Genomic DNA, 227,109 nt, shown 5'->3' on the forward strand with positions numbered 1-227,109 from the left:
TCCGCCGGACCCGAAGGTTCCCACGGCTGATCTGCCCCGGATGTACCGGCGTGCGGGCTTCGCCGTGGCCGGAATGGTGGCCGCGGCCGCGTTGGCTTTCGTGAGAGGACGTGCGTGACCCACTCGGATTTTGACAGTTTCCGGCCTCCGGCGCCTCCCCGCCGCGGTCTCCGGGGCGGCGCCAAGCTTGGCGTACGCCGTCGCGACGGCGGCGATGGATCCCGGGAAATGCCGATGGTGCCGGAGCCCGAGTTCACGTCCTACTACGGCCGTCCGGTGGTCAAGCCTGCGCCGTGGGGCGACGACGTTGCCGCCTACCTGTTCCTTGGCGGCGTCGCGGGAGGGTCCGCGCTGCTCGGCCTGGGCGGCCAGCTGACCGGCCGTGAGACGCTGCGGCGGAACGCGCGGCTGAGTGCCCTCGCAGCGGTCAGCCTCGGTGCGGCTGCACTCGTGAAGGACCTCGGCAGGCCGGAACGCTTCCTGCATATGCTCCGCACCTTCAAGCTGACCTCGCCGATGAGTGTCGGCTCCTGGATCCTCAGCGCATTCAGCGCCGGCGCAGGCGTGGCGGCGGTCGCGGAGATCGACCGCATGAGCGGCAGGAGGCTGCCGCTGGGCCCGCTTCGGCCGGTACTGCAGGCTGTCGAGGGGCCCGCCGGATTCGAGGCGGCGCTGTTCGCCGGTCCGCTGGCGGCGTACACAGCGGTCCTGCTCGGCGACACCGCCACGCCGACCTGGAACGCAGCCCACGAGGAGCTGCCCTTCGTCTTCGTGAGTTCGGCGTCGCTCGCCTCTGCCGGGCTCGCCATGATCACGACTCCGGTCCACGAGGCAGGTCCGGCCCGGACGCTCGGCGCGCTCGGCGTCGTCGGCGATCTCGTGGCGACACGGGTCATGGAGCACCGGATGGATCCGGTGGAAGCCGAGCCCCTGCACGAGGGCAGGCCCGGTGCCATGCTGAAATGGAGCGAGCGGTTGGCGATCGCCGGTGGGGTGGGGACACTGCTGGCTGGCCGCAGCCGCGCGGTGGCCGCAGCCTCGGGGGTGGCATTGCTGGCCGCCTCCGCCCTCACCAGATTCGGCCTCTTCGAAGCAGGCCTTGCCTCGGCCAAGGACCCGCGCTACACGATCGAACCGCAGAAGAAACGGCTCGAGGCCCGCCGCGCGGCCGGCGTCACGGACGATTCGATCACCACCGCGCGCTGATACGCCAGCTCCGTCTAGCGGATCTCGATGCCCCCGCCCACCACGGTGTGGCCGATCACGGGATGCCCGGGCACTTCGCCGACTACGAGCAGGCCGCCCGAGGTCTGCGCGTCGGCAAGGAGGAGCAGATCGTCGTCGGTCACCCCGGAACCGAACCGCAGCTGCGGCCGCACCCAGTCGAGGTTGCGCCGGGTCCCGCCGGAGACGAAGCCTTCCCGCAGCGATTCCCGGGCCCCCTCGATCACGGGCACTGACGTCAGGTCGATCACCGCGCCCACTCCGGAGGCGCGGCACATCTTGTACAGGTGTCCCAGCAGGCCGAACCCGGTCACATCCGTCGCTGCACGGACCCCCGCCGCCACCGCTGCCTCGGACGCGTCGCGATTCAGTGCCGTCATCGTCGCCACCGCCTCGGGGAACACTTCGCCGGTCCGCTTGTGCCGGTTGTTGAGGAGTCCGACGCCGAGCGGCTTGGTGAGCGTGATCGGCAGGCCGGGCTGCGCCGCATCATTGCGCAGCAGCCGGTCGGGATGGGCGACGCCGGTCACCGCCATGCCGTACTTGGGCTCCGGGTCGTCGATCGAATGCCCGCCGATCACCGGACAGCCCGCCTCCGCGGCGATGCTCAGACCGCCGCGGAGCACCTCGGTCATCAGCTCCGTGGGGAGCACCTCGCGGGGCCATCCCACGAGGTTGACCGCCATGATGGGGGTGCCCCCCATCGCGTAGATGTCGGAGAGCGCGTTGGCGGCGGCGATCCGGCCCCAGTCATAGGCGCCGTCGACGACCGGGGTGAAGAAGTCCGCGGTGGAGAGCACGGCCAGGTCCTCGCGCACGAGCACCGCGGCGGCGTCGTCGCCGCTGTCGAGGCCCACCAGCACGTCGGCACCCGGCTGGCCCATGAGACCCCGTACCGCGTCTTCGAGCTCGCCGGGAGGGATCTTGCAGGCGCAGCCACCACCGTGGGCATAGCCGGTCAGCCGGGCCGCGCCGACCACGTCGTCGTCGAGCTGGGTCAGTGACGTCCGAGCCTCATTCACCCGCCCAGCCTACCCTCCAGCCACCTGCTACATTGGGCTCCGGTGGCGTCCGGGTCCTGGTGGGCCCCCCGGTCTTCAAAACCGGTGAGACCGAGCATCTCGGTCTGGCGGGTTCGATTCCCGTCCGCCACCGCCAACCATCGGCAGGTGATGCCGGCACTGAGGAGGGCATGTGGACGACGTCGACCCTCGCCGCCTCATCCCCCGCACGAACGACCTGCTGGCCCTGCCGGCTGTCCATCAGGCCCGAAGCCGACTGAACGAGCGCGTCATCCGGGACACCGTTCGGCAGGTCCAGGAGCAGGCCCGGCGCGGCGAGCTCGCGCCCAGCGATGTGGAGGCGGCCCTGGTCGGCGCTCTGACTGCGCGCAGCGCGACAACTCTCCGCCCGGTGCTGAACGCGACGGGCGTCGTCGTCCACACCAACCTCGGCCGCGCCCCTCTCTCCGCTCGTGCGGTTGAAGCCCTCGTGGCCGCCAGCGGCTACGTCGACGTGGAGCTCGACCTCGCAGACGGCACCCGCTCCCGCCGCGGCGCGAGCGCCCGGGCCGCGTTGCTCGCCGCCTGCCCGGCCGCGGAGGATGCGCTGATCGTCAACAACGGGGCCGCGGCCCTGGTCCTGGCCACCACAGCACTCGCCGCCGGCCGGGAGGTGGTGGTGAGCCGCGGGGAGCTCGTCGAGATCGGGGCAGGCTTCCGCCTGCCCGACCTGATCGAGTCGACCGGCGCAGTGCTCCGCGAGGTGGGCACGACCAACCGGACGCACCTGCGCGACTACGCCAGCGCCGTCGGCCCCGAGACGGGCTGCGTGCTCAAGGTCCACCCGAGCAACTTTCGGGTGGACGGCTTCACCTCCGCCGTCGGGTTGGGGGAGTTGAGTGCCCTGGCGGTGGGGCACGGCATACCGCTCGTGGCTGATCTGGGGAGCGGGCTGCTGGCGCCCGACCCGTACCTGCCGGACGAGCCCGATGCTGCGACCGCGCTGGGCGACGGTGCCGACGTCGTCATCGCCAGCGGCGACAAGCTGCTCGGCGGCCCCCAGGCGGGCCTGCTGCTGGGCCGCAGGGAGATCATCGAGCGGCTGGCCCGCCACCCTCTCGCGCGCGCCGTCCGGGCGGACAAGCTCGCCCTCGCCGCCCTCGAGGCGACGGTTGCGGGGGACCGGCCGCCGGTGGTCCGGTCGCTGCACGCCGACGTGGGCGAGCTGCGCCGCCGAACGGACACGCTCGCCCGCGCCCTGGGCGTACCTGTCGTGCCGCACGACGGTCGGGTCGGCGGCGGCGGTGCCCCCGGTGTTCCCCTGCCCGGATGGGCGCTTCAACTCCCCGAGGGGATCGCAGCCCTCCTGCGCACCGGCGAGCCGGCCGTGCTGCCGCGCGTCCACGACGGCTCGTGCTTGGTGGATCTGCGCTGCGTGCCCGAAGACGACGACCACCGGATCCTCGCCGCAGTGCGGCGGGCGCTGGCGGCCCTCGACGGCGCGGAAGCCGGCAGGGCGGGCTGAGCCGTGCATGTCGTGGCCACTGCCGGACACGTCGATTCCGGCAAGAGCACCCTGGTCCGCGCCCTCACGGGCATGGAGCCGGACCGCTGGGAGGAAGAACGGCGCCGCGGGCTGACCATCGACCTGGGCTATGCCTGGACCACTCTGGCATCGGGACGGGAGGTCGCCTTCGTCGACGTCCCCGGGCATGAGCGCTTCCTCGGCAACATGCTCGCCGGGATCGGCCCCGCTCCCGTCGTCTGCTTCGTCGTTGCCGCCGACGAGGGCTGGCAGGCGCAGTCGGGCGACCACCGCGACGCCGTCGCGGCACTGGGCATCGAGCACGGAGTCGTGGTCCTGAGCCGCGCCGACCGGGCGTCCGCGCGCGAGATCGGTGACGTCCTCGCACAGGCCCGCAGAGAGCTGGCCGGGACAGGCCTGCGGGACGCGCCCGCCGTCGCGGTGTCGGCCACCGAAGGCACGGGCCTGGCCGAGTTCCGCGACGCCCTGGACGGCGTCCTCGCCGGCGTGCCGTCTCCCGCGCCCACGGGCCGGGTCCGGCTGTGGGTGGACCGTTCGTTCACCATCACCGGCTCCGGAACGGTGGTGACCGGGACATTGGGCGCGGGAACCCTCGTCCAGGGCGACCAGCTCCAGCTGCTCGGCCATGGGGACCCCCGGCCGGCAGTGGTCCGCGGCCTGGAGAGCCGGGACGCCTCGTATGCCTCGGTCGGGCCAGTCAGCCGCGTGGCGGTGAACCTCCGCGACGTGGCCGCCGAGGAGGTCCGCCGCGGGGACGCACTCGTCACCCCCGATGCCTGGCCCTCCACTCGTGTCCTGGGCGTCCGCCGGACGACGGGCGCGCCCTACAGCGAGGTGCCGGAGCAGCTCATGGTCCACGTCGGCACCGCGTCCGTGCCGGCCCGGCTGCGCCCGTTCGGAGCCGACCACGCCAGGCTCGTCCTTGATCGGCCCCTGCCGCTCGTCCTCGGCGACCGCCTGGTGCTGCGTGACCCGGGGAGCCGCTCGGTCCTCGGCGGCGCACGCGTCCTCGATGCCGATCCGCCGGAACTGCGCCGGCGCGGGGACGGCGCCCGGTGGGCGGAGCGCCTCGCGCACATGGACCCGGCAGGTGACGTGCTGGGCGAAGTGGCAGCGCGGGGCGCGGTCCAGGAACAGCATCTCCGCCGGCTCGGGCTGCTCTCGCAGGACTCTGGGGCGGCGCCCGCCGGGATCCGCGTCCTTCGCGAGTGGTGGGTGCATGCCCCTGTCTTCGAAGCATGGCAGCAACGGCTGCGCACCGCGCTCGAGGCGCTCCAGGAGAGCGACCCCCTGACCCCGGGCCTGTCCATGGGTGCGGCCCGTGACCTGCTCATGCTGCCCGACGAGAGGCTCCTCTCGCACATCGTCCGGGAGGCCGGCCTCGAACAGGAGGGCGGCCGCGTTCGGCTGCCCGGCGGCCACGGCAGCCTCGGCGCCGCGGAGTCCGCGGTTGCCGACTTGGAACGACGGCTCACCGCAGACCCGTTCCGCGCCCCGGAGGCGGACGAGCTGGCCGCCCTCAAGCTGGGAGCCCGGGAGCTGGCCGCGGCCGAGCGGATGGGGCGCGTGCTGCGGCTGCGCGATGGCGTGGTTCTCCTCCCGACGGCGCCGGCCCTCGCGATGCGCGTCCTCGCCCGCCTCGAGCAGCCCTTCACCACGAGCCAGGCGCGCCAGGCGCTCGGCACCACGCGGCGGATTGCCGTTCCGCTGCTGGAGTGTCTCGACTCGCGCGGCTGGACCCGGCGTCTGGACGCGGGCCACCGCGCTGTGGTCCGCTAGCCCCGAGGCTTCGCAGGCCCTGGGCAGAGCCCCCGCACCGAGGGCGGCCGGCGGCGTCAGTCGTCCCCGAGGCCCCTGGCGGCGAGGGCGTCGCCGGTGCGCCGCGCGTAGGCCACCGCCGAGAGGACCACAGGAACAGTCCGGGCCCGCACGCTGCGCTCGAGCCCGCGCGCACGGGCAGCGTCGCCGACTTCGGCGAACGCGCCAGCGAGCACCGGGATGCTCCGCAGCATGATCGCGATCGCGAGGGCGAACCGCTCGGGGTCCGCTCCGAAGCGCTGGAGGGGCCGAGCGAGCGACGCGACGGCGTAGAGCAGCCGCTCGAGGGGCACCGTGGCGGTGAGGAGTCCCGCTGCCACGAAGCACAGCAGCAGATTGGCCACGATCCGCGTCGCCGTCTCCGGCCCCTGCTGCCAGGACTGGAACGCGAAGAGGACGACGGCGAGCGGCAGCACGAGCTTCCACGACGCCGCCAGGCGGCGGACTCCGAGCCCGGCGGAGACCCAGGCGGCGACCGCGAGCCCCAGGACCCCCACGGAGACACGCCAGTCCAGGAGCACGAAGCTCGCCGCACCTGCCGCGACGACACCGAGGAATTTGGCCCACAGCGGCGCCCGATGAAGCCACGAGTCGCCCGGGACGTATCCGGCGAGCAGGCCCCCGGCCGAGCGGGCGCGCATCAGCTGCCCTCCGCCGTCGTGCGCGGACCGGCGATCCCGGCAGGCACGGCGCAGAGCTCGCGGTAGAAGCCTACGGCGGCGGCGGGCTCGCCGTCGTAGGCGATCCGGCCGCCCTCGACGACGAGGACCCGGTCAGCGTCCAGGGCGAGTTCGAGGTCGTGGGTGGAGAGGAGCACCTGCTGGCTCAGTCCGGCCAGTGTGCGGCGCAGGAGTTCGCGGTTGCGCAGGTCGAGGAGGGTGGACGGCTCGTCGAGGACGAGGACCTCAGGGTCGACGGCGAGCACCGCGGCGAGCGCCATGAGCTGCCGTTCGCCGCCTGAGAGCTCGTACACGCTCTGGTCGGCGAGCCGCCCGAGCCCGAACCTGTCGAGGACGGCCTGGGCCGCCGCGGCCCGCTCCGCCCGGTTGCGGTGCCTCCGGCGCAGGGAGAGCTCGACGTCCTCGCGCCCGGTGGGCATGACGAGCTGGGAGAGCGGGTCCGTGAACACGAACCCCACGCGCTGGCGCACCGAGCGCCCGTCGCGGACGGTGTCCAGGCTGTCGATGCGCACACTCCCCGAGGTCGGCTCGACGAGCCCGTTGAGCAGCCGGAGGAGTGTGGACTTGCCGGACCCGTTGGCACCCACGACGGCGATGCGCGGCTCCGTGAGCGTGACGCCGACGCCGTCGAGCAGCACTTTCGAGGCGGCGTCGGAGGGCGCGCCCGTCGGCCCGTCGACGGGGACGGCGACGGAGACGCCGTCGATCTCGATGCAGGCCATGGTTCCTCCTGTGCTGCCGCCGGACGCGGCCCTCTGCCTCAGAAGGCTACGCACCGCGGCGACGCTCCATTTTGTGGGCGGCCCACGACGCCGCCGGGCTGGCTTTGGCGGGCGCCGACAACCGGGTGCCGCGCTGCCGCCGTTTCCGCTGCCGCCGTTTCCGCTGCCGCCGCGACGGGTAGGCGCATCCACGATGACAGAGAACCAGCCTCCGACCGATGACGAGCTCCGCCGGACCGCCGCAGAGCGCTTCGGATTCGACGAGTGGCGGGAGGGCCAGTTCGAGGCGGTCCAGACGGCCGCAAGCGGCCGAGACGTGCTCGCCGTGATGCCCACGGGGCACGGCAAGTCGGCGGTGTACCAGGTCCCCGCGGCGAAGCTGGACGCGGTGACCGTGGTCGTCAGCCCGCTCATCGCCCTCCAGCGCGACCAGGTGGACGCCCTCAACGAGACCCTGGGCGCCGGGCGCGCCGTCGCCCTCAACTCGACTCTGGGGGTGCGGGCCGAGCGCCGCACGTGGGGGGCGCTCGAGGACGGGGAGGCCAGAATCGTGTTCCTGGCCCCGGAGCAGCTTGCCCGCGAGGACACCCTCGCGCGGCTCGCAGGCCTCCGCCCGGCCCTGTTCGTCGTGGACGAGGCCCACTGCATCTCAGCGTGGGGCCACGACTTCCGTCCCGACTACCTCACCCTCGGGGGAGCGGTGGAACGGCTCGGCCATCCGACGACCGTGGCCCTCACCGCCACCGCGTCACCGCAGACGCGCGCGGAGATCGTCGCCAGGCTCGGCCTCGTGGACCCGCTCGTACTGGTGCAGAGCTTCGACCGGCCCAATCTCGCCCTCCGCGTCACCCGGCACGCGACCGATGCCGAGAAGCGCGCTGCAGTGCTCGACGAGGTCGTCGAGCTCGGTGGCCCCGGGCTGGTGTATGCCGCCACCCGCCGTGCCTCCGAGGACTACGCGGCTGCCCTGGCCGAGCGCGGGCTGCGCGCCGAGGCCTACCATTCCGGGCGACGTGCGGCAGACCGCGCGTCCGTCCACGCGCGCTTCCTCGGCAACGAGCTCGACGTCGTCGTGGCCACCACCGCCTTCGGCATGGGCATCGACAAGCCCGACGTGCGGTTCGTCGTCCACGCTGACATCCCCGACTCCCTCGACAGCTACTATCAGGAGATCGGCCGCGCCGGCCGCGACGGCGACCCTGCGCTCGCGGTCCTCCACTATCGGTCCGAGGACCTCGGCCTCCAGCGCTTCTTCGCGGGGGGATCGGTCGCAGAGGATCACCTCGCGGCGGTGTTCGACGCCGTGCGCCGGGCTGGTCCTGCGCGGCCGGCGGCCCTTCGGGACGAGACGGGACTGAGCGCCCGCGCCCAGTCCCGCGCGCTCGCCCTCCTCGAGGGAAGCGGGGCCATCCGTGGTGGCCGCCGCGGCTTCCAGGCGGTCGACGGCGTGGGGCGGGCCGACGCCGTCGAGCGCGCCGTGGCGGAGGAGGACGCGCGACGGCGCGTGGACGCCTCGCGCGTGGAGATGGCCCGCGGGTACGCGGAGACCGACCTGTGCCGCCGGCAGTGGCTCCTGAACTACTTCGGCGAGGAGGCCCCCGCCTGGTGCGGCAACTGCGACCGCTGCGGGGAGGCGGGCAGCCGCGAACAGGCCCAGGAGCGGGAGGAGGCGACGCCGTGCGGGTGGTCGATGCAGGACCCGGTCCGCCACCGGGACTGGGGCTCGGGGCTCGTCATGGGGGTGGAACCAGACCGGATCACTGTCCTCTTCGACTCCGTGGGCTATCGGGAGCTCGCACTGGCCGCGATCGAGGAGAACGAGGGCCTGTTGGTCCGGGGAGACGCAGCGGATTGAGGCCGGGTCAGGAGGCACCCGTCGGGGCCGATACCATGGGATGAGGCCCAAGTCCGGGCCGCATCCCCCGAAAGGCACCCGACTGACGTGATCACTGTCTCCAACCTCGAACTGCGCGCCGGCGCCCGCCTGCTCATGGACGAGGTGAACTTCCGGATCGACAAGGGAGACAAGATCGGCCTCGTGGGCCGCAACGGGGCGGGCAAGACCACGCTCACCCGTGTGCTCGCGGGGGAGGGGCTCCCGGCGGCGGGCACTGTCACGCGCTCCGGCGAGATCGGCTACCTTCCGCAGGACCCGCGGACGCCGGACATGGAGCAGCTCGCGCGGGACCGCATCCTGTCCGCGCGGGGGCTCGACGTCGTCGTGCGCAAGCTGCGCGAGGCCCAGGCGGACATGTCCAGCGAGGACGCCGAGGTCCAGCGCAAGGCGATGGGGCGCTACGACCGGCTCGAGGCCGAGTTCCTCGCGGGCGGCGGGTACGCCGCTGAGGCCGAGGCGGCGGCGATCTCGGCGAACCTCGCCCTCCCGGACCGCATCCTGAACCAGCCGCTGCGCACCCTCTCGGGCGGCCAGCGCCGCCGCGTCGAGCTGGCCCGCATCCTGTACTCGAGCGCCGACACGCTCCTCCTCGACGAGCCGACCAACCACCTCGACGCCGACTCGATCGCGTGGCTGCGGGACTTCCTGAAGTCGCACCAGGGCGGCCTCATCGTCATTTCCCACGACGTCGAGCTCCTCGAGGCGACCGTGAACAAGGTGTTCCACCTCGACGCGAACCGCGCCGTGATCGACATCTACAACATGGGCTGGAAGCGCTACCTCACCCAGCGCGAGACGGACGAGCGCGCACGACGGCGGGAACGCGCCAACGCGGAGAAGAAGGCACAGGTCCTGATGGACCAGGCGAACAAGATGCGCGCGAAGGCGACCAAGGCCGTCGCCGCGCAGAACATGGCCAAGCGCGCCGAGCGGCTCCTCGCGGGGGTCGCGGAGGAGCGCGTCTCGGACCGCGTGGCCGCGCTGCGCTTCCCGGAGCCCGCTCCCTGCGGCAAGACCCCCCTCACGGCCGAGGGCCTGTCCAAGTCCTACGGCTCGCTCGAGATCTTCACCGACGTGGACCTCGCCGTGGACCGCGGTTCCCGGGTCGTGATCCTCGGCCTGAACGGCGCGGGCAAGACGACGCTCCTGCGCATGCTCGCCGGCGTCGACAGGCCCGACACGGGAGAGGTCGTCCCGGGCCATGGGCTGAAGATCGGCTACTACGCCCAGGAGCACGAGACGCTCGACCACGACCGCACGGTCCTCGAGAACATGCGCAGCGCCGCCCCGGACCACCTCGGCGACGCGGACGTGCGCGGCATCCTCGGCTCGTTCCTGTTCCAGGGCGACGACGTCGACAAGCCGGCCGGCGTGCTCTCCGGCGGCGAGAAGACGCGCCTCGCGCTCGCCACCATCGTCGCCTCGAGCGCCAACGTCCTGCTCCTCGACGAGCCCACCAACAACCTCGACCCCGCGAGCCGCCGCGAGATCCTCGGGGCCCTCAAGACCTACAAGGGCGCCGTCGTCATGGTCAGCCACGACGAGGGCGCCGTCGAGGCGCTCAATCCCGAGCGCGTCGTGCTGCTGCCGGACGGCGTCGAGGACCTGTGGAGCGCCGACTACCTCGACCTCATCACGCTCGCCTAGGCCGGCGCCTGAGCGGAGGCAATCCGGCGGTTGAGCGGAGGCAATCCGGCGGTTGAGCGGAGGCAATCCGGCGGTTGAGCGGAGGCAATCCGGCGGTTGAGCGGAGTCGAAACCTACCGGACCGCGAGCTCCTCGGCTCCGGTGACGCGGGCGAGGTCCGCGTAGGCGATCGAGAGCATCGAGAGGTGGTCTCCGGCGCCGGCCCACAGCACCGGATGCTCCGCGAGGTGCACGTCCAGGAGCGTGCGCAGCGGCTCGGGGTGGCCTACGGGCGCAACGCCGCCCACCCGCTGGCCGGTGTGCTCGAGCACGAACCCGGGCTCCGCGCGGCGGACCTTCCCGCCGAGCGCCCGGGAGACGAGGCGCGTGTCCACGCGCGCCGCCCCCGAGGCGAGGATGAGCAGCGGCGCGCCGTCGTGCTCGAAGACCAGGCTGTTCGCGATCGCCCCCACCTCGCACCCCAGCACCGTGGCGGCCGCCGCGGCAGTGGGGACGGCGGCGTCGAACGTGCGGACCGTGTCCGGCAGGCCGGCAGCGCTGAGCGCGGCCCGGACACGGGCGACGGCGGCGGGGTCGGCGTGCGGCGTGCCCGTCACCGGAACCCCTGGGCGTCGAGGATCGCGTCTTCCTCTTCCTCGGCCGTGGGCCCGCGGCGTCGCTTCCGCGGCGGTGTGGGAGCGGCGTCGTGCGCGCCCTCGCCGGACCGCGCGGCGTCGGCGGCCCTGTCGATCGCGTCGTTGCGGGCCTGCTGGCGCGCCGCGTACCCGAAGCCGATGAACATGAGCACCGCGAAGGCGAGCCACTGGAGGGCATACGAGAGGTGCATGCCCTCGTCGGGCTGGGGCTTGGGCAGGGGGGCGGGGGTCTGGGCCGACGCCGGCGTCTCGCTCGCCAGCTGCCCATAGGCGCCCGTCAGGATCGGGTAGGGGAGCTGCTGCGCGTAGGCCGGCAGGTCGATGGAGGCGAGCTGGCCCTGCGGCGCGCCGCGGTCGAGCGTCGGCTCGCTCGGGCGCACGCGCACGACGACGGTCACGTCCCCGGCCGGGGGCGCGGGCACCACGTCGGGGCGCCCAGCCTCGCTGTTGCCGATCGGCAGCCAGCCGCGGTCCACGATGACGGCCTGTCCGGAGGCGAGGCGGAAGGGCACGACCACCTCGTAGCCCGGCTGCCCGGCGTTGGGACGGTTGCGGACCACGCGGGTCTGCTCGACGTCGTAGGAACCGCGCAGTTCCACCTGCATCCACTCGCGCTGGGGATCGAGCGCGGCGAACTGGCCAGCCGCCTGGGCGAACGGGACGGGCGTGGCGTCGTAGTTGCGCGTGACCAGGTCGATGTTGGCCTTGGCCTCGTCGAGGCGCGCCATCTGCCACCGGCTCAGCAGCACGCAGGCGATGGCGAAGAGGATGGCGAGGCCCAGGTAGGTGAGCCAGCGCCGGGAGATCAGGAAACGGTACATCAGCCGGCGGCCTCCGTCAGCGGAAGGGTTTCACGCCACAGGAGGCGCTGCCGGAGGTAGTCCTCGAGCCACGCGCGGTGCTCGTCGCAGGCGAGCCAAGTCTTGCGGCGTTCCGGGGTGTGGATCTTGGGGTTGTTCCAGAGCAGGCGCCAAGACGCATCGCTGCGGCAGCCCTTGCGGGAGCACACTGGGGTTTCCGGGGCCCCCGCTGGGTCCGGGATCATGTCCAGCAGGTTCACGCGGCCCCTCCAGCCGCAGACGACCGGCCACCGCCACCCTCGCCGTCGGCGTCACCCGGCGCCTGGTCGCCCGGCCCCTCGTCGACGGTTTCGCCGGGGATGGTCTCGGAACCCGGATCGGCAGGCCGCCAGGGGCCGGTGCCCAGTTCGGCAATCGGGACGGAATCGTACGGATCGCTCTCGTACGTCTCCGCCTGGGTCTGGGCGTTCGCGATCACGACCGCGACCCACGGGAGGAACACGGCACCCGCGACGGCGATCAGCTTGAACCAGCCGTCCAGGAAGAACAGCGCGATGATGCACACCATGCGGATGCCCATCGCCAGCGAGTAGCGGACCATGCGCTGGTGCATGTCGACGCTGTGCCCGGGCGCGGCGGTCGTGATGCTGTGCACCACGGCATCGTCGACGCCCTGCGGCTGGCCCTCGGCCCGGCCCGTGCGGCCCTCAGATTCTTTCGTCATCACACTCCCAAGCACCCTCTATTGTCCCACCGCCGCCGCGGGCGGTCCAAGCGGGGTGGCCAGCCGCTAGGATGCAGCGTGAACCGGCGCCGTCGAGCGGCGCCTCCCATCCACTTCTTCCCAAGGAGCACTGTGAGCCCGGAAGCAACCTCCCCGCGCAGCGTCCTCGTCACCGGCGGCAACCGCGGCATCGGCCTCGCGATCGCCAAGGCGTTCCTCGCCAACGGGGACAAGGTCGCCGTCACGTACCGGACGCCGACGGACCTTCCCGAGGGCATCCTCGGCGTCCAGGCCGACGTCACCGACGAGGCGTCGATCGACGCCGCGTTCAAGGCGGTCGAGGAGGCGAACGGCCCTGTCGAGGTGCTCGTGGCGAACGCCGGCATCACGAAGGACACCCTCCTGCTGCGGATGAGCGAGGACGACTTCACCTCCGTCCTGGACACCAACTTGACGGGCGCCTTCCGGGTGGTCAAGCGGGCCGCCAAGGGCATGATCCGCCTCCGCAAGGGGCGCGTGATCCTCATCTCGTCCGTCTCGGGCCTCTACGGCGCGCCGGGGCAGATCAACTACTCGGCGTCGAAGGCCGGCCTCGTGGGCCTCGCCCGCTCGTACTCGCGCGAACTCGGCTCCCGCGGCATCACCGCCAACGTCGTCGCGCCGGGCTTCATCAACACGGACATGACGGCCGAGCTGCCCGAGGAGACGCAGAAGGACTACCTCTCGCGCGTCCCCGCGGGACGCTTCGCCGAGGCCGAGGAGGTGGCGAACGTGGTCCGCTGGGTCGCGAGCGACGAGGCCGGGTACATCACGGGGGCCGTCATCCCGGTCGACGGCGGCCTCGGCATGGGACACTGACGGCCAGCCCGTTGGCGAATCAGACACAGACGAATTCAGACACAAAGGGAACGCGCATGGGACTTTTGGACAACAAGACGGCGATCGTGACGGGGTCGTCGCGGGGGATCGGGGCCGCCACGGCGAAGATCCTCGCGGGCGAAGGTGCCGCCGTCGTCGTGAACTACCGGCAGAAGGCGCCGCGCGCCAACAAGGTCGTGGCCGAGATCGAGGCTGCCGGGGGCCGTGCGACTGCCGTGGGCGGAGACCTCACAGACCAGTCCGACGTCGACGCGCTCGCCCAGGCTGCGGTGGACACCTTCGGCTCGCTCGACGTCCTGGTGCTCAACGCCTCGGGCGGCATGGAGTCGGGCCTTGGCGAGGACTACGCGCTCAAGCTGAACCGCGACGCCCAGGTTGCGATGCTCAAGGCCGCTGCTGAGCGCATGAAGCCGGGCTCGCGCGTGGTGTTCGTCACGAGCCACCAGGCGCACTTCATCGACTCGGTGGACACGATGGACGCCTACGAGCCGGTGGCCCGCTCCAAGCGCGCGGGGGAGACCGCACTGCGCGAACTGGTCCCGTGGCTGACGGAGAAGGGCATCACGTTCGTCGTCGTCTCGGGGGACATGATCGAGGGCACCATCACGGCGACCCTCCTCGAGCGCGCGGCGCCGGGCGCCATCGCCTCCCGCCGCGAGGCCGCCGGGAAGCTCTACTCCGTCGAGGAGTTCGCCGCCGAGGTCGCCAAGATGGTGACGGCCGACGTCCCGACCGGCCACACCGAGTACGTCGGCGGGGCCGAACACTTCCAGGCCTGACCAGGGACCCCGCAAGAACGCGGCAGGGACCCCGCAAGAACGCGGCAGGGACCCAGCAACCATGAGCTCGGTTGCGGGGTCCCTGCCCTCCCCTTGCGGGGTCTCTGCCATTCCCTTGCGGGGTCTCTGCCGTTCCGTTGCGGGGTCACACCCCCGCGAGATGCCGCACTACGTCGAGGTAGGGGATGTCGACCGCGGCGTCGGCCGCTGCCCGGACTTTCGGCTTGGCGTTGTACGCGACCCCGAGGCCGGCCGCGCCGAGCATGTCGAGGTCGTTGGCGCCGTCGCCCACCGCGATGCAGTGCTCGAGCGGGATGGCGTGCTCGGCGGCCCACGTGCGCAGCATCCGTTCCTTCACGGCGCGGTCCACGATCTCCCCGAGGACCCGGCCCGTGAGCTTCCCGTCCACGACCTCGAGGTCGTTGGCCCGGGCATGGTCGAGCCCCAGCGCCTCCGCGAGCGGATCGAGGATCTGGGTGAATCCCCCGGAGACCACGCACACCACATGCCCGGCGGCGTGGAAGGCCTTGATGAGCTCGTCCGCCCCGAGGGAGAGCACGACGGCGCCGCGCACCTTGTCGATGACCTCCGCCGGCAGCCCCGCGAGGGTCTCGACACGGGCCACGAGGCTCTGGGCGAAGTCCAGCTCGCCGCGCATGGCCGCCTCGGTGACGGCGGTGACCTCCTCGCGCTTGCCGGCGTAGTCGGCCAGGAGTTCGATGACCTCCTGCTGGATGAGCGTCGAGTCGACGTCCATGATGAGCAGCTTCCGCTCCGCGGAGAGCAGGCTGGCAGGGACCAGGCCGGCGCCGGCGCGCAGGCCTGCCAGCGCCTCGCGCGCCTCGGTGAGCCGGGCGTCATCGAGCTCCACCGAGGCCGTCATGACCTCGTAGCGGCCGTCGCCGGAGGCCTCGAAGGGCCCGACGGCGGCGCCGACCCCTTCGAGGGCCCGGGTCGCCGCGTCGGCGTCCTCGGGGGAGAGCGAGAGGGCATGCAGCACGGCGGCGAAGGAGGAAGGCATAGTTCAGGATTCTAGCCAGCGGGGCGATGGTTCGCGGCGGGCGAACTTTCTGCACTAGGGTCAGAAGACATGAGCAATGTACTCCAGCTGTCCGGGGTCAGCGTCGTCCGGGGGCGGAAGACGCTGCTGGGCGGCATCGACTGGCAGGTGCGCGAAGGGGAGCGCTGGGTTGTCCTGGGACCGAATGGGGCGGGGAAGACCACGCTCTTCCAGCTGGCCGCGGCTCGCATGCATCCCACGCGCGGAACCGTCGGCATCCTGGACGAGACCCTCGGCAAGGTCGACGTCTTCGAGCTCCGGCCCCGCATCGGCCTGGCCTCCGCAGCCCTGGCCAACCAGATCCCCGAGGACGAGAAGGTCCTCAACGTCGTCGTGACCGCTGCCTACGGCGTGACCGGCCGCTGGAACGAGGAGTACGAGAAGGACGACGAGCGCCGCGCCTTCCGCCTCCTGAACGAGTGGGGCATGGGCCCGCTCCTGGGCCGGGTGTTCGCGTCGCTGTCCGAGGGCGAGCGCAAGCGCGTGCAGATCGCCCGGGCGCTCATGACCGACCCCGAGCTCCTCCTCCTCGACGAGCCCGGCGCCGGCCTCGACCTCGCCGGCCGCGAGGAGCTCGTGCAGCGCCTCTCGGAGCTCGCGTCCGACGACGACGCTCCCGCCCTCGTGCTCGTCACGCACCACCTCGAGGAGGTGCCGCCGGGCTTCACGCACGCGCTCCTGCTGCGCGACGGCGGCGTGGTCGCCTCCGGCCCGATCACCTCGACCCTGACCGAGGCGAACCTGAGCGAGACCTTCGGCCTGCCCCTGAACGTCGTGTCACGGGACGGCCGCTACACGGCCACCGCGAAGGACGGCGCGATCTCGGCCGCCGCCTCGGCGTCCTGACGTGGAGTTCTGGCGCGAAGCGCTCGTCTTCCTCGGGGGCCTGTGGGCAGGGACGATCAACACGATCGTCGGTTCCGGCTCCCTCGTGACGTTCCCCATCCTCGTGGCCCTCGGCTACAGCCCCGTCAACTCGATCATCTCGAATGCGATGGGCCTCGTGGCCGGGGGCTTCTCGGGGGCGTACGGGTACCGGCGCGAGGCGGTGAGCGCGAAGCGGACGCTGCTGCGGCTCCTCCCGGCCTCCCTCGTGGGCGGCCTCGTGGGGGCGTTCCTGCTCCTGCACCTGCCCGAGACGGTCTTCGGCATCGTCGCACCGATCCTGATCGTGATCGCGATCTTCCTGGTCATCTTCCAGCCCCGCCTGTCGGCGTGGGCGAAGGCGAGGCAGTCGCTCGAGCACATCACGCCGGAGGAGGCGGACCACCAGAAGGTCCCCATGATCCTCTACGTGCTGACGTTCCTCATCGGGGTGTACGGCGGCTACTTCACGGCCGCGCAGGGCGTCCTGCTCATGGGCGTGCTCGGGATCTTCTTCCACGGCACCCTCCAGCAGTCGAACGCGATCAAGGTCGTCCTGAGCCTCGTCGTGAACCTGGTCGCGGCGGTCGCCTACCTGCTGTTCGCGTTCGACCGGATCAACTGGCTCGTCGTGCTGCTGATCGCGGTCGGCTCCACGATCGGCGGCTTCCTCGGCGCTGGCATCGGCCGGCGCATGAAGCCCGCGGTGCTGCGGGTCGTCATCGTGCTCCTCGGCGTGATGGCGCTGATCAACATGATCAGCAAGCTGGTCAACGGCTGAGCGCCGTCACGGTCGGAGCATCCATGGCAGAGTCTTCGCAGATCGTCCGGCTGGCCTCCGCGGACGACCCGCGCGTGGCCGACTACACCCAGCTCACCGACGTGCACCTGCGCAAGGTGCGCGAGCCCGCCGAGGGCCTCTACATCGCCGAATCGTCCCGGGTGCTGCGGAGGGCGCTCGCGGCGGGCCACCGGCCACGCTCGTTCTTCCTCGCCGAGAAATGGCTCGAGGGCCTCGCCGACGTCCTCGCGGAGCACCCGGACGTTCCCGCGTTCGTCGGCCCGCCCGAGCTCCTCGAGGAGATCACCGGCTTCCACCTGCACCGCGGCGCGATGGCCGCGATGCACCGGCCCGCCCCGGTGCCCGTCGCCGAGCTGCTCGCCGGCGCCCGTCGGGAACCGGGCGCCGATCCTGAGAGAGGACGTTCGACGATCGCGGTGCTTGAGAACCTGACCGATCACACGAACGTGGGCGCGGTCTTCCGCAGCGCCGCAGCGATCGGCGTCGACGCGGTGCTGGTCACGCCGCAGTGCGCCGATCCGCTCTACCGTCGCTCGATCCGCGTGTCGATGGGCACTGTGTTCCAGGTGCCGTGGACGCGCATCGAATCGTGGCCCGAGGACGTCGGGCTGCTGAAGGAGGCGGGCTACGTGGTGGCGGGGATGACGCTGGGGGAGGGCGCGATCACGCTCGACGAGCTGGTCGCGGAGGATCACGCGAACCTGGCCTTGGTCTTCGGCACCGAGGGCGAGGGCCTGACACCGGAGACGGATCGGGTGCTCGACCGGCGGGTCACGATCCCGATGATGAACGGCGTGGACTCGCTGAACGTCGCGGCGTCGTCGGCTGTTGCCTTCTACGCGACGCGGTCAGGCCAGCCAGCGCCACCAGCGTGACTGCTCCGGTTCCGGCGTCGGTTCCGGCTCCGGCTGTTCGCCCAAGGCCAGCGCGGCCTCGACGATGTCGTCCGCGGTGAGCGTCATGACAGCCTCACGATCGAGCGCGTCGAGACTCTGTCCCTCGTCGAGCGACAGCCGCAGTGCCTGACGGTTGAGCGCCTGCTCGAACAGCGTGCGTGCGAACCGTGCGTTGCCGGAGTCCTCGCTCGTGTGGAGCCCAGTGAGGATGCGGCGCAGCATCTGGTCCGCGCCCGGCTCCAGCGTGTACTCGTGCTGGGCCAGCATCTGGTGGAAGATCGTCTGGAGTTCGTCGACCGAGTAGTCGGGGAAGGTGATCTCGCGGGCGAAGCGGGAGCGCAGTCCGGGGTTCGAGAGCAGGAAGGACTCCATCAGTCGCGGATAGCCGGCCACGATCACGACCAGACGGTGGCGGTGGTCCTCCATCCGCTTGAGCAGGACTTCGATCGCCTCGGGGCCGAAGTCCGTGCGGCCGTCCTCCGGAGCCAGCGCGTAGGCCTCGTCGATGAACAGGACGCCGTCCAGCGCGCGCCGGATCACCCTGTCCGTCTTGATGGCCGTCGCACCGACGTACTGCCCCACGAGGCCCGAGCGGTCAACCTCGACCAGATGGCCTTTCTGCAGCAGACCGACCGCACGGTACATCTCGGCCAGGAGTCGCGCTACGGTGGTCTTTCCCGTGCCGGGGTTTCCAAGGAACACCAGATGCTGTGATGTGGCCACTTCCGGAAGGCCATGCGCCTTGCGGCGGGCCTGGACCTGGAGCAGGGCGACGAGGGCCCGGACCTGTTCCTTCACAGTCTCCAGTCCGACCAGCGCGTCGAGCTCGGCCTGCACCTCGGACAGGGGCCTGGCGGGCCCGGGCCTCGCACCGATGAGATCGCCAACCAGGTCGTCCACGCGCTCCGAACCGGGCAGCTTGAGCTGATCGGCCAGCCGGCCGATGGTTTCGCGCAGGTCGTCGAGCGGATGGCGGCTGGATGCCATGCATCCACTGTAGTCCTCAAGGGCTGCCGAGCTGGTAGCATTGACTGCTGGCCCTCCAATCGGGAGGGCGTTCACACCTGGCCTCTGGCAAAATCCAGAGGCATAAGCAAAGGGCCTATTGTGAAGTCTGATATCCACCCGTCGTACGAGTACGTGGTCTTCAACGACCTCGCCTCCGGCAAGAAGTTCCTCACGCGCTCCACGGTCTCCTCGGACAAGACCATCGAGTGGGAGGACGGCAAGACCTACCCCGTCATCGACGTCGAGGTCTCCTCCGAGTCGCACCCGTTCTACACGGGCAAGCAGCGCATCATGGACTCGGCTGGCCGTGTCGAGCGCTTCAACGCCCGCTTCAAGAACTTCGGCAAGAAGGCCTGACCCAGGCCCTGCCGCTCGAAGGCGCCGTCCCGCACCGGGGCGGCGCCTTCGCCGTCTCCGGACCACGCGGCCGGGTCGGGCCAGCCCGCGGGTCTAGGCTTGAGCCCGTGGGTGAACATCACGGCGAATACAAGGTCCCCGGGGGCAAGCTCGTGGTCGCGGACCTCGTGTCCGAGGACGGGGAGATCACCGCGGCCAGCATCAACGGGGACTTCTTCCTCGAACCGGACGAGGCCCTTGCTGACATCAACGGCGCACTCGTCGGCCTGTCGGTGCTCGCCCCGAACGCGACGATCAGTGCCGCCGTGGCCGACGCCGTGGGCCCGACCACGGTGATGTTCGGGTTCGACGCCGATGCCGTCGCCGTCGCCGTACGACGCGCCCTCGGCCACGCCACCACGTGGACCGACCACGAGTGGGAGATCATCCCGCCCAGCACCCTCTCCATTACCGACAACGTCGCGCTCGACGAGGTGCTCACCCGGGAGGTCGGCGAGGGACGGCGCAACCCGACACTGCGGCTGTGGGACTGGGACGAGCGCGCCGTGGTGATCGGCAGCTTCCAGTCCTACCGGAACGAGGTGGACCCGGACGGGGTCGCGCGTCACGGGGTCACGGTGGTCCGGCGGATCTCCGGCGGCGGCGCGATGTTCATGGAGGCCGGCAACTGCATCACCTATTCGCTGTACCTCCCGGCGTCCCTCGTCGACGGCCTCTCCTTCGCCGGCTCCTACCCGTTCCTCGACGCGTGGGTCATGGAGGCCCTCGCGTCCGTGGGCGTCAAGGCGTTCTACAAGCCCCTGAACGACATCGCGACCGAGGCCGGCAAGATCGGCGGGGCCGCGCAGAAGCGGCTCGCCAACGGCGGCCTGCTCCACCACGTGACCATGAGCTACGACATCGACGCCGAGAAGATGACCGAGGTCCTGCGAATCGGGCGCGAGAAGATTTCCGACAAGGGCATCGCGAGCGCCAAGAAGCGCGTGGACCCGCTCAAGCGCCAGACCGGCCTCGCCCGCGAGGACCTCTTCGAGGCCATGATGTCCACCTTCGAGGCGCGCTACGGCGCCCGGCGTGTGGCGCTGTCCGACCAGTCGCTCGCTGACGCGCGGGCCCTCGCGGAGCGCAAGTTCGCCACCCGCGAGTGGCTCCACCGGGTGCCGTGAGGTCCGTTCCGCATAACGCCCCCGCGCGCCCGTGACGCACAGCGTCACGCCGCACAGCAGGACAGGAGGCTGATGTCCTGGGTGAATGACTGGGCGGCGATCCTCAGCGCCTCGGCCATCGTCAGATAAGGAGCCCAGCGCTGGGCAAGGTCCGCGACGGTCGTGCCCGATTCGATGAGGTGGACCGCGGACGCGGCCATCTCGCCGGCCTCCCGCGCCACCGCGGTGACGCCGACGATCCGTCCCGTTCCGGCCTCGGCGACGATCTTCACGAATCCCCTCGTGTCGCGGTCCACGATGGCCCGCGGAACATGCTCAAGGGGCAGCACACGGCATTCGCAGGCGATGTCGGAGGCGTGGGCCTCCCGTTCGGTCATCCCGGCGACTGCCAGCGCGGGCGAGGTGAACGCCACGCGGGGCAGGGCGCGCACATCGAGGCGTCGTCCGGTGTCGGCGAGGGCGTTCTCGGCGGCCACCTCGCCCTGTGCTGCGGCGACGTAGACGAACTCGGGGCCGCCCGTCACGTCGCCCGCCGCCCAGACGCGGGGATTGGTGGTCCTCTGGCAGGCATCGACTCGGATCTGGCCCCCTTCGCCGACCTCGACGCCCATCCGGTCCAGGCCCAGCCGGTCCGTCACGGGCCTGCGGCCGGTCGCCACGAGCAGGCGCGCCGCGCTGAATCCGCGGCGCTGCCCGGCGACATCCGCCGTGACGATCACGCCCCCGTCCGGCTGCCGGGAGACGCCCACAGGAACTGCCCGCCGGACGGTTCGGACGCCCTCGTCCGCGAGGGCGTCCTCAAGCGCGCGTGACGCCTCGGGCTCCTCGTGCGAGACGAGGCGCGAGCGGGCGAGCACGGTCACCTCGGAGCCGAGGCGGGCGAAAAGCTGTGCCAGCTCGACGGCGACGTACCCGCCACCGAGCACGACCACCGATTCCGGCAGCTCGGTGAGCTCCATCGCGGTGGTCGAGGTCAGGTACTGGGCCTCCGCGAGCCCGGGGATCTCCGGCGTCCAGAGCGCCGAGCCGGTCGCGACGACGTAGTGCCGCCCCCGCACCACCGCCCGCTTCCCCCCGGCGAGCGCGACGTCGAGGACTGGATGCTCCGGCTCCCCGGAGAACGCCGCGTGGCCGGCGTAGAAGTCCCAGCCGTAGGCGTCAACGAGGTCCTCGTACTTCGAGGCGCGCATCCGGTCCACGAGCGCCCGCTTGCCTGCGACGAGGTCGTCCATAGCCACCGCGCCGTGTGAGCTGCTGATCCCCGGGAACCGCGCGGCGTCGGACGCAGCGTGGCGGGCCGCTGCGGCCGCGAGCAGCGCCTTCGACGGGATGCACCCGGTATTCGTGCACGTTCCGCCGAGCGTGCCCCGGTCGACGATCGCGACGCTGCCGCCGCGGCGCGACGCCGCTATGGCCGCTGCGAATCCGCCTCCGCCCGTCCCGATGACGACGAGGTCGTAGGGGTTCTCGTTCCCATCCATGGGACCAGCATTGACCTTCCCCTCCACGGGAAGGTCAACAGGCCGCACGGCGTTGTACGCGTCATGCGCATTTCGCAGGCGGCCCGAGCGGCCGGAACCACCCAGAAGGCCTTGCGCTACTACGAGTCCATCGGACTCCTCAGGGAGGTGGCACGCACGACGTCGGGCTACCGCGACTACACCGCGCAGGCGGTGGGCAGGGCAACGTTCGTCCGCCGCAGCCGCGACGCGGGACTCACGCTGGACCGCACTGCGCAGATCCTCGCCGCGTTCGACGCTGGCAGGGACGCGTGCGCGGCCGTCGAGGACGAGTTGTCCCGCGAGCTCGCGGACCTCGACCGGCGCATCGCCGAGCTCACGGCTCTACGAGCCGTCGTCGCGGCCCGGCGCGAGGCGGTCCGCGCGGCGGACCCAGCCGTGTGCGACCGCGGGCAGGTCTGCAGCTTCCTCTGAGGCCTGCCTGACATCGGGTCCGGCGGATCACCGCGTGCGCGAACCCTTCCGAGCCGGCGCGGATGAACGCCTCGTCGGCGCCGTCGGTCCTACGCTGCGGTTCCTCCTCAGCCGCGCCGCGAGCAGTACTGCGCGCTCAGTGATCGGTGCAGGTGGTCCCGCGCCTCGACGACGAGCCTGCGGAGCGCGGCAGGGGCGTGCTCGTTCTCGTCGAGCCACGTGTCGGTGCGTGTCAGCACCGGGTCCTCGTCGGGACGCTGGTCCACCGCGAGCACGGCGTCGGCAGGGAAGAGACCGCGCACAAGCCGGGTGGCGATCTCCTGTGAGCGGTCTGCCCACAGCCCGGTGAGGGAGGCGAAGTACCGCTCTGTGAAGTGCTGGCGGAGGGCCACCGGTCCCGCCATGAAGCCCTCGACCGTGGCGCTCAGCAGCTCGTTGGTGAGGCCCTCGCCCTCGACCGCCGCAGTCCAAGCCGCTTCCTTGACCTTCGGGTCTGGACGGGCCGCCATGGCGAGCGCATGGCCCACGCGCCCCTTGGCCGTGCGGTCGCTGCTGAGCTCGGCGTCGAGCTCCGCGGCTCCCGCCTGGCTCTGCGCGGCGAGCGACTGCCACAGCGGCCACCGCAGGTCCTGGTCGACGACGAGTCCAGGCACCTGCTCACTGCCGGTCAGGAGGCCGCGCACGACGCCGAGCTGGCCGCCCCCGTACCGGCTTCCGGCCGCGAGCGCACGCGCCCACGCGAGCTGCTGGTCCGAGCCCGGCGCGGCGGCATGGAGCTCGCGGGCCACTACGGCGAGGTACTTCTCGCGGAGCTCGTGCCGGCCCTCGCCGTGCGTGTACCGCTCGATCGCGGTGCGGGCGTTGTCCAGTACCGTCAGCTGCACCCCCACGGTCGTCTCCGCGCCGGCAAAGCGCTCGACGGCGCGCACGTACTCGCGCGCGGGAGCCTCGGCGTCGCGGGCGGCGTGCCACAGGGCCGTCCAGCACAGGGCGCGGGCCAAGGGGTCGTCGAGGTCGCCCAGCGACGCGCGCACCGTCTGCTCGGACGCAGGGTCCAGGCGAACCTTCGCGTAGGTGAGGTCCTCGTCATTGACCAGGACCAGCTCTGGGACCGGCTGGCCCACGAGCTCCGGCACCTCGGTGAGCGTACCGGTGACCTCGACGTCGGCCGACGCCGTGCGCACGAGGCGGCCCGCGGCGTCGTGCGCGTAGAGCCCCACCCGCAGCCGGTGGGGGCGCAGCGCCTCGCGCCCGGTCACGGGGTCCACAGCGGTCTGCCGGACGGCCACGCGGGCCAGCGTGTCGCCGTCGTGCTCCGCCACCGGCTCCAGGACACTCAGCCCGGACGTCTGCAGCCACCGCTCCGCCCACTCGCGCAGCGGGCGGCCCGAGGCCTCCTCGAGGGCCGCGAGCAGGTCCGTCAGGCTCGTGTTCCCGTAGGCGTGCGCCCGGAAGTACGAGCGGGCGGCGTCGAAGAAGACGTCCTCGCCCACGTAGGCGACGAGCTGCTTGAGGACCGAGGCTCCCTTCGCGTAGGTGATGCCGTCGAAGTTCTGCTCGGCGGCCTCGAGGTCCGGGATGTCGGCGACGATGGGATGGGTGGTGGGCAGCTGGTCCTGGACGTACGCCCACGCCTTGCGCCGGTTGGCGAAGTTCACCCACGCCGTCCGCCAGTCGGTGGCCCGGTCCACGGCGAAGGTCCCCATGAAGTCCGCGAACGACTCCTTGAGCCAGAGGTCGTCCCACCAGCGCATCGTCACGAGGTCGCCGAACCACATGTGCGCCATCTCGTGCAGGAGCGTGTTCGCCCGGGCCTCGTACTGGGAGTCAGCGGCGCGGGAGGTGAAGACGTACTGCTCGGTGAACGTCACGAGGCCGGGGTTCTCCATCGCCCCGAGGTTGTACTCGGGGACGAACGCCTGCTCGTACTTGCCCCAGGGGTATCCGGGCGTGAAGACGGAATGGTAGAAGTCGAGGCCGCGCTTGGTCAGGTCGAAGACGCGGTCCGCGTCGAAGCTGGCTGCGAGCGACGCGCGGCAGTAGGCCGCGAGCGGAATGGTGAGCCGCTCGCCGTCTCGCGTCGTGCCCTGCCATTCGTCAGTCGCGCGGTGGTAGGGACCGGCCAGGACGGCGGCGAGGTAGGTCGACATCCGCCCGGTGGGGGTGAAGTCCCAGCGCACGACGCCGACGTCCCCACCGGCCGCGTCGGCCCCCGCGAGGGCGCCGTTCGCGCTCACGTGCCACCCCTCGGGCGCGAGGACGCTGAAGGCGATGGTCGCCTTGAGGTCGGGCTGCTCGAAGTTCACGAAGTACCTGCGGGCGTCCGCGGGCTCGCACTGCGTGTAGAGGTATGTCTTCCCGTCCGCGGGGTCCGTGAACCGGTGGAGGCCCTCGCCGGAGCGCGAATAGCGGCCCAGCGCAGTCACCTCGAGCAGGTTCTCGGACTCCAGACCCGCCAGCCGGAGCCGCGCGCCGTCGTACACCATGGCCTCGTCGAGGAGGCGCCCGTTGAGCCGGACCTCGGTCACCGCCTCGCCCAGGAAGTCCGCGAATGTCTCCGCCCCCGGTTCGGCGCTGAAGCGGATGACGCTCGTGGTGCCGAACGACGTCGCGGAGGGGTCCTCCGCGTCGCTGACATCGAGCGTGACGTGGTACGAGTCGACCGAGATCACGCGGGCCCGGGCGGCGGCTTCCTCACGGCGCAGGTTCTGGGTGTGCACGCGGCCATTCAACCACGGTGCCCCGACACCCGACGGGCGTCCGGCGGGCCCCCGTTATGCGTCAGCGGGGGATAGGTGAAAAGCTGTCCCCTATGTCGGATCTCTTCGAGGACTACTCCGTCGCCGCCGCCCGTACTGGCGCGTACGACGAGATGTTCGCCCCAGACCAGGTGGCGCGCCCCAGCTACCGCCAGCTCGCGGAAGCGCTGGACGGTCTGGACCTGACCGACGTGAGCTCCCGCGCCGACTCGATGGCGCGGACCTTCCTGGACCGCGGCGTCACGTTCGACTTCGCCGGGGAGGAGCGGCCGTTCCCCCTGGACATCGTGCCGCGCGTCATCTCCGCCGCCGAATGGGCGGTGCTCGAGAAGGGGGTCGCGCAGCGGGTCAGGGCCCTCGAAGCGTTCCTCAACGACGTCTACTCCAAGATGGCGGTCGTGGCGGACGGCGTCGTGCCCCGCCGCCTCATCACCACGAGCCAGCACTTCCACCGCCAGGTCCACGGCTTCGAGCCGGCTGGCGGCGTGCGCGTGCACATCTCGGGCATCGACGTCGTGCGCGACGCCGCCGGGACGTTCCGCGTGCTCGAGGACAACGTGCGCGTGCCCTCCGGCGTGAGCTACGTCCTCGAGAACCGGCGCGCCATGGCGAAGGGCCTCCCCGAGGCGTTCAGCCAGCAGCCCATCCGCCCCGTCGAGGAGTACCCCCGCCGCCTCCTCTCGGCCCTCCGCAAGACCGCGCCCGCCGGCGTCGACGAGCCCACGGTCGTGGTGCTCACCCCGGGCGTCTTCAACTCGGCCTACTTCGAGCACACGCTCCTGGCCGGCCTCATGGGCGTCGAGCTGGTCGAGGGACGCGACCTCATCTGCCGCGGGAACCGGGTCTACATGCGCACGACGGCGGGCGAGCAGCGCGTCGACGTCATCTACAAGAGGATCGACGACGACTTCCTCGACCCCCTGCAGTTCCGCTCCGACTCCATGCTCGGCTGCCCCGGCCTGGTCAACGCGGCACGTGCCGGCGGCGTCACGATCGCGAACGCCGTAGGCAACGGCGTCGCGGACGACAAGCTCGTCTACTCGTACGTCCCCGACCTGATCCGGTACTACCTCGGAGAGGACCCCATCGTTGCCAACGTGGACACGTACCGGCTCGAGGAGGACGACGCCCGCGAGGAGGTCCTGGACCGGCTCGACGAGCTCGTGGTCAAGCCCGTCGACGGCTCCGGCGGCAAGGGCCTCGTGATCGGACCCGACGCGACGCGCGAGGAGCTCGACACCCTCCGCCGCCGAGTCATCGCCGACCCGCGCGGCTGGATCGCGCAGCCGGTCCTGCAGCTCTCCACGGTCCCGACCCTGTCCGGGGACAAGTTCGGGCCCAGGCACGTGGACCTGCGCCCCTTCGCCCTCAACGACGGCGACGACGTGTGGGTCCTCCCCGGGGGCCTCACCCGGGTGGCGCTCAAGGAGGGCTCCCTCATCGTCAACTCGAGCCAGGGCGGCGGGTCCAAGGACACCTGGGTGCTCGCGCAGTCGGCGGACGTCCCGGTGGAGGCCGAGCCACGCCACTCGATCAGCATCCGCGAGCGCACGAGCGTCTGGCCCGTAGAGAGCAACTGGCGCGACCGCCAGGCGGAGCAGCAGCAGCAGTGAGCGCGCCCGCCCAGGCGAGCCGTCGCCGTCGTCCGTCTGTCCCCCCAACGTCTGGAGGCCGACTTGCTCAGCCGCATCGCTGAATCCCTGTTCTGGATCGGCCGCTACGTGGAGCGCGCCGACGGGACCGCCCGCATCCTCGACGTGCACCTCGAGCGGCTCAACCACCTGCCGCCCTCCGAGCAGCACAGCGTCGCCCAGGAGCTGCTCGGCGTCATGGGTGCGCGCCCCGACAAGGAGGACTTCGGGCTCACCGAACTGCTGCACGCACTCGCGTACGACCGCTCGAACGCGACGTCGATCGCGGGGTCCCTCGGGGCCGCTCGCGAGAACGCGCGCCGGGCCCGCGAGACCGTGTCCTCGAGCCTGTGGGAGTGCCTCAACACGACCTACTACGGGCTGAGCCAGCACCGCAAGGATGTCGTGGGCACGTATAGATTCTGCAACTGGGTGCTCGAGCGCACCGCCATGGTGCGTGGCCTCGCGGACACGACGATGAGCCACGACGAGGGCTGGCTGTTCATGCTCCTGGGCCGCTCCCTCGAGCGGGCCGACATGACCGCGCGCATGCTCTCGACACGCGAGGTGCACACGGCGGGCATGTCGTGGGTGAACATGCTCCGCTGCGCGGGCGCGTACGAGTCCTTCCTCCGCACGCGCCGGGCTGCCTTCGACGAGCGGCACGCGGCGGAGTTCCTGCTCATGGACCGGCTCTTCCCGCGGTCGATCGTGTACGCGCTCCGCGACGCCGACGAGGCGCTGGCCAAGCTCGACCCGTCCGACACCCGGGTGGGCTTCATCAACGACGCGCGGAGGATCGTGGGCCAGGCCCGCACGTTCCTCGAGTTCCACCGGACGGACGACCTCATGGTCGAGCTCCCCGAGCACATGGAGCGGGTGCAGAAGGCGGTGGCCCAGACGTCCGACGCCGTCTCGCGCAAGTACTTCAACAAGGCCGACGAGCAGGCCTGGGTGGGAGAGGTTTCATGACCCGGCTGAGGATCCTGCACCGCACCGCGTACCGCTACAACCAGCGGGTCACGCTCTCATACAACGAGGCGCGCATGACGCCCCTGACCGAGCCGCAGCAGGTGGTGCTCGAATCGCAGGTGCGGGTGGCGCCGTCTCAGGCGGCCATCAGCTCCTACAAGGACTACTGGGGCAGCCGGGTCACGGCCTTCGACATGCAGATCCCGCACGAGTACCTCGAGGTCATCTCCTCGACCACCGTCGAGGTGCACCGGGTGGAGCGGGTCCCGGTGGAGGGCGACATCGTCTCGTGGGACCGGCTCCGCAGCGCCGAGATCGAGAACCAGTTCAGCGACTGGCTGCCCCAGTCGCGGCTTTCCGGCCCGGGGACCGAGGTGCTCGGGATCGTTCCCGGGCTCGTCGAGGGGCTCGACCCGAATCAGGCCGCCCACGCCGTGTTCGACTGGATGCGCGGCGAGATGCGGTACATGCCCGGGTCCACCGGTGTCACGACCGACGCCGAGCAGGCCTGGAACCAGCGTCAGGGCGTCTGCCAGGACCTGGCCCACCTCGCGATCGGATCGCTGCGCAGCCTCGGCATCCCGGCCCGCTACATCTCGGGGTACCTGCACCCGCGGTCGACGGCGGGCATCGGCGAGGCGGTCGCGGGCCAGTCGCACGCGTGGCTCGAGTGGTGGGACGGCGAGTGGCGCTCGTGGGACCCGACCAACCACAAGCCAGCAGGGGACTTCCATGTGACCGTGGCGCGCGGGCGGGACTACCGGGATGTGCCGCCGCTGAAGGGCATCCTGTCGGGCGGCGGCGGGTCGCACCTCGACGTCTCGGTGGAGATCACGCGCCTCGCCTGATTGCGGGGTCCCGTCCCACGCGTTGCGGGGTCCCATCCCGCCCCCTGTGGATAACTCCCACGGGCTGGCCGCGGTTCATGCCACGATGAGCGCATGGCAGATGAGCGCTTGCCTCGCGAACTGGCCCAGCGCAGCTTCACCGCTGCGGAAGCCCGTGGTCTTGGCGTGGACCTCCGGCTGCTGCGCCTCGAGGATGTCAGGCAGACGAGCCGGGGCATCTACGAGCCGACCGACCGGTCCATCCTCGACTTGGGCCAACGGCTCGGTACGCATCTGAGCATGCAGCCGGACGCATGGGGATCGCATCGGACAGCAGCGCGTCTGCATGGCCTGTGGCTGCCGCCGTGGGTGGACGAGCACGGACTGATCCACCTGAGCAAGCCGACCCATCTACCCCGGGTCCGACGCCCGGGCATCGTAGGGCACCGCGTCCAGATCGTGCCGGGCGAGGTGGGACTCTTCGGTGGGCTCCGCCTGTCCAGCCCCGCGCGTACATGGCTGGATCTCGCTCAGGAGCTCACGCCGGCGGCCCTTGTTGCCGTGGGGGACCAGCTGATCCGGCACCCGCGCGAGGCCTTCGAGGGACGGTCCGAGCCATACGCCACCAAAGCGCAGCTGCTCGACATGCTCCGCGCTCACCGGCGGGTGAAAGGAGTCGGGCGCTGCAAGGACGCGCTTGCGGATATGCGGGTCGGTTCCGACTCCGTCCCCGAGACTCTGCTTCGACTCAGTCTGATCGCCCACGGCTTCCCCGAGCCCGAACTACAGATCGTCCTCGATCCGGATGACCCGCGTTCGCCGAGCGCCGACCAGGGCTATCGGTCAGTTCGGATCGCGCTGCAGTACGAGGGCGAGCACCACAACAGTCCTGAGCAGGCACTCAAGGACGACTGGCGAGACTCACGATTCGCCCGCAAGGGTTGGGCGACGATCCGCGTCACAGCAGCGGATCTCGCCGACGACTTTGCCAGACCGCGGCGGGAGCACCGCGCGCTCATGTCTGAGCGTCGGGCGGCGTAGCTCCGGGACGGGACCCCGCAAGGGACGGGACGGGACCCCGCAAGGGGTGGGCGTCACCAGGGGCTGGGCTTGTAGTCCTTCAGGAACACGCCGTAGAGGTCGGTGCCAGCCTCGCCCATGACGATCGGGTCGTACACGCGCGCCGCCCCGTCCACGAGGTCCAGCGGCGCATGGAACCCCTCGTCGGCGAGCCGGACCTTCGTGTAGTGCGGCCGCTCGTCGGTGATCCACCCCGTGTCCACGGCCGTCATGAGGATGCGGTCAGTCTCGAACATCTCGCCGGCGCTCGTGCGCGTCATCATGTTCAGCGAGGCCTTCGCCATGTTCGTGTGCGGGTGCCCCGGTCCCTTGTACTTCCGCCCGAACTGCCCCTCCATCGCGGAGACGTTGACCACGTACTTCCGCCTCGCGGTCGAGCGTCGCATTGCCTCCCGCAGCCGCGAGACGAGCAGGAACGGCGCCGTGACGTTGCACAGCTGGACCTCGAGCATCTCGAGAGGGTCCACCTGGTCCACGACCTGCGTCCACGAGTTGATGGCCGCCAGGTCCGGGACGAGGCCGCCAGCGTCGATCGCCGTCCCCGCCTCGATCCGCTCCAGTGACGCGGAGCCGGTCGAGAGCGCGAGCGCCGTCACCGCGTCCCCGGCGAGCGCCGGATGCGCCGACACGGAGCTCGCGATCGAGAGCGGGTGCTTGTCGTGCGCATGCCCGAACGTCAGCAGCTCCGGCCCGCCGCTGCCAGGCAGCAGCGCGGCCGGAAGCGGCTCGGACTCCGCGTCCACGAGAGGGGCGTAGGCGTTCCCGGACCGCCGCACCGTCTGCGCGGCGTTGTTGATGATGATGTCGAGCGGCCCCTCGGCGTCGAGCGCGTCCGTGAGCGAGATGACCTGCGACGGGTCGCGCAGGTCGATCCCCACGATGGTGAGCCGGTCAAGCCACTCGGCCGAGTCCTCCATCGCGGCGAAGCGCCGCGCGGCGTCCTTCGGGAAGCGCGTGGTGATGGTCGTGTGCGCGCCGTCGCGCAGGAGCCGCAGGGCGATGTACATGCCGATCTTGGCCCGGCCGCCGGTCAGGAGGGCCCGCCGTCCGGTGAGGTCTGTCCGCGCGTCCCTCTTGGCGTGGCTCATCGCCGCGCACTCGGGGCACAGCTGGTGGTAGAACGCGTCGACCTGCGTGTAGTGCTGCTTGCAGATGTAGCAGGGGCGCGAGCGGATGAGATGGCCTGCGACGGCCCCGGTTGCAGAGGGCTTGAGCTTGTTGCCCCGGGTCTCGTCGTCGATCCGGTCCGGCGCGGCCGTGGCGGTCTGCGCAATGACGGCCTTGTCCGCTTCCGCGATCGCATCCCGCTTCTGGGTGCGGGTGAACCGCCGGTGGGCCTTGAACATCTTGCCCGTCGCTCGGCGCACCGCGACGTAGTCGGGGTGCTCCTCGTCGTAGGTGTGGATCGTGCCGAGGACCTTGAGGGCGGCCTGGATCTCCTCAGGGGTCAGTTCGGCGGGCGTTTCGGGGGAGCTCATGGCTTCCCATTCTACAAGCGCGCACGACGGCGCGGGGCCGGGTACTCCCGGCCCCGCGCCATCCGCTGGTGCCCGGTGGGGTCAGCCTGCCGCGCCGTCGGCAGCGGACGACGGCGAGGTGCCGCCGTCGTGCGACGACCCGCCAGGGTTGCGTGACGCAGCGGCTGCATGGACCTCCTGGATCCGCTCCACCACCTCCGGGATATCGGCGGCCGCCTCCTCGAGGGCGGCAGGCACCTTCGCGGACCAGGCGGCGGCGAGCCTGCGCTCGTCCTCGGCGGGCTCCGGGACGATCTGGCCCTTGGAGAGCACGGTGATCCCGGACTCGGTGACCTCGAAGCCGCGCATCCTGTCGAGCTTCGCATCGACACCGATGGTGGCCCCGGCGGGAACGACGACGTTCTTGTCCAGGATCGCCCGGTGGATTACCGCCCCCGCGCCGACCTGCACGCAGTCCATGAGCACCGAGTCGAGGACGCGGGCCGCCGTGTTGACGCGCACGTCGTGGGACAGCACGGACCCCTCGACGACCGCGCCCGAGATGACCACGCCGCTGGCGACGATGGAGTCGAGCGCGGTCCCGACGGTCCCGCCCTCGCCGCGGACGAACTTCGCGGGCGGCGAGATGCTCTGCCGGGTGTAGATGGGCCACTCCGAGTTGTACAGGTTGAAGACCGGCAGCGGGGAGATGAGGTCCATGTGCGCGTCGTAGAACGAGTCGAGCGTCCCCACGTCACGCCAGTAGGTGCGGTCGCGTTCGGTCGAGCCTGGGATCTCGTTCTTCGTGAAGTCGTAGACGCCGGCCTCGCCGCGGCCGACGAAGTAGGGCACGATGTCCCCGCCCATGTCGTGCTTCGTGTCGAGCCGCTCGGCGTCGCGCCTGAGTGCCTCGACCAGGGCGTCGGCGTCGAACACGTAGTTGCCCATCGAGGCGAGGAAGGCGTCGGGGTCGTCCGGGAGACCGGGCGTGGTCGCGGGCTTCTCGACGAAGGCGGCGATCTTGCCGGGGTCGGCGTCGTCGGTCTCGATCACGCCGAACTGGTTCGCCATGTTCAGCGGCTGGCGGACCGCGGCGACGGTCGCCTTCGCGCCCGAGGCGATGTGGGCCTCGACCATCTGGTCGAAGTCCATGCGGTACACGTGGTCCGCGCCGACCACGACGACGATGTCGGGCTGGTCGTCGTGGATGAGGTTGAGGGACTGGTAGATGGCGTTGGCCGAGCCGAGGAACCAGCTCTTGCCGATGCGCTGCTGGGCGGGCACCGAGGCGACATAGTTCTGGAGGAGGGTCGAGAGGCGCCAGGTCTCGGAGATGTGCTTGTCGAGGCTGTGCGACTTGTACTGGGTCAGCACGACGATGCGCCGATAGCCCGAGTTGACCAAGTTGGACAGCGCGAAGTCGATGAGGCGGTATCCGCCAGCGAACGGCACCGCGGGCTTGGCCCGGTCCGCCGTCAGGGGCATCAGGCGCTTCCCTTCACCGCCCGCGAGGACGATCGCCAATACCTTTTTAGGTGCCACTGCGCAACCCCCGTTTTCCCGTCATTCCGCCTTGCAGGCGACTGCCCGTCCCGACCGGGACGGCGTCTCCTTCACACTAGATCACGTTCGGATGACGGACTACGTTGAAACCGTGCGAATCGACATTGTGACCAAGGAATTCCCCCCGGAGATCTACGGCGGCGCCGGGGTACATGTGGCAGAGCTGAGCAGGGTCCTCGCGCGCGAGGTCGATCTGCACGTCCACGCGTTCGGGGCACCGCGCGAGGCGCAGGTCAACGGGGCCACCGTGACCTCTTACCAGGTGCCCGAGCACCTTTCGGGGGCGAACGCTGCGCTGCAGACCCTGGGCATCGATGTCGGCATTGTGCCGGACGTGGCCGGCGCCGACCTCGTCCACTCCCACACGTGGTACGCGAACATGGCCGGGCACCTCGCCTCGCTCATGCACGGCATCCCGCATGTGCTCAGCGCCCATAGCCTCGAGCCGCTGAGGCCGTGGAAGGCCGAGCAGCTCGGCGGCGGCTACCGGCTCTCCTCATGGGTCGAGAAGACCGCGTACGAGGCGGCCAACGCCATCATCGCCGTCTCCCACGGCATGCGCGCGGACATCCTGCGCTGCTACCCCGAGGTGGACCCGGCGAAGGTCCAGGTGGTCCACAACGGCATCGACGTGTCGCTGTGGGGCCGCGACGAGGGCACCGAGCACATCGCCGCCCTCGGCATCGACCCGGCGAAGCCCTCGGTCGTGTTCGTGGGCCGCAACACGCGCCAGAAGGGCGTCCCGTACCTCCTGCGCGCCGCGGCGAAGCTGCCGGCGGACGTGCAGCTCGTCCTGTGCCTCGGCGCCGCCGACACTCCCGAGCTCGCCGCGGAGACTGCGACCCTCATCGACGGGCTCAAGGCCGAGCGCGAGGGCGTCATCGTGATCGAGCGCATGCTGCCCCGCGCCGAGCTCATCCAGGTGCTCAGCCACGCGACGGCGTTCGCCTGCCCGAGCATCTACGAGCCCCTCGGGATCGTGAACCTCGAGGCCATGGCGTGCGGCGCCGCGGTGGTCGCGACGGCGACGGGCGGCATCCCCGAGGTCGTCGACCACGGGACCACGGGCCTGCTGGTCCCCATCGAGCAGGTCACCGACGGTACGGGCACCCCGCTCGACCCGGAGAAGTTCGTGGCCGACTTCGCGGCAGCCCTCGAGCAGGTCGTCTCCGACCCCGCCCGCGCCCGCGAGATGGGCGAGGCCGGCCGCGTCCGGGCGGAGGCCAACTTCTCCTGGGAGACCATCGCCGCGAGCACCATCGACGTCTACCGCAGCGTCCTCTAGATCTCTCCGACGCACGACGGCGGCGACGCACCCGAGCTGGGTGCGTCGCCGCCGTCGTCCGTCACCCCGTGCGGGGCCTGCGCGGAATCAGCTGCGGCTGACGTTGACCTTCGTCGGCCCGGGCCCGGTCTCCGAGACGGTCGGGACGCGGACCTCGAGGACACCGTCGTGGTAGGAGGCGGTGATGTCCTCGCCCCGAGCCCCGCGCGGGAGCTCGAGGGTGCGTGCGAACGAGCCGTAGCGGAACTCGCTGCGGTAGCTGTTCTTGCTCTTGTTCTCGGCATTCTCGTGCCGTTCGGCCTTGATCGAGAGGACGCCTTCCTGGACAGTGATGTCCACGTCCTTCTCCGGGTCGATGCCGGGAAGCTCCGCGCGCACGACGAGGGCGTCCGGCTCGCGGAACTCCTCGACGCGCAGCCACGCCGTCTCCCATTCGTCGACGAACCGCTTGAATGAATCCGGAATGCCGAAGCGGCGGAAGTCCGGCATCATGTCCCACGGTCCTCGGCGGCCCCATCCTTCGGCCATGCGTTCCTCCTGGAGTGCCCCCCGGCACCGGTGCGGCCGGGCTTGCCTTCAGGCTAGTCCGGCCGCACCGGTGGGGGAAGGGGCGCTACTTCCCGGCCTTCTTCTCCTTCACCGGCGCCGTACCCGAGGCGCGGAGCTCCGCGTAGTACGCCGCGGCCTCGGCCTGGCGCGTGGCCTCGACGCCGCTGGCGACGGTCGCGCGGATGTGGTCCTGGGTGTAGCCGAAGGCGTCGACGAGGTCGAGCGCGTGCGGCCGGAGCTTCACCAGGAGCCGGTTGATGTATTCCCCGAGGGTGCGGCCGCGCTGCATGGAGAGCCGCCCGTTCATGAGGTGCCACGCGAGGTGCTTCTCGATGAGGGTGAGGCCGAAGAGGTCGCGGAGCCAGGTCAGGACCTGCTTCGTGCCCGGGTCTTGGACCTTCTCGAGCGCGGCCGTGAACGCCTCCCACTGCAGGAGCTCGCCGTGGGCGCGGGCGGCCTCGATGAGCTCGTCCTGGTGGGCGTTGAAGCGCGCCGCGGCCTCGGACTGCGGGAGCCGGTTGGCGCCGGCGAGGGCCTGTGCGGCCTGGGCGACCATCGTCTGGACGCGCTCTGCGAGCAGGAACTGCTGCATGTCCGGGTCCCGCAGCGCGAGTGCCGAGCGCTCGGCGCGTCCGGAATCCGCGACGAACTGGCCGACGGCTCCGAGGCCGGTCTTGTAGGCCATGCCCCGGGCCTGCCCGAGCGCGAACTTCGCCAGCGCCCCGACGTTCATGGTGCGGAACTCCTTGGCGTAGTCGTTCAGGAGCCGCTTGGCCACGAGCTGCAGCAGCACGTTGTTGTCGCCCTCGAAGGTGACGTAGATGTCGAGGTCCGCGCGCAGGGACGCGAAGCGGTTCTCGATCATGAAGCCGGCCCCGCCGCACGCCTCGCGGCACTCCTGGAGCGTGTCGAGCGCATGCCACGTGGAGAGCGACTTGAGCGCCGCCGCGAGGGTCTCGAGGTCCTGGCGGTCCTCATCGGTGTCCTGGGCTCCGGAGAACACGCCGTCGAACTTGGCCAGGAGCTCCTCGTGGGCGAAGCCCATCGCGTAGGTCGCGGCGAGCAGGGGGAGCAGCCGGCGCTGGTGCCGCTGGTAGTCCAGGAGCACCTCCTCCTGCGTGTCGGAGGAGGCGTTGAACTGGCGCCGTTCCGTCGCGTAGCGGATGGCCGCGGCGAGTCCGACCTTCGCGGCGGCGACCGCAGCGCCGTCGAGCGAGACGCGGCCCTGCACGAGTGTTCCGAGCATCGTGAAGAAGCGGCGTCCCGGGCTCGCGATCGGCGACGAGTAGGTGCCGTCCTCGGCGACGTCGCCATAGCGGTTGAGCAGGTTCGTCCGGGGGACCCTGACGTGGTCGAAGGCGAGCCGGCCGTTGTCGATCCCGTTGAGGCCGCCCTTGACGCCGTCGTCCTCGCTGCGGATCCCGGGGAGGCAGTCCTTGGTCTGCGGGTCGCGGATGGGGACGTAGAACGCGTGCACGCCGTGGTTGACGCCCTTGGCGATGAGCTGGGCGAACACGACGGCGGCGATCCCGTCCTTCGCGGCGTTGCCGAGGTACTCCTTCCACGCCGCGCGGAACGGGGTGTTGAGGACGAACTCGCCAGTGGTCTCGTCATAGGTCGCCGTGGTGGCGATGGATGCGACGTCGGAGCCGTGGCCGATCTCGGTCATGGCGAAGGCGCCTGGGACCGTGAGGTCCATGATGTCGGGCAGCCACCGTCGGTGGTGCTCGGCTGTTCCGAGGTGGAGCACGGCTGCGCCGAAGAGGCCCCACTGGACCCCGGACTTGATCTGCAGCGAGGGGTCGGCGGTGACCAGCTCCTCGAACCCGGCGATGTTGCCGCCGTGGTTGTCCTCGCCGCCGAGCTCCTTCGGGAACGCCCGCTTGATGGCTCCCTCGTCGACGAGGATCTTGAGCTGGCCGAAGACGCGCTCGCGGTGCTCCGTGTGGGTCAGGCCCTCGACCTTGTGCAGCTCGGGCCGGGCTGCGAGCTCCCGTGCGGTTCGGCGCACGTCGGCCCAGGTGCCCAGCAGGAGCTCGCCGAGGGCGGCGACGTCGACGGCGGGCGCCTCCTCGGTGTCGGCGACGTCGGGAAGGTCGGCACTGCTGCCGTCAGCGGCGACGGCCGCGGGGTCGGAGGGGCCGACACCGGTGGCGGAGAGCGAATCGGTGGACTGCGTCATGAGAGCTCCTTTGCGGGGGAGAGGGCGGGAGAGGGCGGTGCGGCCTGGGCGGCGATCCCGGCGAAGAGCCAGTCGGCGATCATTCCGGCCATGTCTTCGAGGGAGGGCTTGGCGGGGGAGTCGGGTGCGGTGAGCCAGCGCTCGCCGGCGGCGCGCACGAGCCCGATGGCCGCGGGGGGCCAGTAGTCGAGGGTGGCCTGCGTCCCGGGGGCGAGGTGGCGGCGCATGGGCGCCTCGATCATGGCGCCCACGGCGTCGAAGAACGTCCCGAACGCGGCTCCCGCCTCCTGCGCGGCCGCGTTGGTCCCTGCGGCAGCGGCGCCCGCTGGAACCCGGGTGACGAACTCGTACACGTTCGGCGAGCGCACGGCCATGGCCAGGTACGCGCGCACCATGGCGCGGAGGCCCTCGTAGGGGGACTCCGCGGAGGCAGCGGCCTGGGCGATGCGCTCCTGCATCTGGGAGAGGACGAGCTCGCCCATGGCGGCGGCAAGCCCTGACTTGTCGCGGAAGTACCGGTAGAACACGGACTTCGAGGTGCTCGCCGCAGCCGCGATGTCCTCCATGGGGACATCGGCCCCCAGCCGGTGGATCGCCTTGCGGGCGGAGCGGATGAGCTCGGCTCGGCGCTCTTCGCGGTGGTTCGCCCAGCGGGCGGCGCGGCCGTCGACGGCGGGTGAGGCGCCGACGTCGTGCGCTGCGGCGCCCTCGGGGGGCGGTGTGGGGAAGTTCACGATACCCAGCGTATCAGGTACGCTAGGTATCGGTAATCAAGGTCACATCCACCGGAGGACGCCATGCCCACGACCCCGCGCCCGACTGCTCCCGCTACGACCGTCCGCAAGGCCGTCGTCGTCGGCGGCAACCGCATCCCCTTCGCCCGCGCGAACAGCGCCTACACCAAGGCCTCCAACCAGGACATGCTCACGGCCGCCCTCGACGGGCTCGTCGCCCGCTTCGGGCTTCAGGACGAGCGGGTCGGCGAGGTCGCTGCGGGCGCGGTCCTCAAGCATCCCCGCAACTTCAACCTCACGCGCGAGGCGGTCATCGGCTCCGCGCTCAGCCCCGAGACGCCGGCCTACGACGTGCAGCAGGCCTGCGCCACTGGCCTCGAGACGGTCCTGCAGCTCACCGACAAGATCAAGCTCGGCCGGATCGAGTCGGCCATCGCCGGTGGCGTGGACTCGGCCTCGGACGCCCCCATCGTGGTGAGCGAGGGCCTCCGCGACGCCATCCTCGAGCTCAACCGGGCCAAGACGCTCCAGCAGAAGCTCAAGGCTGTCTCCAGGCTGCGGCCCAAGGACCTCGTGCCGGACGCCCCCGGGACCGCCGAGCCGCGGACAGGCCTCTCGATGGGCGAGCACCAGGCGCTCACCACCAAGCAGTGGGGCATCTCGCGCGAGGCCCAGGACGAGCTCGCGCTCGCGTCCCACCGCAACCTCGCCGCCGCCTACGAGCGCGGCTTCTTCGACGACCTCGTGACCCCGTACCGCGGTCTCGCCAAGGACGGCAACCTCCGGCCGGACACGACGCCGGAGAAGATGGCCAAGCTCTCGCCGGTCTTCGGCAAGCACCTCGGCAGCGAGGCGACGATGACGGCCGGCAACTCCACGCCGCTCACCGACGGCGCCGCCGCCGTCCTGCTGGCCTCGGAGGACTGGGCGGCCGAGCGCGACCTGCCGGTCCTCGCCGAGGTGGTCGACGGCGAGGCCGCCGCAGTGGACTTCGTGCACGGCAAGGACGGGCTCCTCATGGCGCCCGCGTTCGCTGTTCCCCGTCTGCTGGGCCGGCTCGGGCTCACGCTGGAGGACATCGACTACTTCGAGATCCACGAGGCCTTCGCCGGGACCGTCCTCGCCACGCTGGCGGCGTGGGAGGACGAGGAGTTCGGCCGCGAGCGCCTCGGCCTCGACGGCGCGTTCGGCAAGGTGGACCGCGCGAAGCTCAACGTCAACGGCTCGTCCCTGGCCGCGGGCCACCCGTTCGCGGCGACCGGCGGGCGGATCGTCGCCACGCTCGCGAAGCAGCTGCACGAGCGCACCCAGGCCGGCGACCTCGACCGGCCGGCGCGCGGCCTCATCTCCGTGTGCGCCGCGGGCGGGATGGGCGTCGTGGCCGTGCTCGAGGGACGCTGAGCGGATCCGGGGAACGAGGAGCAGACATGGCTGACAAGTACACCGACTTCGTCTCGCGCGGCTGGGGCCGCGACCTCGCCAAGCGGCTGGGCCTGCCGCAGCCCGTGACGCTCCGGCGGCACGAGCCCGGCGCGCCGCTCGTGCCGGGGCCCGTGCTGCTCATCGGCGCCGGTCCGGGCGCCGACGCGCTCGAGACCGCGCTCAAGGGCTGGGACGTCGAGGTCCTCCGTGACCTTGGCGAGACGCACGACGGCGGTGCGGCGGCGTCGTCGTCCGGCGCGCCTGCCGCCGGGGCCGGGGCGGGGAAGGGCGGCGCTCGCCTGGGCGCGATTGTCCTGGCGCTCGACGGGATCGCTCGGCCGGAGGACCTCTCAGGGCTGTTCCTCGCAGCGGGGCGCCCCCTGCGCTCCCTTGCCCCGAGCGGGCGGGTCGTGACGGTCTCGCGGCGCTCCTCCACTGCCGACGAGCCCGCCATCGCGGCGGCGCGCTCCGGCGTCGAGGGAGCGCTGCGCTCGCTGGCACGGGAACTCCGCAACGGGGCGACCGGCAACGGGATCCTTCTGGCCGAGGGCGTTCCCGTCGACGCGCCGAGCGCGCTCGGAGCGCTGAGGTTCCTCCTGTCCGGACGGGCCGCCTACGTCGACGGGCAGTTCCTGACCGTCGGCACGGCCAAGGGCGAGCTCCCGTCCGATCCCGAGAAGCCGCTTGCAGGGAAGGTCGCTGTGGTGACCGGAGCGGCGCGGGGCATCGGCGCAGCGATCGCCCGGACGCTCGCGCGCGACGGCGCAAAGCTCGTCGTCGTCGACGTTCCGGCCGCCGGAGATGCGCTCGCAAAGGTCGCCAACGAGGTCCGGGGCACCGCGCTGCAGCTGGACATCACGAAACCGGACGCGGGGGAGCGGATCCTCGAGCACGCCCTGCACCGCCACGGCGGTCTCGACATCCTCGTGCACAACGCCGGCATCACGAGGGACAAGCTCCTGGCCAACATGGACGCGGCGAAGTGGGACGCGGTCATCGCGGTGAACCTCGCGGCCCAGCTGCGGATCAACGACGCGCTCCTCGCCTCAGGAAAGCTCGGCGAGGGGTTCCGGATCGTCTCGGTCGCGTCGACGTCGGGCATCGCGGGCAACCGAGGCCAGACGAACTACGCGGCCTCCAAGGCCGGGGTCATGGGCATGGTCCGCTCCACGGCGGCGCGGCACGCCGCGACGGGAGGGACCGCGAACGCGGTGGCGCCGGGATTCATCGAGACCGAGATGACGGCCCGGATTCCCCTCGGGATGCGCGAGGTCGGGCGCCGGATCAACTCGCTCCAGCAGGGGGGCCAGCCCGTGGACGTCGCGGAGGCGATAGGGTTCTTGGCCTCTGATGCGGCGGGAGGGATCTCCGGTAACGTCCTGCGCGTGTGCGGCCAGTATTGGATGGGGCAATGAGCGCGCCGGCGCGGGGGATCGAGACGGTCGAGCTTGCCGAGGTGCCGAGCCTCGCAAAGCTCTTCGCGGGAGCAGCCGCCGCGTCAGCGCGCCTGCTGATCGCCAAGCGCAACGGCACAAGGCGGCTGCCGCGCGCGAGGCACCGCGTCGCCGTCGTGCGTCCTGACCTGGCCAAGCTGACCGCGTACCAGCACCTGCTCGGGGAGGCCGCACGCGACGTCGTGCCCGCGGGGTACCTGTTCACCCTCGCGTTCCCCGTGGCGATGAGCGTCCTGGCCCGCGAGGACTTCCCGCTCCCGCTGCTCGGCATGGTGCACGTGCGCAACCACATCGAGTACCGCGAGCCTGTGTCGTATGACGACGAGCTCGAGGTCGTGGCCTGGGCGGAGAACCTGGCCGGGCACCGGGCGGGGACCCTCGTGGACAGCGTGGTCGAGATCCGGCGGCCCGGGGGAGGCGAGCCCGTGTGGCGCGGGGTAGCCACCTCGATCGCGAAGGGCGTCTTCCTGCCCGGCGTCGACAAGCCCGCTGCCGCCCCGCCGCGGGAGGACTTCCGGCCCCCGCTGCCGACGGCGCTCTGGCAGCTCGGGTCCGAGATCGGCCGAGAGTATGCAGCGGTGTCTGGCGACTTCAACCCGATCCACCTAAGCTCCCTCTCCGCCCGGGCGCTGGGCATGCAGCGGTCGATCGCGCACGGGATGTACCTCGCCTCGCGCGCGCTCGCCGAGGTCGGAACGGCCAAGGGCGACGCGTTCGCGTGGGACATCAAGTTCGAGGCGCCCGTCTTCCTGCCCGCTCGGGTGGCCGTGAACATCACAGACATCACTGATGCTGACGAGGGCTGGGAGCGGTCGGAGTTCGTCGGCTGGAACGCGAAGTCGGGTCGGCGGCACTTTGTGGGGTCGGTGTCCCGGCTCGAGTGAGCCCCCCCGGCTGACGCTCGACGGCGCCGCTCACCTTCGTGGTGGGCGGCGCCGTGACGCGGAGCCTGGCGGCGAGGATCTGCTCCCGGAGAGCGGCAGGCGTGTTCAGCGGAGCACGCGGTACCGCAGGTGCGTGACACCCGGGGCGTCGATCACGCGTAGGAGCTCGAGCGGATGGGGCGAGCCCAGCGTGCCGAACAGGGACCGGCCGGCTCCGAGCAGCAAGGGGACCTGGTGGATCTGGATCTCGTCCAGCACCCCTGCCTGCAGTGCGAGCTGCGCGGTCGTCGCTCCATGGACCATCACATCGCGGTCTCCGGCGGCGGCCTTGGCTCGTGCCATCGCCGCCTCGATGCCGTCGGCGGCGTAGCGGATGCTGGGGCCCTGGACGTCGTCGGCACCCGGTTCTGTGCGGGTAAGCACCTCGATGTGGACGCCGTTGTGGTGGTCGCCGCCCCAGCCGCGGGCGGCGTCGAACGTGCGCCGTCCCGTCAGGACTGCGCCCGTGGCCAGCATCTCGTGGACCACGGGAAGGCTGGCCGCGCTGGTGCGGATGACTGGGACGCCCGCTCCGGCGCGTACCTCGTTGTCGCCATCGAACAGCCAGGCATGCAGTGCCTCACCACCGGCGCCGAGGCCGTTCTCCGGCCCGTCATCGGGGCCCGTGATGAAGCCGTCCAGAGACATCGACATGTACAGCACGGAACGGGTCACTGGGTGGTCCTCCACTTCATCCCGGCTCCATGGTTCGGCCCCTTCGACCGACCGGTCAAGGGGCCCGTGGACAGTCCGTTCTGGGCCGCTCCCCACGTTCGCTGGGTCTTTCGCCGACTCGCGGTCGATAGGGTTGGGGCGTGGTGGAGAGTGACGAGATCAGCTGGCCAGGACTGGGCGACTCTCCAGACAGGGGCAGGCGCATTGCCGCGCTGCTGTTCGGGGCGCCCCTCTGGGTGCACCGGCGGGTTGACTCGATCAGCCTCGGCGCCACTGGCACCACCCGCCGTGCGATCTCCTTTGACTTCACGCTTCCCTCGGACCTTGCAGTGCCTGGGTCGGACGGCCGCGTCCTGGTGCCGCTCGCCCTGATCGAGAAGGGCGCGCTTCGCCGTGTCTCGGCCACCGGGCCGGCTGACCACCCGATGCCCGTGCTGGGCCGTGATGACAACACCCAGCTCGCCGTTGAGATGCTGGTCCAGATCACGAGCCCCGGGATGCCCCGCCCGACCGAGGAGTCCGAGCAGATGCGGGACCTCATACGCCGCATCGTCGGGTTCAACCCTGCCGAGGTGTCCGCGGAGGCGAGGTGGGCAATCGAGGACGAGGTCGACGGGAAGCTCATGCCCTGGAGCGGCATTGCCGACCCGGAGAGCAGGGCGGTTGTCGCGCGGATGGTGAAAGGGTTTCTGGACCAGTTCCTCCTCGTCGTCGAGGTCGAGGGAGACCTCGTCGGCAAGAGGACCGTGGTCAAGTTCTCCTATGACCGCAGCCTGCCGATCCCGGATCTCGGCAACAGGGTCGGGATCATCGAGTTCGACCTCCCAGATGCGGGTCTGGCCCACAGCCAGCATGTCGAGTTCAGTGCACCTGCTGGCCTGGTCGTCCGTCGGCTCAGCGTGCAGGAGACTGCTGGCGACGAGTATGTCGCAGACGCCCGCGAGGACGTCCCTGCCAAGCCGCGGAACACCGCCCATGTCGCGTTCGCGCCGTCGGAGACCTATTCGGGGGCGGAGGTGAGTGTCGAGCTCGTCCCGGCAGCTTCGGGTGTCTTTACCTTCACGGTCGTGGGCGTGCTGGTCGTGCTCCTGTTCGCCGTGGCGGTGGCCGCGGAGAAGTTCTTCAGCGCTCCGATCCTCTCGCCCCGCTTCACGGTGCCGTCACAGGCGGTCTCGCTGCTCCTCGTAGGGCCAGCCCTGTTCCTGTCGTGGATGGCGCGCGCCCCCGAACACCGAGCGCTGGCAGCCATGCTGCTTCCGCTTAGGCTGATGCTTATCGCCTGCGCCGGAGTGCTGCTCACGGCTGGGATCGGCGTGGGGGTCCCGCTCGAGCCGTGGTGGTGGGACCTTCTCTGGCTCGCGGTCGTGGCCGTCGCGGTGGCGAACCTCCTCGGGCTTGTCCTGTACCTCGTGAACGCGCGGCGGATGGCCAGATCCCTGTGGAAACGGACCCGCTCACAGTAGACTCGGGGCAGAAGGAGGTCGCCATGGCACTGAACCGCAAGAAGACCAGCCGTCACGAGTCACCGCGCCGGTCTATCCTCTCCGATGCCCGGATCGACCTCGGCGCCGGTTCGCTCATCGGCAAGAACAGTGGATTGAGCCGAGCCCAGGCTGACAAGGGCATGCAGACGATCCTCGCCCGTATCGGCGGCATGGGCGCGCAGCCGAGTGGAACCAAGGCTTCGAACCCCCGCGCGGCAGCATCCTGAGCTGACGCCGACCAGCGGCAACGCCAAGGGACCAGCCCGAGGCTGGTCCCTTTCGTTTGAGCGAGCGGGCAACGGTGGTCAGGCACTGCAGTGCAGGCCGGTGACGCACGACGGCGCCACTCACCGCGATGCAGCTCGTCACGTAAGCGGTAGCGGCCGCAGCGTCCGCCGCGGACAGACTCCATTGGTCCTCCACAGGGTGGGCAGCACCGGCCAGTGCCGCTAGAATCGAATACATGTTCGAATTATCCGGGAGCGTGAAGGTTCTCGACAGCGTTCCAGGCACTCGCCTGCAGCACGAGCCTGTCGACTTCTCCCGGGCCCTCGCGGCGGTGCTGGCAGAAGTCGGGGAGTCGGTGGCCCCGACAGCTTCGGAGATCGCGTCGTGGGCAACAGCGCTTGGTGCCGGTTCCGGGAGCGACGATTCCCTCAGCGAGACGTCGTTGGTAGAGCGGATCGGCTCCCTTGAGCGGCTCAAGGCGGCGGCTTCGGCGAGTCAGGCGCGGTACGGCGTCTTCCTCGAGAAGCGCATCAGGGAGCGGCGCGCTCACGAGGCACCAGTGGGTGGGGGAGCCGGTGGCGACGCCGAGCGGGTGGGGATCGGTCCGCGACCGGTGGACCCGGCCGTTGAGGCCGGCCATGCCGTCGCACTGGCCCGAGGCGAGTCGCCCTCCAAAGGCGGCCGTCTCCTCGGACTGGCCAAGGCGCTTGTCAACGAGATGCCGCACACGCTCAATGCGCTTGCCGCAGGCCGGATCAACTAGTGGCGGGCCACGCTCGTCGTCCGCGAGACGGTGTGCCTCGACCTCGAGGATAGGACCCGCGTCGATGAAGCAATGGTGCCGCTCTACGCCCAGGGAGGCGTTGGAGACCGGCAGCTCGCAGCCGAGGCGTGCAAGCACGCCCAGCGACTCGATCCGGCAGCGGCGGTCAAACGGTCTCGGCGGGCTATGGCCGAGCGACGCGTCACCCTGCGCCCAGCACCGGACTCCATGGCAATACTCTCGTGCCTTGTTCCTGCCGCGCAGGGGGTTGCCGCCTACAAGGCGCTGACCCTGGCCGCCGACTCGAGCCGCGTCGCGGGGGAGGGCGAGCACGAGCGCAGGACCCGCGATCAGATCATGGCCGACACGCTCATCGAGCGCGTGACAGGCCAGAAGCGCGCGGAAGACGTCCGCGTCGAAGTGAACGTCGTGATGTCGGACTCCGCGCTTGTCGCCGGTTCCGCCGAACCCGCGGTTCTCTCCGGACACGGCGTCCTTCCGGCCCAGATTGCGAGGGACCTCATCCTGAGCTCACTCGGCTCAGGGGCCGGGACGGTCCTCCGGCGCCTCTATGTCGCACCCGCTACCGGTTCCCTGACGGCGATGGACTCGCGCTCGCGGACCTTCCCGACAGGGCTCCGGGAGTTCATCGCATTGCGCGACCAGACGTGCCGGAACCCCTGGTGCGACGCTCCGATCCGCCACTTTGACCACATCACTCCTGCCGCCCGGGGCGGCCCCACCTCCGCAGCAAATGGCCAAGGCCTGTGCGAACGGTGCAACCAGGCGAAAGAAGCGCCCGGATGGACAGAGGGCGCCATCCCTGCCACTCGGCACACCGTCACGGTCACGACGCCGACCGGCCACCGCTACACCTCGACCGCGCCTCCGCTGCCTGGCACCCGGGAGATCATCGGCCACCGCGTCGAGTTCCCCGGAGGCGAGTACATCTTCCACACCGCAGCCTGACCCGTTCCCGCTTCCGGGGGATCGTGCGCCGTTGGGTATGCGCCGACGCGACGGCGCCGCCGCCCACAGCGTGCGGTGGGCGGCGGCGTCGTGCCTCGGAGCGGAAGGCGGTCCTACTCGTAGAGGGCGATGAAGCGGCCGACCACGCCGCCAGCGCGGAGCTTGTCGATCGCGTCGGGGATGTCGGCCTGGGTGATGAGGTTCATGGGCGGGTTCAGCTCGCCGGACTTCATGAGCTCGTAGATGCCCTCGAGGTCCTCACGGGTGCCGGACTTCGAGCCCTTGATCGTGAGCTGGTTGATGATGATCGGGTAGGTGTTGATCGTCGCCTCGAGCCGTCCCATGCCGACCTGGACGAGCGTGCCGAACTCGCCGAGGGTCTCGATTGCGGCGGCTGTCGTGGTGCCGAAGCCGGCGTAGTCGACGATGAGATCGAGCTTCTTGTCCTTGAAGGCGTCGATCGAGTCGGCGACGTCCGTGAGCCCGATCTCGCCGGCCAGCTTCTGCGTCTCCGGGTTGATTTCGGCGCCGTAGACCTCCGCGCCCGAGAGCGCGGCGACGCGGGCACCGATGTACCCGAGACCTCCCAGGCCGATCACCCCCACCTTCATGCCCGCCTTCGCGCCCCCGACCGCCATGACCGCGTGGTAGGCGGTGAGGCCCGCGTCGGTGGCCATGGCGCCGAGGTCGAACGGCACCTCATCGGGCAGGCGGACCAGGTTGTCCGAGGTCGCCAGGAGCTTCGGACCGAATCCGCCGTCCCACTTGCCGTAGCCCAGAGCGTCGCCGTCGCTCATGACTGGCGCGAGGCCGACGCGGTCGCCGACCTTCCACTGCTCCATCCCCTCGCCAACCTCCGTGATGACGCCGGCGTTCTCGTGGCCCATCGTGCGGGGGAGGTGCGGGAACAGGGGCATCCAGCCCGGATCGTCCAGCGCGGTCACGTCGGAGTGGCAGACGCCCGCTGCCTTGACCTCGACGACCACCGTCCCGGGACCCGCGTGCGGCTCCGGAACCTCATTGAATTCGAGCGCCTTGTTCGTGCCGGTGAACTGCCACGCCTTCATGCCTCAGTCTCCTCTCAGTGCCATTGACACTTCCGGACACTACGCCCGGCAGGGGACGACACGCCAAGGGCTTCGGGCCCACAACGAAAAGCACCCTCGGTCATCGGACCGAGGGTGCTCTGTCTGTGCGCGGAGGGGGACTTGAACCCCCACGCCCTATTCGGGCACTAGCACCTCAAGCTAGCGCGTCTGCCATTCCGCCACCCGCGCAGGCGGCTTCCGAGGTCTCCAGATGGAGTGTTTCCGTCCCCGGCAGCGATATACAACCATACACCATCTCAGGGCCGCTGATGACCACGGCGCGGGGGCTTGGGGAGTCGCGGCGGTGGTCCGGAAAGCACGGAAGCCCCGGTCCGAAGACCGGGGCTTCCCAGTGTGCGCGGAGGGGGACTTGAACCCCCACGCCCTATTCGGGCACTAGCACCTCAAGCTAGCGCGTCTGCCATTCCGCCACCCGCGCAGGTGGGCTCCGGGAACCGAAAACATGATGTGTTTCCCTCCCGGGCAGCGAGTAAGACTCTACACGAGATCGGGCATTTGCTGAAATCCGAGGGTGCCACGGCACGGGTCTAGGCTGGGACCACCGGAGACGCTGAGGAGGACCCATGACTGACCGCCCCACGCAGAGCCCTGCAGCCGTATCGAACGCCGCCGCGGCCGAGGACGAGGTGGTGCAGATCTGCCAGGACCTCATCCGGTTCGACACCTCGAACTACGGCGATGGCGCCGGGCCGGGCGAGCGGGCTGCCGCCGAGTACACGGCCGGCCTCCTGGCTGAGGTCGGGCTCGAGGCGGAGATCTTCGAGTCGGCACCGGGTCGGGCCTCCGTGGTGGCCCGCATCGAGGGGACCGACCCCGGCGCGGGCGCGCTCGTCGTCCACGGCCACCTCGACGTGGTCCCCGCCCAGAAGGAGGACTGGAGCGTCGACCCCTTCGCGGCCGAGCTCAAGGACGGCCTCGTCTGGGGCCGCGGCGCCGTGGACATGAAGGACATGGACGCCATGATCCTCTCGGTGGTCCGCGAGATGCAGCGCACCGGCACCCGGCCCAAGCGGGACCTCGTCATCGCGATGTTCGCCGACGAGGAGGCCGGGGGAGCCTACGGCGCACGCTGGGCCGTGGACAACCGCCCCGAACTGTTCGACGGCGCCACCGAGGCCATCAGCGAAGTCGGCGGCTTCTCGGCCCAGATCGGCGGCAAACGCGCCTACCTCCTCCAGACGGCGGAGAAGGGCCTCGGATGGCTGAGCCTCAAGGCAAGCGGGCGCGCCGGCCACGGGTCGCAGGTCAACGATGACAACGCAGTGACGCGTCTTGCCCGCGCCGTGGCCAGGATCGGCGACTACACCTGGCCCATCGAGCTCACCGACACGACCCGGCGGTTCCTCGACGGCGTCACCGAGCTCACGGGGGTCGAGTTCGACCCGGACAACCCGGAGATCCTCCTCAAGGAGCTCGGCACGGTGGCGAGGTTCGTCGGTGCCACCCTGCAGAACACCTCGAATCCCACAGTCCTCAAGGCCGGCTACAAGGACAACGTCGTCCCGGGGGCGGCCGAAGCCCGCATCGACACCCGTACCCTCCCGGGTCAGGACGAGCTCCTGCTTGCCAAGCTCAAGGAGCTCGCCGGCGAGGGCGTCGAGTTCAGCTACGTGCACCACGACGTCTCGCTCGAGACTCCCTTCGAGGGCCCGCTCGTCGAGGCGATGGTGGGCGCGCTCGAGGCCGAGGACCCGGACGCGGTCGTGCTCCCGTACACCCTCTCGGGCGGCACGGACAACAAGTCCCTCAGCCGCCTGGGCATCACCGGCTACGGCTTCGCCCCGCTCCAGCTTCCCGCGGACCTCGACTTCCCGGCGATGTTCCACGGAGTCGACGAGCGCGTCCCCGCCGAGTCGCTTCGCTTCGGCGCCCGGGTCCTCCGCCGCCTGCTCACCACCTACTGAGCCCCGCCAGAGGGAGAGAACCATGCCGCTGGGCCCCGAGGCCGTCCTCCCCGACGCCCTGCTGGAGGAGATCCGCTCGCGCGCGGCGGGCTACGACGAGCGCAACGAGTTCCCGCATGAGGACTTCGACGCCCTCGCCGCGGCCGGCTACCTCAAGGCGTTCGTCCCCCAGGCCGAGGGCGGGCTGGGAGCCGGCCTGGCCGACGTCGTGCGCCTCCAGCGCCGCCTCGCCGCAGCTGCGCCCGCCACGGCGCTTGCGGTCAATATGCACCTCGTCTGGACGGGCGTGGCCAAGGTCTTCGCCGACCGCGGGGACGCGAGCCTTGACTTCGTCCTGCGCGAGGCCGCAGCCGGCGAGGTCTTCGCGTTCGGGATCTCGGAGGCCGGCAACGACTTCGTGCTCTTCGACGCCAACACCGTCGCCGAGCCCACGCACGACGGCGGGTACCTCCTCACGGGGACGAAGATCTTCACGTCCCTGGCCCCCGTGTGGACCCGCCTCGGCACCTTCGGCAAGGATGCGAGCGGAGACGAGCCCTGCCTCGTGTACGGATTTGTGGACCGCGACGCTCCCGGCTGGCGCCATGTCGAGGACTGGGACACGCTCGGCATGCGTGCCAGCCAGTCATACTCGACGGTCCTGGAGGGCGCTGTGCTCCGCCCCGAGCGCGTCATCCGGCGCATCCCGGTGGGTCCGAGCCCGGATCTGCTGATCTTCGCGATCTTCGCGTGCTTCGAGACACTCCTGGCCGCGGTCTACACCGGCATCGCCGAGCGCGGGCTCGAGCTGGCCGTCGCAGCCGCGCACCGGCGGAAGTCAGCTCGCAACGGCGGCCGGCCCTATGCCCAGGACCCCGACATCCGCTGGCAGGTGGCCGAGATGGGCCTCGCCGTCGACGCGATCCTGCCCCAGCTGGGCACGGTAGCGGCCGACGTCGATGCCCTCGTCGACAGGGGTCCGCGCTGGTTCCCGGCACTGAGCGGACTCAAGCACCGGGCCACCGAGACCGCCCGCGCGGTGCTCGACGGCGCCATGAGGGTCGGGGGAGGAGCGGCCTACTTCAGGGGAAGCGAGCTCGAACGGCTGTACCGGGACGCGGCCGCAGGCGTGTACCACCCGTCCGACCCGGAGTCCGCGCACGCGAGCGTCGCCGCCGCGCTGCTGGGCCCCCTCGAGGACTGACGCCGGCGCAGGCCGACGTCCGCGGCCCGCCTTACGCGGTGCGCTCGACGAGCATGATCTTCCGACGCAGCCAGTACTGGCGCCCGCCGCCCATGTAGAGGCGGCTGCGCTCGAGTTCCCAGCGTCCGTACTCGGAGTGCTCGCGCACGCGCTGCCGGGCGTCCGCCACGGAATCCCCCGGCGCGACCGAGAGGACCAGGTACTCGTACTGCCTGCCCGGGCCCGCTGCGCGGTCCGGCATCGTGGTGAGGATCCGTTCCTTCATGGCCCTCGCTTCCTCCTGCTGCGTCGACTGGACGAACCTCGCGTCAGGTCCCCGGCGGGTCCCCGGACACGTCCCTAGGCACGCCCTCTCATTCAGACTACCGTGGCACCCATGAGCATTGACCCGCGCGTGGCCCTCGGTTCGCTGACGGCTGCACTGGAGGAGCACCTGGTGGCGGCGTCATCCCGCCGCGGCGACGACGACCCGGCGGTGGAGTCCGCCTTCTTCGCCATCGCCGACGCCTTCGAGGCCTACGCGGACGCGCTCTACGACGCCTACGGGGAGGACCTCCCCATCGACCTCCTCGACTCGGACGACGACGACGATGACGACGACGAGGATGAGGACGACGACGACGAGTCCAGCGAGGAGGACGAGGACGACGACGAGGACGCCGCGCGCGAAGGTGGCGGCGCCTGACGGCCTCGCCGTGCGGCGGCACCGCCTGAGGGGCGCGGGCGCGGCGGCCCACTAGAGTGGCCCCGTGAATTACCTCGAAGCCGCCTTCCTCGGCCTCATCCAAGGGCTGACCGAGTTCCTCCCGATCTCCTCGAGCGCACACCTGCGCATCGTGGGGGAGTTCCTGCCCAACGCGGAGGACCCCGGGGCGGCATTCACCGCGATCACCCAGCTCGGCACCGAGACGGCCGTCATCATCTACTTCTGGCGCGACATCGTCCGCATCATCGGCGCCTGGTTCGCCTCCCTGACCGGCAGGATCCCGCGCAACGACCCCGATGCCCGCATGGGCTGGCTCGTGATCATCGGAAGCGTGCCGATCGTCATCCTCGGCCTGCTCTTCCAGGACCAGATCGAAACGGTCTTCCGCAGCCTGTGGCTGACGGCGACGACCCTCATCGTCTTCGGGCTCATCCTCGCGACCGCGGACGCCCTCGGCCGGCACGTGCGCACCCTGGACCGCCTCGGCACCCGCCACGGCGTCATCTACGGCTTCGCCCAGGCCCTCGCCCTCATCCCCGGCGTGTCCCGCTCAGGCGGCACCATCACCGCGGGCCTGTTCATGGGCTACACGCGGGAGGCCGCCGCGCGGTACTCGTTCCTGCTCGCGATCCCGGCAGTCTTCGGCTCGGGCCTGTACCAGCTGGCCAAGAGCCTCCGCGACGGCTTCGGCAGCGGTCCCTACGGCCTCGGCGAGACGGCCGTGGCCACCGTGATCGCCTTCGTTGTGGGGTTCGTCATCATCGGCTGGTTCATGCGCTACATCTCCTCGCGCTCGTACCGCCTGTTCGTCTGGTACCGGATCGGTCTGGGTGCCGCCCTGTACGTGCTCCTCGGTTTCGGTGTCATCTCGGCCGGGCACTAGGCTGGTGAGGTGAAAACTTGGAGGCAGACCCCCGTTCCACAGCTGCCCGGGACGAGCGGCTCGATCCGGCTGTTTGATTCCCGGCTCCGGGACACGGTCGAGATCCCTGCCGCCCCCGAGCAGTCGTTCTACGTCTGCGGCATCACGCCCTACGACGCAACGCATCTCGGCCATGCCTCCACCTATGTGGCCTTCGACCTCCTCAACCGCGTGTGGCGCGACGCGGGAAGCACCGTGAAGTACGTGCAGAACACGACCGACGTCGACGACCCGCTCCTCGAGCGGGCCGACGCCACCGGCGTTGACTGGCGGACGCTCGCGCACCAGCAGATCGCGCTGTTCCAGTCCGACATGGAAGCGCTGCATGTGCTCGCCCCCGACCACTACATCGGCGCGGTCGAGTCGATCCCGTGGATCATCCCCGAGGTCGAGAAGCTCCTCGATGCGGGCCTCGCATACCAGCTCGCCGGAGCCGAAGGCGAACCGGACGGCGACGTCTACTACGACGTCACGGAGGCCACCCGCCGTGCAGACTCGCCGGACGCCTGGAGGCTCGGCCACGTCTCGCACCTGACCGTCGCCGAGATGATCGAGGTCTTCGGCGACCGCGGCGGCGACCCCGAGCGGCCCGGCAAGCACAGCCCGCTCGATCCGATCCTCTGGCGCGAGGCGCGCCTCGGCGAGCCGCACTGGGACGGGGGGACCCTCGGTCCCGGCCGTCCGGGATGGCACATCGAGTGCACTGTGATCGCACGGAAGTTCCTCCCAGCCCCGTTCACGGTCCAGGGGGGCGGTTCGGATCTCGCGTTCCCGCACCACGAGATGGGGGCCGGCCACGCCTGGAGCATGGACCACGTGCCCCTCGCCCGGCACTTCGCCCACACGGGCATGGTGGGCTACGAGGGCGAGAAGATGAGCAAGTCCCGCGGAAACCTGGTCCTGGTGTCGAAGCTCCGCGCCGCCGGCGTCGACCCCGCCGCGATCCGCCTCGCGATCCTCGCCCACCACTACCGCTCCGACTGGGAGTGGACCGACGAGCTGCTCGACGCCTCGGTGCGCCGGCTCGAGAACTGGCGCGGCGCCGTCGTGCGCGCCCTGCCCGGCTCGGCCGAACCGCTCCTGGCGGAGATCCGCGGTGCCCTCGCCGATGACTTGGACGCACCGCGCGCCCTCGCTGCGGTCGACAAGTGGGCCGACGACTGCGCGGCCAGCACTCCGGGCGGCCCGGAGACGGACGACGGCGCGCTGGTCACCGCGGCGGTCGACGCGCTGCTCGGCGTGGCGCTCTAGCCGCGCCGGAGCGCGCTCAGCCGAGGTCGCGCCCAGGGCCTTCCTTGCCGCGGCGCTTGAGGTACCGCTCGAACTCCCTGGCGATCGACTCGCCCGTGGCCTCGGGGAGGTCCGCCGTGTCCTTGGCCTCCTCGAGCTGGTGGATGTAGGCGGCAACCTCTGGGTCCTCGGTCGCGAGCTCGTTGACGCCGCGCTCCCACGCCTCGGCGTCCTCGGCGAGCTCGTTCGTGTCGAGCGGGATCTGGAGCATCTCCTCGATCCGGTGGAGCAGGGCCAGCTGCGCCTTGGGGGACGGCGCCTGGGCGACATAGTGCGGCACGGCCGCCCACAGGGACACCGTCGGCGTGCCCTGATGGTCCGCGGCGTCGGCGAACACCCCGACGATCCCCGTCGGCCCCTCGTACTGGGACGCCTCGAGGGAGAGCCGCTCGCGCAGTTCCTCGTTCTCGCTGGTTGCCGTCACCGGGATGGGCCGCGAGTGCGGCACGTCGGCCAGCAGCGCCCCGACCACCACGAGGTAGTCCACCTCGAGGTCCTCCACGTACTCCAGGAGCTCCTCGGTGAATGCACGCCACCGGTACGAGGGCTCGGTGCCCTGCACGAACACCAGATCGACCGGGTGGCCCGGAACGCGGGCGGTCGAGACCTTCGTGGTGGGCCACTTGATCCGCCGCCGGCCCGAACCCGAGCGGCGCACGGTCGGGCGCGTGAACTGGAAGTCGTAATAGTCGTCGGCCTCGATCGCGCCCACCTTCTGGGCATCGAACTGCCGACGCAGGAACCTCAGCGCGTCGCTCGCGGCCTCGCCGGCGTCGTTCCAGCCCTCGAAGGCTGCGAGCATGACGGTCACGCGCTCGCCCTCGGCCGGGAGCGCGAAGAGGCCCGGGTGCGGGGCCGGTGCATCGGCGTCGAACTCGTTCATCGCACCAGACTAGCGCCAGCCGCCGGAGGGCCATCGGAAGCCACCGTAGACTGGTGCATATGCGTCTTCCTGCCGACAACTCCGCCGACAGCCCTGTGTCCAGCCAGCTCGCGCCGCTCCGTGCCGTCCTGTGGGACATGGACGGCACCCTCGTCGACACCGAGCCCTACTGGATCACGGCCGAGCACGAGCTCGTCGAGCGGTTCGGCGGGAAGTGGAGCCATGAACAGGCCATGCGCCTTGTCGGCCAGGCGCTCCCGACGTCCGCCCGCCTCCTGCAGGACGGGGGCGTCCGGATGGACGTCCGCGAGATCATCGACACGCTCACCGAGCGGGTCGTCGAGCAGCTCGGCAGCGCCGTGCCCTGGCGCCCCGGTGCGCGCGAGCTCCTGGGTGGGCTCCGAGAGGCCGGCGTGGCGTGCGCCCTCGTGACGATGTCCGAGGCGCCCATGGCGCACCGCATCGTCGACCACCTGCCCGTGGGAACCTTCTCCGCTGTCGTGACCGGCGACCTCGTTGCCAACGGCAAGCCCCACCCCGAGCCGTACCTGCGGGGGATCGAGCTCCTCGACGCCGAGCTCGGCGGCCTCGAGGCGGCCGAATGCGTGGCCATCGAGGACTCGACCCCCGGCGCGACCTCCGCGACCGCCGCGGACCTGGCCACCGTCGTCGTGCCGAACGCCCTCGCGGTTCCTGTGCACCTCGGCGTGGAGCACTGGGAGACCCTCGCGGGCCGCACCCCGGCAGACCTCGCGATGACCCTCCGGGCGGCCATCGAGGCGGCGGCCGTCGGAGACCCCGCGTGAGCGGCGGCCACGAGGCCGAGAACCGGCGCGAGGGGATCCCCCTCGGACGCATCGCGGGCGTTCCCATCGTCCTCGCCTACTCCTGGTTCCTCATTGCCGGATTCACGGTGGTGGTCTACGGGCCGACGCTGCAGTCGCGGCAGCCCCAGCTCGGGGCGGCGGCCTACCTCGTAGCCTTCGCGTACGCCGTCCTGCTGCTCGCGTCGGTGCTGGTCCACGAACTCGCCCACGCCCTCACCGCGCGGGCGTTCGGCTGGCCGAGCCAGAAGATCGTGCTCAACCTGTGGGGCGGCCACACGCAGTTCGAGTCCTTCACAGCATCCCCGGGGAAGTCGGTCGTCGTCGCTCTGGCCGGACCCGCCGCGAACTTCGTCCTCGCAGGCGCGGGATGGCTCGTGGTCACGACCGTGCACCTGACCGGTGTCGCCGACATCCTCGTGAACATCTTCCTGTGGGCCAACTTCCTCATCGCGGTCTTCAATGTCCTGCCCGGCCTGCCGCTCGACGGCGGCCGCATCGTGGAGAGCGCCGTGTGGAAGGCAACCGGCTCCCAGGAGAAGGGCACCATCGCCGCCGGCTGGACCGGCCGTGCGATCGTGATCGGGCTCGTGCTCTTCGCCGTCGTGGTGCCGATGGCAAGCGGCGCCTCGCCGGACCTGCCCTTCATGATGGTCACGCTCCTCGTCGCCATGTTCCTGTGGCAGGGAGCCTCGGCATCGATCCGGCACGCGGGGTTCCGCACCCGCCTGCCCGACGTGGTCGCCGGGCGTCTGGCCGTGCCCGCGGTCGGCGTGCCGAACTTCGCCACCGTCGAGCAGGCCCTGCAGGCCGGCGCATCGGCGGGAACCGCCGTCGTGCTCTGCGCACCGGACGGGAAGCCCCAGGGCGTGGTCGACCCCAGCGCGGTCGCCCGCGTCCCCGAGACTGCATGGGCGACGACGCCGGTCACCGCCGTCGGGTACGCCCTGGCCCCGGGGGCGTACGTCCCTGACACCGCGGGCGGCCAGGAGCTCATCCAGTACCTCGCCAAGCTCTCGGGCACCGAGTACGCGGTGGTCGACGGGGCCGGGCGTGTCGTGGGGCTCCTGAACCAGCGCGACGTCGTTGCGGCCATCTCCGGCCGTCCCGCCCGCTAGTCCGGGCACCTTTGAGAAAGGACACCATGAGCCTGAGCACCCAGCACACCGCCGCGGAAGGACCCACGGGGGCGGCGCAGCGCCGCGGCCCGTTCCGTGTCGGCGAGCGCGTGCAGCTGACCGACGAGCGCGGGCGGATGAACACCATCACGCTCGCCGAGGGCGGCGCGTTCCACACCCACAAGGGATTCCTCAACCACTCCGAGATCATCGGCAGGCCTGACGGGTCCGTGGTGACGAACACGGCCGGGCACCAGTACCAGGCCCTGCGGCCGCTGCTGAGCGACTTCGTCCTCTCGATGCCGCGCGGTGCCGCTGTGGTCTACCCCAAGGACGCCGGGCAGATCGTGACCATGGCGGACATCTTCCCCGGCGCGCGCGTCGTCGAGGCGGGCGTCGGCTCCGGCGCGCTCTCCATCTCGCTCCTGCGGGCCGTGGGCGACGGCGGCTACCTCCACTCGTTCGAGCGGCGCCAGGAGTTCGCCGACATCGCACGCGGCAACGTCGAGACCATCTTCGGCGGCCCGCACCCCGCGTGGAGGATCTCCCTCGGCGACTTCCAGGACGAGGTCGTCAAGGCTGAGGAGCCCGGCAGCGTGGACCGCGTGGTGCTCGACATGCTTGCGCCCTGGGAGTGCCTCGACGCCGTGGCCACGGTCCTCGCGCCGGGAGGCGTGTGGATCAACTACGTGGCGACGGCCACCCAGCTGTCCCGGACCGCGGAGGCCATCCGGGCCGACGGCCGCTTCACCGAGCCCGACGCCTGGGAGTCCATGGTGCGCGGCTGGCACCTCGAGGGGCTCGCGGTGCGGCCCGAGCACCGCATGGTGGGCCACACCGGCTTCCTCCTCGTGGCCCGCCGGCTCGCGGAGGGGGTCGAGCCCCTCGTGCGCAAGAAGCGGAACAAGGCCGAGTTCAGCGAGGAGGACCTCAACGCCTGGACCCCCGAGTCGGTGGGGGAGCGGCAGGTCTCCGACCGCAAGCTCCGGCGCGCCGCCCGCGACGCGAGGGCCGGATCTCCCGAAGCCTGACCACCCGCTGTCCACCATCCGGAAACCCTGATGTAACTCTTCGGTTCCAAGCGCCTCCCTGACGCAGCGCGAGCGGAAAGGCGCGCTAGTGTCGTTTCATGAGGGTGCATCCGGGCAGGTTCCGGGTGCAGGGTGGCCGCAAGCCAGCCGCCCGTGTCGAAGAGGATGTGAGACGCGATGGTGGACAACGAACAGGCCGGACCGGGCCGCGAGCCCGTCCCGCCGGCTGCACATGCCGAGCAGCTGAGCATCGCGGAACGGCAGATCAACGTGCTCCGCGACAAGCTCCGGGCGGTCGACCGCCAGCTGGCCGCAGCCACCGGGAACAACTCGCGCATGACCGAGATGCTCCAGGCGGCCAAGGCCGAGATCGTCCGGCTCAAGGCCGCGCTCGAGCACGAGGGCCAGCCGCCCTACAGCTTCGGCAGCATCGTCCAGCTCAACCGCAAGCGCCCGGCCGGCGGAGCCTCGACCGCGGTCACCGACGAGAGCGTCGACGTCGTCACGTCGGGCCGCAAGATGCGCGTGGGACTCAGCCCCCTCGTCTCCCTGAACGAGCTCAGCGTGGGCCAGGAGGTCCTCCTCAACGAGGCCTTCGAGGTCGTGGCCGGCCTCGGCTTCGAACGCTCCGGCGAACTCGTGACCATCAAGGAGCTCCTCGGCAACGACCGCGTCCTCGTGATCGGACGCGGCGACGAGGAGCGCGTCCTGCGGCTGGCGGGCCCGCTCCAGCTCGAGCACCTGCGCGTCGGCGACGCCGTGGCGGTGGACAACCGTACCGGCTGCGCGATCGAGAAGGTGCCGCGCTCCGAGGTCGAGAACCTCGTGCTCGAAGAGGTGCCGGACATCAGCTACTCCGACATCGGCGGTCTCGCCTCGCAGATCGAACAGATCCGCGACGCCGTCGAGCTCCCGTTCCTCCACCCGGACCTCTACCGTGAGCACGGGCTGAAGGCGCCCAAGGGCATCCTCCTGTACGGCCCTCCGGGCTGCGGAAAGACCCTCATCGCGAAGGCCGTCGCCAATTCCCTGGCGGTCCGGGCCTCGGAGCGTCCGGGAGCGCAGGACGTCAAGAGCTACTTCCTGAACATCAAGGGGCCCGAGCTCCTCGACAAGTACGTCGGCGAGACGGAGCGGCACATCCGCCTCATCTTTTCCCGCGCCCGGGAGAAGGCCTCGGACGGCAGCCCGGTCGTGGTGTTCTTCGACGAGATGGACTCGCTGTTCCGCACCCGCGGCACGGGCGTGTCCTCCGACGTCGAGACCACCATCGTGCCCCAGCTGCTGAGCGAGATCGACGGTGTCGAAAGGCTCGACAACGTCATCGTCATCGGCGCGTCCAACCGGGAGGACATGATCGACCCCGCGATCCTGCGGCCCGGGCGGCTCGATGTGAAGATCAAGATCCACCGGCCGGACGCCGAGGCCGCGGCGGACATCTTCTCGAAGTACCTGACCGACGACCTGCCCATCCATGCCGAAGACCTCGCCGAGCACGGGGGCGACGCCAACGCCACGGTCGGGATGATGATCCAGCGCACCGTCGAGGCCATGTACGCGACGGACAAGTCGACCGAGTACCTCGAGGTCACCTACGCCAACGGGGACACGGAGATCCTGTACTTCAAGGACTTCAACTCCGGGGCGGTCATCCAGAACGTCGTGGACCGCGCGAAGAAGGCCGCGATCAAGGACCTCCTCACGACGGGCTCAAAGGGCCTGCGCATGGACCACCTGCTGCGGGCTGTGGCAGACGAGTTCCGCGAGCATGAGGACATGCCCAATACGACGAACCCCGACGACTGGGCACGGATCTCCGGCAAGAAGGGCGAACGGATCACGTACATCCGCACGATCGTCCAGGGCAAGGGCGGCAGTGAGCCCGGCCGGACCATCGAGACCACGCCGAGCACCGGCCAGTACCTGTAGGGAGCCGCATGAGCAGCGAGACCACCCCGTCCCTCCCCGCGGGGGGAGCCCTGCGGGTCATGGGCTCGGAGACGGAGTTCGGCATCCACGCGCCCAGCACTCCGGCCGCGAACGCGACCTACCTGTCCTCCCAGGTCATCGCGGCGTATGCGCGGCTGACCCGGCAGGCCAACGCGGCCGACTCGGGCACCCGCTGGGACTACACCGACGAGACGCCTCTGCGCGATGCGCGCGGGTTCACGGTGCCCCGGGCCGAGGCGACGCCCGACCAGCTCACGGACGCCGAGCCGATCCTGACCGCCGAGGCCGTTGCCTTGGCCCACGGCCCGGCGGAGATCGAGCTCGACGGCGACCAGGAGCCGGCGCTCATGAACCTCGTCCTCGGCAACGGGGCGAGGCTCTACGTCGACCACGCCCACCCCGAGTACTCGAGCCCGGAGGTGACCAACCCGAGGGACGCCCTGGTGTGGGACCTCGCGGGCGACGCCGTGGCCCTCGCGGCCGTACGCGCGCTCGCCTCGGGCGGGGAGCGGGTTCCTCCCGTGAACCTGTACAAGAACAACACCGACGGGAAGGGCGCCTCGTACGGCTCCCACGAGAACTACCTCGTGCCCCGGTCGGTGCCCTTCGCGGACCTCGTCGCGGGCCTGACACCCTTCTTCGTCTCACGCCAGCTCGTCTGCGGCACAGGACGCGTGGGCCTCGGCCAGGACGGGACCGGACGCGGCTACCAGGTGTCCCAGCGAGCGGACTACTTCGAGGCCGAAGTCGGCCTCGAGACGACCATGCGCCGGCCCATCATCAACACCCGGGACGAGCCGCACGCCGTCGCGGACAAGTACCGGCGCCTGCACGTCATCGTCGGCGACGCGAACGTGAGCCATGTGGCGAACTACCTCAAGTTCGGGACGACGGCCCTCGTCCTCAGCCTCATCGAGGCGGGCCGGGCGCCGAAGATCGACATGCACGAGCCGGTGGACGCCATGCACCGCCTCAGCCACGACACGTCCCTGACCGAGACGGTCCGGCTCATCGACGGGCGGCGCCTGACCGGCCTCGAACTCCAGTGGGCCTACTTCGAAGCGGCGGCGAAGCTGGCCGCGGACGAGGGCGTGGCCTCCGAAGAGGGCGGCGACGGTCACACCGCGGAAGTCCTCCGGCACTGGGAGCGGGCACTGACGGACCTCGGCGGCAATCAGGACGCCGCGGCGCGGTACGTCGAATGGCTCGCCAAGCTCCGCGTCCTCGAGGGCTACCGGAACCGCGACGGCCTCGAATGGGGGGACGCCCGGCTCGGGCTCGTCGACATCCAGTGGTCGGATGTGCGGCCCGAACGCGGCATCGCCCTGAGGCTCGCCGCGCGCGGCTCCCTCGAGACGATGACGGATGCCGCTGCCGTAGCTGCCGCCGTCGTCGAACCCCCCGTCGACACGCGCGCGTGGTTCCGCGGCACGAGCATCAAGAGGTTCCCCCGCAGCGTCGTGAGCGCGAGCTGGGACTCCGTGGTGTTCGCCCCGCCCGGCAGCTACCGGCTCCAGAGGGTGCCCACGCGCGAGCCGCTGCGGGGGACGAAGGCCCTCACGCATCGGCTCTTCGACGAGCACGAGAGCATCGAGGACTTCCTCGCGGCGCTGCTCGGGGACCGCCGGACGTAGGCCGCTGACGCGGTTCGCGCCGCTCCGTGACACGCGCGGGAAAAGTGACAGTATAGGGAGCAGAAGGGGTCTTTCGGGACCGAGGCGCCGCCGCCCCGGCAGCGCCACAACGCAAGGAGGCGGCCATGGCCGGTCAGGAGCAGAAGAGCACGCAGCCACGCGGTGAGGAAGAGGCTGTCGACACCGACGCGCCCGCACCCGCCGCTCCCGCTGGCGCGCAGGACACCGCGAGCACCCAGGGCGTGGATGACCTTCTGGACGAGATCGACAACGTCCTCGAGACCAACGCTGAAGAGTTCGTCCGCGGCTTCGTCCAGAAGGGCGGCCAGTAGGCCCCGGTATGAACGACTTCCTCGCTGAACGCGTTGTTGCAGGCGCGACCTCGTCATTCACCGAGCATCTGGCGGCAACAAGACCAGATCTCCTTCCCTATACCCGCAGCCTGCCCGTCGACGCCTCGGCGGTGGCCCCCCATGCCACCACGATCGTCGCGCTCGCGTTCGCCGGGGGAGTCCTGATGGGCGGTGACCGGCGCGCGACCATGGGCAACATCATCGCGAGCCGGCACATCGAGAAGGTCTTCCCCGCCGACCGGTTCTCAGTGCTCGGCATCGCGGGGACTGCCGGGATCGCGATCGACATCGCGCGCCTCTTCCAGGTCGAACTCGAGCACTACGAGAAGATCGAGGGCACGCTCCTGAGCCTCGAGGGCAAGGCCACCCGCCTCGGGGCGATGGTCCGCGGAAACCTCCCGCTCGCGCTTCAGGGTCTCGCCGCCGTACCGCTCTTCGCCGGCTTCGACCTCGAGAGCGGTGTGGGGCGCCTGTTCTCCTACGACGTCACGGGCGGACGGTACGAGGAGATCGAGCACCACTCCGTGGGCTCCGGCTCGATGTTCGCCCGCGGCGCTCTCAAGAAGCTCTGGCGGCCCGGGCTGTCGGAAGAGGACGCCGTCCACGTGGCCGTCGAGTCGCTCTACGATGCGGCGGACGACGACTCCGCCACTGGCGGACCCGACCCCGTCCGTCAGCTGTGGCCCGTTGTCTACACCGTGACGCGCTCGGGAAGCCGGCGTGTCAGCGAACGGGAGCTCGCGACCATCGCGGCGGACGTCATCGCCCAGCGGAGCACCGCAGGACGGGAGGCCTGACATGACCCAGCCGTTCTACGTCTCGCCCGAGCAGCTCATGAAGGACCGGGCGGACTTCGCCCGCAAGGGCATCGCACGGGGCCGCTCCGTCGTCGTGGTCAGCTGCCGCGACGGCATCGCCCTCGTCGCCGAGAACCCGTCGCCGTCCCTGCACAAGATCGGCGAGATCTACGACAAGATCGCCTTCGCCGCGGTCGGCAAGTACAACGAGTTCGAGAGCCTGCGCCAGGCCGGCGTGCGGTACGCGGACGTCCGCGGGTACTCCTACGACCGCGAGGACGTCACCGGACGCGGGCTCGCGAGCGTGTACGCGCAGAGCCTCGGGGCCGTCTTCACGGCGGAGCAGAAGCCCTTCGAGGTCGAGCTCACCGTTGCCGAGGTCGGCAGCGACACCGACCACGACCACCTCTTCAGACTCACATTCGACGGCTCGATTGCCGACGAGCGCCGCTTCGTCGTCATGGGCGGCGCCGCCGAGCGAGTCGCCGAGGCTGTGATCGACGGGTGGACTTCCGAGGCCTCCTTCGGGGAGGCGATCAGGCTCGCGGCCCGCGCGCTCCGCGAGGACCGTACCGAGCCGCTGACCTTCGAGGTGGCGGTGCTGGACCGCGACTCCGAGACCGCGCGCGGCTCGCGGCGCGCCTTCCGCCGGGTCTTCCCGGACGAGCTGGCCGGGATCCTCGACGGCGACGACGCGCTCGGCGCGCCGGGACGGGCCTGAGCCGTGGACCGCAGGATATACGGCGTCGAAACAGAGTTCGGGATCGCCTACTCGAGCCCCCAGGGCCGGCCGCTGGCGCCGGAGGAGGTGGCACGGTACCTGTTCCGCAAGGTCGTGAGCTGGGGCAGGTCCTCCAACGTCTTCCTCGGAAACGGCTCCCGCCTGTACCTCGACGTGGGCTCGCACCCCGAGTACGCCACTGCCGAGTGCGACGACGTCGCGCAGCTCATCGCACACGACCGCGCGGGGGAGCGCATCCTCGTCGACCTGATCCAGGAGGCCGAGTCGCGGCTGGCCGAGGAGGGCTTCGACGGCCACGTCTACCTCTTCAAGAACAACACGGACACCGCCGGGAACTCCTACGGGAGCCACGAGAACTACCTCATCCCGCGCCGCACCGAGTTCTCGCGCCTTGCCGAGGTGCTCATCCCGTTCCTCGTCACGCGACAGCTGCTGTGCGGCGCCGGCAAGGTCCTCCGCACCGCCCAGGGACCTGTGTACGCGTTCTCCCAGCGCGCAGACCACATCTGGGAAGGCCTGTCGTCGGCCACCACCCGATCCCGACCCATCATCAACACCCGGGACGAGCCGCACGCCGACGCAGAGCACTACCGCAGGCTCCACGTGATCGTCGGGGACTCGACGATGTCCGAGACCACGACCATGATGAAGCTCGGCACCGTGGACCTCGTGCTCCGCATGATCGAGGCGGGCACCATCATGCGGGACATGCGCATGGAGAACCCCATCCGCAGCATCCGCGAGATCTCCCACGACGTCACCGGGGCGGCCCCGATCCGGCTCGCGAACGGGCAGCAGACCACGGCCCTCGCGATGCAGCGGACCTACCTGGAGAAGGCCCAGAAGTTCGTCGTCGAGAACGGGGCGCACACCCCGCACGTCGAGCGCATCCTCGGACTCTGGGAGCGCACGCTCGACGCGATCGAGAGCCAGGACACGCGGGGCATCGACACCGAAGTGGACTGGGCCATCAAGAAGAAGCTCATCGACCGGTACTGCGAGAGCCACGGCGTGGACCTCGACTCGGCGCGGGTCGCACAGCTGGATCTGACCTACCACGACATCAGCCCGGACCGCGGGCTGTTCTTCCTCCTGCAGAGGCGCGGGGCAGCGGCGCGCGTCGTCGACGAGGCGGCGATCGGCAACGCGGTCGAGAACCCGCCGCAGTCCACGCGGGCTCGGCTGCGCGGCAGGTTCGTCAAGGCGGCGCAGGCTGCCGGCGTCGACTACACCGTCGACTGGGTCCACCTCAAGCTCAACGACAGGGCCCACCACACGATCCTCTGCAAGGATCCGTTCGCCAACGAGGACCCCCGAGTCGACGAGCTCCTGGACACGCTCAGGCCCTTCACAGGCTGAAACGGTAGGCTTGGACAGGCCATATCGGCCTGTCCGCCGCCACCGTGGAGTGGCGGGAACCCCCACAGGAAGTTGATCAGTGCGCCGAATCATCGCCCTGCTGCTGCCGCTTGCCCTGCTCGTGGCCGGCTGCGCGAGTACCCCGTCCGCCCCCTCGCCGTCCAGCGCCGGGCAGGTCGCAGCCCTCGACTCGCTCAAGGTGACCCCCGGGGACAAGGCCCCGGCCGTGGACTTCGCCAAGCCCCTCGCCGTCAACGAGGAGACGATCAAGGTCGTCCAGGACGGCGACGGCGACGCCGTCAAGGCAGGCCAGACGGTCGAGATCGGCTACGTGGCGCTCAGCGGCGCCGACGGCACCGTCTACGAGGACACGTTCTCCTCGGGGAACACCGAGAAGCTCGAGCTCTCCGACGAGCTCAAGTCCGGCAACGCCGCCGTGTACAACGGGTTCGTCGGGGCCAAGGTGGGCTCCTACCTTGCCTACGCGACCCCCGCCCAGGCGAGCCAGGCGCAGGCCGGCGCGTCGCCGTCGGCCTCACCGTCCGCCGCGCCGTCCTCGACGCTGCTGGTCATCAAGGTCATCTCCGCCAAGGACACCCCCCAGCCGCTGTCCAAGCCCGAGGGCGACACGGTCACTGACCTCCCCGCCGGCCTCCCCAAGGTCACCCAGGACGACAAGGGCGTTCCGCAGATCGACGTCGCCGGCGCAGCGAAGCCGACCGCGCTCGTCTCGCAGGACCTCATCAAGGGCCACGGCGACGCCGTCAAGGAGACCGACTCCATCGTCGCGAACTACGTCGGCGTGAACCTCTCCGACGGCACCAAGTTCGACTCGAGCTACGACCGCGGCCAGAGCGCGACCTTCAGCCTCCAGGGAGTCATCCAGGGCTGGACGAAGGGCCTCGCCGGCAAGACCGTCGGCTCCCGCGTGCTCCTCGTCATCCCGGCCGCCCTCGCCTATGGTGATCAGGGGCAGGGCCAGGCCAAGGGTGACCTCGTGTTCGTCGTGGACATCCTGGGCATCAAGTAGCCTTCAGCGCATCACCCGACCCAGCACCTACACCAGGGAGGCACCATGTCCTTCGGACAGCGCCAGTACGACCGCCAGAAGCCCGAGATCGAGTTCCCGGAGGGCGACGTCCCGACCGAGCTCAAGATCGTCGACCTCATCGAGGGCGACGGCCGCGAGGCCACCGCAGGCGACACCGTCTCGACCCACTACGTGGGCGTCGCCTGGTCCACCGGCGAGGAGTTCGACTCGTCCTGGAACCGCGGCACCCCGCTCGACTTCCGCGTCGGCGTCGGCCAGGTCATCCAGGGCTGGGACCAGGGGCTCCTCGGGATGAAAGTCGGCGGCCGCCGCCGCCTCGAGATCCCCTCGGAGCTCGCCTACGGCTCCCGCGGGGCCGGCGGCGCGATCAAGCCGAACGAGGCGCTCATCTTCGTCGTGGACCTCGTCGGCGTGCGCTGAGGCGCGGCACCGCACGACGGCGGGCGGCGGGCAGCGTGTGCTGCCCGCCGCCCGTTTCGCTATAGCCTGCTGAAGTGTCCGAAGCGAAGACATCACGCCTCCTGAACCTGCTCATCGCGCTGCTGCACACCGAGCTGGGCCTCTCGCGCGACCGCATCCTGCGCGACATCTACGGGTACGACCCGGCTTTCGGGGACGAGCCGGACGACGAGGACCCCGAGAAGGTCGCCGTGCTGCGCAAGTTCGAACGGGACAAGAACGACCTGCGCGCCATGGGCGCCGTCATCCTCGAGGAACAGGGCTTCGAACGCTGGGACAGCACCGAGGAGGTCCCGAAGTACCGGATCGACCCGAAGGGCTTCCGCCTCCCTCCGCAGCAGTTCACGGCCGAGGAGTCCACGTGGCTGGCCCTGGCGGCCATCGCCTGCGACGACGCCGTGGCCGCCGCCGACGCGCAGCGGGCCCTGCGGCGCCTTGAGGCTGCCGGGGCGCTTCCCGAGACTCCCCCGTCGCAGGTGCAGCCTCGCGTCCGGCTCGATCCCCACTGGCTCGCCCTCACCGACGCCGCAGCGCGCGGGGCCGAGGTCACGTTCGACTACTACGCGACGAGCAGGGGCGAGACGCGGCGGCGCCGCGTGCAGCCGTGGGGCCTGGGCCAGCGCTTCGGGCAGTGGTACCTCGCCGGGCACGACGTCGACCGGGACGGCCAGCGCGTGTTCCGCCTCTCGCGCATCCGCGGCAACGTCGTCGTGGGGGAGCCCGGCGCGTTCGCCCCGCCCGAGGAGGGAGCGCTCCAGAGTGCCCTGGACGGACTCGACGCCCTCCCCGAGCGCAGGGCGCGTCTCCGCATCGCCGAGGACCGGGCCCTCGAACTCCGCCGGCACTGGGAACCGGACGGTCCGGGACCGGCCGGGTGGGACGTCGGGGCCCTCGCATACCGCGACGTGTCCTTCGCCGCGGAACGGATCTCGGGCTTCGGCGACGCGGTCGTGGTCGAGGACCCGCCCGAACTCGCTGCCGAGGTCGTCGCGCGCCTGAGGGGCGCCCTCGACGCTCTCGGTTCCCGTGGGGCCGCAGAGGTCGCCCAGGCCCGGCCGACGCGGAAGATCACGAGCGGGCAGGAACGCCTTGAGCGGCTCATGGACCTCGTGCCCTTCCTCCTCGCCGGCCCGGTGGCGGTGGAGGACATCGCGGAGCGGTTCGGCATGACGCAGAGGCAGGTCACGCAGGCGCTCGACCTGCTGCAGGAAGCCGGCCCGATCGACTCGGCGGGCTTCCAGAGCTACATCGAGATCCTCGTCGAGGACGGGGTTGTCACGGTCGCCAACGCGGACGAGCTCGCGCGGCCGCGCCGTCTCAGCCCTGGGGAGGCGGTCGCGCTCCAGCTCGGGCTCAAGGCACTCCTGCCCTTGGCAGGACGCGAGGCGACCGACGCGCTGCTCCGTCTGGCGGACCGGGTGGGCGCGGTCGCCGTCGCCGGCGGGCAGGGCCTGCCCCAGGTGGACGTCCGCTCCGAGCCGCAGCGCAATGCCGAGCTCATCCCGCTCATCTCGTCCGCAGCCCGGGCGGGTGCGACGCTCCTGCTGAGGTACATCAACCCGACCAAGGATGAGGTGACTGAACGCCGCATCAACCCCCTCGGCCTCTTCTCGGATGGCGACCGCTGGTACGTCAACAGCTACTGCCATCGGGCGCAGGCGCGGCGCGTCTTCCGCGTGGACCGGATCGAGTCGGTCGAGGCGGCCGAACCCCTGCCGCTGCCCGAGGGCTTCGAACCGGGCACGGGCTCCGTCTTCATGCGGGGTCCCGACGACGTCGAGGTGACCATCCGGCTCGCCCCGCAGGCACGCTGGGTCGAGTCCAGCTACGAGACCGAGGACGGCCGGGATCTCGTCGACGGGAGCCGCCGAGTGCGCCTGCACGTCGCCGACCTGGCCTGGCTCCCCGCATTCCTTGCCCCGTTCGGAGGTGCCGCAGCCCTCGAGGGGCCCCCGGATGCGGTCGAAGCGGCGCGGGCCTGGCTGGTCAGCGCCCTCGCGCGGTACGGCGGTGCGACGCCGACCCGATAGTCTGGGTCCCGTGCCGTGGTGGTCGTGGGTCCTCATCTGGGTGGCGCTGAGCGCGTGCACCGTCACGTTCCTCGTGCTCGCCGGGGTCTACCTCGTGCGCAAGGGCCTCGCCCTCATGCGCGACGCGAGCGCGGCCCTCGGCGAGATCGCCGAGCGGCCACCCGCGGCGGAGGAGCCCGCCCACGACGACGAGGCCGCGGCCTCCCGCCGTGCGCCGGGCAGCGCCGTGTTCGCCGACCCGGACCTCATGCGTCGCGAGTATGAGGAGGGCCGCGAACTGCGCCGCCTCTCGCGCCGCGACAGGAGGGTTGAGCGCCGCCGCCTGCGGGGACAGCCGCAGTCGCTGCACGACCTCGGCCTCATCTAGACTTTAAGCAACGAAAGGATTCTTGTGGGACGCCTGTTTGAAAGCCCTTGGCCCATCCTCATCATCATCATCGTGGCGCTGCTCCTCTTCGCCGCTCCCAAGCTCCCGGGGATGGCCCGCAGCCTGGGCCAGTCGATGCGCATCCTCAAGTCCGAGGTCAAGGAGATGAAGAACGACGGCAAGCAGACGCCGGAGTCCTCCTCCTCGGCAAGCGAGCAGCCGGTCGAAGGCAAGGTCATTCCGCCGAAGGGCAATGACCAGGGCAACGGCTCAGCTCCGCGCGTCTGACGTGGCCTCTGCCAAGGGGCGGAAGGCCAATCCCGAAGGCCGGATGCCGCTGCTCGATCATCTCAAGGAGCTCAAGAACAGGCTGATCAAGTCCGCGATCGGTGTCCTCGTCGGCGCCGTCGCGGGCTGGTTCCTGTACGACCCGGTGCTCGAGGCGCTCCAGGAACCCGTCCGGAAGATCCAGGAGCACACCGGCGGTGTCTCCTCGGTCAACTTCAGCTCGATCGCGTCGCCGTTCGACTTCAAGCTGCAGCTCGCCATCCTCATCGGCGTGGTGATCGCCAGCCCGGTGTGGATCTATCAGGTGTGGGCCTTCGTCATGCCCGGCCTGACCAAGAAGGAGCGCCGCTACACGCTCGGGTACATGGCTGCAGGCGTGCCCCTGTTCCTCGCAGGCGTGTGGGTCGGCTGGCTCGTCACGCCGCAGGTTGTCCGTGCCCTGACGCAGTTCACCCCCGAAGGCTTCTCGAACATCATCGACGGCCGGGACTACGTGGACTTCGTCACGCGCATGCTGCTCTTCCTGGGCCTGGCCTTCCTTGTCCCGGTGCTGCTGGTCGGCGTCAACGCCGCAGGCATCCTGGCCGGCAAGACCATCCTCAAGGCCTGGCGAGTGACCGTCTTCCTGGTCTTCGTCCTCGCTGCCATCGCCGCGCCGGGCGCCGACGCGCTGTCGATGTTCATGCTGGCCGGGCCTCTCCTCATCCTCTTCTTCGCCGCGATCGGCATCTGTATCCTGAACGACCGACGCCGCGAGCGGCGCCAGCTCAAGCATCAGGAGGAGACCGACGCCGTCGCGGACACCCCGACCTCCCGCGAGGACCTCGAGAAGTTCTGAGCTCCGGCGGGGTCTAGGCTTGAGGCATGTCAGAGGCCGCCGAGAGCATGTCCCCCGCCGAACGCTACGCGGCAGCGGCCCAGCAGAGGGCGTTCGCCAAGACGGAACTCGGGGCCTTCTCCGCGACAGTCGACTTCCCGCTCGACCCCTTCCAGAAGGACGCCTGCCGGGCGCTTGAAGCCGGCAAGGGGGTGCTCGTCGCCGCCCCGACGGGCGCCGGGAAGACCATCGTCGGCGAGTTCGCCGTCCACCTCGCCCTCCGGCAGGGCCTCAAGGCCTTCTACACGACGCCGATCAAGGCCCTCTCGAACCAGAAGTACGCGGAGCTCGCCGCGGTCCATGGTGCAGAGAAGGTCGGCCTCCTGACGGGGGACACGACGATCAACGGCGAGGCGCCGGTCGTCGTGATGACCACCGAGGTCCTGCGCAACATGCTCTACGCAGACTCGGACACCCTCAACGGACTCGGCTACGTGGTCATGGACGAGGTCCACTACCTCGCCGACCGCTTCCGCGGCGCCGTCTGGGAAGAGGTCATCATCCACCTCCCGCGCGACGTCCGGCTCGTCTCGCTCAGCGCCACCGTCTCCAACGCCGAGGAGTTCGGCGCCTGGCTCGACACCGTGCGGGGCGAGACAGAGATCATCGTCTCCGAGCACCGTCCGGTGCCGCTGTGGCAGCACGTCCTCGTGGGACGCGAGCTCGTGGACCTCTTCGCGACCCGGCAGTCCTTCGAGGACCTCGCCGACGCGCACGACCACGACCGCGAAGCGGGCAGCACCAAGGGCGCTGACGACGCCGAGCCGCACGGCCGTGCCGAGGCGGCGCCGTCGGGCGAGGCATCCGTCAACGAGCTGACCGCCGTCAACCCCGAGCTGGTCGAGCTCGGCCGGCGGGAGACCCAGCAGCTGTACCGCGGCCGCTTCGGCCACGGCGGGCGCGCCCGCAGGCGGGAGGAGCGCCAGCGCGGCGAGAAGCAGTCGGCGCGGCCGGGGCGTCCGGGCGAGGGCGGGCAGCTGCCGGGCACGCGGGCGAGCCGCCCTCAGATGGTCCAGTCCCTCGAACGCCGGGGCCTCCTCCCGGCCATCGACTTCATCTTCTCGCGGGCCGGCTGCGACGCGGCCGTCCAGCAGTGCCTCGACGCCGGCCTCGACCTGACCTCGCCCGAGGAGAAGGCCCAGATCACTGCCGCCGTCGACGAGTCCGCGACGGACATCCCTCCGGCCGATCTCGCCGTCCTCGGGTTCTGGAGCTGGCGCGACGGCCTCCAGCGAGGCCTCGCAGCACACCACGCCGGGCTGCTGCCGACCTTCAAGGAGACCGTCGAGAAGCTCTTCGCGGCAGGATTGGTCAAGGTCGTGTTCGCGACGGAGACTCTCGCCCTCGGCATCAACATGCCCGCGCGCAGCGTCCTGATCGAGAAGCTCGAGAAGTTCAACGGCGAGGCCCACGTCGACATCACGGCCGGGGAGTACACCCAGCTGACGGGACGCGCGGGACGGCGCGGGATCGACGTCGAGGGCCATGCCGTGGTGCAGTGGCGGCCCGGCCTCGACCCTGCGGCACTTGCCGGCCTGGCCTCGCGGCGCACCTACCCGCTCAACTCGAGCTTCCGGCCCACCTACAACATGAGCATCAACCTGGTCGCGCAGTTCGGACGGGAGCGGGCCCGGAGCATCCTCGAGAGCTCGTTCGCCCAGTTCCAGGCGGACCGTTCGGTCGTGGGGCTCGCCCGGCAGGTGCGCAGCCGTGAGGAGTCACTCGCGGGCTACGAGAAGGCCATGACATGCCATCTGGGCGACTTCGCCGAGTACTCGCGGATCCGGCAGGAGCTCTCCGACGTGGAGAAGTTCGCCTCCCGGGAGGCGGGGCGTGCCCGCCGCTCCATGACCGTGGACTCGCTCGCCCGGCTTGTCCCCGGAGATGTCGTGGAGATCGGCGAGGGGCGCCTGTCCGGGAGCGCGGTGGTCCTCACCTCCGACACCAACGCGCGTGAGCCCCGCCCGCAGGTGCTCACGTTCGACCGGAACGTCCGCCGGATCGGCCTCCACGACATCGACGGCCCGGTCGAGCCCGTCACGCGGATCCGCATCCCCAAGAGCTTCGACGCCAAGCGGCCCAAGGACCGGCGGGACCTCGCCGCCTCGCTGCGCCACGCCGTCGAACGCGCCCGGATCGACGGGACCGACGCTCGCACGGCCGGGCGGGGGAGGCGCTCGCGGCGGGACTTCGCCTTCGCGGGCGGCTACCAGGACACCGAGCACCGGATCACCGAGCTGCGGCGGCAGCTCCGGTCCCATCCCTGCCACGGCTGCGCCGAGCGTGAGGACCATGCGCGATGGGCGGAACGCTGGTTCCGCCTGCGGCGCGAGACGGACCGCCTCGTCGCCCAGATCCAGGGCCGCACGAACACGATCGCCAAGACGTTCGACCGCGTGTGCGAGGTCCTCGAATCGTACGGCTGCCTGGTGAAGGGCGACGCGGGCCTCGAGGTCTCGGCAGCCGGCCAGCAGCTGCGGCGGATCTACGGGGACAAGGACATGCTCACCGCACTCTCCCTGCGCGGGGGTGCGTTCGACGACGTGGACGCCGCCGAGATCGCGGCGCTGGCCAGCATCCTCGTCTACCAGGCCAAGCGCGAGGAACGCGGCCTGACCCCCAAGATGCCGAGCGTGTCGCTCGACGTCGCCGTCGACGTCGTGCTGCGCGAGTGGTCCCAGCTCGAGGACGCCGAGGAGCAGCACCGCCTCCAGCGCACCGCGGAGCCCGACTTCGGCCTCGTCTGGCCGATCTACAAATGGGCACGCGGCCGGGACCTGCAGAACGTGCTCTCGGGCACGGACCTGGCCGCCGGCGACTTCGTGCGGTGGGTCCGGCAGGTCATCGACCTCCTCGACCAGCTCGCCGACGTCCCGGGCATCGAGCCTCGGCTGCGCCGCCTGTGCAACGAGGCGATCGGCCTCCTGCGCCACGGCGTCGTCGCGTACTCGGCCGTCTCGGAGTAGGCACAGCCCGTCCCCACACACCGGAAGCAGGAACACCACCATGTCCGATGAGCGCAGGCTCACCCTCTACCGCAACGGCTCCGTCTACTCGGCGGCCGACCCGTTCGCCTCCGCGATGCTCGTGGACGGGGGGACGGTCGCCTGGCTGGGCTCGGAGCAGGCCGCCACGTCCCTCCAGGACTCGACGATGGAGGTGGTCGACCTCGACGGCGCCCTCGTGGCGCCCGGGTTCGTCGACTCCCACGTCCACATCACCGACACCGGCCTCGCGCTCGGCTCCCTGGACCTCTCCGGCGTCCGCTCGGCCGGCGAGCTGCTCGACGCCGTGGCGGCGGCGCGTCGGGCCGGCGACCAGCGCGGCGTCGTCCGCGGCTACGGCTGGGACGAGTCCACGTGGTCCGATCCCGCGCTCCCCACCGCCGAGGAGCTCGCCCGCGCCGCGGGGGGCCCGGTGTTCCTCGCCCGGGTCGACGTCCACTCCGCCCTCGTGACGCCTGACCTGGTCGAGGCGGCCGGGATCGCCGGTGCCGGAAGCTCCGAGGGGCTCGACGGCGCCCTCGTCAGCCGCGACGCGCTCCCCGCCGTGCGCGCGGCCGCGCGCCCTGCCGACGATGCGGAGGTGCGCTCCCTGCAGGACCGGGCCCTGGCCTATGCCGCGTCCCGGGGCTACGTGGGCCTCGTCGAGCAGGCCTCGCCGCGCCTGTCCGGCCTGCGGGACCTCCAGCTCCTGCTCGACCGCCAGGGCGGCCAGGACGGCCAAGGCGCCCAGGACGGGCCGGCCCCGCAGGTCATGGCCTACTGGGGCCAGCTCGCGGGCTCTGCCGAGGAGGCCCGGGGCATCCTCGACGGCCTGGGAGTAGAGGTGCTCGGTCTCGCGGGAGACCTCACCGTGGACGGCTCGATCGGCAGCCGGACGGCCCTCCTGGCCGAGGACTACAGCGACGCTCCGGGGAACCGGGGAGTGGGCTACCTCTCCGCCGAGCAGATCGGCACCCACCTCGCGGCGTGCTCCGAGCTCGCCATCCAGGGCGGCTTCCACGTGATCGGCGACGCCGCCCTGCAGCTCGTCCTCGCCGGGCTCGGCATCGCTGCCGACCGCGTCGGCGCGGCGAAGGTCCGCTCCGCCGGTCACCGCCTCGAGCACGTGGAGATGGCGTCCGAGGCGGACGCCGCCGCGCTGGCCGAGTACGCGGTAACCGTGAGCGCGCAGCCCCTCTTCGACGCGACGTGGGGGCATCCCGGCGGCCTGTACGAGGCGCGGCTGGGGGAGCGGAGGGCAGGCATGAATCCCTTCGTCCGGTTCTACTCGGCGGGGGTGCCGATCGCCTTCGGCTCGGATTCCCCCGTGTGCGCCCTCTCCCCGTGGGAGAGCGTGCGCGCGTGCCTCACCCACTCGGACCCCGCGCAGCGGATCTCCGCCCGGGCTGCGTTCATCGGCCACACGCGGGCCGCGTGGCGCGCCGCACGGCACAGGAACCCCCTCATGGGCCAGCTGGTGCCCGGTGCGCCCGCAAGCTTCGCAGTGTGGAAGGCGGACGAGCTCATGGTGCAGGTCGCCGACGAGCGCGTCGCGGCCTGGAGCACCGACCCCAGGGCCCGCACCCCGCTGTTGCCGGCCCTTGACAGCGATCGCCTGCCGGAATGCCTCCAGACCGTCCACGAGGGCCGGGAGCTGTTCCGCGTCCCGGGCTTCGGACGGGTGGTTGACACAGCCCGGTGACCCCGTAGGATCGTTGTTCATCGGGTCTTTCAGGGCCCGCGGCTGGCCCGGTCCCGCCAGTGCTCTGTGGGGGACGAGGCACGAGGGCAGGCCTGTGCGTCCGTAGAAAACAGTCGGGGGACTGACCAGCTGCCAGCCCCGCGTACTGGCCCGAAGACGCGTGGGCCTGCCCGGGCCATCGCCGGGCCCTCTGGGCTGTACCCCCTGCCGCGCTGGCTATAATGGGCACTTGTGCCCCCCGGGGCGCCTGCTTCTTCCAGCCCCCGAAAGGCCGACTGCGTGCGCATCCTGACGATCATCCCGACCTACAACGAGCTCGAGTCGCTTCCGAAGACGTTGGGCCGGCTCCGGTCGGCCGTCCCCGCCTCGGACGTTCTGGTGGCGGATGACAACAGCCCCGACGGGACGGGCGCACTCGCGGACACGATCGCAGCGGAGGACCCGCAGGTCCACGTCCTGCACCGCAGGGGCAAGGAGGGCCTCGGAGCCGCCTACATCGCCGGGTTCCGCTGGGCGCTCGAGCGGGGCTACGACGTCGTGGTGGAGATGGACGCCGACGGCTCCCACCAGCCCGAACAGCTTCCCTCCCTCCTGAAGGCCGTGGGCGACGGCGCCGACCTCGTGATCGGCTCCCGCTGGGTCACGGGCGGCTCCGTGGTCAACTGGCCGTTCTACCGCCAGCTCATCTCCCGCACCGGCAGCACCTACGCCCGGCTCATGCTGGGGCTGAAGCTCCGGGACATCACCGCCGGCTACCGCGCGTTCCGGCGCACCACGCTCGAGAAGCTCGACTTCGACACCATTGAGTCGCGCGGCTACGGGTTCCAGGTGGACCTCGCGAACCGGGTGGCGAAGATGGGCCTCAAGGTCGTGGAGGTGCCGGTGACCTTCGTCGAGCGCGAACTCGGCTCCTCGAAGATGAGCGGGAACATCGTCGTCGAGGCCATGGTCAACGTCACCAGGTGGGGCCTGGCCGAGCGCTGGCGCCAGATCACGCGCCGCGGCCAGCGCTGACCGGCCCGAGCCGAGCCGCTCGAGCAGACACAGAGAGAGGGCGGGAACCATACGGTTCCCGCCCTCTCTCTGTGTGTCTGCTGCAGTGCGTCAGCCGACGCGCTCGCCCCGCCTGCTGCGGAGGAGCGTGAGCCGGTCGGCGAGGATCTGCTCGAGCTCGGGAATTGAACGGCGCTCGAGGAGCATGTCCCAGTGGGTGCGGACGGCCTTCTCGTTGGTGTCGGTCGGGCGCTCCCCGTCCACGAGGAAGGCTTCCTTGCCGGTCTTGGACGTCCAGACCGGCGGGATCTCTGCTTCGGAGGAGAACGTGACGAACACCTGCTCGCCGTCCTCGCAGCGGTACTCGACGCGCTGCCGCGGGGCGGGCTCGACGCCTGCCTCCGTCTCCATGGACTGTGCACCCAGGCGCATGCCGCGCAGGCTGCGGTCGCTCATGTCTTCTCCCTCACGTTCTGCCGGGCACGGCCATAGCCCGACTCAGATCCCAACGTCTTCCGGGGCCGGCATGTTCCCAGCGGCCCGGGCGGACGTTCCATTATAGGCGGTCGACGCCGGCGGGCCCGGCTACGGCTCGTCCGTGCTGCCGTCGTGCTCGTCGAGCTGGCGCGCCGCGTGGTGGCGCAGGATGCCCTCCGCCTCGGCGTCGAGCTCGGACGGCTTCGAAGCCTCGGCGACGAAGGCGCGCGCGTCCTCCTCGAGGGACCCAGTCGACTCGACGCCGTCGGTCGGACCCGCAGTCCCGTCGGACGGTGCCGGTGCAGTTGCCTCCACCGAGGCGTACGACGGCGCCGGCTCGGCCGCCGCCTCGTCCTCGCCGGTCCCGGTGGCCGGCCGGGCGACGTTCCCGAGCACGCTCCCGATCCCCTTGAGCGCGTCGCCGACCTCGCTCGGGATGATCCAGAGCTTGTTCGAGCCGCCCTCGGCGATCTTGGGCAGCGTCTGCAGGTACTGGTATGCGAGCAGCTTCTGGTCGGGGTTGCCGCGGTGGATCGCGTCGAAGACCTTCTGGATCGCCTGTGCCTCGCCGTCGGCCCGGAGCACGGCGGCCTTGGCCTGGCCCTCGGCCTTGAGGATCTGCGACTGCCGCTCGCCCTCGGCGGTGAGGATCGCGGACTGCTTCGTGCCTTCCGCGGTGAGGATGGCCGCGCGCCGGTCGCGCTCGGCACGCATCTGCTTCTCCATGGAGTCCTGGATCGAGTGGGGCGGATCGATCGCCTTGAGCTCGACCCTCGACACGCGCAGCCCCCAGCGGCCGGTGGCCTCGTCGAGGACCCCGCGGAGCTGGCCGTTGATCTGGTCGCGCGAGGTGAGCGCCTCTTCGAGGTTCAGGCCGCCCACGACATTGCGGAGCGTCGTGATCGTCAGCTGCTCGACTGCCTGGATGTAGTTGGCGATCTCATACGTCGCAGCCCGCGGGTCCGTGACCTGGAAGTACACGACCGTGTCGATCGAGACGACGAGGTTGTCCGACGTGATGACGGGCTGCGGCGGGAAGGAGACGACCTGCTCGCGCAGGTCCAGCAGCGGCAGGAGACGGTCGACGAACGGGATGAGCAGGGTCAGCCCCGGGCTCAGCGTGCGCTGGTACTTGCCCAGACGCTCGACGACGCCGGCCCTCGCCTGCGGGATGATCCGCACCGCACGGACCAGGACGGTCAGGACGAACAGGATGACCGCCGCGACGACGACCAGGAGAAGGATGCTTCCGGCGTCCATGGTTCCCCCTTCGATGAGTAGGAGTGCCTAGCTTCGGTAGGGCGAGGTGGCCTCGCCCGGGGCCACGACGGCGGTGGCGCCGTCGATCGCGACGACCGTGACGACGTCGCCCGGGATGAACTCTCCGCGCTGGGCGCGCGCGGTCCAGACATCGCCGCCGATCTTGACGAGCCCGTGGGCCGAGTCGACGGCCTCGAGCACCGTCGCCGACGAGCCGACGAGCCGGTCGATGTTCGTCCGGACATCCTCGATGCCCGGACGCATGTGCCGCATCGCCACGGGACGGACGAACGCGACCATCCCCACCGAGACGGCGGCGAACACGACGCCCTGGAGCCAGACCGGACCGCCGAGGAGCGCCGTCACGAGCCCGGCGAGGGCGCCGCCGGAGAGCATGATGAAGACGAGGCTCAGGCTCAGCATCTCGATCCCGCCCAGGACGAGGGCCAGCACGAGCCACACCATCCATGCGTTCTGCTCGAACCAGTCCATTCCTGCCTCCCCGTGCAGCGCCTCTGCTCTCACAGTAGCCCAGTCCGGTGGCCCGTGGAGGGCCGGCGCGGAGGCCCTTTCCGGGCCTGCTCAGACGGTGATCAGCGGGACGTCCGCTGGCCCAACGGACCAGCTCGTGGAGGCCGCGCGGAGCGCGGCCACCGCGTCGGCGAGATCCTCCGGCGAGGCGGTGCAGGGCAGCCTGAGGCGGTGCTCGAAGGCGCCGTCGAAGCCGAAGCGCGGGCCGGCGGTCAGGGCGAACCCCTCGGGCGTGTGCGGCCACGACGAGCCGGGACGAGGACAGGGGCGAGCAGCTCGGCTGCGACGAGCTGCTCGAAGACCGGGGTGCCGAGGAGGGCCGTCGTCTCATCGGCCACGAGGAGGGTCCCGTGACGATCGGCGAGGCGCGCGAGCCGCTCCCGGCCCTCGGGCGCCAGGCTCGCGCCGGTGGGGTTCTGGAAGTCGGGCATGACGTAGGGCACGGTGGGCGGTGCGGCGGCGAACGCCTCCTCCGTCGCCTCGAGGTCCCAGCCGTCCGGGCTGACCGGGATCCCCACGAGCTGCGCCTTGGGGGCGAGGGAGCCCGAGCAGCTCATACCCGGACCCGCCGAGCTCGGCCCCGATCTGCGCGGCGGCACGCCCATAGCACTCTTCCACGACTCCGCCAGCAGGCATGGCGGCCTTGCTGAGGTCCAGGATTCCGGAGGCGTTCGGGGCAGGCAGTGCAGGGCAGGCGGCCGGCGGCGAGAGGAGGCCGAGCTTTGCGAGGAGGCCAATCGCCGGGCAGGATCGTCACCATGCACCGACCCAGCGCACTCGCCACGGCCTTCCTCACCAGCCCGCGCCTCGCCGTCCGGCTTGTCCGCCTCTACGCCGGGCTCGCAGGGTACGGGCTCGCGATCGCCCTCCTGCTGCGCTCGGGCCTCGGAGCATCCCCGTGGGACGTCCTCGGCCAGGGAATCGCGCTCGCGACCGGCATGAGCTTCGGCGCCGCGACCATCGCGATCAGCGCCGTGGTCCTCGTGCTGTGGGCGCCGCTGCGCGAGCGGCCCGGGTGGGGGACCCTCTCCAATGCGGCCCTCGTCGGGGTCTTTGCCGACCTCGGGCTCTCGTGGGTTCCGGCGGCGAGCGGGCTCGCGCTCCAGTCGCTCACCTTCGCCGGCGGGCTGGTCCTGCTGGCGGCCGCTTCCGCGCTCTACCTCGGCGCAGGCCTGGGCGCGGGGCCCCGCGACGGCCTCATGACCGGGCTGGTCCGCCGGACGGGGTGGCCTGTGTGGGCCGTGCGATCGGGCATCGAGCTCAGTGTCGTCGCCCTGGGATGGCTGCTGGGCGGGACGGTGGGGGTGGGCACGGCCGTCTTCGCGTTCGGCATCGGCCCGCTCATCCAGGTCGCCGTGCGCCTCTTCCGCGTGGACCTCGCCAGGCCCCGCACGACGGCGGCGCCCCGGCCCGAGCGGGTCAGCGGCGCCGCAGCACGCTGAGCTCCATGGCGGCCGTCGCGGCGACTGGCTCGTCCCCGAGGACTGCCAGCAGGTCGTCCCGCGAGTGGTGGTGCCCCGCAGGGCCCATGAGCGCCAGATCCACGGCCGCCTCGTGCGTGAGCGGCAGGGCGAAGGCGAGCCGCGTGCGCGAGACCGGCTCCCAGTGCTCCGAGGCCTCCCGTTCGAGCGCGTCGGCCTTGCCCTCGGGCACGTCCAGCATCGGCAGCCGGCCGCGCAGCTCGGCCAGATGCCCGGGAAGCGGCGTCACGACGCACAGCAGGCCGCCGGTGCGCGTCACCCGGGTGAACTCGGGCAGGTTGCGGGGAGCGAAGACGTCCAGGACGGCGTCGACGCTTGCGTCGGCCAGGGGGAGGCGCCTCCAGAGGTCCCACACGACGGCGGCGACGCCCGGGATCTTCGCAGCGCGCCGGAGGGCGTGGCGGGAGAGGTCGAGCGCGACGGCGCGGGCACGCCGTCGTCCGTCTGCCCGGTGCGCGGCGAGCACGGCGGCGAGGTAGTAGCCGGTCCCCGCGCCGGCATCGAGGACGGCGGCATCATCGGGCAGGGCCGCGCAGGCGTGCGCGAGGGCGTCGGCGGCGGGCGCGTAGTGGCCGGCTGCGAGGAAGCGCTCGCGCGCCAGGACCATCTCCGCGGTGTCGGGGGTGAACCTGCTCCCGCGGCCCGTGAGGAAGTTGACGTAGCCCTGCCGCGCGGCGTCGTACCGGTGGCCTGAGAGGCACACGAGCGACCTCGCGCGGCTCTCCCCGCCGTCCCATGCCGAGCCGCACTGGGGACAGAGAAGGAGGTCCTGGGCGTCCGAGAGCATGGTGCCCATCGTAGGCCCGCCGCTAGAAGCCGAGCTCCCGCGCGGCCCGCTCCGGGGTGGGATGCGCCCAGCGGGCCGAGTACTCGCCGTTCGAGGAGAGCGAGCGCAGCTCGGCCCTGTCCAGGTAGAGGGTGCCGTTGAGGTGGTCCGTCTCGTGCTGCATGATCCGCGCCTGCCAGCCCGAGAACTCGGCGGTCCGCGCCGCGCCGTCTGGGGCGGTCCAGCGCGCCTCGACCCGACGGGGGCGCCGCACCACGGCGGTGTAGCCGCGCACCGACAGGCAGCCTTCGTAGAAGGCGTCGCGCTCGTCGCCGAGCGGAACGCAGACCGGGTTCAGCACCGCGGAGAACGGCAGCGGCGCCCGGGATCTGGCCTGCGCGACCTCGTCGTCCACCGCCCACGAGTCCTCGACCACCGCGAGCCGCAGGGGCAGGCCGATCTGCGGCGCCGCCAGCCCGACGCCCGGTGCGGCATGCATGGTCCTGCGCATGATGTCCACGAGGGCGGCCAGCAGGGCGGCGTCGAACTGGCCGTCGAAGGGCAGCGCACGCGTGCGCAGGACCGGGTGCCCGGCCTGGACGATGGCCGGCAGGGACGCCGCGGCGACGATCTCCGCGACGGCCTCCGCCAGCCGTCCGGCGGACCACGTGCTCGTGGGGGCGGCGTGCGACGGGTGCAGGGTCATGGGCCCAAGCCTAGATCGTGGCAGATGCGGATGACCGCGTCGTACAGCTGTCCGCGGAGCGCGGGGGAGGCCGCGACTTTGACGACCCCCTCCTGCCCGGCGACGTCGAGAGCCAGCGGGATGAGGGTGCCCACCTTGTCCTCGGCGACGGCGTGGGGGTCGCAGCGGGCCGGCCGCACGACGATCTCCACACTGCTGCCCGGCACGAGGGCGAGGTCGCGCGGCCAAGGTGCCCGGGAGTCCTCGGCCAGCAGCGTCGTGGACCCGACGGAGCGCAGGACGGCCGGCCCGAGGGTGCCCGGGGAGGACGCGGCCGCGCCGCCTCCGACCGCTGGCGGGCCCACCACAAGCCTCAGCGCGGCGGTGTCCGGGAAGGGTCCGGGCGCGAGCGCGTCCTCGAGGCCAAGCGTGACCGCCGCCCCGGCGCGGTCCGCGAAGCAGCGTTCGCCGTGCACCCGGGCGAGCACGCCGTGCTGGTCCTGGGCGGTCAGGAGTGCGGTGGTCCCGTCGGCGAGGGACACCCTGAGGGCAGGGAATCCGTCGCCCCCTGCGCCACAGAGCGCGGGCCCGAGAGTGGCGGGGAGGCTCTTCGTCTGGCCGCCCGGGAGCACCGTGTTCCCGGCCCACGCGGTCCCGGGCCCGAAGCGGGGATCGATGAGCTCCACCCGGGTGACGGTCGGGTCCGTTTCGGCGGCGGCCGTCAGCTGGAAGACGATCCCGCCACCGGCGTACTGGTCCCTGAACTGGTCCACCGCGGCGGCCAGGGCCGCGGCTGGGCCCGTTCCCGTGGGCGCCGGCGCCTGTGCGGGGGACGTGCAGCCGGTCGCCGCGAGGACCGCGGCACTCAGCGCAGCGAGCCTGGGCAGACGCATGCCTCCAGCGTATGGCCGCTAGCCCGCGGGGGCCACGATGCGGAGGAAGTCCTCGGCCGTGCGGGAGAGCGGGACGGCGCCGGACCACACGGCGCGCAGGACCCGTCTGAGCCGCAGCCCTTCCACGGGGACCTCCGCGAGCCGGCCGCTGCGCAGCGCGAGCTGGACGGCGAGCCGGCTCACGACGCCGGGCCCGAGACCGGCCGCGACGCTTGCCGCGAGCGCCGCGTTGCTGCCCACCTCGAACCGACGGCCCGAACCGTGCGGAGCAAGGGCGCGGTCGGTCGTCTGCCGCGTCCCCGAGCCGGGCTCGCGGACCACGAGCCCAGCCGCCGCGACCTGCGCGGGCGAGGGGCCGCCGTCGTGCGCCCACGGGTGGTCGGGGCGCACGACGACGACCAGTTCGTCCCGCCCGACCTCCAGGTAGCGGAAGCCGGTCTGGACGGTCGGGCCCTCGACGAAGCCGAGGTCGGCCGCGCCGGTGCGGAGCCGGTCGAAGACCTCGTCGGAGTTGCCGACGTCGAGGGTCGGTGCGAGCCCCGGGAGGCGCTCCTGGGCGGCGGCGAGCCACGCCGGCATGAGGTGCTCAGCGACCGTCAGGGAGGCGCACAGGTGGAGCGCGCCGCGCTCGCCCTCGAGAGCGCCCACGGCTCGGGCGACGTTCTCCGCCGCCTCGATCACCTCCGCGGCGAGCCCGGCGACCACCCGTCCGCGGTCGGTGAGGCCCGTCCCCCTCGGCGTGCGCGTGGCGAGGGCGAAGCCGGCGGACCGCTCCATCTGCTCGAGCAGCCGCGAGGCGTTGGGCTGCGCCATCCCGGTCTGCCGGGCGGCCGCGCCGATGCTCCCCTCCGACGCGATCGCCGCGAGCAGGCGGAAATGCCGCAGGTCCCAGTCCCGAACAGTCATATCACCAGCATATGGGTCCATCCGGAACCGGCGGCTACTGCGACCCCGGCCAATTCGGAACCATGGAAGGATGCCCCTGACCGAACGTGCTCCGCAGAGACTCCGGAAGGCCCGCGCCTCGTCTCTGCGCCCCGCCCTCCGCCGCTTCGCCCCCGGCGCCGGCGCCGCGCTCGCCGGGGCAGTCCTCGCGGCAGGCGTCGCCGTGGTCCTGCCGGGTACCAGCGCGCTGCTGGCGGCGATCGCGCTCGGCCTGGTCGCCGGAAACGTGGGTCTGCTTCCCGGCTGGGCAGGGCCGGGCCTCGCGCTCGCGGCGCGCGTGCCCCTGCGCCTGGGCATCGTGCTCCTCGGCCTCCAGCTCTCCCTCCCGCAGCTGGCCGCCCTCGGTTGGGGAATCCCCGTGCTGGCAGCGGCGGTGGTCTCGACGGGGCTCTTCGCGACCCTCGCGATGGGCCGGCTCCTGCGCGTGCCGCCGCGCCAGGCACTCCTGATCGCGTGCGGGTTCTCCATCTGCGGAGCGGCCGCGGTGGCGGGGGTCGAATCCGTGCTGCAGGCCGACGAGGAGGAGACGGTCACCGCGGTGGCGCTGGTGGTCCTGTTCGGCACCCTCATGATCCCGGCCCTGCCGCTCGTCGCCGCCGCCCTGGGCCTGGGGGCGGAGGTCTCAGCGGTGTGGGCGGGAGCCAGCGTCCACGAGATCGCCCAGGTGGTGGCCGTGTCAGGCGCTCTCGGGGGCGGGGCGCTGGGGCTCGCCGTGACCGTCAAGCTGGCCCGGGTCCTGATGCTCGCCCCCGTCGCAGCGATCCTCGGGTGGCGGATGAGGCGTGATGGCGCCGCGGAGGGCCGACGCCGGCCGCCCCTGGTCCCGCTCTTCGTCCTCGGCTTCGTGGCCCTCGTGCTCGTGGGCAGTGTCGTGCAGGTGCCCGAGGGGGTCAGTGCCGCGGCGCAGACGCTCCAGACCTTCTTGCTCGCGACGGCGATGTTCGCCCTGGGAGCCGGCGTCCGGATCCGTTCGCTCGCCCGGCGTGGCGGGCGTTCGCTTGCCCTCGCCGTCGGCTCGACGCTTGCTGTGGGGGTGGTCGGCCTCGCCGGTGCCCTGATCGTGGCCTAGGGTAGGACCCGCAGGAGACACCGTCGGAAACGGAGGTGCGCGGTGGGCCGTCCACGTCGAGACCACGCGCTCGGGGTCGCCTGCGTCCTCGGCGCTGCAGTCCTCTGGGGCACCACGGGCACCGCGTCGGCACTCGCGCCCGCGGTCACACCCCTCGCGATCGGCGCGGCCTCCATGGGCTTCGGCGGGATCCTCCTTGCGGCCTCCTCCTCCCGGCAGATCGCGCGCCAGCGCCGAGAGCTCGCAGGCGCCAAGGGACTGGTCGTGCTCGGCGGCGCTGCCGTGCTCGTATACGCTCTCGCGTTCTACACCTCGATGCGGCTCGCCGGCGTGGCCGTCGGCACGGCGGTGTCCATCGGCGGCGCCCCCGTCGCCGCCGCCCTGCTCGAACGGACCGTGGACGGCCGGCGGCTCTCCACCCGCTGGATCCTCGGCGCCGCCCTCGGCACTGCCGGCGCCACCGTCCTCTGCATCGCGAGAGGCGGCACCGTGGATGGCTCCTCGTCGGGTAGCACGGCCCAGACGGCCGCCGGCGTGGCGCTCGGGGCCGTCGCGGCCGCCTCCTATGCCCTCTACTCGTTCACGAGCCATCGCCTCATCCACAGGGGCATCGCGTCCAGGGCGGCGGTCGGCGCGACGTTCGGCGTGGCGGCCATCGGGCTGCTTGCCGTCCTGGCGTTCACCGGCGGTGCGTTCCTCGACTCGTGGCGGCATCTCGCCGTGGGCATCTACCTCGCGGTCGTCCCGATGTTCGCCGGCTACCTGCTGTTCGGCTGGGGACTCGCCCGGGTCGCGGCCAGCACTGCCACGACGGTCTCGCTCGCAGAGCCGATGATCGCCGCCGCGCTCGCCGTCCTCGTGGTGGGGGAGAGGCTGCCGCTCCTCGGCTGGGCCGGGATGGCCCTGATCGTCGCGTGCCTCGCCGTGCTCACGGTGCCGCTTCCCGCCGGAGCCCGCCCACGCCGTCGTGCGCTTCCCGAGCCGGCAGAAGCTCAGGGGTAGCCGTGGACCCGATCGAGGCGCTCAAGGAGATCGCGTTCTGGCTCGAGCGCGACCTCGCGCCGAGCTTCAAGGTCAAGGCCTTCCGACGCGCGGCCGAGGCGATCGGCCAGATGGCTCCCGACGACGTCGCCGCCCGCGCGCGCGACGGCAGGCTCCGGCGCGTGGCCGGGATCGGGGACCGGACGCTCGAGGTGATCCGCCAGGCGGTCGACGGCGACGTGCCCGAGTACCTGGCGGTGCTGCGCGAGCGGGCGGAAGCGGAGCCTCAGGCCGGCGGCGGCCTCGTGGCGCTCCTGCGCGGCGACCTGCACAGCCACAGCGACTTCTCCGACGGCGGGTCGCCCCCGGAGGAGATGGCCCGTGCGGCGCAGTGGCTCGGTCGCGAGTACCTCGCCCTGACCGACCACTCGCCCAACCTCACGATCGCCAACGGACTGTCCGCCGAGCGGCTCGAGGGCCAGCTGGGACTCGTCGAGGAGATCAACGCAGCCCTCGGAGACGGCCTGTGCCTCCTGACAGGCATCGAGGTGGACATCCTCGAGGACGGATCCCTCGACCAGCGGCCTGACCTGCTCGCGCGCCTGGACGTCGTCGTCGCGAGCGTCCACTCCAAGCTGCGCTCCGAGTCCGGGCCGATGACCCGGCGCATGCTCGCGGCAATCGAGGACCCGCACACCGACGTCCTCGGACACTGCACCGGCCGGCTGGTCCAGGGATCGCGGGGCACGCGGCCGGAGTCCGTGTTCGACGCCGCGCGCGTGTTCGCGGCGTGCGCGGAGAACGGCGTCGCCGTGGAGATCAACTCGCGGCCAGAGCGCCAGGACCCGCCGGACAGGCTCATCCAGGCCGCGCTCGACGCCGGCTGCCTCTTCTCGATCGACAGCGACGCCCACGCCCCGGGCCAGCTCGACTTCCCCAGACTCGGCGCCGCCCGCGCCGAGTCGAACGGCGTCCCGGCCGAGCGGATCGTCACGACGTGGCCGCTCGAGCGCCTCCTCGAGTGGACCGGCCGGCGCCGCGGCTGACGCTCCCCGGAACCGTTTGACGCCTGCGCGCCTCGGGTACGGGCTCCGGATGAGCCGTCCCGAGGAGGAAGCCATGCCGTTCACCCCCCGTACCGCCATCGTCACCGGAGCCGACTCCGGCATCGGCAAGGCGACCGCCGTTGCCCTCGCCGAGGCCGGCCTGGACGTCGGGATCACCTGGCACCGGGACCGCGACGGCGCGGAACAGGCCGCCGGTGAGGTCCGCGCCCTGGGGCGGCGCGCCGCCGTCGCGCGTCTGGACCTCACGGACCTCCCCGGCTGCGGCGACGTGGTGGACGGGCTCGCGGACGAGCTCGGCGGGCTCGACGTCTTCGTCAACAACGCCGGCACCGGCGCCAACGAGCCCTTCCTGGAGATGGACTACGAGCGCTGGCGGGGCATTGTGGCGACCGATCTGGACGGCGCCTTCGTGTGCCTGCAGCGCGCCGCCCGGCGGATGGTGGCCGCTGGGAACGGCGGCCGGCTGATTGCCGTCACGAGCGTCCACGAGCACCAGCCGCGGGTGGGGTCGTCGGCGTACGACGCGGCGAAGCACGGGCTCGGCGGCCTCGTCAAGACCATCGCGCTCGAGCTCGGCTCCCACGGGATCACCGCGAACTCCGTGGCGCCGGGCGAGATCGCGACGCCGATGACGGGCCAGGAGGACCAGGACCCCCGCGGCACCCACCGACCCGGCGTCCCCCTCGGCCGTCCCGGGGATGCGCGCGAGGTGGCAGCGGTCATCGCGTTCCTCGCCTCGCCGTCATCGGCCTACGTGACAGGGGCATCGTGGACGGTCGACGGCGGAATGCTGCAGATGGGGCCCCAGGCGGGCTCGCATCTGACCGACGACGAGTGGCGGAAGGGGTAGACCGGTCTGCATTCACGCTGTGGACTCGATCACACAATGGTCACAGCACCGTACCGGTCTAGATAGGATGGTCCGAGCAGCTCAACGAGGAACTGCCGGGGCCACCCTCATGATCACAGAGAAAGCAACGACGCATGACCTTTGAATCTCACTCCGTGACCCTCAAGATCTGGGACCCTTCGACGGTCGACCACACGCTCGAAGAGGCCATCTCCCACGTCTCCGCCAAGGCCAACGCGCACCGCGACCACGTCAAGGTGACCCGCAGCGGCCCGGACGTCTTCACCGTCCACGTCGGCGACACGCTCGTCTGACCGGAAGCCACGGTCCATGAGGGCGCCGCTCCAGCACCGCTGGGGCGGCGCCCTTCTCGTGCTGCCGCCAGTGCGAACCTGTACGGACCAAAGCCACTTCCGCCGGCTCCCGCAGTCCGCGATCGTGGGGCCATGGCAGGACCCGGTGGGGGAGCGGGGGCACGGGGCGCACGACGGCGCACGGTCGCCTCGCGCGCGCTGCTCGCCGCCATCGCGGTGGTACTCCTGGCCGCGGTCGGCCTCGCTGTCTTCGTGCTCTCGGGCCCCCGCGGCGGCCCGTCGGGAAGCCCGTCGAACGGCGGCCCCAGCCCGTCCGGCACGCCGTCGGCGTCGTTGGCCGACCTGCCGCCCGGGCCGCTGAACATCCTTGTGATGGGCAGCGATATCCGCGGGAACGCCCGGGACGCGGTGGCGAGCCAGGAGTCCGGCGGTGGCGTGGCAGACCAGCGGGCGGACATGATCATGCTCCTGCACGTCCAGGCCGACCACCGCCGGGTCTTCGGAATCTCGATCATGCGGGATTCCTGGGTCACCATCCCCGGGCACGGCCCGTCGAAGATCAATGCGAGCCTGTCCTGGGGCGGCCCGCCCCTCGTCGCGGAGACGGTCTCCTCCCTCCTGTCGGTCCGGATCGACCACTACGCCATGCTGGACTTCGAGGGCTTCAAGGCCATCACGGACGCGCTCGGCGGGGTGGACGTGGACGTGCCGGTCCCGTTCACCGCGACGTTCGACACCCACCACACCTTCAGCCCGGGCATCAACCACTTGGACGGCCAGGCCGCCCTCGAATTCGTGCGCGAGCGCTACGCGTTCCCCGACGGCGACTACCAGCGGGTGCGCGACCAGCAGGCGTTCATCCGCGGACTCATCGCCCAGCTGGTCACCACCGGCCGGGTGGGCAGCCCCGCCGAGGCGGCCGCCGCCGTCGGGCTCGCCTCGCCGTATGTGACCGCGGACCCGGGACTGGACGCCGCTGGGCTCGCCGCCCTCGGGTACGGGCTGCGCGGCCTCGACCCGGCGTCGAGCACGTTCTTCACGCTGCCGACCGCGGGAACCGGCCTCTCCGACGACGGCCAGTCGATCGTGGTGCCCGACTACCCCGGCATCGCCGCGGTCGCGGAGGCGCTCGGGTCCGACACGCTCGCGCAGTACACCGTGACCCACGGCCTCTCCTAGGACCCGCCCGGCGCATCGCGCCTAGACTTGCGCCATGCCGCATGCTGCCGACAGCCACGACCTCATCCGCGTCCAGGGCGCCCGCGAGAACAACCTCAAGGACGTGACCCTCGAGCTGCCGAAGCGGCGGCTCACCGTGTTCACCGGCGTCTCGGGCTCGGGCAAGAGCTCACTCGTGTTCGCCACGATCGCCGCCGAGTCACAGCGCATGATCAACGAGACGTACTCGACGTTCGTGCAGGGCTTCATGCCGACCATGGCCCGGCCCGACGTCGACGTGCTCGAGGGTCTCACGACGGCGATCATCGTCGACCAGGAGCGCATGGGTGCCAATATCCGCTCCACGGTCGGGACGGTGACGGACGCCAACGCGATGCTGCGGATGCTCTTCAGCCGGCTCGGGCAGCCGCACATCGGCTCCCCGCAGGCCTACTCGTTCAACGTGCCCTCCGTCAGCGGAGCGGGCGCCATCAAGACGGCGTCGGGGAAGACGGAGAAGCGCTCCTTCACCGTCACCGGCGGGATGTGCCCGAGGTGCGAGGGGACCGGCGCGGTGAGCGACTTCGACCTCACCGCGCTGTACGACGCGGAGAAGTCCCTGGCCGGGGGCGCCATCACCGTCCCGGGATACAGCATGGACGGCTGGTACGGGCGCATCTTCGCCGGGTCTGGGTTCTTCGACATGGACAAGCCCGTCAAGAAATTCACCCAGCGGGAACTGCACGACCTGCTCCGCAGGGAGCCCACGAAGATCAAGGTCGAGGGCATCAACCTCACCTACGAGGGGCTCATCCCCAAGATCCAGAAGTCCATGCTCTCGAAGGACAAGGAGGCGATGCAGCCGCACATCCGCGCCTTCGTGGAGCGGGCCATCACCTTCCAGGCCTGCCCCGAGTGCGGGGGCACGAGGCTCGCCGAGCCGGCCCGGTCGTCGAAGATCCAGGGCCTGAGCATCGCCGACGTGTGCGCGATGCAGATCACCGACCTTGCCCGCTGGGTGAGGGAGCTCGACGAGCCGTCGGTCACCCCGCTCCTGAGGGGCCTGCAGCATCTCCTCGATTCGTTCACGGAGATCGGCCTCGGCTACCTCTCCCTGGACCGGCCGTCCGGGACGCTGTCCGGGGGAGAGGCGCAGCGCACGAAGATGATCCGGCACCTCGGCTCGTCGCTCACCGATGTCACGTATGTCTTCGACGAGCCGACGATCGGCCTGCACCCCCACGACATCCAGCGCATGAACGGCCTCCTCCTGCAGCTGCGGGACAAGGGGAACACGGTGCTCGTGGTCGAGCACAAGCCGGAGGCCATCGCCATCGCAGACCACGTCGTCGACCTCGGCCCTGGGGCGGGCACCGGGGGCGGGATGATCACTTTCGAGGGGACGGTCGAGGAGCTGCGGGGGAGCGGGACGCTCACGGGGCGCCACCTCGACGACCGCGCGAGGCTCAAGGACTCGGTGCGCCCGGCGAAGGGATCGCTCGAGGTGCGGGGAGCATCGACGCACAACCTCAAGGAGGTCGACGTCGACATCCCGCTGGGCGTGCTCACCGTCGTCACCGGCGTGGCCGGGTCCGGCAAGAGCTCGCTCATCCACGGCTCGGTGGCGCGGCGCGACGGCGTGGTGGCCATCGACCAGAGCGCCATCAAGGGCTCGCGTCGCAGCAACCCGGCCACCTACACCGGCCTGCTCGAGCCGATCCGCAAGGCGTTCGCGAAGGCCAACGGCGTCAAGCCCGCCCTGTTCAGTGCGAATTCCGAGGGCGCGTGCCCCGTGTGCAACGGCGCCGGCGTCATCTACACGGACCTCGGCTTCATGGACACCGTCTCGACTCCGTGCGAGGAGTGCGAAGGCAAGCGGTTCCAGCCGGCCGTGCTGGAGTTCACGCTCAATGGCCGGGACATCGCCGAGGTGCTCGCGATGTCCGTGGAGGACGCCGAGGGCTTCTTCTCCGCCGGGGACTCGGCGATCCCCGCCGCGCATAGGATCCTGGGCCGGATGGCCGACGTCGGGCTCGGGTACCTCTCGCTCGGCCAGCCCCTCACGACCCTGTCAGGCGGCGAGCGGCAGCGCCTCAAGCTCGCGACGCAGATGGGGGAGAAGGGCGGCATCTACGTCCTCGACGAGCCCACCACGGGCCTGCACCTGGCCGACGTCGAACAGCTCCTGGGGCTCCTGGACCGGCTCGTGGACTCTGGGAAGTCAGTGATCGTGATCGAGCACCACCAGGCCGTCATGGCCCACGCGGACTGGATCATCGACCTCGGGCCGGGCGCGGGGCACGACGGCGGGCGCGTCGTCTTCGAGGGCACGCCGGCCGAGCTCGTGGCCGGGCGGGGAACGCTGACCGGCGAGCACCTCGCGAAGTACGTCGGTGCGGTCTAGGTCGGTGCCGACCCACACGGGCGGCTGCAGATGATCCGGCGCCGTGCGGTAGTCGGCCTGGCGGCCTGCAGCGCGCTGCTGGCCGCCTGCGACGTCGCGGACCGGCGGCCAGCCGCCCTCCGTGCCCGGCCGCGCGAGGTTAGTGGTCGGCTGGGGCCGGGGGAAGTCAACCTCGGTTCGCCGACCGGCCGGGAGACGGTCCTCTACGTGCCCAGCAGCGTGGCGCCGGACGCTCCAAGCCCGCTCATCGTCTCCCTCCACGGAGCCGGCAGCGATGCGCGCGACGGGGGCCTGTTCACGCAGCCGCTGGCAGATCAGCTGGGGGCGCTCATCCTTGCCCCGTCATCGCAGGGCAGGGTCTGGGACCGGAACTTCGGGACGGATCTCGCACTCATCGACGCCTCTCTCGCGGAGGCCTTTCGCCGAGCCCGCGTGGATCCCGCCCGCATCGCCATCGCAGGCTTCTCCGCGGGCGCCTCGTACGCCCTGGCCCTCGGCCTCGCCAACGGAGGCCTCTTCAGCAGGGTCATGGCCTTCTCGCCGGGGTCCGTGCCGGACGGAGGGCGGCAGGGGAAGCCGCGCCTGTTCATCACGCACGGGGTCGACGACGAACTCCTTCCCATCGACCGCGCCAGCCGACGGATCGTGCCCGCCCTGCGCAGCGAGGGGTACGACGTCGCCTATGACGAGTTCGACGGCGGCCATACTGTCCCGCCGGTGGAGTTGGCGCGGGCCGCTGACTGGTTGGGATGGTGACGTGCCAACGCCGAGCGTCGCCACGTCGCGACACCGCGTCGGCAGGGCGTAAAGGGCGATTCCCAAGGCGCCGATAATGCAGATTCCGTCAACTAGCCGCTGGCTGTGAGGTTGGGGGGTGCTCCAAATCCGGAGTCTCCCATTTCAGTTGATCCGCCTTTGGAGTTCAATTGAGTCTTTCGTCGAAGCTGATGGCGAAGACATTCATGGCCGGCTTCCATCGGGTGGACCATCGTGCCCTGCCTTTTCCTTCCGGTGGCGGTCCGGTGCCCTGGTGCCAGGGAGAGGGATTTCAAGCTGCTGCGCGGACGCAAAGGGCGTTAGCAGGGGAGGAGTCCCGCGAATTCATGGTTTTGGAAGACCAAGGGATCTTTGGCATTACCGGTGCTGAGGCGCAGGACCCGGGCTAGGACAAAGGAGTGGTCCCCAATGGGCGTGACTTTCTCGATTTGGCATTCCAAGGCCGCGACCGAGCCTGTGACCAGTGGGGCACCGTATGCTCCTTGGGTCCAGAAGCTGTCGTTGAAGCGGTCCGCTTCCTTTTTACCGAGCTTGCGGCAGAACCGTGTCTGTGTTGATGCAAGAGCGCTGATGCCCAGCACGGTGGCTTTGTTCAATTGTGGCCAACTGGAGGACTTGCGACCGACGAAGAAGCCGACCAGGCACGGGTCCATGGAGATAAAGACGAATGATCCGACGATCATGGCGGCACGTTCACCGGTGAGTTCAGGCTGTCCGGCGACGACGGTGACGCTGGTGGGCACCATGGACATGGTGTCCCGCACGTGGGTGGGGTCGAGAGTGCTGGGCCGTTCGGTAACGATAGTCATGGCTGGCTCCTTCGGTTACCGGTGTTGCTGGATGTAGTAGAGCTGCTCGGCGTCAATCCGCACTTCGTATCCGTCGAGTTCGTCGATGAGGATGCGTGAGTCGACGCCTTCGGGTGCGAGCCACAGCATTCGGGAATCCGGGTGGCGTCTTCGATGCGTGCGCTTCTGACGTATGTGCCGAATCTGGCGGTATGGCCCCGGCCGGCGGCCGGGGCCATACCGCGTGGGCGGTTTGTCAGAGGTGGGTCAGGGCGACGTCGGCGGGGTCGGCGCTTTCGGGGGTGGCCGGGGTATGTTCGGCCGGCTCGCGGTGGAACTCGCCGTTCTTCATCACTGCGGTGATTTTGGTCAGGTCCTGCAGGATGGTGATGTCTTCGAGCGGGTTGCCGTCGACGAGGATCATGTCGGCGTAGAAGCCGGGCAGGACCTTCCCGAGTTCGTTGGGCTTTTGGAACAGTTCCCCGCCGAGGGCGGTGGCGGCGATGATGGCTTCCATTTCGGTGTAGCCGAAGAGCTTCACGAAGTGGTCCAGGTCGCGGGCGTAGGTGCCGCGGGGTGTCCAGGCGAAGCCGTAGTCTCCGCCGGGCAGCACGCGGATGCCGCGGCGCCGCATCTCCTGCATTGCCTTGACCGCGATGTCCAGTTCTCGGGCGTAGCCGGCCTGTTCGGCCGCCTCATGGGAGTAGCCGAAGGCTTCGGCGTCCTTGAGGGTGGCGACCAGCCAGTTGATGGCCGGGGCGACGAAGACGCGGTCCTTGGCGGCCTCGAGGAGGTCCATGCCCTCCTCATCGATGTAGGAGGCGTGGTAGATCATGTCGACGCCGGTTTTCAGGGAGATGAGCACGGAATCGCGGCTGCGGGCGTGGGTGCAAACGCGCACGTGCCGGCGGTGCGCCTCGTCGACGGCGACCTGGAGTTCTTCTTCGGTGATGTAGGTGTCGGTGGCTGCCTTGGTGCCGGTGATTTCCTCGCCGGAGATGCTGAGTTTGATCTGGTCCACGCCCAGTCCGATGGTTTCACGGACCACTTTGCGCATTTCCTCCACGCCGTCGGCGATCTGGGTGATGCCGGGCACGAGGTCCCCTGCGGTGGTCGCGATTTCCTGGCCGTTGGCCAGGTAGCGGGGGCCGGGGATCCGGCCGGCGTTGATGGCGTCGCGTACGACGACGTCGAGGCGCTTCTTGGCGCTGGCGGCCCCGAAGCACATGGTGTACCCGTAGTCGATGTAGTACTTGGCTGACTCCACGGTGTGCAGCAGGTGTTCCTCGACGTTCATAGTTTCCAGGCTGTTGAGGTCGCCGTCGTTCCAGGTGAAGTGGGTGTGCGCGTCGCACAGTCCCGACATCAGGGTCTGGCCGCGGCCGTCGATGACACGGGCTCCCTCCCGGGGCAGATTGCCCGTGCCGCGACGGACGTCGGTGATGCGCTCGTCGACGACGAGCACTTCGCCGAAGAAGGGCTGGGCGCCGGTGCTGTCGAGGATGTTGACGTTGGTGAAGAGGGTTTTCGACATGACTTCGTTGTCCTTATCTTGAGTTGTTGGAACGGTGGCTGTGTTCTTAGGGGACTTTGCGGATCTGCATGGTGATGGTCCGCTGGCGGCCTGACTGACAGCCGGGGCTGGGGCTGCTGCAGGCACACGCCTTCTTCGCGTCCGGCTTGAGCGTGGAGCCGGTGAGGAAGTCCAGGACCGCGGCGGTGACGAAGTCCGGCGCCTCCGGCACGGTCCAGTGGCCGGTGCCCGGGGCGACCAGGAGTTCGGCCTGCCCCAGCTCTGCTGCGATGGCCTCGTTCGATTCCGGGGTGCTGACTTTGTCTTGGCTGCCGGTCAGCAGCAGCACCTTGGACTGGATCCTGGCCAGGTCCGGGTTGGTTGCTGAGGCGAGGGCTTCGCAGGCCTGCGCGTAGGCTTCCGGGTCCTGGCCCAGGAGCAGTTCACGGACGAAGGGGCGCACCAGCGGGTTCCCGATCGCTGCCTGATCGGCGGTGGCGGCGGTTGCGACGGTGTCGGCCACCGCGGCCATGCCCTTTTCGCGGACGAGGGCCGCGCGTGCCCGGGTGGCTTCCTTGGCCGCCTGGGCCTGTTCGCGGACCGGGCCCAGCAGGACGACTTCCCGGACCAGGTCAGGGCGGGTTGAGGCCAGCTGCTGGACGATGAGGGTTCCCATCGAGTGGGCGACAAGGTGGGCGCGGCCGGAGGTGGTCTGGGATTCGATGACCAGGGCCAGTTCTGCGGCCAGGGACTCCAGGCTCAGTTCCCCGTCCCGGGGCGAGCGGCCGTGTCCGGCGAAGTCGTAGCGGGTGACCCGGAAGCGTTCGGCAAGTGAGGCGACGAGGGGCTCGTAGAAGCTGGTGGTGCCGCCCAGTCCGTGGACCAGGACAACATCGTCGCCGGTGCCGGTGGTTTCGACGAAGAGGTGTTTCGTTCCGACGGCTGTCAGTCCTGCAGGGATGGTCGCGGTGCTCATCGGCCTTCTCCGATCCGGTTCCGCAGTGTGCCGAGCTTGCTGATGCTGATCTCGACGACGTCTCCGCTGGTCAGGAACCGCGGCGGGGTGAAGCCGATGCCGACACCGACCGGGGTGCCGGTCGCGATGATGTCGCCGGGCTGCAGCGTGATGCCGGCGCTGATCGTTTCGATGATGGTGGGGATATCGAAGATCAGGTCGGCCGTCGTCGCCTTCTGCCGGGTTTCCCCGTTGACGGTGCAGTGCAGGTCCAGCGGCCCGTCACCGACCTCATCGCGGGTGACCGCCCACGGACCCATCGGGCAGTGGGTGTCCAGGCTCTTGCCCAGGAACCACTGCTTGTGGTCTTTCTGCAGGTCACGGGCGGTGACGTCATTGATGATCGTGTAGCCCCACACGTGGTCCAGCGCCTCGGCCTTGCTGATGCCCCGGCCGCCCGTGCCGATAATGACACCGAGTTCGGCTTCGTAGTCGAGTTCGGAGGTGACCCCGGTGTGCGGATCGACGTCCGCATCGGTGCCGATGACCGTGGAGGGCGCCTTGGTGAACACCACAGGGTATTCCGGCTGCGCGGTCGCGCTGGCCGTCGCGTCGTAGCCGGAGTTGGCGAACTCCTTGGCGTGTTCGACGTAGTTGCGTCCCACGCAGAAGATGTTCCGGCGGGGGAGCGGAATCGGGGCCAGCAGCTCAACGTCGGCCACGGCGATTGCTTCTCCGGTCAAGGCCCCGAGCTGGGCAGCGGCAGCGTCCCAGTTATCGATGAGCGAGAGCAGGTCCTGCCCGCCCGGTGCGGCGGTCACTGTGGAGGCGTCCTCGCTGAGGACGCCCGTCTGCTGAATCCCTTGGTGACGGAAGGTAACGAGTTTCAAGATGATCCCCTTTGATCGATTATCGATAATGTGGTCCTCATGACTCTACACGCCCGTGACCGACATCACAAGCGATTATCGATAGTTCCTTTGGGGAAGGCGGCCAGAGCCCTCCCGGGGGGAGGAAGGGCCTATTCCTGGGGAAGGATGGAGTACTCGTGCTGGTGTTCGATGACGAGCTTGGTGCAGAGGTCCGGCGTGCCGCTTTCGAAGGCTTCCAGGATCGGGACATGGGCTTCGGCCGCTGCACGCAGGTCCACATGGCCGCGCACCACGGTGGCCATGGTGCGCGCCTCGACATACAGGGAATCCCAGATTTCCAGCATGAGCCGGTTACCTGTCGCGGCGACCACGGCCCGATGGAAGTCCGTGCTGTACTTGGCGATGCCGTGGGCATCGTTCGTCGCCGCGGCCTCACGCATGCCGGCCAGGGCCTCGCGCAGCGGTGTAGGGTCAGCATGCAGCGCCGGATACGCCGCCGCCGCCGCCGTTCCCTCCAGCGCGAGGCGGACGAAATAGACCTCTGTGAGGTCATCCTGGGAGGCGGACCGGACGAAGGTTCCGCGGCGGGGGATGTTTTCGACCAGCCTGGTCGATGAGAGTTCCCGCAGAGCTTCGCGGACCGGGGCCTGGCTGACGCCGAATTCCTTGGCGAGCTGGAGCTCCACGAGGCGCATTCCGGGCGGGTAGGTTCCGTCAACGACCCTGTCCACGATGGTGCGCTTGACCTTCTCCGAAAGGCTCTCGTTCTCAAAAGCTGCTGACCCCGCCATGCTCCCAGTCTTTCATGATGCTCTCGTGGCGCCCGTCCCTTCACCCTGTTTCGGGGCATGTTCTGGATCTCGCGATGCGGGCTTCGGGTCCTTGAAGGCCCGGCTGGGGACAATGGCCAGGACAGCTGCGCCGGCGGTAAGAAGAAGGCCCCGCCTCCGACGGAATCCAAGACGACGATGGTCGGACTGAACACGCAGATCGGGCAATCGCCAAAGGGAGCTCAATTGAAAAAATTCGACAAGCATGGCGTTCAGGCAGAGTGCGATCCGGCGCCTGGTTGGACGGAGCGGACAGCAGAAAACAGGCCCTCTTGCGGGCACTCCCTCTCCTGTTCTAAAGGGCCGATAATCCACATTATGTCAAGTAATGGAGAGGTGGCCTCCTCTCGCCGTCCCAGCTGACAGCCCGCGCCCGTGCCCCCTCTCCCGCGCGCACCGATGAGCCGGACGGTCCGCCGCCTGCGGGACTCCGAAAACGTTGAAAACCGCGAGAGGTACCTCTGCCCCTTTTTGGCCCTCTGGGATGCAACGGCGAAGCGGCGCGCAGGTCAGTTATGTCAACTTGGGCCGTCCGCGCGCGATGTGAGAACTCACATGATCTCCCACCCGGGGCACCGTCCCGCCACGTCGTCGCCTGCGCCTCCCACTGCCGTCGCGCGCTGCCCTGTGCGCGCGGCTTGTGCTCGGGGCCACCTGGGCCCACTCTCTGACCATGGACACCAGCGCTTTGAGTCTGGGCCTCACGCTCGTGAGCGGCATCGCATGGACGGCCGTCTACGCGGAGGCGGTCAGGATCGGCTTCGCCCAGCGCACCTACGCGATGCCGGTGGCAGCCCTCACGCTGAACATCGCCTGGGAATGGCTCTACGCGCTGGTAGGACTCTCGGAGGGCGGCAGCGTCCAGACTGTCGTCAACGTGGTCTGGGGCCTGGCCGACGTCCTGATCCTCGTCACCTTCCTCCGATTCGGGTATGCCGAGTTCTCCGCACAGCTCGGCCGCGCGGCCTTCTGGGCCGGTTCGATCGTCCTGCTGGGCGCCTCGGCGGCCGTGCAGCTGCTCTTCCTCGCCGAGTTCGGCGACCGCCTCGCCCCGGTCTACTCGGCGTTCCTGCAGAACCTGCTCATGTCCGGGCTGTTCGTCGCGATGTTCCTCTCGCGCGGAGGGCCCCGGGGACAGTACCTCGTCATCGCCGTGGCCAAGTGGCTCGGCACGCTCGCGCCGACCCTCCAGTGGGGCCTCCTCTCCCCCTCGGGCTTCGTGCTCGGCGTCGGGCTGCTGTGTTCCGTCGTCGACCTCGCCTATATCGGCCTCCTGGCCGCGGCCAGACGCGCAGAACCCGCGCGCGTCACCGCGGAAGTCGCGGCGCCATGAGGGCGGGCCAGGAATCGTGGGAGTTCAGGGGCTCCCTCGGCTTCCCGACCCACGCTGCCCTGTACGTCCGCGACGCCCTCGGCCTGGACACCTCAGCGGACGACGTCGCACCGCCGGCACTCGCCACGGAGGTCCCCGACCGCTCGGATCGCCTCGCCCGCGTGGACCGCTCCGGCGCGCCTGGCTCGGCGTGTGGCATGCGCTGATCGACCGCCCGGACTCCCCTTCGTCGCGCTCGAGTCCCTCACACGCGATCCGTTCGTCGCCGCCGTCTGGGACGAGGCGGTGCTGTGGTCGAACACCGCGCGACGCGGCGCAGCGTCCGTTGATCCCACCGATCCCATCCACTGGAACGTGATGCACGCCGTGGCCGCCGACGTCGCGCGCGACCTGGGCGTCGGCCTGGAGCGGATGCGTGCGGGCGCGGAGTTCGTCCTGGTACGCGGTGACTGGTGGCGCCTGGCGGGCCCCTGCCGCCCGGGTGCCCGCTCAGCCGGACGAGCCCGCGAAGGCGCGCACCTCGATGGGCAGGCCTGTGATCTCGGCGAACCGCCGCGCCCAGCCGAGGGCGGTGTCGAGGTCCGGCGCCTCGATGATGTCGAAGCCACCGAGGTGTTCGGAGCCCTCATTGTAGGGACCGCTGGTGACGTGCACGCCTCCCCCGGCCTCCGCCGTGACGACGGTGGCGGTGGACGCGTCGGTGAGCCCGCGGCCGAACACGAAGGCGCCGGCGGCCCTGAGCTCCTCGGTGAGCTCGGCGAGCCGCGCCATGACCGGAGCGAGGAACTCCGGTGGGGGCACGACGCCGTCGGGCTGGTACATGCCGATCATGTACTGGGCCACCGCATCCTCACCCCGCCTCCGCGGCCGACTCGAGGTCGGCGATGACGATCCTGCGCATCTGCAGCATCGCGGTCATGGCCCGGCGGGCCCGTCCCGCATCGGGGTCCTTGAGCAGCTCGGTGAGCCGGTTCGGAACGATCTGCCAGGAGAAGCCGAAGCGGTCCTTGAGCCACCCGCACTGGCTCTCCTGGCCGCCGTCGGCCGTCAGGGCATTCCAGTAGTAGTCCACTTCCTCCTGGTCCCTGCAGTGCACCTGGATGGAGACGGCTTCGTCGAAGGTGAATTCCGGGCCCCCGTTGAGCGCGATGAAGGGCCTCCCGTCGAGCTCGAACGACACCGTCAGGACAGTCCCCGCGGGCCTCGGTCCAGCCTCTCCGTAGTACTCGACGTCAGTGATCCTGGAGTTGGGGAAGATCCGCGAGTAGTAGTCCGCCGCCTCCTTGGCCTCGTCGTCGAACCAGAGGCACGTGGTCATCGCTGGCATGGCACTCTCCTCTCCCCAGGGATTCTTCCCCTCCTCACGGCAAACTGGAAGGTTCCGGACAGGCGCACGACGCCGGGCGGCCGCCGCGCGCGCGTAGGCTTGGGGAATGCAGTCCTCCCCCGCCCAGAGCCGCCACGACGAGGCCGGGTTCGGCCGCCCTGCGAGCACCTCCACGCGCACAGCCGTTCTTGCCGCAGCCGCGGACCTCGCCGTCGTCCTCGGGTTCGCCGGAGTCGGCCGGGGCTTCCACAGCATCGAGAACCCGGTCGTCGGCGCGCTCGCCACGGCGTGGCCCTTCGTCGTCGGGCTCGCGGTGGCGTGGGGCGCCCTCCGGATCTGGCGCCGCCCCCTCCCCGTGTGGCCCGCGGGCGTCGCGGCATGGCTCGGTGCGTATGTCCTCGGCATGCTCCTGCGCGCCGCCACGGGCGGCGGGACAGCTCCGGCCTTCCTCCTCGTCGCGTTCGCCACGCTGGGAGCGTTCATCGTCGGCTGGAGGGCCGTCGCCTGGGGCATCGGAGCGGCCTTGCGGCGGTCCCGCCGCGGCGGCGGGGTCTCCGGCGGATAGGCTGGCGGGGAGAACACCGCTACACGAACGGAGGACCATGATCACGGCATTCGTCTTCATCCAGACGGACACAGCGCAGATTCCGGAGGTGGCCGAGAAGATCTCCGCGATCCCGGGCATCAGCGAGGTGTACTCGGTCACTGGAGAGTGGGACCTCATTGCCATCGCCCGGGTCCGCGAGCACGAGCAGCTTGCTGACGTTGTTGCGGACAGGCTCTCGAAGGTCGACGGCGTCCGCGAGACGACGACGCACATCGCGTTCCGGGCCTACTCCCGGCATGACCTCGAGGCGGCCTTCTCGCTCGGGCTCTCCTGACGACGGCAGAGGGCCGGGCCGCATCGCCGCGGCCCGGCCCTCTGCTGCGCGTCACCGGCTCATGCCCGGGTGAAGTCCACCCACCTCTGGAGGGTCGTGGCCGCCGCGCCCGAATCGATCGACGCCTCGGCACGCTCCTTCGCCGCCGCGAGCCGTTCGAGGAGCGGGCCGTCCGCGCCCGTGTCGTAGGACACGAGACCCGCGGCCGCGTTGAGCACGACGGCGTCCCGCACCGGACCGCGCTCGCCGGCCAGGACGCTGCGGACGACGGCGGCGTTGTGCGCGGCATCCCCTCCGCGGAGGTCATCGAGCGATGCGCGGGCAATGCCCAGGTCCGCCGGGTCGAGGACCGACTCGGACACCTCTCCGCCGCGGACCTCCCACACGCGGGACGTCGTGGTGATGGTGAGCTCGTCGAGGCCGTCGTCGCCCCTGAACACGAGCCCGCGGCTGCCGCGCGCGGCGAGCACGCCGGCGATGAGAGGAGCCGTGCGCGGATCCGCCGCCCCCACCGCGGACGCCTGGACGTGCGCCGGGTTGGTCAGGGGGCCCAGGATGTTGAACGCCGTGGGGATCGCGAGCTCCTTCCGCGGCGTCGCCGTGTACCGGAACGACGGGTGGAAGACCTGCGCGAAGCAGAAGGTGATGCCGCACTCGTCGGCGCACTCGGCCACCCGGGCGACCCCCATGTCCAGGCGGACGCCGAGAGCCTCGAGGACATCGGCGGAGCCCGACTTCGACGACGCCGCCCGGTTCCCGTGCTTGACCACCTTGGCACCTGCCCCGGCGATCACCAGGGCTGCTGTGCTCGAGATGTTCACTGTGTTCTGCTGGTCGCCGCCCGTGCCCACGATGTCGAGCTTCTCGCCGCCGATCTCGATCGGGGTGGCCCGCTCGACCATGGCCTCGACGAGCCCGGCGAGCTCCTCGACCGTCTCCCCCTTGGACCTGAGCCCGACGAGGAACCCGGCGATCTGCACATCCGACGCATTGCCGCCCATGATCGTGTCCATCGCCCACGCCGTCTCGGCCTGGGTCAGGTCATGGCGTGCCACGAGGGATCCGATGAGCGAGCGCCACGTGGGCGGGGTCGAAGTGGCACCCGGGGTGCCGGCAGCGTCGGTAGTCACGCCCCTGATGGTATCGACCCATGCCAGCGGCGGTGCAAAGCATGACCCCGGCCACAGGGCTTCCGCCGCGGATCCCCGCGGATCCGCATGATTTCGAGGGTTTGTAGAAAAAGTTCCCGGAAGGGGCGGTTCGCGTTGGGCGAACCTGAGGTTTGTAGACATAATGTCCTTGTGACGACAGCGACTCATGCCCCGACAACCCCGGCACATCCCACGCTGAATCGCCCCAACATGGTCTCGGTCGGGACCGTGGTGTGGCTGTCCAGCGAGCTGATGTTCTTCGCCGGCCTCTTTGCCATGTACTTCTCCCTGCGCGCCGCCTCCGGCGAGCTGTGGGCTGAGGAGACGGCCAAGCTCAACTTCCCCTTCGCGCTGGTGAACACCATCGTCCTCGTGGCGAGCTCGTTCACCTGCCAGATGGGCGTCTTCGCCGCCGAGCGGCTCCAGCCCCGCCGCAGCGGCGGCGTCTTCGCGTTCGGACGCTGGGGCATGACCGAGTGGTTCCTGCTGACGTTCCTCATGGGCGCGTTCTTCGTTGCCGGCCAGGCGACCGAGTACACGATGCTCGTCTCCGAGCACGTCTCGCTCTCCGCGAACGCCTACGGCTCCGCGTTCTACATCACCACCGGCTTCCACGGCCTCCACGTGATCGGCGGCCTCGTCGCCTTCCTCTTCATCATCGGACGTGCGTTCGCAGCCAAGCGCTTCGGGCACTACGAGGCGACCTCGGCCATCGTCACGTCGTACTACTGGCACTTCGTGGACGTGGTGTGGATCGGCCTCTTCCTGGTCATCTACGTCCTCAAGTAGCACCCGGAGCACAGCAGCACATCTCGCACCCGCGCCCCCACGGCGGCGGCAGGAAACGGATAGGAACGATTTCGTGAAGGCACTCTCGCAGAAGCGGCGTCACCCGCTGGCAGTCCTAGCGCTGCTGGTCATGGGACTGCTGCTGACAGGCGGTCTCTACTACGTGGCCAACGCGGCCAATTCGGCGAAGGCGGAAACCACGTACTCGGCGTCGGACGTCAGCGAGGGCGAGAAGCTCTTCGTGGCAAACTGCGCCACATGCCACGGCATGGGCGCCTCCGGCACGGCCTCCGGGCCGTCCCTCGTGGGCGTCGGCGCCGCTGCCGTCGACTTCCAGGTCGGCACCGGCCGCATGCCCATGCAGATGCAGGGCCCGCAGGCCTACAAGAAGCCTGTGCAGTTCACCGAGGAGCAGACCAAGCAGCTCTCGGCCTACGTCGCCTCGCTCGGCGCGGGCCCCGCCCTCCCGGACGAGGCCATGCTCGACAAGGGCGGCGACGCCACTCACGGCGGCGAGCTCTTCCGCGTCAACTGCGCCATGTGCCACAACGCCGCGGCAGCAGGCGGCGCTCTGACGCGCGGCAAGTTCGCCCCGTCGCTCGCGGGTGTGTCGGAGAAGCACATCTACGAGGCGATGGCCACGGGCCCGCAGAACATGCCGGTCTTCTCTGACGCGAACATCTCGCCGGAAGGCAAGCGCGACATCATCACCTTCCTCAAGACCATCGAGACCCAGGGCTCCCCCGGGGGCGCCGACCTCGGGTCCCTCGGCCCGGTCTCTGAGGGCCTGTTCGTGTGGGTCGCCGGCCTCGGCGTCATTATCGCCTTCACGATCTGGCTGACGTCGCGCACCTCCTGACGCGACAGCGCGCACCGCAATATGGGCCGCCCCCGTGGCGGCGAAGATTTGAACACCGTCCCCGCGACACATCGGGGGCCAGGAAGGATGAGGGGAAATATGGGCAACCATAGTGACGGCTCTCCCCAGCACGGGGGCGCCGTAGCTACGGCTGGTCAGACGGAGCAGAAGTTCGCGGACCCGGGTCTCCCGCCGCACCGCCTCCGTCTGGCTGACACCGACCCCAAGGCTGCGAAGCGCGCTGAGCGCCAGGTCACGGCGCTGTTCATCATCTCGGTGATCGGCACGATCGTGTTCCTCGTGGCGTACTTCGCCATCGATCTTGGGCACAACTCCGACATCGCGACCGTCCGCACGCAGAACATCCTGCTGGGCATCGGGACGGCCTTCGCGATGCTGGGCATCGGGACGGGCATCGTGCACTGGGCCAAGGCGCTCATGCCGGACCACGAGGTCTCCGAGGCCCGTCACCCCGTCCGCGAGGAAGACGACCGCGTCGCGGCCGTCAAGATCGTCGATGACATCATCGAGGAGACCGGCATCAAGCGCCGCCCCCTCATCCGCAACACCCTGATCGGTGCTGTGGCTCTGGCCCCGCTCCCCGCCCTCGCGGTGTTCGGTGACCTCGGCCCCAACGCCAACGACAAGCTGCGCCACACCATGTGGGCCCCCAAGGACGGCAAGAAGGTCCGCCTCACGCGTGATCCCGACGGAACGCCGATCAAGGCCTCCGACGTCACGATCGGCTCCGCCTTCCACGTCATCCCCGAGGGCCTGAATGACCTTGCCGAGGGCAAGCTCAACGAGAAGGCCAAGGCCGTCGTCCTGCTCATGCGTCTCAACCCGGCTGACCTGCACATCTCCGCCGGCCGCGAGAACTGGAGCTACAACGGCATCGTCGCCTACTCGAAGATCTGCACGCACGTCGGCTGCCCCGTGGCTCTCTACGAGCAGCAGACGCACCACCTCCTGTGCCCGTGCCACCAGTCGACCTTCGACCTCACGCACGAGTGCCAGGTGATCTTCGGCCCGGCCAGCCGTCCGCTGCCGCAGCTGCCGATCGAGGTGGACGCCGATGGCTATCTCGTGGCGTCGTCGGACTTCCACGAACCTGTTGGACCTAGCTACTGGGAGCGTGAGTACTCGTGAGCGGCGCTACCGCCTCCACCTACCAGCCGCCGACGAAGGTCGGCCGCATCGCCGACTTCGTCGACCAGCGGACCGGCGCTTCGGCCGCGGTCCGCGAGTTCGGCCGGAAGGTCTTCCCCGACCACTGGTCGTTCATGTTCGGCGAGGTTGCCCTCTACAGCTTCGTCATCCTGCTGATGTCGGGAACCTTCCTGACCTTCTTCTTCGACCCGTCGATGGCGGAGACCCACTACGACGGCGCGTACGTGCCGTTGCGCGGCATGGAGATGTCCGTCGCGTACGAGTCCTCGCTGCACATCTCGTTCGAGGTGCGCGGCGGGCTGTTCATGCGCCAGGTGCATCACTGGGCCGCTCTGCTCTTCGTGGCTGCTATGGCCGTGCACATGCTGCGCGTGTTCTTCACGGGCGCGTTCCGCAAGCCCCGCGAGATGAACTGGGTCATCGGCGGCGTGCTCCTCATCCTGGGCATGGCGGCCGGCTTCACCGGCTACTCCCTCCCGGATGACCTGCTCTCGGGCAACGGCCTGCGCATCATCGACGGCGTGATCAAGTCGATCCCGATCATCGGTACCTGGATCTCGTTCTTCCTCTTCGGCGGAGAGTTCCCGGGAACCGCGATCATCGGCCGCCTCTACGTGCTCCACATCCTGCTGGTGCCGGCAATGATCCTGCTGTTCGTCGCGCTGCACCTGCTCTTCGTGGTCGTCCACAAGCACACGCAGTACCCTGGCCCGGGTCGCAATGACGGCAACGTCGTCGGCTACCCGCTTGGCCCGGTCTACGCGGCGAAGGCCGGCGGCTTCTTCTTCATCGTGTTCGGCGTGATCGCGGCAATGGCTGCCTTCTTCACCATCAACCCGATCTGGAACTACGGCCCGTACGACCCCTCCCCGGTGTCCGCGGGCACGCAGCCCGACTGGTACATCGGATGGGTCGACGGCGCGCTCCGCCTGATGCCGGGCGTGCTCGGTTCGCTCGACGGCTACCGTCAGCACTTCGAGTTCGTGATCTTCGGGCAGACGCTGACGCTCAACGTCCTCCTGCCGGCCCTGGTGCCCGCGGGCCTCGTCTTCACGGTCCTGTTCACGTACCCGTGGATCGAGCGGTGGATCACGAAGGACGAGCGCGAGCACCACGTTCTCGACCGCCCCCGCAACGCCCCCACGCGTACAGCGATCGGCATGGCCGGGTTCACGTTCTACTGCGTCATGTGGGCCGCGGCCAGCTCGGACCTGATCGCGACGCATTTCCATGTCTCGCTCAATGACGTGACGTACTGGCTGCGCACGCTGTTCTTCCTCGGCCCGATCATCGCCTTCGTGGTGACGAAGCGTGTGGCCCTGGCGCTCCAGCGCAAGGACCGCGAGATCGCGCTGCACGGTCGGGAGACCGGACGCATCGTGCGCCTCCCGCACGGAGAGTTCATCGAGGTCCACGCGCCGCTGGACGAGTACAAGCGCTACCGGCTGGTGGGCTTCGAGTCGCCCGAGGTGCTGCCCGCCCAGCCGAACGCCAAGGGCGTCGTCGATCGGAAGGAGCGCCGCCGCGCCAAGCTCTCGCGGTGGTTCTTCGAGGACCGCGTCGCGCCGGCCACTCCGGCTGAGCTCGAAGCTGCCCATGCGCATGGGCACCACGAGGCCATCGAGCCCGCCGAAGAGGCGAAGAGCCTCGGTCGCCGCTAGGCGATAGAAGCACCGTCACAGTCAGAGGGCCCCGCAGCAGCAGCTGCGGGGCCCTCTGACTTGTCTGCTGGGGTGGTTGCGCTGGAGTGGTGACTGAGAGCGGTGTCCGCTGCGCCGTCTCCGCCGAGCGGTGTCTGCTGCGCCGTCTCCGGTTTCAGGACGCACCGCTCCCCCGCGGACCGAGCCCTGACAGGCCACGGAAGGGGGGTCAGAGGCCCGTGAACCTCTTGGAGGAATAGCTGCGGGGCGAGCGCACCCCAGGGCGCTGGAGGGGCACCCAGAGCTTGTAGCGGTCGGCCCGGTAGTAGGAGACCGAGTAGTCCACGACGGACTTCGAGACGTAGGCATGCCGCTGGATTTTCAGCAGCGGCGCTCCCATGTCGACGTTCAGCAGGCGGGCCGTCGACGGCGAGGCAGCCGTTGCCTCGATGGTGTCCTCGCCCCACTCCATGACGAGTCCGTACTGCTCGCTCAGCACCTGGTACAGGGACGTGGGCGGCGGACCGTCGACGAAGCCGGGGACACGGCTGGCGACGATGTAGTTCTCGTCGACGCTCATGGGCTCCTTGTCCGCAAGCAGAAGGCGACGGAACCGTACGACCGGTGTGCCCTCGTCAACCTGCAGCTCCCGCGCCAGGTACGCGGACGCACCGATCTGCTCGAAGCTCAGGACCCGCGCGTCCGGCACCATCCCGCGGCGCTGCATCTCCTCGCTGTACGAGGTGAGCTTCATCTGCAGGTCGAGCTTCGGGCGGCTGACGAACGTGCCGAGGCCGACGATCCTGTCGAGCACTCCCTCGGCCACGAGGGCGTCGATGGCCTGCCGCACCGTCATTCGCGCCACGCCGAAGCGCAGGGAGAGGTCTCGTTCCGAGGGCAGGGCGGCACCCGGAGCCAACCGGGTGCTGATGTGCGATCGGAGGATCTCACGGAGCTGGACGTACATCGCCGTCTTGGAGGCGCGGTCCAGCTGGCCCTCAATGGCCTCTGCGTTGTCCACAGGACTCCTCATTTCTGGTTCCGACTCCATCGTGCCACAGGGCCCGGAATGGGCGGGAACGCCGCCGGTGGTGAGGTCGCCCGCACAGTACGCGCACGCAGACAAGGCCTGGGGCCGGCGTCCCGAAGGATGCCGGCCCCAGGCCTTGTCAGAGCAGTGTTGGTGAGCGGTGCTCAGTGGGCGTGGTCGCCGCGGCTGTACTCGAAGACCCAGCCGACCAGCGCCACGAGCCCGAGCCCGGCGCCGATGAAGAGGATCCACCAGCCGACGGCCACGCCGAGGAACGCGATCGCGCACGCGGCACCGAGGACCAGCGGCCACCAGCTCCACGGGCTGAAGTGCCCCTGCTCGCCGGCGCCCTCGTGGATCTCGGCGTCCTCGCGGTCCTCGGGACGCATGCCCACGCGCTTCGCGGTCACTCCGAGGTAGCTGCCGATCATCCCGGCGAGACCGCCGAGGAGGAGCATGCCGAGGATGCCGACCCACTCGGTCCAATTGACGAGGAACCCATAGATGATCGCAACCGGGACGAAGAAGAACACACCCGTGCCGAAGAGCCAGGATTCGATTTTCACTTGGTGCGGTCCTTCCGGTCGGCGGAGGTCACGGCTGCTGCGGCGGTTCCCGCGTGCTGGATCGCACCGGCCATCGAGAGCTCCGGGTGGTGCAGGTCCAGTGCGGGGCGCTCCGAGCGGATGCGCGGCAGGGACGTGAAGTTGTGGCGCGGCGGCGGGCAGGAGGTGGCCCACTCGAGCGAGGCGCCGAAGCCCCACGGATCGTCCACGGTGACCTTCTTGCCGCTGCGCGCCGTGATGTACACGTTCCAGAAGAACGGGATCAGGGAAGCGCCCAGGACGAACGAGGCGATCGTCGAGAACTGGTTCATCGCCGTGAAGTTGTCCTCGATCAGGTAGTCGGCGTACCGACGGGGCATGCCCATGACGCCGAGCCAGTGCTGGATGAGGAACGTGCCGTGGAACCCGATGAGCAGGAGCCAGAAGTGGATCTTGCCGAGCCGCTCGTTGAGCATCTTGCCCGTCCACTTGGGCCACCAGAAGTAGAACCCTGCGAACATCGCGAACACGACCGTGCCGAACACGACGTAGTGGAAGTGGGCCACCACGAAGTAGGTGTCGGAGACGTGGAAGTCCAGCGGCGGGGAGGCCAGGATGATGCCGGTCAGGCCACCGAAGAGGAAGGTGATGAGGAAGCCGAGGCTCCACAGCATCGGGGTCTCGAACGTGATCGAGCCGCGCCACATGGTGCCGATCCAGTTGAAGAACTTCACGCCGGTCGGAACGGCGATGAGCATCGTCATGAAGGAGAAGAACGGCAGCAGGACCGCGCCCGTGACGTACATGTGGTGCGCCCACACCGTGACTGACAGGGCGGCAATGGCGATGGTGGCGAACACGAGGCCCTTGTAGCCGAAGATCGGCTTGCGGCTGAAGACCGGGAAGATCTCGGAGACGATGCCGAAGAACGGCAGGGCGATGATGTACACCTCCGGGTGGCCGAAGAACCAGAAGAGGTGCTGCCAGAGGACGGCACCGCCGTTCTCAGGATCGAAGATGTGCGCGCCGAAGCGGCGGTCTGCGCCGAGGCCGAACAGGGCTGCCGCGAGCGGCGGGAACGCCATGAGGACCAGGATGCCGGTGATGAGCGTGTTCCAGGTGAAGATCGGCATGCGCCACATGGTCATGCCGGGAGCGCGCATGCAGATGATCGTGGTGATGAAGTTGACCGCGCCCATGATCGTGCCGAAGCCCGAAAGCGCGAGGCCGAAGACCCACAGGTCGCCTCCGACGCCTGGAGTGAACGTCGTGTTCGACAGCGGCGCGTAGGCGAACCAGCCGAACGAGGCGGCGCCCTGAGGGGTGATGAAGCCGGCGACCGCGATGGTGGAGCCGAAGAGGAAGAACCAGAAGGCCAGGGCGTTCAGACGCGGGAACGCCACGTCGGGGGCACCGATCTGGAGCGGCATGATCACATTCGCGAAGCCGGCGAAGAGCGGAGTCGCGAACATCAGCAGCATCACCGTGCCGTGCATGGTGAACAGCTGGTTGTACTGCTCCTTGGTCTGGAGGATCTGCATGCCCGGCTCGAAGAGCTCAGCGCGGATGAGCAGGGCCATGACGCCACCGAGGCAGAAGAACACGAACGAGGCGATCAGGTACATGTACCCGATGGTCTTGTGGTCCGTGGAGGTGATCCAGTTGACGACAATGCGTCCCTTGGACTTCGGCACCACCGGCGCGCTCAGGGCGCCGGCTGAAGGCGACTGTGTATAGGTAGCCATGGTCCCTTACTTCTCGTTCAGGTTCGGGTTGCGGTCGTACTTCTCATCCAGCAGGCCCTTGTCGAGGCCGGCCAGGTGTGACTGGAACTCCGCCTCGGAGACGACCTTCACGCGGAACAGCATCTCCGAATGATACTCACCGCAGAGCTCGGCACACTTGCCGTCGTAGGTGCCCTCCTTCTGCGGGGTGAAGTACATGGTGTTGGGCTTTCCGGGGATCATGTCCCGCTTCTGCAGGAACGCAGGCACCCAGAAGGAGTGGATGACATCGCGCGAGGTGAGCTCGACGGTGACCGACTTGTTGACCGGCAGGTACAGCGTCGGCAGGGTGTCGAGGTTGTACGGCTGGCCGGTGAGGTGGGCCTGGACGCCGCCCTCGTGGACGTCCTCCTTGATGACGCCGCCCTGCTTGTAGTTGAAGTCCCACGACCACTGCTTGCCGACCACGTTGACGGTCACGTCGGGGTTCTGCTGCGGGGTGTCGACGGCGCGCTGGTCACGGTCGGTGAAGTAGAAGAACGTCACGATGAGGAACAGCGGGATCGCCGTGTAGAAGATCTCGAGCGGCAGGTTGTAGCTGATCTGGCGGGGGAAGCCGGTCGCGCCCTTGCGGCGGCGGTAGGCGACGACGCACCAGAGCATGAGGCCCCACGTGATGAGGCCGATCACCATGGCCGCGATCCACGAGTTCACCCAGAGGTCGGTCAGGATCCCCGTGTTGCTCGTGGTATCCCGCTCAGTGGGTAGCCAGCCACGCTGGACCTCGGATGAACATCCAGACAGTGCGAGCGCACCGGTCACGGCGACCGCCGAGACCGTGATGATGCGAGTGCGCTGGCTGCTGGTTCGGTTCTGCGACCTCACAGACGGCCCTTCCTCTTGGTGCTTCTCTCCGGTGACGGCGCGGCAGGCGAGCCAGCCCGCGCGAGACCGGGTGACATAGTTTTACTACTCGGTGTAGAGCTTACAACCATCCCCGGCGAATATCCCACATGTCCGGGACACGCGTCGGCCGTGCGCCCCGGAGGCCCTGAGGTCCCGGTGCGCACGGCCGAATGCATGGTGCGGAGTGCGGCGTCAGTGGAAGGAATCACCGCATGCGCACGAGCCCTGCGCATTGGGGTTGTCGATGGTGAAGCCCTGCTTCGAGATCGTGTCCTCGAAGTCGATGGTGGCGCCCGCGAGGTACGGCACGCTCATCTTGTCCACGACGACCTCGACGCCGTCGAAGTCTCGGACGGCGTCGCCGTCGAGGAGGCGCTCGTCGAAGTAGAGCTGGTAGATGAGGCCCGAGCATCCGCCCGGCTGGACGGAGACGCGCAGGCGGAGGTCGGTGCGGCCTTCCTGCTCCAGGAGGCTGCGGACCTTGCCTGCGGCCACCTCGGTCAGGGTCACCTCGTGCGAGGCGAGGGCCTCGGAGGTCTCGTTGGTTGCAGTGCTCATTCCCTACCTTCTCTCGGTGCCACGGTGGCGGCGGGGCCGCCGGCGTCACGGGGCCTTCCATCCATGCTACGACTCCCCTCTCGCCGATCGCCAACCCTCTGGGCGCAGATCACACGGCGCGTCCCAGCCCTGCCAGGAGCAGCGCCTCCGCGACGATGCACTTCTCGAAATCGCCCAGATGGAGGGACTCGTTGGCGCTGTGCGCGCGGGAATCCGGATCCTCGACGCCGGTGATGAGGACATCCGCGTCCGGGAAGACCTCCTTCAGGTCCGCGATGAAGGGGATGGATCCGCCCATGCCGGTGCGGACCGCGGGCACTCCCCAGGCTGCGGCAAGCGCCCACAGCACGGTGCGGGCCGCTGCCGAGTCCGTGTCGGCGAGGTAGGCGCTCCCCTGCTCGCCCGGCGTGAATGTCACGCGCGCTCCGAAAGGCGCGTGGTGCTCGACGTGCCGCCGCAGAGCGTCCATCGCCGCCGCAGGGTCCTGGCCCGGCGCGAGGCGGAGGCTGAACTTCGCCCGGGCGCGCGGCTGGATCGTGTTGGACGCGACGGCGACGCTCGGGACGTCGATTCCGATGATGGACAGTGCGGGTCGGACCCACAGGCGCGCCGCGACGCTCCCACTGCCGGCGAGCCGGACGCCGTCCAGCACGCCAGCATCGCGGCGGTACTGGTCCTCGGGGTAGTCGACGTCGGGATCGTCCCCGGCGGTGAGGCCCGCCACCGCGACATTCCCCTCCTCGTCGTGGAGGGTCGCGATGAGTCTGGCCAAGAGCGTGGGCGCGTCGAGGACCGGACCGCCGAACACACCCGAATGGACCGCGTGCTCGAGGACCGAGACCTCGAAGGTGCCGTCGACGAGTCCGCGGAGGCTCGTGGTGAGGGCCGGCTGCCCGACCGACCAGTTGCTCGAGTCCGCGACGACGATGACATCCGCGGCAAGCCGGTCCCGATAGGTGTCCAGGAACGACCGGAAGCTCGGCGAGCCGGCCTCCTCCTCCCCCTCGATGAAGAGCGTGACCCCGACACCGCTGCGCTCGCCGAGGACCTCCTGGACCGCCCGGCATGCGCCGAGGTGCACGAGCAGGCCAGCCTTGTCGTCCGCGGCGCCCCGTCCGTAGAGCCTGTCGCCGCGCTCGGTGGCAATGAACGGCTCCGAGTCCCACAGTTCGAGGTCACCCGGGGGCTGGACATCGTGGTGGGCATAGAGCAGGACGGTCGGCTGGCCTGGGTCCGCTGGGCGGCTGGCCACCACGGCCGGACCGCCCAGCGTGCCGTCCGCCATGGGCGCACGGAGGATCTCGGCGTCCTCGAACCCGGCCGCGCGCACGAGGCGGAGCACCTCCTGGGCGCTGCGTTCCAGCTCTGCCGAAGGGAAGGCCGGCCATGCGATGCCGGGAACGGCGACAAGCGCGGACAGCTCGGCGACGGTTTCGCCGAAACGACGGGCGACGGCGTCGCGCAGCGCCGCGACCTCGTCTTCGGACAGGGGCGGCTCGATCGCATCTGAAGGCATGGCTTGACAGTACAAGGGGCGCCGTCCCCCATCAACGCTCCGCCCGGCCGGTATTCTAGGGAGGTGTTTGGACGCAAGAACGAGCCCGCCGCCGAGAGCCCCGGGCAGCCCGAAGAGGACCCCACCCAGCCCCTGACGGGCAAAGGCACGCCGACCCCCCGTCGCAAGGACCAGGAGGCGGCCCGCAGGCGCCCCCTCGTCCCGACTGACAGGAAGGCCTCGAAAGCCGCCGAACGGCAGGCCGCCGCGGACGAGCGCGTCCGCGTGAGGCGCGCCCTCGAGACCGGGGACGAGCGCCACATGCCCTGGCGCGACCGCGGCCCGCAGAAGCGCTTCGCCCGCGACACGGTCGACGCGAGGTTCAACCTCGGCGAGTACCTCATGTTCGCCGCGCTCGCCTTCGTCGTCGCGTCCTTCATCATTCCCCAGGACAGCCAGATGCAGATCTACATCCTGAGCTCGTTCTGGGTCGTCTTCCTCCTCGTCTTCGCGGACACGTTCTGGCTGTCGCGCCAGCTCAAGAAGCGGCTCACCGCCAAGTTCGGCGCGGTCGAGCGCGGGACGGTCTGGTACGGGAGCATGCGGGCGCTCCAATTCCGTCCGCTCCGGCTGCCCAAGCCGCAGGTGAAGCGCGGACAGTACCCCTCCTAGGCATCGCCCACCGCTGAGCGCACGACGGCGCGGCACCCACCCGGGTGCCGCGCCGTCGTCGTGCGTGGGGTGCCTCAGGCGCGGACCGCCGGAGCGCTGCGCCGGGCGAGGCCGCGGTTGACCTGTGCGGCCCAGAACGGGCCCTCGTAGAGGAACGCCGTATAGCCCTGCACGAGGGTGGCCCCCGCGTCGAGGCGCTCGCGGACGTCGTCTGCGGTCTCGACGCCGCCGACCGCGACGAGTGCGAGCCGGTCCCCCACCGCGGCCTTGAGGCGCCTGAGCACCTCGAGCGAGCGTGCCTTGAGCGGCGCCCCCGAGAGGCCGCCCGCCCCGGCGGCCTCGACCGTCTCGGCAGGGCTGGCGAGGTTCTCGCGCCCAATGGTCGTGTTGGTGGCGATGATCCCCTCGAGGCCCAGGTCCAGGGCGAGGCGTGCGACGTCGTCGACATCCTCGTCGGAGAGGTCCGGGGCGATCTTGACCAGGAGGGGCACGCGCCGACCGGCGGCCCACTCGGATTCCTCGCGCACTGCCGCCAGCAGCGGGCGCAGGGACTCGGCGCTCTGCAGGAGCCGCAGGCCCGGGGTGTTGGGCGAGCTGACATTCACCACCAGATAGTCCGCGAGGGGGGCGAGCTCGCGTGCGCTCGCGCGGTAGTCGTCCACCGCGTGCTCGAGCTCGACCGCCTTCGTCTTGCCGATGTTGACCCCGATCACCGGCCTGCGCGCGCCGTAGCGGGCATCGAGCGCGGCGCGCGCGGCCGCGATCCGGGGCGCGACGGCAGCGGCGCCCTCGTTGTTGAACCCCATGCGGTTGATGACGGCGCGGTCCTCGATGAGGCGGAACAGGCGGGGCTTGGGGTTTCCCGGCTGCGCCTGGCCGGTGATCGTCCCCACCTCGATGTGGCCGAAGCCCAGCTCCGCGAGGGCCTCGATCCCCCGGCCCTCCTTGTCGAAGCCAGCCGCGAGGCCGAACGGCGACGGGAAGGAGACGCCGAACGCCTCCGTCGCGAGCGACGGCGCCGGCGCGGTGAACCGCTCGAGCACGCGGCCCAGGCCGCACGCGTGCACGGCACGGATCGCGCCGAAGCCGATCCGGTGCGCGCGCTCGGCGTCCATCCAGGAGAAGGCAGCACGGAAGAAGAGGGGGTAGAAGCGCATGGCTCTAGTCTCCCACGGCGGGACCGGCCTACCCTCGGATCGAGGAGCCGCCGGAAGGAACACGATGCTCGACTGGACTGACGACTTCCTCGGCCCCGGCGTCGAGGCGGCGCCGCTCGGGCGGGGGCGGCACGGCGACTCGGGCACCCTCATCCGGTTCGCCCCCCACCGCCCGGCAGCCGGGAGCGCGCCCGAGGCGCACGGCGTCGGCACCCACCCGCCCGGTGCGCTCCTGTACGTGCACGGCTGGAGCGACTACTTCTTCAACCAGGAGCTCATGCACTTCGCCACGTCCCGGGGCTACCGCTTCTACGCCCTCGACCTCCCGGAGCACGGGCGGAGCCTCACGGCGGGCGAGATGCCAGGCTTCGTGGGATCGGCCGAACACTACCTCGAGAGCGTCGGCGCAGCAGTCGAGGCGGTGCGGGAGGACAGCGGCGCGCCCCCCGTCCTCATGGGGCACTCGACCGGTGGGCTTGCCGCGGCGCTCTACGCCCAGCGCCATGAGCAGCGGCTCGCGGGCGTCGTGCTCAGCAGCCCGTGGCTCGTGGCGCACGGCGGCGCTGCCACCGGCCGGCTCCTCGAGGCGGCTCTGCGCCCCGCCGCCATGAGGTGGCCGCGCGGGCGGCTGCCGCTGCCGGCACGGGGCTACTTCTGGCGGGCTGTGGCCAAGGAGGCGGGCGGCGAATGGGAGCTGCGGGAGGACCTCCGCCCCCGCAACGCCTTCCCGGTGCGGCTCGGGTGGCTCCACGGCGTGCTCGAGGGCCAGCGGATGCTGCGCACGGGGCCGCGCCTCCGCCTGCCCGCGCTCCTGCTCGCCTCGACCACCTCGGACACCGGCCTCGTCTGGCGCGAGCACATGCGGGAACGGGACGCAGTGCTGTCCATCGCGCCCATGCGGCGCGCCGCCGCGGGGCTCTGCGACGATCTCGACGAAGCGCTCGTCGAGGGCGGCCTCCACGATGTCCTGCTCTCGAGCGGTGCCGTGCGGGCGGAAGCCTACGCGCGGCTCGGGCGCTGGCTCGACGGCCTCCGTGCCACGGCGCGGGCGACGCCGCCGCAGTCCTAGCCGACGGGCGCGCGGTCGACGGCGCCGCCGTAGCGCCGGTCGCGGCGGGCGTAGATCTCCACGGCCTCCCACAGGGTGCGGCGGTCCACGTCGGGCCAGAGGGTGTCGAGGAACACCATCTCGGCGTAGGCGGACTGCCACAGGAGGAAGTTGCTCAGCCGCTGCTCGCCGGAGCTGCGGAGGAAGAGGTCCACGTCCGGGAGGTCCGGCTCGTCGAGGTAGCGCTGGACGGTCTTCTCGGTCACCGAGCGGGCGCTGAGACGTCCGGCCTCGACCTCGCGCGCGATGGCTGCCACGGCGTCGGCGATCTCGGCCCGGCCACCGTAGTTGACGCACATCGTCAGGTGGCACACGGAGTTCCCACGCGTGTACGCCTCGGCCTCCTCGAGCTCCTTGATCACCGAGCCCCACAGCTTCGGCCGCCGCCCGGCCCAGCGGATGCGGACGCCCCACGAGTCCAGCGTGTTCCGCTGGCGCCGGAGCACGTCCTTGTTGAAGCCCATGAGGAACCGCACCTCCTCCGGGGAGCGCTTCCAGTTCTCGGTGGAGAACGCGTACACGGACACGTACTCGATGCCGAGCTCGATGGCGCCGGCCATGACGTCCAGGAGCGCGGGCTCCCCCGCCTTGTGGCCTTCGATGCGCGGCAGGCCGCGCTGGTTGGCCCAGCGGCCGTTGCCATCCATCACGATGGCGACATGCCGTGGGACGAACTCGCGCGGGATGTCCGGAGCCTTCGCACCGCTCGGGTGCGGGTAGGGCGCGACCGGAGCGGTGCGTTCCGAGCGTGCTCGGCGGGGGACGGCGGGGCTCAAGGGATGGTCACCTTCGGGCTCGGGGGCGGGTGGGTTTCAACGTGGTTCGCGCACGACGGCGGCGCCTCGCCGTCAGGGGACGGTCGGCTCCCGTTCGACGAGCCGGAGCGCGCCGACGGCACGTTCGAGGTGCCACTGGGCGTAGGCCGCGACCAGTCCGGCCGCCTCGCGCCGCGCGCCCGGCTCGGAGGCGTCTGCCGTGGGCCAGTCCCCCGCGAGCAGCGCGGCGAGGAGCCGCACGGTGTCAGGGGCGGGGGCCGGGGAGCCGGGAGGGCGGCAGTCTGAGCAGACGATGCCGCCCAGGGCCGCGCTGAAGGCTCCGTGCGGGCCGGGCTCGCCGCACCGCGCGCAGTCCGTGAAGCTCGGTGCCCATCCGGCCGTGGCGAGCGCCCGCAGGAGGTACGAGTCGAGGATGAGCCCCGGCGCGTGGGCCCCCCTGCTCAGCGCGGCCAGTGCACCGACCAGGAGCATGTACTGGGAGGCCGAGGCGTCCGAGTCGGAGGCGGTGAGGCGCTCGGCGATCTCGGCCATCGCGGCGGCCACCGTGTAGCGCGGGTAGTCCGCTGCGATCGTGGTGCCGTAGCTGGCCCGGGCGGCCGCCTGTCCGACGATATCGAGGGAACGGCCGTGGACGAGCTGCAGGTCGGCGACCATGAACGGCTCGAGCCGGGCCCCGAAGCGGCTCCTGGTCCGTCGTGCACCGCGCGCGACGGCCCGGACCTGGCCATGCTGGCGTGTCAGGAACACGACGATCCTGTCGGCCTCGCCGAGCTTGTACGTGCGCAGCACGACGCCGTCGTCCCGGTAGCTCCGGGATGCGAACGTCGACTCGGCCATGGGTGCCATTCTCCCACGGCGAGGGCCTTGGAACGCGCGACGGCGGCGGGAGGCACCCGCCGCCGTCGCACGCTGTGCGGGTGGCCGCTCAGGCAGCCTCGGCGTCTCGCAGGGCGCGGTTGACTGCGGAGACGACAGCCTTGAGCGAGGACATCGACGTGTTCGCGTCGATCCCCACGCCCCACAGCACGCGCTCGCCGACCGCGCACTCGACGTACGCCGCGGCCCGCGCGTTCCCACCCTCGGACAGGGCGTGCTCGCTGTAGTCGAGGACGCGCACGTCGACGCCCTCCTGGGCGAAGATGTCCAGGAGCGCGGCGATCGGACCGTTGCCGGTCCCCGTGCGGCGCACCTGGGTGCCGTCCACGCGCAGGGTGGCGTGCAGGGTCATCGAGCCGTCCTCGGTGGTCTCGGTGTTGAACGAGACGACGGCGTACCTGCCCCACTGCTTCCCGCCGTCCACGGACGCCGCGGGCAGGTACTCGTCGCTGAAGATGTTCCACAGCTCCGCGGCACTCACCTCGCCGCCGACCGTGTCGGTGCGGCGCTGGATCACGCCGGAGAACTCGATCTGCGCGCGGCGCGGCAGGTCCAGGTGGTGCTCGTTCTTCAGCAGGTAGGCGACCCCGCCCTTGCCGGACTGCGAGTTGACGCGGATGACCGCCTCGTAGCTGCGGCCCAGGTCCTTCGGGTCGATGGGCAGGTAGGGCACCTGCCAGGGGAAGTCGCGCACGTCCTTGCCCTCGGCCGCGGCGTCCCGCTCGAGGGCCTCGAAGCCCTTCTTGATGGCGTCCTGGTGCGAGCCGGAGAACGCCGTGAAGACCAGGTCCCCGCCGTAGGGCACGCGCTCGCCGACCGGCAGCTGGTTGCAGTACTCGACCGTCCGGCGGATCTCGTCGATGTCCGAGAAGTCGATCATCGGATCCACGCCCTGGACGAACATGTTCAGGCCCAGGGTCACGAGGTCCACGTTGCCGGTGCGCTCGCCGTTGCCGAACAGGCAGCCCTCGATGCGGTCGGCGCCCGCCATGTATCCGAGCTCGGCGGCGGCCACGCCCGTCCCGCGGTCGTTGTGCGGGTGCAGGGACAGGATGATGCCCTCCCGCGGGTGCAGGTTCCGGCTCATCCACTCGATCGAGTCGGCGTAGACGTTCGGCGTGGCCATCTCGACCGTCGCCGGGAGGTTGACGATCACCTGGTTGTCGGCGCTCGCCTCGAAGACCTCGGCGACGGCATTGCACACGCGGGCCGCGTACTCGAGCTCGGTGCCGGTGAACGACTCGGGCGAGTACTCGTACGTGATGTGCGTGTCGGGGATGGTCTCCTCGTACTTCTTGCACAGGAGCGCGCCCTGGACGGCGATGTCCAGGATCCCGTCCTCGTCCTGGCTGAACACGACGCGCCGCTGCAGGATCGACGTCGAGTTGTAGAGGTGCACGATCGCCTGCTTGGAGCCGGCCAGAGCCTCGTAGGTGCGCTCGATCAGGTGTTCCCGGGCCTGGGTGAGCACCTGGATCGTCACGTCGTCCGGGATGTGGTTGCCGTCGATGAGCTGGCGCACGAAGTCGAAGTCGGTCTGGGATGCGGACGGGAACCCGACCTCGATCTCCTTGTAGCCCATGTCGACGAGGAGCTTGAACATCTTGAGCTTGCGGGCGGGGCTCATGGGGTCGATGAGCGCCTGGTTGCCGTCCCGGAGGTCGACCGCGCACCAGCGCGGGGCCTTCTCGATCCGCTTGTCGGGCCACGTCCGGTCCGGCAGCTCAACGGTGATCTGCTCGTGGAAAGGGAGGTAGCGGTGGACCGGCATGCCCGAGGGCTTCTGAGCGTTGCGCATGGTTTTACTGTAGGCCTTTCTTCGCTGCTGGGATCCACGGGCGGCCGGGCACGTGAACACTCCGCGGCGGGGGCGGCCTGCGCTGGATCAGCGCTGCGCGACCACCCTCGGCGATCAGCGACGTGAGGCCCCGCCACGGCAGCTAAGAAGAAGCAGCGCGGTTGGCACATCGTCACCATAGCATCCCTAAGATGAAGCAACCCCATACAGGAGGCACGATGACAAGCCAAGCCGCGCCGTCCGGCGTCGACCGCCAGTACTTCGACGACACCGTCCGTCCGCAGGACGACCTCTACCGCCACGTCAACGGCGGATGGCTCCGCTCCACCGAGATCCCGGCGGACCGCGCCCTCGTGGGCACGTTCGTCCAGCTGCGCGACCTGTCCGAGGAGAACGTGCGCGCGCTCATCGAGGACCTCGCCTCCGCCGAGCACCCCGCGGGCTCCGACGAGGAGAAGATCGGCGCGTTCTACCGGTCCTTCATGGACGCCGACGCCGTCGAGCGGCTCGGCGCGCAGCCGCTCGCCCCGCTCCTGGCCGAGATCGACGCCGTCGAGGACATCTCCTCGCTCGTGGCGGCCTCCGCCCGCCTCGGCCGCGGGGGCGCCGACGGCCTGCTCGGCTACTACGCGGCTCCCGACGCCGGCCAGCCCGACCGCGTGGTGCTCTACGTCTCCCAGAGCGGGCTCGGCCTCCCCGACGAGTCGTACTACCGGGACGAGAAGTTCGCCGCGATCGTCGAGGCCTACGAGGCGTATCTGGCCGACATGTTCGCCCTCCTGGGCTCGGCCACGGCCGCCCAGGACGCGGCGGACGTGCTGGGCCTCGAGCGGCGGATCGCGGCCCTCCACTGGGACCGGGTCACACTGCGCGACCCGCAGAAGACGTACAACCTCCGGACCGAGGCCCAGGCCGTCGAGGCGTTCCCCCACTTTGCCCTCTGGGCCGAGGAGACCGGGGTGACGGCCGACGCGCGGGCCGAGCTCGTCGTCGGCAACCCCGAGTACCTCGCCGGGATCACCGCGCTCCTGGACGACGTCCCCCTGCGCACCTGGAGGCTCTGGCTCACCGGCCACCTCCTCGGCTCGACCGCGCCCTACCTGTCCTCCGCCTTCGTCGACCGGCACTTCGCCTTCTACGGCACCGTGCTGTCCGGGACACCGGAGAACAAGGAGCGCTGGAAGCGCGGGGTCGGGGCAGTCGAGGCCGGTCTCGGGATGGCGGTGGGCCGCCTGTACGTTGCCCGCCACTTCCCCGAGGAGCACAAGGAATCGATGCGGGCCCTCGTGGACAACGTCGTCGAGGCCTATCGGCGCAGCATCTCCGTGCTGCCGTGGATGGGCGCCGAGACGCGTGAGCGCGCGCTCGCCAAGCTGGCAGCCTTCCGCCCCAAGATCGGCTACCCGGACGAGTGGATCGACTTCTCGCCGGTGGTGGTGGACGAGGCCGACCTGCTCGGCAACGTCCGCCGCGCCCACGCTGCGGAGCTGGACCGCCTGCTCGACGAGATCGGCAAGCCGGTGGACCGGGTCAAGTGGCTCATGACCCCGCAGACGGTCAACGCCTACTACCACCCGCTGATGAACGAGATCGTCTTCCCGGCCGCCATCCTCCAGGAGCCGTTCTTCCACCCCGAGGCGGACCCGGCGGTCAACTACGGCGGCATCGCGGCCGTGATCGGGCATGAGATCGGCCACGGGTTCGACGACCAGGGCTCCCAGTTCGACGGCGACGGCGCACTGCGGAACTGGTGGTCCGACGAGGACCGGGCGGCCTTCGAAGCGCTCACGGGCAAGCTCGTGGACCAGTTCGAGGTCCTCTCCCCCGCCGAGACCCCGGGCAGCACCGTCAACGGGCGGCTGACGCTCGGCGAGAACATCGGCGACCTCGGCGGCCTCGGCATCGCCTACAAGGCCTACCGGCTGAGCCTCGACGGGCAGGAGCCCCCGGTGATCGACGGCCTCACCGGCCCGCAGCGCTTCTTCGTCTCCTGGGCGACAGTCTGGCGCCAGGTGTGCCGCCCGGAGGAGACGCAGCGCCGCCTCTCGATCGACCCGCACTCGCCGAACGAATTCCGCACGAATGCGATCGTGAAGAACCTCGACGCCTTCCACGAGGCCTTCGACGTGGCCGACGGCGACGCGATGTGGCTGGACCCCGAGGAGCGCGTCACCATCTGGTGAGTGCGGCCCCGCCACGGCGGATGCCAGGTGTCAGTGGCCGAAGGCCGCCTGGCACGTGGCGTCCGCCGCGGTCTGCGCCACGACATTCTCCGGGACCGGCGCACTGTACTTCTCCCCGGCCGTGAAGTCCGAGCCGACGTAGAACTGGACGCCGCGGATGGCCGTGGAGGGCTGGACCTGGGCGGCCGGGAGCCCGAAGCGCGCGGCGATGTCAGTGGCGACGTCTTCGAATCCGGTGCTGTAGTAGACGACGGTGGTGGCACTGGGAGCGGCTGCGAACGTCTGCAGCTGGGCGAACCCTTCCGCCTTGAGGTAGCCGAGGATGTCCTGGGCCCGGCCCTGGACACCCGAGCCGTTGGCCACGCTGACCGGCTGGATCGCCCTGTTGTAGGCCGCAGGCGCGCTCGTCGGCGCCACGCCGGTCTCCGTGGGCGCTGCCGACGCCGAGTCCGAGGGCGACGCCGGTGCCGTCCCCTTGGGCGCTGTGAGGTCGCGGCCCTCGCGCATCGCCTGGAACAGCCCCTCGGCGTCGGGCTCCTTGATCTGGACCCGGTTCGGGTCGTTGACGTACGGCTCCCAGGGCACTGTCACGAACGCGACCTTGGACAGGTCCACGTCCTTGAGCCTGCTCCCGATGGTCAGGAGGGACTTCGGGTTCGCGAGCCCGCTGTCGACCGTCAGGTTGCGCGTGATCGTGTCCGCGATGGAGAGCATCTTCGGCACGTCGGTCAGCGTCCCGTCAGACTTCACCTTGCGGGCGAGCGAGGCGAGGAAGGCCTGCTGCGACTTGATCCGGGACAGGTCGCTCCCGTCCCCCACCCCGTGGCGGCTGCGCAGGAACGCGAGGGCCTGTTCGCCCTGGACCGTGTTCGTCCCGGCGTTCAGCTTCAGGCCTGAGGCCGGGTCGTCGACGGCGGCGTTGACGCAGACCTGCACGCCGCCGATCGTGTTCGAGAGTTCCTTCACGGCATTGAAGTCCGCGAGCAGGAAATGGTCGACCGTGAGGCCTGTGATCTTGTTGATCGTATCCAGCAGGCAGCCAGGGCCGGCCTCGCTCATGGCGGAGTTGAGCTGGCCTGCGCTCTGGGCCGGATACGTCTGCTTGGTCTTGGGATCCGTGCACGCGGGAATCGGGACCATGAGGTCCCGGGGGAAGCTCGTCATGGAGATCTGGCGGTTGTCTGCCGAGATGTCCATGAGGATCATGACATCGGAGTTGCCGTAGCCAGCACTGTCCGCCTGGGAGCCGTACTCCTTGTTCGCGCCGTCACGCGTGTCCGAGCCCATGATCAGGATCTGGAGGCGGTCGTTCGCGTCGCTTGACGCGTCGGCGGTGGCGCTGCCCGCCGAGAGCGGCGCCTGCTTGAGGTTCGACTGCAGCCTGAGCACCCAGTACCCGGCGAACACGATGACGCCGAGCAGCACGAAGGCCGCTACGGCTGCCGTCACGCGGAGCCAGAGGCGTCTCTTTCCGGGGGTGCGGGCATGCCGCGGCGTGGGGGTACCGTCCCGACGCGCATGGTGCACGCCGCCGAGCCGCGGCGCGGCGTCATCAGCTCGTCGAGCCAAGGAGGGGGCCTTCCGTCAGGGTCCTGAGTCACTCCATGTTACTCGGTCGCCCTGTACGGCCGCTGGGAGACGCGGCTGCAGCGTCACAGGGTGAACTACCCGCGTGAGGCCGTCTAGAAACCGAGCCTGCCCAGCTGCTTGGGATCCCGCTGCCAGTCCTTGGCGACCTTGACGTGGAGGTCCAAGTAGATGCGCGTGCCGAGCAGCGCCTCGATCCCGCGCCGCGCGGCAGTCCCGACCTCGCGGAGCCGCGAGCCTCCCCGACCGATGATGATGGCCTTCTGCGACGGCCGCTCCACGAACAGGTTCACCCGGACGTCGAGCAGGGGGTTGTCCTCGCTGCGGCCCTCCCGGGGCACGATCTCCTCGACCACGACGGCGAGCGAGTGCGGGAGCTCGTCGCGCACGCCCTCGAGCGCCGCCTCGCGGATGAGCTCCGCGACCATGACCGTCTCGGGCTCGTCCGTGAGCTCGCCGTCCGGGTACAGCGGTGGCGAGGGAGGCATGTGGCCGATGAGGACGTCTTCGACCGTCTTGACCTGGTAGCCGTCCTGGGCCGAGACCGGCACGAGGTCGCTCCAGCCCTCTCCGCCGACAACCTCGCGGCCGAGGGCCTCGACGGCGAGGAGCTGCTCGGCCAGTGCAGCACGGTCCAAGAGATCTGCCTTCGTCACGAGCGCCACGATCGGCTTCCGGGGGACCCCTGCCAGCTGGTTCGCGATGTACCTGTCCCCGGGGCCGATCCGTTCGTTCGCCGGAATGCAGAACCCGATGGCGTCCACCTCCGAGAGGGTCTCGGCCACGAGGTCGTTCAGGCGCTGGCCCAGGAGGGTGCGCGGCCGGTGCAGGCCTGGCGTGTCGACGAGGATCAGCTGGCCGTCGGAGCGGTGCACGATCCCGCGGATCGTGTGCCGCGTCGTCTGGGGCTTGGCCGAGGTGATGGCGACCTTCTGGCCGACGAGCGCGTTGGTCAGGGTCGACTTGCCCGCGTTCGGCCGCCCGACGAGCACCGCGAATCCGGCCCGGTAGTCCGGCGCTGTGCCGTGTCCTGCGGAGGTCTCAGCCATGGTTGGTCCCTGCTTCTTCGTTCTCGTCGGTGGTGGTCGGTTCGTGCACTCGTTCTGCCAGGATGTGGCTCACCCTGTTCCGCCGGCCTTCGATGCGCTCGGCGGTGAGCTGCACCCCGTGGATCTCGGCGGAGCTCCCCACGATCGGCACCCGCCCGAGGGCCTTCGCCAGGAGGCCGCCCACGGTCTCGACCTCGTCGTCCTCGATGTCGAGGTCGAACAGCTCCCCGAGGTCATCGAGGCTCATCCGGGCGGCAACCCGGAACCGCCCATCGCCGAGGGGGACCGATTCGGCCGCGTCGTCGTCGTACTCGTCGACGATCTCGCCCACGATCTCCTCGATGAGGTCCTCGAGCGTCACGAGGCCCGCGGTCCCGCCGTACTCGTCGACCACGATCGCGAGGTGGATCGACTCCCTCTGGAGTTCCTTGAGCAGCTCGTCCACGGGCTTGGACTCAGGGACGAATCGGGGTTCCCGGGCCAGGTCTTCGACGCGCCCGGCGGCCGCGGCCGGGTCCTGGTGCAGGCGCGCGGCGACATCCTTCAGGTAGAGGATGCCCACGACATCGTCGAGGCTCTCGCAGAACACGGGCACGCGGGAGCATCCGGAGCGGAGGAAGAGGCTCATCGCCTGCGCGAAGGTGGAGCCGGCCTCGATCGAGATGATGTCGGTGCGCGGCACCATCACGGCGCGCACGAGCGTCTCCCCCAGCTCGAACACGGACTGGAGCAGCTCCGCCTGCTCCTCCTCGAAGTCCTCGGCATCGCTTGCGCGCTCGACGAACTCGCGGAGCTCAGTCGAGCTGTAGGTGGCTTCCTCGCTGCCCGGGTCTGTTCCGGTGGCCCGGCTCCCGAGGGAGACCAGCCAGCCCGGGACCGGCCCCAGCGCGATGCGCAGCCCGCTCACGAGGGGGGCCGAGGCGACCGCCACCGGCAGCGCGTGCTGGCGGCCGAGCTGGCGCGGCGAGACGCCCACGAGGAGGAACCCGACAAGCGCCATGACGGCGGTCGCGGCCAGGCCCGCCAACCACACGTTGTCAAGCAGGCTGAAGGCGAGGACCGCCACCGCAACCGCCGCTGCAGTCTCGAACCAGATGCGCCAGAACCGCAGGGCGTGCAGGTGCGGGACGGGGTCCCCGAGGATCCTTGCGAGGGCGGCCGCCTGGCCCGCTTCGATCCGCTCCTCGGCGTCGTGCCGCGGGAGGAAGGCGAGCGCAGCCTCCGCGGCCGTGAGGAGCCCCGCGAGGGCTACGAAGACCAGCGCCAGGACAGAGAGGAGGACCGGGGTCACGCCACCGTCTCGCTCGGGGCAGGGCGGCCGAGGAACTCGGTGAGCAGCTCCCGCTGGAGCGTGAACATCTCGTCCCTTTCCTCCGGCTCCGCGTGGTCGAAGCCCAGGAGGTGCAGGATGCCGTGGGTGGCGAGGAGGAGCATCTCGTCGTCGGTCGAGTGCCCCCCGCGCTTCGCCTGTTCCGCGGCGACCTGGGGACAGATGGCGATGTCGCCCAGCATCCCCTGCGGGGTCTGGCGGCCGGGAGTCCCCGGGGTCAGCTCGTCCATCGGGACTGAGAGCACGTCGGTCGGCCCGGGCTCGTCCATGAGCTCGACGTGCAGGCGCTCCATCGCCTCCTCGTCCACGAGGAGGACCGAGAGCTCGGTCTGGGGATGGAGCCACAGGCGCTCGAACACGAAACGGGCCAGACGGACGAGTGCCTCCGCGTCGACGGCCACGCCGGACTCGTTGTTGACTTCGATGCTCACTGGTCCAGCTTAGTCGGCGTCGGACTGTCGGGCGCCTGGGCGCGGGCCCGGGCACGACGGCGCTCCTGCGCGGCGCGCTGCTCGTCGTCCCAGCGCCCGTACGCGTCGACGATGTCGCTCACGAGGCGGTGCCGCACGACGTCCGACGCCCCGAGGACGGAGAAGCTGACGTCCTCGACGCCGGCCAGGATCTGCTGGACCACGCGCAGCCCGGAAGCTGTCCCCGACGGGAGGTCGACCTGCGTCACGTCCCCCGTGACCACCATCTTGGAGCCGAACCCCAGACGGGTCAGGAACATCTTCATCTGCTCGGGGGTCGTGTTCTGCGCCTCGTCGAGGATGATGAACGCGTCGTTGAGAGTGCGGCCGCGCATGTACGCCAGCGGCGCGACCTCGATGGTCCCCGCAGCCATGAGCCGGGGGATGGACTCGGGGTCCATCATGTCGTGCAGCGCGTCGTACAGCGGGCGGAGGTAGGGGTCGATCTTGTCGCTCAGCGTTCCCGGCAGGAAGCCCAGCCTCTCCCCCGCCTCGACCGCCGGCCGCGTGAGGATGATCCGGCTGACGTCCTTGTGCTGGAGTGCCTGGACGGCCTTGGCCATCGCCAGGTAGGTCTTGCCGGTGCCGGCGGGCCCGATGCCGAAGATCACCGTGTGCGCGTCGATCGCGTCGACGTAGTTCTTCTGGTTGGCCGTCTTCGGGCGGATCGTGCGGCCCCGGCTGGAGAGGATGTTGTGGGTGAGCACCTCGGACGGGCTCGATACCGTCTGGGTGCGCAGCATCGACACGAGCTGGGTCAGCGAGGCGGTGGTCACGGCCGTACCCTGGCCGGCCATCGCCGAGACCTCCTCGAAGAGCCGACGGATGTGCGGCACCTCCTCAGGGGGCCCGACGATCGTGAGCTCGTTGCCGCGCGCGTGGAAGGAGACTGCGGGGAACTGCTCCTCGATGAAGCGCAGGGCTTCATCGTGCGGGCCGAGGATCTGGACCATCTCCTCGCTCGAGCCGAATCGGAGCACCTCGGTGCGTGCTGCCGGGGTCGTGTGCGGGAAGTCCGCTGTCACAGGCCGTCTCTCTCCTCGTCCGGGCCGAACCCTCGCGTCGACCCTACGCCGGGCCGCTCGGGTGCCGCCCGTGGCGCCCATCCTACTGCCGCGGCGCCGTGCTGCGACCCAAAGGGGGCCGCAGGGTGCCAACGTCTCAATCGCGCATCACTTGGGACACGGCCGCCTCCACGGGGGCTTCCGCGCGCCGGTGCTGTGCCAAGCTGGAATGTGGCCCGGGCACCCCGACGGCGTCCCGGCGGCCCCGGACACGAGCGACGCCCTCGGGGCGGCGACGACCAGCGGAGGATGCATGGGACCCACAGCGCTGCGCGCGCGCTGCCGGCTCTGGCCGGCTGTGCCTGCGGTGCTCGCGGCTGCCGTGGTCTCGCTCGCAGGCTGCACGGCGGTCGGGTCGCCCCAGCCGAGCATCGCCGCCGGAGCCACGGCGAGCCAGGTCCCCGGAAACACCCAGCCCTCGGCGCCCCTCGAGACGTCCCAGACCTCGGCGAAGGCCCCCGTGTACTGGCTGGGCCGGGCCAAGGACGGCGTGTACCTGTACCGCGAGTTCCGGGACGCTGGCGGCCAGGACAATCCCATCGCGACCGCGCTGCGCATCATGATGTCCCAGAAGCCGCTCGATCCTGACTACTTCAGTCCCTGGCAGACGCCGAAGAAGCTCGCCGCGTCGGTCTCGGGGCGGAACGTGATCACCGTGGATGTTTCGGCGGACGCGTTCAACACCGGCGTGGACGAGCCGACAGCCCAGCTCGCGGTGCAGCAGCTCGTCTACACCGCGACAGCGGCCGCCGCGAGTGCCGGCCTCATCGACTCGGACCAGCCGATCTCGGTCATGCTCCTCGTCGATGGGCACACCTCCCAGCTCGCCTTCGAGCGGGTGCAGCTCGGCCAGCTCATGCAGCGAGATCCCTCGATGCTGGCCCCGGCCTGGATCATCGACCCGCAGGAAGGCGTGGGGCTCGACGGGCCGGTGAAGGTCTTCGGCAGGTCGACCCGGGCGGACCAGGAGCTCGGGTGGCAGGTGCTCCGCAGGGATTCGCCGGGCAAGTCATCCGTCTATCTCAGCGGGACCGTGGCCCCGGGCACCCAGAGCTCGCGTCCCGGCGAATTCACCTTCACGGTCAACCTGCCCCCGGGCGACTACGAGGTCCGGGTGCTGCCCAAGGAGGAGGCCTCGGCCGCCCCGAACACCGGCAACACCGCCTGGGACTCGAAGGACGTGCACGTCGGGCCCTGACGGATCGGCCCCTCCCTCGGCAGTGGACCGCAGCTGCGCACACAGCTCTGTGTGCGGCTAGGAGTCGGTGCGGCCGTCCCGCGCCCGCCAGCGGCCGAGCCGGTCGCCGGCCAGGGCAAGCGCAGCCGGGCCCGCCGTGGACGAGCGCAGGACATGCGGGCCGAGGAGAGCGAGCCGCGCGCCCGCGGCAGTGAAGCGGGCCAGCTCGTCGGGGGTGATCCCGCCCTCGGGCCCGACGACGAAGAGCACCTCGCCCTCGTCGCCATCCTGGGCCGCAAGCGTCTCGAGGACCGTGGACAGCGGCTCGACCGCGTCCTCGTGGAGCACGACGGCGAGCCTCGCCGAGGCGATCCGCTCGGCCAGCCGCGCGCCGTCGTGCGCGGCCTCGACGGCGGGCACGACGGCGCGGCGCGCCTGCTTGGCCGCCGCCACCACGACGGAGCGCCACTTGGCGAGGGCCTTCTCTCCGCGCTCGCCCTTCCACCGCACGATCGAGCGCTCGGCCTGCCACGGGATGACGGCGTCAACGCCGAGCTCGGTCGCAGCCTCGGCCGCGAGCTCGTCGCGGTCGCCCTTGGCGAGGGCCTGGACGAGCACGAACCGGAAGGGCGGGCGCGGCTCACGGGCGACCCGCTCGACGCCCACGGTCAGCGTCTGGCCTTCCGCCCCGGCGACGGTGCCGACAGCCCGGACGCCCGCGCCGTCGGCCAGGTCGACCCCCTCGCCCCTGGCGAGGCGCTTCGCGGCGACCGCGTGGCGGCCCTCAGGGCCTCCCACCTCGATGAGGTCTCCGGGCTGGATCCCGTCGAGCCTTCCGGCCGGGACGTAGAAGAGCGGCCGGGACATCTCTAGAGGTTGCCCAGCTTGTCGCGCAGCTTGGCGAAGACTCCGCCGCTGGCGACGAGCTTGCCGTCGCCCACGTGCTCGCCCCGCAGCTTCGCGAACTGGCGCAGGAGCTCCTCCTGCTCGGCGTCGAGCTTGGTCGGCGTCTCGACCCGGATGTGCACGAGCAGGTCGCCTCGGCCCGAGCCGCGGAGCCGGGCGACGCCCAGCCCGTGGAGGGTGACGACGTCACCGGACTGTGTGCCCGGGCGCAGAGTGATGGTCTGCTCGCCGTCGAAGGTCTCGAGGCTCAGCTCGGAGCCCAGGGCTGCAGCGGTCATCGGGACGCTGACGGTCGCGTTGAGCTGGTCGCCGTCGCGCGTGAACGTCGAGTGCGAGGCCACGCGGATCTCGACGTACAGGTCTCCCGAGGGGCCGCCAGCTGTCCCCGCCTCGCCCTGGCCTGCAAGCTGGATGCGGGTGCCGGTCGACACGCCCGCCGGGATCTTGACGGTGAGCGAGCGGCGGCTGCGGACGCGGCCTTCGCCGCCGCACTCGTTGCACGGGCTCGGGATCTCGGTGCCGAAGCCCTGGCAGGTGGGGCACGTGGCCAGTGTCATGACCTGGCCCAGAATCGAGCGGACGGGCCGCTGGATGTGGCCGCTGCCGCCGCACACCGTGCAGCGCACGGGTTCCGTGCCCGGCTCGCAGCACGAGCCGTCGCAGCGCTCACAGGTCACGGCCGTGTCCACCTCGAGCTTCTTGTTGACCCCGAAGACGGCGTCCTTGAGCTCGATCCGCACCGCGATGAGGGCGTCCTGGCCGCGCCGCACCCGCGAAGCCGGGCCGGCCTGCGCACCGCCCCCGCCGAAGAACGTCTCGAAGATGTCCTGGAACGCGAAGCCGGAGCCGTTGTAGGCGCCGCCGAAGCCGTTGTCGGTGCCGTTCTCGTTGCCCGTGGTGTCGTAGACGCGCCGCTTCTGCGGGTCCGACAGGACCTCGTAGGCGTGCGTCACCGCCTTGAACTGCTCTGAGGCCTCCTCGCCCGGGTTGATGTCCGGGTGGAGCCTGCGGGCCAGCTTCTTGTAGGCCTTCTTGATCTCCTCGGTGGTCGCGTCGGTCGGAACGCCGAGGGTTTCGTAATGGCTGCTCACGGTCTTCTTTCTCTAGCTTCCAGCGAGAATCTTGGAGAGGTACCGGGCGACCGCGCGGACCGCGGCCATGCTGGCCGGATAGTCCATGCGCGTCGGGCCGAGGATGCCCAGCTTGGGGCCGTCGTCCCCGCCGTACCCGGTGGCCACGACAGAGGTCTCGGCAAGGCCGTCGTAGGCGTTTTCGCGCCCGATGGTGACGGCGACTCCCCGGGAGTCGTTCGCCATCTCGGACAGCAGGCGGAGCAGGACGACCTGCTCCTCGAGGGCTTCGAGCACGGGCGAGATGCTCTGGAGGAAGTCGCTGTTCGACCTGGCCAGATAGGCCGTGCCCGCCATGACCATGCGGTCTTCGCGGCTCGACTCGGCCAGGAGGGACAGGCCCCGCCCGAGCTCCGCCGCGAGCGACTGGTCCGCAGGAGGCAGCGACCCGACGACGCGGCCGAGGGCCTCGCCGAGTTTCACGACCGGGGCGCCGACCAGCCCCGCGAGGAGCTTCTCCCGCAGGGCCGCGAGCCGGTCGCGGTCCACCTCCTCGGAGACCGTGTGGACGCGCTGCTCCACGGTCCCGGTGTCTGCGATGAGCACGAGGAGGATCTGATGCGGTGCCATGAGCACCGCCTCCACGTGGCGCACCCGGGCCCGGCCGAGCTGGGGGTACTGCACGACGGCGACCTGGTTCGTCAGCTGCGACAGGAGGCGAACGGTGCGCTCGAGCACGTCGTCGAGGTCGTCGGCGCCGCCGAGGAGGCTCTGGATAGCGTGCTTCTCCGCTGGGGACAGGGGGCGCACGGCGGCGAGGTGGTCGACGAAGACGCGGTAGCCCTTGTCCGTGGGGACGCGTCCTGCGCTCGTGTGGGGAGCCGTGATGAGTCCGTCGTCCTCGAGTGCGGCCATGTCGTTGCGGATCGTCGCACTCGAGACGCCGAGCTTGTGGCGGTCGACGAGTGCCTTGGAGCCGACCGGCTCCCTGAAGTGCACATAGTCCTCCACGATGGCCCGCAGCACCTCGAGCTTGCGCGGCTCGCTCACATCCCACCTCCTGCTCGCATGGCCGTTTGCGTTAGCACTCTCTCAGAGCAAGTGCCAAGTCTATTATGCCCACGCACCGTTCCGCACGGTCTGTGCCCCGCGCCACGCAAGGATGAGCGCACTGTCCGAACGGCGGGGCCGTAGGATCCGACGGGTGGACCGACTCTCCTATGACAGCTGGGGCCCGGCAGACCTGAGCGCCCCCTCCCGACGCGAGCTGCCCACGGTCCCTGCCTCGGTCGGCCTCGTCCTCGAGGACGCCGAGAGCGGATGGGTGGGCGCCGTCACACGCATCGAGAAGTCCGGCGGGATGCACCTCATGACCCTCGAGGACCGGCGGGGCCGCTCACGGTCCTTCCAGCTGGGGTACGGCTTCCTCGTGGACGGCCGCCCGGTCCAGGTGGGCCCGCCGGCACCCCAGCGGACCGCGGCCCCGCCCGCCCGTACGGCCTCGGGGTCGGTCCGGGTCGAGGGCATGCGCGCACAGGTTGCCAAGGCCAGCCGCATCTGGGTCGAGGGCAAGCACGACGCCGAGCTCGTCGAGAAGGTCTGGGGAGACGACCTGCGCGTTGAGGGAATCGTCGTCGAGCCGCTGCACGGTGTGGACGACCTCGCGGCCGCCATCGCGGACTTCGGGCCCGGCCCGGAACGCCGGCTGGGCATCCTCGTGGACCATCTGGTGGAGGGATCGAAGGAGTCCAGGATCGCAGCGGAGGCCATGCGGAGCCCCGGGGCTGCAGGGAACGTCCTCATCGTCGGCCACCCGTACGTGGACGTCTGGCAGGCCATCAAGCCGTCCACGCTGGGGATCCCTGCCTGGCCGGCGGTGCCGCGGGGCACCGACTGGAAGACCGGCATCCTTGCCGCCTTCGGCTGGCCCCGCAGCACGCCCGAGGACTTCGGGCTCGCGTGGCAGAAGCTGCTGGGCACCGTGCGCACCTACGCGGACCTCGAGCCCTCCCTGCTGGGACGCGTCGAAGAGGTGATCGACTTCCTGACCGCCTGAGCGCACAACCTTGGATATCCTTGGAATGCCCTCGGGCAGGCCGTCTGGTGCGGCCACCGCACGACGACACCGAACAGGCAGGGACATCCAGTGGCCGAGTACCCGCAGGACCGACGCGACGGAGAGAGCGAATACCACGGCGCGCCAGCCCGTGCCATGCCGCTCACGGCGGCTGAGGACCGCCAGTGGGCGACGCTCGCTCACTTCGGCGGGATCCTCGGGTGCCTGCCGTCGCTGCTGATCTACCTGGTCTTCAGGGACCGTGGGCCCTTCACGGCCCAGGAGTCCAAGGAGGCGCTCAACTTCACGCTCCCGCCGACCGCCGCCGCCGTGGTCTGCAACATCCTGGCGCTCATCCCGGTGGTCGGGAACGTGTTCGCGGTCCTGGCGACGCTCGTGTGGATCGCGCTCACGGTCTTCTCCGTGATCGCCGGCATCCAAGTCAACCGCGGCCAGCCGTACCGCTACCGCTACAACCTCCGGCTCATCTCCTAGGAACCGCGGGCACGCGCCGGAACGACGGGGGCATGGTCTGGTTCAGGCGAGAAGCCGGCGCACCACCGCGTCCGCGAGCAGGCGCCCGCGCAGCGTGAGCACAAGCCGCCCCCGGAGGGCCGCCGCACCCTCGACGAGCCCCTCGGCGATCAGGCCCGCAACCTCGGAGCGGCTCTCCGGCCCGAGCTCCGCCACAGGCAGGCCTGAGGCTAGCCGGATCTGCAGGAGGACCCGCTCGACGTGGCGCGTCTCGTCGTCGAGCGTCTCCCGGCCAGCCGCAGGGGAGGTTCCCTCGCCCAGCCGCGCGGCGTAGGCGGTGGGATGCTTGACGTTCCACCAGCGGACTCCGCCGACGTGGGAGTGGGCTCCCGGGCCGATCCCCCACCAGTCCCCGCCGTTCCAGTAGGCAAGGTTGTGCCGGCAGGCGTACCGCACCGATCCGGCATCCCCCCGGGCCCAGTTGCTCACCTCGTACCAGCTGAAGCCCGCGTCGGCGAGCACGGCGTCGGCGAGCTCGTACTTCTCGGCGTGGTCGTCGTCGTCGACGTCGGGGACCTGACCGCGGCGGATCTGCGCAGCGAGCTTCGTCCCCTCCTCGACGATGAGCGCATAGGCGCTCACGTGGTCGGGTTCGCAGGCAAGGGCTGCATCGAGTGACGCGCGCCAGTCATCGAGGCTCTCCGCCGGCGTGCCATAGATGAGGTCCAGGCTCACGTCAAGGCCTGCCTCCCGCGCCCAGCGCACCGCCTCGGGCACGCGCGACGGCGTGTGGGTGCGGTCGAGGACCCGCAGCACGTGCGGGACGGCGGACTGCATCCCGAAGGACACCCGCGTGAAACCGGCCGCCGCGAGGGTCACGAGCGACTCCGCCGTGACCGAGTCCGGATTGGCCTCGGTCGTCACCTCGGCGCCGGGCTCGAGGCCCCACTCCTCCACGGCCGTCGTGAGGATCGTGGCGAGGTCCTCCGCCGGCAGGAGGGTGGGCGTTCCTCCGCCGAAGAAGACGGTCGACAGGGGACGACGCGGCACGCCGGAGGCGTCGAGGGCCGACGCCGCGAAGCGCACCTCGGACGCCGCGGTAGCGGCGTACGCGTCCTGCGAGGCTCCGCCGCCGAGCTCTTTCGCCGTGTAGGTGTTGAAGTCGCAGTACCCACAGCGGACGGCGCAGAACGGGATGTGCGCGTAGAGCGAGAAGCCCCGCCCCGCGGCGCCGGCCGCAGCCTGCGGCGGCAGGGCGCCGTCGGCCGGCGCGGGGTCCCCGAGCGGCAGTGTGCTGGGCACTTACTTCTTCGCTCGATCCTTCGAGTCTTTCGACTCGTCCGTGGTGAGCGCCGCGATGAAGGCCTCCTGCGGGACCTCCACGCGCCCGACCATTTTCATGCGCTTCTTGCCTTCCTTCTGCTTCTCGAGCAGCTTGCGCTTACGGGTGATGTCGCCGCCGTAGCACTTGGCGAGGACGTCCTTCCGGATCGCGCGGATGTTCTCGCGGGCGATGATGCGCGAGCCGATCGCGGCCTGGATGGGGACCTCGAACTGCTGGCGCGGGATGAGCTCCCGGAGCTTCGCCGTCATCATCGTGCCGTACGAGTAGGCCTTGTCCCGGTGGGTGATGGCGCTGAAGGCGTCCACCTGCTCGCCCTGGAGGAGGATGTCGACCTTGACCAGGTCGGCGGCCTGCTCGCCGTCGGCCTTCCAGTCGAGCGACGCGTAGCCGCGGGTCTTGGACTTGAGCTGGTCGAAGAAGTCGAAGACGATCTCGGCGAGGGGGATCCAGTAGCGCAGTTCCACGCGGTCCTCGGACAGGTAGTCCATGGCCTTCATCTGGCCGCGGCGGCTCTGGCACAGCTCCATGATCGCGCCGACGAACTCGTTCGGGGCGAGGATCGTCGCGGAGACCATCGGCTCCCGCACCTCTTTGACCTTGCCGGTGGGGAACTCGCTCGGGTTCGTGACCGTGACGACCGACTTGTCCTCGAGCGTGACCTCGTAGATGACGTTGGGGGCGGTGGAGATCAGGTCGAGGTTGAACTCGCGCTCAAGGCGCTCCCGCACGATCTCGAGGTGCAGGAGGCCGAGGAAGCCGACGCGGAAGCCGAAGCCGAGGGCGGCCGAGGTCTCCGGCTCGTAGACGAGCGCGGCGTCGTTCAGCTTGAGCTTGTCCAGGGCGTCGCGCAGGTCCGGGTAATCCGACCCGTCGAGGGGGTACAGGCCCGAGAAGACCATCGGCTTGGGGTCCTGGTAGCCGCCGAGCGATTCCGCGGCGGGCTTGGACAGGTTGGTGATGGTGTCGCCGACCTTGGACTGGCGCACATCCTTCACGCCCGTGATGAGATAGCCGACCTCGCCCACGCCCAGGCCCTTCGACGGGATGGGCTCCGGGGAGATCACGCCGATCTCGAGCAGCTCGTGGCTGGCCTTCGTGGACATCATCTGGATGCGCTCGCGCGGGTTGAGCGAGCCGTCCACGACGCGGACGTAGGTCACGACGCCGCGGTACGTGTCGTACACCGAGTCGAAGATCATGGCCCGGGCGGGGGCCGTCGCATCACCGACCGGTGCAGGGATGGCCGCCACGATGCGGTCCAGGAGCCCCTCGACGCCGACGCCGGTCTTCCCCGACACCTTCAGCACGTCTGCCGGATCCCCGCCAATGAGGTTCGCGAGTTCCTCCGCGTATTTCTCGGGCTGGGCTGCGGGGAGGTCGATCTTGTTCAGGACCGGGATGATCGTGAGGTCGTTCTCCATCGCGAGGTAGAGGTTCGCGAGCGTCTGCGCCTCGATCCCCTGCGCCGCGTCGACCAGGAGGACGGCTCCCTCGCAGGCAGCGAGCGAGCGGGAAACCTCATACGTGAAGTCGACGTGCCCAGGCGTGTCGATCATGTTCAGCGCGTAGGCGGTGCCGTCGACCTCCCAGGGCATGCGCACGGCCTGGGACTTGATGGTGATGCCGCGCTCGCGCTCGATGTCCATACGGTCCAGATACTGGGCCTTCATGTCCCGGGGCTGGACGACGCCCGTGAACTGCAGCATGCGGTCGGCAAGGGTCGACTTGCCGTGGTCGATGTGCGCAATGATGCAGAAGTTGCGGATGATCGACGGATCCGTCGCGGCAGGCACCGGGGCGGTGCGGGCCATGGGAGACACTGTGAACGGTCCTCACTTCGGGCGGGGAGTTGCTGACTTCCCAGTGTCCCATAGGCTGTGGCTGTGCTGCGCAGCCTTCTCCACCGTGCCCTGTCCGCGGTCCGCGCCGTCGCCCGTGGCGGCAGCCCGACCGGCTACTCCGGCGACTTCACCGGGACGGCGACGGTCGACTACCGCCCCAGCGCCGATGGCGCGCCGGACCCCGGCGAGATCGTCTGGACGTGGGTGCCCTATGAGGAGGACCACGGACAGGGAAAGGACCGGCCGGTGCTCGTGGTTGCCCGGCGGCGAGGACTGCTGCTCGCGCTCATGCTCACGAGCAGGGACCGCGTGCCCGGCAACGGCCGGGAAGGCGACCCAGACTACGTGGACATCGGGGCAGGCCGCTGGGATCCGCGGCGCCGTCCCAGCGAGGTCCGGCTCGACCGCGTCCTGCAGATCGATCCCCGGACTGTGCGGCGCGAAGGAGCGATCCTGGACCGCGCCCGGTTCGACCGCGTCGCGGACGGGCTGCGCCGCCGCGGCTGGCGTTGACCGGTGCTCGGCCGCCTGTCCGTCTGGTAGCATTGTCTCCTGTGTGTCCGTGCAGGTCGGCGGGCACTGAAGACCGGCTGCCATAGGCATCCCCACGCCGCTCAGTCGATGGCCGGTCCGAAGCCCTCTAGACCCGTGTTGGCATCAACAAGAGAGTTTTCATAAGTGGCAAACATCAAGTCCCAGAAGAAGCGCATTCTCACCAACGAGAAGGCGCGTCAGCGCAACGTGGCGGTCAAGTCCGAGCTGAAGACGGCCATCCGCGCCGTCAACACCGCTGTCTCGGCTGCCGACAAGGACACCGCCGTTGCTGCTCTGGCCCACGCGAGCAAGAAGCTCGACAAGGCCGTGAGCAAGGGCGTCATCCACAAGAACCAGGCGGCCAACCGCAAGTCGGGCATCGCCAAGAAGGTCAGCTCGCTCTGAGCTGAGGTTCGCTTCCGGCCGGGGGCCGGCATCCTGACGAAGGATGCCGGCCCCCGGCTTTTTCCGTACCCAAACGACGGAGGCGGAAGCGGGAGTGGCCCGGCCAGCACCGCCCGCGCTCAGCGGGCCCGCGCGGCCGAGGCAACGATCCCGAGCGCCCGTTCGACGGCATAGGCCGGGTCCCGGGCGAGCCCCTTGACCTCGGCGTCGGCCTCGGCGATCGCCCTGATGGCTGCCGCGAGGCTCTGGGGCGTCCAGCCGCGGATGTCGCGCTGGGCCTGCTCGACGAGCCACGGCTGCATGCCGAGGTCACGCGCGACGGCCTGGGCCGAGCCGCGCGCACCCGCGACGCGGGCGAGGGTTCGGAGCTTGGAGGCGATGGCCGCGACCATGGGAACAGGGTCGACGCCGGTCTCGAGGGCATGCCGGAACGCCGACAGGGCCCTCGCCCGGTCGCCTGCAAGGGCGGCGTCTGCGACCTTGAAGGCTGTCGCCTCGACGCGGCCCCCGTAGTACTTCTCGACGGTCGCGACGTCGATGGCAGCCGAGGCATCCAGCGTCAGCTGGGCGCAGGCTGCGGCAAGCTCGGCGAGGCTGCTGCCCACCGCGGCAACGAGCGCCTCGATCGCATCGCGCTCGATCCGGCGCCCGGATCCCTTGAACTCGGCCGCGACGAAGGATGCCTTGTCGCTGTCCTTCTTCAGGGGCTGGCAGTCGATGACAGGCGCTCCTGACGCGCGGACGGCGTCGAGGAGCTTCTTCCCGCGGGTTCCGCCTGCGTGGCGCAGGACGAGGACGACGTCCTGGTCCGGCGAGGCGGCATACGCGAGGCCGTCTTTGAGGAACTCCTCCGACATCGACTCGAGCCCGTGCACCTCCACGAGCTTCCTCTCGCCGAAGAGCGAGGGCGAGGCAGCAAGCAGCAGCTCGCCCCCTGCGTAGGAACCGGCATCCAGTCTGGTCACCTCCAGATCCGGACTGACGGCCCGCGCACTCGACCGGATGGCGTCCATGGCCCGCGCGGCGAGGTAGTCCTCCGGACCGGTCAGCAGGACGATCGGGGCGGGTGCGGCTTCACGCCAGCCGACGGTCCCCCCGCGACCCGAGCCTGCGGCGGGCCCGCGTCCAGTTGGCCGCTGCGTGCGGGAGGCGGCCATCACCGCCGCCTCCGCGAGCTCGCTGTCGCCATGATCACTGCACCCGTCCTCGTCACCCGTCAACTCTGCCACGACCGGGCCGTAGACCCAATCCGAGGATTCGGGCCAGGCGGCGGGCGTGGGCCCACTGCACCAGGAGCAGCTCCACCGCCCACCGCACCAGTCCAGCTGCCCGCGCGCGTCCCGCGGGCACCATGGCAGCCCACAGCAGCAGGATGTTCAGCCCCGAGAACGCTGCCATCGCGGCCGCACCGGCGACGCCCTCCGGCCACGGCAGGGCTGCGCCCGGGACGGCGGCGAACCCCGAGGCAATGAGGGCGAGCAGCTGGGCGGCGGCCCCGCCGACGCCGGCCGCCGACATCGCCAGTGGCTGGGCAGCACCCAGTGCCAATGCCACCGTGCCAGCCACCGTGATCACCGGCACGAGCGGGGCGACCACGATGTTCGCGATCAGGGACAGGCTCAGGAACGCGGGCTGGATCAGGACCATGATCGGCCCGCACAGGAGCTGGGCCGAGAGGGGAACCGAGATCGACAGCGCCATCCACAGCGGCAGGCGCGCGGCCAGCACAGCGGAGAGCGGCGGCCCGAGCAGGACGATGCCGAGGGTGGCCATGACCGAGAGCAGGAAACCGAGGCTCGCCCCGAGCGGCGGGTCCGCGAGGACGAGGACGAGGACCGCCGCCGAGAGCGCCGAGCAACTGCGCCCGGCGCGCCCCGTGGCGAGTGCCACGAGCCCCACGGCGCCCATGACAGCCGCCCGGAGGACGCTCGGCTCCGGCCCGACCACCAGGGCGAAGGCGAGGAGGACTGCGGCGCACCCGGTCAGCGCGGCCCATCGCGGCGCCCTCAGCGCCCGGACGGTCAGGAGGGCGGCGCCGAGCAGGATCGTGAAGTTGGCCCCGCTCACCGCCGTGAGGTGCCCGAGGCCGACCTCGCGCATCGCTGCCTCGAGCTCGGGCGGAAGCACGCTCGTGTCCCCGACGGTGATCCCGCTCAGGAGCCCTGCCGCCTCGGGCGACAGCCAGTCCGAGGAAGCGCGCAGGGCCGCCCGCGCCTCCGCAGCGGCACCGAGCGCTGGATCCGTGCCCAGGACTCGGGGGCGGCTGCTGATGCTCAGGAGCGCAGCCCCCGACGGCTCGCGGGCAGGTGTGACGGTTCCCGCCACGCTCACCCGCTGCCCGGGACGGAGGCCTGAGAGGTCCTTGCCGCCTGCCAGCAGGATGCGTGCCGAGGAGGCGAATTCGACACCCTGCCCGGTGGCCCGCTCGAGGCGCGCGCCGGCGAGGAAGCGGTCTGGCGAACCGAACCGCCCGCCCTGCGCCTGCTGGCGCGGTTCCGCCGAGACCAGGACCACCGCCCTGGTCTGCCCGCCCACGGCCAGGAGCTCGCCTGCGGGGCCCGCACGCTCGGCCGCCGCGTGGGAGGCCGCCGCCGCAAGTCCCGCGACCAGGGCGAGTGCTGCGCAGCCGGGCAGGACGAGGGCGCGGACCGCCCGCCGCGCACCGAGCAGCCCAGTCCCGGCGACGCCGGCCCCGACAACGAGCAGGACGATGACGACGCACGCCATCCCGCCTCCCCACCCGGGGGTGCCGTCCAGATGCTGTCCGAGGAAGGGTGCCGCCGCCGCGCCCGCCCAGGCCGAACCCCCCACCGGTACGAGCCTCAGGTCGCGGAACCGGCTCCTGGACTGCACAGGTGCCGGTTCGTCCGAGGACGCCCACAGCCGGGCCGCCCACTCCCGGAGGCGGCCGACGCCGCCGGCGCGCTCGGCGGGCAGGTTCTGCGCCGCGACGCCTCGGGCCGCCGCAGTCCGGTAGCGATCCCACGCCGCGCTTCTCTCTGCCCCGCTCATCCGACGGTCACCAGGGGCAGGAGGGACTCGAGCATCTTGGGGCCCACTCCGTCCACCGCGTCGAGGTCCTCCGGCGAGCGGAAGCGGCCGTGGGCCGTCCGGTAGTCGATGATGCGCTGGGCGAGAACGGGGCCGACGCGCGGGAGCGTGCCGAGTTCCTGCGCGGTGGCCTGGTTGATGTTCACCTTCGCGGCAGGAGCGCTCGCGGTGCCGGAGCCCGCATGCATGCCCGCTGCCCTGCCGGTTCCTGAGGCGGGCGCCGGGCTGGGTTCCTCGCCCGAGCGCGGCACCTGGAGCCGCGATCCGTCTTCGACGGCCGCTGCGAGATTGAGCCGGTGCACGTCGGCCTCCGGGAGCGCACCGCCGGCCGCCGCAATGGCCTCGTGGATGCGCGAGCCACGGGGCAGCCGGATCACGCCCGGTGATGCCACCGCGCCGGCCACGTGCACGACAAGATCGGAGTCCGTTGCCGCGGCCCCGGCGGTCGGCAGTCCGGGAGCCGTGCTGTCCGCGGGGACCGCGCCGCCGGCCTCCGCTGCCTCCGCCGTGCCCGAGCCGACAGCGTGGACGAAGGGCTCAGCCGTCCGGGAGCTCCACCACCAGGCGCCCCCGGCGGCCGCCCCGATCGCGCACAGGAGCACGACGAGGCGCGCCGAGAGGAGGAGGCGGCGCCGGGGAGGAGCGCCTTCGCTGTCCGCGGGCGGGATGTCGCGCTGCGGGCGGGCGTCCTCCGCATCGTCCGCGGGCGGACCGGCGTCCGTTGGCTCGAGGAGTCCGGGCGTGGGCGGCAGGGCGTCCGGGAACAGCTCGTCCCAGCGGTGCCGGGCTCCGCCCCGCGCCGCTCGACGATCCCTCCCCGCCCGAGCCATGGCGCTACGGTTGCACGGTCGGCCCCCGGTTGCGTCCCCGCTGCCGCCTATGTGGAAAGGCCCCCGCGAACAGGGGCTGTGGAGGACTAACTGTCCCCGGCCGCAGGCGCCTCCGCCGGGACGTCCTGCCCCCCGACCGCCGCCGGGGCGATGACCACCGCCAGGACTCCCAGCCCCGTGTGGGCGGCGAGGACGGCCGGCAGAGGCGACAGCACGACGTCGTCCGCCTCCTTCCCGACCGAGCGGGCGAGGGTCCGCGCGAACTCCTCGGCCTCAGGGCGGTTGCCGAAGTAGTGCACCGCGACCTCGGCGGGATCCAGGGCCGAGACGGCGGAGGCCGCGAGCTCCTGCAGCCGCTGGACGGCGCGGGCCGCGGTGCGCACCCGCTCGAGGGGGACGATGAGGCCCTCGCGAAGGGTCAGCAGGGGCTTGATCGACAGCATCGTTCCCACGAGCGACGCAGCTGCGCCGATGCGCCCGCCCCTGCGCAGCTGCTCGAGGCTCGGGACGTAGAAGAGCACCTCCGACCCGCCGAGGCGGGCCATCGCGGCCGACTGCACCCCTACGGCATCGGCTCCCGTCTCAGCGGCCCGGACTGCGTCCCGGACGGCAAACCCGAGTGCCATGGCTGCGGAGCGGGAATCGACGACCTCCACGGGGATGCCGACCCGCTGCGCGGCGAGCCGCGCGGCGTCCGCGGTGCCGGAGAGCTTCCCTGACAGGTGCAGCGACACGACGGCCTCGAACCCGGCCTCCTCGAACCCCCGGTACACCCGTTCGAACTGGCCCGGAGCGGGCCTCGAGGTGCGCACGGGCCGCCCGGCCGCGAGGGCGAGGCTGAGCGCGGTGTCGACGTCGGCCCCCTCCGTGAAGATCTCGTCCCCCGCCATCACGGGCAGGTCCACGACGGCGAAGCACCCGAGCTGGAGGAAGGCGTCGGCCCACTCCGGCGGCAGCGCGGCCGCGGAGTCGGTGACGACGGCGACCCGCGGCGCCGGGGTCGGCGCCGGTGCGGGCCCGGGCCGCAGCCGTTCCCAGCGCCGCCTCAGCCAGCCGAGGGCGTCGGGCCCCTGTCCGTCAGCCACTCGGCGCCGCAGATCAGGCCGGGACGATGTTGACCAGCTTCGGCGCGCGCACGATCACCGTGCGGATGCCGCGGCCGTCCAGGATGCGCTCGACGTTCGGCGACGCGAGCGCGAGCTCCCGCAGCTCGTCCTCGGAGATCCCCGGGGCCACCTCGAGCCGGTCGCGCACCTTGCCCTGGACCTGCACGACGGCGGTGACGGTCTCCTCGACGGTCAGCGCCGGGTCGTGCTGGGGCCACGCGGCGTTCGCGACGGAGGGCTCGTGGCCGAGCGCGGCCCACAGGTCCTCCGCGGTGTACGGGGCGAAGAGGCTCAGCATGATCGCGATGGCCTCGACGGCCTCGCGCACGGCGGGATCGGCTCCGCCGGGGCCTGAGTCGATGGCCTTGCGGGTCGCGTTGACCAGCTCCATGGCCTTGGCGACGACAACGTTGAACTTCCGCGACTCGAGCAGCTCGGTCGCCTCGGCGAGCGTCCGGTGCGTCACCGCGCGGAGCCCGCGGTCGCCCGCGGCCGGATCGGTTCCGGGAGCGCTCGTGACGTCCTGGCCGAGCCGCCACGCACGGGCGAGGAACTTGGCGGAGCCCGACGGCGAGACGTCTGCCCAGTCGACGTCGTCCTCCGGCGGCGAGGCGAAGACCATGGTGAGGCGGACGGCGTCCACCCCGAACTGGTCGAGCTGCTCGCCGAGGTCAACGCCGTTCCCGAGGGACTTGCTCATGGCCTTGCCGCCGTTGAGGACCTGGCCCTGGTTCATGAGCGCGGCGAAGGGCTCGTCGAAGTCGATGAGTCCCATGTCCTTGATGACCTTGGTGAAGAACCGGCTGTACAGCAGGTGCAGGATCGCGTGCTCGACGCCGCCCACGTACTGGGCGACCGGCATCCAGTTCTTCGCGGCCTCGGGGTCGAACGGGCCCTCGGTGTACTGGGGCGAGAGGTACCGGAGGTAGTACCAGGACGAGTCGACGAACGTGTCCATCGTGTCCGTGTCCCGCTTGGCGGCCCCGCCGCAGGACGGGCACGTGACGTTGACCCAGCCCTCGGCAGCCGCGAGCGGGGACGTGCCCTTGGGCGCAAGCTGCTCGCCGCGGAGGTCGCCCGGCAGCCGGACCGGCAGCTGGTCGTCCGGGACGGGCACTTCGCCGCATTCGGCGCAGTGGATGATCGGGATGGGCGCGCCCCAGAAGCGCTGCCGGGAGAGCAGCCAGTCCCGCAGGCGGTAGTTGACAGTGCCCTCGCCCGTGCCGGCGTCCTTCACGATCTCGATCGCCTTGGCGATGCCCTCGGCCTTGCTGAGGCCGTCGAGGGGTCCCGAGTTGATGATCGTGCCTTCGCCGACGGTGGCCACTCCAGTGGCCGCCGGGTCCTCCTCGCCGGTGTCGAGGACGGGCCGGACGGGCAGGTCGAACGCCTTGGCGAAGTCGAGGTCGCGCTGGTCATGGGCCGGCACGGCCATGATCGCGCCCGTGCCGTACTCGGCCAGGACGTAGTCCGCCGCCCACACGGGAAGCTTCTCGCCGCTGAGCGGGTTCACGGCGTAGCGGCCCAGGAACACGCCGGTCTTCTCGCGGTCGGTGTTCTGCCGCTCGATCTCGGACAGGTTCTTCACGCGGTCCTGGTACTCGCCCAGGGCCTGGGCCTGTTCGGGCGCGACGAGGTCCCCGGCGAGCTCGGCGTCGGCCGCGACCACGAAGAAGGTCGCCCCGTAGAGCGTGTCGGGGCGGGTCGTGAAGACCGTGACCGTGCGCTCGGGACGGCTGTCCGTGGCCTCGACGGTGAAGTCGACGTGCGCGCCTTCGGAACGGCCGATCCAGTTGCGCTGCATCGCCAGGACGCGCTCGGGCCAGTGGCCCTCGAGCTCGGCCATGTCGTCGAGCAGGCGGTCGGCGTAGTCGGTGATCTTGAAGTACCACTGGTTCAGGGCCTTCTTGGTCACGGGGGTGCCGCAGCGCTCGCAGGCCCCGTTGACGACCTGCTCGTTGGCGAGCACGGTCTGGTCCTTCGGGCACCAGTTCACGGGGTGGTTCTTGCGGTACGCGAGGCCGCGCTCGTAGAACCGCAGGAACAGCCACTGGGTCCAGCGGTAGTACTCGGGGTCCGAGGTGTGGAGGCGGCGGGACCAGTCCAGGCTCAGGCCGTACCGCTTGAACGAGGCCGCCTGGGTGTCGATGTTCGCGTACGTCCACTCGGAGGGGTGCGCGTTGCGCTTGATGGCCGCGTTCTCCGCGGGCAGGCCGAAGGAGTCCCATCCGATCGGGTGCAGGACGTCGTAGCCCTTGAGCCGCCAGTAGCGCGCCACGACGTCGCCCATGGCGAAGGCCTCGGCATGGCCCATGTGGAGGTCCCCGGAGGGGTAGGGGAACATGTCGAGCACGTAGCGGCGCTCACGGCTGCCGTCGTCCTTGGGCGTGAACACGCCCAGCCTGTCCCACACCGCCGGCCACTTGGCCTCCATCGCGGCGAAGCTGTACGTACTCTCCGACTGCTCCGCGACCCGCTCTTCGCTCACCGTGCTTCTCTCCACTTGTCGTCCACTTCCTGCACCGCTCGGCTCCACACACACAAAAGCCCCTCGCACGGAGGGGCGGCCGCTCGCTGTCCCGGATGCCCCGGGGCGCAAGCGGCTAGCGAAGGAGGAGGATGCCACGCATGCGAATATGCTACCCCAGCACCTCCCCCGGGCCCGGCGCGCACGACGGCGAGCGCTCGCCGTCGTGCGCGGGTGCGGGCCCGCTGGACTACTTCACGTCCTCGTCGACCCAGTCCATCGACTTGGTGACGGCCTTCTTCCAGAGCCGCAGCTGGCGGTCGCGCTCCGCGGGGTCCATCTGCGGGCTCCAGCGCTTGTCCTCGCCCCAGTTCGCGGCGCACTCGTCGAGGTCCTTCCAGAAGCCCACGGCGAGGCCGGCCGCGTAGGCGGCTCCGAGCGCGGTCGTCTCGATGACCTTCGGCCGGACGACGTCCACGCCGAGGATGTCCGCCTGGAACTGCATGAGCGCGTCGTTGGCGACCATGCCGCCGTCGACCTTGAGCTCGGACAGCGGCACGCCGGCGTCCGCGTTGACTGCGTCGAGCACCCCGCGGGTCTGGAACGCGGTCGCCTCCAGCGCGGCGCGGGCGATGTGGCCCTTGTTGGCGAACCGTGTGAGGCCGACGATGGTGCCGCGGGCGTCGGGGCGCCAGTAGGGCGCGAAGAGCCCCGAGAACGCGGGCACGATGTACACCCCGCCGTTGTCCTGGACGCTCCTGGCGAGGCTCTCGACCTCAGGCGCAGTGCGGATCATCCCCAGGTTGTCGCGCAGCCACTGCACGAGGGAGCCTGTCACGGCGATCGACCCCTCGAGCGCGTAGTGGGGCGCCGCGTCGCCGAGCCTGTAGCCGACCGTGGTGAGGAGGCCGTTCTTCGAATGGACGATCTCCTCGCCAGTGTTGAAGATGAGGAAGCTGCCCGTGCCGTAGGTGCTCTTGGCCTCGCCGGCGGCGAACGCCGCCTGGCCGAACGTCGCGGCCTGCTGGTCGCCCAGGATGCCGGCGATGGGGACTTCGCGCAGCAGCTGGGAGCTGTGGACCGTTCCGTAGACCTCGGAGGAGGACTTGATCTCCGGCATCATCGACGCGGGCACCCCGAAGATGTCGAGGATCTCCTTGTCCCAGGAGAGCTTCTCGAGGTCCATGAACAGGGTGCGGGAGGCGTTCGTGACATCCGTCGCGTGCACCCCGCCGTGCACGCCGCCCGTGAGGTTCCACAGCACCCAGGCGTCCGTGTTGCCGAAGAGGAGGTCTCCCCTCTCGGCGCGCTCGCGGGCGCCGTCGACGTTGTCGAGGATCCACGTGATCTTGGTGCCCGAGAAGTACGTGGCGAGCGGGAGTCCCACGGTCGCCTTGAAGCGGTCGACGCCGCCCTCGGCCGCGAGCTCGTCGACGATGGCCTGCGTGCGGGTGTCCTGCCAGACGATGGCGTTGTAGACGGGCTTGCCGGTGTGCCTGTCCCAGACGACCGCGGTCTCGCGCTGGTTGGTGATGCCCACGGCAGCGATGTCGTGCCGGGTGAGGTTGGCCTTCGAGAGGGCCTGCCCGATGACCTCGCGGGTGTTGTCCCAGATCTCGGTGGGATCGTGTTCGACCCAGCCGGCCTGGGGGAAGATCTGCTCGTGCTCGAGCTGGCCGGTGGAGACGATCGACCCCGAGTGGTTGAACACGATGGCCCGCGTGCTCGTGGTCCCCTGGTCGATCGCGATGACGTACTGCGGGGTGTCGGTCTGCTCAGACATTCATTGCTCCTTCGGATGAGGGTCTGACGTGGAGGGGTGGGGGTGGTCCGGCTGCCTCAGGAGGCAATCGAGGTGAAGAGGTCGGGCACGGCGCGTGCGAAGAGGCCAGCGAGCGCGCCGCCGAGGAGGGGGCCGACGACGGGGATCCACGCGTACGCCCAGTCGCTGCTCCCCTTGCCGCGGATGGGCAGCACGGCGTGGGCGATGCGCGGGCCGAGGTCGCGGGCAGGGTTGATCGCGTAGCCGGTCGGGCCGCCGAGGGAAGCTCCGATGCCGACGACCAGGAGGGCGACGGCGAGCGGCCCGAGGCCCGAGGGGGTGCCCCCGAAGGCGAGGATCACCTCGACCAGCACGAAGGTTCCGATCACCTCGCTGACGAGGTTCCAACCGCTGCTGCGGACAGCCGGGACGGTGGAGAAGGTTCCGAGCTTGTTGGCGGGGTCGTCGTCATGGTCGAAGTGTGGCTTGTAGGCGAGCCAGCACACAACAGCTCCGAGGAATGCGCCGACCAGCTCCCCTGCGATGTAGGTGAGCGTCGAGGCGACGTCGACGGGGACGCCGGGTGCGTACTCGGACTTGCCCGTGAGCAGGAGGCCGAGGGTGACGGCTGGGTTGAGGTGCGCACCCGAGCGTGCGGCGACGTACACACCGGCGAACACGGCGATGCCCCAGCCCCACGTGACCATGAGGAAGCCGCCGGCGTTGCCTTTGGTTCCCTTGAGCGCCACGTTGGCGACCACGCCGCAGCCGAGCAGCGTGAGCATGCCGGTGCCCAGGACTTCGGACAGGAAGACCAGTCCCAGAGACATCATTGACTCCTTGAGGTGATGGTTCGGATGGAGGTTCAGACAAGCCAGACAAGGCAGACAAGGCAGACACGTCAGACAAGTCAGACACGTCAGACAAGAACGTGGGCGACGTCGACCCGGTGCCGTTCCGCGAGCGTGTCGACGGCGCGCTGGGCCTCGCGGCGGGTCTGCTGCGCGTCCCAGCCCAGCAGCCCGGCAAGGTGGGCGGCGACTTCCTCGACCAGCTCGGCGGTGACCAGACCGCGGAAGGCCAAGGACGTCCGGCGGAGGAGGACGTCCTCGACGTGGGCGACCTGCTCGCGCTCCGCCATCCACAGCAGCTCGCGCGTGCTGAGCTCGCGCGTGCTCTGCAGGGCCTGGTCGGTGCCGGCCCGGAGGAAGTCGATCACCTCCGCGGCCCGGGTTCCGTAGCGGGTCAGCAGGACGTCGGCCCGCGCGCGGTCCAGCCCCCGTGCCGTCTGGGCATCGAGCCAGCGCTCGACCCCCTCCGGCGTGGACGGGTAGTCCCGGCCGCCACCGATCGGGAGGTCCTCCGTGGTGGTCCTGCGGGCGGTGCCGAGCAGGCCCATCACCTCGTCGGCGAGGTGCGCGGACAGGGCTCGGAAGGTGGTCCACTTCCCGCCCACGAGGCTCAGCGTGGGCTGGGTTCCGCCGGGCAGCTGAGACCGTTCGATGCGGTAGTCCCGCGAGACGAAACCCGGTGCCGTGTCGTCGTGGCGGGGCAGGGGGCGAACGCCGGAGAAGGTGTAGACGATGTCTGACCGGTCCACGGTGACCGCAGGGAACACGTGGCGGATGAGGTCGAAGAAGTAGTCGATCTCGGCGTCCGTGCAGGTCGGGTCGAGGTCTTCGCCGGCGTCGATGTCGGTGGTGCCGACGAGCGCTCGGTCGCCCATGGGGTAGATGAGCACGATCCGCCCGTCGCTGTGCTCGAAGAAGATCTCCCGGCCGGCGCAGGCCGCGATGAGTCCGGGGTGGTCCAGGACGATGTGCGAGCCCTTCGTCCCGCCCATGAAGCGCGTCGGGGCGCCGAAGGCGCGGTTGGTGCGGTCGACCCAGGCGCCGGTGGTGTTGACCACCACGTCGGCGGAGAACGGGAACTCCTCGCCGGTCAATTCGTCGCGGAGCAGGACCGCGCCGTCGGACACGCCCACCGCCGAGGTGTAGTTCGCGGCCCTCGCGTGCGGGCCGGCGGCGAGGCCGTCGGCGAGGACGTCGAGGGTGAGCCGCTCGGGGTTGTGCACCGAGGCGTCGAAGTAGGTCGCGGTGTACTTCACGTCGCCACGCAGGCCGGGAAGCTCGGCAAGGGCCCTCTTGCGCCCCAGGAAACGGTGCCGCGGGACTGCCCGTCCGCCCCGGGAGAAGGCGTCGTAGAGGCTCAGCCCGAGCTTGATCAGGACGGCGCCCCGGGCACGTGGCTTGCCCGAGCGATGCGTGAGGAACCGCAGGGGTGCATTGAGGACTCCCGAGAACACGGAGAAGATCGGGATGGTCGTCTCGAGCGGCTTGACGTAGTGGGGGGCGATGCGGAGCAGCCGGTTCCGTTCGACCACTGATTCCCGGACCAGGCGGAACTCGCCGTTCTCGAGGTAGCGGATGCCTCCGTGGATCATGTGGGACGACGCTCCGGAGGCGCCGTGGCAGTAGTCCGCGCGCTCGACCAGGGCGACGTCCACGCCCTGCAGCGCGAGGTCCCGGAAGGTCCCGACGCCGTTGATGCCGCCCCCGATGATGAGGACGCCCGCCCGCGGCGAGGCCTTGAGCGAAGCCCTCGCCGACGACGGGGTGCGGGGGTGGGTGGTCTGCTCGTCCATGGTTGCCTTCCTTGGCTGTGGCGTGCTGTGGGGTATGCCACCTATGGTTCGAGGAGGTGCACGAAAAGATCAACGTCTATGCACATACGTGCAGAAGAGGCTCGGATGGACCCCAGCGAAAGCGGCTCCGCCGCCTCCGAGGCAGGCCCGCGCGCACAGAATCCCGTTACCCGCAAGCACCGGGACGCGCTGCTCGCCGCCCGGCTCTACTACCTCCAGGACCTGACCATGGAGGGAATCGCGCGCCAGCTGCGCACCTCGCGGTCAACCGTCTCGCGCCTGCTGGCCTTCGCCCGGGACGAGGGGCTGGTGCAGATCCAGATCCACAGCCCCATCGACTCGGCAGCCGAGCTCGAAACGGCCGTGTCGCGGCGGTTCGGCGTGCACTCCCACGTGGTCCCCCAGGTCGACCACCTCACGGAGGCAGAGACGCTGGACCGTGTGGCCATGTACGCCGCCAGGACGCTGACGCCCCTGGTCCAGTCGGGCGCCGTGATCGGCATTGCCTGGGGGTCGACGCTCAGCGCCATGAGCCGCCACCTCACGCGGCGGCCCACCCACGGGACGACGGTCGTCCAGCTCAACGGAGCTGCCAACACCCAGACGATGGGCCTGGGCTACGCGAGCGAGATCATGCGCCGTTTCGGCGACGCCTTCGACGCGGACGTCGAGGAGTTCCCGGTGCCGGCGTTCTTCGACCGGCCCGAGACCAAGGAGTGGATGTGGCGCGAGCGCAGCGTGCGGCGCGTGCTCGACGTCCAGGACCGCATGACGCTGGCCGTCTTCGGCATCGGATCGGCGAAGGCCGTCGTGCCCAGCCACGTGTACTCCGGCGGTTACCTCGACAGGGCCGACCTCGAGTCGCTCGAGGCCGAAGGAGTGGTGGGCGACGTCGCGACGGTGTTCTACCGGGCCGACGGCTCGTCGGAAGGGATCGACCTCAACCTCCGCGGCACAGGGCCAGACCTTGCGGGACTGCGCCGCGTGCCGCGCAGGCTGTGCATCGTCTCGGGCATCGCCAAGTCCGCGGCACTTCGCGGCGCCCTCAACGCCCGCCTCGCAACGGACCTCATCGTCGACGAGCCCACCGCGCGGGACCTGCTTGCCGAGCAGGCCTGATGCCGCCGGCCGGTAGGGTGGTCGCATGACCGCCTCCCCCACGGCGCCCGACTTCCTCTCCGACCAGCTTGCCCTGCGAGAGCGCCACGAGCTAGTGCACGCGGACGGCGTGGACACGGCCGTGTTCGCCTACGAGCCCTCCGCCGCCGACGACGCCGCGCCCACCATCCTCGCCATCCACGGCTTCCGCGGCACCCACCACGGCCTGCTCCGAGTCGTCGACCAGCTTCCGGGCGCGCGGTTCGTCATGCCGGACCTTCCGGGGTTCGGGGAGTCCGGCGTCCTGCCGAGGGGCGAACACTCGGTCGAGGGCTACGGACGGTGGCTCGGGTCGCTCGCCGACGAGCTCGGGCTCGGCCCCGACACTGTCCTCCTCGGCCACTCGTTCGGGTCGATCGTGGCGGCGCACTTCGCGGCCGCCCATCCCGGCCGCTTCCGCCGCCTCATCCTGGTGAACCCCATCTCGGCACCCGCGCTCGAGGGCCCTGCCGGCATCGCGAGCCGGCTTGCCGAGCTCTACTACTGGAGCGCGGCCAAGCTGCCCGAGAGCGCCGGAGCGGCGCTGCTGCGGAGCCCCGCGGTGGTGCGCGCGATGAGCGGGATCATGGCCAAGACGAAGGACCCCGACCTGCGCGCATTCATCCATGCCCAGCATCACGCGCACTTCAGCGAGTTCGCCAACCGGGCCTCGCTGCTCGAGTCGTTCAAGGCATCGATCTCGCACCATGCCGCGGAGACGGCGGACAGGCTGGACCTCCCCGTCCTGCTCATCGCCGGCGAGAAGGACGAGGTGGCCGACCTCGCGGACGTGCGCAGGTTCCACGAGCGCTGCGCGGACTCGCGCCTGACGGTGATCCCCGGCGTCGGGCATCTCATCCACTACGAGACGCCCGAGCCAGCGGCCGCGGCCATCGAGGAGTTCCTGGTGGAGGGAGGCGAATGAGGGTCCTCATCGATGCCCGCTTCACACGGACGGACCAGCACGACGGCATCAGCCGCTTCGGCTCGAGCCTGATCGAGGCGGTCGCGCGCAAGGCGGAGGTGGCCGTCCTCATCAACGACGACCGGCAGCTCGCCCTCCTCCCTGACGTTCCCCACGTCAAGGTCACGAGCCCGCTCTCCCCCGCGGAGCTGTTCATCGCCGCGCGTGTCAACGCGCTCGCGCCGGATGTCGTCTTCTGCCCGATGCAGACGATGGGGACCTGGGGGCGGCGGTACCCCCTGATCCTGACGCTGCACGACCTCATCTACTACGAGCACCCCGAACCCCCGGGCTTCCTGCCTGCGCCGGTTCGCCTCCTGTGGCGGCTCTACCACAAGGCGTACTGGCCGCAGCGGCTCCTGCTCAACCGCGCCGACGTCGTCGCCACCGTGAGCCACACGACGCGCTGGCTCATGTCGGAGAAGCGGCTCACGCGGCGGCCGGTGCGCATCGTCGGCAACGCGCCCCAGGGAGGGCGCACTCCCCGGCGCCCGGAGGACGGCGCGGACAGGACGCTGCTCTACATGGGCTCCTTCATGCCGTACAAGAATGTCGAGACGGTGGTGGCGGGGATGGCGGAGCTGGGCGACTACGAGCTCCATCTCCTCTCGCGCATCTCCCCCGCCCGCCGGGCCGAGCTCGAAGCGGCCGTCCCGCCCGGGGCCAGGGTCGTCTTCCACGGCGGCGTGAGCGAGTCGGAGTACGAGGCGCTGCTGCGCCGCACCACCGCGCTCGTGAGCCTCTCGCGCTCCGAGGGCTACGGCCTGCCCCTCGTGGAGGCCATGAGCCTCGGCACCCCCGTCATCGCGAGCGACATCCCGATCTTCCGCGAGGTGGGCGGCGCTGGAGCGTCCTTCGTCGATCCGGACTCCCCCGCGGAGTTCGCCCGGGCGGTCCGCGCCCTCGAGGCGCCGGGAGCGTGGGAGGCCGCATCAGCCGCAGCGCTCGCCCAGGCGGGAACGTTCAGCTGGGATGCCTCCGCGGACGCCCTGCTCGCAGCCGCCGAGGAGGCCGTCGCGGCGTTCGCCGCGCGCAGGCGGCGCTGAGGCGGCACAGCCGCGCCGACGGACGACGGCGCAGCCCCGCCGGACGTCTGCACCTCACCGGATCGGCGTCAGAGCACGTCGGGCGCGTCGACCCGCACCTGCACCGGGCCGGTCTCGCGGCGGGCGGCGAGCGATGTCCGCACGTGCCGGAGTCCGCGGGTGAGGGCCGCCCCGGACACGATGGGGAAGAAGACCAGTGCCCTGACGGCGGCTGCCTGCTCGTGGGGCCCGGGCCCCTCGGGTTCCCTCTCGACCGGTCCGGCCACCCGCACCCCGGGAATGTCGAGAAGAGGCCGTGCCGCGGCGAGGAATGCCTCGACGTCGGGGGCCGCCCCGGTGAGCGCCGCGACGCGGACCGCCGGCGGCAGCCCGAGCTCGCGCCGGAGGTCGAGCTCGCGCGCGGCGAAGCCCGCAGGGTCCCACCGGACCAGCGCCGCGACCGCCTCGCTCTCGCCCGCGGTGATGACCACGCGCCCGCCGTCGTCGGCTGCCCGGACCAGGGCCGCGGCATTGAGCCACCGGCGCAGGGCCTCCTCGGGCGCGCGCAGGCTCTCGCGCCTCAGCAGCGTCTCACCGTCGAGGAGGACCGCTGCCGCGTATCCGGACGGCGCGACAGGCTCGGCGCCTACGGTGGCGACGACAAGGGCGGGCGCATCCGGCACCTCGGCCTTGACAGCGTCCCCGGACGAGGTGACCACGACGGCCCCGGGGAAGGCCCGCCCGAGCTCCTCGGCGGTCCGGAGGGCGCCCACGGCGGTGCGCCGCAGCCCGTGTCCGCCGCACACCCGGCACGTGAAGTCCCGCTCGGGCGTCGCGCACCAGCGGCACTCGACGGTCCGCTCGCGCCCGGCCGCTCGCTCGGCCAGAGGGCCGGCGCAGTGCCGGCAGCGCGCGGGTTCCCGGCAGCGCGTGCAGGCGAGTGACGGCGCGTAGCCGGCCCGTGCGACCTGGACCAGCACGGGGCCGTCCGCGAGGGCATCGCGGGCGAGCTGCCACGCGGCGTGCGGGAGCCGGGCTATCCGGGCGAGCGGGTCCCGCGCCGATTCGACGCTGTCGGCGGTGCTCGTCACGCGCGGCAGAGAGCGGCGCAGGACGGACCGCTCCGCGGCGATGCGCTGGAGCCATCCCGTGGCCGCGAGCCGCTCGGACTCGGCGCTGACCGTGTGGCCTGCGATCAGGACCGCGCAGCCCGTCTGCTCGGCGCGCAGCAGCAGGACCTCGCGCGTGTGGAAGTACGGCGCGCGGGGCTCGGCGTGGAGGTCGTCGCCGTCGTCCCAGCACACCACCAGCCCCAGGCCGGGCACGGGTGCGAAGGCAGCGCCGCGCGTTCCGACGGCGACATGGGCACGTCCGGCGAGCAGCTCGAGGAAGCCCCGGGACCGTGTGCTCGGGCCGTCCTCGGCCGCGAGGCGGACGACGCGCTCGCCGGGCAGCGCAGCCTCGAGGGCGGCGTGGGCTCGTGCGAGGTCCCTGCGGTCGGGCACGACGACGAGCGCGCCGCGCCCGGACGACCTCGCCGCGGCGACCGCTCCGGCAACGAGCTGGGGCCACGCCGCGGGACCGAACCCATGCACGGCGGAGAGGACCGCCCTCGGGCTCCCCCCGGCGGCGAGGTGCCGCAGGAAGGCCGCGCCGTGGCGGAGCTCGGTCCAGCCGGCGGCCGCCGACGCGTCGGGCACGTGATGGGGCGGGTCCGCGGCCGCCGGCCGGGTGGCCGCACGAGGCTCCCCGGCGGCGTCGTGCGTCTCCTGCCCCTCCCCCGCGGCGAGGTCGCGGGCGAACTGGGCCTCGACCTTCGCCGCCCGTGGGGGGACTGCGAAGCGCAGGACATCCCCGAGGGCGCCGGCCCATCGCTCTGCCACTGCGGACGCGAGCTCGGCCACCTCCGGCGTGAGCACGGGCAGCGGCGAGAGGACCGCGGCGATCGGCGCGAGGCGGACGCCGGCGTCGGAGGTCTCCCGGCGCTCGAGGATGAACCCGACATGCTCCTGGCCGGCGACCCGCACCTTCACCCGCACGCCGGGACGGGCCGCGTCGTGGAGCTCTTCGGTGACGAGGTAGTCGAACGGGCGGTCCAGCTGCGGCAGCGGCGACTCGACGCTCACCCGGGCGACGGGAAGCTCGGGGGCCGGTCGCGGAGCGGAAGGAGGCGGCGGGACGGCGGGGAAGCCGCTCAGGAGCGAGGGCTGGACCGGTTCGCGCTCGGGCACCGCTCGTCGCCCGGTGCTCACTCGCCGAAGAAGTCCCTGAGGTCCTGCACGCGGTCGAGGCGCTCCCACGTGAAGTCCGGCTCCTCGCGGCCGAAGTGGCCGTGGGCGGCGGTCTTGGCGTAGATCGGGCGCTTGAGGTCGAGCGCCTCGATGATGGCCCTCGGGCGCAGGTCGAAGACCTCGTTGATGGCGGCGCTGATGCGCAGCGGGTCAACGCTCTCGGTGCCGAAGGTCTCGACGTAGATTCCGACGGGGCGTGCCTGCCCGATCGCGTAGGCGACCTGTACCTCGGCGCGGCGAGCCAGTCCGGCCGCAACGACGTTCTTGGCGACCCACCGCATGGCGTACGCGGCCGACCGGTCCACCTTCGAGGGGTCCTTGCCCGAGAAGGCGCCGCCGCCATGGCGGGCGAATCCGCCGTAGGTGTCGACGATGATCTTGCGTCCCGTGAGGCCCGCGTCCCCGACGGGGCCGCCGATGATGAACGCACCGGCCGGGTTGAGGATGCTCCGCGTGTGCGCGGACTCGAGGTCGCTCATCGCGAGCACCGGCTTGATGACGTGGTCGGCGAGGTCCGCGCGCAGGGTGGACAGCTCGGTGCCCTCGGCGTGCTGGCTGGAGATGACGACCGTCTCGACGCTCACTGGCCGGTCGCCGTCATAGCCGACCGTGACCTGGGTCTTGCCGTCCGGGCGGAGGTAGGCGAGCTCCCCGCTCTTGCGGACCTCGGTGAGACGCTCGGAGAGCCGGTGGGCGAGCCAGATGGGGGTCGGCATGTACGTCTCGGTCTCGTCCGAGGCGTAGCCGAACATGATGCCCTGGTCGCCGGCGCCCTGGAGGTCGTACTCGTCCTCGTCCGTGCCCTCGCGGGCCTCCAGAGAGGTGAAGACACCCTCGAAGATGTCGGAGGACTGCTGGCCGATCGAGACGGAGACGCCGCAGCGCGCGCCGTCGAACCCGTTGGCCGAGGAATCGTAGCCGATGCCGAGGATCGTGTTCCGCACGATCTGCGGGATCTCCACGTACGCGTCCGTCGTGACCTCGCCCGCCACGTGCACGAGGCCCGTGGTCGCCATCGTCTCGACCGCGACCTTCGACTCCGGATCCGCAGCCAGGAGGGCGTCGAGGATCGCGTCGCTGATCTGGTCGCAGATCTTGTCGGGGTGCCCCTCCGTCACGGATTCGGACGTGAAGAGGCGCAGGGCGGTGCTGTCAGACGAGTGTCCGACGGCGGCTTCGGGTGCGTGAGTCACTGGTCCACTCTACTGGGTGTCTGCTGGGCCTCGAGTTCCCGGGCCACGCGCCGTATGACGGCGGCGGCGACCTCGTCCTTCGACCCTTCGGCGTGCTCGGGCTCGCTTCCGTCGCGCGCGAGGATGGTCACGGAGTTCTCGTCGCGCCCGAACACCCGGTCCGTTCCGACCTCGTTCAGGACGAGCAGCTCGCAGCCCTTGCGCTCGAGCTTTTCGCGGGCATAGTCGAGGACGCTCGCGCCGGCGTCGCCGGTCTCGGCGGCGAAGCCGACGATGAGCTGCGGGCGTCCGGCGGAGTTGCGGCGCTGGACGAGCTCGGCGAGGATGTCGGGATTCCGGACGAGGGTGATGACGGGGTCGGCGGTGTCGTCGCGCTTCTTGATCTTGCTCGCGTGCTGCTCGGCGGGGCGGAAGTCGGCCACGGCGGCGGCCATCACGATCACGTCCGCGTCTGGGGCGCGCTCCACCATGGCGTCCCGCAGCTCGAGCGCGGAGTCCGCGCGCACGACGTCGGCTCCCTCCGGGGGCGCGACGTCCAGGTGGGCCGCGACGAACGTCACCTCCGCACCCGCGGCGAGGGCCGCCCTGGCGAGGGCGGCGCCCTGCTTCCCGGACGAGCGGTTGCCGAGGAACCGCACCGGGTCGATCGGCTCGCGCGTCCCGCCGGCCGAGACCAGGATGCGGCGGCCGGCGAGCGGCCCGCTCCGGGGGGCGGCGCCGTCGTGCGCCCGGGCCGCGGGGAGGACGAGGCTCATCGCGGCGGCGAAGATGTCCTCCGGCTCGGGGAGCCGGCCGGGGCCGCTGTCGGGTCCGGTGAGCCGGCCGACGGCGGGGTCGAGGACGGTGACGCCGCGCTCGCGCAGGAGCGCCACGTTGGCCTGCGTGGCAGGGTGGCGCCACATCTCGGTGTGCATCGCGGGGGCGAGCAGGACGGGGCACCGCGCCATGAGGAGGGTGTTCGTCAGGAGGTCGTCGGCGTGGCCGCCCGCGGCGCGGGCCAGCAGGTCCGCCGTGGCGGGCGCGACGACGACGAGCTCGGCCTCGTGGCCGAGGCGGACGTGGTTGACGGTCTCGACGGCCTCGAAGACGTCGGTGCGCACCGGCTTCCCGGAGAGCGCCTCCCAGGTGGCCTTCCCGACGAATGCCAGGGCGGCCTCGGTCGGCACCGCGGTGACGTCATGCCCCGCCTCGGTGAAGAGGCGCAGGAGCAGGGCCGCCTTGTAGGCCGCGATCCCGCCTCCGATGCCAAGGACGATGCGCACTCCGCGCCCCCTCTCCCCTACTGGTCCTCGGACTCCACGGGCTGCTCGATCGGGTTCGCGACGAGGAGGCCGTCGTTGATCTCGCGGAGGGCGATCGAGAGCGGCTTCTCGTTGAGCTTGGTGTCCACGAGCGGGCCGACGTACTCGAAGAGGCCCTCGTGCAGCTGGGCGTAGTAGGCGTTGATCTGGCGTGCCCGCTTCGCGCCGAAGATCACGAGGCCGTACTTCGAGTCGGACTTGGTCAGGAGGTCGTCGATCGGGGGGTTGATGATGCCTTCGGGGCTCGAGGACATGATGGCTCCAATGCTCGTTGCGGGAGGGTGTGCTGGCGCTAGCGCGTCGTCTGTCGCGCGTGCGGGGTCAGTCCCATGAGGGACACAAGCTCGTCGGCCGCGCGCTTCACGTCGTCGTTGACGACCGTGACGTCGAATTCCGACTCGGCAGCGAGCTCTATTTTAGCCGTTTCGAGGCGGCGCTGCTGCTCCTCCGGGCTCTCGGTGCCGCGACCGACCAGCCGGCGCACCATTTCGTCCCAGCTCGGAGGGGCTAGGAACACGAATCGCGCGTCCGGCATCGCGGCCTTCACCTGGCGGGCGCCCTGGAGGTCGATCTCGAGGAGGACGTGCTTCCCGGCGGCAATGGCCTCCTCGACGGTCCGGCGCAGGGTGCCGTAGCGGTTCCTGCCGTGGACCACCGCCCACTCGAGGAATGCGCCCTCCTCCACGAGCCTGTCGAACTCCTCGGGCGCGACGAAGAAGTAGTGGACGCCGTCCTGCTCCCCCTCGCGCGCAGGGCGCGTGGTGGCTGAGACGGACAGCCACACCTCGGGATACGTGTCGCGGATGTATGTCGACACGGTGCCCTTGCCGACCGCCGTCGGACCGGCCAGTACTGTGAGCCCGATGTCCTTGCCGCCCGGCGCGCCGGCGGCTGGGGCGTGTGCCTGGTCCACTCTGTCCTCTCGATCGTGCTGCGGCGCCTGCGGGCTCCGCACGTCAGTTCGCTCCCAGAAAATCTACCAGCGCCCGGCGCTGGTGCGCCCCGAGGCCCCGGAGCCGCCGGCTCGGCGCGATGCCCAGCCCCTCGAGGATGGCGAGCGCGCGCACGGGGCCGACGCCGTGAAGCGACTCGAGCATGTCCGTCACCTTGAGCCGTGCGAGGGCCTCGTCGGTCTGGGCGCGCTCGAGCACGTCTCCCACCGTCGCCTCGCCCGACCGCAGCAACGCCTTGGCCTCCGCCCGCGCGACCCGCGCCGCCACCGCCTTCTCGAGGGCGTCGCGCTGCTGGGCGGGGCTGAGCGGAATCAGGGCCACGGGCTCACCCTACGCTCAGCCGGCGAGCTCGGCGAGGGTGCGCTGGGCCCGCTCGCGCACCCCGGCGGCGGTGGGGCCGCCGGTGAGGATGTCCCTGCTCGAGGTCCCGAGGACCTGCCTGTAGGCCGCCCCGAAGGTCGTGCGCAGGTCGGCCGCGGTCGCGCCCTGGGCGCCGAGGCCGGGGGCGAGGATGGGGCCGGCCATCGCCGCGAGGTCGAGCCCCAGCGCCTCGACGGCACCTCCCACAGTCGCCCCGACGACGAGTCCAACCGAGCCGTGGCCCTCCGCCGAACCGGCATAGCGCCGGTTCTCGGCTGCGGCGGCATCGACGATGCGGCGCGCCACGGAGGCGTCCCCGCCGACGTGCTGCACGGAGGCGCCCTCGGGGTTGGACGTCAGGGCCAGCACGAAGACGCCGCGGCCGGTCTCGGCCGCGAGGTCGAGGGCCGGGCGCAGGGACTCGAAGCCGAGGTACGGGCTCAGCGTCACGGAGTCTGCCGCCAGAGGGGAGCCGTCGCGCAGCCACGCGTCCGCGTAGGCAGCCATCGTCGAGCCGATGTCCCCGCGCTTCGCGTCGGCGATCGTGAGCACGCCCGCGTCGCGGGCCGCGGCCAGGAGCTCCTCGAGCACTGCCAGCCCGGCCGACCCGTGGCGCTCGTAGAGCGCGACCTGCGGCTTGAGCGCGGCGGCGAGGTCTGCCACTGCCTCGAGCACGGTGAGGGAGAAGCGCCGCAGCCCGTCGGCGTCGTCCGCGAGCCCCCACCCCGCCAGGAGCGACGGGTGCGGGTCGACGCCGACGCACAGGGGGCCGCGCGCGGCCGTGGCCGCCGCGAGGCGCTCGCCGAACGGCGCGCGCCCCGCGGCAGTCGCTCCGGCCGGAGCCTCAGACACCGGCGGTCTCCGGCACGTCCTGCGGCTCCCCGCGGAGGGCGGCCGCGTGCTCCTGGAGGCTCGTGACGCTCCACTCGAAGCTGCGCATCGCCTCGATCGCGAGGACCGCGAAGTTGAACTCCGCGACGGTCGTGATGCACGGCTTGCCGTTCGAGGTGGCGGCGGCGCGGATCTCGTAGCCGTCGCCGCGCGCGGCCCCGCCCGACGGCGTGTTGATCACCATGTCGATCTTGCCGTCGTTGATCAGGTCCACGATCGTGCCCTCGCCGCTGGCCTCTGCGCTCGCCGAAGCCGAGCCGTCGGTGACCTTGCGGACCACGGACGCCTGGATGCCGTTGCGGTTGAGGACCGCGGCGGTACCGGAGGTCGAGACGATCTCGAAGCCGAGGTCGGCGAGCTTCTTGACGCCCAGGATCACCGAGCGCTTGTCCCGGTTGGCCACGGACACGAAGACCCGCCCGGAGGTCGGCAGGGCGCTGTTCGCCCCGGCCTGGCTCTTGGCGAAGGCCGTGTCGAAGTGCTTGTCGATGCCCATGACCTCGCCGGTCGAGCGCATCTCCGGGCCCAGGAGGCTGTCCACCACGGTGCCCTCGGGAGTACGGAAGCGGCTGAACGGCAGGACCGCCTCCTTCACCGCGACCGGGGCGTCGGCGGGCAGCACCGCGCCGTCGCCGGTCTCGGGCAGCATGTGGTAGGCGCTCCGCAGCTGCTTGATGGTGACTCCCGTGCCGATGAGCGCGGCGGCCTTGGCGAGCTGCACCCCGGTGGCCTTGGAGACGAACGGCACCGTGCGGGACGCGCGGGGGTTCGCCTCGAGCACGTACAGGACGTCGGAGGCGATGGCGAACTGGATGTTGATCAGCCCGCGGACCCCGACGCCGCGCGCGATCGCCTCGGTCGCGGCGCGCACCCGCTCGGCCACGTCGGTTCCGAGAGTGACCGGCGGCAGCACGCAGGCGGAGTCGCCCGAGTGGATGCCGGCCTCCTCGATGTGCTCCATGATGCCGCCGACGTAGAGGTCGGTGCCGTCGTAGAGGGCATCGACGTCGATCTCGACCGCGTCCTCGAGGAAGCGGTCGATCAGCACCGGGTGGTCCGGAGTGATCTCGGTGGCGTTGGCGATGTAGCGGGCCAGGTTCGGCTCGTCGTACACGATCTCCATTCCGCGGCCGCCCAGGACGTAGGACGGGCGGACGAGCACGGGGTACCCGATCTCGTCGGCGATGCGCTTGGCCTCCTCGAAGGAGACGGCGGTGCCGTTCTTGGGGGCGATCAGGCCGGCGTCGTCGAGCACCTTCGCGAAGGCGCCGCGGTGCTCGGCGAGGTCGATCGCCTCCGGCGACGTGCCGAGGATCGGCACGCCCGCGTCGGCCAGCTGCTGGGCGAGCTTGAGCGGGGTCTGGCCGCCGAGCTGGACGAACACGCCGAGCACCCCGCCGGTGCGCTCCTCAGCCGCGATGACCTCGAGCACGTCCTCGAGCGTGAGCGGCTCGAAGTACAGGCGAGTGGAGATGTCGTAGTCCGTCGAGACGGTCTCCGGGTTGCAGTTGACCATGACGGTCTCGTAGCCGGCCTTGCGCAGTGCCATGGTGGCGTGGACGCACGAGTAGTCGAACTCGATGCCCTGCCCGATCCGGTTGGGGCCGGAGCCGAGGATGACGATCGAGGGCTTCTTGTGCAGCTCGACCTCGTCCTCCTCGTCGTAGGACGAGTAGTGGTACGGCGTGTAGGCAGCGAACTCGGCGGCGCAGGTGTCCACCGTCTTGTAGACCGGGCGGACGCCGAGCGCCTGGCGCACGCCGCGGACAACGGCCTCGGCCGAGTGTGTGAGGGCCGCGATCTGCTCGTCCGAGAAGCCGTGGCGCTTGGCGAGCCGCAGCACGTCCTCGGTCAGGGCCGGGGCGGCCTTGATCTCGGCAGCGACCTCGTTGAGCAGCTGCAGCTGGTCGAGGAACCACGGGTCGATGCCCGTCGCCTCGTGCAGCTCCTCGACGCTCGCACCGCCGAGCAGTGCGCGCTGGACCTGGGCGAGGCGCTGGGTGGTGGGGCGCTTGGCCTTCTCGACGAGCTCCGCGACCTCGTACTCGGGCACGGAGGAGAAGTCGAGCTGCGCGCCCTTCTGCTCGAGGGAGCGCAGCGCCTTCTGGAGCGCCTCGGTGAAGTTGCGTCCGAGGGCCATCGCCTCGCCGACGCTCTTCATCGTCGTCGTGAGCGTCGGGTCCGCGGCAGGGAACTTCTCGAACGCGAAGCGCGGGACCTTCACGACGACGTAGTCCAGGGTCGGCTCGAAGCTCGCCGGCGTCTTCTGGGTGATGTCGTTCGGGATCTCGTCGAGCGTGTAGCCGAGGGAGAGCTTCGTGGCGATCTTCGCGATAGCGAAGCCCGTGGCCTTCGACGCGAGCGCCGAGGAGCGGGACACGCGCGGGTTCATCTCGATCACGACGACGCGCCCCGTCGTGGGGTCGACGGCGAACTGGATGTTGCACCCGCCGGTGTCGACGCCGACCTCCCGGATGACGGCGATCGCCACGTCGCGCAGCTTCTGGTACTCGCGGTCGGTGAGCGTCAGCGCCGGGGCGACGGTGATGGAGTCGCCGGTGTGCACACCGACCGGGTCGAAGTTCTCGATCGAGCACACGACCACGACGTTGTCGTTCTTGTCCCGCATCATCTCGAGCTCGTACTCCTTCCAGCCGAGGATGCTCTCCTCGAGGAGCACCTCGGTGGTCGGGCTGTACTGCAGGCCTTGGCCGACGATCCGGCGCAGGTCCTCCTCGTTGTAGGCGAGCCCCGACCCGAGGCCGCCCATCGTGAAGGACGGGCGGACGACCATGGGGTAGCCCAGGTCCTCGGCCGCCGCGAAGGCCTCGTCCATCGTGTGCACGATGTGGCTCTTGGCGCTCTCGGCGCCGCAGCGCTCGACGACGCCCTTGAACTTCTCGCGGTCCTCGCCCAGCTCGATCGCGGCGATGTTCGCGCCGATGAGCTCGACGTCGTACTTCGCGAGCACGCCATTCTTGTCGAGCGCGATCGCGGTGTTGAGCGCGGTCTGACCACCCAGGGTCGGCAGGACGGCGTCGGGGCGCTCCTTGGCGATGATCTTCTCGACGACCTCGGGGGTGATCGGCTCGACGTAGGTCGCGTCGGCGAACTCGGGGTCCGTCATGATCGTCGCCGGGTTGGAGTTCACGAGGATGACCCTGAGGCCCTCCTCCTTGAGCACGCGGAGGGCCTGGGTGCCGGAGTAGTCGAACTCTGCGGCCTGGCCGATGACGATCGGGCCCGAGCCGATGACCAGGACGCTCTTGAGATCCGTACGCTTCGGCATTACTTGGCTTCCTCGGTCTCGGGGGTGGCGGTGGACTTCTTGTTCGACTCCATCAGGTCGATGAAGCGGTCGAACAGGTATGCGGCGTCGTGCGGGCCGGCGGCGGCCTCGGGGTGGTACTGGACCGAGAACGCGGGGATGTCGAGGCACGCGAGGCCCTCGACGACCTGGTCGTTGAGGCTGATGTGGGAGACCTCGACGCGGCCGAAGCGCTCCTCCGGGGCGACGGTCGCGCCGTCGAGCGGCGCGTCCACCGCGAAGCCGTGGTTCTGGCTCGTGATCTCGACCTTGCCGGTCCGGCGGTCCATGACGGGCTGGTTGATTCCACGGTGGCCGTAGCGCAGCTTGTACGTTCCGAAGCCGAGCGCGCGGCCGAGGATCTGGTTGCCGAAGCAGATGCCGAAGTAGGGCATCTTCTCGTCCAGGACCGAGCGGAGCAGTCCCACCTGGGCATCTGCCGTGGCGGGGTCGCCGGGGCCGTTCGACATGAAGACGCCGTCGGGGTTGACGGCGCGCAGGTCCTCGATGGTGGCGGTGGCGGGGAGGACGTGGACCCGGACGCCCCGCTCGGCGAAGCGGTGCGGCGTCATGGACTTGATGCCAAGGTCGATCGCGGCGATCGTGAAGCGCGGGTCGCCGTCCCACCCGCGGTCGGCGGGCTCGACCACGTAGGCTTCGTCGATGCTCACCTCCTCGGCGAGGCGCGAGCCCTCCATGGGCGCGCTTCCGAGGACGTCGTCGAGGAGCTCGCGGTCGGAGCGCCGGGCGGCCTCGCCGGAGAAGATGCCGGCGCGCATCGTCTTGTGCTCGCGCAGGTGGCGCGTGATGGCGCGGGTGTCGACGCCCTGGATGCCGACGATGCCCTGGGCCTCGAGCTCCTCGTCGAGGCTGCGCTCGCTGCGCCAGTTCGAGGGTCGGCGCGCGGGGTCCCGCACGACGTACCCGGCAACCCAGATGCGGCGGGACTCCGCGTCCTCGCCGTTCACTCCGGTGTTCCCGATGTGCGGGGCCGTCTGCACGACGATCTGCCGCGCGTACGACGGGTCGGTGATGGTCTCCTGGTAGCCGGTCATTCCGGTTGCGAAGACCGCCTCGCCGAGCGACGTGCCCACCGCCCCGTAGCTGTGCCCGCGGAACATCTTCCCGTCCTCGAGCACCAGGACGGCCGGCTGCCGCTGCTTCGCCTTTTCAGTCACGATTCACTCTTTCCCTGACCCACGCCGTCGCCCGGCGCGGAACCCATCAAATCCTCGATTGCTGCCACAAGGGCATTCTTCTCTTCGGCGTACCGGGGCCGGAAGCCCGTGTCCACCGGCTGCCCGCCGAGCTGCCAGCCCACGACGACGAGCCCGTCCTTCTCGACGAACTTCCCCGCCATCCCGGACTCGAGCCGGACATCCCGCAGATCCTCGGCCGGGACGAACAGGGGCGCCGCCCCCGACCGGTCGAAGACCAGGCCGGCGTCCGCCACCACGGCGTCGGCGGTGGTCCGCACGCCGAGGCCGTGCACCGCGATCCGGTCGAGCCAGTCCCCGGCGCTCGTCGTCACGACGTACTGACCGGGGCAGCGGAGCCTCTCCGCGCCCGTGTCCTCCGGCACCGGCGCGGGGGCAGGCACGCCGCTCTGGCGTCGGAGACGTCCGCGCCAGCCGACCCACACGAGCGCGACGAGCACGACGGCGATGCCCAGCATGAGCAGGCCCGGGCCGAGCCGCTCCATCAGCGGGCCTCGGCCGCGGGGTCCCCCACGAGCGCGGGGTGCGGCGTGTTGAGGGCGCCGTCGAGCACCGTCGCGTGGCCGCGGAAGAACGTGGCCACCACGCGGCCGGGGAGCTCGCGGCCGGCGAAGGGCGAGTTGCGGCCCTTGGTCGCCTGCACGGCAGGGTCAACGGTCCAGCGCGCGGCCGGGTCCACGAGCGTCACGTTCGCGGGCTCGCCCTCGGCGAGCGGCCGGCCCTGGTCCGCGAGCCCGCCGATCCGCGCCGGCACCTCGGACATCGCGCGGGCGACGCCGCGCCAGTCCAGGAGGCCCGTCTCCACCATGGAGTGCTGGACGACGGAGAGGGCTGTCTCGAGCCCTGTCATGCCCATCGCGGCCTGGGCCCACTCGCACTCCTTGTGCTCGCTCGGGTGCGGCGCGTGGTCGGTGCCGACGACGTCGATCGTGCCGTCGGCGAGGGCCTGCCGGAGGGCCTCGACGTCGGTGGGCGTGCGCAGCGGCGGGTTGACCTTGTACACCGGGTCGTATGTGCGGACGAGCTCGTCCGTGAGCCAGAGGTGGTGAGGGGTCACCTCCGCCGTGACGTCGATGCCGCGGGCCTTGGCCCAACGGATGATCTCGACCGAGCCGGCTGTGGAGACGTGGCAGACGTGCAGCCGCGACCCGACGTGCTGCGCGAGCAGGACGTCGCGGGCGATGATGCTCTCCTCCGCGACCGCGGGCCAGCCGGGCAGGCCGAGGACCGCGGACACGGCGCCCTCGTTCATCTGGGCGCCCGCGGTGAGGCGCGGCTCCTGCGCATGCTGGGCCACGACGCCGTCGAACGCCTTGACGTACTCGAGGGCGCGGCGCATGAGGACGGGGTCGTGCACGCACATGCCGTCGTCCGAGAACATCCGCACGTGCGCTGCCGACTCGGCCATCGCGCCGAGCTCGGCGAGCTGCTCCCCGGCGAGTCCCACGGTCACGGCGCCGACCGGCCGGACGTCGACCCAGCCTGCGCGCCGACCGAGCGTCGCGACCTGTTCGACGACGCCCGCGGTGTCCGCGACCGGGTTGGAGTTGGCCATCGCGTGCACGGCGGTGTAGCCGCCGAGAGCCGCCGCGCGGGACCCGGTCTCGACGGTCTCCGCATCCTCGCGGCCGGGCTCGCGGAGGTGGGTGTGGACGTCGACGAGGCCCGGGAGCGCGACGAGGCCGTCGGCGTCGACCACGGCGGCACCCTCGGCGTCGAGGCCCGAGCCGACGCGGGCGATCCGGCCGTCGGCGATGAGCAGGTCGGCCCGCTGCTCGCCGTAGAGCGAGGCGCCTCGGACGAGGTACGTCTCTGAAGCGGTCATGAAGCAGTCTCCTTGGCGAGGTGGGCGGGCAGGGCCTGTCGTTCAGGCGTGGGCGGACCGTCCAGGCCCCCGGACATGAGGAGGTAGAGCACGGCCATGCGCACGGACACGCCGTTGGCCACCTGCGCCAAGACCTGTGACCGCTCCGAGTCGGCGGCCGTCGAGGAGATCTCGAGGCCGCGCACCATCGGGCCGGGGTGGAGGATGACCGTGTCCTTGAGCCCGAGCTCGTCCAGGCGGGCGAAGCGCTCGTCCCCGAGCCCCCAGCGCCGCGAGTACTCGCCGGTGGACGGGAAGTACGAGGCGTTCATGCGCTCTGCCTGGACGCGCAGCATCATGACCGCGTCGGGGCGCGAGGCGAGGGCAGTGTCGAGGTCGTAGGAGACCGTGCACGGCCACTGCTCGATGCCCACCGGCAGGAGCGTGGGGGGCGCCACGAGCGTCACAGAGGCGCCCAAGGCGGTCAGGAGCCACACGTTGGACCGCGCGACGCGCGAGTGGAGGATGTCGCCGACGATGATGACCTTCGCCCCGGAGAGCGCGGTGCCGGTCGACGCGGTTCCCGCGAGCCGGGCCCAGTGGCGGCGGAGCGTGAACGCGTCCAGGAGTGCCTGGGTCGGGTGCTCGTGCGTTCCGTCGCCCGCGTTGACGACGGCGGCGCTGATCCAGTCCGTCGTCGCCAGACGGTGCGCGGCGCCGGAGGCGCTGTGGCGGATCACAACGGCGTCCGCGCCGATCGCCTCGAGCGTCTGGGCGGTGTCCTTGAGCGACTCACCCTTGGAGACGGACGAGCCGCGTGCGGCGAAGTTGATCACGTCCGCCGAGAGCCGCTTGGCCGCGGCTTCGAAGGAGATCCGCGTCCGGGTCGAGTCCTCGAAGAAGAGGTTGACCACGGTGCGGCCGCGCAGCGCGGGGAGCTTCTTGACCTCGCGGTCGTTGACGGCGCTCATCTCCTCGGCGGTGTCGAGGATGCGGATGGCGTCCTGGGCGGAGAGGTCCTTGGTGCTCAGGAGGTGCCTCACCGGGCCGCTCCCTCGCCCGCCGGGGCCTCGATCGAGACCAGGTCCTCGTCGTAGCCGCCCGCAGCGTCCACCTCGGTGAGGCGCACGCGGACCTTCTCGGCGCGCGACGTCGGGAGGTTCTTGCCCACGTGGTCGGCCCTGATCGGGAGCTCGCGGTGGCCGCGGTCCACGAGGACGGCGAGGCGCACCGAGCGGGGGCGCCCGAGGTCAGTGAGGGCGTCGAGTGCGGCCCTGATGGTGCGGCCCGAGTACAGGACATCGTCGACGAGCACGACGACGCGGTCGTCGATGCCGCTCGCGGGGAGGATGGTCCGGGCGGGCGAACGCGTGGGCTGGCGCGCGAGGTCGTCCCGGAACATCGTGATGTCGAGCTGGCCGACGATCGCGGCCGCGTCGACGCTCGGGTCGGCGGTTGCGAGCTTGGCCGCAAGCCGGACGGCGAGGGGGTAGCCCCGCCGCGGGATGCCGAGGAGGACGAGCCCTTCAGGGCCCTTGTTGGCTTCGAGGATCTCGTGCGCGATGCGCGTGAGGGCGCGGTCGATGTCGCCCGCGCTCAGGACGATGCGCTCCGCCCCTGAAGAGAGGTCCTCGCCGCCGGATTTCTCTGCCTGGGATGATGCCACAGCAGACCCCTTTCCCCGCCTCGCAGGACGGAATTAAAAGGACAACGGTCGATCCACGCTACCACAGCGCCGAGGGGCCTTCGGGGCCCCTGTGGCTCCCGTCACCGGCACCCGGCGCAGGCAGGCTGCAGGGTCCTCACGCTCCCCGCGGGGGAGCGCGCCGGCGCTAGCCTTGAGCCATGACCAGGTACGACGCCGGCTGGCCGCCTGCCTATCCCAGTCAGGCTCCCCACCCGCCGCCCGCCCGCAGGGGCGCCGGGCTCCTCGCCCTCTTCGTCGCGGGCGGGGTGCTCGTGGTCGCGAGCCTCCTGCTCGTCGTCCCCTTCCTCCTGCGCTCGACCGGCAGCGCCGGCTTCGCGATCGGATTCGTCCTCTCGCTGTTCCCGCTCGCCGTCGTGCTCCTGGCGGTGTATGCCGTGGACCGGTGGGAGCCGGAGCCGAAGCGCCTGCTCGCCTTCGCCCTGGCGTGGGGCGGGGCGGTCGCCGTGGCAGCGACGACCCTCGTCCAGCCCCTCTTCATGGCCGCGTTCGCCCCGCGGGGGGCCACCGAAGCCCGCACCATGGAGTTCCTCGCCACCGTCCAGGCCCCCATCGTCGAGGAGACCGCCAAGGGTGTCGGACTGCTCATCCTCATGCTCGCGGCGCGCAGGCACGTCGGCGGTCCCGTGGACGGGATCGTCTACGGCATGACGGTGGGCGCGGGGTTCGCCTTCACCGAGAATGTCCTGTACTTCGGGCGCCTCTATGACGACAGCTCGGGCTCCCCGGCGTCGCTCGCAGTCATCTTCACCCTCCGCGGAATCCTGTCCCCCTTCGCCCACGCGATGTTCACCGGTGCCATCGGGCTCGCGATGGGATTCGCCGCGCGGCGGTCCGGCCCTGGAGGGATCGTGGTGGCGTTCGTCGTGGGCCTTGTCCCCGCCATGCTCCTGCACAACGTGTGGAACGGCGCCGGCGAGGACTTCTTCATGCTCTACGCCATCGTCCAGGTCCCGCTCTTCGCCGCGTCGGTGGCCGGCGTCTACGTCCTGAGGCGCGCCGAGGCGCGGATCACGCACGCCCGGCTGGTCGAGTACGCCCAGGCCGGCTGGTTCACCCCGCTCGAGGTCGAGATGCTCGCGACGCCCCGGGGCCGCTCCGCCGGCCTCCGCTGGGCCAAGTCCGCAGGACGGCGTGCGCCGATGCAGGCGCTCATCCGCACGGCGACGCAGCTGGCCTCGAGGAGGCAGCGCGTCCTGAGCGGGAGGGACCTCGACGGCTACGAGGGCGCCGAGCGCGACCTCCTGGACCGGGTGGTCCGCCTGAGGGCCGAGATCACGGGCATCCCCCACGACCGCCCGCAGCTGTGAAGCTCAGGACGACGCGTGCCGGGACCACGCAAGGAGGGGCCCCGCCAGCGGCGGGACCCCTCACTTCACGCGGACACCGGTGGGTCAGGCCAGCAGGGTCGGCTTGAGCTGCTGCAGACGCCCCAGGAGGCCGTTGACGAACTGCGGCGACTCGTCGGTGGACATCGTCCGGGCGAGGGCGACGGCCTCGCTCACGGCAACACCGTCCGGGACGTCGTCGTTGAAGAGCAGCTCCCAGGCACCGATCCGCAGGACGATCCGGTCGACGGCCGGCATCCGTTCGAGGGTCCAGCCCTGCGCGTACGTGCGCAGGATCTCGTCGATCTGCGCCTGCTTGGCCGTCACGCCGTCGACGATCTCGACCGTGTACGGGTTGATGGTCTGCTCGGTCGAGTCGCGGCGCCGCTGGATGACCTCAGACGGCGTCACCGAGCGCTGCTCGGCTTCGAAGAGGATGTCGAGGGCCCGCGAACGGGCCTTTCCACGGGCGCTCACTAGTCGTTGACACGTCCCAGGTAGCTGCCGTCACGGGTGTCGACCTTGACCTTGGTCCCGGTCTCGAGGAAGAGCGGCACCTGGATCTCGTAGCCCGTCTCGACGGTCGCGGGCTTCGTACCGGCAGAGGAGCGGTCCCCCTGGAGGCCCGGCTCGGTATAGGTGATCTCGAGGACCACGCTCGGCGGGAGCTCGACGTAGAGCGGGGAGCCGTCGTGGAGGGCGATGAGGATCGTCTGGCTCTCCAGCATGAAGTTCGCCGCGTCGCCCACGGTCTCGCCCGGAACGGTGATCTGGTCGTAGGTGTCCGTGTCCATGAACACGAAGTCCGCGCCGTCCTTGTAGAGGTACTGGTAGTCGCGGCGGTCCACCGTGGCCGTGTCGATCTTGGTTCCGGCGTTGAACGTCTTGTCGACGACCTTGCCCGAGAGGACATTGCGCAGCTTGGTGCGCACGAACGCCCCGCCCTTGCCCGGCTTGACGTGCTGGAACTCGATGACGTTCCACAGCTGGCCGTCCAGGTTCAGTACGGTGCCGTTCTTGATGTCGTTGGTGGTTGCCACGAAAAGCCTCTCTGGTCTGCTGTGAGAAATCCGCAGACCATTCTACCCGTAGGGACGCCTCCGCCCCGACGCGGCGGCTCCGGAGCGTCAGGACTGGGCGCTGAGGACTTCGCGGACCCGCCCCAGGGCCACCGTCGAGGTGTAGATGAGGCTCGCGTCCGCCGACGCGGCGACCCGCAGGTCGAGGGCTTTGGAGAAGGCGCTCTCGGCGGCGGAATACTTCCCGCGGGAGAACTGGATCTTCCCCAGGTAGTGGTAGACCACCGCTTCCCGCGGCGTGCCCTTGACCTCGGCCAGCAGCTTCTGGGCGCGCTCGACCGCGCGGTCGTTGCGGTGGCCGGCACGCATGACGTCGAGTTCGAGGACCTTGAGCTTGAACGACTCGGGATTCTGGTAGCGGGCCTCCATGAGGATCTCGGCCGCCTCGTTCACGTGTCCGCGCGCCAGTTCCACCATCGCGTGGTCGGCTGGCTCTGCCGTGGCTGCCAACGCGGACTCGCAGCGCTCCTCGTCGACGATCTCAGGGGTCAGGGTGTCAGGGTTGAGGGCGATCCCGGGGAAGCCGGCGTCCGGCCATTCGCGGCGATCGAGCATCATGCCGGGATTCCCTCCGCGATCTCCTGGTAGGCGGCGAAGAGAAGCGACGTGTCCGGGACCTCGAGGATCCCGGGCTTTGCGACGTCGTCCAGGACGACGAAGCGCAGCAGGTCGCCGCGCGCCTTCTTGTCCCGGCGCATCCCGTCGAGGAGCGCCTGCCACCGGTCCGGCCGGTAGGAGGTGGGCAGCCCGAGGGACGTGAGGATGCTCCGGTGGCGGTCGGCGACCTCGTCCGAGAGCCGTCCCACGCTGCGGGAGAGCTCGGCGGCGAACATCATCCCGACGCTCACGGCGGCGCCGTGCCGCCACGAGTAGCGCTCCGCCAGCTCGATGGCGTGGCCGAGGGTATGGCCGTAGTTGAGGATCTCGCGCAGGCCGGACTCCTTGAGGTCCGCGGAGACGACCTTCGCCTTGACGGCGATGGCCCGCTCGATGAGCTCCCGCACGGTCGACGACGCCGGGTCGGCCACGGCGGCGGGGTCGCGTTCGATGAGCTGGAGGATGGCGGGGTCGGCGATGAAGCCGCACTTCACGACCTCGGCCATGCCCGAGATGAGCTCGTTGCGGGGAAGCGTCGCGAGCGCGTCGAGGTCGGCGAGCACGGCGGCCGGCGGATGGAAGGCGCCGACGAGGTTCTTGCCCTCCGCCGTGTTGATCCCCGTCTTGCCTCCGACAGACGCGTCGACCATCGCGAGCAGGCTCGTGGGCAGGTGGACGACCCGGACGCCACGGAGCCAGGTTGCGGCCACGAAGCCCGCGAGGTCGGTCACGGCCCCGCCGCCCACGGCGACGATCGCGTCCGAGCGTGTGAAGTCGTTCTGTCCCAGGACCTGCCAGCAGAACGCCGCGACCTGGATGTGCTTGCCCTCCTCGGCGTCCGGGATCTCGGCGGTGACCGCCGTGAACCCGTCGGCTGCGAGGGAGTCGCGCACGGCGTCGCCGGTTGCCCGCAGCGCGCGAGGGTGGATGACGAGCACGCGGCGCACGCGCTCCCCGAGGATGGGCGCGAGCCGGTCGAGCAGGCCGTGGCCCACCACTACGTCGTAGTTCTCCGCGGGTGTGGCTCCCGTGACCTTGATGACTGCAGCGTCGCTGCTCATGCCTGGACTCCCTCGTCGATGCGGTATGCCGCCGCCTGCGTGTGTGCGCCGGTGTCGCTCCCCGAGCAGATCCGTCGCGCGATGAGTTCCGCGACTTCCGGGGCCGTGCTCGTCCCCGTGTCCACCGTCAGCGACGCGAGCTGCTCGAAGACGGGCCTGCGCCGGTCCATGAGCGCCTTCCAGCTGCCTTCGGCATCCCCGTGGAGGAGCGGCCGGTCCGCGCTTCCGGCGAGTCGGGGGGCGACGTCGTCCCAGGAGGCGCGCAGGTAGACGCGGTGGGCGTCCGTGAGCCGTGTGCGCGTCTCCTCGCGCAGGACGGATCCGCCGCCGAGTGCGAGGACAAGGCCCTGGGGGTGGATTCCGGTGAGCGCCCGCGCGATGGCCTCGGCCTCGGCGGCGCGGAACGCCTCCTCCCCGTGGGCGGCGAAGATCTCGGGGATCGGGCCGTGCTCGGCCACGACGAGCGCATCGGAGTCGAGGAACTCGGCCCCCACGAGCTCGGCGAGGGCGACGCCGACGGAGCTCTTCCCCGCGGCCATGGGACCGAAAAGGACTACCGGTCGGTCAAGCCGGCATGGAGCCGGCGCGGTCATCCAACCACCGAGTCGAGGTTCGCGGGGATGGCGGCGAGGTAGGCTTCGAGGTTGCGCCGGGTCTCGGCGACCGAGTCGCCGCCGAACTTCTCGAGCACGGCCTGGGCCAGGACGAGCGCGACCATCGCCTCGGCGACGACGCCGGCGGCGGGGACGGCGCAGACGTCGGAGCGCTGGTGGTGGGCCTTCGCCGCCTCTCCGGTGGAGACGTCGATCGTGCGCAGGGCGCGCGGCACCGTGGCGATGGGCTTCATGGCCGCGCGGACGCGGAGGACGTCGCCGATGCTCATGCCGCCCTCGATGCCGCCGGCCCGGTTGGTCGAGCGCACGATCTTGCCCGCAGCGTCGCGGACGATCTCGTCGTGGGCGGCGGAGCCGCGGCGGGCGGCCGTGCGGAAGCCGTCGCCCACCTCGACGCCCTTGATGGCCTGGATGCCCATGAGCGCCCCGGCGAGGCGCGCGTCGAGCCTGCGGTCCCAGTGGACGTAGCTTCCGAGGCCCGGCGGGAGCCCATAGGCGAGGACCTCCACGACGCCGCCGAGGGTCTCGCCCTCCTTGTGCGCCGCGTCCACCTCCGCGACCATCGCCTCGGAGGTGGCGGCGTGGAAGCAGCGCAGGGGGTCGGCGTCGAGCGCCTCGACATCGGCCGGCAGCGGCAGCGGAGCGTCCTCGGGGGCGGCCACTGAAGCGATCTGGGTCGTGTGGCTCACGAGCTCGATCCCGAGCGCGCGCAGGAACGCGGCGGCCGCGGTGCCGAGCGCGACCCGGGCAGCGGTCTCCCGGGCCGACGCGCGCTCGAGGACCGGCCTGGCCTCGTCGAAGCCGTACTTCTGCATCCCGGTGAAGTCGGCGTGGCCCGGGCGGGGCCGGGTGAGCGGTGCGTTGCGCGCCTGTCCCGCGAGCTCGGCGGCATCGACGGGGTCGGCCGCCATGATCTGCTCCCACTTGGGCCACTCGGTGTTGGCCACCTGGATCGCGACGGGACCGCCCTGGGTCAGCCCGTGGCGCACGCCGCCGACGATCGTCACCTCGTCGGCTTCGAACTTCATGCGGGCGCCGCGGCCGTAGCCGAGACGGCGGCGGGCGAGCGCCGCCTTGATGTCCTCGCTTGTCAGGCCGACGCCGGCCGGGAGGCCCTCGACGATTCCAACGAGTGCCGGGCCATGGGACTCACCGGCGGTCAACCAACGCAACATGTATTCCATCCTGCCACGCGCGCGCACTAGGCCGTGCGCCGCGGTACTCCCACTGAGTCGCACATCACATCTATGACGCGCGGTTCCCTCGCGTCCTCGCGGCCGGTGAACAGCACGATCTGTTCGACAGCCTGGTAGACGAGCATCTCGAGGCCGTGGAGCAGGACCCCGCCGCGTTCGGCCCATGCCTGGCCGAGCCTGCTGGGCCACGGATCGTAGGCGACGTCGAGGAGGACCCGGGGGGCGCCGTCGTGCGTGGCAGGCAGCCCTGCCAGCTCTGCGGCCAGCGAGTCGGCGGCGCGCGGGGGCAGCGTGCTGACGACGGCGTCTGCCGCCCCGAGGCGGGCCGCTCCCCCGTCGATCGGTCCGAGGGAGACCGCGAGGCCGAGCCGCTCGGCGAGGGCCGCGGCCTCGCCCGCGCGCGCCGCATCCCGGACGAGGAACCCGACTTGCTCGGCGCCGAGCTGCGAGAGCGCCGCGACCGCCGCGAGGGCGGTGTTGCCGGCCCCGACGACGACGGGATGGCCCACGCGCCCCAGGCCCACATGGCGGAACGACTCGACGATCCCGGCGACATCCGTGTTGTGCCCGACGAGCACGGGATTGGCCTGGCCGTCCTCGACGACAACCGTGTTCAGGACGCCGAGCTCAGCGGCGAGGCCCTCGAGCCGGTCGACGAGCGGGACGAAGGCCGCCTTCAGGGGCATGGTCACCGAGAGCCCCCGCCAGCCGGGCTCGCTCCGCACGCGCGAGGCGAAGGCAGGCAGCTGGGCCTCCGTGAGGTCGAAGGATCCGTACTCCATGTCGATGCCGAGGGCCGCGTAGGCGGCACCGTGCAGCGCCGGGGACTTCGAGTGGGCGATCGGATGCCCGAGCACCGCGGCGCGGCGGCGGGGGGATCCGGTCACTTGCACTTCCCCGCGTTCGCCTGGCACCACTGCTCGTACTGCTGCGCGTACCCGAGGTGCTCGGCGTACGTCTTGGAGAACTTGGTCTCCCCGGTGTCCAGGTTCACGGTCACCCAGTACAGGTAGTCGTTGGGCGTGGGCTTCGCCGCGGCCTGGATGGCCGTGGCTCCCGGTGAGCCGATCGGTCCCGGCGGCAGGCCGGCGTGCTGGTACGTGTTGTACGCGTTGCCCTGGTCCGCCTTCTCGGCCTCGCTGATGTGGTAGCTCTTCTTGCCGATTCCGTAGGTGACGGTCGCGTCCGACTGGATGAGGCCGTTCGTCTCGGGGTTGGGCTTGAGCCTGTTGTAGATGGCGCCTGCGACGTTCCCGTAGTCGGCCCGGCCGCCCTCCGCCTGGACGATGCTGGCAACGGTGAGGACCTGGTACTGCTTCGCCGGGTCGGTCACCCCCGCCTGCTTGAGCTCGTCGAGGGTCGTGTTGACGAGCTTGGTCAGGATGTCCTTCGCGGAGCTCCCCACCGGGAGCCGGTACTCGCCGGGGGCGAGGTATCCCTCGAGGTTCTTCGCCTGGGCCGGCAGGCCGAACTCGGACGGCTTGACGTTGAGCGCGTCGAGGTCCTTGCGGTCCACCGACGCCGCCTTGGCGATTTCATCGAGGGACTCCGAGACGCGCAGTCCCGCGTTGAGGGCCAGGTAGATGACCTTCCCGCCCGAGGTTCCCGCCAGCACCTGGGCGGCGTCCGACGAGGGCATCTCCTTCTTGAAGGTGTAGTCGCCGGGATGGAGGCTGCCTCCGGTCGCTGCGAAAGCCTTGAGGAAGGTGTTCGCGTCGGCGACCACGCCCTGCTTCTCAAGGCTGTTCGCGACGGCGGCGGGCCCCGATCCGGGCTGGACCGTCACCGTGACGGAGCCCTCCCCCGGGCCGGGATAGTCGGTGACCTTCCCGATGCCGAGCACGGGGCTGAGGATCTGGACGACGACGAGGGAGGCGCCCACGAAGAGTGCGATCGCGAGGCCGAGCCCGACGACCAGCCGGAAGCGGCGGGACCGCTTCGAGGGCGCGGGGGCCACGACGGGCTCCCCGAAGACCGCGTGGTCCACTTCGTGGGGCTCGTCGTACGCGTGGTCGTGCCCATGGTCGTACGCGTGGTCGTGCCCATGGTCGTGCACGGCCGTCCGGGCGTCGTCCCCGTAGCCGGCGGGTGCCTGGGCGTTCCATTCGTCGCGGCGGGAATCCTCGAGCGTGTCCGCGTGCCGGTGGCCTGCGCCGGCGTGGCCGCGGGTGTAGCCCTGGGCGGCGAGCGGGAAGACGCTGCGCCGGTCCTGCCGCTCTGCCGAGCCTGTATCGGGACGGGTCTGCTCGTCGGGGGAGCTCACGCGGCTCACCGGGACGGTCGCGGGCGCCGACTCCGGGACGGCCGGGAAGAAGGCGGTGGGCGGCGGCAAGGCCGGTTCGGCGGAGCGGGCAGGCGTGGGCGCGGGAACCACGGGCTCCGGAAGGACAGCCGGGGGGCCGGCGTCTGCCGCGGGGACGGGCGGCGGCGGCGTGAACGCGAGCGCGCTGGGGCCGGACGACGGCGGGTACGCACCCCATCCCATTGCGGCGGAGGTGGGGCTCGTGCCGGATGAAGGCCGGGCCTGGGGTGCCTCGGGGCGGCTGGGGCTCTCTGCGGGCGCTGCGGCGGAGAACGATCCGCGGCGGCGGCCTTGGGGCGCCTGCCTGTCCCGATCGTGTGCAGGGGCAGCGGGCGAGGAGGTGGGGAAGGCCCCGCTCAGAGCGGCTGCCGCCGCCGGCGAGGGCGTGGCGGTCGGCGCGGGAGGGGTTGGATCCGACGGCAGGCGCGGGAACGCCGAGGGCGGCGGCGCGTAGGCGCGCCGCTGGGGCGTGAGCATGCGCTGCTGCGCCTCCTGCCGGGCACGCTCGCGCTCGCGCAGCTCCCTGCGGGTCAAGGGCCGATCAGGCACGGCGGGGGTCGTGTTCTCCTGGGGGTCCATCCTTGCTAGCCTCTCATATCCGAGTCGTCGCCACGGATTTCCCCATTCCGCGGACTGCGGGCCATCACTGCAGTCCCCGCTTCGCCGCGCCCTCTGAGGAGGTCCAGCGCGTGCTGGAGGATGCCCACGGCGGCCACTTGGTCCACCACTCTACGATGCTCACGCGAGTCGAGGCCAGCTGCGTGGAGGGTCCGGTGGGCCTCGACGGTCGAGAACCGTTCGTCCACCAGCCGGACCTCGCATCCGGCGCCGGCGTCGGCCAGCCGGTCCGCGAGCAGCTCTGCGACGCCGCGCGCGAGTGCCGCCGACGCTGTCTCCGCGCCTGCCAGGGTGCGCGGCAGGCCCACATAGACCTCGACGGCGCCGCGTTCGAGCACCTCGCGCACGAGCACCTTGATGTCGCTGTTGCGCTTCGGATCCCGCGCGAGGGTCTTCAGCGGCGTCGGCAGGATACCGTCGGCGTCGCACACCGCGACGCCGACGCGCACCGTGCCCACGTCGACTCCCAGGCGTACTCCGCGCCTGAATCCTTCCGACACCATGCCTTCAGCGGTGGCCATAGGCGCCCGCCGTCAGCGCTGCGCCACGGCTGCAGCGACGGCCGAGAGCGCCTCGACGATCTTGGACGGGTCGGTACCGCCGCCCTGGGCGATATCGTCCTTGCCGCCGCCGCCTCCGCCGAGCACGCTGGCTGCGACGCGCACCAGCGCGCCGGCCTTGACGCCTTCCGCGCGGGCCTCCTCGTTCGTCGCGACGAGGACCGCGGGCCGCCCCTTGGCGACGCCTGCCACGGCAACGGCGGCGGGCGAACCGCTGCCGAGCCGCGCCCGGAGGTCGAGCGCGAGGCCCCGCAGCTCGTCAGCGGAACCCAGCTCACCGGCGTCGTGCGTGATGAGGCGAACACCGGCGACGTCCTTCGCAGAGCCCACCAGCGAGGCAGCCGCGGCCTGCAGCTTCTCCTTGCGGAGCCGCTCGAGCTCCTTCTCGGCTGCCTTGAGCTTCTCGAGGGTTGCAGAGACGCGCTCGGTGAGCTGCGCGGACGGCACCTTGAAGATCTCCGTCAGCTCCGAGACCAGCGCCCGCTCCGCGGCCTGGTGGCGGAACGCGTCGAGGCCGACGAACGCCTCCACGCGGCGGTTGCCCGAGCCGACGGACTGCTCCCCGAGCAGCGTGAGCGAGCCGATGAGCGCGGTCGTGTCGACGTGCGTGCCGCCGCAGAGCTCCATCGACCACGGGCCGTTGATCTCGACGACCCGCACGCGCGAGCCGTAGTTCTCGCCGAAGAGCGCCATCGCGCCTGCGGCCCTGGCCTCGGCGAGAGGCATCTCGGCTGTGTTCACCATGAAGTTGTCCCGGATCGCGAGGTTGGCGACCTCCTCGATCTCGCTCCGGGCCGCGCCCGAGAGCTGCTCGCCCCAGGCGAAGTCGAAGCGCAGGTACCCGGCCTTGTTGAAGGAGCCCCTCTGGACGGCCTCCGGGCCCAGGATCTGGCGCAGGGCCGCGTGCACGAGGTGCGTCGCGGTGTGCGCCTGCTCGGCGCCGTGGCGCCGCTCGCGGTCAACGGTGGTGCGCACGACGGCGTCGGCGTTCAGCTCGCCTTCGCGCACAATGGCCTTGTGCACGCTCAGGCCCTTGATGGGCCGCTGGACATCGAGCACTTCGACGACGAAGCCGTCGCCCGTGATGAGGCCAGTGTCGGCCGCCTGGCCGCCGGCCTCGGCGTAGAACGGGGTCTCCTCGAGGACGATCTCGACTTCCTCGCCGCTGCCGGCGCGGTCGACGCGGGAGCCTGCGGCCACGAGGCCGCGGATGCGGGATTCGCCGTCGAGCTCGGTGTAGCCGGTGAAGACGGTGTCGCCGGCGCCATGGAGTTCCTGGAAGACGCTGAGGTCGGCGTGGCCGCTCTTCTTCTCCTTGGCGTCCTTGCGGGCGCGCTGGCGCTGGTCCTCCATGAGCGCGCGGAACCCGGCCTCGTCGACCGTGACTCCCGCTTCCTCGGCCATCTCGAGGGTGAGGTCGATCGGGAAGCCGTAGGTGTCATGCAGCGTGAAGGCCTCCTCGCCCGAGAGCGGCGAGCCCTGGGCCTTGGAAAGCGTGACGGCCTCGTCGAGGCGGGCGGTGCCCGCGGCGATGGTCCGCAGGAACGCCTTCTCCTCGCCGTAGGCGATCCGGCTGATCCGGTCGAAGTCCTTCTCGACCTGCGGGTAGACGCCCTTCATCGCGTCCCGCGAGGCGGGGAGGAGCTCGGGGAGGACGGGCTTCTCCATCCCGAGGAGCCGCATGGCCCGGACGGCCCGCCGGATGAGGCGGCGCAGGACGTACCCGCGCCCCTCGTTCGACGGCGTGACGCCGTCGGCGATGAGCATCAGTGCGCTGCGCACGTGGTCGGCCACGACGCGCATGCGGACATCGTCGGCGTGGTGGGGGTCCTCGTCGGACTCCGCAGAGGTGTACTCCCTGCCCGAGAGCTCGGCGGCCTTGTCGATCACGGGGCGGACCTGATCGGTCTCGTACATGTTCTCGACGCCCTGGAGGATCATCGCGAGGCGCTCCATGCCGAGGCCCGTGTCGATGTTCTTCTTGGGCAGCTCGCCCAGGACCGTGAAGTCGGTCTTCGAGCGCACGTCGTCGATCTGGTACTGCATGAACACGAGGTTCCAGATCTCGATGTAGCGGTTGTCGTCGGCCACGGGGCCGCCCTCGACCCCGTAGGCAGGGCCTCGGTCATAGTAGATTTCGGAGCAGGGGCCCGCGGGGCCGGCCTGGCCCGTGTGCCAGTAGTTGTCCTTCTTGCCCATCCGCTGGATGCGCTCGGCCGGGATGGAGGTGTGCTTGACCCAGAGGCTCGCCGCCTCGTCGTCCTCCTCGTAGACCGTGACCCAGAGCTTCTCAGCCGGCAGTCCGTACCCGCCGTCGTCGACGCTCTTGGTCAGGAGGTCGAACGCGAACGTGATCGCGTCCTCCTTGAAGTAGTCGCCGAAGGAGAAGTTCCCGCACATCTGGAAGAACGTGCCGTGGCGGGCGGTCCTGCCGACCTCCTCGATGTCCCCCGTGCGGATGCACTTCTGCACGCTGGTCGCCCGGCTGTACGGCGGCTCCTCGCGCGCGGTGAGGTACGGGATGAAGGGGACCATGCCCGCGACGGTGAACAGCAGGGACGGATCGCTGGAGACGAGCGACGCCGAGGGCACGGCCGTGTGCCCCTTGCTGACGAAGTAGTCGACCCAGCGCCGGGTGATCTCGTGCGACTTCATGTGCGTGTGCTTCAACCTTCCGCAAAGTTGCGGGCGCGGTGCGTCCGCGCCGAGCATGCGCCCCTCCCCTGCGGGCGGGCGCCTCCATCAATTCTAGGCGTCCGGGCTAGGCCTCGAGCCCGAGCCCCCTGCGCAGCTCCGCCTCGCGCTCGCCCATGCCCGCCCTCACCTGGTCGGCGAAGTGGGCCACGCTGTCGGCGAGGGAGGCGACGGCACGGTTCAGGCCGCCGGGCGAGGCCAGCGAGCGGGCCTCGGTGATCTTCTGGTAGGCGATGACCCCAAGGGCCACGCCGACCCCGAGCCAGACAATGCGCTTCACGTGGTGGGTTCCTTCGTCTGCTTATCAGCGGCTCCGCCGGCCGGACCGGCGGGCGCCGCGCTGCGGCTGGGAGAGGGCGGAGCGGACGCCGTACGAGAACGCGGCGACCTTCACGAGCGGGGACCCGACAGTCGCGGCGACGAGTGACGACAGGGCAGAGACGTTGGCCGTCGTGTCGGACACGTTCTCCGCGATCACATCGACCCTCTTGAGCTCGCCGTGCGCCGTCGTGACGGTCGCGGTGACCTCGTCCATGAGCGGTGTGGCGCCGTCCGCGAGCGTGCGGATGGAACCGCGGAGCTCGTCCAGGACCCTCCCGAGCTTCAGGATCGGCACGGCCAGCAGCGCCACGAGGACGGCGAACACGCCTGCGGCGATGAGCCCAGCGATATCCCCTCCGGACACGGATTCCACCTCTTCTTCCTCCCCCGATTTCCGCGACAGGTGCGGACCCTCTGGCTACCTTACACACGCAAGGAGCCCGCGGCGCGCGCCGCGGGCTCCTTGCGTGCAGCCCGTCCGTCCCCCGTCGGGGGACGGAGCGGGATCAGCGGGCGTAGTACTCGACGACGAGCTGCTCTTCGCAGGTCACGGGGACCTCGGAGCGCTTCGGACGGCGCACGAGGCGGGCCTGGAGGGCCTCGAGCTTGACGTCGAGGTAGCCGGGAACGGCCGGGAGGACGTCGCGGTGGGCGCCGGCAGCGGCGACCTGGAACGGCGTCATCGTCTCGGAGCGCTCGTGGACGCCGATGAGCTGGCCCTCGGCGACGCGGAACGACGGACGGTCGACACGCTTGCCGTCCACCGTGATGTGGCGGTGCACGACGAGCTGGCGGGCCTGGGCGATCGTGCGGGCAAAGCCGGCACGGAGCACGAGGGCGTCGAGACGCATCTCGAGGAGCTCGATGAGGTTCTCACCGGTGAGGCCCTTGGTGCGCTTGGCCTCCTCGAAGGCGCGGGTCATCTGCGCCTCGCGGATGCCGTACTGGGCGCGGAGGCGCTGCTTCTCGCGGAGGCGGACGGCGTAGTCCGAGTCCTGCTTCTTGCGGGCGCGGCCGTGCTCACCGGGGCCGTACGGGCGGCGCTCCATGTACTTGGCGGCCTTGGGGGTGAGGGCGAGGCCGAGAGAGCGCGAGAGGCGCGTCTGACGGCGGGCACGAGTGCTCGACACGTGTGTCCTTTCATACTGCCGCGGCGATGGAAATCCTGGCCTCCGGATGTGGAGAGCGTTGGCCCGCGACTGCCTCCTGCTGCCGACGGGACGCGCCACATCGAGGGGCGTCCCAGTCGTGCCAGACGAGCGTCAACTCTAACACGGCCTAGGAGCCGCGGACGATTCCGCGCAGCCGCTCGACGCGGGCCTGCAGCTCGCGCTCCGCCCCGTTGCCCGTCGGGAGGTAGTAGTCCTTGCCGACCAGGTCGTCCGGCGGGTACTGCTGGCGCGCCACCGAGTGCGGCGCGTCGTGGGCATACGCGTAGCCCTTGCCGTGGCCCAGCCGCTGCGCGCCGGCGTAGTGCGCATCGCGCAGGTGGGGCGGAATGCCCGTGCCGAGTCCGGCGCGCACGTCCGCGATCGCGGCGTTGATGCCCATGTAGGCGGCGTTGGACTTCGGCGCGGTGGCGAGGTGCACCACGGCCTCTGCCAGCACGATCCGGCCTTCGGGCATCCCGATCAGCTGGACAGCCTGGGCCGCGGCGACCGCGGTCTGGAGTGCGGTCGGGTCGGCCATGCCGATGTCCTCGGCAGCCGAGATGATGATGCGCCGCGCGATGAAGCGCGGGTCCTCCCCGGCCTCGACCATGCGCGCGAGGTAGTGCAGCGCGGCGTCGACGTCCGAGCCGCGGATCGACTTGATGAACGCGCTCACGACGTCATAGTGCATGTCGCCCGCGCGGTCATAGCGGACGGCGTGGGCGTCGACGGCCTTCTCGGTGTGCGCAAGCTCGATGGTGACGGGCCCGTCCCCGCCCACGCCTGCCTGGTTGAGCGCGACGGCGGCGGCGGCCTCGAGCGCGGTCAGGGCGCGCCGGGCGTCCCCGCCGGCCAGCCGCACGAGGTGCTCGGCGGCGTCGTCCGCGAGCACGACGGCGCTGGCCAGCCCCCGCGGGTCCGTCACTGCGCGCTCCACGAGGCCCCGGATGTCCTCGTCCGTGAGCGGCTTGAGGGTGAGGAGCAGCGAGCGGGACAGCAGCGGGGAGACGACGCTGAACGACGGGTTCTCCGTGGTTGCCGCGACGAGCACGACCCACCGGTTCTCGACGCCCGGCAGGAGCGCGTCCTGCTGGGCCTTGGTGAACCGGTGGATCTCGTCGAGGAACAGGACCGTGGTGGTCCGGTGCAGGTCACGGGCGGTGAGCGCCTCGTCCATGACGCGCCGGACGTCCTTGACGCCCGCGGTGATGGCGGAGAGCTCGACGAACTTCCGGCCGGGTCCGCGGGCGATCACGTGGGCGAGCGTGGTCTTGCCGGTGCCCGGAGGGCCCCAGAGGATGACCGAGCTGGGGCCGGTCGGCCCCGAGCCCGCGGCGCCAGCGGCGAGCTGCCGCAGGGGCGAGCCCTCGCCGAGCAGATGCTGCTGGCCCACAACCTCGTCGACGCTGCGGGGCCGCATGCGCACCGCGAGCGGCCCGCGCTGGGCCTCGGCCGCCGCGCGGGCGGACGAGGGTTCGCCAGCGACAGGCTCCGACCCGAACAGATCTTCCATCGCCCCTACGCTACCGCGTGGGACGAGGACGATTCACACTGCGCTGCCTCGCCTACGCCTCGGGCTTCTTCGGCTCGGGCTTGGCGTCGACGCCGGCCTCCTTGCGCTGCTCAGGGGTGATCGGGGCAGGGGCCGCGGTGAGCGGGTCGTAGCCGCCGCCGGTCTTCGGGAAGGCGATGACCTCCCGGATCGACTCCACGCCCGCGAGCAGGGCGACGACACGGTCCCACCCGAAGGCGATGCCGCCGTGCGGCGGGGCGCCGTACTTGAATCCCTCGAGGAGGAAGCCGAACTTCTCCTGCGCCTCGTCGTGGTCGATGCCCATGACCTTGAACACGCGCTCCTGGACGTCGCGGCGGTGGATACGGATCGACCCTCCGCCGATCTCGTTGCCGTTGCACACGATGTCGTAGGCGTAGGCGAGGGCCTCGCCGGGCTCCTCGTCGAACGTGTCCATGAACTCGGGCTTGGGCGACGTGAAGGCGTGGTGCACGGCTGTCCACGCCGAGTAGCCGAGGGCGACGTCGCCCGAGGCGGCCGCGTTCGCCGCCGGCTCGAACAGGGGCGCGTCCACCACCCACACGAACGCCCAGTCCTTGGGGTCGATGAGGCCGGTGCGGTGGCCGATCTCGACGCGCGCTGCGCCGAGAAGGGCGCGCGCGTCATCCTTGGCGCCCGCGGCGAAGAAGATGCAGTCGCCCGGGTTCGCGCCGACGGCCGCGGCGAGGCCCGCGCGCTCGGCGTCGGTCAGGTTCTTCGCGACCGGCCCGGCGAGCTCGCCGTCCTCCTTGTACAGGACGTATGCGAGGCCCTTGGCGCCACGCTGCTTGGCCCACTCCTGCCACGCGTCGAGCGTGCGGCGCGGCTGCGAGGCGCCGCCGGGCATGACCACTGCTCCGACGTACGGTGCCTTGAACACGCCGAACGTCGTGTCCTTGAAGTACTCGGTGAGGTCCGTGAGCTCGAGCCCGAAGCGGAGGTCCGGCTTGTCGGAGCCGTACTTCGCCATGGCCTCGGCGTAGGTCATGCGCCGGATCGGAGTCGGGATCTCGACGTCGATGAGCTTCCACAGCGCGGACACGATCCGCTCGCCGAGCGCGATGATGTCGTCCTGCTCAACGAAGCTGGCCTCGATGTCCAGCTGCGTGAACTCCGGCTGCCGGTCGGCACGGAAGTCCTCGTCCCGGTAGCAGCGGGCGATCTGGAAGTACTTCTCGATCCCGCCCACCTGCAGGAGCTGCTTGAACAGCTGCGGGGACTGCGGGAGCGCGTACCACGAGCCCGGCGCGAGGCGCGCGGGCACGAGGAAGTCCCGGGCGCCCTCGGGGGTCGAGCGGGTCAGCGTCGGGGTCTCGACCTCGAGGAAGTCCTCGCCGTGCAGGAGCTCGCGGGCCACGCGGTTCGCCTCCGAGCGCAGGCGCATGGCGCGGGCCGGGCCTGGGCGTCGGAGGTCCAGGTAGCGGTGGCGCAGGCGCGCCTCCTCGCCGACCTCGACGTGCTCGTCCACCTGGAACGGGAGCGGGTCGGCGGTGTTGAGGACCTCGACCTTCTCGGCGATGACCTCGATCTCGCCGGTGGCGAGCTGCGGGTTCTCGTTGCCCTCGGGGCGGCGCTCGACTGTTCCGGTGACCTGCAGCACGAACTCGTTGCGCAGGCCGTGGAAGACCTCCTCCTCGCGGACCACGATCTGCGACACGCCCGTGGAGTCGCGGAGGTCCACGAAGGCCACCCCGCCGTGGTCGCGGCGGCGGGCTACCCAGCCCGCGAGGGTGACGGTCTGGCCAATGTGCTCGGGGCGCAGTGTCCCGAGGCCGTGTGTGCGCAGCAAAGGTCTTCCTTCACTAGGATCGACAGTGGTTCGCATCGAGTTTACCCGGAGGTCCCGTGCCGCCCGCCCCCCGCCTCGGCCGACGCCTTGGAACTCTCGACGCGACGGCCATCGGCCTCGGCTCCATGCTGGGGGCCGGCGTCTTCGCCGTCTTCGGCCCGGCGGCAGCGCTCGCGGGCCCGCTGCTGCTGCTCTCGCTCCTCCTCGCCGGCGCCGTCGCGTGCGCGAATGCGGTCGCCTCGGCGGCGCTCGCGGCCAAGTACCCCTCGAGCGGTGGCACCTATGTCTACGGCCGGGAACGGCTCGGCCCCTGGGCGGGCTTCCTCGCCGGCTGGGGCTTCGTCACGGGCAAGAGCGCCTCGTGCGCGGCGATGGCCCTCACATTCGCGCACTATGTCGCGCCCGAGCATGCGGTGCCCGTCGCGGTGGCCGCTGTCGTGGCGCTGACCGGGGTCAACCTGGCCGGGATCACCCGGACGGCCCTGGTCACGAAGGTGCTCCTCGCCGTCGTCCTCGCCGTCCTGGCCTTCGCCGCAGTGGCAGGGCTCGCGCAGCCTGCCCCGGGCGAGGCCCTCCCCCGCGCGCACGACGGCGCCGGGCCGGGTCCCCTCGGCGTGCTGACCGCCGCGGGGGTGCTGTTCTTCGCCTTCGCCGGCTACGCGCGCATCGCGACGCTGGGCGAGGAGGTGAAGGACCCCTCCCGCACCATCCCCCGCGCGATCCTGGGGGCACTCGCCGGCGCCTTCGCCCTCTATGCCGGCCTCGCACTCGTCCTCTCGGCCCGCCTCGGGCCCCGGCTCGCGGATGCAGCGGCCCCGATCCACGACCTGGTCGCGGGGGCGGGACCCGCTGCTGGCGGGATCGTCCAGGCCGGGGCGGCTGCGGCGTGCCTCGGGGCGCTGCTGGCGCTGATCGCAGGGGTGGGCCGCACCTCGCTCGCCATGGCGCGCGAGGGGGACCTGCCCGGGCCGCTCGCACGCATCGCCGGGTCGCACAGCGTCCCGTGGGCGGCGGAGCTCGCGGTGTGCGCCGTCGTCGTGCTGCTCGTGGTGGGCGGGAACGTCCTGACCGTGATCGGCTTCTCGAGCTTCGGGGTGCTCGTCTACTACGCCGTGGCGAACGCCTCGGCTCTCACGCTTCCCCGTCCCGAGCGGCCGTGGTATTCGCCCCGCTGGCTCAACGCCGCCGGCGCCGTGGCGTGCCTCGCCCTGGCCTTCACGCTGCCGTTGACCTCGGCCCTCGTCATGGCCGGAGTCCTCGTGGCGGGCGTGGCCGGACGCGCCGTCGTGCTCGCCGCACGACGGCGCCGGGCCGGCTGAGGCGCGCGCCTCGCCGGCGCCTAACGGCCGGCGGGAACCACCTGCGGGACGAGGTCCTGGGCGGGGGGCATCCAGCTCGCCGGATCCGCCTCGACCTGCTCGCCGGAGCGGATGTCCTTGACCTCGTGGCGGCCGTCCGCGTGGGAGAACCAGACGAACGGGATCCCGCGGCGGTCCGCGTACTTGATCTGCTTGCCGAACTTCTCGGCCTTCGCCGCGACCTCCACCGGGATGCCCCTGCTGCGCAGCTGCGCGGCGACGCGCTGGGCGTCGGACCACGAGCCGTCGTCGACGAGCGTGACCAGCACCGCCGTGGGGACCGAGCGGCTCGCGGCCGCGAGGTCCTGGCTCAGGATGCGGGACACGAGGCGCGTGACGCCGATCGAGAGGCCCACGCCGGGGAACTTGCGGTTCCCCTTGGTCGCCAGCGCGTCGTAGCGGCCGCCGGAGCAGATCGAGCCGAGCTGCTCGTGGCCCACGAGGACCGTCTCGTACACGGTGCCGGTGTAGTAGTCGAGGCCGCGGGCGATGCTCAGGTCCGCGACCACCTTGCCCGGGGCTGCGGCGGACGCGGCGGCGATGACCTGCTCGAGCTCGGCGAGGCCCTCGTCCAGGAGCTCGTCCTGCACGCCGAGCGCCCGCACCTGGTCCACGAACGAAGTGTCCTCGGTGCGGATCGACGCGAGCTCGAGGGCGGCCTTGGCCTGCTCGGGCGTGGCGCCCAGCTCCTGCTGGAGAAGCTCGGCGACCTTCTCTGGGCCGACCTTCTCGAGCTTGTCGATGCTCCGCAGGACGCCGGCGGTGTCTGTGAGGCCGATCCCCCGGTAGAACCCCTCGGCCAGCTTGCGGTTGTTCACCCGCAGCCTGAACGGCGGGATCGGGAGCGCCGAGAGGGCCTCCGCGATGACGAGCGCGAGCTCGACGTCGTAGCGGAACGGCAGCTCGCCGTCGCCCACCACATCGATGTCAGCCTGGGTGAACTCGCGGGCGCGTCCTTCCTGGGGCCGCTCGCCGCGCCACACCTTCTGGATCTGGTAGCGCCGGAACGGGAACGCGAGGTACCCGGCGTTCTCCACGACATAGCGCGCGAACGGGACGGTGAGGTCGAAGTGGAGCGCGAGGGCGTTCGAATCGTCCTTCGACGCCGAGTCCTCGTCGTCCTGCAGGCGGGAGAGCCCGTAGACCTCCTTGTCGATCTCGCCCTTGCGCAGGAGCTGGCCCACCGTCTCCACGGCGCGGGTCTCGATCGAGGCGAAGCCGTGCAGCTCGAAGGTGCGCCGGAGCGTGTCGAGCACATGGAGCTCCACGAGCCTCTCCTGCGGAAGCCACTCGGGGAATCCGGACAGCGAGGCGGTACGTGCCATGGGTGAAGAACTCCTTGTGCGTAGACTGACTGCTGCACAAGTTTATGCGCCTCTCATCCACCCAGAAGCGCCAGAGCGTAGGAGGAGACGTCGGTGGCCAAGCGGAACGTGCGTGAGGACCGCCGTCGCGTCCGGCTCATGGAGGCGAAGGCGGAGCTGCGCCGGGAGAAGGAGCGGCGTCGCCGGCGCGACAACACCATGGCGGCCGCAGTGGCCGCAGGGGCCATCGTGCTCGCCGCCGTGCTCCAGGGGACGGTCTTCGCCTCCAATCCCACCGCGGCGGACTATGCCGCTGCGCAGGCCGGGCTCAACCAGGCCTCGGCCAGCCCCTCCCCCAGCGCGAGCAACGGGCCGCAGATCCCCTCGCCGGAGACCGCCGCGGGGAAGACGTTCACCGGGGACCTCGTGCTCAACGGCAAGACGCTCGGCGTCGAGCTCGACGGGACGAAGGCGCCGCAGGCAGCGGCGGTGTTCTCCTCGCTCGCCCAGACGGGCACCCTCAACGGGCGCTCGTGCGCGCGGCTGACCACGGGCGCGCAGTTCGCGCTCCTGCAGTGCGGGCAGGTGGCCGAGGGCCAGCCCCAGCCGGACTACACGTGGGGGCCGCTCGAGAACACCCCCGCGGACGGGATGTACCCGGCGGGGACCATCGCCGTCGCGAGGACGGCGAACAATGCGTACGGCAACGGGCAGCAGTTCTTCATCGTGTACCGGGACACCACGATCCCTGCGGACAGCGCCGGCGGGTACACCGTCGTCGGCAAGGTCACCTCGGGCCTCGACACCGTCCAGGCCATCGCGGCCGGCGGTGTCACGGCCGGCGAGGACGGGGCCCCGGTGACACCTGTCACGATAGACTCGTTCACGGTGAAGTGACGTGGCTGCCCGTGCCGACTGCTGTGCCGGCAGTGCCACCTGAAATGCAACCTCTAAGCGAAAGAGTTCTAGCGGTGACCGAAAGTCAGAAATCCGACGACACCGCGGCCCCTTCGGCCGCTCCCGTTCCCTCCCCCGCTGCCTTCGCGGCGAAGCCGAGGCCGGCCTCGCCCGCGGTCGTGGCGCCCCAGGCGCCGACCCCGGCACCGGCCCCGCCGGTGTCCCTCACGGAGGCCGCGAAGTGGGGCCGCGTCGAGGGTGACGGCCACGTCTTCCTCACGGTCGACGGCGAAGAGCACCCGGTAGGCCAGTACCCCGGGGTCTCCCCCGACGAAGCCCTTGCCTACTTCGCGCGGAAGTTCGAGGACGTCGTCGCTCAGATCTCGCTGCTCGAGCAGCGCGTGAGCTCCCATGCCTCGGTTGCGGACGTCCGCAAGGCCGTCACGCACCTGCGCGAGCAGCTGACGGAGCGGGCCATGGTCGGCGACGTGCGCTCCGCCGAGGGCCGCCTCGACGCGCTCGAAGCCTCCCTCGCCGACGCCGAAGCCCAGGAGAAGGCCGCCCACGAGACCGCCCGCGCAGAGGAACTCGCCCGCCGCGAGGCCATCGTCTCTGAGGCCGAGCAGATCAGCGGACAGGACCCGGAGCGCACGCAGTGGAAGTCCAGCGGCGCCCGCATGAACGACCTGTTCGAGGAGTGGAAGACCTCCCAGAAGTCCGGGCTCCGTCTGGGCAGGGCCACCGAGGATGCCCTCTGGAAGCGCTTCCGCGCCGCGCGCACCCAGTTCGACCGCCACCGCCGCGCCTACTTCTCGCAGCTGGACAGCCTCAACGCGCAGGCCAAGTCCGTCAAGGAGCGCCTCATCGCCGAGGCCGAGTCGCTGCAGACCTCCACCGAGTGGGGGTGGGCCGCGGGCGAGTACCGCCGCCTCATGGACGAGTGGAAGGCCGCGCCGCGGGCGAGCCGCAAGGACGACGACGCCCTCTGGCTGCGTTTCCGGGCGGCGCAGAACGTCTTCTTCGAGGCCCGCCAGGCAGCGAACGAGGCCGTGGACCGCGAGTACTCCGCCAACCTGAAGGTCAAGGAGCAGCTGCTCGCCGAGGCCCAGCAGCTCCTGCCGATCACCGACCTCGCGACCGCCAAGAAGTCGCTCCAGTCCATCCGTGACCGTTGGGAGGAGGCCGGCCGCGTTCCCCGGGCAGATATGGGCCGCGTCGAGGCCGGCCTGCGCAAGGTCGAGGACGCCATCGCCCACGCGGATCAGGAGAACTGGCGCCGGACGGACCCCGAGACGAAGGCGCGCACCGATTCCGCCCTCACGCAGCTCGAGTCGTCGATCGTGGCCCTCGAGGGCGAGCTCGCCGACGCCGAGAGGTCCGGCGACGCGCGTGCCGCCTCCAAGGCCCGCGAGGCCCTGGACGCCCGCCGCGCCTGGCTCGAGACCCTGCAGCGGTCCGCGGGCGAGCTCGGCTGAGCCCCGACGTTCCGCCTCCGGGAGGGGGCCCGCAGCATGCGCTGCGGGCCCCCTCCCGCGTTATCCACAGGGGTGGCGCACGGGATGCGCGGTTCGCGCGGACGTGAGCATGATGGCCCCATGCCTACCCCGCTCCATCCCGCACCGGCGTCAGACGCCGATCCGCCGGTCCTTGTCGCCGGCGGCCCGTTCACCGCTGTCGAGCTCCAGGCAATGGAGCACGACGGCGTGCTCCGCCGCCTCATCGCCGGCGCGTACGTGCCGGTCCACTGCAGGGAAGTTCCGGAGCTCCGGGCACGCGGTCTCTCCTCGATCCTTGCGCCGCGCCTTGTCCACCGCACCGTGGTCGGCCGCCTGACGGCCGCATGGGTCTACGGCTGTGCGGGGACGCCGGACATGCCGGTCCTCCTCGTCGACGGCTCCCGACGCATGTCCACACTGCGTGCTGCTCATCGGCTGCTCGTCCACGAGGTGTACTTCGGGCCCTTCGACATTGTCGAGCTGGCCGGGGTGAGGGTCACGAGCCCGCTGCGTACCGCCGTCGACCTCGCCATCCACTCCGAGGACGGAGTGTCCGTCCCGGTGCTCCGCAGGATGCTCGCCCAACCGCGGCTCGGCCTCACAGTCGGTCTCGTGGCGCGGGCGCTTGATGCGCTCCCACGGCAGCCGCACCTGGCACGGGCGCGCCGCGTCCTCGCCCGGGTGGCGGGAGCGCCGGCGTCGTGAATCCCCTCAGGTGCGCCGGCGGTTGCCGGTGGTGCGGTACACGTCGAAGACCCCGTCGATCCGCCGCACGGCGCTCAGCACGTGGCTGAGGTACTTCGGGTCGCCCATCTCGAACGCGAAACGCGAGACGGCCAGACGGTCGGTGGACGTGTGCACATGCGCGGAGAGGATGTTCACGTGGTTGTCGGAGAGCACGCGCGTCACGTCCGAGAGGAGGCTCTTGCGGTCGAGGGCCTCGACCTGGATCTCGACGAGGAACACGCTCGACTGCGTCGGAGCCCACTCGACGTCCACCATCCTGTCCGGCTCCGACCGCAGCGTCGCGATGTTCGTGCAGTCAGTGCGGTGGACGGAAACGCCGGAACCGCGGGTGACGAAGCCGACGATGGGGTCCGGCGGCACGGGGGTGCAGCACCGCGCGAGCTTGACCCAGACGTCCCCGACGCCCTTCACGATCACGCCGGAGTTCGAGTACTTGGGCGGGATGCTGCCCTTGGTCGGGGCGATCGTCTCCGCGATGTCCTCGGCCGCGCCCGCGGCGCCGCCGAGGCTGTCGACGAGCTTCTCCACGACCGACTGGGCAGAGGCGTGGCCGTCGCCGATCCCTGCGTAGAGCCCGGCGATGTCCTGGTAGCGGAACTCCTGCGCGACGGCGAGGAGGGCGTCGTGGCTCAGGAGGCGCTGGAGCGGGAGGTTCTGCTTGCGCATCGCGCGCGTGAGCAGCTCCTTGCCCTTGTCGATGGCCTCCTCACGCCGCTCCTTGGTGAACCACTGGCGGATCTTGTTGCGCGCGCGGGCGCTCTTGACGAAGTGCTGCCAGTCCTGGCTCGGACCGGCTCCCTCCGCCTTCGACGTGAAGATCTCCACCCAGTCGCCGTGGTTCAGCTCGCTGTTGAGCGGCACCAGCTTCCCGTTGACGCGGGCGCCGATGGTGCGGTGGCCGACCTCCGTGTGGACGGCGTATGCGAAGTCGACCGGGGTCGATCCGGCCGGGAGGGCCATGACCTCGCCCTTCGGCGTGAAGACGAAGACTTCCTTGGCGTTGATCTCGAAGCGGAGCGAGTCGAGGAACTCCCCCGGGTCGGAGGTCTCCTGCTGCCAGTCCACAAGCGAGCGCAGCCAGCCCATCTCGGAGGCCTTGCCGCTGGGAGTGTGGCTCTGCCCGTTCGGCTGGTTCTTGTACTTCCAGTGCGCGGCGACGCCGTACTCCGCGCGGCGGTGCATCTCATGCGTGCGGATCTGGATCTCGACCGGCTTCCCGCTCGGCCCGATGACCGTCGTGTGGAGCGACTGGTACATGTTGAACTTCGGCATCGCGATGTAGTCCTTGAACCTGCCCGGAAGCGGGTTCCACCTCGCGTGGAGCGTGCCCAGGGCGGCGTAGCAGTCGCGGACCGAGTCCACGAGCACGCGCACGCCCATGAGGTCGTTGATGTCGTCGAACTCCTTCTGCCGGACGATCATCTTCTGGTAGATGGAGTAGTAGTGCTTCGGGCGCCCGGTGATCTCGGCCTTGATCCGCGCCGAGCGCAGGTCCTCGGCGATCTGCGCGCGGATCACCGACAGCTGCTTCTCGCGCTCCGGGGTGCGTGCCCCCACCATCCTCACGATCTCCTCGTACACCTTCGGGTAGAGGGCGGCGAAGGAGAGGTCCTCGAGCTCCCACTTGATCGTGTTCATGCCGAGCCTGTGCGCGAGGGGCGCGAAGATCTCGAGCGTTTCGCGCGCCTTCCGCGCCGACGACTCCGGGGAGACGAACCGCCAGGTGCGGGCGTTGTGCAGGCGGTCCGCGAGCTTGATCACGAGGACCCTGATGTCCTTGGCCATCGCCACGACCATCTTGCGCACGGTCTCCGACTGGGCCGCGTCACCGAACTGGACCTTGTCCAGCTTCGTGACTCCGTCGACCAGCATGGCGACCTCGGGGCCGAAGTCACGCCTGAGATCGTCGAGGGTGTAAGGGGTGTCCTCGACCGTATCGTGCAGCAGCGCGGCCGCAAGGGTCGTGCCCGTCATGCCGAGCTCAGCGAGGATGGTGGCGACGGCGACGGGGTGGGTGATGTAGGGGTCGCCGCTCTTGCGCTTCTGCCCCTGGTGGCTGCGCTCGGCCACCTCGTAGGCCCGCCGGATGAGGTCGAAGTCCTCCCGGGGGTTGTTGGCCCGGACGGTCCGCAGCAGGGGCTCGAGGATCGGCGAATGGGCGTTCGGGCCCCGCCCGGTGAGCCGGGCGAGGCGCGAGAACGTCCAGTCGCGGCGGCCCAGCGTGGGCCGCTCGAGGAGGCTGTTGCCACCGGCGGGCGCATCGGAGAGGGCCGCCTCCACAGGGTCGGCGGGAGCAGGCGACGTCGTGTCACGCGTGCCGCTGTCCGCGGCGCCGGGCGCCGCGGGCTGAGCTGGCGTCGGACGCTCTACCACTGGCGGCACCTCCACACTTCTCGTCGGGATTCCCTCAGTGTATGCCTCGGCGAACCGCTCAGACGCCCGCGTTCGCTGTGGACCGACGCGACCGCACCCGGTCCGCCTGCTTCACGAGCTCGGGCTCGCGCTCGCGCAGCCACGCATACATGGGAGCGGCGATGAAGATCGTCGCCGCGGTGCCGATGAGGATGCCGACGAACAGGGCGAGCGATAGGTCCCTGAGGGTGCCGGCGCCGAGCAGGCCCGCACCGATGAACAGGATCGCCGCGACGGGAAGGACAGCGACCATCATCGTGTTGATCGACCGCACCAGCGTCTGGTTCACCGCGAGGTTGACCTCCTCGGCGAAGGTCCGCCGGGTTGACGCCGTGATGTCCGCGGTGTTCTCCCGGATCTTGTCGAACACCACGACAGTGTCGTAGAGCGAGTAGCTCAGGATCGTGAGGAAGCCGATGATCGCCGAGGGGGTGACCTCGAAGCCGCTGGCCGCGTAGACGCCGCCGGTGACCACCATGGTGACGAGCATCCCGGTGAGCGCCGAGAGCGACATCTTCCATGTCCGGAAGTACAGCGCCATGAGGACGGCGGCGAGGAGCACGAAGACCACGAACCCGATCATCGCCTGCTGGGTCACGTCAGCGCCCCAGGTCGGGCCGACGAACGACGACGTGACCTTGTCCGCCCCGACGCCGTAGGCCTGCGCGAGCTTGTCCTTGACCTGGATGGTCTGGTCGTCGGTGAGGCGCTCGGTCTGGACGCGCATCGTGCCCGGGGCGATGTTGCTGGCCCGTGGAGCGCTGTCGGCGGCGACCGACGTCACTGCCGCCTCGCCGAGGTGGGCATCGGTCGTGGACACCTGGGACACGCGGAACTCGCTGCCCCCGCGGAACTCGATGCCGAGGTTGAATCCGCCGGCGAGGATGGGGATGAGGATCGAGGCGAGCACCAGGATCCCCGCGACCCCGAACCAGATCTTCTTGTTCTGGACGAACCCGTAGGAGCGCTTGCCCGTGTAGAGCTCGTTGCCGAACCGTGCGAAGAAGTTGGACATCAGTTCTCCTCCTCGGAACGCCCGTCGGCGCGGCTGGCGCGTCCCGCCGGCGACGAGACCCGTGCCCGCTCCGCCTCGGCCGCACGCCGTTCTGCGATGGTCATGCGCCGCCCGGCCTCGCGGGCAGCAGCCGCGTTCTTCGGCTTGAGGTTCGCCTTAGCCGCCTCCGACGCCTCGCGCAGGCGCCCCGCTCCCCGGTACAGCGGGACCGCGCCGAGCCGCTCGGGATCGAGGCCTGAGAACCGATGGCCCTCGCCGAAGAACCTGGTCCGCGCGAGGACCTGGAGCATCGGGTGGGTGAACATGAACACGACGAGGAGGTCGGCGATCGCCGTGAGGCCGAGCGTGAACGCGAAGCCGCGCACGTTGCCCACCGCCACGAAGTAGAGCACCACGGCCGCGAGGAGGTTCACGGCCTTGGACGCGAGCACGGTCCGCTTGGCACGCTTCCAGCCGTTCTCGACGGCGGAGACCAGGCCGCGGCCCTCGCGGAGTTCGTCGCGGATGCGCTCGAAGTACACGATGAAGGAGTCTGCCGTCTGGCCGATCGCGACGATGAGGCCCGCGACGCCGGCCAGGGAGAGCCGGTAGTTCTCCGTCCAGCCGAGGATCGCGATCGCGAGGTAGGTCAGGACCCCGGCGACAACGAGCGAGGCAATCGTGACGAAGCCGAGCGCCCGGTACTGGAAGAGCGAGTAGATGACGACGAGCAGGAGGCCGATTCCGCCGGCCAGCAGGCCCATCTCGAGCTGCTGGCTGCCCAGGGTGGCCGAGATCTGCTCTTCGCTCTGGATCTCGAAGCTGATAGGCAGCGCCCCGTAGCGGAGCTGGTCGGAAAGGGTCTTGGCGGTTGCCTCGGTGAAGTTGCCGGTGATCTGCGGACGACCATCCGTGATCACGGCGAGGGAGCGCGGCGCCGAGATGACCTTGTCGTCGAGCACGATCGCGAACTGTGCCTTCGGATCGTTCTGGTTCGCCACGTAGAACCCGTTGAGGCGCTGCGTCACAGCCTTGAACTTCTCGGTACCGGAGTCGTTGAACTGGATGTTGACGGCCCACTCGTTGGTCACGGCGCCCTGCCGGCCCTGCTGGAGCTGGAACGACGAACCGGCGATCTCGGTGCCGAGGACCTCGACGGGGCCGAGGATGTACTTCACCGCGCCGGCACCGCTCCCGGCGGTCTCGCACGTGACGAGCGGCTTGGAGGGATCGGAGCGCTGGGTGGTCTCCGGCAGTGCCCCGGTGCAGTCGAGGGCCTCGAACTGCTGGTAGACGTCGGCCGTGATCCAGTTGGTGTCGCTCGCGTTGGCCGGTGCGGCCGTCGGCTTCGGGAGCTGGTCCGCGGGAGTGCGCTGGTCTGCAGGCACCGCGGCAGGGTTGCCGGCCACGAGGACGGGACGGAAGTTCATGTCGGCCGAGGCCTGGATGAGCTGGCGGGTCTCAGCAGACGGGGTGCCCGGCAGGCTGACGACGACGTTGCGGCCCGACTGGGTGCTGATCTCCGCCTCGGAGACGCCGGAGCCGTCGACGCGCTGGCGGATGATCTCGACAGCCTGGTTGAGCTGCTCCTGGTTGATCTGGGAGCCGCCGGCGACCTTCGGCGCGAGGATCATCTGGGTGCCGCCCTCAAGGTCGAGCGCGAGCTTCGGCGCCCAGGAGGCCTGGCCGGCGATCGTGCCGCCGGCGAGGATGCCGGCGAGGGCCAGCAGGAGGACGACGAGCGAGAGGAGTGTCTTCAGTCCCGGCCGCGTGCGGGATCGTGCCATGGTGGTCCTTCGGGTGAGGGAGCGTGCGCGCCATCAGCGCCTGGAGCGCCTGACGCCGCGCCGCCCGGGATTGCGGGCCGGGCGGCGCGTCAGGGACTACTTGTCGTTCTTGCCCTCGTCGTTGAGGCGCCTGATCGTCTCTTCCGGAGTCTCATTCAGCTGCGACTGCGTGCCCGCTGCGGGGGCCTCACGCTTGTCGAGCCCAAGGGTCCCGCCAGCAGGAGCCACGTCGCCGGGCTCCTCGGAGAGCGCAGCGTCGGCGGCCGGAGCGGCCGGCTCGACGATCTTCGTGACCGCCTGGCGGTGCACGGTGGCCTCGTTGCCGGGGCTGAGCTCGAGAACCACCTTGTTCTCGGCCTCGTCGATGGAGACGATCGTGCCGTAGAGGCCGAAGCTCGTCATGACCTCGACGCCCGGGCCGAACTTGGACTGCATCTGCGCCTGCTGCTGCTGCGCCTTCTTGTTCCGACGGAACATCGTGAAGATGAAGAAGGCGAAGACAGCCAGCAGCAGGATGGTCATAAAGTCCATGGAAGGTCCAATCTTTTTCGTCGGCGCGGACACCGGCCACCGGGCGGGCCCGGGCACAGCGTAGCGGCCCCCGGCAAGGCGGGAGCGTGTATTCAGTCTAAGCGCACGCGCGGAGCGTGCCGCTCACTCCTCCAACGATTCATCGGGCTCATCCGAGCCCGGACCGAAGAGGGTTGCGCTCTCGGCGAACGGAGCTGACGCCGGCACAGGGAGCCCGAGGTGCTCGTAGGCCAGCGGGGTCGCGACGCGACCGCGCGGAGTGCGCCCCATCAGGCCCTCCCGCACGAGGTAGGGCTCGGCAACGGTCTCGACCGTCTCCGGCTCCTCCCCCACCGCGATTGCAAGGGTCGAGAGCCCGACGGGGCCCCCGCCGAACTTCGTCGCGAGCGCCGTCAGGACGTTCCGGTCGAGACGGTCCAGCCCTTTCGCATCCACCTCGTACATGTCCAGGGCAGCACCGGCAGCCCGCGCATCGATCTGGTCGATCTGGTGCACGAGCGCCCAGTCGCGCACCCTGCGAAGCAGCCGGTTCGCGATGCGCGGCGTCCCCCGCGACCGACCGGCCACCTCGGTGAACCCCGCTGAGGTGACCCTCAGGTCCAGCAGGCCCGCCGAGCGCCGCAGCACGAGCTCGAGCTCCTCGACAGAGTAGAACTCGAGGTGGCCCGTGAACCCGAAGCGGTCCCGCAGGGGCCCGGGCAGGAGGCCTGCGCGCGTCGTGGCGCCCACGAGCGTGAACGGCGGCAGGTCGAGCGGGATCGCAGTCGCGCCGGCCCCCTTGCCGACCACGATGTCGACGCGGAAGTCCTCCATGGCCATGTACAGCATCTCCTCGGCGGGCCGGGACATGCGGTGGATCTCGTCGAGGAACAGGACCTCGCCCTCCGACAGGGACGAGAGGATGGCCGCGAGGTCCCCCGCGTGCTGGATCGCCGGACCAGAGGAGATGCGCAGCGGCGCGTTCATCTCGCCCGCGATGATCATGGCGAGCGTAGTCTTCCCGAGCCCCGGCGGCCCCGAGAGCAGCACGTGGTCGGCAGTGCGGCCGCGCAGCCGGCTCGCCTCGAGCACCAGCGAGAGCTGGCGGCGCACCCGCGCCTGCCCCACGAACTCGTCGAGGAACTTGGGCCGGAGTGCGGCCTCGATGACGCGCTCTTCGGGCTCCTCTTGGCTCGCGACGAGCGACGGCTCAGCCACGCGACCCCGCCTTCACGCCCCGGGTCCCCTGGCCCAGCCAGCGCAGCGTCGCACGGAGGATCTCCGGCACGCTTCCCGTCTCGGCCACGTCCGGCTGGTCCGCCATGGCCTTGTCGATGCTGGATGCCGCGTCCTTCTCGCTCCAGCCCAGCGACGACATCGCCTCGATGACCTGGGGCTTCCACCCGGCGCCGTCGCTGGCCGCGGCCGGCGCGGGCGCGTCTCCGGTACCGAGCGGCACGAGCTTGCCCTTGAGCTCGAGCACGAGCCGAGCGCCGACCTTCGGGCCGATCCCGGGAACCTTCGTGAACGCCTTCGCGTCCTCGGAATGGGCTGCCACCCGGACTGCCTCGGGACTGTGCACCGCCAGCACCGCCAGCGCGAGGCGCGGCCCGATCCCGGAGACACCCAGGAGCACCTCGAAGACCTCCCGCTCCTCGGGCGCTGCGAAACCGAAGAGCGTCATCGAATCCTCGCGCACCACAAGCGACGTGTGCACGACGGCCTCATCGCCCACCCGGAGCCCCGCGAGGGTCTGCGGCGTGGCCCAGAAGGACATGCCGGCCCCGTTGACATCGATCACGCCTGACGACAGGCCCACATGCGCCACCGGACCACGGAGGAAGCTGATCACCGGGACTCCTTGCCTGTCACCACAAACCGAACATATCTACGAGAACTCTAGCGGCCGACGGCGCCCGGTCCCCTCATCTGCCGCGGCGAGCCTTCGCTTCGGCCCGCACCGTCCGCCACCCGGATTCCCCTCGCCTCATCTGCCGCGGCGCGCCTTCGCTTCGGCCCGCACCGTCCGCCACCCGGATTCCCCTCGCCTCATCTGCCGCGGCGTGCCTTCGCTTCGGCTTCTTGCCATAGCCTCTGCGCCGGTGTCAGCGCCGTCGCCGTCATCGCCGTCGTGCGCCCGGCCGCCGACGGGGAGCCCGGAGCGCTTCCCCGCCACGCGTGCGCCAGGGCCAGCGCGAGGGCGTCGGCGGCGTCGGCGGGGCGCGGCGCCGTCTCGAGCCGCAGGATCTTCATCACCATCCTGGTCACGGCGGCCTTGTCGGCGCGCCCGCTCCCTGTCACGGCGGCCTTGACCTCGGACGGCGTGTGGAGCGCCACCGGGATGCCGCGCTTCGCGGCGGCGGCGATCACGATGCCGGACGCCTGCGCAACCCCCATCACGGTGCTCACGTTCATCTGCGAGAACACGCGCTCGACGGCGACCACCTCCGGTTCGAAGCGGTCGAGCCAGTCCTCCACAGCCTGGGCGATGGCGAGGAGCCGCGCGTCGAGGGGCTCCTGCGCCGTCGTCCCGACCACGGTGACGCCGACCAGCGTCGCCCGGCGGTCGCGCTCGACGTCGACGACCCCGATCCCGCAGCGCGTGAGGCCCGGGTCCACGCCCAGCACGCGCAGGGCAGACCCGGGCCTCACGGGGGCGGCGGCTCCCTCAGAAGCGGCCACAGCTAGTCGTTCTCGAGCTCCGCCATGACGTCCTCGCTCATGTCGGCGTTCGTGTACACGTTCTGCACATCGTCGAGGTCTTCGAGGGCGTCGACGAGGCGGACGAACTTCCGGGCGCCGTCTGCGTCGAGCTGGACCTCCATCGAGGGCACGAACTCGGCCTCGTCGGTGTCGTACTCGATGCCGGCCTCCGCCAGCGCATCGCGGATCGCCTGGAGGTCAGCGGGCTCCGAGTAGACCACCCAGTTCTCGCCGCCGTCCTTGACCTCTTCCGCCCCCGCATCGAGGACGGCCATGAGCACGTCGTCTTCCGAGAGGCCGTTCTTCGGCAGGCTCACCACGCCCTTGCGGTTGAAGAGGTAGTTGACCGAGCCCTGGTCGGCCATGCTGCCGCCGTTGCGGGTGACCGCGAGGCGCACGTCGGCCGCGGCGCGGTTCCGGTTCTCCGTGAGGCATTCGATGAGGAGCGCGGAGCCCTGGGGGCCGCGGGCCTCGTACATGATCTCGGTGTAGTCGATCGCCTCACCCGTGAGCCCAGCGCCGCGCTTGATGGCGCGGTCGATGTTGTCGTTGGGGACCGAGTTCTTCTTGGCCTTGCTGACCGCGAGCTCGAGGTTGGGGTTGCCCGAGAGGTCCGGGCCGCCAAGCCTCGCGGCGACCTCGATGGTCTTGATGTACTTGGCGAACGCCTTGGCACGCTTGGCGTCGATGGCCGCCTTCTTGTGCTTGGTGGTCGCCCATTTGGAGTGGCCGGACATGCCTACGCTTCTCCTCTGATCATGCGGATGAAAAGTTCATGGATCCGTGTCTCGCCCGTCACCTCGGGATGGAACGATGTGGCGAGCAGCCGTCCAGAACGCACTGCGACAATTCTAGACCTGCCCCCGAGCGCGGCCGTGTGCGACGCGTGCGCAGGATCCACCTCGGCGAGCACCTCGACGTCGGGCCCCACCCGTTCGACCCACGGGCCGCGGATGAACACGGCGTGGACCGGCCCCCCCGACTGGTCGACCTCCTTGAAGTCCAGATCGGTCTCGAACGACTCGCGCTGGCGCCCGAAGGCATTGCGGCGGACGGTGATGTCGAGTCCGCCGAACGTCTCCTGCGGCTTCCCGGAGAGGTCCGCCGTGGGGTCCGCGATGTCGTCTGCGAGCAGGATCATCCCAGCGCAGGAGCCGTAGACCGGGAAGCCCTCCTGGATCCTGGCGCGCAGGGGGTCGGCGAGACCGAAGGCCCGGGCAAGCTTGTCGATCGTCGTCGACTCCCCGCCGGGGATCACGAGCCCGTCGAGGTCGTCCAGTTCTTCGGGCCGCCGGACCTTCATGGCGCGGGCGCCCACGTGCGTCAGTGCCGCGAGGTGCTCGCGGACGTCGCCCTGAAGGGCGAGCACGCCGACGAGGGGCGCGTTTCCGGTGCGCTCGGACGGAGGGGGCGGAACGAGAGAAGTCACCGGGACAGTCTAGTCAGCCCTCCGTCACAGCGAGTGGCCCGCCCCCGAGTCCGCAGGCCGCCGGTAGCATGGAGCCCAGACCCCGACGGACAACAGATGAGGACAGCACTATGTGCGGAATCGCCGGATACTTCGGCGCCGGGCTCGACGAATCGCTCCTGAAGGAGATGAACTCCTGCATCCTGCACCGGGGGCCCGACGGCGAGGGGTACTTCGCCGACGGAAAGGTCGGCCTGGCGCACCGCCGGCTCGCCATCGTCGACATCGCCCACGGCCAGGAGCCGATGGTCAGCGCGGACGAGGACACGGTTCTCGTCTACAACGGCGAGGTCTACAACTACCGCGAGCTGCGGGGCGAGCTCGAGGCGCTCGGCCGCACCTTCCGCACCGCCTCCGACACGGAAGTCGTGCTCCAGGCCTACGAGGCGTGGGGCACGGAAGCGTTCGACCGCTTCAACGGCATGTTCGGCCTCGCCATCTTCGACCGACGCCGCAACCAGCTCGTCCTGGCGCGCGACCACTTCGGCATCAAGCCCCTCTACTGGGCCAACGCCGGCACCGAGTCCGAGCCGCAGCTGCTCTTCGCCTCCGAGATCCGCCCCATCCTCGCCACCGACCTCGTCGAGGCCAAGCCCAATGAGCGGATCCTGTACCGGTACCTCCAGTACCGGATCCACGACGACACCGCGGAGACCTTCTTCGAGGGGGTCAACAAGCTCCTGCCCGGCGAGATGATGACGGTCGACCTCGGCACCGGACGCTTCCGCATCTCCTCGTACACACGACTCCGCGAGGAGCTCGAGGAGCTCGCCAAGGTCGGCACGCCGTACACGCCCGAGGTCGTCGACGAGTACCGCCGCCGGTTCACCGAGGCGATCCGCATCCGCCTCAACTCAGAGGTCCCCGTGGGCAGCGCCCTCTCAGGGGGTCTCGACTCGTCCGCCGTCGTGGTGACGATCAACCGCCTCATGCAGGAGAACGCCGAGGGGCTCGAGGCCGTCGGCGCGAAGCAGAACACCTTCAGCGCGGTGTTCCCGAACGCGATCAACGACGAGGAGAAGTACGCCGACGCGGCCATCAACGTCTGCAGCGGCAACATCGCGGCCCACAAGATCAAGCCGACCCCCGAAGGATTCGACGCCGACCTCGTCGACTTCGTGCGCACCATGGAGGAGCCCATCATCTCCTCGGGCCCCTACGCGCAGTACTGCGTGATGAAGGAGGCCAGCAAGCATGTGACCGTGCTCCTCGATGGCCAGGGCGCCGACGAGATGATGGCCGGCTACATCCCCTACTACTTCGCGTACCTGCGGCAGCTCAAGGCCAAGGGCGACTACGCCACGCTCGCCAAGGAGACGGCGTCGAGCCTCGACATCTTCTACCGGCTCGGCCGGTTCCGCCTCCAGGGCAAGGTCAGCGGCAGGAAGACCGTGAGCATGGGCTCGCTCCTGAAGAAGGCGTGGACCAAGCAGTTCGCGGGCGAGACCTTCGGGAACATCCCGGCGAACCTCAAGCTGCGCCTCATCGACGACCTCTTCGCCAAGTCCCTGCCCTCGCTCCTGCGCTACGAGGACAAGAACACGATGCGCTTCTCGCTCGAGGGCCGCGTCCCCTTCCTCGACAAGGAGGTCGTGAAGTACCTCTTCTCGCTCTCGGACGAGGCGATCATCAAGGAGGGCTGGAACAAGCGGGTCCTGCGCGACGCCACCCGCGGGCTGCTCCCCGAGCTCATCAGCAACCGGCGCAACAAGATCGGCTTCACCACCCCCGAGGCGGAGTGGTTCACGCTCATGAAGGAGCGCCTCTACAAGATCTTCATGTCCAACTCGTTCTACTCGCGCCCTTACTGGGACCGCGAGCAGGTCCTGACGGCCTTCGAGGAGTACCTCGACGGCAAGAACGATGCGGACACGATGATCTTCTGGCGCCTGCTGAACGTCGAGCTCTGGCTGCGCGAGTTCATCGACAAGGACGAGGCACCCGCGGACGTCAAGGCCAACAAGAGCGACTACGAGGCCAACCCGGGCAAGGAGCTCGACATCGCCTCGAACGGTTCGGTGTTCCGGCGCTACCCGCTGCAGACCGACGTCTTCGCGAAGGACACCGATCTCGCCGCCGGCGTCACCTCGTACGTCAAGCGCTTCTTCGACGGGCTGCCGGACGCGCCCGCCGAGGCCCGGACCGCCGTCGGGGGCAAGAAGTGGTACCTCCTCGTGAGCGAGAAGATCGTCGCCATCACCCAGGGCCGCTCGTTCCCCGTCTGGGAGATCAAGGTGACACCCGCGGCGCGCGTGCTCTCCAAGTTCGTCACGCGCACGCCGGCCGGGATCGGCCTCGGGAGCCCCTGGTCCATGCAGATCGCGATCAACGAGGTGGGCCTGCCGCTCATCGTCAAGGCCGCTGCCGCGTCCATCGTCGGCAAGGTCCAGGGCAAGAGCGGCGTCTTCTACGACGTCGTGGGCCACAACATCAACGCGATCGACGGCGCCACGCCCTACAGCCTCGGCGCGGCCAGCAACTCGGTGAAGCTCGCACCCAAGGATCCCGACGGCGTCGCCCGCGCCCTCAGCGCGGCGGTGAGGGCGGCGCTCCCGGCGGAGGCGGCGGCGTCGTTCGGCGGCAGCGCGGTCATGGACGCGAACGACCTCGGCGTCGTCGTCATGGGCCACGACACGGACCTGCCGAAGGAGACCATCGCAGGGATGTTCAAGGACAACCCCCAGGGCCAGGGCTCCCAGGCCACGCCGATGTCGCTCGTCTTCGCGCAGGACTGAACGCCGTGGGCAACCCGCTCCTCTCGCCCAGCCCGCTACCCTACGGGCTCCCGCCGTTCGCAGGCCTCCGCGAGGAGGACTTCGCGGAGGCCGTCCGGGCCGGCCTCGCCGAGCATCTGGCCGAGATCGAGGCGATCACCGGCTCGGACGAGGCGGCGGACTTCGAGAACACCGCTGTGGCGATGGAGCGTGCGGGAACCCTGCTCAACCGCGCGGTCTCGGCGTTCATGACCCTCGTGTCCTCACACGGCACCGACGGGATCCGCGCTCTCGAGACGGAGCTCATGCCCGAGCTCTCGGCGCACGAGGACGCGGTGTACCTCAACCGGGCGCTCCACGAGCGTTTCGCGGCCATCCCCACGGAGGGCCTCGACGAGGAGTCCGCGCGCCTCGTGTCCGAATGGCTCGCCGCGTTCCGGCGTGCGGGCATCGCGCTCGACGACGCCGGGCAGGCCCGCCTCCGCGCCATCAACGCCGAGCTCTCGCGGCTCGGCACGGAGTACGGCCAGCGGGTGGCCAGGGGGATCAACGAGGCCGCCGTCCTGGTAGTGGACGAGTCTGAACTCGCAGGCATGCCCGAGGACGACAGGGCCTCCGCCGCCGAGGCGGCCCGAGCAGCCGGGCACGAGTCCGGCTGGCTCCTGACCTTCGTCCAGCCCACCGGCCAGCCGCATCTCGCGGTCCTCGAGGACCGCGGGCTCAGGCGCCGCATCTTCGAGGCGTCGGTGGCGCGCGGGAGCTCCGGCGGCGCGACGGACGTCCTCGGGCTCGTCACGGACATGGCCCGCCTGCGCGCCGAGAAGGCGGCCCTGCTGGGCTTCGCGGACTTCGCGGAGCTTGCCGTGGACGACCAGACCGCGCCCTCCATCGCCGCGGTCAGGGACATGCTGGCCCAGCTCGCGCCGGCCGCGGTGCGGAACGCTGCGGCGGAGGCCGAGGTCCTCGCCCGGGCGGCCGGCCATGAGCTCGAGCCCTGGGACTGGGAGTTCTACTCGGCGAAGGTGCGGCGGGAGGAGTTCGCGGTGGACGAGCAGGCGCTGCGACCCTACCTCGAGCTCGACCGGGTCCTCGAGGACGGGGCCTTCTACGCCGCGGGCCAGCTGTTCGGCCTGACGTTCCGCGAACGCGACGACCTCGTCGGCTACCACGAGGACGTGAGGGTGTGGGAGGTGCTCGACGCCGACGGGGACGGGTTGGGCCTCTTCCTCGGGGACTACTTCGCCCGCCCCACCAAGCGCGGCGGCGCGTGGATGAACTCGCTCGTCGAGCAGTCCCGGCTCCTCGGCCTCCGCCCGGTGGTGGTCAACAACCTCAACGTCCCCAAGCCCGCCCCGGGCGAGCCGGCCCTCCTGACGCTCGATGAGCTGCGCACCGTGTTCCATGAGTTCGGGCACGCCCTGCACGGGCTGCTCTCCGACGTCGCGTACCCGCGGTTCTCGGGGACGAACGTTCCCCGCGACTTCGTCGAGTATCCCTCCCAGGTGAACGAGATGTGGATGTTCGCGCCCGAGGTAGCGCGGAACTACGCGCGGCACCACGCCACGGGAGAGCCGCTGGCCGCCGAGGTGCTCGAGCGCCTCGATGCCGCCCGGCTCTGGGGCGAGGGCTTCGCCACCACGGAATACCTCGGAGCCGCGCTGCTCGACCTCGCGTGGCACAGCCTGCCCGCCGGCGAGGAGCCCGGCGATCCCGTCGCGTTCGAGGCGAAGGCACTCACCGATGCGGGCGTCGCGGTGCCTCTCGTGCCGCCGCGCTACCGCACGGGCTACTTCCAGCACATCTTCGCCGGCGGGTGGTACGCCGCCGGCTACTGGTCCTACATCTGGAGCGAGGTGCTCGACGCGGACACGGTCGAGTGGTTCAGGGAGAACGGCGGCCTGACGCGCGCCAACGGCCACGCGTTCCGCCGCGAGCTGCTCTCGCGCGGCAACTCCCGCGACCCGCTGGCCTCGTTCCGTGCCTTCCGCGGCCGTGACGCCGACGTCGGCCCGCTCCTCGCCCGGCGCGGCCTCGCCTGAGCCGGGCACCGGGCGGAACACGGCCCTTCGCCCCTGCCCACGCAGGCGCACCTGCGCGACAGTGGAGGGGACACGCGAGGAGGACCAGATGCACGTGTTCAAGGACAGGTCCGAGGCCGGCCGTGAACTGGCCCGCGCGCTCACACGCTTCCGGGGGCCGGGGACCGTCGTCCTCGGGCTCCCCCGCGGCGGCGTCCCGGTGGCGTTCGAGGTCGCCGTCGCCTTGGACGCCCCTCTGGACGTGATCGTGGTCCGCAAGCTCGGAGTACCGTTCCAGCCTGAGCTCGCGATGGGAGCGGTCGGCGAGAACGGCGTCCGGGTCCTCGACGACCGGGTCCGCTCGCTGTCCGGAGTGACCGAGCGCGAACTCGCGCTGGTGGAGGCACGGGAACGCGAGGTCCTCGAGAAGCGCGTCGCCCAGATCCGGGCGGTCCGCGCGCCCGAGGACCTCCATGGGAAGACAGCTGTCATCGTCGACGACGGCATCGCCACCGGCTCCACCGCCCGGGTCGCCTGCCGGGTCGCCCGTGCTCTCGGCGCCGAGCGCGTCGTGCTCGCCGTGCCCGTCGGCCCCAAGGACACCGTCGCGGACTTCCCGGAGGCCGACGAGGTGGTCTGCCTGACGACTCCGTCGCCATTCCGGGCGGTGGGGCGCTTCTACAGCGACTTCTCCGCGACGGAGGATGACGAGGTCCTCCACCTCCTCGATGCGGCGGCCCGGCGCCCGGCCCCGGTGTCCCCGCAGAAGGACGCCGCGCCCGTGCACGAGGACGTGCTCATCCCGCTCGACGGCGTCACGGTCCAGGGCAGCCTCCACCTCCCGGCCACCGGCGGCGTCGTCGTGTTCGCCCACGGAAGCGGCAGCAGCCGGCACAGCCCGCGGAACCGGGCCGTGGCCCGCGTCCTCCAGAATGCAGGACTCGGCACCCTCCTGCTCGACCTCCTGTCCCCGGACGAGGAGCTAGAGCGCCGGGCTGTCTTCGACATCGGGCTTCTGGCCTCCCGCCTCACGGCAGCGACCGACTGGCTGCGCTCGGAGCGCGCTGCTTCCCGGACGGTCGGGTACTTCGGGGCGAGCACCGGCGCGGCAGCGGCCCTGTGGGCAGCGGCGGAGCCGGACTCCGGAATCTCCGCCGTGGTCTCGCGCGGCGGCCGGCCGGACCTCGCCATCGGGCGCCTCGGCGATGTGCAGGCGCCCACCCTCCTGATCGTCGGCGGGGCGGACCACCAGGTCCTCGAGCTCAACCGCGAGGCGGCACGGCACCTCAGGTGCCCGCATCGGCTCGAAGTCGTGCCGCGCGCTACCCACCTTTTCGAGGAGCCTGGCACGCTCGACGCCGTAGCGCGCCTCGCCCGCGACTGGTTCACCGAGCATCTAGCCTGAGAGCCGCATCCAGGAATGAGCCTCGGCTGGTCCTCCAGGGAGAAGCCCCTGAGCCTCTGAGCGGAGGCTCAGGCAGTGGCGTGGGCGGCGACGTAGGCGACGAGGCCGCCGAAGGTGCCGACCTGGGCGTAGTCCCGCTCAGGCACGTCCACGCCTGTGGTCTGGGCAATCTGCTCGATGAGCCGCAGGAAGTCGAGGGAGTCGAGGTCGAGGTCCTGGCGCAGGCGGTCGGCGTCGTCGATCTCCTCCGGCTCGATCTCGGGTGCGATCTCGCGCAGCGCCGCGGTCACGGCGGCACGTGTGTCGGTGGGGGTCATAGCTCCTCCGGTGTGAGCAGGAGTTCCTGGATGCGGGTCAGGTACCGTCCGCCGCCGAGGCCGTCGCTCACCCGGTGGTCGGCCGAGAGGGTCGCGGTGACGGCCTGGCGCACGCCGAGCATCCCATTCTCGGCCCACGGGCGCTCGATGACGCGCCCGAACCCGACCATCGCGACCTGCGGGGGGACGATCACGCCGAAGACGGCCTCGACGCCGAGGTCGCCGAGGCTCGTGACGGTGATGGTCGCGTCCGCCATCTCGGTCCGGAGCAGCCGGCCGGCCCTCGCGCGGGCGACGAGGTCGCGGAGCTTCTCCATGAGCTCGTCCACGGTCAGGGCGTCGGCGTCGTGAAGGGCGGGCGCGACGAGCCCTCCCCCGCGCAGCGCCACTGCGACCCCAAGGTGCACCCGCTCGCCCGCGGCGAACCCCGAATCCGTCCAGTAGCCGTTCATGCCGGGCACCTCGCGGGCGGCCACCGCGGCCGCCTTGAGCAGGAACGCCGCCGGGACGAGCCGTGCCGAGACGGGGCGGGCCAGATTCCGCTCCTGCATGAGGGCCATCGTCGCCGAGAGGTCAACGGTGGTGCTGAGGTAGTAGTGGGGTACGGTCGCCTTCGACTTCGCCATGAGGCTCCCGAGCGCCGCGCGCAGCGTGGCCGCCTTCCCGGCGCGGGGCTCGGCGGCCGGCTTCCCACCAGCCGACGACGGCGCAACCGCCTCGCCCCCGGACGGAACCGGGCGTGCAGCCGCCGCCGCGGCACGGCGCACGTCGGCCTCGGAGACGCTCCCCTGCTGGCCCGTTCCGACAACACCCTCGAGGTCGATCCCCAGCTTGGCCGCGAGGCGCCGGGCCAGAGGCGACGAGCGGACTCGGTGCGGGGCTGCTGGCGGGGGGACTTCCGGCACAGGAGCCGACAACGGAGCCGCAGGCGCAGAAGGGGCGGACATCGAGGGGGCAGCCGCCGGCGGCGCCGGAACGCGTTCGTCGGGCGCCGGCGCCGGTGGCGCGGAGGCCGCGGCCCCTGCGGCAGGTCCACCGGGTTCGGCCGCTTCCGCTGCCTCCTCCCCCAGACGGACGATGGGGGTCCCGACCGGGACCGTCTCGCCGAGCCCCACGAGGTACTCCCCCACCACGCCGTCCTCGAACGACTCGACGTCCATGACCGTCTTGTCGGTGTCCACGACCGCGACCAGGTCGCCCCGGTGCACCGCGTCGCCGGGCTTCACGAGCCACTCGACGACCTTGCCGTGGTCCATGTCCGCCCCGAGCGAGGGCATCCGCAGCTCAGGCACCGGACGACACCGCCTCGAGTGCCGCCGCGACCACGCGTGGCGCGGAGGGGAGGGCTGCCTCCTCGAGGTGCTTGGCATAGGGCATGGGCACCTCCGCGCCGCAGACGCGGCCCACCGGCGCGTCCAGGTCGTAGAAGGCCTTCTCGCCGATCCGCGCGGCGATCTCGGCGGACAGGCTCCCGCTGCGCCATGCCTCGTCCACGACGACGGCGCGGTGGGTGCGGCCAACGCTTGCGAGGATGGTCTCCTCGTCGAGGGGCCGGAGCGTGCGCAGGTCGATGACTTCGGCACTGATGCCCTGCTCGGCCAGCTGTGCCGCAGCGTCGAGCGTCAGCGGGAGGGTCCCGCCGTAGGTGATGAGGCTGATGTCCGTCCCGGCCCGGCGCACGGCGGCCCGGTCGATTCCCACCGGCCCGGCCTCGCCGTCGAGCTCGCCCTCGACGCCGTAGAGCGAGCCGTGCTCAAAGATGAGCACCGGGTCCGGGTCCTCGAGGGCGGTCCACAGCATGCCCCGCGCGTCCTCGAGCGTGGCCGGTGCCAGGATGCGCAGGCCGGGGATGTGTGCGTACCAGCCCTCGAGGCTGTGCGAGTGCTGGGCGCCCAGCTGCCGCCCGGCACCGGTGGTCATCCGGATCACCAGCGGCACGTTGAACTGGCCGCCGGACATGTGGAGCAGGGTTGCTGCGCTGTTGACGATCTGATCCAGCGCCAGGAGGCTGAAGTTGACCGTCATGATCTCCACGATGGGCCGCATGCCGCCGAGTGCCGCGCCGATTCCGGCGCCCACGAAGCCGGATTCGGACAGCGGCGTGTCCCGCACGCGTGCCGGTCCGAACTCCTCGAGGAGTCCCAGGCTCACGGCGAAGCAGCCGCCGTAGGCGCCCACGTCCTCGCCCATGAGGAACACGCGCTCGTCCCGCTGGAGTGCATCTCGCAGCGCGGCCCGCATGGCCTCGCGGTAGGTGGACTTCATGGCGTGCGCCTCTCGCTGTAGACGAAGCGCGTCAGCTCATCGGCGGGCTCGAGCGTTCCAGCCTCGGCAAACGCGATGGCGTCCCCCACTTCGTCGTCGACCTCCCGCCCGATCCGCGACCACGCGTCGTCGTCCAGCTGGCCGGCCGCCACGAGCGCGTCGCGCAGGGCCGGGATGGGGTCCCGCTGCATCCAGGTGGCGACTTCGGCCCTCTCGCGGTAGCGCTCGGGATCGAACATCGAGTGGGCGCGGAAGCGGTAGGTCCGCAGCTCGAGGAAGTACGGGCCGCCCCCGGCGCGGACGGACTCGGCGGCGCGGCGCGCGGCGTCGGCGACCGCGAGGGCGTCCATGCCGTCGACCTCCCACGCGGGGACGCCGTAGGAGGAGGCCTTGAGCGCAAGGTCCGTCTGCGACTCCGACCTCGTCAGGGCGGTGCCCATGGCGTAGAGGTTGTTCTCGCAGCAGAAGAGGACAGGGAGGCGCCACAGCGCCGCGAGGTTCATGCTCTCGTGGAACTCCCCCTCGGCCATGGCGCCCTCCCCGAAGAAGCACGCGGTCACACGGTCTCGGCCCTGCATGGCGTCTGCGAGGGCCAGCCCGACGGCCAGCGGGAGCCCTCCCGCGACGATGGCATTGCCGCCGTAGAAGCGGGCACCGGCGTCGAACAGGTGCATGGAACCGCCGCGTCCCCGGCTGCAGCCCTCGGCTCTGCCGAACATCTCGGCCATCAGGCTGCGAGCCGAGACGCCCCTCAGCAGGGCGTGGCCGTGCTCGCGGTACGTGGCGACGACGGCGTCCTCCGCCCCGAGCGTGTGCATGACGCCGGCCACGACGGCCTCCTCGCCGATGGAGACGTGGAGGAAGCCGCGGATCTTCTGCTCGGTATAGAGCTGCACGCACGCCTCCTCCAGGCGCCGCACGCGCAGCATGGACCGCAGCAGCCCTGCGGCCGTCTCGGGATCCGCCGTCAGCAGCCCGTTCGAGAGCGAGGTGCTCATGGCCGTGCCTCCAGGGTCGAGACGTCGCCCTCCGGCAGGCCCAGCTCGCGCGCCTTCAGCAGGCGCCGCAGCACCTTCCCGCTGCGCGTGTGCGGCAGGGCCTCCACGAACTCGACGTCGCGCGGCGCGACCGCGGCACCGAGGCGCCGTCGTGCGAAGCCGATGATGTCGAGCCTCAGCCCGCTGCTCGGCTCGCGGCCCGGCCGGAGTTCGACGAAGGCCTTGACCGTCTCCCCCGCCACCTCGTCCGGCACGCCGATCACGCCTGCCTCGGCGACCGCCGGGTGCTCCATGAGGGCACTCTCGACCTCGAACGGGCCGATCAGGTGGCCCGAGGACTTGATGACGTCGTCGCCCCGTCCGACGAACCAGAAGTAGCCGTCGTCGTCGCGCGCCGCGAGGTCGCCGGTGAGGTACCAGCCGCCGGCGAAGCACTTGCGGTAGCGCGCCTCCTCGTTGAGGTAGCCGCGGAACATCGAGGGCCAGCCGGGGCGCAGGGCGAGCTCGCCGACGTCGCCGGCGTGCTCCACCTCGACGGCCTCCCCGTCACGGAGCACGGGACGGTCGTCGGAGCCGCGCATCAGGACCGCCGCTTCGACGCCGGGCAGCGGCTTACCCATGGAACCCGGGCGGATGTCCATCGCGGCGTAGTTCGCGATCATGATCCCCCCGGTCTCGGTCTGCCACCAGTTGTCGTGGATCGGCAGGCCCAGGGCCTCCTGGCCCCACAGCACGACCTCGGGATTGAGCGGCTCGCCGACGCTCGCGACGAAGCGCAGGGCGGACAGGTCGTAGCCCGCGGCCCGTTCCGCGCCGGCCTTCATGAGCATCCTCAGCGCGGTCGGGGCCGTGTACCAGACGGTCACCCGCTGCTCCGCGAGGATGCGGTACCAGCGGTCGACGTCGAGCTCCTCCTCGTCGACCACGGCGGTCACGCCGTGCACGAGCGGGGCGATGATCCCGTACGAGGTCCCCGTCACCCAGCCGGGGTCGGCTGTGCACCAGTAGACGTCGTCCTCGTGGAGGTCGAGGGCGAAGCGGCCGGTCGCCCAGTGGGCCACGACCGCCTCGTGGACGTGCTGGGCGCCCTTGGGCGTGCCGGTGGTGCCGCTCGTGAAGTGCAGGAGGGCGTAGTCGCCGGGACGGGTCGCTGCCGCCGCTTCAAGCGGTTCGGCGGCGGCCAGGAGCGCGGCGAGGTCGAGCGTCCCCGGCTCTGGTTCGCCGTCCGCGTCGACGAGGAGCACGTGGTGCAGGTCAGGGAGGTCCGCCCTGAGCGCGGCGACCTTCTTGCGGTACAGGGATCGTGTCGTGACGAGCACGCGGCCGCTGCCCAGCCGGAGCCGCTGGCGGACCGGGTCCGGGCCGAAGGCAGAGAACAGGGGGCAGAAGACGCTCCCGGCCTTGAGGGTGCCGAGCACGGCGGCGTAGAGCTCGGGCCTACGGCCGAGGAGCGAGAAGACGCGCTCGCCGGGCCCGACGCCGAGGCCGCGCAGCACGCCGGCGAAGCGGCTCACGCGGTCGGCGAGCCCAGCGTAGGTGATCGATTCGAGCGACCCGTCCGCCCGCACGAAGCGCAGGGCCTCACGGGCCGCCAGCGGTCCCGCCGCGTGCCTGTCCACCGCTTCGTGCGCGATGTTGAGCCCGCCGCCGGGTAGGCCGGAGAGTGCCCGGCGCGCATCGTCCCAGCTGAAGGCGGCGCGTTCGGCGTCGTAGTCGGCAAGGTGCGGCATCACGGCCAGTGTGCTGGCGTCCTTGCGGATGACCGGCCACGCGGTTCCCGTCGGGGTCTCTGCGCTCACGTGACCATCTCACGCCCGCAGCCCGTGGGGGCCAAGTGCCGAAAGTCCCCGCGCCTTCCGCGGCGCGCGCCCAACCGCACGACGGCGGCCCGCTCCTTCGCCGGGAAGGTGCGGGCCGCCGTCGTGCTCGGGTGAGGCTCAGCCGGCGGTTGCCGGCCGCGGCCTGCTACCAGCCCCGCTCGGCGAGGCGGTGCGGTGCCGGGATGTGATGTTTTGACCTTGATGCCGGTGTCCAAAGTCGGTATCCGGAGGGCTCTCGTCACGTGCTCCGCGTCTCGTTGCTGAGGGCGGACTGGCAGGCTGGCAGGCGATGCCGTTGACAGCCGCTTTGGCCGGCTGGCCGCCCCAGCAGCGCCCCTCGTGCTCGGCGCGCGAGGGGAGTCGTCGACCGGGACCGGCTTGTGGGCGGCGGGCCCATCGCCACCTCCCCGCGCGGTGGGCACTTCGTTGGGAACTCAGCGAAATCCCACGGCGGCGCCTGTCTCAGCAATGTGTCTCACTCCAGCGTTCTCGGAATCGACGGGATTGAACCTCAAACGGGGCGGTTTGGCCCGCTGCGCTTCCAGAAGGCTGTGCGGCGCCAGCCGGATCAGGAGCCGGCGGCCTCGCTGATGTGAGCCTGCTGCCTGATGAACTCGAGGTCACGCGGGGACAGGCTGCACTCCCCATGGGCATCCGCGGAGAGCAGTTCACTGCTGGGGTCGATGCTGGCGCGGTTGACCGCGTTGACGACGGTACGCGGGAGCACCGCGCAGCCCGGATTCTCGACCAGCCACCGCCGGGTGTCTGGATCCAGCAGATTCCACCATTGCTCGATGGTCATCGGACTCAGCTTTCTCCCGCGCTCGCGCCGGTAGCTGCGGGCACTGTGCGGCAAAAGGGGAAGCGACGGCTGCCCGACGGCGCGGCAGTGACTGCCCGGGCAGACCTCAATGACTACGGTAAGAATTGCCTCCACCAGCCTGTCAAGGCCCGGGGCAGCCGCCTACGCGGAAGGACCGCTGCGTCATCCGAACGCGGTCTTCAAGGCCCGCTCCCGTGCCGCGTGGGAGATGGGAGGCCGGTGGCCGCGCAGCCCTTGCGCACCTGTGGTGCTGGCCCGGCAGGGGCCCTGGCGTCAGTCGCCGACGGCGTGCCTGGCCCGCTGGACGATCAGCGGGTCCGGGGCGTGGACAACCTCGGTGTCCTTGCCGTCGTAGTCGAACTGGTCCAGGAAGTAGCGCATGGCGTTGAGCCGTGCGCGCTTCTTGTCGTTGGACTTCACGGTGATCCAGGGGGCGTGATCGGTGTCGGTGCGCAGGAAGGTCTCCTCCTTGGCCCTGGTGTAGTCCTCCCACCTGTCCAGTGAGGCAAGGTCCATGGGCGAGAGCTTCCAGCGGCGCACCGGGTCGATCTGGCGGATGGCGAAGCGGGTGCGCTGCTCCAGCCTGGTGACGGAGAACCAGAACTTGGTCAGGTGGATCCCGGAGTCGACGAGCATCTTCTCGAACTCGGGGGCCTGGACCATGAAGGTCTGGTACTCCTGCTCGGTGCAGAAGCCCATGACCCGCTCGACGTTGGCCCGGTTGTACCAGGAGCGGTCGAACATCACGATCTCCCCGGCCGTGGGCAGGTGCTGAATGTAGCGCTGAAAGTACCACTGGCCGAGCTCCCTGTCGGAGGGCCTTGCGAGCGCCACGGCGCGGGCCGAGCGGGGGTTGAGGTGCTCGGTGAACCGCTTGATCGTGCCCCCCTTGCCCGCCGCGTCGCGGCCCTCGAAGACGATGACCTGCTTCAGGCCCCGGTCCTGGCCCCAGTACTGGAACTTGAGCAGCTCGACCTGCAGACGGTACTTCTCGAGGTCGTAGGCCTCCCGGGTGAGCCTGTCCCCGTAGGGGAAGTCCTCGCGCCAGGTCTCCACTGCCGAGCCGCCGGGGTCGATGAGCTCGGGATCGTCTCCCTGCCCGCCTTGGACGGTGTAGCCGAGCTCGACGAGCTGGTCGATAGCCTCGCGCAGGTTCTCCCGGACCCACCACTGGTCCACCGGACCAGACGTCGCACCCTCCGCCATCCCAAGCCCCCTTCTCGGCTCCTCGATGCCGCGCAGTCTAGTCCACCGGTGAGGGCCACGGCGCGCCGGGCCCCCGGGTTGCCTGGGCTGCCTGGGGCTGATGCCCCCTAGGCAGCGGCAGCGCGAAGCACGTCCTCGTCTCAGGTGGGCCTAGGAGGGCCGCAGGGCCCTGGGATGGAAGTCGGCCCACTCGCTGGAGAACCGGCCGCGGGCCTCGTCCGCGCGGGCCTGCTCCAAGGCGTGCAGGCGCCCGAAACTGAACGCATTGCCCCCTTCGGCGTAGGCCTGGACCGCCAGCTCCCGCAGGAGGGCCCGGCTCACAACGCTGTCCTGGAGCTCCCCGAGGGTCTCCTGGATCTGCTCGGCGGCCCTGGCCAGACGCTTGGCGCGCTTGCCATGCACCGGGGCTGCCGCCTCTGCGGCGTACCGCAGGCGTTTGGCGCTCTTGCGCACCTCATGCAGGGCCGCGTCGACCGCTCCCTGCTCCACGTCCGTCGCGTCCTCCGCGGCGCGGACGGCCCTGCGGAGCCGACGCGTGTCCTTGGCCACGCGCCGGGCGACGGCCTTGACGGCCTTCTTCCCGGCCGCCTCGGTCAGGGGGGGCTCGGCCAGGAAGGCGTCGAGCGCATCGAGCAGGCGGAAGTACCTCGCGCTGTCCATGGCCTCGAGCCCCGAGGCGTGCGCCCGGCGGTAGCGCGCGCCGGATTCCTCCTCGATGCGCTGCGCGACCGGGCCCATCAGCAGGTCCGAGGGCTCGGCCTCGGCCATCTCCTTCAGCCGCTCGCGCATGACCTCGACGTCGCGCGCCTGCCCAACCGTTCCCGCCGCCCACTTCAGCTCCTCGCGCAGGTGGTTCGCCGTGGGGGCGTCGATGAACTTCCTGTAGGTCGCCAGGACCGAGCGCATCCGCCGCGCGGCCACCCGCAGCTGGTGCACCGCGTCCGGCTCGTCCAGCCGAACTCCGGAATCGACCCGCTTGAGCGCATCCGTCTGCTTCCTGGCGTAGGCCAGCAGGACCGTCCCGGCTGGTCCCTTGCGCTTGGGCGCGAGGTCCGGTTCCCGGGCCCACGGGTACGAGGGACCGAGCGCGCGGGCGAGCTTCGACGGCGCATGCGCCGGTGTGACTCCGACATCGGCGAGCAGCGCGTCGGCCGCCTCCAGGAGATCCGCGGTGCCGTCGACCAGCTCGATCTCCCATTCGCGCCAGCTCTGCAGCAGGCCGGCGCCGAGCGGGGCCTCGGACTCCACGTGGTCATCGCTGAACTCCGCCAGGACCACCCGATCCGCGCCGAGCAGGGGGACGGTGGTGCGCCGGGTCGTCAGCTCGGCCACCGGGTGCAGGGCCCGGTCGCGGACGTGCACTGCGACAAGCTGCCGGATCCGTCGCGGCACCTTGTCCGTGTCCGAGCCCACGGGCTCGGTGATCTCGGTGCGTGCGCCAGCGCCCTCGGGAAGCTTCAGGTGCCACCCCGCGTCCACTCCCCCAGTCCGGCGCCGCAGCGTGATGCCGTGCGCCGCCAGCGTCAGATCCTCGGTGTCGAAGTACACGGCCTCCAGATGGTGGGTGGCCGACGGGCCGAGCTGCGCGACGTCCCGGAGCTCGGTGAAATGCGGGACAGGGGCGTCCCGGTCCACGTCGTACTTGCGCTCGACCTCGAGGGCGTCCTGGCCGGCCATGGCTTAAAGCCTAGGCTCGTCCTCCGGGAAGCGCACCGGTCGGAGGGATCCCAATGGCGGGCACCGGTGCCGGCCGACGGTTCGGCGGCCAGGGCGGGACTCCAGAACGAACTGCGGCGGCGCGCCTTGACAGGCCCTCGCGGGGGGGTTTTGGAGGCGGTGCCGTCATCGGCGGGCACCACCTCCAGCTCCACATGTGCGGACCCGGGGACGCGGGAGCGTCCCGGGCTCGTGGTGCGCCGCGCGGCGCGGCGGGTCACTCCGCGGCGGGGAACTGCGGGACAACCAGATCCACTCCACGGTTGTGCAGCCCTCCCCGCACCGGCGGTGTCGGCCCGCAAACGATTCCGGCAAGAGTCGGGGCAATAGCCGCTCAGGGGATTGTTGGTCGCCGACGCCGAGGGAGGGACCATGGTGGGATGGAGCAGAGTGAAGCCCAGGCCCTAGCTGGCGTGCGGGCCCGACTGTCCGCGCAGTTCCCCGACGTGGGCGAAGACTCCGTGGCCGAAGCCGTGGCCGCCGCCCACGCCGAGATGACTGGCCCAGTCCGGGACTACGTGCCGGTGCTGGTCGAGCGCACCGCCCGCGACCGCCTTGTCAAGCGTCTCGGGCACCCGCCGCGCCCGACCCCAACAGGGGCACTCCCCCGTCCGTGAAGACCACGTGCCACTGCTGCCTGCCGACTTCGCAGAGCTGTTCATCGTCGCCTTGTTCGCCGGGGTGGGCGCACCCGCGCTGGGGATGTTCGTCCTGTACTGCATAGCCTCGCGGTCGTCCTGACAGCAGCGCCGAAACGAGCAGGGCCCACGCCGCCAGACAATGGCGGCGTGGGCCCGAATCGCCTCACTTACAAGCGTTTACCAGCCGCGCTCGGCGAGGCGGTGCGGTGCCGGGATGTCGTCGACGTTGATGCCCACCATGGCTTCGCCCAGGCCGCGGGAGACCTTGGCGATCATGTCCGGGTCGTCGAAGAAGGTCGTGGCCTTCACGACGGCGGCCGCGCGCTGGGCCGGGTTGCCCGACTTGAAGATGCCGGACCCGACGAACACGCCGTCGGCGCCGAGCTGCATCATCATCGCCGCGTCAGCAGGGGTCGCGATGCCGCCGGCGGTGAAGAGCACCACCGGGAGCTTGCCGGTCTCGGCGATCTCGCGCACGAGCTCGTACGGTGCCTGCAGCTCCTTCGCCGCCACGTAGAGCTCGTCCTCGGGCATGGAGGAGAGCCGCTTGATCTCCGCGCGGATCTTGCGCATGTGGGTGGTCGCGTTCGAGACGTCGCCGGTGCCGGCCTCGCCCTTGGAACGGATCATCGCCGCGCCCTCGTTGATGCGGCGCAGCGCCTCGCCGAGGTTGGTCGCACCGCACACGAACGGGACGGTGAAGGCCCACTTGTCGATGTGGTTCTCGTAGTCGGCCGGCGTCAGCACCTCGGACTCGTCGATGTAGTCGACCCCGAGGGACTGCAGGACCTGGGCCTCGACGAAGTGGCCGATGCGGGCCTTGGCCATGACCGGGATCGAGACGGCGTTGACGATCGAGTCGATCATGTCGGGGTCCGACATGCGGGACACGCCGCCCTGGGCGCGGATGTCAGCAGGGACGCGCTCGAGCGCCATGACCGCCACGGCCCCGGCGTCCTCGGCGATCTTCGCCTGCTCGACGTTGACGACGTCCATGATGACGCCGCCCTTGAGCATCTCGGCCATGCCACGCTTGACCCGGCTGCTGCCGGTCGTGGGTGCCGAGGCGTTTGCTTCAGTAGACACGTACTCGTCTTTCTTGTCGCGCGAAAAAGCTTGGATACGTCTGGTGGGACACCCCAGTCTATCGCCCGTCAGGCAGGCGCGTCCCCAGTGGCGGACTGCACCCGGACGGTCAGGATCCGCTGCCCCACGGTGACCGCGCTGGCGACGGCGAGGACCCCCAGGGCCCACGCCAGGACCACGGTCGGCAGCCCCAGACCGCACAGTCCCGTGACGACCAGCGTCAGGACGAGGCGCTCGGCCCGCTCGGCGATGCCCACGTTCGCGTCGAAGCCGAGGGACTCCGCCTTCGCACGCGCGTAGGAGACGAGGTTCCCGAGGGCGAGGCATACGACGGCGAGGACGCCGACGGCGGGGCTCCCGCCCGGACCGAAGAACCAGAACGCGATTCCTGCGAAGACGGCACCGTCCTGGACGCGGTCCAGGGTCGAGTCGAGGAAGCTCCCCCACCGGCCGGTTCGGCGCGTCAGCCTGGCCATGATGCCGTCGAGGACATCCGAGAAGATGAACACCGTGATCGCGATCGTGCCCCAGAAGAGCTCGCCGAGCGGGTAGAGCACGAGGGCCGAGGCCGTCACCCCGAGCGTGCCCACGGCGGTCACGGCGTCCGGGGACACGCGCAGGCGCAGGAGGAATGCCGCGAGCGGTGTGAAGAGCCGTGTGAAGAGCGCCCGCGCGTGCCTATTGAGCACCCGTGTCCGTCCCCGGCCCGCGCCCGGCCAGCCGCTCGCCGTCGTCCTCCCCCGTCCCCGCCACGGTGGGCCAGGCCTCCGCGATGACCTCCCGGGTCTCCCCGAGGGTCTGGGTGATCTGCTTGGTCTGGGCGATGATCGGCAGGAAGTTGCCGTCGCCTCCCCAGCGGGGCACGACGTGCTGGTGGAGGTGCGCGGCGATGCCCGCCCCGCCGGCGTCGCCCTGGTTGATGCCGAGGTTGAAGCCGTGCGGTCCGGCCACCTTGCGGATCACGCGCATCGCGGTCTGGGTGATCTCCGCCATCTCAGCCGTCTCCTCGGCAGTGATGTCGGTGTAGTCGGCCACGTGGCGGTACGGGCACACGAGGACGTGGCCGGGGTTGTACGGGTACAGGTTCAGGATGGCGAAGCACGTGCGGCCGCGGTGGACGATGAGGGCCTCCTCGTCGGTCCGGCCCGGCGCCGCGCAGAACGGGCACTCCTTGTCCTTGAACTGGCCCTGGCCGCCCTTGATGTAGGCCATACGGTGCGGCGTCCACAGTCGTCCGAAGGCGTCGGGCGTGCCGGGGAGCTCGAAGTCGTCGGTCACCTCGCTGTCCTGGGGCGCGGGGCCCGCGGGAGCGCTCTGCGCGCCGGTGGGGTCCGCCATGTCAGCGCGCCCTCGTGCGCACGGCCTCGACGATGCGCTTGACCGCCTCGTCCACGGGCACGCCGTTGTCCTGGCTGCCGTCGCGGAAGCGGAACGAGACCGCTCCGGCCTCGGCGTCCTCGCCGCCGGCGATCAGCACGAACGGCACCTTCTCCTTGCTCGCCGTGCGGATTTTCTTCGGGAACCTGTCGCTCGAGGCGTCCACCTCCGCGCGGATGCCCTCCTTCTTGAGGCGCGCGACGACGTCGAACATGTAGTCGTTGAACGCCTCGGCGACCGGGATCCCGACGACCTGCACCGGGGCGAGCCACGCGGGGAACGCCCCCGCGTAGTGCTCGGTGAGGACCCCGAGGAAGCGCTCGATCGAGCCGAACTTCGCCGCGTGGATCATGACCGGCTCCTGGCGCGTGCCGTCGGCGGCCTGGTACTCGAGGCCGAAGCGGGCGGGCTGGTTGAAGTCGTACTGCACCGTGGACATCTGCCAGGTGCGGCCGATCGCATCACGCGCCTGCACCGAGATCTTCGGACCGTAGTAGGCGGCCCCGCCCGGGTCCGGAACGAGCTCGAGACCGGTCTCACGGGCCACCCGCTCGAGGACGGCGGTGGCCTCCTCCCACTGCTCGTCCGTGCCGATGAACTTGTCCGACTCGGGGTCACGGGTGGAGAGCTCGAGGTAGAAGTCGTCGAGGCCGAAGTCGCGCAGGAGGGACAGGATGAAGTCCAGCAGGTGCTTGACCTCGGCCGGCGCCTGTTCCTTGGTCACATACGAGTGGGAGTCGTCCTGGGCGAACCCGCGCACGCGGGTCAAACCGTGCACCACGCCCGACTTCTCGTACCGGTACACGTGGCCGAACTCGAAGAGGCGCATCGGGAGCTCGCGGTAGGAGCGGCCGCGCGAGCGGTAGATGAGGTTGTGCATCGGGCAGTTCATGGCCTTGAGGAGGTAGTCCTGCCCCGGCTTGGTGATGTTTCCCTCGTCGTCGCGCTCCTCGTCGACGTGGAGCGGCGGGAACATCGTGTCCGCGTAGTACGGGAGGTGGCCCGAGGTGTGGAACAGGCCGTCCTTGGAGATGTGCGGCGTCCCGACGTACTGGAAGCCCTCCTCGATGTGCCGGCGGCGCACGTAGTCTTCCATCTCGCGCTTGATGATGCCGCCCTTGGGGTGGAACACGGGCAGGCCCGATCCGAGCTCGTCAGGGAACGAGAACAGGTCCAGCTCGGCGCCGAGCTTGCGGTGGTCGCGGCGCTCGGCCTCGGCAATGCGGTCCTGGTACTCCTTGAGGGCTTCCTTGGTGGGCCACGCCGTGCCGTAGATGCGCTGCAGCTGCTTGTTCTTCTCGGATCCGAGCCAGTAGGCCGCGGCCGAGCGGGTGAGCGCGAACGCGTTGGAGATGAGCTTCGTGTTGGGCAGGTGTGGGCCGCGGCACAGATCGCACCAGACGACCTCGCCACTCTTGCGGTCCACGTTGTCGTAGATCGTGATCTCGCCAGCACCGACCTCGACGTTCGCGCCCTCCTTGGCCGCGGCCTCGTGCGTCTTCGACGTGTCATCCTTGGCGCCGAGGATGACGAGCTTGTACGGCTCGTTCGCCATGGCGGCGCCGGCCTCGACCTCGGTGACGACGCGGCGCTTGAAGAGCTGGTTCTGGTTGACGATCTTGAGCATCATCTTCTCGAGGGCGCGCAGGTCCTCGGGGGTGAAGGGCTCGTCGACGTCGAAGTCGAAGTAGAAGCCGTCCTTGATGTACGGGCCGATGCCCAGCTTCGCGTCGGGCCGCAGCTGCTGGACCGCCTGGGCCATGACGTGGGCGGTCGAGTGGCGCAGGACGTTGAGGCCGTCCTGGCTCGCGATGTCGACGCCCTCGACGACGGCGCCGGCCGGCACTGGCTGGTCGAGGTCCTTCAGCACGCCGTCGACGCGCATGACGACGATCTCACGGCGCCCCTCGAAGAGGCCGGCTCCCGTGGCGCCCTCCGCGACGGTGCGCTCCTCGCCGTCGACGGTGATGGTGATCTGCTGGGCATCTGACACGGGGGTCTCCTCTTCATCTGTGGGCTTCATAGCTTGTGGCGTACGGGGACCACAGCCAGCCACCGACAAGCCTATCGGACGCCGGGCACGCCGGGCGGCTCAGGCCAGCTCGAGGGCGAGCTGGCCCGTCACCGGCGGCGTGGTCCTGGCCGATGGCGTGGACGCGAGTTCGGCGAGGTGCGCGACGACATCGGCGTGGGTGCCCGCGCTCGCGGCGGCCCGGTGCAGCGCATCGAGGGCGCCGGCGTCGGCGAGGCGGCGGAGGGCCGACGGCGAGAGGCGCGCGCGCTCCCGCACCTCGGCGATCGACGCGTACGGCTGGCCGGCGACGAGCCGTCCCACGTCGCCCCGGGACAGTCCCGGCACACCTCCGAGCGGGAGCCGGACCCCGAGCCGACCCTCGGCGGGCCCCGCGGCGACCCGCTCGACGCGGTGGCCGACCGCGCTCAGGGCCACGTCGACGGGCAGGAGCGGGATGCCGATGCTGTCCGCCTCGGCGCGGAGGTCGCGCTGGGAGCGGGGGTCAGGGCAGTGCTCGAGCCTGGCGGCCAGGAACGCCTCGGGATGGCGCTCCTCGAGCCAGCGGGCCTGGTCGAGGGCCGAGGTGCCGGCTGCCTCCAAGCCCAGGCCGACGCCGCCCATCCGCCGGGCCTCGGCATCCGCGTACGCCACGATGTCTAGCAGCGCCGATCCGCGCAGGCCCACCGGGTCCAGGCCCAGGAAGGCGAGGTCCTCGGGCGCGAACTGGGCCACCGGCAGACCCAGGCGGCTGGGCTGCACCGGCACGCGGTCCAGGAGCCCGGCGTCGCCGAGGACGACGCCGACGGGTTCCGCCGGGACGGGCTCCTGCGCCGGCCGCTCGGCGGCGGGCAGCAGCTCGGGCTGCCCGCACGCGGGCGGCGCCGGTTCCGCGGCGGCTGCGGCTCGAGCGACATGGGGCGCCGCGGCCAGCACGGCGCGGTCCGGGCCGAAGCGCGCGACGACGCGTCGGAAGACCCGCTCGGCCTGCGAGGCCTCGACGTCGAACCCGTACCCGAGGAGGCCGGAACCGGCGTCCCGGGGCGCGAACCGGACGTCCAGTTCCCGTAGGGTCTCGGCAACGTCATCGGCGACCGCTGCGGCGGCCCCCATCTCTCCCCAGCCGAGGTCCGGCCCGGGGTCGAGCCGGCAGCGGCCGGCGATGCTCTCGGTGTTGGACAGGAGGTTCCCCAGGTCCGCGGGACCCAGTCCTGCCGCAGTGATGATCCGCCGCGCGGCCTCGTTCATGAGCCCCGCAGGCTTGAGCCACGACGCTCCCACGTCCTCGCCCCCGGGGACCACGGCGCGGGCGGCGTTGGTCAGGACGGCGGGGATCCCGTGCTCGGCGGCCAGGCGGAGCATCCGCACGGTGCCCCCGGCGATCGGAGCCTCTGCCTCGCCGTCCGCTGGGGCCACGAGTTCGACGGCGGCCACCCCCGGCGGCAGCGCCTCCAGCCATTCCCGGAACAGGGTCCGAGGGCGGAGGAACCGGGCCCCGAGCATCGCGCGCCCCACATCCGAGTCCGGCCCGATCAGGACCGTCAGGACGGGACGGCCGGTGCGCGGGTCGAGGCAGCGCGCGGCGAGCTCGGACCGCAGCACACCGACCGGCACCGTGCCCTTCGGCTTCCGGCCGGTGTGGGCATGGGCATCGGACACGAGCCGGCACAGTGCCGCCCAGCCCGCCCCGCCGTTGCCGCCCCGGGCCAGCACGACGACCCGACCCGACACTCCCGCGCCTCCCCGCCCGGGCGCGGACGCGCCGTCGTGCGCCGGATCCTCCGCGAGCACCGCGAGGTCGACGCCGACGATGGCTCCCAGCCCGCACCCGAGGCACGCCCGCACATGCCGGAGGGCCCCATAGAGCCCGTCACGGTCGGTGACCGCGAGCGCGGCCGCACCATCCGCGGCGGCCGCCTCGGCGAAGTCCTCGGGCCACGAGGTCCCGTGGCCGGGGCTGAAGGCGCCGGCGACGTGGAGATGGGTGAACGGGGCCATCGGGATCCTGACCGGGTCCTTCCTCGCATCAGCCTCAATCGAAGGTATCTTCGAACCCGCCCAGTCTAGCCCGACCCCGACGGGCATCAACCCGGCGCGGGTCCTGCAGGGCGGGCAATAATGGCCTCATGTGCGGCAGATACGTGATGGCCCAGTCCGTGGGCGACCTCGTGGCGGAGTTCGACGTCGACGAGACCTACGTCGAGACGGTCGAGCCCTCGTACAACATCGCCCCCACCGACCCCGTGCCGATCGTCCTGGACCGCCGCGACAGGGAGACCGGCGGCACGTCGCGGAAGCTCGTCCCGGCCCGGTGGGGCCTCGTGCCGCCCTGGTCCAAGGACACCAAGGGGGCCGCGAGGCTCATCAACGCCCGCCGCGAGACCGTGACCGAGAAGCCCTCGTTCCGGAAGGCGGCCGCGGCGAAGCGGGCGCTCGTGCCGGCCAACGGCTACTACGAGTGGGAGAAGCGGGCGGCGCAGGAGGCTGCCGGCAAGGCTGGCAAGGTCGAGAAGATCCCCACGTACCTCCACGCGGCCGACGGCGGCCTGCTGGCCTTCGCGGCCCTGTTCGAGAACTGGCCGGACCCGGCGCTGCCCCCGGACCACCCCGAGCGGTGGCTCCGGACCTGCACGATCCTGACCGGCCCGGCGTCGGACGCGCTCGGCTACATCCACGACCGGACCCCGGTGATTGTCCCCCGCGAGATGTGGGACGACTGGCTCAACCCGGAGACGACCCGCGAGGAGGACGTCCGGGCGCTCATCGACTCGATGCCCGAGCCCCACCTGACGCCGCGGATCGTCGGCAGCATGGTCAACAGCGTCAGGAACAACGGGCCAGAGCTCATCGAGCCCGTGGGCTGAGACTCGGAATACCCTGCGGACCCGGGCCGTTGACACCTTTCGGATCCACCTACCCCTCCAGGAGCACACCTATGGACACCTTCACCCCCACCGACGGCACGATCACGATGTTCTCCACCACCTGGTGCGGCTACTGCAACCGGCTGAAGAAGCAGCTCGACGCCCAGGGCATCGGCTACACCGAGGTGAACATCGAGGAGGTCGAGGGCACGGCCGAGCTCGTCGAGCAGATCAACGGCGGCAACCGGACGGTCCCCACCGTGATCTTCCCCGACGGCTCCGCCGCGACGAACCCCTCCGCGGCCCAGGTGAAGGCCAAGCTCGGAGTCTGAGGCCCGGCGCTGCAGCACCTGACGGCCGGCCCTCCCACGGAGGCGCCGGCCGTCGGCGTCTCAGCCGAGCGCGCCCTGCTCCCGGTACATCGACAGCAGGGCCCGCTCGACCTCGCCGACCCCCAGGCCCGGGACGAGGTCGTCGAGAGCGCCCGCGGTCGACGGGTCGAACGGCAGCTCCAGCGCGCGGTACACGTCGGTGAGGACCGAACGGACGGGAGCGGCGTGGGAGACGACGAACACCGAGGAGAACAGCCACGCACCGGAGACCACACGCTGGGCGGTGCCGACCAGCTTGAGCCGGCTGCCCGGCACCGTGCCCGGGGCGGGAACGCCGTGGACGCTGAACTCGCCCGGGCAGTACTCTCCGGGGATCTCGCCCACGCGCGCGTCCACGCCGAGGCCGCGCAGGACCTCGGCATAGGCCTCGCCGAAGACCTCGAAGCGGCGGCGGTGATGGACCATGGCCTCGCGTGCAGGCTCGATGTGGTCCACGATGAGCGTGCCCTCGTGGTAGGCGGCGGCGCGGCCCCCGGCCTTGCGGACCACCGGCTCGAAGCCGTGTGCGAGGCTGGCCGCCCGGGCCGCCTCGAAGCCGGGCAGCCTCGTGTCCCGCTGGCCGAAGGCCATCGTGGGGCGCGGCCGGTACAGCCGGAGGGTGCCGCCCCTCATGCCCCGCTTGACCTCGTCGAGGAGCTCCGCGGCTCGGGACAGCTCCGCGGCGGCCTGCACGTCCCCAGCTGCCGCGTCACCAGCCGCACTGTCCGGCAGGCCGCTGCCCATGATGACGTCGAGGGTGACGTCTTCCCCCTCGTTCCAGACCGCCACGCTCAGCTCCGGCGGAGCGTGAGGATCTGCTCGGCCCGGCCGAACGGGCCGTTCACGTCATGGAGCACGGAGGAGGTCAGGCCGATCCCGTCCGCGCCGAAGGAGACCGCGTTGTCGATGCCGAGCCACTCACCGTGGGGCAGCCGGTAGAGGTGGATCTGCAGGTCCACATTGGGGAAGACCCAGCTCCCCGGCCCTGGCGGCACGCGCGTGGCGATGCCGTTGGCCGTGTCGACCAGGCCCATGAGGCGAGCCCAGTCGGGGGTCTCCACGCCTCCGACGAGCGGGTGCGCCGTGCGGATCCAGACCGTCCCACGGCCCGAGCGGTGGTGCGGAGCCTGGTACATCTCGAGCGAGCGGATGTAGCCGCCCGGCCATTCGGTGGCCCCGTCCCAGCGCTCGCACTCCTGGCGCGGGATGATCGGGGCGTCCTCGACGGCGGCGACCTCGGAGCTGTCCGACGTCACGAGGCGCCACGCGCTCGCCCGGATCGCGACGCGCCCGTTGGCGGTGAGCTCGGCCTCGACCAGCTCGATCGTCCTGCCGGGACGGACCGTGCGGGTGGTGACCTCGAACTCGCCGGCGTGGATGAGTCCCAGGATCTCGTAGCCGATCCTGGCGATGCGCATGTCCGGGCGGGGCTCGTGGAGCGCGAGGCAGTGGGCGATGATCCCCGACGCCGGCGCCATGTGCTGCTCGTGGGGGTTCCAGGCACCCTGCGCGTGGATGGTCGAGCGGAACCTGCCGCCGCCGAGGTCCTCGTAGTAGAAGTCACCGTCGGCAAGCTCGGGGAGCTCCTGCTGACTCCACCCAGACTGTGCCGATGCCTGCTGCGTCACGTCCCGCTCCTCTCCTGGTCCGCCCCTCCTCGGGCGACCCCGTCCACAGTAGCCGCCCCGCCGCCGTCGTGCGTCGCCGCGCGCCTGCGGGCCCGCCTCAGCAGGGCCACGCGCACGACGGCGACGAGCACCGCCGCGGCGACGATCACCCACAGCCACGGGGAGGCCGAGGCGTGCTCGAACCAGAGGTCGAACGCGGCGAGCCCGACCGTCGCGTAGAGGAACGCCCAGACCACCGACCCGACCGCCGTCGCCGGGATGTAGTAGCGCAGGTGCATCCGCCCGAGGCCGGCGGCCAGGTTCACCGCCGTCTGGAGCCCGACCGTGAGGAACGTCAGGACGATCGCGAATGGGCCCCAGCGGTCCAGGAGCTTCTGCGCGCGGGCGATCCTGCGGGCCGGGGCGGGCCGCTCGAGCCTCTCGGCGATCCGGGTGCTGCGCGCGGCGCCCGCTGCGATCCCGCGGCCGAGCCAGTAGGTGGCGTTCGTCCGGGCGAGGACGATCACGAAGAGGACGGCCCAGGCGACCCCGAAGGGCAGCGAGAGGATCTGGTCCACGCACACCCCCCGAAACTGATTACGGCAGGAACTACTGCCCTAATCATTCAGCTTAGTCCACGCCTCGCCGGGACTAATCCGCGCCTCTGCGCGGTTCTACGCCACCATGAGCATCTCTCGCGCCGACGTCGGCCTCCGTTCCGAGCGCGGCCCCATCCTGGCGGCCCTGATGCTGACCACCGGCCTCGTGGCGATCGACGCGACGATCGTGGCGACCGCCGTTCCCTCGATCGTGGCGGACGTCGGCGGGTTCTCCTCGTTCCCCTGGCTCTTCTCGGCCTACATGCTCGCCCAAGCCGTGTCCGTGCCGGTGTACGCGAAGCTCGCGGACACGCTGGGCCGCAAGCCGGTGGTCCTCGCGGGCATCGGACTGTTCCTGGCCGGGTCCGTGCTGTGTGGGATCGCGGGCTCCATGGCGGCGCTCATCGCGTTCCGGGTCATCCAGGGCCTAGGGGCCGGCGCGGTCCAGCCGATGTCGATCACCATCGCCGGGGACATCTACACGGTCGCCGAGCGCGCGAAGGTGCAGGGATACCTCGCGAGCGTATGGGCCGTCTCCTCGGTGGTGGGGCCGACGCTCGGCGGGGTCTTCGCCCAGCTCGGCATCTGGCGCGGGATCTTCCTCGTCAACATCCCGCTCTGCGTGCTCGCCGGGTGGATGCTCGCGCGCACGTTCCATGAGTCGGTCCCCCGCACGCGGCACCGGATCGACTACCTCGGCTCGGCGCTCCTGACCGTCTCCATGACACTGCTCATCCTCGGCGCGCTCGAGGGCGGCCAGGCGTGGGCGTGGGACTCACCGCTGAGCATCGGCGCGTTCGCGGCCGGCGGGCTGCTGTTCGCAGCCTTCCTGGCGGCCGAGCGGCGGCCCGTCGAGCCGGTCCTTCCGCTCTGGGTGGTCTCCCGGAGGCTCCTCCTGACCACCACCCTCGTGTCCTTCGGCGTGGGGGCGATCATCCTGGGGCTCACCTCGTATGTGCCGACCTTCCTCGAAGGGGCCGTGTCCGCGTCCCCGGTGGTGGCCGGACTCGCGCTCGCGGCGCTCACCATCGGGTGGCCGATCAGCGCGTCGCAGTCGGGCAGGCTCTACCTGCGCATCGGCTTCCGGTGGACGGCGGTCATCGGCGTCGTGACAGCGGTCGCCGGAACCGCCGTCCTGGCAACGACGGCCCTCACGCCCAATGTTTTCTTCGTCGCCGCGAGCTGCTTCGTCACCGGTCTGGGCATGGGCCTCGTCGCCTCCCCGACCCTCATCGCCGCCCAGGCGAGCGTCGACTGGAACGAGCGCGGCGTGGTCACCGGCACCAACCTCTTTGCCCGTTCGATCGGCAGCGCGCTCGGCGTGGCCGTGTTCGGAGCGGTGGCCAACGCGGTCTACGCGCGGGGGGCGGCCGACCACGCGGCCGCCGTCGTCCCCGCCTCCGCCGCGGTGTTCCTCTCGGTCCTGGTGGCAGCGCTCCTCGCCGTGGTCGCCGTCCTCGCCATGCCGCGGGACCGGGGGCGTCCGACGGCGGCCGGCGCGGCGGTCGGGGATCAGGCCGATAACGGGGGGCAGGACTGAGTCAGGCCTGCGGCTGGCCGTCTGTCCGCGACCGGACGCCCCGGACGATGCGGGCAAGGTCGAGGCTGACCGAGGCCGCCGCCGCGACCGGCGCGTCGCGCACGGCAGCGCCGTGGACGGCGACGGCGAGCGCATCGATCGCCTCCTGCGCCCTGTCGAGGTGGCCGTCGACGTCGTCCGACTCCCCCCACGTGCGCAGCACGATGCCCGTCGCGGCGAGCGCCTCGGCGAGCTCGTTCGCGAGGTCGGGTGGCACCGAGGCGACGGCGTGCTCGTCCCAGATGACGCTCGCCAGCACGTCGGTGATGTCCTCCACCTGAAAGGTGGCCCGTTCCACGGTGCGGAGGTCCGCGAGGTCCGCCGCAAGGTCCCGCCGGTGGCGTCTGCGGCGCGGATTCGCCCGCGCGCTCAGGTCGGCGCGGTCGACGGCGGCGCGGACCTCGGCGGCGGTCTGCGCGAGGATGCCCTCGCGTTCGGCCCAGTCCTGGTGGCTCGGCGGCCACGGCTCGGTCATGGCCGCCGCCATGTCCTCGAGCTGACCGGCGAGCGCGTGCCGCAGCCGCCTGAAGGCTGGGGTGACGGCCCGGTAGTGCAGCGGCGGCAGGATGAACCAGTTCACCGCGAAGCCGATGGCGACACCGGCCGCCATCTGGAGGAGGTACCCGAGGGAGAACTCGTCCCGGCCATTGACGCCGATCACCAGCACGAACAGTGCGGCCATGGGGACCCAATCCGCAGCGGACCCCATCCGGGGAAGCCCGCCCACGAGAACGCCGGTGCCGACCACGAGGGCGACCGCGAGCGCCGTCGGGCCCGAGAACGTGCCGACGGCGATCGCGACCCCGATGCCGAGCGTGAGCCCGAGAAGGCTCTGGAGTCCCCTCTGGAAGGAGTCGGCGACGGTCGGGTACATGCTCACGAGGGCGCCGAGCGGGGCATAGTACGGATAGTTGGCGGCGGGGCCCGGCATGTACTGGGCGACCACCCACGCGAGGCCGGCGGCAAAGGCGCTCTTCGCGGCGAGCAGGAGCCGCTCGCGGGAGGCGGCCTGGCGGACGCCTGCGCGGAGGGCCGTCACCCGCCATGCCAGAGTCCGTCTGGGCGCCGGGGAATCAGGACGTGACATGGGGGGCATGGGGTCAAGCTTTCCACCTGCCCGCGGGGAGCGTCGAGTCGGCCGGGTTCCGTGTGCGCCCTCGACAGCCGGGGGCAGCGCTGTTAGACAGAGGCCCTGAGTGGCGCTGACCTCCAGGAGCACGCATGCGCATCACAGACACGTCCGACCTCTGGTGGAAGACCGGGGTCATCTACTGCGTCGACGTCGAGACGTTCTTCGATTCCGACGGCGACGGGATCGGCGACCTCGCCGGACTCGCCCAGCGCGTCGACTACCTCGCCGAACTCGGGGTGACCTGCCTGTGGCTCATGCCCTTCTACCCCACCCCGGGCCGGGACGACGGCTACGACATCACCGACTTCTATGGTGTCGACCACCGGCTCGGCCACCACGGGGACCTCGTCGAACTCATCAGGACCGCCCGCGACAGGGGGATGCGCGTCATCGCGGACCTGGTGGTCAACCACACCTCGGACCGCCACCCGTGGTTCAAGTCGGCGCGATCGTCGAAGGACAGCCCCTACCGGGACTTCTATGTCTGGCGTTCCTACCCGCCGCCGGACACCTCACAGGAGGTGGTCTTCCCGGACCAGGAGCAGTCCATCTGGACGCTGGATGAGAAGACCGGCGAGTGGTACCTGCACCACTTCTACAGGCACCAGCCCGACCTGAACGTCGCGAACCCGCAGGTCCGGGACGAGATCGCCAAGGCGATCGGGTTCTGGCTCGAGGTCGGACTGAGCGGGTTCCGTGTCGACGCGGTGCCCTACTTCCTCTCGATGCTCGGCGTCGACAGCAAGGAACTGGCCGAGTTCGCCAACCCGCACGAGTACCTGCGGGCGCTGACGAAGTTCATGGGACGCCGCTGCGGCGACGCAGTGCTCCTCGGGGAGGTGAACCTGCCGTACAAGGAGCAGCTCGAGTACTTCGGCGGAGCCGAGGGCGGGGAGCTGACCATGATGTTCGACTTCATCCTCATGCAGAACACGTACCTCGCCATGGCCCGTCAGGACGCGCGGCCGCTGGCCCGGGCCCTCAAGGACCGCCCGCAGACCACGCCCGACTGCCAGTGGGCCACCTTCGTCAGGAACCACGACGAGCTCACGCTGGACAAGCTCAGCGACAGCGAGCGCCAGGAGGTCTTCGACGCGTTCGGGGCGGACCCGTCGATGCAGGTCTACGGCCGGGGGCTGAAGCGGCGCGTCCCTCCCATGATGGACGGGGACCCGCGCCGGATCCGGCTGATGTACTCGCTCCTGTTCACCCTCCCCGGCACGCCCGTGCTGTACTACGGCGAGGAGATCGGGATGGGCGAGAACCTCGAGGCCGAGGGCAGGATGGCGGTGCGCACTCCGATGCAGTGGACGGCGGACGCCAGCGCGGGCTTCTCGACGGCGCCCCCGCACCGCCTGGTCGCCCGGGTCACGGGAGGCGGGTACGGGCCGGAGCATGTGAACGTCGCCGGGCAGCGACGGGACCCCGACTCACTCCTGAGGTTCATCACACTCCTGACCCAGCGGTACCGCGAGTGCCCCGAGCTGGGCTGGGGCCACTATGAGGTCCTTTCGCACCGCACGCCCGCGGTCCTCGCGCACCGGTGCACGTGGGACGACGCGAGCATGCTCGCCGTGCACAACCTGTCGTCGGAAGCCGTGACGGTTTCCCTCGTCCTCGGCGACCCGCCGCTCGGGCCCTCCGGTGAAACGGATCAGGGGTGGCGCGGCGTCGTGCTCGTGGACCTCCTTCCCTCGGGCGACTATCCCGAAGGCGGCATCCCCGTGGCGGACGACGGCGCGGTGACAGTTCCGCTGGCGGGCTACGGCTACGCGTGGCTGCGAATCCAGCACCCGGCGCAGCGGCGCCTGATCTGACCCCGGGCGGTTGACGCAGGTCCCGCGTCAGGGCAGCTGCGCGAGCCGGTCCCGGGCCCGCTGGACCGCCCGGCGCCCCTGCTCCGCGAGCCGGGAGGCGAGCCGTCGGGCGCGGTCGGCGTGGGCATCCTCGCGCTCGGCGGCGGCGAGATCCTCCTCGAGCTCGTCGATGCGGCGGCGGAGCCTGTCCAGCTCGTCCGCGATCTCGTTCCGCCGCGCGGAGGCCGTGTCTGCCTGGGCCTGGGCATCGGCCAGCTCGGCCTCCGACTCCGCCAAGCCCTGCTCCGCGTCGGCGAGGTCCGTCTCTGCCTGCTCCCGCTCGCGGCGCCTGGACTCCTCGGCT

At 70.8% G+C, this 227,109-nt stretch carries 211 protein-coding genes and 3 tRNA genes (2 of these 214 only partly in view); 92 read left to right on the forward strand and 122 right to left on the reverse strand.

Features of this window, described 5'->3' with window-relative positions:
- Window positions 1-118, forward strand: the final stretch of a protein-coding gene (locus tag ACQ5BE_RS01310; protein WP_430295152.1) for a 4Fe-4S dicluster domain-containing protein. The gene continues 893 nt to the left of window position 1, outside the view; only the last 118 of its 1,011 coding nucleotides appear in the window; its start codon lies off the left edge, out of view; the stop codon is at window positions 116-118.
- On the forward strand, window positions 115-1,206 hold the full coding sequence (nrfD, locus tag ACQ5BE_RS01315) for an NrfD/PsrC family molybdoenzyme membrane anchor subunit (protein ID WP_430295153.1): 1,092 nt from the start codon (window positions 115-117) through the stop codon (window positions 1,204-1,206). The genes ACQ5BE_RS01310 and nrfD overlap by 4 nt, the downstream gene beginning before the upstream one ends.
- Window positions 1,207-1,220: 14 nt before the next feature.
- Here the strand turns inward: nrfD and selD are convergent, their stop codons facing one another.
- The gene (gene selD / locus ACQ5BE_RS01320; protein ID WP_430295752.1) at window positions 1,221-2,204 is read right to left on the reverse strand and encodes a selenide, water dikinase SelD; all 984 of its coding nucleotides are present in this window, start codon (window positions 2,202-2,204) and stop codon (window positions 1,221-1,223) included.
- A gap of 83 nt (window positions 2,205-2,287) precedes the next feature.
- Here selD and ACQ5BE_RS01325 point away from each other — a divergent pair.
- From ACQ5BE_RS01325 to selB, 3 genes are all read left to right on the forward strand, one after another.
- Window positions 2,288-2,382: transfer RNA gene (locus ACQ5BE_RS01325), tRNA-Sec, on the forward strand.
- Between the two features lie 36 nt (window positions 2,383-2,418).
- Window positions 2,419-3,750 (forward strand): L-seryl-tRNA(Sec) selenium transferase, encoded by a 1,332-nt coding sequence (gene selA / locus ACQ5BE_RS01330; RefSeq protein ID WP_430295154.1) that lies wholly within the window; start codon window positions 2,419-2,421, stop codon window positions 3,748-3,750.
- 3 nt (window positions 3,751-3,753) lie between these two features.
- Entirely contained in the window at window positions 3,754-5,550 is a 1,797-nt protein-coding gene (gene selB / locus ACQ5BE_RS01335) for a selenocysteine-specific translation elongation factor (protein WP_430295155.1), read from the forward strand.
- Between the two features lie 56 nt (window positions 5,551-5,606).
- Here selB and ACQ5BE_RS01340 read toward each other — a convergent pair whose 3' ends face one another.
- Window positions 5,607-6,230, reverse strand: a complete 624-nt coding sequence (locus tag ACQ5BE_RS01340; protein WP_430295156.1) for an energy-coupling factor transporter transmembrane component T family protein — start codon at window positions 6,228-6,230, stop codon at window positions 5,607-5,609.
- Window positions 6,230-6,991 carry an energy-coupling factor ABC transporter ATP-binding protein gene (locus ACQ5BE_RS01345; RefSeq protein WP_430295157.1) on the reverse strand — a complete coding sequence of 254 codons (762 nt, stop codon included), beginning with the start codon at window positions 6,989-6,991 and terminating at the stop codon, window positions 6,230-6,232. The genes ACQ5BE_RS01340 and ACQ5BE_RS01345 overlap by 1 nt, the downstream gene beginning before the upstream one ends.
- A gap of 193 nt (window positions 6,992-7,184) precedes the next feature.
- Between ACQ5BE_RS01345 and ACQ5BE_RS01350 the strand changes: the two genes are divergently transcribed.
- Together ACQ5BE_RS01350 and ACQ5BE_RS01355 are read left to right on the forward strand one after the other, a co-directional pair.
- The gene (locus ACQ5BE_RS01350; RefSeq protein WP_430295158.1) at window positions 7,185-8,846 is read left to right on the forward strand and encodes a RecQ family ATP-dependent DNA helicase; all 1,662 of its coding nucleotides are present in this window, start codon (window positions 7,185-7,187) and stop codon (window positions 8,844-8,846) included.
- A gap of 87 nt (window positions 8,847-8,933) precedes the next feature.
- Window positions 8,934-10,535: an ABC-F family ATP-binding cassette domain-containing protein gene (locus ACQ5BE_RS01355; RefSeq protein ID WP_430295159.1), complete on the forward strand. Its 1,602-nt coding sequence runs from the start codon at window positions 8,934-8,936 to the stop codon at window positions 10,533-10,535.
- 113 nt (window positions 10,536-10,648) lie between these two features.
- Here the strand turns inward: ACQ5BE_RS01355 and ACQ5BE_RS01360 are convergent, their stop codons facing one another.
- From ACQ5BE_RS01360 to ACQ5BE_RS01375, 4 genes are read right to left on the reverse strand one after another with little or no spacing between them, the layout of a single operon-like run.
- Entirely contained in the window at window positions 10,649-11,131 is a 483-nt protein-coding gene (locus ACQ5BE_RS01360; protein ID WP_430295160.1) for a YbaK/EbsC family protein, read from the reverse strand.
- On the reverse strand, window positions 11,128-11,991 hold the full coding sequence (locus ACQ5BE_RS01365; RefSeq protein ID WP_430295161.1) for an SURF1 family cytochrome oxidase biogenesis protein: 864 nt from the start codon (window positions 11,989-11,991) through the stop codon (window positions 11,128-11,130). The genes ACQ5BE_RS01360 and ACQ5BE_RS01365 overlap by 4 nt, the downstream gene beginning before the upstream one ends.
- Entirely contained in the window at window positions 11,991-12,215 is a 225-nt protein-coding gene (locus ACQ5BE_RS01370; protein ID WP_430295754.1) for an acetone carboxylase, read from the reverse strand. The genes ACQ5BE_RS01365 and ACQ5BE_RS01370 overlap by 1 nt, the downstream gene beginning before the upstream one ends.
- Before the next feature lie 11 nt (window positions 12,216-12,226).
- Window positions 12,227-12,694 carry a DUF3099 domain-containing protein gene (locus ACQ5BE_RS01375; protein ID WP_430295162.1) on the reverse strand — a complete coding sequence of 156 codons (468 nt, stop codon included), beginning with the start codon at window positions 12,692-12,694 and terminating at the stop codon, window positions 12,227-12,229.
- 132 nt (window positions 12,695-12,826) lie between these two features.
- Here ACQ5BE_RS01375 and ACQ5BE_RS01380 point away from each other — a divergent pair, with 132 nt between their 5' ends.
- Window positions 12,827-13,552, forward strand: coding sequence for a beta-ketoacyl-ACP reductase (locus ACQ5BE_RS01380; RefSeq protein WP_430295163.1), 726 nt, complete (start codon window positions 12,827-12,829; stop codon window positions 13,550-13,552).
- 56 nt (window positions 13,553-13,608) lie between these two features.
- Window positions 13,609-14,352, forward strand: a complete 744-nt coding sequence (locus ACQ5BE_RS01385; protein WP_430295164.1) for an SDR family oxidoreductase — start codon at window positions 13,609-13,611, stop codon at window positions 14,350-14,352.
- 145 nt (window positions 14,353-14,497) lie between these two features.
- Here the strand turns inward: ACQ5BE_RS01385 and serB are convergent, their stop codons facing one another.
- Window positions 14,498-15,373, reverse strand: coding sequence for a phosphoserine phosphatase SerB (serB, locus tag ACQ5BE_RS01390; protein WP_430295165.1), 876 nt, complete (start codon window positions 15,371-15,373; stop codon window positions 14,498-14,500).
- Window positions 15,374-15,442: 69 nt separating this feature from the next.
- Between serB and ACQ5BE_RS01395 the strand changes: the two genes are divergently transcribed.
- From ACQ5BE_RS01395 to ACQ5BE_RS01405, 3 genes are read left to right on the forward strand one after another with little or no spacing between them, the layout of a single operon-like run.
- Window positions 15,443-16,258: an ABC transporter ATP-binding protein gene (locus tag ACQ5BE_RS01395; protein ID WP_430295166.1), complete on the forward strand. Its 816-nt coding sequence runs from the start codon at window positions 15,443-15,445 to the stop codon at window positions 16,256-16,258.
- Between the two features lies 1 nt (window position 16,259).
- Window positions 16,260-17,057 carry a sulfite exporter TauE/SafE family protein gene (locus ACQ5BE_RS01400; RefSeq protein ID WP_344298053.1) on the forward strand — a complete coding sequence of 266 codons (798 nt, stop codon included), beginning with the start codon at window positions 16,260-16,262 and terminating at the stop codon, window positions 17,055-17,057.
- A gap of 23 nt (window positions 17,058-17,080) precedes the next feature.
- Entirely contained in the window at window positions 17,081-17,953 is an 873-nt protein-coding gene (locus tag ACQ5BE_RS01405) for a TrmH family RNA methyltransferase (protein ID WP_430295167.1), read from the forward strand.
- On the opposite strand, the gene ACQ5BE_RS01410 is transcribed toward ACQ5BE_RS01405, so the two are convergent.
- Entirely contained in the window at window positions 17,927-18,961 is a 1,035-nt protein-coding gene (locus ACQ5BE_RS01410) for an AAA family ATPase (protein ID WP_430295168.1), read from the reverse strand. The genes ACQ5BE_RS01405 and ACQ5BE_RS01410 overlap by 27 nt on opposite strands.
- A gap of 120 nt (window positions 18,962-19,081) precedes the next feature.
- Here ACQ5BE_RS01410 and ACQ5BE_RS01415 point away from each other — a divergent pair, with 120 nt between their 5' ends.
- Together ACQ5BE_RS01415 and ACQ5BE_RS01420 are read left to right on the forward strand one after the other, a co-directional pair.
- Window positions 19,082-19,339, forward strand: a complete 258-nt coding sequence (locus tag ACQ5BE_RS01415; protein WP_208712510.1) for a type B 50S ribosomal protein L31 — start codon at window positions 19,082-19,084, stop codon at window positions 19,337-19,339.
- A 107-nt stretch (window positions 19,340-19,446) separates the two neighbouring features.
- On the forward strand, window positions 19,447-20,505 hold the full coding sequence (locus ACQ5BE_RS01420; RefSeq protein WP_430295169.1) for a lipoate--protein ligase family protein: 1,059 nt from the start codon (window positions 19,447-19,449) through the stop codon (window positions 20,503-20,505).
- A 44-nt stretch (window positions 20,506-20,549) separates the two neighbouring features.
- Here ACQ5BE_RS01420 and merA read toward each other — a convergent pair whose 3' ends face one another.
- On the reverse strand, window positions 20,550-21,986 hold the full coding sequence (gene merA, locus ACQ5BE_RS01425) for a mercury(II) reductase (RefSeq protein WP_430295170.1): 1,437 nt from the start codon (window positions 21,984-21,986) through the stop codon (window positions 20,550-20,552).
- 63 nt (window positions 21,987-22,049) lie between these two features.
- Between merA and ACQ5BE_RS01430 the strand changes: the two genes are divergently transcribed.
- Entirely contained in the window at window positions 22,050-22,439 is a 390-nt protein-coding gene (locus ACQ5BE_RS01430) for a MerR family transcriptional regulator (RefSeq protein ID WP_430295171.1), read from the forward strand.
- Window positions 22,440-22,546: 107 nt separating this feature from the next.
- Here ACQ5BE_RS01430 and pepN read toward each other — a convergent pair whose 3' ends face one another.
- Window positions 22,547-25,159 (reverse strand): aminopeptidase N, encoded by a 2,613-nt coding sequence (gene pepN, locus ACQ5BE_RS01435; RefSeq protein ID WP_430295172.1) that lies wholly within the window; start codon window positions 25,157-25,159, stop codon window positions 22,547-22,549.
- A gap of 92 nt (window positions 25,160-25,251) precedes the next feature.
- Here pepN and ACQ5BE_RS01440 point away from each other — a divergent pair, with 92 nt between their 5' ends.
- The 4 genes from ACQ5BE_RS01440 (at window position 25,252) to ACQ5BE_RS01455 (ending at window position 29,669) form a co-directional block, all read left to right on the forward strand.
- The gene (locus ACQ5BE_RS01440; RefSeq protein ID WP_430295173.1) at window positions 25,252-26,811 is read left to right on the forward strand and encodes a circularly permuted type 2 ATP-grasp protein; all 1,560 of its coding nucleotides are present in this window, start codon (window positions 25,252-25,254) and stop codon (window positions 26,809-26,811) included.
- A 63-nt stretch (window positions 26,812-26,874) separates the two neighbouring features.
- A complete protein-coding gene (locus tag ACQ5BE_RS01445) occupies window positions 26,875-27,801 on the forward strand; it encodes an alpha-E domain-containing protein (RefSeq protein ID WP_413250828.1) in 927 nt (308 codons plus the stop codon).
- Window positions 27,798-28,649 (forward strand): transglutaminase family protein, encoded by an 852-nt coding sequence (locus tag ACQ5BE_RS01450; protein WP_430295174.1) that lies wholly within the window; start codon window positions 27,798-27,800, stop codon window positions 28,647-28,649. Before ACQ5BE_RS01445 ends, ACQ5BE_RS01450 begins: the two co-directional genes overlap by 4 nt.
- Before the next feature lie 93 nt (window positions 28,650-28,742).
- The gene (locus tag ACQ5BE_RS01455) at window positions 28,743-29,669 is read left to right on the forward strand and encodes a hypothetical protein (protein ID WP_430295175.1); all 927 of its coding nucleotides are present in this window, start codon (window positions 28,743-28,745) and stop codon (window positions 29,667-29,669) included.
- 53 nt (window positions 29,670-29,722) lie between these two features.
- Here the strand turns inward: ACQ5BE_RS01455 and ACQ5BE_RS01460 are convergent, their stop codons facing one another.
- Together ACQ5BE_RS01460 and ACQ5BE_RS01465 are read right to left on the reverse strand one after the other, a co-directional pair.
- Window positions 29,723-31,186, reverse strand: a complete 1,464-nt coding sequence (locus ACQ5BE_RS01460; RefSeq protein WP_430295176.1) for an SDR family NAD(P)-dependent oxidoreductase — start codon at window positions 31,184-31,186, stop codon at window positions 29,723-29,725.
- Window positions 31,187-31,267: 81 nt separating this feature from the next.
- On the reverse strand, window positions 31,268-32,650 hold the full coding sequence (locus ACQ5BE_RS01465; protein WP_430295177.1) for a glucose-1-phosphate adenylyltransferase: 1,383 nt from the start codon (window positions 32,648-32,650) through the stop codon (window positions 31,268-31,270).
- 169 nt (window positions 32,651-32,819) lie between these two features.
- On the opposite strand from ACQ5BE_RS01465, the gene glgA reads away from it, so the two are divergent.
- The gene (glgA, locus tag ACQ5BE_RS01470) at window positions 32,820-34,013 is read left to right on the forward strand and encodes a glycogen synthase (protein ID WP_430295178.1); all 1,194 of its coding nucleotides are present in this window, start codon (window positions 32,820-32,822) and stop codon (window positions 34,011-34,013) included.
- Between the two features lie 87 nt (window positions 34,014-34,100).
- Here glgA and ACQ5BE_RS01475 read toward each other — a convergent pair whose 3' ends face one another.
- The 3 genes from ACQ5BE_RS01475 to ACQ5BE_RS01485 form a co-directional block, all read right to left on the reverse strand.
- Entirely contained in the window at window positions 34,101-34,541 is a 441-nt protein-coding gene (locus ACQ5BE_RS01475; protein WP_255405652.1) for an Hsp20/alpha crystallin family protein, read from the reverse strand.
- An 85-nt stretch (window positions 34,542-34,626) separates the two neighbouring features.
- Window positions 34,627-36,744 carry an acyl-CoA dehydrogenase gene (locus ACQ5BE_RS01480; protein ID WP_430295179.1) on the reverse strand — a complete coding sequence of 706 codons (2,118 nt, stop codon included), beginning with the start codon at window positions 36,742-36,744 and terminating at the stop codon, window positions 34,627-34,629.
- Window positions 36,741-37,478, reverse strand: coding sequence for a TetR/AcrR family transcriptional regulator (locus tag ACQ5BE_RS01485; protein WP_430295180.1), 738 nt, complete (start codon window positions 37,476-37,478; stop codon window positions 36,741-36,743). Before ACQ5BE_RS01485 ends, ACQ5BE_RS01480 begins: the two co-directional genes overlap by 4 nt.
- A gap of 63 nt (window positions 37,479-37,541) precedes the next feature.
- On the opposite strand from ACQ5BE_RS01485, the gene ACQ5BE_RS01490 reads away from it, so the two are divergent.
- Genes ACQ5BE_RS01490 through ACQ5BE_RS01500 form a run of 3 tightly spaced genes read left to right on the forward strand, consistent with a single transcriptional unit; the run spans window position 37,542 to window position 41,238 of the window.
- Window positions 37,542-38,879: an acetyl-CoA C-acetyltransferase gene (locus tag ACQ5BE_RS01490; RefSeq protein WP_430295181.1), complete on the forward strand. Its 1,338-nt coding sequence runs from the start codon at window positions 37,542-37,544 to the stop codon at window positions 38,877-38,879.
- Between the two features lie 26 nt (window positions 38,880-38,905).
- Entirely contained in the window at window positions 38,906-40,315 is a 1,410-nt protein-coding gene (locus tag ACQ5BE_RS01495) for a 3-oxoacyl-ACP reductase (RefSeq protein ID WP_430295182.1), read from the forward strand.
- A complete protein-coding gene (locus tag ACQ5BE_RS01500) occupies window positions 40,312-41,238 on the forward strand; it encodes a MaoC/PaaZ C-terminal domain-containing protein (RefSeq protein ID WP_430295183.1) in 927 nt (308 codons plus the stop codon). Before ACQ5BE_RS01495 ends, ACQ5BE_RS01500 begins: the two co-directional genes overlap by 4 nt.
- 105 nt (window positions 41,239-41,343) lie before the next feature.
- On the opposite strand, the gene ACQ5BE_RS01505 is transcribed toward ACQ5BE_RS01500, so the two are convergent.
- The gene (locus ACQ5BE_RS01505) at window positions 41,344-41,952 is read right to left on the reverse strand and encodes a dihydrofolate reductase family protein (protein WP_430295184.1); all 609 of its coding nucleotides are present in this window, start codon (window positions 41,950-41,952) and stop codon (window positions 41,344-41,346) included.
- 140 nt (window positions 41,953-42,092) lie between these two features.
- On the opposite strand from ACQ5BE_RS01505, the gene ACQ5BE_RS01510 reads away from it, so the two are divergent.
- From ACQ5BE_RS01510 to ACQ5BE_RS01525, 4 genes are all read left to right on the forward strand, one after another.
- Window positions 42,093-43,415 (forward strand): hypothetical protein, encoded by a 1,323-nt coding sequence (locus tag ACQ5BE_RS01510; RefSeq protein ID WP_430295185.1) that lies wholly within the window; start codon window positions 42,093-42,095, stop codon window positions 43,413-43,415.
- Between the two features lie 23 nt (window positions 43,416-43,438).
- Window positions 43,439-43,663, forward strand: a complete 225-nt coding sequence (locus tag ACQ5BE_RS01515) for a hypothetical protein (protein ID WP_344298090.1) — start codon at window positions 43,439-43,441, stop codon at window positions 43,661-43,663.
- Between the two features lie 236 nt (window positions 43,664-43,899).
- A complete protein-coding gene (locus tag ACQ5BE_RS01520) occupies window positions 43,900-44,427 on the forward strand; it encodes a hypothetical protein (RefSeq protein WP_430295187.1) in 528 nt (175 codons plus the stop codon).
- Between the two features lie 186 nt (window positions 44,428-44,613).
- On the forward strand, window positions 44,614-45,396 hold the full coding sequence (locus ACQ5BE_RS01525; RefSeq protein WP_430295188.1) for an HNH endonuclease: 783 nt from the start codon (window positions 44,614-44,616) through the stop codon (window positions 45,394-45,396).
- 113 nt (window positions 45,397-45,509) lie between these two features.
- On the opposite strand, the gene ACQ5BE_RS01530 is transcribed toward ACQ5BE_RS01525, so the two are convergent.
- The 3 genes from ACQ5BE_RS01530 to ACQ5BE_RS01540 form a co-directional block, all read right to left on the reverse strand.
- Window positions 45,510-46,463, reverse strand: coding sequence for a zinc-binding dehydrogenase (locus ACQ5BE_RS01530; RefSeq protein ID WP_430295189.1), 954 nt, complete (start codon window positions 46,461-46,463; stop codon window positions 45,510-45,512).
- Between the two features lie 126 nt (window positions 46,464-46,589).
- A tRNA-Leu gene (locus ACQ5BE_RS01535) sits at window positions 46,590-46,673 on the reverse strand.
- 166 nt (window positions 46,674-46,839) lie between these two features.
- Window positions 46,840-46,923: transfer RNA gene (locus ACQ5BE_RS01540), tRNA-Leu, on the reverse strand.
- A 145-nt stretch (window positions 46,924-47,068) separates the two neighbouring features.
- On the opposite strand from ACQ5BE_RS01540, the gene ACQ5BE_RS01545 reads away from it, so the two are divergent.
- Window positions 47,069-48,409: a M20/M25/M40 family metallo-hydrolase gene (locus ACQ5BE_RS01545; RefSeq protein ID WP_430295190.1), complete on the forward strand. Its 1,341-nt coding sequence runs from the start codon at window positions 47,069-47,071 to the stop codon at window positions 48,407-48,409.
- Window positions 48,410-48,437: 28 nt separating this feature from the next.
- Window positions 48,438-49,592 (forward strand): acyl-CoA dehydrogenase family protein, encoded by a 1,155-nt coding sequence (locus ACQ5BE_RS01550; RefSeq protein ID WP_430295755.1) that lies wholly within the window; start codon window positions 48,438-48,440, stop codon window positions 49,590-49,592.
- A gap of 31 nt (window positions 49,593-49,623) precedes the next feature.
- Here the strand turns inward: ACQ5BE_RS01550 and ACQ5BE_RS01555 are convergent, their stop codons facing one another.
- Window positions 49,624-49,857 (reverse strand): DUF5703 family protein, encoded by a 234-nt coding sequence (locus tag ACQ5BE_RS01555; RefSeq protein WP_344298105.1) that lies wholly within the window; start codon window positions 49,855-49,857, stop codon window positions 49,624-49,626.
- Window positions 49,858-49,968: 111 nt separating this feature from the next.
- Between ACQ5BE_RS01555 and ACQ5BE_RS01560 the strand changes: the two genes are divergently transcribed.
- From ACQ5BE_RS01560 to mshC, 3 genes are all read left to right on the forward strand, one after another.
- Window positions 49,969-50,277 (forward strand): hypothetical protein, encoded by a 309-nt coding sequence (locus tag ACQ5BE_RS01560; protein WP_344298106.1) that lies wholly within the window; start codon window positions 49,969-49,971, stop codon window positions 50,275-50,277.
- A 64-nt stretch (window positions 50,278-50,341) separates the two neighbouring features.
- Window positions 50,342-51,181 carry an undecaprenyl-diphosphate phosphatase gene (locus tag ACQ5BE_RS01565; protein WP_208712530.1) on the forward strand — a complete coding sequence of 280 codons (840 nt, stop codon included), beginning with the start codon at window positions 50,342-50,344 and terminating at the stop codon, window positions 51,179-51,181.
- A 9-nt stretch (window positions 51,182-51,190) separates the two neighbouring features.
- On the forward strand, window positions 51,191-52,471 hold the full coding sequence (gene mshC / locus ACQ5BE_RS01570; RefSeq protein ID WP_344298107.1) for a cysteine--1-D-myo-inosityl 2-amino-2-deoxy-alpha-D-glucopyranoside ligase: 1,281 nt from the start codon (window positions 51,191-51,193) through the stop codon (window positions 52,469-52,471).
- A 16-nt stretch (window positions 52,472-52,487) separates the two neighbouring features.
- On the opposite strand, the gene ACQ5BE_RS01575 is transcribed toward mshC, so the two are convergent.
- Window positions 52,488-53,393: a PAC2 family protein gene (locus tag ACQ5BE_RS01575; RefSeq protein ID WP_413250856.1), complete on the reverse strand. Its 906-nt coding sequence runs from the start codon at window positions 53,391-53,393 to the stop codon at window positions 52,488-52,490.
- Window positions 53,394-53,452: 59 nt separating this feature from the next.
- Here ACQ5BE_RS01575 and ACQ5BE_RS01580 point away from each other — a divergent pair, with 59 nt between their 5' ends.
- From ACQ5BE_RS01580 to ACQ5BE_RS01665, 18 genes are all read left to right on the forward strand, one after another.
- A complete protein-coding gene (locus ACQ5BE_RS01580) occupies window positions 53,453-54,199 on the forward strand; it encodes an HAD family hydrolase (protein ID WP_430295191.1) in 747 nt (248 codons plus the stop codon).
- The gene (locus ACQ5BE_RS01585; protein WP_430295192.1) at window positions 54,196-55,335 is read left to right on the forward strand and encodes a site-2 protease family protein; all 1,140 of its coding nucleotides are present in this window, start codon (window positions 54,196-54,198) and stop codon (window positions 55,333-55,335) included. The genes ACQ5BE_RS01580 and ACQ5BE_RS01585 overlap by 4 nt, the downstream gene beginning before the upstream one ends.
- A gap of 26 nt (window positions 55,336-55,361) precedes the next feature.
- Window positions 55,362-56,366: a tRNA (adenine-N1)-methyltransferase gene (locus ACQ5BE_RS01590; RefSeq protein ID WP_430295194.1), complete on the forward strand. Its 1,005-nt coding sequence runs from the start codon at window positions 55,362-55,364 to the stop codon at window positions 56,364-56,366.
- Window positions 56,367-56,543: 177 nt separating this feature from the next.
- Window positions 56,544-58,295 carry a proteasome ATPase gene (gene arc / locus ACQ5BE_RS01595; RefSeq protein ID WP_413250860.1) on the forward strand — a complete coding sequence of 584 codons (1,752 nt, stop codon included), beginning with the start codon at window positions 56,544-56,546 and terminating at the stop codon, window positions 58,293-58,295.
- A gap of 8 nt (window positions 58,296-58,303) precedes the next feature.
- Window positions 58,304-59,950: a depupylase/deamidase Dop gene (dop, locus tag ACQ5BE_RS01600; protein ID WP_430295195.1), complete on the forward strand. Its 1,647-nt coding sequence runs from the start codon at window positions 58,304-58,306 to the stop codon at window positions 59,948-59,950.
- Between the two features lie 125 nt (window positions 59,951-60,075).
- The gene (locus ACQ5BE_RS01605) at window positions 60,076-60,282 is read left to right on the forward strand and encodes a ubiquitin-like protein Pup (RefSeq protein WP_208712538.1); all 207 of its coding nucleotides are present in this window, start codon (window positions 60,076-60,078) and stop codon (window positions 60,280-60,282) included.
- A gap of 8 nt (window positions 60,283-60,290) precedes the next feature.
- Window positions 60,291-61,100: a proteasome subunit beta gene (gene prcB, locus ACQ5BE_RS01610; RefSeq protein WP_413250862.1), complete on the forward strand. Its 810-nt coding sequence runs from the start codon at window positions 60,291-60,293 to the stop codon at window positions 61,098-61,100.
- Window position 61,101: 1 nt separating this feature from the next.
- Window positions 61,102-61,821, forward strand: coding sequence for a proteasome subunit alpha (prcA, locus tag ACQ5BE_RS01615; RefSeq protein ID WP_430295196.1), 720 nt, complete (start codon window positions 61,102-61,104; stop codon window positions 61,819-61,821).
- 3 nt (window positions 61,822-61,824) lie between these two features.
- A complete protein-coding gene (pafA, locus tag ACQ5BE_RS01620; protein WP_430295197.1) occupies window positions 61,825-63,201 on the forward strand; it encodes a Pup--protein ligase in 1,377 nt (458 codons plus the stop codon).
- A 79-nt stretch (window positions 63,202-63,280) separates the two neighbouring features.
- On the forward strand, window positions 63,281-64,231 hold the full coding sequence (locus ACQ5BE_RS01625; protein WP_430295198.1) for an FKBP-type peptidyl-prolyl cis-trans isomerase: 951 nt from the start codon (window positions 63,281-63,283) through the stop codon (window positions 64,229-64,231).
- A 45-nt stretch (window positions 64,232-64,276) separates the two neighbouring features.
- Window positions 64,277-64,672: an FKBP-type peptidyl-prolyl cis-trans isomerase gene (locus tag ACQ5BE_RS01630; RefSeq protein ID WP_208712543.1), complete on the forward strand. Its 396-nt coding sequence runs from the start codon at window positions 64,277-64,279 to the stop codon at window positions 64,670-64,672.
- 74 nt (window positions 64,673-64,746) lie between these two features.
- Window positions 64,747-66,741: a helix-turn-helix transcriptional regulator gene (locus tag ACQ5BE_RS01635; protein WP_430295199.1), complete on the forward strand. Its 1,995-nt coding sequence runs from the start codon at window positions 64,747-64,749 to the stop codon at window positions 66,739-66,741.
- A 10-nt stretch (window positions 66,742-66,751) separates the two neighbouring features.
- Window positions 66,752-67,108 carry a hypothetical protein gene (locus ACQ5BE_RS01640; RefSeq protein WP_430295200.1) on the forward strand — a complete coding sequence of 119 codons (357 nt, stop codon included), beginning with the start codon at window positions 66,752-66,754 and terminating at the stop codon, window positions 67,106-67,108.
- A 24-nt stretch (window positions 67,109-67,132) separates the two neighbouring features.
- Window positions 67,133-67,396 carry a Sec-independent protein translocase subunit TatA gene (gene tatA, locus ACQ5BE_RS01645; protein WP_344298120.1) on the forward strand — a complete coding sequence of 88 codons (264 nt, stop codon included), beginning with the start codon at window positions 67,133-67,135 and terminating at the stop codon, window positions 67,394-67,396.
- A 43-nt stretch (window positions 67,397-67,439) separates the two neighbouring features.
- Window positions 67,440-68,234 (forward strand): twin-arginine translocase subunit TatC, encoded by a 795-nt coding sequence (gene tatC, locus ACQ5BE_RS01650; RefSeq protein WP_430295201.1) that lies wholly within the window; start codon window positions 67,440-67,442, stop codon window positions 68,232-68,234.
- Between the two features lie 26 nt (window positions 68,235-68,260).
- Window positions 68,261-71,239 carry a DEAD/DEAH box helicase gene (locus ACQ5BE_RS01655; RefSeq protein ID WP_430295202.1) on the forward strand — a complete coding sequence of 993 codons (2,979 nt, stop codon included), beginning with the start codon at window positions 68,261-68,263 and terminating at the stop codon, window positions 71,237-71,239.
- A gap of 40 nt (window positions 71,240-71,279) precedes the next feature.
- Window positions 71,280-72,959 carry an amidohydrolase gene (locus ACQ5BE_RS01660; protein ID WP_430295203.1) on the forward strand — a complete coding sequence of 560 codons (1,680 nt, stop codon included), beginning with the start codon at window positions 71,280-71,282 and terminating at the stop codon, window positions 72,957-72,959.
- A gap of 279 nt (window positions 72,960-73,238) precedes the next feature.
- On the forward strand, window positions 73,239-73,973 hold the full coding sequence (locus ACQ5BE_RS01665) for a polyprenol monophosphomannose synthase (RefSeq protein WP_430295204.1): 735 nt from the start codon (window positions 73,239-73,241) through the stop codon (window positions 73,971-73,973).
- 90 nt (window positions 73,974-74,063) lie between these two features.
- Here the strand turns inward: ACQ5BE_RS01665 and ACQ5BE_RS01670 are convergent, their stop codons facing one another.
- From ACQ5BE_RS01670 to ACQ5BE_RS01685, 4 genes are all read right to left on the reverse strand, one after another.
- Window positions 74,064-74,408 (reverse strand): RNA polymerase-binding protein RbpA, encoded by a 345-nt coding sequence (locus ACQ5BE_RS01670; protein WP_208712551.1) that lies wholly within the window; start codon window positions 74,406-74,408, stop codon window positions 74,064-74,066.
- Window positions 74,409-74,537: 129 nt separating this feature from the next.
- Window positions 74,538-75,689 carry an SPFH domain-containing protein gene (locus ACQ5BE_RS01675; RefSeq protein WP_430295205.1) on the reverse strand — a complete coding sequence of 384 codons (1,152 nt, stop codon included), beginning with the start codon at window positions 75,687-75,689 and terminating at the stop codon, window positions 74,538-74,540.
- A 27-nt stretch (window positions 75,690-75,716) separates the two neighbouring features.
- Window positions 75,717-76,181, reverse strand: a complete 465-nt coding sequence (locus ACQ5BE_RS01680; RefSeq protein ID WP_430295206.1) for an NfeD family protein — start codon at window positions 76,179-76,181, stop codon at window positions 75,717-75,719.
- Window positions 76,182-76,432: 251 nt separating this feature from the next.
- A complete protein-coding gene (locus ACQ5BE_RS01685; RefSeq protein WP_430295207.1) occupies window positions 76,433-76,777 on the reverse strand; it encodes a hypothetical protein in 345 nt (114 codons plus the stop codon).
- A 201-nt stretch (window positions 76,778-76,978) separates the two neighbouring features.
- On the opposite strand from ACQ5BE_RS01685, the gene ACQ5BE_RS01690 reads away from it, so the two are divergent.
- The gene (locus tag ACQ5BE_RS01690) at window positions 76,979-77,662 is read left to right on the forward strand and encodes a YczE/YyaS/YitT family protein (protein WP_430295208.1); all 684 of its coding nucleotides are present in this window, start codon (window positions 76,979-76,981) and stop codon (window positions 77,660-77,662) included.
- On the opposite strand, the gene ACQ5BE_RS01695 is transcribed toward ACQ5BE_RS01690, so the two are convergent.
- Genes ACQ5BE_RS01695 through ACQ5BE_RS01710 form a run of 4 tightly spaced genes read right to left on the reverse strand, consistent with a single transcriptional unit; the run spans window position 77,640 to window position 80,951 of the window.
- Window positions 77,640-78,488 carry a methyltransferase domain-containing protein gene (locus tag ACQ5BE_RS01695; protein ID WP_430295209.1) on the reverse strand — a complete coding sequence of 283 codons (849 nt, stop codon included), beginning with the start codon at window positions 78,486-78,488 and terminating at the stop codon, window positions 77,640-77,642. The two genes, ACQ5BE_RS01690 and ACQ5BE_RS01695, sit on opposite strands and share 23 nt — an antisense overlap.
- Before the next feature lie 22 nt (window positions 78,489-78,510).
- Window positions 78,511-79,173: a peptide deformylase gene (locus tag ACQ5BE_RS01700; RefSeq protein ID WP_430295210.1), complete on the reverse strand. Its 663-nt coding sequence runs from the start codon at window positions 79,171-79,173 to the stop codon at window positions 78,511-78,513.
- Complete coding sequence (locus ACQ5BE_RS01705) at window positions 79,170-80,045, reverse strand: hypothetical protein (protein ID WP_430295211.1); 876 nt, start codon at window positions 80,043-80,045, stop codon at window positions 79,170-79,172. The genes ACQ5BE_RS01700 and ACQ5BE_RS01705 overlap by 4 nt, the downstream gene beginning before the upstream one ends.
- Before the next feature lie 18 nt (window positions 80,046-80,063).
- Window positions 80,064-80,951, reverse strand: a complete 888-nt coding sequence (locus tag ACQ5BE_RS01710) for a LysR substrate-binding domain-containing protein (protein ID WP_430295212.1) — start codon at window positions 80,949-80,951, stop codon at window positions 80,064-80,066.
- 70 nt (window positions 80,952-81,021) lie between these two features.
- Here ACQ5BE_RS01710 and ACQ5BE_RS01715 point away from each other — a divergent pair, with 70 nt between their 5' ends.
- The 8 genes from ACQ5BE_RS01715 to ACQ5BE_RS01750 all read left to right on the forward strand — a co-directional run bounded on the left by ACQ5BE_RS01715 (window position 81,022) and on the right by ACQ5BE_RS01750 (window position 89,589).
- A complete protein-coding gene (locus tag ACQ5BE_RS01715; protein ID WP_430295213.1) occupies window positions 81,022-82,059 on the forward strand; it encodes a YeiH family protein in 1,038 nt (345 codons plus the stop codon).
- A gap of 42 nt (window positions 82,060-82,101) precedes the next feature.
- Entirely contained in the window at window positions 82,102-83,061 is a 960-nt protein-coding gene (locus ACQ5BE_RS01720; protein ID WP_430295214.1) for a DMT family transporter, read from the forward strand.
- Between the two features lie 2 nt (window positions 83,062-83,063).
- Window positions 83,064-84,086, forward strand: a complete 1,023-nt coding sequence (locus ACQ5BE_RS01725) for a PHP domain-containing protein (protein WP_430295215.1) — start codon at window positions 83,064-83,066, stop codon at window positions 84,084-84,086.
- Between the two features lie 73 nt (window positions 84,087-84,159).
- Entirely contained in the window at window positions 84,160-84,957 is a 798-nt protein-coding gene (locus ACQ5BE_RS01730) for an SDR family oxidoreductase (protein ID WP_430295216.1), read from the forward strand.
- Between the two features lie 134 nt (window positions 84,958-85,091).
- Window positions 85,092-85,271 (forward strand): hypothetical protein, encoded by a 180-nt coding sequence (locus ACQ5BE_RS01735; RefSeq protein ID WP_344298137.1) that lies wholly within the window; start codon window positions 85,092-85,094, stop codon window positions 85,269-85,271.
- 132 nt (window positions 85,272-85,403) lie between these two features.
- The gene (locus ACQ5BE_RS01740) at window positions 85,404-86,450 is read left to right on the forward strand and encodes an LCP family protein (RefSeq protein ID WP_430295217.1); all 1,047 of its coding nucleotides are present in this window, start codon (window positions 85,404-85,406) and stop codon (window positions 86,448-86,450) included.
- A gap of 34 nt (window positions 86,451-86,484) precedes the next feature.
- A complete protein-coding gene (locus tag ACQ5BE_RS01745) occupies window positions 86,485-88,833 on the forward strand; it encodes an ATP-binding cassette domain-containing protein (RefSeq protein WP_208712566.1) in 2,349 nt (782 codons plus the stop codon).
- Window positions 88,834-88,863: 30 nt separating this feature from the next.
- Entirely contained in the window at window positions 88,864-89,589 is a 726-nt protein-coding gene (locus ACQ5BE_RS01750) for an alpha/beta hydrolase (RefSeq protein WP_430295218.1), read from the forward strand.
- A gap of 320 nt (window positions 89,590-89,909) precedes the next feature.
- On the opposite strand, the gene ACQ5BE_RS01755 is transcribed toward ACQ5BE_RS01750, so the two are convergent.
- From ACQ5BE_RS01755 to ACQ5BE_RS01775, 5 genes are all read right to left on the reverse strand, one after another.
- Window positions 89,910-90,419, reverse strand: coding sequence for a flavin reductase family protein (locus ACQ5BE_RS01755; RefSeq protein ID WP_430295219.1), 510 nt, complete (start codon window positions 90,417-90,419; stop codon window positions 89,910-89,912).
- Window positions 90,420-90,654: 235 nt separating this feature from the next.
- Window positions 90,655-92,058, reverse strand: coding sequence for an amidohydrolase family protein (locus ACQ5BE_RS01760; RefSeq protein WP_430295220.1), 1,404 nt, complete (start codon window positions 92,056-92,058; stop codon window positions 90,655-90,657).
- The gene (locus ACQ5BE_RS01765) at window positions 91,979-92,887 is read right to left on the reverse strand and encodes an alpha/beta fold hydrolase (RefSeq protein WP_430295222.1); all 909 of its coding nucleotides are present in this window, start codon (window positions 92,885-92,887) and stop codon (window positions 91,979-91,981) included. The genes ACQ5BE_RS01760 and ACQ5BE_RS01765 overlap by 80 nt, the downstream gene beginning before the upstream one ends.
- On the reverse strand, window positions 92,884-93,756 hold the full coding sequence (locus ACQ5BE_RS01770) for a fumarylacetoacetate hydrolase family protein (protein ID WP_413250886.1): 873 nt from the start codon (window positions 93,754-93,756) through the stop codon (window positions 92,884-92,886). Before ACQ5BE_RS01770 ends, ACQ5BE_RS01765 begins: the two co-directional genes overlap by 4 nt.
- A 131-nt stretch (window positions 93,757-93,887) precedes the next feature.
- On the reverse strand, window positions 93,888-94,529 hold the full coding sequence (locus tag ACQ5BE_RS01775; protein WP_430295224.1) for a GntR family transcriptional regulator: 642 nt from the start codon (window positions 94,527-94,529) through the stop codon (window positions 93,888-93,890).
- Window positions 94,530-95,241: 712 nt separating this feature from the next.
- Between ACQ5BE_RS01775 and ACQ5BE_RS01780 the strand changes: the two genes are divergently transcribed.
- Window positions 95,242-95,901: a hypothetical protein gene (locus tag ACQ5BE_RS01780; RefSeq protein WP_430295225.1), complete on the forward strand. Its 660-nt coding sequence runs from the start codon at window positions 95,242-95,244 to the stop codon at window positions 95,899-95,901.
- Window positions 95,898-96,107, forward strand: a complete 210-nt coding sequence (locus ACQ5BE_RS01785; protein ID WP_430295226.1) for a hypothetical protein — start codon at window positions 95,898-95,900, stop codon at window positions 96,105-96,107. The genes ACQ5BE_RS01780 and ACQ5BE_RS01785 overlap by 4 nt, the downstream gene beginning before the upstream one ends.
- Window positions 96,108-96,390: 283 nt before the next feature.
- On the opposite strand, the gene ACQ5BE_RS01790 is transcribed toward ACQ5BE_RS01785, so the two are convergent.
- Together ACQ5BE_RS01790 and ACQ5BE_RS01795 are read right to left on the reverse strand one after the other, a co-directional pair.
- On the reverse strand, window positions 96,391-96,744 hold the full coding sequence (locus ACQ5BE_RS01790) for a YciI family protein (protein WP_430295227.1): 354 nt from the start codon (window positions 96,742-96,744) through the stop codon (window positions 96,391-96,393).
- A 7-nt stretch (window positions 96,745-96,751) separates the two neighbouring features.
- Complete coding sequence (locus ACQ5BE_RS01795; RefSeq protein ID WP_430295228.1) at window positions 96,752-97,228, reverse strand: VOC family protein; 477 nt, start codon at window positions 97,226-97,228, stop codon at window positions 96,752-96,754.
- Between the two features lie 106 nt (window positions 97,229-97,334).
- Here ACQ5BE_RS01795 and ACQ5BE_RS01800 point away from each other — a divergent pair, with 106 nt between their 5' ends.
- Window positions 97,335-97,793 (forward strand): DUF3054 domain-containing protein, encoded by a 459-nt coding sequence (locus ACQ5BE_RS01800; RefSeq protein ID WP_430295229.1) that lies wholly within the window; start codon window positions 97,335-97,337, stop codon window positions 97,791-97,793.
- Between the two features lie 37 nt (window positions 97,794-97,830).
- Window positions 97,831-98,109, forward strand: a complete 279-nt coding sequence (locus tag ACQ5BE_RS01805; protein WP_208712576.1) for an Lrp/AsnC family transcriptional regulator — start codon at window positions 97,831-97,833, stop codon at window positions 98,107-98,109.
- Between the two features lie 59 nt (window positions 98,110-98,168).
- Here ACQ5BE_RS01805 and trpD read toward each other — a convergent pair whose 3' ends face one another.
- The gene (gene trpD, locus ACQ5BE_RS01810; RefSeq protein WP_430295230.1) at window positions 98,169-99,239 is read right to left on the reverse strand and encodes an anthranilate phosphoribosyltransferase; all 1,071 of its coding nucleotides are present in this window, start codon (window positions 99,237-99,239) and stop codon (window positions 98,169-98,171) included.
- A 171-nt stretch (window positions 99,240-99,410) separates the two neighbouring features.
- Here trpD and ctaE point away from each other — a divergent pair, with 171 nt between their 5' ends.
- From ctaE to qcrB, 4 genes are all read left to right on the forward strand, one after another.
- On the forward strand, window positions 99,411-100,049 hold the full coding sequence (gene ctaE, locus ACQ5BE_RS01815) for an aa3-type cytochrome oxidase subunit III (RefSeq protein WP_430295231.1): 639 nt from the start codon (window positions 99,411-99,413) through the stop codon (window positions 100,047-100,049).
- 73 nt (window positions 100,050-100,122) lie between these two features.
- Window positions 100,123-100,908: a cytochrome bc1 complex diheme cytochrome c subunit gene (gene qcrC, locus ACQ5BE_RS01820; RefSeq protein WP_344298173.1), complete on the forward strand. Its 786-nt coding sequence runs from the start codon at window positions 100,123-100,125 to the stop codon at window positions 100,906-100,908.
- Window positions 100,909-101,007: 99 nt separating this feature from the next.
- Entirely contained in the window at window positions 101,008-102,057 is a 1,050-nt protein-coding gene (gene qcrA / locus ACQ5BE_RS01825; protein WP_208712580.1) for a cytochrome bc1 complex Rieske iron-sulfur subunit, read from the forward strand.
- Window positions 102,054-103,739, forward strand: a complete 1,686-nt coding sequence (qcrB, locus tag ACQ5BE_RS01830; protein ID WP_430295232.1) for a cytochrome bc1 complex cytochrome b subunit — start codon at window positions 102,054-102,056, stop codon at window positions 103,737-103,739. The genes qcrA and qcrB overlap by 4 nt, the downstream gene beginning before the upstream one ends.
- A 208-nt stretch (window positions 103,740-103,947) precedes the next feature.
- On the opposite strand, the gene ACQ5BE_RS01835 is transcribed toward qcrB, so the two are convergent.
- The 6 genes from ACQ5BE_RS01835 to ACQ5BE_RS01860 form a co-directional block, all read right to left on the reverse strand.
- A complete protein-coding gene (locus ACQ5BE_RS01835) occupies window positions 103,948-104,685 on the reverse strand; it encodes a GntR family transcriptional regulator (RefSeq protein WP_430295757.1) in 738 nt (245 codons plus the stop codon).
- Window positions 104,686-104,912: 227 nt separating this feature from the next.
- The gene (locus tag ACQ5BE_RS01840) at window positions 104,913-105,314 is read right to left on the reverse strand and encodes a cytochrome c oxidase subunit 4 (RefSeq protein ID WP_430295233.1); all 402 of its coding nucleotides are present in this window, start codon (window positions 105,312-105,314) and stop codon (window positions 104,913-104,915) included.
- Window positions 105,311-107,038, reverse strand: a complete 1,728-nt coding sequence (gene ctaD / locus ACQ5BE_RS01845; protein WP_208712584.1) for an aa3-type cytochrome oxidase subunit I — start codon at window positions 107,036-107,038, stop codon at window positions 105,311-105,313. The genes ACQ5BE_RS01840 and ctaD overlap by 4 nt, the downstream gene beginning before the upstream one ends.
- Window positions 107,039-107,044: 6 nt before the next feature.
- Complete coding sequence (ctaC, locus tag ACQ5BE_RS01850) at window positions 107,045-107,902, reverse strand: aa3-type cytochrome oxidase subunit II (protein WP_413250902.1); 858 nt, start codon at window positions 107,900-107,902, stop codon at window positions 107,045-107,047.
- Between the two features lie 213 nt (window positions 107,903-108,115).
- On the reverse strand, window positions 108,116-108,481 hold the full coding sequence (locus ACQ5BE_RS01855) for a HesB/IscA family protein (protein WP_208712586.1): 366 nt from the start codon (window positions 108,479-108,481) through the stop codon (window positions 108,116-108,118).
- Between the two features lie 109 nt (window positions 108,482-108,590).
- Window positions 108,591-109,997, reverse strand: a complete 1,407-nt coding sequence (locus ACQ5BE_RS01860) for a dipeptidase (protein WP_430295235.1) — start codon at window positions 109,995-109,997, stop codon at window positions 108,591-108,593.
- A 63-nt stretch (window positions 109,998-110,060) separates the two neighbouring features.
- Here ACQ5BE_RS01860 and ACQ5BE_RS01865 point away from each other — a divergent pair, with 63 nt between their 5' ends.
- Window positions 110,061-110,648 (forward strand): DUF3043 domain-containing protein, encoded by a 588-nt coding sequence (locus tag ACQ5BE_RS01865; RefSeq protein WP_430295236.1) that lies wholly within the window; start codon window positions 110,061-110,063, stop codon window positions 110,646-110,648.
- Between the two features lie 74 nt (window positions 110,649-110,722).
- Here the strand turns inward: ACQ5BE_RS01865 and ACQ5BE_RS01870 are convergent, their stop codons facing one another.
- The gene (locus ACQ5BE_RS01870) at window positions 110,723-111,805 is read right to left on the reverse strand and encodes a quinone-dependent dihydroorotate dehydrogenase (RefSeq protein ID WP_430295237.1); all 1,083 of its coding nucleotides are present in this window, start codon (window positions 111,803-111,805) and stop codon (window positions 110,723-110,725) included.
- A gap of 64 nt (window positions 111,806-111,869) precedes the next feature.
- Between ACQ5BE_RS01870 and ACQ5BE_RS01875 the strand changes: the two genes are divergently transcribed.
- A complete protein-coding gene (locus ACQ5BE_RS01875; protein WP_430295238.1) occupies window positions 111,870-112,874 on the forward strand; it encodes an alpha/beta hydrolase in 1,005 nt (334 codons plus the stop codon).
- On the opposite strand, the gene ACQ5BE_RS01880 is transcribed toward ACQ5BE_RS01875, so the two are convergent.
- From ACQ5BE_RS01880 to leuA, 3 genes are all read right to left on the reverse strand, one after another.
- Entirely contained in the window at window positions 112,871-113,689 is an 819-nt protein-coding gene (locus ACQ5BE_RS01880; RefSeq protein ID WP_208712591.1) for an isoprenyl transferase, read from the reverse strand. The genes ACQ5BE_RS01875 and ACQ5BE_RS01880 overlap by 4 nt on opposite strands.
- Before the next feature lie 72 nt (window positions 113,690-113,761).
- Window positions 113,762-114,526, reverse strand: coding sequence for a DNA repair protein RecO (gene recO / locus ACQ5BE_RS01885; protein ID WP_208712592.1), 765 nt, complete (start codon window positions 114,524-114,526; stop codon window positions 113,762-113,764).
- An 88-nt stretch (window positions 114,527-114,614) separates the two neighbouring features.
- Complete coding sequence (gene leuA / locus ACQ5BE_RS01890) at window positions 114,615-116,363, reverse strand: 2-isopropylmalate synthase (protein WP_430295239.1); 1,749 nt, start codon at window positions 116,361-116,363, stop codon at window positions 114,615-114,617.
- Window positions 116,364-116,581: 218 nt separating this feature from the next.
- Between leuA and ACQ5BE_RS01895 the strand changes: the two genes are divergently transcribed.
- A complete protein-coding gene (locus ACQ5BE_RS01895) occupies window positions 116,582-118,546 on the forward strand; it encodes a M13 family metallopeptidase (RefSeq protein ID WP_430295240.1) in 1,965 nt (654 codons plus the stop codon).
- A gap of 30 nt (window positions 118,547-118,576) precedes the next feature.
- On the opposite strand, the gene ACQ5BE_RS01900 is transcribed toward ACQ5BE_RS01895, so the two are convergent.
- The 5 genes from ACQ5BE_RS01900 to ACQ5BE_RS01920 form a co-directional block, all read right to left on the reverse strand.
- A complete protein-coding gene (locus ACQ5BE_RS01900; protein WP_430295242.1) occupies window positions 118,577-119,995 on the reverse strand; it encodes an LCP family protein in 1,419 nt (472 codons plus the stop codon).
- Between the two features lie 233 nt (window positions 119,996-120,228).
- Window positions 120,229-121,182, reverse strand: coding sequence for a GTPase Era (gene era / locus ACQ5BE_RS01905; RefSeq protein WP_430295243.1), 954 nt, complete (start codon window positions 121,180-121,182; stop codon window positions 120,229-120,231).
- Window positions 121,175-122,473 (reverse strand): hemolysin family protein, encoded by a 1,299-nt coding sequence (locus ACQ5BE_RS01910; protein ID WP_430295244.1) that lies wholly within the window; start codon window positions 122,471-122,473, stop codon window positions 121,175-121,177. Before ACQ5BE_RS01910 ends, era begins: the two co-directional genes overlap by 8 nt.
- Window positions 122,470-122,943 (reverse strand): rRNA maturation RNase YbeY, encoded by a 474-nt coding sequence (gene ybeY, locus ACQ5BE_RS01915; RefSeq protein WP_430295245.1) that lies wholly within the window; start codon window positions 122,941-122,943, stop codon window positions 122,470-122,472. Before ybeY ends, ACQ5BE_RS01910 begins: the two co-directional genes overlap by 4 nt.
- A complete protein-coding gene (locus tag ACQ5BE_RS01920; RefSeq protein ID WP_430295246.1) occupies window positions 122,940-124,088 on the reverse strand; it encodes a PhoH family protein in 1,149 nt (382 codons plus the stop codon). The genes ybeY and ACQ5BE_RS01920 overlap by 4 nt, the downstream gene beginning before the upstream one ends.
- Window positions 124,089-124,299: 211 nt before the next feature.
- Here ACQ5BE_RS01920 and ACQ5BE_RS01925 point away from each other — a divergent pair, with 211 nt between their 5' ends.
- Window positions 124,300-125,244 (forward strand): GerMN domain-containing protein, encoded by a 945-nt coding sequence (locus tag ACQ5BE_RS01925; RefSeq protein WP_430295247.1) that lies wholly within the window; start codon window positions 124,300-124,302, stop codon window positions 125,242-125,244.
- A gap of 57 nt (window positions 125,245-125,301) precedes the next feature.
- Here ACQ5BE_RS01925 and ACQ5BE_RS01930 read toward each other — a convergent pair whose 3' ends face one another.
- Genes ACQ5BE_RS01930 through hrcA form a run of 3 tightly spaced genes read right to left on the reverse strand, consistent with a single transcriptional unit; the run spans window position 125,302 to window position 128,249 of the window.
- On the reverse strand, window positions 125,302-126,090 hold the full coding sequence (locus tag ACQ5BE_RS01930) for a 16S rRNA (uracil(1498)-N(3))-methyltransferase (protein WP_430295248.1): 789 nt from the start codon (window positions 126,088-126,090) through the stop codon (window positions 125,302-125,304).
- A gap of 2 nt (window positions 126,091-126,092) precedes the next feature.
- On the reverse strand, window positions 126,093-127,220 hold the full coding sequence (gene dnaJ / locus ACQ5BE_RS01935) for a molecular chaperone DnaJ (protein ID WP_208712601.1): 1,128 nt from the start codon (window positions 127,218-127,220) through the stop codon (window positions 126,093-126,095).
- 12 nt (window positions 127,221-127,232) lie between these two features.
- Complete coding sequence (hrcA, locus tag ACQ5BE_RS01940) at window positions 127,233-128,249, reverse strand: heat-inducible transcriptional repressor HrcA (protein WP_430295250.1); 1,017 nt, start codon at window positions 128,247-128,249, stop codon at window positions 127,233-127,235.
- Between the two features lie 154 nt (window positions 128,250-128,403).
- Between hrcA and ACQ5BE_RS01945 the strand changes: the two genes are divergently transcribed.
- Both ACQ5BE_RS01945 and ACQ5BE_RS01950 read left to right on the forward strand, forming a co-directional pair.
- Window positions 128,404-129,255 carry a DUF3097 domain-containing protein gene (locus tag ACQ5BE_RS01945; protein WP_430295251.1) on the forward strand — a complete coding sequence of 284 codons (852 nt, stop codon included), beginning with the start codon at window positions 128,404-128,406 and terminating at the stop codon, window positions 129,253-129,255.
- A 90-nt stretch (window positions 129,256-129,345) separates the two neighbouring features.
- On the forward strand, window positions 129,346-129,750 hold the full coding sequence (locus ACQ5BE_RS01950) for a DUF4870 domain-containing protein (RefSeq protein ID WP_208712604.1): 405 nt from the start codon (window positions 129,346-129,348) through the stop codon (window positions 129,748-129,750).
- A 42-nt stretch (window positions 129,751-129,792) separates the two neighbouring features.
- On the opposite strand, the gene hemW is transcribed toward ACQ5BE_RS01950, so the two are convergent.
- A complete protein-coding gene (gene hemW, locus ACQ5BE_RS01955; protein ID WP_430295252.1) occupies window positions 129,793-131,031 on the reverse strand; it encodes a radical SAM family heme chaperone HemW in 1,239 nt (412 codons plus the stop codon).
- A complete protein-coding gene (lepA, locus tag ACQ5BE_RS01960) occupies window positions 131,032-132,894 on the reverse strand; it encodes a translation elongation factor 4 (RefSeq protein WP_413250920.1) in 1,863 nt (620 codons plus the stop codon).
- Window positions 132,895-132,960: 66 nt separating this feature from the next.
- Here lepA and ACQ5BE_RS01965 point away from each other — a divergent pair, with 66 nt between their 5' ends.
- Together ACQ5BE_RS01965 and rpsT are read left to right on the forward strand one after the other, a co-directional pair.
- Window positions 132,961-133,428 (forward strand): type II toxin-antitoxin system PemK/MazF family toxin, encoded by a 468-nt coding sequence (locus tag ACQ5BE_RS01965; RefSeq protein WP_430295758.1) that lies wholly within the window; start codon window positions 132,961-132,963, stop codon window positions 133,426-133,428.
- A 165-nt stretch (window positions 133,429-133,593) separates the two neighbouring features.
- Complete coding sequence (gene rpsT, locus ACQ5BE_RS01970) at window positions 133,594-133,854, forward strand: 30S ribosomal protein S20 (RefSeq protein ID WP_344298199.1); 261 nt, start codon at window positions 133,594-133,596, stop codon at window positions 133,852-133,854.
- Between the two features lie 119 nt (window positions 133,855-133,973).
- Here rpsT and holA read toward each other — a convergent pair whose 3' ends face one another.
- From holA to ACQ5BE_RS02010, 8 genes are all read right to left on the reverse strand, one after another.
- Complete coding sequence (gene holA, locus ACQ5BE_RS01975; protein ID WP_344298200.1) at window positions 133,974-135,011, reverse strand: DNA polymerase III subunit delta; 1,038 nt, start codon at window positions 135,009-135,011, stop codon at window positions 133,974-133,976.
- A gap of 52 nt (window positions 135,012-135,063) precedes the next feature.
- Window positions 135,064-136,866, reverse strand: coding sequence for a ComEC/Rec2 family competence protein (locus ACQ5BE_RS01980; RefSeq protein ID WP_430295253.1), 1,803 nt, complete (start codon window positions 136,864-136,866; stop codon window positions 135,064-135,066).
- Window positions 136,863-137,735 carry a helix-hairpin-helix domain-containing protein gene (locus ACQ5BE_RS01985; RefSeq protein WP_430295254.1) on the reverse strand — a complete coding sequence of 291 codons (873 nt, stop codon included), beginning with the start codon at window positions 137,733-137,735 and terminating at the stop codon, window positions 136,863-136,865. The genes ACQ5BE_RS01980 and ACQ5BE_RS01985 overlap by 4 nt, the downstream gene beginning before the upstream one ends.
- 86 nt (window positions 137,736-137,821) lie before the next feature.
- The gene (locus ACQ5BE_RS01990) at window positions 137,822-138,820 is read right to left on the reverse strand and encodes a DegV family protein (RefSeq protein ID WP_430295255.1); all 999 of its coding nucleotides are present in this window, start codon (window positions 138,818-138,820) and stop codon (window positions 137,822-137,824) included.
- 13 nt (window positions 138,821-138,833) lie between these two features.
- Entirely contained in the window at window positions 138,834-141,344 is a 2,511-nt protein-coding gene (leuS, locus tag ACQ5BE_RS01995; protein WP_430295256.1) for a leucine--tRNA ligase, read from the reverse strand.
- Between the two features lie 214 nt (window positions 141,345-141,558).
- Window positions 141,559-143,091 (reverse strand): glycerol kinase GlpK, encoded by a 1,533-nt coding sequence (gene glpK, locus ACQ5BE_RS02000; protein WP_430295257.1) that lies wholly within the window; start codon window positions 143,089-143,091, stop codon window positions 141,559-141,561.
- Between the two features lie 56 nt (window positions 143,092-143,147).
- Window positions 143,148-143,900 (reverse strand): MIP/aquaporin family protein, encoded by a 753-nt coding sequence (locus ACQ5BE_RS02005; protein ID WP_430295258.1) that lies wholly within the window; start codon window positions 143,898-143,900, stop codon window positions 143,148-143,150.
- Window positions 143,901-143,989: 89 nt separating this feature from the next.
- Window positions 143,990-145,714: a glycerol-3-phosphate dehydrogenase/oxidase gene (locus tag ACQ5BE_RS02010; RefSeq protein ID WP_430295259.1), complete on the reverse strand. Its 1,725-nt coding sequence runs from the start codon at window positions 145,712-145,714 to the stop codon at window positions 143,990-143,992.
- 105 nt (window positions 145,715-145,819) lie between these two features.
- On the opposite strand from ACQ5BE_RS02010, the gene ACQ5BE_RS02015 reads away from it, so the two are divergent.
- Genes ACQ5BE_RS02015 through ACQ5BE_RS02025 form a run of 3 tightly spaced genes read left to right on the forward strand, consistent with a single transcriptional unit; the run spans window position 145,820 to window position 148,861 of the window.
- A complete protein-coding gene (locus tag ACQ5BE_RS02015; protein ID WP_430295260.1) occupies window positions 145,820-146,833 on the forward strand; it encodes a sugar-binding transcriptional regulator in 1,014 nt (337 codons plus the stop codon).
- A 25-nt stretch (window positions 146,834-146,858) separates the two neighbouring features.
- Window positions 146,859-147,776, forward strand: coding sequence for an alpha/beta fold hydrolase (locus ACQ5BE_RS02020; protein ID WP_430295262.1), 918 nt, complete (start codon window positions 146,859-146,861; stop codon window positions 147,774-147,776).
- Entirely contained in the window at window positions 147,773-148,861 is a 1,089-nt protein-coding gene (locus ACQ5BE_RS02025; RefSeq protein WP_430295263.1) for a glycosyltransferase family 4 protein, read from the forward strand. The genes ACQ5BE_RS02020 and ACQ5BE_RS02025 overlap by 4 nt, the downstream gene beginning before the upstream one ends.
- A gap of 68 nt (window positions 148,862-148,929) precedes the next feature.
- On the opposite strand, the gene ACQ5BE_RS02030 is transcribed toward ACQ5BE_RS02025, so the two are convergent.
- Genes ACQ5BE_RS02030 through pyrR form a run of 13 tightly spaced genes read right to left on the reverse strand, consistent with a single transcriptional unit; the run spans window position 148,930 to window position 163,823 of the window.
- Window positions 148,930-151,071: a primosomal protein N' gene (locus ACQ5BE_RS02030; protein WP_430295264.1), complete on the reverse strand. Its 2,142-nt coding sequence runs from the start codon at window positions 151,069-151,071 to the stop codon at window positions 148,930-148,932.
- 17 nt (window positions 151,072-151,088) lie between these two features.
- Window positions 151,089-152,324, reverse strand: a complete 1,236-nt coding sequence (gene metK / locus ACQ5BE_RS02035) for a methionine adenosyltransferase (RefSeq protein ID WP_255405676.1) — start codon at window positions 152,322-152,324, stop codon at window positions 151,089-151,091.
- Window positions 152,321-153,586, reverse strand: coding sequence for a bifunctional phosphopantothenoylcysteine decarboxylase/phosphopantothenate--cysteine ligase CoaBC (gene coaBC / locus ACQ5BE_RS02040; protein ID WP_430295265.1), 1,266 nt, complete (start codon window positions 153,584-153,586; stop codon window positions 152,321-152,323). The genes metK and coaBC overlap by 4 nt, the downstream gene beginning before the upstream one ends.
- A 17-nt stretch (window positions 153,587-153,603) precedes the next feature.
- A complete protein-coding gene (gene rpoZ / locus ACQ5BE_RS02045) occupies window positions 153,604-153,879 on the reverse strand; it encodes a DNA-directed RNA polymerase subunit omega (RefSeq protein WP_430295266.1) in 276 nt (91 codons plus the stop codon).
- Between the two features lie 38 nt (window positions 153,880-153,917).
- Window positions 153,918-154,538: a guanylate kinase gene (gene gmk, locus ACQ5BE_RS02050; RefSeq protein WP_430295267.1), complete on the reverse strand. Its 621-nt coding sequence runs from the start codon at window positions 154,536-154,538 to the stop codon at window positions 153,918-153,920.
- Window positions 154,539-154,581: 43 nt separating this feature from the next.
- The gene (mihF, locus tag ACQ5BE_RS02055; RefSeq protein ID WP_430295268.1) at window positions 154,582-154,899 is read right to left on the reverse strand and encodes an integration host factor, actinobacterial type; all 318 of its coding nucleotides are present in this window, start codon (window positions 154,897-154,899) and stop codon (window positions 154,582-154,584) included.
- A 15-nt stretch (window positions 154,900-154,914) separates the two neighbouring features.
- Window positions 154,915-155,790, reverse strand: coding sequence for an orotidine-5'-phosphate decarboxylase (pyrF, locus tag ACQ5BE_RS02060; protein ID WP_430295269.1), 876 nt, complete (start codon window positions 155,788-155,790; stop codon window positions 154,915-154,917).
- Window positions 155,783-159,118, reverse strand: coding sequence for a carbamoyl-phosphate synthase large subunit (gene carB / locus ACQ5BE_RS02065; protein ID WP_430295270.1), 3,336 nt, complete (start codon window positions 159,116-159,118; stop codon window positions 155,783-155,785). Before carB ends, pyrF begins: the two co-directional genes overlap by 8 nt.
- On the reverse strand, window positions 159,118-160,314 hold the full coding sequence (gene carA / locus ACQ5BE_RS02070) for a glutamine-hydrolyzing carbamoyl-phosphate synthase small subunit (protein WP_430295271.1): 1,197 nt from the start codon (window positions 160,312-160,314) through the stop codon (window positions 159,118-159,120). The genes carB and carA overlap by 1 nt, the downstream gene beginning before the upstream one ends.
- Complete coding sequence (locus ACQ5BE_RS02075) at window positions 160,311-160,838, reverse strand: hypothetical protein (RefSeq protein ID WP_430295272.1); 528 nt, start codon at window positions 160,836-160,838, stop codon at window positions 160,311-160,313. Before ACQ5BE_RS02075 ends, carA begins: the two co-directional genes overlap by 4 nt.
- Window positions 160,838-162,178 carry a dihydroorotase gene (locus ACQ5BE_RS02080; RefSeq protein ID WP_430295273.1) on the reverse strand — a complete coding sequence of 447 codons (1,341 nt, stop codon included), beginning with the start codon at window positions 162,176-162,178 and terminating at the stop codon, window positions 160,838-160,840. The genes ACQ5BE_RS02075 and ACQ5BE_RS02080 overlap by 1 nt, the downstream gene beginning before the upstream one ends.
- A complete protein-coding gene (locus tag ACQ5BE_RS02085) occupies window positions 162,175-163,200 on the reverse strand; it encodes an aspartate carbamoyltransferase catalytic subunit (RefSeq protein ID WP_430295275.1) in 1,026 nt (341 codons plus the stop codon). Before ACQ5BE_RS02085 ends, ACQ5BE_RS02080 begins: the two co-directional genes overlap by 4 nt.
- On the reverse strand, window positions 163,197-163,823 hold the full coding sequence (gene pyrR, locus ACQ5BE_RS02090) for a bifunctional pyr operon transcriptional regulator/uracil phosphoribosyltransferase PyrR (protein ID WP_208712627.1): 627 nt from the start codon (window positions 163,821-163,823) through the stop codon (window positions 163,197-163,199). Before pyrR ends, ACQ5BE_RS02085 begins: the two co-directional genes overlap by 4 nt.
- 179 nt (window positions 163,824-164,002) lie before the next feature.
- Between pyrR and ACQ5BE_RS02095 the strand changes: the two genes are divergently transcribed.
- On the forward strand, window positions 164,003-165,172 hold the full coding sequence (locus tag ACQ5BE_RS02095; protein ID WP_430295276.1) for a PrsW family intramembrane metalloprotease: 1,170 nt from the start codon (window positions 164,003-164,005) through the stop codon (window positions 165,170-165,172).
- 84 nt (window positions 165,173-165,256) lie between these two features.
- On the opposite strand, the gene nusB is transcribed toward ACQ5BE_RS02095, so the two are convergent.
- The 15 genes from nusB to aspS all read right to left on the reverse strand — a co-directional run bounded on the left by nusB (window position 165,257) and on the right by aspS (window position 180,724).
- The gene (gene nusB / locus ACQ5BE_RS02100; protein ID WP_208712629.1) at window positions 165,257-165,667 is read right to left on the reverse strand and encodes a transcription antitermination factor NusB; all 411 of its coding nucleotides are present in this window, start codon (window positions 165,665-165,667) and stop codon (window positions 165,257-165,259) included.
- A complete protein-coding gene (efp, locus tag ACQ5BE_RS02105; protein WP_208712630.1) occupies window positions 165,667-166,230 on the reverse strand; it encodes an elongation factor P in 564 nt (187 codons plus the stop codon). The genes nusB and efp overlap by 1 nt, the downstream gene beginning before the upstream one ends.
- A gap of 87 nt (window positions 166,231-166,317) precedes the next feature.
- The gene (locus ACQ5BE_RS02110) at window positions 166,318-166,827 is read right to left on the reverse strand and encodes a tetratricopeptide repeat protein (RefSeq protein WP_430295278.1); all 510 of its coding nucleotides are present in this window, start codon (window positions 166,825-166,827) and stop codon (window positions 166,318-166,320) included.
- Window positions 166,824-167,927, reverse strand: coding sequence for a 3-dehydroquinate synthase (gene aroB, locus ACQ5BE_RS02115; RefSeq protein WP_430295279.1), 1,104 nt, complete (start codon window positions 167,925-167,927; stop codon window positions 166,824-166,826). The genes ACQ5BE_RS02110 and aroB overlap by 4 nt, the downstream gene beginning before the upstream one ends.
- Complete coding sequence (locus ACQ5BE_RS02120; protein ID WP_430295280.1) at window positions 167,924-168,466, reverse strand: shikimate kinase; 543 nt, start codon at window positions 168,464-168,466, stop codon at window positions 167,924-167,926. The genes aroB and ACQ5BE_RS02120 overlap by 4 nt, the downstream gene beginning before the upstream one ends.
- 50 nt (window positions 168,467-168,516) lie before the next feature.
- Window positions 168,517-169,716 (reverse strand): chorismate synthase, encoded by a 1,200-nt coding sequence (gene aroC, locus ACQ5BE_RS02125; protein ID WP_430295281.1) that lies wholly within the window; start codon window positions 169,714-169,716, stop codon window positions 168,517-168,519.
- A gap of 26 nt (window positions 169,717-169,742) precedes the next feature.
- Window positions 169,743-170,624, reverse strand: coding sequence for a shikimate dehydrogenase family protein (locus ACQ5BE_RS02130; RefSeq protein ID WP_430295282.1), 882 nt, complete (start codon window positions 170,622-170,624; stop codon window positions 169,743-169,745).
- Window positions 170,621-172,618, reverse strand: a complete 1,998-nt coding sequence (gene mltG / locus ACQ5BE_RS02135) for an endolytic transglycosylase MltG (protein WP_430295283.1) — start codon at window positions 172,616-172,618, stop codon at window positions 170,621-170,623. The genes ACQ5BE_RS02130 and mltG overlap by 4 nt, the downstream gene beginning before the upstream one ends.
- Before the next feature lie 5 nt (window positions 172,619-172,623).
- Window positions 172,624-173,178: a Holliday junction resolvase RuvX gene (gene ruvX / locus ACQ5BE_RS02140; RefSeq protein WP_430295284.1), complete on the reverse strand. Its 555-nt coding sequence runs from the start codon at window positions 173,176-173,178 to the stop codon at window positions 172,624-172,626.
- 12 nt (window positions 173,179-173,190) lie between these two features.
- Window positions 173,191-175,872 carry an alanine--tRNA ligase gene (gene alaS, locus ACQ5BE_RS02145; protein ID WP_430295285.1) on the reverse strand — a complete coding sequence of 894 codons (2,682 nt, stop codon included), beginning with the start codon at window positions 175,870-175,872 and terminating at the stop codon, window positions 173,191-173,193.
- A 106-nt stretch (window positions 175,873-175,978) separates the two neighbouring features.
- Window positions 175,979-176,191, reverse strand: coding sequence for a hypothetical protein (locus ACQ5BE_RS02150; protein WP_344298229.1), 213 nt, complete (start codon window positions 176,189-176,191; stop codon window positions 175,979-175,981).
- Between the two features lie 24 nt (window positions 176,192-176,215).
- A complete protein-coding gene (locus ACQ5BE_RS02155; RefSeq protein WP_208712981.1) occupies window positions 176,216-176,596 on the reverse strand; it encodes a DUF948 domain-containing protein in 381 nt (126 codons plus the stop codon).
- 142 nt (window positions 176,597-176,738) lie between these two features.
- Window positions 176,739-177,362: a 30S ribosomal protein S4 gene (gene rpsD / locus ACQ5BE_RS02160; RefSeq protein WP_208712638.1), complete on the reverse strand. Its 624-nt coding sequence runs from the start codon at window positions 177,360-177,362 to the stop codon at window positions 176,739-176,741.
- Between the two features lie 148 nt (window positions 177,363-177,510).
- Complete coding sequence (locus tag ACQ5BE_RS02165) at window positions 177,511-178,896, reverse strand: replication-associated recombination protein A (RefSeq protein ID WP_430295286.1); 1,386 nt, start codon at window positions 178,894-178,896, stop codon at window positions 177,511-177,513.
- Window positions 178,897-178,948: 52 nt separating this feature from the next.
- Window positions 178,949-180,724 carry an aspartate--tRNA ligase gene (gene aspS, locus ACQ5BE_RS02170; protein ID WP_430295287.1) on the reverse strand — a complete coding sequence of 592 codons (1,776 nt, stop codon included), beginning with the start codon at window positions 180,722-180,724 and terminating at the stop codon, window positions 178,949-178,951.
- Between the two features lie 56 nt (window positions 180,725-180,780).
- On the opposite strand from aspS, the gene ACQ5BE_RS02175 reads away from it, so the two are divergent.
- Complete coding sequence (locus tag ACQ5BE_RS02175) at window positions 180,781-182,043, forward strand: APC family permease (protein ID WP_430295288.1); 1,263 nt, start codon at window positions 180,781-180,783, stop codon at window positions 182,041-182,043.
- Between the two features lie 20 nt (window positions 182,044-182,063).
- Here ACQ5BE_RS02175 and hisS read toward each other — a convergent pair whose 3' ends face one another.
- A complete protein-coding gene (gene hisS / locus ACQ5BE_RS02180) occupies window positions 182,064-183,407 on the reverse strand; it encodes a histidine--tRNA ligase (protein ID WP_430295289.1) in 1,344 nt (447 codons plus the stop codon).
- Between the two features lie 138 nt (window positions 183,408-183,545).
- On the opposite strand from hisS, the gene ACQ5BE_RS02185 reads away from it, so the two are divergent.
- From ACQ5BE_RS02185 to ACQ5BE_RS02195, 3 genes are all read left to right on the forward strand, one after another.
- Entirely contained in the window at window positions 183,546-184,283 is a 738-nt protein-coding gene (locus ACQ5BE_RS02185) for a peptidylprolyl isomerase (protein WP_430295759.1), read from the forward strand.
- A 44-nt stretch (window positions 184,284-184,327) separates the two neighbouring features.
- Window positions 184,328-185,758, forward strand: a complete 1,431-nt coding sequence (locus tag ACQ5BE_RS02190; RefSeq protein WP_430295290.1) for a DUF349 domain-containing protein — start codon at window positions 184,328-184,330, stop codon at window positions 185,756-185,758.
- A gap of 120 nt (window positions 185,759-185,878) precedes the next feature.
- Window positions 185,879-186,484, forward strand: a complete 606-nt coding sequence (locus tag ACQ5BE_RS02195) for a hypothetical protein (RefSeq protein WP_430295291.1) — start codon at window positions 185,879-185,881, stop codon at window positions 186,482-186,484.
- A 6-nt stretch (window positions 186,485-186,490) separates the two neighbouring features.
- On the opposite strand, the gene ACQ5BE_RS02200 is transcribed toward ACQ5BE_RS02195, so the two are convergent.
- The 9 genes from ACQ5BE_RS02200 to pdxT form a co-directional block, all read right to left on the reverse strand.
- Entirely contained in the window at window positions 186,491-188,746 is a 2,256-nt protein-coding gene (locus ACQ5BE_RS02200) for a RelA/SpoT family protein (protein WP_255405759.1), read from the reverse strand.
- 211 nt (window positions 188,747-188,957) lie between these two features.
- A complete protein-coding gene (secF, locus tag ACQ5BE_RS02205) occupies window positions 188,958-189,953 on the reverse strand; it encodes a protein translocase subunit SecF (RefSeq protein ID WP_430295292.1) in 996 nt (331 codons plus the stop codon).
- Window positions 189,953-191,719, reverse strand: coding sequence for a protein translocase subunit SecD (gene secD, locus ACQ5BE_RS02210; RefSeq protein WP_430295293.1), 1,767 nt, complete (start codon window positions 191,717-191,719; stop codon window positions 189,953-189,955). The genes secF and secD overlap by 1 nt, the downstream gene beginning before the upstream one ends.
- Window positions 191,720-191,815: 96 nt before the next feature.
- The gene (gene yajC, locus ACQ5BE_RS02215) at window positions 191,816-192,250 is read right to left on the reverse strand and encodes a preprotein translocase subunit YajC (protein WP_430295294.1); all 435 of its coding nucleotides are present in this window, start codon (window positions 192,248-192,250) and stop codon (window positions 191,816-191,818) included.
- A gap of 123 nt (window positions 192,251-192,373) precedes the next feature.
- On the reverse strand, window positions 192,374-193,447 hold the full coding sequence (gene ruvB / locus ACQ5BE_RS02220; RefSeq protein WP_430295295.1) for a Holliday junction branch migration DNA helicase RuvB: 1,074 nt from the start codon (window positions 193,445-193,447) through the stop codon (window positions 192,374-192,376).
- Window positions 193,440-194,081 (reverse strand): Holliday junction branch migration protein RuvA, encoded by a 642-nt coding sequence (gene ruvA / locus ACQ5BE_RS02225; RefSeq protein ID WP_413247815.1) that lies wholly within the window; start codon window positions 194,079-194,081, stop codon window positions 193,440-193,442. Before ruvA ends, ruvB begins: the two co-directional genes overlap by 8 nt.
- A 197-nt stretch (window positions 194,082-194,278) precedes the next feature.
- Window positions 194,279-194,911, reverse strand: a complete 633-nt coding sequence (ruvC, locus tag ACQ5BE_RS02230; RefSeq protein WP_430295296.1) for a crossover junction endodeoxyribonuclease RuvC — start codon at window positions 194,909-194,911, stop codon at window positions 194,279-194,281.
- Between the two features lie 2 nt (window positions 194,912-194,913).
- On the reverse strand, window positions 194,914-195,669 hold the full coding sequence (locus tag ACQ5BE_RS02235; protein WP_430295297.1) for a YebC/PmpR family DNA-binding transcriptional regulator: 756 nt from the start codon (window positions 195,667-195,669) through the stop codon (window positions 194,914-194,916).
- Between the two features lie 2 nt (window positions 195,670-195,671).
- Entirely contained in the window at window positions 195,672-196,361 is a 690-nt protein-coding gene (pdxT, locus tag ACQ5BE_RS02240; RefSeq protein ID WP_430295298.1) for a pyridoxal 5'-phosphate synthase glutaminase subunit PdxT, read from the reverse strand.
- Between the two features lie 110 nt (window positions 196,362-196,471).
- Between pdxT and asnB the strand changes: the two genes are divergently transcribed.
- From asnB to ACQ5BE_RS02255, 3 genes are all read left to right on the forward strand, one after another.
- Complete coding sequence (gene asnB, locus ACQ5BE_RS02245; RefSeq protein ID WP_430295299.1) at window positions 196,472-199,135, forward strand: asparagine synthase (glutamine-hydrolyzing); 2,664 nt, start codon at window positions 196,472-196,474, stop codon at window positions 199,133-199,135.
- A 5-nt stretch (window positions 199,136-199,140) separates the two neighbouring features.
- Window positions 199,141-201,153: a M3 family metallopeptidase gene (locus ACQ5BE_RS02250; RefSeq protein ID WP_430295300.1), complete on the forward strand. Its 2,013-nt coding sequence runs from the start codon at window positions 199,141-199,143 to the stop codon at window positions 201,151-201,153.
- An 88-nt stretch (window positions 201,154-201,241) separates the two neighbouring features.
- Window positions 201,242-202,537: a phosphoribosyltransferase family protein gene (locus ACQ5BE_RS02255; RefSeq protein WP_430295301.1), complete on the forward strand. Its 1,296-nt coding sequence runs from the start codon at window positions 201,242-201,244 to the stop codon at window positions 202,535-202,537.
- Window positions 202,538-202,605: 68 nt separating this feature from the next.
- Here the strand turns inward: ACQ5BE_RS02255 and ACQ5BE_RS02260 are convergent, their stop codons facing one another.
- The 5 genes from ACQ5BE_RS02260 to acsA are packed head-to-tail and all read right to left on the reverse strand — an operon-like array spanning window position 202,606 to window position 207,847.
- Window positions 202,606-202,854, reverse strand: a complete 249-nt coding sequence (locus ACQ5BE_RS02260; RefSeq protein WP_430295302.1) for a phosphopantetheine-binding protein — start codon at window positions 202,852-202,854, stop codon at window positions 202,606-202,608.
- Window positions 202,851-204,146, reverse strand: a complete 1,296-nt coding sequence (locus ACQ5BE_RS02265; protein WP_430295303.1) for a dihydrolipoamide acetyltransferase family protein — start codon at window positions 204,144-204,146, stop codon at window positions 202,851-202,853. The genes ACQ5BE_RS02260 and ACQ5BE_RS02265 overlap by 4 nt, the downstream gene beginning before the upstream one ends.
- The gene (locus ACQ5BE_RS02270) at window positions 204,139-205,119 is read right to left on the reverse strand and encodes an alpha-ketoacid dehydrogenase subunit beta (RefSeq protein ID WP_430295304.1); all 981 of its coding nucleotides are present in this window, start codon (window positions 205,117-205,119) and stop codon (window positions 204,139-204,141) included. The genes ACQ5BE_RS02265 and ACQ5BE_RS02270 overlap by 8 nt, the downstream gene beginning before the upstream one ends.
- Window positions 205,116-206,117, reverse strand: coding sequence for a pyruvate dehydrogenase (acetyl-transferring) E1 component subunit alpha (gene pdhA / locus ACQ5BE_RS02275; protein ID WP_430295305.1), 1,002 nt, complete (start codon window positions 206,115-206,117; stop codon window positions 205,116-205,118). The genes ACQ5BE_RS02270 and pdhA overlap by 4 nt, the downstream gene beginning before the upstream one ends.
- Window positions 206,114-207,847, reverse strand: a complete 1,734-nt coding sequence (gene acsA / locus ACQ5BE_RS02280) for an acetate--CoA ligase (RefSeq protein WP_430295760.1) — start codon at window positions 207,845-207,847, stop codon at window positions 206,114-206,116. The genes pdhA and acsA overlap by 4 nt, the downstream gene beginning before the upstream one ends.
- A 69-nt stretch (window positions 207,848-207,916) precedes the next feature.
- On the opposite strand from acsA, the gene ACQ5BE_RS02285 reads away from it, so the two are divergent.
- On the forward strand, window positions 207,917-208,051 hold the full coding sequence (locus ACQ5BE_RS02285; protein ID WP_430295306.1) for a hypothetical protein: 135 nt from the start codon (window positions 207,917-207,919) through the stop codon (window positions 208,049-208,051).
- 454 nt (window positions 208,052-208,505) lie between these two features.
- Here ACQ5BE_RS02285 and ACQ5BE_RS02290 read toward each other — a convergent pair whose 3' ends face one another.
- The 3 genes from ACQ5BE_RS02290 to ACQ5BE_RS02300 form a co-directional block, all read right to left on the reverse strand.
- On the reverse strand, window positions 208,506-208,739 hold the full coding sequence (locus ACQ5BE_RS02290; RefSeq protein WP_430295307.1) for a hypothetical protein: 234 nt from the start codon (window positions 208,737-208,739) through the stop codon (window positions 208,506-208,508).
- 294 nt (window positions 208,740-209,033) lie between these two features.
- Complete coding sequence (gene ppk2 / locus ACQ5BE_RS02295) at window positions 209,034-209,966, reverse strand: polyphosphate kinase 2 (RefSeq protein WP_430295308.1); 933 nt, start codon at window positions 209,964-209,966, stop codon at window positions 209,034-209,036.
- 150 nt (window positions 209,967-210,116) lie between these two features.
- The gene (locus tag ACQ5BE_RS02300) at window positions 210,117-211,643 is read right to left on the reverse strand and encodes a CHAD domain-containing protein (protein WP_430295309.1); all 1,527 of its coding nucleotides are present in this window, start codon (window positions 211,641-211,643) and stop codon (window positions 210,117-210,119) included.
- 419 nt (window positions 211,644-212,062) lie between these two features.
- Between ACQ5BE_RS02300 and ACQ5BE_RS02305 the strand changes: the two genes are divergently transcribed.
- The gene (locus tag ACQ5BE_RS02305; RefSeq protein ID WP_430295310.1) at window positions 212,063-212,299 is read left to right on the forward strand and encodes a three-helix bundle dimerization domain-containing protein; all 237 of its coding nucleotides are present in this window, start codon (window positions 212,063-212,065) and stop codon (window positions 212,297-212,299) included.
- 201 nt (window positions 212,300-212,500) lie between these two features.
- Here ACQ5BE_RS02305 and pdxS read toward each other — a convergent pair whose 3' ends face one another.
- The 5 genes from pdxS to ACQ5BE_RS02330 all read right to left on the reverse strand — a co-directional run bounded on the left by pdxS (window position 212,501) and on the right by ACQ5BE_RS02330 (window position 218,795).
- On the reverse strand, window positions 212,501-213,409 hold the full coding sequence (gene pdxS / locus ACQ5BE_RS02310; RefSeq protein WP_208712652.1) for a pyridoxal 5'-phosphate synthase lyase subunit PdxS: 909 nt from the start codon (window positions 213,407-213,409) through the stop codon (window positions 212,501-212,503).
- A gap of 68 nt (window positions 213,410-213,477) precedes the next feature.
- A complete protein-coding gene (pgsA, locus tag ACQ5BE_RS02315; protein ID WP_430295311.1) occupies window positions 213,478-214,098 on the reverse strand; it encodes a phosphatidylinositol phosphate synthase in 621 nt (206 codons plus the stop codon).
- Window positions 214,088-214,747, reverse strand: coding sequence for an HIT family protein (locus ACQ5BE_RS02320; RefSeq protein ID WP_413247836.1), 660 nt, complete (start codon window positions 214,745-214,747; stop codon window positions 214,088-214,090). Before ACQ5BE_RS02320 ends, pgsA begins: the two co-directional genes overlap by 11 nt.
- Window position 214,748: 1 nt before the next feature.
- Window positions 214,749-216,779 (reverse strand): threonine--tRNA ligase, encoded by a 2,031-nt coding sequence (gene thrS / locus ACQ5BE_RS02325; RefSeq protein WP_430295312.1) that lies wholly within the window; start codon window positions 216,777-216,779, stop codon window positions 214,749-214,751.
- 99 nt (window positions 216,780-216,878) lie between these two features.
- Window positions 216,879-218,795, reverse strand: a complete 1,917-nt coding sequence (locus ACQ5BE_RS02330; protein WP_430295313.1) for a PHP domain-containing protein — start codon at window positions 218,793-218,795, stop codon at window positions 216,879-216,881.
- 128 nt (window positions 218,796-218,923) lie between these two features.
- Here ACQ5BE_RS02330 and ACQ5BE_RS02335 point away from each other — a divergent pair, with 128 nt between their 5' ends.
- Both ACQ5BE_RS02335 and ACQ5BE_RS02340 read left to right on the forward strand, forming a co-directional pair.
- Window positions 218,924-219,661 (forward strand): SOS response-associated peptidase, encoded by a 738-nt coding sequence (locus ACQ5BE_RS02335; protein ID WP_430295315.1) that lies wholly within the window; start codon window positions 218,924-218,926, stop codon window positions 219,659-219,661.
- A gap of 71 nt (window positions 219,662-219,732) precedes the next feature.
- Window positions 219,733-219,993 (forward strand): mycoredoxin, encoded by a 261-nt coding sequence (locus ACQ5BE_RS02340; RefSeq protein ID WP_208712658.1) that lies wholly within the window; start codon window positions 219,733-219,735, stop codon window positions 219,991-219,993.
- Between the two features lie 60 nt (window positions 219,994-220,053).
- Here ACQ5BE_RS02340 and ACQ5BE_RS02345 read toward each other — a convergent pair whose 3' ends face one another.
- From ACQ5BE_RS02345 to ACQ5BE_RS02355, 3 genes are read right to left on the reverse strand one after another with little or no spacing between them, the layout of a single operon-like run.
- Window positions 220,054-220,776, reverse strand: a complete 723-nt coding sequence (locus ACQ5BE_RS02345) for a lipoate--protein ligase family protein (RefSeq protein WP_430295761.1) — start codon at window positions 220,774-220,776, stop codon at window positions 220,054-220,056.
- A gap of 47 nt (window positions 220,777-220,823) precedes the next feature.
- The gene (locus ACQ5BE_RS02350) at window positions 220,824-221,660 is read right to left on the reverse strand and encodes a thioesterase family protein (RefSeq protein WP_430295316.1); all 837 of its coding nucleotides are present in this window, start codon (window positions 221,658-221,660) and stop codon (window positions 220,824-220,826) included.
- Window positions 221,657-222,217 (reverse strand): DedA family protein, encoded by a 561-nt coding sequence (locus tag ACQ5BE_RS02355; protein WP_430295317.1) that lies wholly within the window; start codon window positions 222,215-222,217, stop codon window positions 221,657-221,659. The genes ACQ5BE_RS02350 and ACQ5BE_RS02355 overlap by 4 nt, the downstream gene beginning before the upstream one ends.
- Window positions 222,218-222,323: 106 nt before the next feature.
- Between ACQ5BE_RS02355 and ACQ5BE_RS02360 the strand changes: the two genes are divergently transcribed.
- Complete coding sequence (locus ACQ5BE_RS02360; protein ID WP_430295318.1) at window positions 222,324-223,778, forward strand: MFS transporter; 1,455 nt, start codon at window positions 222,324-222,326, stop codon at window positions 223,776-223,778.
- Between the two features lies 1 nt (window position 223,779).
- On the opposite strand, the gene ACQ5BE_RS02365 is transcribed toward ACQ5BE_RS02360, so the two are convergent.
- On the reverse strand, window positions 223,780-224,856 hold the full coding sequence (locus tag ACQ5BE_RS02365) for an FUSC family protein (RefSeq protein WP_430295319.1): 1,077 nt from the start codon (window positions 224,854-224,856) through the stop codon (window positions 223,780-223,782).
- Between the two features lie 182 nt (window positions 224,857-225,038).
- Here ACQ5BE_RS02365 and ACQ5BE_RS02370 point away from each other — a divergent pair, with 182 nt between their 5' ends.
- Complete coding sequence (locus tag ACQ5BE_RS02370) at window positions 225,039-226,766, forward strand: alpha-amylase family protein (protein WP_430295320.1); 1,728 nt, start codon at window positions 225,039-225,041, stop codon at window positions 226,764-226,766.
- 27 nt (window positions 226,767-226,793) lie between these two features.
- Here the strand turns inward: ACQ5BE_RS02370 and ACQ5BE_RS02375 are convergent, their stop codons facing one another.
- A protein-coding gene (locus ACQ5BE_RS02375) for a transposase (protein ID WP_430295321.1) crosses the window boundary here: on the reverse strand, window positions 226,794-227,109 show its final stretch. It continues 689 nt past the right edge of the window; 316 of the gene's 1,005 nt are visible here — the last part of the coding sequence; its start codon lies off the right edge, out of view — the gene reads right to left on this strand; it ends in the stop codon at window positions 226,794-226,796.

The sequence above is a fragment of the Sinomonas sp. B1-1 genome, assembly GCF_050474465.1.
Classification (GTDB): Bacteria; Actinomycetota; Actinomycetes; order Actinomycetales; family Micrococcaceae; genus Sinomonas; species Sinomonas flava.

Coding starts and splice junctions, on each gene's coding strand:
- ACQ5BE_RS02010 (WP_430295259.1), bottom strand. CDS start 145,714: ATGGACGAGCAGACCACCCACCCCCGCACCCCGTCGTCGGCGAGGGCT.
- ACQ5BE_RS01350 (WP_430295158.1), top strand. CDS start 7,185: ATGACAGAGAACCAGCCTCCGACCGATGACGAGCTCCGCCGGACCGCC.
- ACQ5BE_RS02075 (WP_430295272.1), bottom strand. CDS start 160,838: ATGGAGCGGCTCGGCCCGGGCCTGCTCATGCTGGGCATCGCCGTCGTG.
- ACQ5BE_RS01755 (WP_430295219.1), bottom strand. CDS start 90,419: ATGACTATCGTTACCGAACGGCCCAGCACTCTCGACCCCACCCACGTG.
- aroC (WP_430295281.1), bottom strand. CDS start 169,716: ATGTTGCGTTGGTTGACCGCCGGTGAGTCCCATGGCCCGGCACTCGTT.
- ACQ5BE_RS01785 (WP_430295226.1), top strand. CDS start 95,898: ATGAGGGCGGGCCAGGAATCGTGGGAGTTCAGGGGCTCCCTCGGCTTC.
- dop (WP_430295195.1), top strand. CDS start 58,304: ATGAGCAGCGAGACCACCCCGTCCCTCCCCGCGGGGGGAGCCCTGCGG.
- ACQ5BE_RS02020 (WP_430295262.1), top strand. CDS start 146,859: ATGACCGCCTCCCCCACGGCGCCCGACTTCCTCTCCGACCAGCTTGCC.
- ACQ5BE_RS01700 (WP_430295210.1), bottom strand. CDS start 79,173: ATGACCCTGCACCCGTCGCACGCCGCCCCCACGAGCACGTGGTCCGCC.
- ACQ5BE_RS01875 (WP_430295238.1), top strand. CDS start 111,870: ATGCTCGACTGGACTGACGACTTCCTCGGCCCCGGCGTCGAGGCGGCG.
- ACQ5BE_RS02370 (WP_430295320.1), top strand. CDS start 225,039: ATGCGCATCACAGACACGTCCGACCTCTGGTGGAAGACCGGGGTCATC.
- ACQ5BE_RS01860 (WP_430295235.1), bottom strand. CDS start 109,997: ATGCCTTCAGATGCGATCGAGCCGCCCCTGTCCGAAGACGAGGTCGCG.
- merA (WP_430295170.1), bottom strand. CDS start 21,986: ATGGATGGGAACGAGAACCCCTACGACCTCGTCGTCATCGGGACGGGC.
- ACQ5BE_RS01520 (WP_430295187.1), top strand. CDS start 43,900: ATGTTCGAATTATCCGGGAGCGTGAAGGTTCTCGACAGCGTTCCAGGC.
- ACQ5BE_RS01545 (WP_430295190.1), top strand. CDS start 47,069: ATGACTGACCGCCCCACGCAGAGCCCTGCAGCCGTATCGAACGCCGCC.
- asnB (WP_430295299.1), top strand. CDS start 196,472: ATGTGCGGAATCGCCGGATACTTCGGCGCCGGGCTCGACGAATCGCTC.
- ACQ5BE_RS01395 (WP_430295166.1), top strand. CDS start 15,443: ATGAGCAATGTACTCCAGCTGTCCGGGGTCAGCGTCGTCCGGGGGCGG.
- ACQ5BE_RS01750 (WP_430295218.1), top strand. CDS start 88,864: ATGATCCGGCGCCGTGCGGTAGTCGGCCTGGCGGCCTGCAGCGCGCTG.
- ACQ5BE_RS01365 (WP_430295161.1), bottom strand. CDS start 11,991: ATGTACCGTTTCCTGATCTCCCGGCGCTGGCTCACCTACCTGGGCCTC.
- ACQ5BE_RS01630 (WP_208712543.1), top strand. CDS start 64,277: ATGTCCTTCGGACAGCGCCAGTACGACCGCCAGAAGCCCGAGATCGAG.
- acsA (WP_430295760.1), bottom strand. CDS start 207,847: ATGCCGCACCTTGCCGACTACGACGCCGAACGCGCCGCCTTCAGCTGG.
- ACQ5BE_RS01740 (WP_430295217.1), top strand. CDS start 85,404: ATGGCAGGACCCGGTGGGGGAGCGGGGGCACGGGGCGCACGACGGCGC.
- secD (WP_430295293.1), bottom strand. CDS start 191,719: ATGGCACGATCCCGCACGCGGCCGGGACTGAAGACACTCCTCTCGCTC.
- ACQ5BE_RS01730 (WP_430295216.1), top strand. CDS start 84,160: ATGCCGTTCACCCCCCGTACCGCCATCGTCACCGGAGCCGACTCCGGC.
- tatC (WP_430295201.1), top strand. CDS start 67,440: ATGCCGCTGCTCGATCATCTCAAGGAGCTCAAGAACAGGCTGATCAAG.
- arc (WP_413250860.1), top strand. CDS start 56,544: ATGGTGGACAACGAACAGGCCGGACCGGGCCGCGAGCCCGTCCCGCCG.
- ACQ5BE_RS01430 (WP_430295171.1), top strand. CDS start 22,050: ATGCGCATTTCGCAGGCGGCCCGAGCGGCCGGAACCACCCAGAAGGCC.
- ACQ5BE_RS01460 (WP_430295176.1), bottom strand. CDS start 31,186: ATGAGCTCCCCCGAAACGCCCGCCGAACTGACCCCTGAGGAGATCCAG.
- ACQ5BE_RS02080 (WP_430295273.1), bottom strand. CDS start 162,178: ATGACCGCTTCAGAGACGTACCTCGTCCGAGGCGCCTCGCTCTACGGC.
- aroB (WP_430295279.1), bottom strand. CDS start 167,927: ATGAGCAGCGACGCTGCAGTCATCAAGGTCACGGGAGCCACACCCGCG.
- ACQ5BE_RS01385 (WP_430295164.1), top strand. CDS start 13,609: ATGGGACTTTTGGACAACAAGACGGCGATCGTGACGGGGTCGTCGCGG.
- ACQ5BE_RS02330 (WP_430295313.1), bottom strand. CDS start 218,795: ATGGCCCCGTTCACCCATCTCCACGTCGCCGGCGCCTTCAGCCCCGGC.
- ACQ5BE_RS01775 (WP_430295224.1), bottom strand. CDS start 94,529: ATGGCGGGGTCAGCAGCTTTTGAGAACGAGAGCCTTTCGGAGAAGGTC.
- ACQ5BE_RS02235 (WP_430295297.1), bottom strand. CDS start 195,669: ATGTCCGGCCACTCCAAATGGGCGACCACCAAGCACAAGAAGGCGGCC.
- holA (WP_344298200.1), bottom strand. CDS start 135,011: ATGGCCGCCTCCCGCACGCAGCGGCCAACTGGACGCGGGCCCGCCGCA.
- ACQ5BE_RS02290 (WP_430295307.1), bottom strand. CDS start 208,739: ATGACCATCGAGCAATGGTGGAATCTGCTGGATCCAGACACCCGGCGG.
- ACQ5BE_RS02305 (WP_430295310.1), top strand. CDS start 212,063: ATGGAGCAGAGTGAAGCCCAGGCCCTAGCTGGCGTGCGGGCCCGACTG.
- ACQ5BE_RS02025 (WP_430295263.1), top strand. CDS start 147,773: ATGAGGGTCCTCATCGATGCCCGCTTCACACGGACGGACCAGCACGAC.
- ACQ5BE_RS01780 (WP_430295225.1), top strand. CDS start 95,242: ATGGACACCAGCGCTTTGAGTCTGGGCCTCACGCTCGTGAGCGGCATC.
- ACQ5BE_RS01555 (WP_344298105.1), bottom strand. CDS start 49,857: ATGAAGGAACGGATCCTCACCACGATGCCGGACCGCGCAGCGGGCCCG.
- ACQ5BE_RS01680 (WP_430295206.1), bottom strand. CDS start 76,181: ATGGACTGGTTCGAGCAGAACGCATGGATGGTGTGGCTCGTGCTGGCC.
- ACQ5BE_RS01345 (WP_430295157.1), bottom strand. CDS start 6,991: ATGGCCTGCATCGAGATCGACGGCGTCTCCGTCGCCGTCCCCGTCGAC.
- ACQ5BE_RS02340 (WP_208712658.1), top strand. CDS start 219,733: ATGGACACCTTCACCCCCACCGACGGCACGATCACGATGTTCTCCACC.
- ACQ5BE_RS01450 (WP_430295174.1), top strand. CDS start 27,798: ATGACCCGGCTGAGGATCCTGCACCGCACCGCGTACCGCTACAACCAG.
- ACQ5BE_RS01410 (WP_430295168.1), bottom strand. CDS start 18,961: ATGGCATCCAGCCGCCATCCGCTCGACGACCTGCGCGAAACCATCGGC.
- ACQ5BE_RS01375 (WP_430295162.1), bottom strand. CDS start 12,694: ATGACGAAAGAATCTGAGGGCCGCACGGGCCGGGCCGAGGGCCAGCCG.
- ACQ5BE_RS01920 (WP_430295246.1), bottom strand. CDS start 124,088: ATGGGCGCCACGGGCGGCACCCGAGCGGCCCGGCGTAGGGTCGACGCG.
- ACQ5BE_RS02015 (WP_430295260.1), top strand. CDS start 145,820: ATGGACCCCAGCGAAAGCGGCTCCGCCGCCTCCGAGGCAGGCCCGCGC.
- alaS (WP_430295285.1), bottom strand. CDS start 175,872: ATGAAGTCGCACGAGATCACCCGGCGCTGGGTCGACTACTTCGTCAGC.
- ACQ5BE_RS01525 (WP_430295188.1), top strand. CDS start 44,614: ATGGCCGAGCGACGCGTCACCCTGCGCCCAGCACCGGACTCCATGGCA.
- prcA (WP_430295196.1), top strand. CDS start 61,102: ATGACCCAGCCGTTCTACGTCTCGCCCGAGCAGCTCATGAAGGACCGG.
- ACQ5BE_RS01465 (WP_430295177.1), bottom strand. CDS start 32,650: ATGCCCCTGACGGCGGACCGGGCCAAGCCCGCGGTGCCGTTCGCTGGC.
- leuA (WP_430295239.1), bottom strand. CDS start 116,363: ATGCGCAACGCTCAGAAGCCCTCGGGCATGCCGGTCCACCGCTACCTC.
- ACQ5BE_RS01530 (WP_430295189.1), bottom strand. CDS start 46,463: ATGAAGGCGTGGCAGTTCACCGGCACGAACAAGGCGCTCGAATTCAAT.
- ACQ5BE_RS01655 (WP_430295202.1), top strand. CDS start 68,261: ATGTCAGAGGCCGCCGAGAGCATGTCCCCCGCCGAACGCTACGCGGCA.
- ACQ5BE_RS01605 (WP_208712538.1), top strand. CDS start 60,076: ATGGCCGGTCAGGAGCAGAAGAGCACGCAGCCACGCGGTGAGGAAGAG.
- ACQ5BE_RS01690 (WP_430295208.1), top strand. CDS start 76,979: ATGCACCGACCCAGCGCACTCGCCACGGCCTTCCTCACCAGCCCGCGC.
- ACQ5BE_RS01580 (WP_430295191.1), top strand. CDS start 53,453: ATGCGTCTTCCTGCCGACAACTCCGCCGACAGCCCTGTGTCCAGCCAG.
- ACQ5BE_RS01870 (WP_430295237.1), bottom strand. CDS start 111,805: ATGCGCTTCTACCCCCTCTTCTTCCGTGCTGCCTTCTCCTGGATGGAC.
- qcrA (WP_208712580.1), top strand. CDS start 101,008: ATGGGCAACCATAGTGACGGCTCTCCCCAGCACGGGGGCGCCGTAGCT.
- ACQ5BE_RS02165 (WP_430295286.1), bottom strand. CDS start 178,896: ATGGAAGATCTGTTCGGGTCGGAGCCTGTCGCTGGCGAACCCTCGTCC.
- ACQ5BE_RS01835 (WP_430295757.1), bottom strand. CDS start 104,685: ATGTACGTCCAGCTCCGTGAGATCCTCCGATCGCACATCAGCACCCGG.
- rpoZ (WP_430295266.1), bottom strand. CDS start 153,879: ATGTCCTCGAGCCCCGAAGGCATCATCAACCCCCCGATCGACGACCTC.
- ACQ5BE_RS01985 (WP_430295254.1), bottom strand. CDS start 137,735: ATGGCTCGGGCGGGGAGGGATCGTCGAGCGGCGCGGGGCGGAGCCCGG.
- ACQ5BE_RS02360 (WP_430295318.1), top strand. CDS start 222,324: ATGAGCATCTCTCGCGCCGACGTCGGCCTCCGTTCCGAGCGCGGCCCC.
- ACQ5BE_RS01715 (WP_430295213.1), top strand. CDS start 81,022: ATGCCCCTGACCGAACGTGCTCCGCAGAGACTCCGGAAGGCCCGCGCC.
- ACQ5BE_RS01495 (WP_430295182.1), top strand. CDS start 38,906: ATGGCTGACAAGTACACCGACTTCGTCTCGCGCGGCTGGGGCCGCGAC.
- ACQ5BE_RS02300 (WP_430295309.1), bottom strand. CDS start 211,643: ATGGCCGGCCAGGACGCCCTCGAGGTCGAGCGCAAGTACGACGTGGAC.
- hisS (WP_430295289.1), bottom strand. CDS start 183,407: ATGGCACGTACCGCCTCGCTGTCCGGATTCCCCGAGTGGCTTCCGCAG.
- ACQ5BE_RS01735 (WP_344298137.1), top strand. CDS start 85,092: ATGACCTTTGAATCTCACTCCGTGACCCTCAAGATCTGGGACCCTTCG.
- ACQ5BE_RS02190 (WP_430295290.1), top strand. CDS start 184,328: ATGCAACCTCTAAGCGAAAGAGTTCTAGCGGTGACCGAAAGTCAGAAA.
- ACQ5BE_RS01370 (WP_430295754.1), bottom strand. CDS start 12,215: ATGATCCCGGACCCAGCGGGGGCCCCGGAAACCCCAGTGTGCTCCCGC.
- ACQ5BE_RS02260 (WP_430295302.1), bottom strand. CDS start 202,854: ATGACCCCCACCGACACACGTGCCGCCGTGACCGCGGCGCTGCGCGAG.
- ACQ5BE_RS02110 (WP_430295278.1), bottom strand. CDS start 166,827: ATGATGCTCGATCGCCGCGAATGGCCGGACGCCGGCTTCCCCGGGATC.
- ACQ5BE_RS01705 (WP_430295211.1), bottom strand. CDS start 80,045: ATGCGTCTGCCCAGGCTCGCTGCGCTGAGTGCCGCGGTCCTCGCGGCG.
- ruvX (WP_430295284.1), bottom strand. CDS start 173,178: ATGGCCACCGCTGAAGGCATGGTGTCGGAAGGATTCAGGCGCGGAGTA.
- ACQ5BE_RS01980 (WP_430295253.1), bottom strand. CDS start 136,866: ATGAGCGGGGCAGAGAGAAGCGCGGCGTGGGATCGCTACCGGACTGCG.
- mltG (WP_430295283.1), bottom strand. CDS start 172,618: ATGGACCCCCAGGAGAACACGACCCCCGCCGTGCCTGATCGGCCCTTG.
- ACQ5BE_RS01675 (WP_430295205.1), bottom strand. CDS start 75,689: ATGGACGCCGGAAGCATCCTTCTCCTGGTCGTCGTCGCGGCGGTCATC.
- ACQ5BE_RS01575 (WP_413250856.1), bottom strand. CDS start 53,393: ATGAACGAGTTCGACGCCGATGCACCGGCCCCGCACCCGGGCCTCTTC.
- ACQ5BE_RS01800 (WP_430295229.1), top strand. CDS start 97,335: ATGCAGTCCTCCCCCGCCCAGAGCCGCCACGACGAGGCCGGGTTCGGC.
- ACQ5BE_RS02255 (WP_430295301.1), top strand. CDS start 201,242: ATGCACGTGTTCAAGGACAGGTCCGAGGCCGGCCGTGAACTGGCCCGC.
- ACQ5BE_RS01895 (WP_430295240.1), top strand. CDS start 116,582: ATGACAAGCCAAGCCGCGCCGTCCGGCGTCGACCGCCAGTACTTCGAC.
- ACQ5BE_RS02320 (WP_413247836.1), bottom strand. CDS start 214,747: ATGGCGGACCCCACCGGCGCGCAGAGCGCTCCCGCGGGCCCCGCGCCC.
- ACQ5BE_RS01745 (WP_208712566.1), top strand. CDS start 86,485: ATGCCGCATGCTGCCGACAGCCACGACCTCATCCGCGTCCAGGGCGCC.
- ACQ5BE_RS01480 (WP_430295179.1), bottom strand. CDS start 36,744: ATGACGCAGTCCACCGATTCGCTCTCCGCCACCGGTGTCGGCCCCTCC.
- ACQ5BE_RS01475 (WP_255405652.1), bottom strand. CDS start 34,541: ATGGCCGAAGGATGGGGCCGCCGAGGACCGTGGGACATGATGCCGGAC.
- ACQ5BE_RS01340 (WP_430295156.1), bottom strand. CDS start 6,230: ATGCGCGCCCGCTCGGCCGGGGGCCTGCTCGCCGGATACGTCCCGGGC.
- ACQ5BE_RS01710 (WP_430295212.1), bottom strand. CDS start 80,951: ATGACTGTTCGGGACTGGGACCTGCGGCATTTCCGCCTGCTCGCGGCG.
- ACQ5BE_RS01560 (WP_344298106.1), top strand. CDS start 49,969: ATGAGCATTGACCCGCGCGTGGCCCTCGGTTCGCTGACGGCTGCACTG.
- ACQ5BE_RS01490 (WP_430295181.1), top strand. CDS start 37,542: ATGCCCACGACCCCGCGCCCGACTGCTCCCGCTACGACCGTCCGCAAG.
- ACQ5BE_RS01765 (WP_430295222.1), bottom strand. CDS start 92,887: ATGAGCACCGCGACCATCCCTGCAGGACTGACAGCCGTCGGAACGAAA.
- ACQ5BE_RS01695 (WP_430295209.1), bottom strand. CDS start 78,488: ATGCTCTCGGACGCCCAGGACCTCCTTCTCTGTCCCCAGTGCGGCTCG.
- ACQ5BE_RS02195 (WP_430295291.1), top strand. CDS start 185,879: ATGCCTACCCCGCTCCATCCCGCACCGGCGTCAGACGCCGATCCGCCG.
- ACQ5BE_RS02005 (WP_430295258.1), bottom strand. CDS start 143,900: ATGTCTCTGGGACTGGTCTTCCTGTCCGAAGTCCTGGGCACCGGCATG.
- ACQ5BE_RS01805 (WP_208712576.1), top strand. CDS start 97,831: ATGATCACGGCATTCGTCTTCATCCAGACGGACACAGCGCAGATTCCG.
- recO (WP_208712592.1), bottom strand. CDS start 114,526: ATGGCCGAGTCGACGTTCGCATCCCGGAGCTACCGGGACGACGGCGTC.
- ACQ5BE_RS01670 (WP_208712551.1), bottom strand. CDS start 74,408: ATGAGCGACCGCAGCCTGCGCGGCATGCGCCTGGGTGCACAGTCCATG.
- ACQ5BE_RS01925 (WP_430295247.1), top strand. CDS start 124,300: ATGGGACCCACAGCGCTGCGCGCGCGCTGCCGGCTCTGGCCGGCTGTG.
- ACQ5BE_RS01455 (WP_430295175.1), top strand. CDS start 28,743: ATGGCAGATGAGCGCTTGCCTCGCGAACTGGCCCAGCGCAGCTTCACC.
- ACQ5BE_RS02120 (WP_430295280.1), bottom strand. CDS start 168,466: ATGGCCGCGGGGAAGAGCTCCGTCGGCGTCGCCCTCGCCGAGCTCGTG.
- ACQ5BE_RS01500 (WP_430295183.1), top strand. CDS start 40,312: ATGAGCGCGCCGGCGCGGGGGATCGAGACGGTCGAGCTTGCCGAGGTG.
- ACQ5BE_RS01930 (WP_430295248.1), bottom strand. CDS start 126,090: ATGTCCCGGCCGCTCTTCTACGTCCCGGCCGGAAGGCTCGACGGGATC.
- carB (WP_430295270.1), bottom strand. CDS start 159,118: ATGCCGAAGCGTACGGATCTCAAGAGCGTCCTGGTCATCGGCTCGGGC.
- ACQ5BE_RS01515 (WP_344298090.1), top strand. CDS start 43,439: ATGGCACTGAACCGCAAGAAGACCAGCCGTCACGAGTCACCGCGCCGG.
- ACQ5BE_RS02185 (WP_430295759.1), top strand. CDS start 183,546: ATGGAGGCGAAGGCGGAGCTGCGCCGGGAGAAGGAGCGGCGTCGCCGG.
- pdhA (WP_430295305.1), bottom strand. CDS start 206,117: ATGAGCACCTCGCTCTCGAACGGGCTGCTGACGGCGGATCCCGAGACG.
- ACQ5BE_RS02345 (WP_430295761.1), bottom strand. CDS start 220,776: ATGGGCAGCGGCCTGCCGGACAGTGCGGCTGGTGACGCGGCAGCTGGG.
- ACQ5BE_RS01405 (WP_430295167.1), top strand. CDS start 17,081: ATGGCAGAGTCTTCGCAGATCGTCCGGCTGGCCTCCGCGGACGACCCG.
- prcB (WP_413250862.1), top strand. CDS start 60,291: ATGAACGACTTCCTCGCTGAACGCGTTGTTGCAGGCGCGACCTCGTCA.
- secF (WP_430295292.1), bottom strand. CDS start 189,953: ATGTCCAACTTCTTCGCACGGTTCGGCAACGAGCTCTACACGGGCAAG.
- ppk2 (WP_430295308.1), bottom strand. CDS start 209,966: ATGGCGGAGGGTGCGACGTCTGGTCCGGTGGACCAGTGGTGGGTCCGG.
- yajC (WP_430295294.1), bottom strand. CDS start 192,250: ATGGACTTTATGACCATCCTGCTGCTGGCTGTCTTCGCCTTCTTCATC.
- ACQ5BE_RS01440 (WP_430295173.1), top strand. CDS start 25,252: ATGTCGGATCTCTTCGAGGACTACTCCGTCGCCGCCGCCCGTACTGGC.
- ACQ5BE_RS02095 (WP_430295276.1), top strand. CDS start 164,003: ATGACCAGGTACGACGCCGGCTGGCCGCCTGCCTATCCCAGTCAGGCT.
- ACQ5BE_RS01795 (WP_430295228.1), bottom strand. CDS start 97,228: ATGCCAGCGATGACCACGTGCCTCTGGTTCGACGACGAGGCCAAGGAG.
- ctaD (WP_208712584.1), bottom strand. CDS start 107,038: ATGGCTACCTATACACAGTCGCCTTCAGCCGGCGCCCTGAGCGCGCCG.
- era (WP_430295243.1), bottom strand. CDS start 121,182: ATGGCTGAGACCTCCGCAGGACACGGCACAGCGCCGGACTACCGGGCC.
- ACQ5BE_RS01590 (WP_430295194.1), top strand. CDS start 55,362: ATGAGCCTGAGCACCCAGCACACCGCCGCGGAAGGACCCACGGGGGCG.
- serB (WP_430295165.1), bottom strand. CDS start 15,373: ATGCCTTCCTCCTTCGCCGCCGTGCTGCATGCCCTCTCGCTCTCCCCC.
- ACQ5BE_RS01660 (WP_430295203.1), top strand. CDS start 71,280: ATGTCCGATGAGCGCAGGCTCACCCTCTACCGCAACGGCTCCGTCTAC.
- ACQ5BE_RS02335 (WP_430295315.1), top strand. CDS start 218,924: ATGTGCGGCAGATACGTGATGGCCCAGTCCGTGGGCGACCTCGTGGCG.
- ACQ5BE_RS01685 (WP_430295207.1), bottom strand. CDS start 76,777: ATGAGCTGCTCGGGCTCCCTCGCCCCCAAGGCGCAGCTCGTGGGGATC.
- ACQ5BE_RS02270 (WP_430295304.1), bottom strand. CDS start 205,119: ATGAAGTCCACCTACCGCGAGGCCATGCGGGCCGCGCTGCGAGATGCA.
- ACQ5BE_RS01855 (WP_208712586.1), bottom strand. CDS start 108,481: ATGAGCACTGCAACCAACGAGACCTCCGAGGCCCTCGCCTCGCACGAG.
- glpK (WP_430295257.1), bottom strand. CDS start 143,091: ATGTCTGAGCAGACCGACACCCCGCAGTACGTCATCGCGATCGACCAG.